Here is a 230686-nt window from a genome sequence, read left to right on the forward strand (position 1 = left end):
CCGTCAGATGGATATCCGTCCGCTGAAGCCTGCCTGATCCACTAAACAAGGAGTTCACCGTGTCTCTGGGCGTCAAATCCAAACGGGTTCTTACCCGACTGCTGCAGGCCGTACCCACGGTCTTCGGCATCCTGGTCGTGTGCTTTATCCTGACCCGGGCCCTGCCCGGAGATCCGGCCGCCTATTTCGCTGGAGATATGGCCGATGAGGCGTCAATTGAGCAGGTGCGGGAAAATCTCGGTCTGGATCAGCCCCTGCCGATCCAGTTCGTCACCTACGTTGGTGATCTGCTGCAAGGCGACCTCGGAGTCGCCATCTCGACCGGCCAGACGGTAACCCAGGAACTGGCCAAGCGGCTTCCGGCGTCGCTGGAGTTGACCCTGGGCGCGCTGCTCCTTGCCCTTACCATCGCCGTTCCCCTGGGCGTTCTGGCCGCAACCCGGCCGAACTCCTGGGTGGATCACCTGTGTCGCTTCCTGGTAACTGCGGGCGTCTCCCTGCCGACCTTCTTTACCGGTCTGGCGCTGCTGTACGTCTTTTACTATTTGCTGGGCTGGGCACCGCCACCTATGGGCCGGCTCGACATGATGTTTTTGCCGCCGGAATCAATCACCGGTTTCTACACTATCGATTCGCTGATTGCCGGTGACTGGGCCCTGTTTAAGGCATCCCTGGCGCAGATGGCGCTGCCCCTGATTACCCTGGCGTTGTTCACCCTGGCCCCCATCGCCCGCATGACCCGGGCAGCCATGCTGCAAACCCTGGCCAGCGATTATGTCCGTACCGCGCGCGCCGCCGGTCTGAGTCGTCGCCGGGTGCTGATCACCTACGCGTTCCGAAATGCCTTGCTGCCGGTTATCACCACTCTGGGCATGGTGTTCTCCTTCGTACTTGGCGCCAATGTGCTGGTTGAGAAAGTGTTCGCCTGGCCGGGTATTGGTTCGTTCGCAGTTGAGGCACTGGTGGTTTCAGATTACGCCGCCGTTCAGGGTTTCGTGCTTTCCATGGCGCTGTTGTTCGTGGCGCTCAATCTGCTTATCGACGTGACCTACACACTGATCGACCCCCGCGTTGGCGAGGACAGCTAATATGAGCAATCTGGCAATCACTCCGTCCACCGCCCCGCGCGCTCAAACCCGCGAGGGTTACTGGCATCACCTGCGCTACATCATGGCTGAGAATCCGCTAACCGGGATCTCGTTTGGCTTGTTTTTTGGCCTCATTGCGGTTGCGATCTTCGGCCCTTACCTGGTGCCGTTCGACCCGGTTGCTACCGGCGTAGGCCCCGCGCTTCAGCCCCCCGGCGTCAGCCACTGGTTTGGCACCGATCATCTGGGGCGGGACGTGTTTTCACGGGTGGTCGTGGCAACCCGGCTGGATCTCCTGATATCTGTGTCCGCGGTGACATTATCCTTCGTTTTCGGCTCAATCATCGGTTGCTTCGCCGGTTACTTCGGCGGCTGGACCGACCGGATCTCCGGCCGGCTGATGGACACCATCATGGCCTTTCCTTTGTTCGTTTTGGCCATGGGGATTGTGGCTGCCGCCGGTAATTCCATCGAAAACATTGTCTACGCAACCGCCATCATCAACCTGCCCTTCTACGCCCGCATGGCTCGGGCCGAAGTCAGCATTCGCCGAAATGCGGGCTTTGTTCAGGCCGCGCGGTTGTCGGGCAACTCCGAACTGCGAGTGCTGTTTGGGCATATTTTCCCGAATACCCTGCCGCCGATGATGGTGCAGATTTCCCTCAACATGGGCTGGGCCATCCTGAATGCCGCGGGGCTGTCGTTCATTGGTCTGGGCGTACAACCACCCATGCCGGAGTGGGGCATTCTGGTCGCTGAGGGCGCCAACTTCATTATTTCCGGTGAATGGTGGCTTGTGGTGTTCCCAGGCATGGCACTGATGTTGGCGGTGTTCACCTTCAACCTCATCGGTGATGGCCTCCGAGACCTGGTCGATCCGCAGCGTCGCACTTAAGGCAAACCTTCAGGACATTGTTGAGGAACCACCATGACTCCCCCTTTACTTGATATCCAGCGCCTGAGCGTCGATTTTGCCACCCGTCGAGGCACCGTTCGGGCCATCGATTCCATCTCCCTGTCCGTCGCCAAGGGTGAGACCCTCGGAATCGTGGGCGAATCCGGATCGGGCAAATCGGTAACGTCTTATGCGGTGATGAACATTCTGGATCGTGCTGGCAAAATCGCCGGCGGGAAAATCTCCTACGGCGGTATGTCGATGCATAAGATCTCGGAACGGGACATGCGGGACATACGTGGCCGGGAAATCTCGATGATTTTCCAGAACCCGCGGGCAGCGTTGAACCCGATTCGGAAAGTCGGCCAGCAAATCGCCGATGTACTGGTTCAACACAACCAGGCAACCCGGGCCACTGGTCGCGCCAAAGCCATCGAGATGCTCCTTGCCGTAAAAATCAAGGATGCCGAAAAACGCTATGAAGCCTACCCGTTCGAGCTATCCGGCGGCATGTGCCAACGGGTTGTCATTGCCATGGCCCTGGCCTGCAAACCTCAATTGCTGATTGCCGACGAGCCCACCACAGGGCTGGATGTCACCACCCAGAAAGCGGTCATGGATCTGATTACCGAGCTGACTGCCAAGTTCAACATGTCCACGATTCTGATCACTCATGACCTGGGGTTGGCGGCCGCCTATTGCGACCGGCTGCTGGTGATGGAAAAGGGACACGTGGTTGAACAGAACACGTCGGAAGCCCTGTTCAATAGCCCGCAAAAGGCCTACACAAAGCAACTTCTGAACGCCACTCCCCATCGCGACTCCTACGTGCGGGATCTGCTCACCCCGGAACAGCAGGCCCAGGCCCTGGCTCTGCCGGCGTCGACCGAACCCGGAGCTGCCCTGTTGTCGGTGAAGTCGTTAAAAAAAGAGTTCGGCAAGCCCGGCAGCGGTCATCATCACGTCGCTGTGCGAGACCTGTCCTTTGACATCCGCAAAGGTGAAAGCCTCGGATTAGTGGGCGAAAGTGGCTGCGGCAAGTCCACGACATCGTCCATGATCATGCGCCTGCTGGACACTACAGAGGGCTCCATCGAGTTTCTTGGCCAGGACATTGCCGCCATACCAGCCAAGCAGTTCGCCCGCCACGCCCTGCGCGGCAAATTGCAGATGGTATTCCAGGACCCCACCGACAGCCTGAACCCGCGCTGGAGCGCCGAGCGTTCCATTGTCGATCCACTGCTCCGCCTTTCCCCAGACATGCCCGCCGCTGATCGACAGGCCCGGGTTCTGGAGCTGGCTTCCCTCGTGGGGCTGCCGGTTGAATTGCTGAACCGTTTTCCACACCAGCTCTCAGGCGGACAAAAAGCCCGGGTGGGTATTGCCCGGGCCGTCGCCATGGAACCGGAACTGTTGATCCTGGACGAGCCCACGGCAGCGCTCGACGTCTCAGTACAGGCTGTTGTCCTGAATCTGCTGGAAGATCTCAAACACAGGTTGGGCATGAGCTACCTGTTTATCAGCCATGATCTCAACGTAGTCCGGCTACTGTGCGATCGAATTATTGTCATGCAACACGGCGAGATCGTTGAGCAGGGGCATGCCCACGAGATCATGGACACGCCAAAAACCGACTACACCCGCAGCCTGCTAGCCGCCATTCCACATCCACCGGCGGCGGATGCTTCGATAACAGGAAATACTGAACTCCAGGACGGAGCATTATGAAAGACAACGAAGCCGTGAGTCTGCGCAAAGGCACGGTGGTCGATTCCATAGTTCAAACCCTGGCCGACGACATTGTCAGCGGCCAGCTAATGCCCGGCACCAAGTTGGATGCCCAGGCCATGGCCGAGCGCTTTGGCGTTTCAAGGACACCCATCCGCGAAACGTTCGGACATCTGGCAGCCATGGGCCTGGTCACTCACCGCCCCAACCGGGGCGTGGTGGTTGCAACCCTGTCGCCAGAGTCACTGACCGACCTGTACGAGGCCATGGCCGAGCTTGAGGCATCATTGGCCAGGCTCGCCGCGCTGCGGATGAACAGCCGCCAGCGTGAAGCTTTGGAGCACCTGCATAACGAGTCCATACACCTGGTGCGGGACGGCACGTCGGACCAGTACAATCGGTTTAATCACACCTTCCACACCCTGATCTTTGAAGCCGCGCGCAGCCCTCAACTACAGCAGTTGGCCGAAACCACCCGCACCCGCCTGGCCCCGTTCCGGCGAGCCCAGTTCCGGCTCAACAACCGATTGAGCAAATCCTGGGAGGAACACGACGCCATCGTGCGCGCAATTCTCGCGGGTGACGCAGACGGGGTTGCCAGGCTGATGCGCGCCCATGTCCAGACTGTCAGCGCCATGTCGGCCGAGTTCATTGCTGAACATCAGCATCGTCCGACGGCGGCAAACGTTGATGAACCGGTATACCGGAAAGCGGATCGATGAAGGCGAGCTCCCCTAATGGCGTCATTTGTACGCCACACGCTCCCGCAACCGATACCGGTCTCGACATTCTCCAGGACGGAGGCACCGCTATTGATGCTGTGCTGGCCGCCAGCGCGTCCCTGGCCGTAAGCTATCCCCACATGACCGGCATCGGCGGTGATGCCTTGCTCATGATCAACGACGGCCACGGCATCAAGGTGATCATGGGGCTGGGCCAGGCCGGCCAGGTCCTGCCTGACGGTGGAAAAATCAGCGAACGGGGACCGGCCTCAGCAGCGACCACCGCCGGCGCTTTGCGCGCGTGGCAGCGGGCGAAATCGATCAGTAGGGACCAGTGGGGCTCCAGGCTGGAATGGCCCACACTGCTGGCTCCCGCCATTGAGCAGGCACGCAAAGGCACGCCAGTGTCCCAGTCCCAGGCCTTCTGGCAGCGACAGCGAGAGGCTCTGATCGCGCAGCTACCGGATCTCCAACGGCTGTGCTGTGACCTCAACGGCAAGTTACGTCCCGAGGGGAGCACGCTGCATCAACAGGAACTTGGCAATACCCTGGAGCAGCTCGCGCGGGCAGGTATCGACGACTTCTATCAGGGTGAGATTGCGCAGGAGCTTGCTAGAGGCTTCCACGAGATGGGCAGCGGCCTCACGGCTCAAGACCTTGCCCATACCCAGGCCAGCATTGGTGAGCCGCTGCGGGTACGATACCGGAACGGCTTCCTCTACAATTTTCCACCGCCAACCCAGGGTATCTATACGCTCAGGGCGCTCGCAGCATTGAACCAGATGCCACTCTCCAAGCTTGAGAACGGTGGTGCCAATTACTTCCACTGCCTGATCGAAGCCATCAAACACCAACTGGCCATTCGCAACCGGGAACTCGCTGACCCCGCCTACTTTCCTCTTCCGTTGCAGGATCACTTGTCCGACGCCGCAGCCCGGAAAACCTTTGCGAAAATTAAGATGGGGCGGGCAGCCCCCTGGCAAGAGCAGGGGCAGCCCGCAGACACTATCTGGATGGCTGCCTCGGATCGGCAAGGGCGCACCGCCTGCCTGATGCAAAGCCTGTTTCACGATTTTGGTTCTGGCTGCATGGTCGGTAATACCGGCGTGCTCTGGTCAAACCGCGCGGCCAGCTTTCGCGCTGAGGCCCGGCATCCCAACGGCTGGGCGCCGGGCAAAATTCCGGCTCACACGCTGAACCCGTCGTGCTATCTCGCAGACGATGGCACCCAATGGTACTTCGGCAGCCAGGGCGGCGACGGCCAGCCTCAGACGCAGATGGTTCTCGCCACTCAACTTATCGACTACCATCGCTCGATTGATAGCGCGCTCGTGGCACCCCGATTCCTGCTGGGACGAAGTTTCTTTGGCAGCAGCGAGAATCTCAAGCTCGAACAATCGGTGCCCGAAAACGTGAGCGCGGAGCTCTCAGCACGGGGCCATCAGGTCGAACCGATTCCGCAGTTGAGCCCGTTAACGGGCCAGGCCGGGGCACTTATGGTGTCAGCTGACGGCTTTAAAGAGGCAATGCACGACTCGCGGGGCCAAGGCACTGCCAGAGGGCTGAGTTAGCCGGCCGGAATAATAGAAACCAGAAAAATATCTTCAGGACTTGCTTATGGACATTATTATCGCCTGTTCGGTACTCGGCATCATTGCGGGCATTCTTGCGGGCATGCTTGGCATTGGCGGCGGGGTCGTTATCGTGCCGGCCCTGATCATCATCCTCGGCGTTCAGGATTTCCCCGCAGAGTCCATTGTCATAACAGCGGTCGCAACCTCGCTCTGCACCATCATCTTTACTTCCATTTCGGCCGCCCGATCACAAATCAAACGACAAGCCGTGGACTGGGATATCTTCAAGCGCTGGTCTGTCACGGTCGTGCTTGGCAGCTTTCTCTCAGGTTTCATTGCCGCCCGCCTTCCGACCCTGGTTTTGGAAGTTGGCATTGCCTGCTTCCTGCTGGTGGTTTCACTCATCATGCTGAGCCGCTGGGTTCCGGATCCCGCCAGAACCATGCCGGGTAAAGCCGGTACTGCCGGCCTGGGGCTGTTCAGCGGCACGCTATCTGGCCTTGCCGGAATCGGCGGCGGCAATGTGATGGTGCCCTTGATGGTGTTCTTTAATGTGCCCATGCAACGTGCTGTGGCCACCTCCAGCACCCTGGGTTTCCCACTGGCGCTGGTCGGCACCATCGGTTATGCCATCTCAGGTTGGGGCGCCAATATCACCGACTGGTCATTCGGCTATGTCTACCTGCCTGCAGCAGCCTGCATTGCCGTATTCACCGTCCTCACCGCACCATTAGGAGTAGCGCTCAGTCACCGCATTCCAGCTGCCACGCTTAAACGCGGCTTCGGCGCATTTTTGCTGATTATTGCCGGACGGATGCTGTTTAACGCGTTCTAGGCTGAACAAGGAAGGATGTAAGAAAAAGAGGGTGGAAGGAATGAGGTCCGCCAACGCACGATGCGTGACGGACCTCAAAGGTTATTCAGGTTGGATCAGATCAGCTCAATAGCAACCGCCGTTCCCTCACCACCACCGATGCACAGCGATGCAACACCGCGCTTCAGGCCGCGTTGCTTCAGGGCGTTGATCAGGGTGATCAGGATTCTTGAGCCTGAAGAACCTATCGGATGGCCGAGCGCACAGGCGCCGCCGTGTACGTTCACCTTCTCCGGGGCCAGACCCAGCTCGTTAATGGCAGCCAGGGTAACCACGGCGAAGGCTTCGTTGATCTCAAACAGATCAACGTCGTCTTTGCTCCAGCCGGCCTTCGCCAGAACCTTTTCAATGGCACCAATGGGCGCCAGAGTGAACTCTGACGGCAGGCGGGCGTGCGTGGCGTGGGCAATGATTCGAGCCTGCGCAGTCAGGCCGCGGGCGTCGGCTTCAGCGGCTGAAGCCAGCACCAGGGCCGAGGCGCCATCGCTGATGGAGCTGGAGTTAGCGGCGGTGACCGAACCGTCTTTGGCAAAGGCCGGTTTCAGGTTCGGGATTTTTTCCGGCTTGGCGTTGCCCGGCTGCTCGTCGGTATCGACCACGGTATCACCGCCCCGGCCCGGCACACTGACCGGCACAATCTCATCCCTGAACCAGCCATTTTCGATGGCGGCCAGGGATTTCTGCAGGGAACCGATGGCAAATTCGTCCATGGCCTGGCGACTGATGTCGTACTTGTCCGCGGTGCGCTGGGCGAAAACACCCATCAGACCACCTTCGTAGGCGTCTTCCAGACCGTCCAGGAACATGCTGTCCATAACCTGGCCGTGACCCATGCGCATGCCAGAGCGTGCCTTGGGCAACAGGTACGGAGCCTGACTCATGTTCTCCATGCCGCCAGCAATCATGATGTTATTGGTGCCGGCCTTGATCTGGTCGTGGGCCATGATGACCGACTGCATGCCGGAGCCACACATCTTGTTGATGGTGGTGCAGCCGGAACTGTCCGGAATGCCCGCGGCGCGGGAGGCCTGACGTGCAGGCGCCTGGCCGAGGCCGGCCGGCAGCACGCAACCCATGATCACTTCCTGGACATCCGCCGGCTGGAGTCCGGCCCGCTCGATGGCTGCCTTGATGGATTCGGCACCCAGTTGCGGGGACCGTACCGAGCTCAGTGAGCCCATCATGCCGCCCATGGGGGTTCGGGCGGAGCCTGCAATTACAACGCTGTTGTCACTCATAACCTTTCCTCACTAATTCCTGTCGGCCTTTCAGCCTCTGCCCAACTTTCAACCTCTGCCCAAGACGGAGCGAGCAATGATTTCTTTCATGACTTCCGAAGTACCACCATAGATCCGCTGAACCCGCGCATCCATGAACGCCCGGGAAATCGGGTATTCGGTGGTGTAGCCATAGCCACCAAACAGCTGCAGACAGCCATCGGCTACCCGGCACTGCATCTCGGTGGCGCTGTACTTGGCCATGGAGGCGGTCGGCGCATCCAGCTCACCGCGCTCGTACTCGGCGATGCACTGATTCACGAACGCCTGGTTAACGCGGTAATCGGTCTCCATGCGCGCGATTTCAAAACGGGTGTTCTGCAGTTGGGCCAGTTTCTGACCGAACAGTTCCCGCTCCTGGGCGTAGGCAATGGTCAAATCCAACGCACCACGGGCCGCCGCGACGCCCAAGGCACCGATGACCAGACGCTCCCGCGGCAGCTCGTTCATCAGGTACATGAAGCCCTGCCCCTCTCCGCCCAGCAGCGCGGACGAAGGAATTCGCATGTCGGAGAAGAACAGCTCGGAGGTATCCCCGGCGTGCTGGCCGATCTTGTCCAGGTTACGGCCCTTGCTGTATCCCGGCAGAGAGGTATCCACCAGGAACAGGCTGATTCCGCGTGCACCGGCTGTCGGATTGGTCTTGGCCGCCACAATCACCATGTCGGCATGCTGGCCATTGGTGATAAAGGTCTTGGAACCGTTGAGGATGTAGTCATCACCGTCTTTCACGGCACTGGTACGAATAGCCTGCAGGTCACTGCCCGCGCCCGGCTCGGTCATGGCGATGGCACCCACCGCCTCACCGGAAACCATCTTCGGCAACCAGTACTGACGCTGCTCCTCGCTGCCCATGTGACTCAGGTACGGAGCGACAATGTCCGAGTGCACCATCACGTTGGTCGACAGGGCACCGAAGCCCATGCGGGCGAGTTCTTCACCCACCACCACCGAGTACTGGAAAGGCGCACCACAACCACCCCACTCTTCCGGCACGTCCACGCAAAGCATGCCGGCGTTGCCGAGGGTGTTCCAAAGCTCACGTGGCACCAGGCCAGACTTTTCCCAGGCTTCGTAGTGCGGCTTCACCTCGGTTTCGAGGGCCTTGATAACCGAATCCCGGAACAGGGCCAGTTCTTCTTGATCAACAGGGCTGGTCATTACTTTCTCCCGCCAATTAAGGCTATTACTTCGGCGCCATGCGCAGGGCACAGTCGAGACGAATTACTTCGCCATTCAAAATCGGGTTGCGAACCATCTGGTCCACCATCATGCCGAACTCTTCCGGCTTGCCCAGTCGTTTCGGGAACGGCAGGGTCGCCGCCAGGCTCTCCTGCACCTCTTCGGGCATACCGGCCAGCATCGGCGTCATGAACAGGCCTGGAGCAATGGTATTCACCCGGATGCCCTCACGGGCCAGTTCGCGCGCTGACTGCAGGGTCAGGGACACCACGCCGCCCTTCGATGCACTGTAAGCCGCCTGGCCAATCTGGCCTTCATACGCGGCCACGGAGGCCGTGTTGATGATCACACCGCGCTCACCGTCGGCGTTGGGCTCACGGGTTGCCATATCGGCAGCCGCCAGCCTCAGTATGTTAAAGGTACCAATCAGATTGACCTGGATAACCTTGCTGAACTTCTCCAGCGGCATCACGCCTTCGCGGCCCAGAATCTTGGAGGCCGGAGCAATACCGGCACAGCTCACCGCTACGCCACAGGGGCCGTGAGCCTCCCGGGCTGCGGTGATGGCCGCTTCCGCGCTGTCTGGCGACGTGACGTCACAATGCAGGAAGAGACCACCAATATCTGCTGCCACCTTCTCGCCCTGCTCCTGGTTAACATCCAGAATGGCGACCTTGCAACCAGCCGCAGCCAATGCCCGGGCAGCGCCCTCACCCAGGCCTGAGGCCCCACCTGTTACAATCGCCGCAACGTTTTTGAATTCCATTGTTTGCTCCTTTCTCGCGAATCCTGATGGATCTTTTTGTTTAAATGTCGACCGCAAATACTTTACGTTTACGTAAACTTTATCTAACCTAGCTCTAAAAAGGAAATAGCTATGGTCAAAAAAGAAACATACAGCATCAGTGAGCTCGCCAAAGAGTTCGATGTGACCACCCGAAGCATCCGGTTCTATGAGGATCAGGAGCTGCTAAAGCCTACGCGCCGGGGGCAGACACGCATCTTCAGTTCCAAGGATCGTGTACGGCTGAAACTTATTCTCAGGGGCAAGCGCATGGGCTTCTCCCTGTCGGAAACCAAAGAACTGTTCGACCTGTGGGACGAAACCCTCAGCGGCAACGAAAAACAGTTACTGCTGATGCTGGACACCTTGAGCCGTAAGCGTGCCCAGCTTGAACAGCAGAAGAACGACATTGCGATGGCCGAAATGGAAATGGACACCGCCGAAGCACGGTGCCGTGAAGCATTGGCAGATCTGGAACAGAAAAAGAAAGATCAGAAGATGCCGGCCAACGATGAAGAATCAACGACTGCCGAACAGAAATAGGCGTCAAGACACCTTTAGACAGGTGCCCTGCTCCCCAGCTGTCCGGCCTGAACAATTTGCCAGTAGAGATCATAGAAAAGGTAACTAACATGAAATCACAATACTCAGAGCTCAACTTCGGCCTTGGTGAAACCCTGGACATGCTGCGCGAGCAGATCAACGGCTTCGCGGCCTCCGAAATTGCTCCTCGCGCGGAAGAGATCGACCGCAAGAATGAGTTCCCCATGGACCTCTGGCGCAAAATGGGCGATATGGGCCTGCTGGGTATTACCGTTTCCGAGGAATACGGCGGTTCTGACATGGGCTACCTGGCGCACGTTATCGCCATGGAAGAAATCAGCCGGGCTTCGGCCTCTGTTGGCCTGTCTTACGGTGCCCACTCCAACCTGTGTGTGAACCAGATTCACCGCAACGGTACCGAAGAGCAGAAGAAAAAATACCTGCCCAAGCTGGTCAGCGGCGAGCACGTAGGTGCACTGGCTATGTCCGAGCCCAACGCCGGCTCCGACGTTATCTCCATGAAACTCTCAGCCCGGGACGAAGGCGACCACTTCGTGCTGAACGGCAACAAGATGTGGATCACCAACGGCCCTGACGCCAGCACCTTCGTGATCTACGCCAAGACCGATACCTCAGCGGGCTCACGCGGCGTTACCGCGTTTATCGTTGAACATGACTATCCGGGCTTCAGCCGCCACCAGAAACTCGACAAGCTCGGCATGCGCGGCTCCAACACCTGTGAACTGGTGTTCCAGGACTGCAAAGTACCCCGGGAAAACATCCTGGGCGGTGAAGGCAATGGTGCCAAGGTTCTGATGAGCGGCCTCGACTACGAGCGCCTGGTACTGTCCGGCGGCCCGCTGGGCATCATGCAGGCAGCCCTCGACGTCACCGTGCCCTACATCCGCGAGCGCAAACAGTTCGGCCAGGCTATCGGTGAGTTCGAGCTGGTTCAGGGCAAGGTGGCCGACATGTACACCTGGATGAACACCGCCAAGTCCTACGTCTACATGGTTGCCATGTCCGCCGACCGAGGCGAAACCACCCGTAAAGACGCCGCCGGCGCCATCCTCTACTCCGCAGAAATGGCCACCAAACTGGCCCTGGACGCCATCCAGCTGCTGGGCGGTAACGGTTACATCAACGAATACCCGACAGGCCGCCTGCTGCGTGACGCCAAGCTGTATGAAATCGGCGCGGGCACCTCAGAAATCCGCCGGATGCTGATCGGTCGAGAGCTGTTCCTGAACAAGTAATCGTTCAGGAAACCACTGCCCACGTTTGACAGGGTTTGTGGGTGGGGCTTTCCGGGAATGTCGTAGGCCAGGGATGGCCGAAGACAAGCGCACATGGATGTGCTCGTAGCGGTTCCCGGAAAGCCCCACCCGCAAACCCGACTGCCCACGGATGAAGAAGCTATGACCACACTCCAAAGCAAAATAAATCCAAGGTCTGAAGAGTTCCTGGCAAACCAGGAAGCCATGGCGCAAGCCGTCGCCGACCTGCGAGACAAAGTCACCACCATCCAGCAAGGCGGTGGCCCCTCCTACCAGGAACGGCACATCGCCCGCGGCAAACTGCTGCCCCGGGAGCGCATCAACCGCCTGCTGGACGACGGCTCCCCATTCCTCGAAATCGGCCAGTTTGCCGCCTATAACGTCTACGGTGAGGAAGTTCCGGCGGCCGGCCTCATCGCTGGTGTGGGCCGGGTCTCCGGCACCGAGTGCATGATCATTGCCAACGATGCCACAGTAAAAGGTGGCAGCTACTACCCGCTGACCGTGAAAAAGCACCTGCGGGCCCAGGAAATTGCCCTGGAAAACCGCCTGCCCTGCATCTACCTGGTGGACTCCGGCGGCGCCAACCTGCCCCGCCAGGATGAAGTCTTCCCGGACCGCGACCACTTCGGCCGCATCTTCTACAACCAGGCCCGCATGTCTGCCGACGACATCCCGCAGATTGCCGTGGTCATGGGCCTGTGCACCGCCGGTGGCGCCTACGTGCCGGCCATGGCTGACGAATCCATCATCGTCCGCAACCAGGGCACCATCTTCCTGGCCGGTCCGCCCCTGGTAAAAGCCGCCACCGGTGAAGTGGTCACCGCTGAAGATCTCGGCGGCGCCGATGTGCACTGCAAAATTTCCGGTGTGGCGGACCACTACGCCGAGAACGACGCCCACGCCCTGGAAATTGCCCGGCGCAGCATCTCCAACCTGAACCGCCGCAAGCCGGCCGAGGTGGAGATCCGCAAGCCCAAGGCGCCACTGTACGACGCCGAGGAAATCTACGGCATCGTGGGCACCGACCTGCGCAAGCAGTTCGACGTGCGCGACGTCATTGCACGTATTGTCGACGGCTCCGAATTCGACGAATTCAAACGCTATTACGGTCAGACCCTGGTCACCGGCTTTGCCCACATCCACGGTTACCCGGTGGGCATCATTGCCAACAACGGCATCCTGTTCAGTGAAGCCGCCCAGAAAGGCGCCCACTTCATCGAGCTGTGCTGCCAGCGCAACATCCCGCTGCTGTTCCTGCAGAACATTACCGGCTTCATGGTCGGCCAGAAATACGAGGCCGAAGGCATCGCCAAGCACGGCGCCAAGATGGTTATGGCCGTGGCCTGCGCGAACGTACCCAAGATTACCGTACTGATCGGCGGCAGCTTTGGCGCCGGCAACTACGGCATGTGTGGCCGCGCCTACAGCCCGGACTTCCTGTGGATGTGGCCGAACGCCCGCATCTCGGTCATGGGTGGCGAACAGGCCGCCGGCGTACTGGCCCAGGTTAAACGCGAAGGCATGGAGCGCAAAGGCCAGGACTGGAGCACTGAAGAAGAGGCCGAGTTCAAGCAACCGGTCATCGACAAGTACGAGGAGCAGGGGCACCCCTACTACGCCAGCGCCCGCCTGTGGGACGACGGCGTGATCGACCCGGCCCAGACCCGGGAAGTGGTTGCCCTTAGCCTGTCCGCCACGCTTAACCGACCCGCGAAGCCGACACGCTTTGGCGTGTTCCGCATGTAATCGGGAGATCAGTCATGACAGAACAAGAAAATGCGGTTCTGATCAAACGCCGCGCACAGGGTGTCACCGATGTGGTGCTAAACCGCCCGGACAAACGCAACGCCTTTGACGACGTCATCATCCAGCAGCTGATCAACGCCCTGGACGAGGTCAACCAGGACCCGGACACCAAGGCTGTGGTGCTGCGCTCCGAAGGCAAGCACTTCTCCGCCGGAGCGGATCTTGGCTGGATGCGTCGCATGGCCGACAACACCCGCCAGGAAAACCTGGACGACTCCCGGGAACTGGCGCGGCTGATGAACGTGCTCAACCACCTGTCCAAGCCGGTTATCGGCCTGGTACAGGGTGCAGCCTTCGGCGGTGCCGTGGGCCTTGCGGCTTGCTGCGACATCGTGATCGCCACCGAGAAAGCCAGCTTCTGCCTGAGCGAAGTGAAGCTGGGGCTGATACCTGCCGTCATCAGCCCGTATGTCGTACGTGCCATTGGCGAACGCCAGGCTCGCCGCTATTTCATTTCAGCCGAAGTGTTCACCGCCCGAAAGGCGAAAGATTACGGCCTGGTGCACATCGTGTGTGACGACGTGGACGCCATGGAAAGCCAATGCGACGCGATGGTTCAGCAACTGGCCCAGAACGGCCCGGAAGCCATGACGGCGGCCAAGGATCTGGTGTTCGCAGTCAGCAACAAACCGATCGACGACGATGTGATTGACGATACCGCCCATCGCATTGCCGATATCCGCGTGGGAGAAGAGGGACAGGAAGGGCTGAGTGCCTTCCTGAACAAGCGTCGCGCCAACTGGATTCCGGAGAACAATTGATATGTTCAGCAAGATTCTGATCGCCAACCGGGGCGAAATCGCCTGCCGGATCATACAGACGGCCCACGACATGGGAATCCGCTGCGTCGCGGTCTATTCCGACGCCGACGCCAACGCCCGCCACGTGGCCATGGCCGACGAAGCCTTCCACATTGGCCCGGCCCCCAGCTCAGAGAGCTACCTGCGGTCCGAGAAGATCATCGAGATCGCCAAGGAAAGTGGCGCTCAGGCTATCCACCCGGGCTACGGCTTCCTGTCGGAAAACACCGGGTTTGCCGAAGCCTGTGAAGCCAACGACCTGGTGTTCATCGGCCCGCCCTCGTCCGCCATCGCGGCCATGGGTTCCAAGTCGGCCGCCAAGGCGATCATGGAAAAAGCCGGCGTACCGCTGGTACCGGGTTATCACGGCGACGACCAGGACCCGGAAACCCTGCGCACCGAAGCAGAAAAGTGCGGCTTCCCGCTGTTGCTGAAAGCCGTCGCCGGTGGCGGTGGTAAAGGCATGCGGGTAGTAGAACGCATGGAAGAATTTGACGATGCCCTGGCCGCCGCCAAGCGCGAAGCCAAGAACGCCTTCGGCAACCCGGACATGCTGATCGAGCGCTACCTGACCCAGCCACGGCACGTGGAGATTCAGGTGTTCTGCGATCAGGACGGCAAAGGCGTGTACCTGGCCGAACGTGACTGTTCGGTGCAGCGCCGCCACCAGAAAGTTCTGGAAGAAGCCCCGGCCCCGGGCCTCAGCGAAGATACCCGCAAGGCCATGGGTGAGGCCGCCGTGCGCGCCGCCCAGGCCATCAATTACGTGGGTGCCGGTACCGTCGAGTTCCTGTACGACGTGGACGGTTCGTTCTTCTTCATGGAAATGAACACCCGCCTGCAGGTGGAGCACCCGGTTACCGAAATGGTCACCGGCCAGGATCTGGTGGAATGGCAGTTGAAAATCGCCTGGGGCGAGCCACTGCCACTTGAGCAATCCGAGGTGAAAACTCGCGGCCACGCACTGGAAGCACGAATTTACGCCGAAGACCCGGACCACGACTTCCTGCCCGCCACCGGTCACCTGCGCTACCTGAGCACCCCGGATGAGAACGCCCACGTGCGCGTTGATACCGGCGTGACCGAAGGCGACGACATCAGCATCCATTACGACCCCATGATCGCGAAACTGATCGTGTGGGACGAGACCCGGGACCAGGCCATTAACCGCATGGTCCAGGCGCTTGAGAACTACCGCATTGCCGGCGTAAAAACCAACATCCGGTTCCTGCACGCACTGGCCGACGCCCAGCCGTTCCGGGAGCAGGACCTGACTACCGGCTTCATCGATACCCACCGCGAACTGCTGTTCCCGAAATCGAAGCTCGATACCCACAAGGCCCTGGTACTGGCCGCCGGCTTTGTCCTGGAAGCGCGCAAGTCCAGTGAGCCGGCCTCCACCGATCCCTGGTCGCCGTTTGGCCGTCGCAACAGCTGGCGCCTGAACTCCGAATACGCCCAGCCGCTACAATTGCAGGTAGGCGAAGAGATCCACGATCTCAAGATTCTGGAACGGGACGACCGCTACCAGGTGTACGTTGGCGACAGCGTTTACAACCTGACCGCGCGCCTGGACGACGACTTCCTCCAGGCCGTAGTGAACGGCCATCGGATCAGCATCCACGGCAACCTGCACAACGACCAGTTGGTGCTGTTTTACGAGGGTGATACCTTCCAGTGCAACGTTTACCGGGAAACCTACGGCTTTGAAGACATGGCCGGCGAAGGCAGCCTGGAAGCGCCGATGAACGGCGCCATCGTAGCGGTACAGGCCAAGGTGGGCGATACAGTGACCGCCGGCCAGACCCTGGTGATCATGGAAGCCATGAAAATGGAACACGCCATCAAGGCCCCGGCCGATGGCGTGGTGAGCGAGATCTTCTTCGCCGAAGGCGACCAGGTCTCCGAGGGCGCCGAACTGATCGCCATTGATGTGGCGGAAGAAGGAGCAGAGTAATGGCCTTTCCCAAGCAAGTCCGGATGGTGGAGATGAGCCCCCGGGACGGGCTGCAGAACGAGCCTGGCCCAGTCATCGCTACCCGCATCAAAACTGGCCTGATTAACCGGCTGGCCGAGTGTGGCCTGACCCACATCGAATCTGCCAGCTTCGTGTCGCCCAAATGGGTGCCTCAGATGGGCGACGCCGCCAAGGTGATGGCCGGCATTACCCGCAAGCCCGGCGTGCGTTACTCCGTGCTCACCCCCAACCTGCGCGGTTTCGAAAACGCGCTGGCCGCGGGTGTCGACGAAGTGGCCGTGTTCGGTGCCGCCTCTGAGTCGTTCAGCCAGAAGAACATCAACTGCTCCATCGCCGAAAGCCTGGAACGCTTCCTGCCGGTGATGGAAGCGGCGAAACAGCACAACATCCCGGTGCGCGGTTATGTCTCCACCGTGCTGGGCTGCCCGTACGAAGGCGACATCGCCCCGGAGCAGGTCGCCAAGGTGGCCAAGGCGCTCGCGGACATGGGCTGCTACGAGATCTCCCTGGGCGACACCATCGGTGTCGGCACACCCCAGAAAGCCAAGCGCATGCTCGAAGCCGTGACCGCTCACGTGCCGGTCGAGAAACTGGCCGCTCACTTCCACGACACCTATGGCCAGGCCCTGGCCAACCTTTACGCGGTGCTGGAAGAAGGCGTTGCCGTTATCGATGCCTCTGTCGCCGGCCTTGGAGGCTGCCCCTACGCCAAAGGTGCCTCTGGCAACGTCGCCACCGAGGACGTGCTCTATCTGCTGCAAGGACTCGGCATCGAAACCGGTGTGGACCTGAACAAACTGGTCACCACCGGTAACTGGATCAGTGGCCAGCTGCACCGCCACAACGGCTCCAAGGTGGGCCAGGCTCTCGGCGGTCAGCGCTAACACGACAAAGGACGTGACATGAACCCGAACAAAAACGTAGTAGCCCTGGATCTCCCGATTCCTGACGTTGCGGACTTACCCGAGGACACCCAGAAGTATTTCGAAATCTGCCAGGAAAAGCTGGGCATGATTCCGAACGTGCTGACGGCCTACAGCCAGAACCTCAAGCAGCTCGAAGGCTTCACCCGCCTGTACAACGAGCTGATGCTGGGCGAAGGCGAGCTCAGCAAGCTGGAACGGGAAATGATCGCGGTGGTGGTTTCCTCTGAGAACAAGTGCTTCTACTGCCTCGTGGCCCATGGCGCCGCCGTACGCGTGCTCAGCGGCGATCCGATGCTGGGCGAGCACCTGGTGATGAACTACCGCAGCGCCCGCCTGGATAAGCGCCAGCGCGCCATGCTGGATTTCGCCTCGCACCTGACCCGCTCACCGGCAACGGTCACTGAAGAGCACACTCAGGCCCTGCGGGACGCTGGCTTCAGCGACCGCGCCATCTGGGACATCAGCAACCTGATCGGCTTCTACAACATGTCCAATCGCGTGGCTATTGCCAGCGATATGCAACCAAACACTGAATATCACAGCCAGAGTCGCTAGCAGGATCACCGCCCTGCTCGCCCTCGACTACAAAAACAACGGAGGCAGAGATAATGAGCAAGACTCTTCCAAGTTACTATCCAAGTTACTATCCAAGTTATTCGAGCGGCACTTCTGAAACGCCGCTGCTGGGCATGACCATTGGCGAGATGCTGGACCGCACCGCCGAGAAGTACCCTGACACCGAAGCTCTGGTGTGCCTGCACCAGGACATCCGCTGGACCTACAAAGAGTTCGTCGGAAAAGTAAACGAAGCCGCCCGCGCCTTTATGGCCATCGGCGTGAAGCGTGGCGACCGGGTCGGCATCTGGTCACCCAACCGTTACGAGTGGACCGTTACCCAGTTTGCCACCGCCAAAGTCGGCGCCATCCTGGTGAACATCAACCCGGCCTACGGCATGCACGAGCTGGAATACGCCATGAACCTGGCGGGCATCAGCGTGCTGGTCACCGCCGACCGCTTCAAGGCCTCCGATTACCGGAAAACCCTGTACGACCTGGCCCCCGAACTGAAAACCTGCCAGCCCGGCGAGACCAAAGCCCGTCGCCTGCAGGACCTGCGGGCCGTGATCAATCTGGATACCGACAAGCACGACGGCATGTGGACCTGGAACGAGTTCGTGCAGCTGTCCAGCAAGGTCAGCCAGGACGAGCTGGACAAGGCTCAAGGCCAGCTCCAGTTCGACGACCCGATCAACATCCAGTTCACCTCCGGCACCACAGGCAACCCCAAGGGCGCTACCCTCACCCACCACAACATCCTGAACAACGGGTACTTTGTGGCCGAGAGCCAGCGTTTCACCGAGAAAGACCGGCTGGTGATTCCAGTGCCCCTGTACCACTGCTTTGGCATGGTGATGGGCAACCTGGGCTGCATTACCCACGGCGCCACCATGATCTACGCCGATGAAGGCTTCGAGCCCAAGTCCGTGCTACAGGCCGTGCATCAGGAAAAGGCCACCGCCCTCTACGGCGTGCCCACCATGTTCATTGCCGAGCTGGCCGATCCGGAGTTTGAGACATATGACCTCTCAACCCTGCGCACCGGCATCATGGCCGGCTCCATCTGCCCGGCCGAGGTGATGAAGAAGGTCAACGGCAAGATGAACATGAAAGAAGTTCAGATTGCCTACGGCATGACCGAGACCAGCCCCGTCTCCACCCAGACCAGCTCCCTCGACCCGTTCGAGAAACAGGTCACCACCGTGGGCCGCACCCAGCCCCACCTGGAAACCAAGATTGTGGACCCGGGCTCCGGCAACGTAGTGCCGCGCGGCGAAATCGGCGAGTTGTGCACCCGGGGCTACAGCGTGATGCTGAAGTACTGGAACAACGACGAGAAAACCCAGGAAGCCATCGATAACGCCGGCTGGATGCACACCGGCGACCTGGCCACCATGGACGAGGACGGCTACATCCAGATCGTGGGCCGGATCAAGGACATGGTTATCCGGGGCGGTGAGAACATCTACCCGAAAGAGATCGAAGAGTTCCTGTACACCCATCCCTCCATCGAGGAAGTTCAGGTGACCGGCATTCCCGATGAGAAGTACGGCGAGGAACTGATCGCCTGGGTGAAACTGCGCCCGGAAGCCGACCCCGTGGATTCGGACGGCCTGATCGAGTTCTGCAAGGGCCAGATCGCCCACTTCAAGATCCCGAAGAACTACAAGTTCGTGGACGAATTCCCAATGACCGTCACCGGGAAGATCCAGAAGTTCAAGATGAGGGAGATTTCTATTGAGGAGATGGGGTTGAAGAAGTAAGCCCTACCCCTTTCCCGTGAAAACCATCAAACCCCGGCAGCTTGTCGGGGTTTGTTGTTTGTGTACTCAGCGTCTACCCTCCTAGAGAGATTAGGATCATTGGGCGCGCTTCGTTGTTGCGTAGTGATATTACCGGGGTGCCGACTAGCGTTTTTGCAGGCCGATGATTTTTTCTATGTTTTCTTGTGATCAGCTCAAAGTAGGACTGTGATAGTGAAACGGTCAGATTTTTGTTGTGAATTTGGCCTCTATCTAATTGCTGTTAAAACTCCATACTCATTAGTGCAAAAGACAGGAGATTATATGAGTACTGTAAAAATCGGCTCGGATGAACGCCCATTAGGAGAAGCAGATGCACAGTGGATAAATCAACAAATTAATCGCAGACGTGATGACGGCGAAGATGTCTGTGTTATTGTACGGATTAATGAACCTGGAGTAGATGTAACCCTCGCTACTCCAAGTTGTGGAGGTGGAGGTGGTGGTGGTCGTAAAGCAAATGACCAAGAATCCGCCGTCCTTAGTTTGTGGACGGACAGAGGAATGAATCAAACCGACTTCAATGGCGGAAGTTTGGTTGCTTTCTTGTCCCAGTTGGATCGTCTCCTATAAGCTTTAAACAATCGGTCATTGGACGCCGAAAGGGTACCGCTTTTGGTTCCTTGAGCTGGCGCTTCCGCGCCGGTTACCTGGGCGTTGAGGCTGTAGCCCCCCCCCCCGAAATTCCCTTTCGGTTTGGTAGGATCAGGCAAACGGACAAGGAGTCGTCGGCATGCCCCGCTTCAAGCATTACAACTACGACCAGAGCGCCATGGTCGTGATCAACTACCAGGAACAGTTTCAACCCGGCACCTTTGAACACGAAGTGCACTACCTGATCGAACACAAGCTGGACCTGTCAGTTTTCCATCCCAAATACCGCAACGAAGACACGGGCCGGTTGGCGTACGATCCGGCCATCCTTCTGAAGATCATCCTGTTTGCCTATTCAAAGGGCGTCACCTCCAGCCGTGAGATGCAGTGGTGCTGCGAGACCAACATTATTTTCAAGGCACTGTCCGGCGATATCGTTCCCCACTTCACCACCCTGGCGAAGTTCGTCAGCAGGCATGCCGAGGAAATCGAAGAGCTATTCGAGCAGGTACTGTTGGTCTGTCAGGAACAAGGCCTGCTGGGTAACGAACTCTTTGCCATCGACGGCTGCAAGATGCCCTCGAATGCCGCCAAGGAATGGTCCGGCACGTTCAAGGAACTGGAAGAGAAACGGAAGAAGTTGCGACGACTGATCCGCCACCACTTGAAGGAGCACCACGAGCGGGACGAGGCGGAAACCGAAGCCGAACTGGACCGGGACATTCGCCGGGCAAAGACGGCCCTCTCCCTGGACGAATCCCTGAAGAAAGTGGACCGCTTCCTAAAGACGAACCGCCCAAGGATGGGCCGGGGGAAGCGGAACAAGGAAGTGAAGAGCAACATCACCGATAACGAAAGCGCCAAGATGACCACCAGCAAGGGCACGATCCAGGGCTATAACGGCGTGGCCACCGTGGACAAGAAACACCAGATCATTATTGATGCTCAGGCCTTTGGCGAAGGCCAGGAACACCACACCTTGCAACCGGTGCTGGAAACGGTCGAAGCCCGATTCAGGAAACTGGGTATTGCTGAAAGCATCTATCAGCAAGGCACCGTCATCACTGCTGATACCGGCTTCGCCAACGAAGCCAACATGAAATACCTGCACGAACGGCAGATCAACGGCTACGTGCCGGACAACCGATTCCGCAGCCGGGACCCGAAGTTCCAGAATCAGAAAGACAAGTACGGAAAACGCCGTCAGAACCAGCCAGGCACAGACTGGAAAAACATCATCCCGGCCAGCGAATTCCAGTTCGATCCAGTGAACCTGACCTGCATCTGCCCAGCGGGCGAAAGCCTGAAATACCATGCAACCCGCACGGACCAAAACGGCCAAAGCCGGGCCTACTTCCAGGGACGTCTGATGCAGTGCCGGAACTGTCCAAAGAAACATCAGTGCATGCAGAACCCGGAGGCTGCCAACCACCGGAAGGGTAAAGGCCGACAGGTTTCGTTCACCCTCGAGAACAAGCGCCTGCCTAATTACACCGACTGGATGAAGCACCGCGTCGACAGCCAAAAGGGCAAAGAGATTTATAGTCACCGGATGTCGGTGGTGGAGCCGGTGTTCGGCAACATTGGCACCAACAAACGGCTGAACCGGTTCAGCCTGCGGGGCCGGAAAAAGGTCCAGGGCCAGTGGCAGCTATACTGCCTGGTGCACAACATTGAGAAGCTGGCGAATTATGGGCGGTTAGCCGCGTGATACAGGAATCAGAAGACTGGAAATGTGGCTCTTGGGTGCCAGCAATACCGGCACTGGAAGCGGCAAGGAGTCGAAATGACGTGCTGAACACTGAAAATAGGAATCATCGGTCAGTTGATGGCCGCGACAAATGATTTTAAGAACCAGGCGCTGGGAACGGCTCAAAATCGGATTTTCTACAGCCTCGTTGTGAAATTTAGGTGGAATCTATGGAAGATCTTCCAGAAAAAGAATGGAAAGACTATGGGCACGATTCAGTTAAGGCTGGACTTAGCGTTGTGCCACTTTTGGGAGGGGCTTTAGCGACGGCATTCGAAACAGTGTTTTCTTCTCCGATAGATAAAAGGAAAAAGGTTTGGCTGAAAGAGCTGGCTTCCACAGTAGATGAGTTGTGCGAAAAAATTGAAGGACTTTCTCCAGAAAAGCTTTCTCAGAATGACTTGTTTGTTTCTGCTTACTTACAGGCATCTAACATTGCTATTCGAACACACCAAGAAAGTAAGCTTCAAGCTTTGAGGGCTGCAGTAAAGAATACTGTTTTATTTGAAAAATATGACGAATCCAAAAAACTAATATTCATCCGAATCATTGATGAAATGACTCCACTTCACTTTAAAGTTCTTGATTTTCTGTCAGGGCCGGAAAAATACATTAAAGCTCTAGATGAAAAACAAGGCCCCAATGTTTCTACACACTGGGGTAGCTTAGGTCAGGTGTGGGATAAAACGTTCAATGACGTGAAGTCATCAGACCCTTTGGTAGACCTTGTGATTTCTGATTTACATCGATTCGGCTTCATATATATAGATCAATTTCACAAGGCTAGTACTCACTCGGTTACCACTAGCACAGGTCGGGAGTTTATCGAATTTGTAAGTGATAACTCATAATCAGTAGCGCAAGCGGACCGATTTTCCGACGCGGTTGCGCCTCCAAACCGGCCGCTTCGAATGGCGTTAATATTCCTTAAAACCCCTTTACAATGTGATTGCTAAAATAAATACCTCACAGGCAATGCGTTATCAATACGGGGTCAGGGTCAAGAGGCCGGATTTTTCCAACTCTCGCTGGACCTAAGACGGGGGTAGGGTCAACGCGGGTTGATGGCCAAACGGCACGCCTGAGCCAGACCACAGAAGAACTGACGGAGAGAATTTTGTCAGAATACGTTCGTGCAAACCACGTTGTGAGGTTAACTTGCTTCCCGAATACCCGCGCTCAGTTGGGGTTGAATTAATGAACGGGGACGATGCAAAGATAGGTCTGGACGACGGTGAGTTCCTGTTTCGCTTCAGGAGTGCAAAGGCGCTCTTGGATGACGACCATGAAAATGGGGGTTTTCAGGAGCTTGAAAAGCAGACGATCTATTTTGCCCGGCCGGAGGCACTCAATGATCCCATGGAGGGGCTCAGCGATGCATTCTGGGATGGCGATCATGTGTTGTGGGAGAATCTTTTCCGGCACTATGCTCTCTCACTGATCTGGTATGCCCACCAATGGCTGCTCTTGAAGCCAGAAGAGATCAGTCAGGCCAAAGTGAGTGCATGGGTCACCGAGATGGATCTTCCCACTGACTCCTTTCGGGCGCTCTACCAAGAGTTTTCCTCGGATTTCTGCGCCGAAATCGGAAGTACGGAGCTAGCCGGCATACTCGGTCGTCGGACGATACCGCTTCGACGCGAGCGCCTCACCAATCTTTTGTCCCATATTCATCAAACGGCACTGTCTCACTTATTTCGAGTATTCAAGAAACATGGTCTCACCAAATTCGAGCTGCCTATCGCAGAATCTTGCGAGAGCCGGGTGAAGACTATTGTGTGCTGCTGGGAGGACATCGCATTCAAGCCTTCAACGGTCGATATGCCGGTCGAGGATCAGTTTGAGCTTGTGTCCAGCATCGGCAATAGGGTTAGCCATCAGTTGGAACTGGGAATGCTTACTCAGATCGATAACGTAGCCTGGGCTCGAAAGTCGATAGCACTCATGGCCTGCTTTCCCGAGATGTACGTCGATGCTTTCCTTCGAGATCTACACTTCACTCCATGGCGGGTTGCGTGCTTTAGTTGCAGATGCATAAACGCCTCAATGTGGGGAACTTACGGATCCGAACACCGCGGGGCGGCGCTGGTTTTTCGAACTGAGCAGCGAGGAGGCAAACGTTTTTTCCGCGTTCAAGGAATGGTTGGAACTGGAGCTCCAGGAATTGAGCTTGAGGTACGCTCGGTTAACTATCGCAAGCGCCCACCAGCGCTCGACAGCTTCCTCGAAATTGGGATGCTGCCTATGAGAAAGCTAGAGAACACTTGGATGAAGTCAGCATATGGGACGCCCAGCGTACGTCTCCAAGAAATGATGAAAGACCTCGATGCTTGGCGCGCAAGTCACTGGAGGAATGCCTCTGAACGCGCCACGTGGAAGCACCCTGATTGGGAGCACGAGGATGAACAACGTTTGATCGCCTCTACCGCGTTTTCCGATGACCCGGCACCAGAACCATTGACTTATAAATTCTCGCAACTCGAAGGAATCGTTTTTGGAATGCGCATGAGTAGTGAGGACAAACTAAAAATCGTGAGTGTGATAGAAAGAAAGTGCCGCGCCGAGGGGCGTGCGGAGTTTCGATTTTTCCAAGCTTACTACTCACCATCGAAAGGCGATATGGATATAACCGAACTTGGATTACTCAAATTCAAGGGTGCGGATTGAAAAGGATGCGCGGCACTAAGAGGTAGAAACCAACGCCGCCTCAAAGCCATTACCGGCAAGCCGCTGTGCCTGGTCATCAGTCATCCCCAGTTCTGCTCTCAGTGCCTCAAAGTTCTCGGTCATATAGCCCCCGAAGTAAGCCGGGTCATCCGAATTAACCGTGACTTTCAGGCCGTCTTCCAGTAAATCCAGAATCGGGTGCTGTTTCAGGCTGTCATACACCTTCAGACGAATATTGGACAGCGGGCAGACGGTGAGCGGAATCTGATCCCGGCGCAGGCGTTCTATCAGCGCGGGATCTTCCGTTGCCCGTACCCCATGATCCACTCGCACCACACCGAGGTCGTCCAGCGCCTCCCAGATATACTCGGGCGGCCCCTCTTCGCCGGCATGGGCCACCGGAAACAACCCCATACCGCGAGCTCGTGCGAAGACCTGTATGAACTTGGAAGGCGGATGCCCCTTTTCACTGCTGTCGAGCCCTACCCCAATAAAATGATCACGAAATGGCAGCGCCGCATCCAGGGTGTGCTGCGCGTCGTCTTCGCTGAGATGCCGTAAAAAGCATAGAATCAGTCCGTAGCTCAGCCCCCACTCGGCTTTTGCTTCTCTCAGGGCACGGGTGATGCCGCCAATTACCGTAGCCATTTCGACGCCCCGGTCGGTATGGGTCTGGGGATCAAAGAATGGCTCGACATGGGTCACATTCTGGGCCCGGCAGCGGTCCAGATAGGCTCGGGTCAGGTCGTAGAAATCTTCTTCCTGCAGGAGCACCTGGGCACCCCGGTAATACAGATTGAGGAAGTCCTGCAGGTTGTTGAAATCGTACGCGGCGCGGAGGCTTTCAACGCTGTCATAGGGCAGCGCAATTCCGTTGCGCTTTGCCAACCTGAACATCAGGTCTGGCTCCAGACTGCCTTCAAGGTGAATATGCAGCTCTGACTTTTCGAGCGCGTTCAGGTCGAGGGCCATGTCATCTTCACTCCTGTAAGGGGCTTCGCTTAGTTAATTACGCTACCACAATACTCATAGCTCTCTGCACCGCTAACACCCCGTATTTAAATCCAACAAAATTCATTGACACCCGATTAGCGGCTGTGATGTTATCACCGCTAACAATGTTACATCCGTTAACTTGACCTGCGGACCACTCATGACCCGAACCGCTTCCTATCACCACGGTGATCTCCGCCAAGAGGCCAGCCTGCTGGCACTAGAGACGCTCCGTGAGCAAGGCGACACCGCCATCAGCTTGCGCGCGCTCGCCAAACAGCTTGGTGTCAGCGCACCCGCCCTGTACCGACATTTCTCGGATCGGGAAAGCCTGCTGGCCGAGCTTGCCGTCACCGGCTTTGATGAGCTCCGGACCCGCCTGTTGGCGGTGGATCAGCAGGTGCCGCGCCGGGCGCTGATCGATATTGGCCTGGTCTATGTGGCGTTCGCCCAGGACGAGCCCAACCTTTACCGACTGATGTTCGGTGGCCGGGTGTTGCCGAAGGAGGCCCACCCTCACCTGGATAACGCCGGCCATGGTGCATTCCACGTTTTACAAGACACCATCGACCGGGCCCAACAGGCCGGTTACCTGAAACCCATGCCCCTGGCCCTGATGACCGCAGCGGCCTGGTCGCTGGTACACGGCCTGGCGCAATTGACCATCGATGGCCACCTGCCGGCGGCCAACGCGGAACCCATGCTGGCCGAGGGCGTTCTCAGCCTGCTGCTGGATGGTTCCCGCTCTGACCTGACATAACAACACGAGGAAAACCTCACATGAGCAGCCCCAAACCCAGCACCATCCGCGTCGGCAATCGCTATCGCGCCAAGCGCCTGAATGGCCCCTACGATGCCATTGTCATCGGCTCCGGCATTGGCGGTCTCACCACCGCCGCCTGCATGAGCAAGCTGGGCAAGAAAGTGGTGGTGTTCGAGCAGCACTATACTGCCGGCGGTTTCACCCACAGCTACGACCGCAACGGCTACGAATGGGACGTGGGGGTGCACTATATTGGCGACATGGGCGCCGACCACACCCTGAGCAAGCGCCTGTTCGACCACATTACCGACGGTGAACTGAAATGGGCGCCGCTGGATGACCGTTACGACCGCATTTTCCTGGGTGACCGGCATGTGGACCTGGTTGCCGGCCCAAAAGCGTTCAAAGACGAACTGAAGCAGGCCTTCCCCGGCGAAGAAAACGCCATCGATACCTACCTGAAATATCTGCGTCAGGTTGCCAAAGCCATGCCCGGCCTGGTGGTTGGCAAGGTACTGCCCGACCTGGCCGCCGGCCCACTGCGCAAGATCGTTGGCCGCGCCGCGCCCGACTTCCTGAACAAACCAACCCGCGAAGTTCTGGAGAGCCTGACCAGCAACCAGGAACTGATTGCGGTGCTGGCCGGCCAGTGGGGTGATAACGGCCTGCCACCGGCGGAATCCAGCTTCATCATCCACGCGCTGATTGCCCGGCATTACCTGTACGGCGGCTACTACCCCATCGGCGGCGCCTCCGAGATGGCCAAGACCATCATTCCGGTTGTGCAGCAAAGTGGCGGCGAAGTATTCACCTACGCCGATGTAAAGCAGATCCTGATCGAGAAAGGCAAAGCCGTGGGCGTGCGCATGGCCGATGGTGAGGAGGTGCGGGCGCCCCTGGTGATCAGCAACGCCGGTGTGTTCAACACCTTTGGCACCCTGCTGCCGGACACAGCGCCAGAGAAAGACTTCTACCAGCAGAAGCTGCAAACCGTAGAGCGCTCCATGGCCAGCAACTGCCTGTACATCGGCCTGCAGGACACCGCCGAAAACCTGGGGCTGCCAAAGACCAACTACTGGATCTACCCGGGTCCGAACTATGAAAAGAACCTTGAGGAGTTCATAGCGGCGCCGGACAAAACCGACATCCCGCTGACCTACATTTCGTTCCCGTCCGCCAAGGACCCGAGCTTTGCTGATCGTTACCCGGGCCGCGCCACCATAGAGATTGTCGCCCCCGGCCCCCACGAGTGGTACGCGGAGTGGGCTGACAAAACCTGGGGCAAACGGGGTGAAGAGTACGAGGCGGAGAAAGAAGCCTACGCTCAGCGCTTGCTGGCCAAGCTGTACGAGAAATTTCCGCACCTGGAAGGTAAGGTGGATTATTACGAGCTGTCCACGCCGCTATCCACCGATTACTTCTGCCGCTACAGCAAAGGTGAGATCTATGGCCTGAACCACACCCCGGATCGCTTCGAGCAGGACTGGCTCAAACCCAAGACCCGAATCCCGGGCCTGTACCTCACCGGCCAGGACGTGATGACCTGCGGCGTGGTGGGCGCCATGATCGGCGGCCTGCTGACGACCATTGCCGTCAGCGGCCTGAAAAGCCTACCCCTGGCCAAGAAGATGTTCGTGGGTTAGCGGGTACTTTCAGTGTCGGCCCACACGGTTTAGATACATTACAGCAGACCGGTTCCAATGGGGCCGGGACTGCCTTTTCCCATAGGCACATCCCCTTAATCCAATTCCAATCCTCGTACGAATTCTTTCCGTACAATTCCGTGTTTGAAAGAAGCAATCAACCTTAAAGACGGGGTGTACTATGCGATTGAAGCTCAAACAGACACTGGCTGCACTGGCAATTACCGCCTTCTCCAGCGGCGCGTTCGCGGCAGAGCACATTGTCGAGATGAAGAACGCAGGCGCTGATGGCGCAATGGTGTTCGAGCCAGGCTTCGTGAAAGCCGAGCCGGGTGACACCGTAAAATTTGTATTGGTCGGTCAGGCCCACAACTCCGCGACCGTAGCAACGCCGGAAGGCGCCAGCGGCTGGCAGGGTGGTATCAATGAAGAAATCACCGTGACCCTGGATGAGGAAGGTGTGTACGTGTACAAGTGCACTCCGCACGCGGCCCTGAACATGGCTGGTGTCATTCAGGTGGGCGAAGCCACCAATTACGACAGCGCCAAGGCTGCCGTGGCTGAGCTGACAGCCGGCGCGGCCACCAACAAAGATCGTCTTGAGAAGTACTTCGCGAACGTCGAACAGTAATGGCAATGCTCACGAAGGAAGGCCGCACCTCCGGGTGCGGCTTTTTTTGGGATAAGCTATGCTGATGGCATTACCCGAACGGCGATAACACCCTAACCCTTAGACCCTAGACCGCATCAACACCCGAGCCTTATCTGGATGTCCTTCAAAGCCACCTTACCTGCCTTTTGCACCGAACGGGACGACAGCCTGCCTTGGCCCCGCCCGCTGCCAGACCTCCCGCTGGTCGCCGTGGACTTCGATTCAGGCGGACTTCAGGATCAGGACTTTGAACATTGCGGCGTTGAGATGCCCTCCAACCTTCACCGTGCGGTCGCCAAGCGCAAAGCCGAATACCTGGCCGGGCGCTTGTGTGCGCGTGAAGCATTACGGAAGGTCATCGGGGTGGATGCTGTGCCGGGCACAGGCGAGGATCGTGCGCCTCAATGGCCGGCGGGTAGTGTGGGATCAATCACTCACAGTCGTGGCAAGGCGGCGGCGATTGTGGGGGCGGCCCCCCACTACGCCAGCGTGGGGCTGGACATGGAACAGTTGATGCCCGATGAGCGGGCCCTGAAGCTGACCGGTCAGGTGCTGACCAAGGCCGAACAGGACCGCTTCGGGGCAGCCCTGGCTGATACGCCAGGGGAATTCCTTACGCTTGCGTTTTCTTTGAAAGAAACACTGTTCAAGGCGCTTTATCCGCTTACTCTCAAGCGTTTCTACTTCGAACATGCGGAGTTGCTTGGGTGGCAGGCCGATGGTACCGCGCGCCTGCGTCTGCTCACCGACCTGTCAGAACAATGGTGCTGTGACCGGGAACTGGACGCCCAGTTCGTAAACCGGAACGGCCAGATCCTCAGCCTTATCGCAATCTCGAACGAGACTAGCCCAGGTTCTTTTTAAAGAACTTCTGGAGCTCACCCACAATACCGCTGCGGAACGCCAGCACCACCAGAATGAAGATGCCGCCGAGGATCGGATCCACCCAGTCGCGCAGCGCGCCCTGCGACAGGTGATACTCCACGTTCACCACAAAGGTGGCACCCACTACCGGGCCAAGCAAGGTGCCCATACCGCCGACCAGGGTCATCAGAATGACCTCGCCCGACATGTGCCAATGGGCATCATTCAGTGAGGCCAGTTGGAACACCACCGACTTCATCGAGCCAGCCAGCCCCGCCAGAGCAGCGGAAATCACGAACGCCAGTACCTTGTAGCGGTTCACGTTGTAGCCCAGTGAAACGGCCCGGGGCTCGTTCTGCTTGATGGACTTGAGTACCTGTCCGTAGGGGCTGGAGACAATACGCTGAACCAGCAGGTAGCACCCCAGGAACACCGCCAGCACGAAGTAGTACATGTTGAAGTTGTTATTGAGATCGATCACCCCCAGCAGGTGGCCCCGGGGTATGCCGTGCATGCCGTCCTCACCGCCAGTGAATTCCGACTGCACGAAGAAGAAAAACACCAACTGTGCCAGCGCCAGGGTCACCATGGCGAAGTAGATGCCCTGCCGGCGAATCGACAGCAGCGCAAAGGCCAGGCCCAGCAAGGTTGCGACGGCGGTACCCGCCAGGATGCCCATTTCCGTGGTTAAACCCGAGAAGTTCGTGAGCAGGTAACCGGTGGTGTAGCCACCCGTTGCCAGGAACGCGGCATGACCGAATGACAACAGGCCGGTAAAACCGAACAGCAGGTTAAAGGCCACCGCGAACAGTGCAAAACACAGGATCTTCATCAGGAAGACCGGGTACAGCACGAACGGTGCTGCCACCAGAAGCAGGACCAGCACCACATTAAGTACCATTTTCTTGCGGGCATCGGCCTTCTGCTGTTCCAGGATGGCTTGATGAATCGCCGTCGAATCGAATGACTGGCTCATGATTACGCCTCCTTACCAAACAGACCCGCAGGCCGGAACATCAGAACCACCACCATGACCAGGAAGATCACTGCGGACGAGGCAGGCGGATAGAAAGTTTTGGTGAGGCCTTCAACGACACCCATCAGGATGCCGGTGATAATCGCGCCACCAATGGACCCCATGCCGCCAATCACCACCACGGCGAATACGGTGATGAGAATGTGAGAGCCCATTACGGGGGTCACCGAGTAAATAGGTGCTGCCAGAACACCCGCGAACGCCGCCAGCGCTACGCCAAAGCCGTAAGTCAGGCTGACGAGCAGCGGCACGTTGATACCGAAGCCCTGCATCAGTTGGGCATCTTCAGTACCGGCGCGCAGGTAGGCACCAAGCTTGGTTTTCTCGATCATGAACCAGGTACCAAAGCACACCACCAGGGCAATGCCGATAACCCAGGCCCGATAGTAAGGCAGGAACATAAACCCGAGGTTGATCCCGCCCTTGAACAGATCCGGCATGGAGTAACGCAGGCCGGACACGCCATAAATATTGGTCAGCACACCCTGCATCAACAGGGCAATACCGAAGGTCAGCAACAGGCTGTAGATATGGTCCTGGCCGGCAATACGCCGAAGCAGGAAGTACTCGATCAATACCCCGACCACGCCTACCAGCAGCGGCGCCATGAACAGGGCGACCCAGTAGTTGACACCCATCACGTCGAACATAATGACGGTGACCATTGCACCGAGCATGTACATTGCCCCGTGGGCAAAGTTGATGATCTTGAGCAGACCGAATATGACGGCAAGCCCGAGACTCAACAGTGCGTAAAACGCACCGTTAATGACCCCGATCAGAAGCTGACCAGACAGCACAGCAAGGGGGACACCGAAAATCATGGACATGTTGCTAACTCCAGAAGCTGCGCAGACGGAGGCACCAGGGCCACCGCTGCGGATTCCGGGGACGCTCCGGCTCAATTCGCCGGAGGGTCCCCTGGGTTACGCTCTTACTTATTAACCAGAGGGCACTTGCTCTCAGAGAGCGGACGGTAAGCTTCTTCAGCCGGAATGGTGCGCAGGATCTTGTACAGGTCCCACTCGTTCTTGGACTCGGCCGGAGTTTTTACTTCCGCCAGGTACATGTCGTGTACCATGCGGCCGTCTTCACGGATCACACCGTTCTTGGTGAACATGTCGTTGATCGGCGTATCCATCATCTGCTTGCGAACCGTTTGGGCATCGTCAGAGCCAGTGGCTTCGACGGCCTTCAGGTACTGCATGGTGCTGGAGTACACACCGGCGTGAATCATGGTCGGACGTGCACCGGTTTCTTCCATGAAGCGATCAGACCAGGCACGGGTCTCGTCGTTCATGTCCCAGTACCAACCGGTGGTCAGTTGGATACCCTGGGCGGCTTCAACACCCAGTGCTTTCACGTCGTTCAGGAACAGCAGCAACGCGGCGAGAGTCTGGCCGGACTGGGTCAGGCCGAATTCACTGGCGGTGTTGATGGCGTTGGTGGTGTCGGCGCCAGCGTTAGCCAGGGCAACAACGTCTGCACCGGAGGCCTGGGCCTGCAGAATGAACGATGAGAAATCAGGTGTCGGGAACGGGTGACGCAGGGTTCCGATGATCTCACCACCGTTGGCTTCGACCACGCGAGTAACGTCGCCTTCCAGGGCATGGCCGAAGGCGTAATCGGCCGTCAGTACATACCAGGTTTTACCGCCCTCTTTCACCACGGCACTGGCGGTACCGTTAGCCAGCGGGTAGGTGTCGTACACATAGTGAATGTGGTTCGGGGTGCAGTGTTCGTTGGTGATGCTGGAGGCCGCAGAACCGGAAACGATACCCAGGCGGTCGTTCTCTTCCAGAATGTCACTGACCGCGATGGACACGGATGAAGCTACCAGACCGGCAACTAGGTCCACGTCTTCGTTCTCGACCCAGCGACGCACGGTGCTGGAGGCGACGTCGGCACTGTTGCGGTCGTCGGCGCTCACCACCTCAATCTTGGCGCCATTCACTTCGCCACCGAAATCGGCGATGGCCATTTCCATGGCTTTGAGGCCGTTCGGGCCAGCCAGGTCACGGTAAGTACCAGACATATCTGCCAGGTAGGCGATCTTCACGGTATCGTTGGAAATTGCAGCCTGGGCACCAGTGGCCATCATGGCTGAGGCAACGGCTGAGGTCAGAAGCTTTTTCATCATTGTCATTGTTGTTTCTCCGCTACTGTATTGCGTTGGTTCGGGTTTATTGTTGCTTTTCTTGCGGTCGTTCTTTCCTATTCCGAGGTCAGACCCCCAGATAGCTGTCCAGCACCGACTGTTTGGCACTCAGTTCATTGGCACTGATTTCTTCCACAATCTGCCCGTGCTCAACGACGTAATGCCGGTCAGCCAGAGGCGCTGCGAAGTGGAAATTCTGCTCCACGAGTACAATCGTCAGGCCCTTCTCCTTGAGCTTGGTAAGGACATGGCCGAGTTTCTCGACGATTACCGGAGCCAGGCCCTCGGTAATCTCATCCAGCAACAGCATGTTGGCGCCGGTGCGCAGGATGCGGGCCAGGGCCAGCATCTGCTGTTCACCACCGGACAGCTTGGTGCCCTGGCTGAAGCGACGCTCGTGCAGGTTGGGGAACATGGTGTAGATCTCTTCCAGGCTCATACCACCACTGCGCACCACGGGCGGCAGGGTGAGGTTTTCCTGGACACTGAGGGCCGAAAAAATGCCCCGATGTTCGGGGCAGTATCCGACACCCAATCGGGCAATATGGTGCGGGGCGCAAGACATCGTCTCCTCCCCGTTGATCATAATGGAACCGGTGCGGCGGCCCACCATGTTCATGATCGATTTGAGGGTGGTACTGCGGCCCGCGCCGTTACGGCCGAGCAGCGTTACCAGCTCACCCCGGTTCACCACCAGGTCAATGCCGTGGAGGATGTGGGATTCGCCGTAAAAAGCGTGCAGCCCGGAGACCCGCAACTGTTCGTATTCTTTCTGCTGGGCCTGGCTCATTCTGCCGCCTCCACTTCACTGGCTTCAGACGATGAGCCACGCTCACCACTGGAATCTGTGCCCATATACACTTCCCGAACCCGTGGGTCGGCCGATACTGTGTCGTAGTCGCCCTCGGTGAGCACCGCTCCCTGGGCCAGCACGGTAATCCGGTCACACAGTTTGCTGACCACACTCAGGTTGTGTTCCACCATCAGCACGGTCCGGCCCTTGGCCGCCTTGCGTACCAGCTCCACTACCCGGTCAACGTCTTCGGCGCCCATGCCCTGGGTCGGCTCATCCAGCAACAGCAGCTCTGGCTCCATCGCCAGTGTGGTGGCCAGCTCCAGCGCCCGCTTGCGGCCGTAGGCCAGCTCAACAGTGGTGGTGTTGGCGTATTCCTCCAAACCAACCTGCTCCAGCAGGTCCATGCAGCGCTCGTTCAGGCGGTTCAGGCTGGCTCCGGATTTCCAGAAGCTGTAGGAAGTGCCTTCAAAGCTCTGCAGTGCCACCCGAATGTTCTCCAGGGCGGTCATGTGCGGGAAAACCGCCGAGATCTGGAATGAACGCACCACGCCTTTGCGGGCAATAGCCGCAGATTTCAGGGACGTGATGTCGTTACCGTTGAACAGGATCTGGCCACGGGTGGGGATTAGAAACTTGGTGAGCAGATTGAATACGGTGGTCTTGCCGGCGCCATTCGGACCGATAAGGGCATGGATGTGGCCTTTCTGAATCTTCAGATTCACGTCGTCGACTGCAACAAAGCCTTTGAACTCTTTGACAAGGTTGCGGGTCTCCAGAACGTACTGTTCACTCATGAGCCAGTCTACCTTTGTTATTGTTGTACATTTGAACTAGTTTACAGAGTAAATTGACGTCTACGTAAACGTCAATGTCTATTTTCGCTTTTTACCGGTTCCATACCTAGCAAAAAGTCGCAGACCAACTCCAGAAGCTGGTCCGGTTTTTCCAGGTGCGGCGAGTGACCAGTGTCTGGCAAAAAGAGTGGCTGGGCAGACGCGCCAATGCCTGCGACGATATCGGCGACCTGTTCAGGTACCCCGTATTCATCGATCTCCCCTTGAATGATCATAGACGGACATTGGATGCCTGCCAGCCAATCACTGAAATCCAGCGACTCGTCAAACGCCTCATCCAGCCACACCGTATGCCAGGCCCGGAACAAATCGTCCGTTCTTGCACCGTGGTAACGCTGGAGTTTCTCGCGCAGATCGGTGGTCTGATAGCGATCCATCATCTCGGTGATGCCATCAACCGTTAGCTTGTCCGCGTAGGTGTGTGCCGCCATGGTAATCAGCGCATGGGCACGCTCGCCCAGTGCGCCGGCCGCAATCAGGGCGATGGAGCCACCGTCGCTGTGGCCGATCAGCACTACCTTGTCCAGGCCCAATTCATCCAGCAGGCGCGGCAATATCACCGCCCCTTCCCGCTCCTGATAATCGTAGGGCCGCGGCAATTCCTCATCGGAGGAGCTGCCGTAACCCAGGCGGTTATAGACCAGGGCGTCGTAGCCAGTGGCCTTGGCCAGGTGCTCGGGAAACCGGCGCCAGAGGGAAATACTACCCAGGGATTCGTGTAAAAAGACGAGCGTGGGCCCCTGCGATTGTTCGTGGCGGATGCGACGAACCTCTACAGTGGTACCCTCACCCACCGATACCATCGAGTCTCGGATCTGCATGGCCTTACCGTTCAGGCGGGATGGAATATGTCATGGTGGAATGAGCGACCGGCTCTTCCGCACCTTCGGAATAGACGAACACCTCGCCCACCCCCATGGTCCGGCCAACTTTCAGCATGGTCGCCCGGGCCCATATCGGTTTATGAGCAACGGGTTTGCGCAGAAAATTGATGTTGAGGTTGGTGGTGACCGCCAGCGGCACCAGGCCAATCTTGCTCAACAGGGCCGCGTAGAGGGTGACATCCGCCAACCCCATCATCGCCGGGCCGGAGACGGTGCCCCCGGGCCTCAGGTGCTCCTCATCCACGTCCAGCTTCATTTCCGCCCAGCCATCGCCGAGCTTCTGCAAGGTGCCAAAGGCGGCACCCTGCGGAAACTGTTCATCGAGAAAAACCTGTAGTTCCTCAAAGGTAATAATCATGCGCCCGGCTCGTCCTTAGCGCGATTGCGCAGCACGAAACGCTGGATCTTACCGCTGGGGGTCTTCGGCAGCTCGTCTACAAACTCGATCTCACGCGGGAAGGCATGGGTGGACAACCGGCGGCGCACCAGATCCTGAAGCTCGTCTTTCAGGGCCTGATCGTCGGCCGGTGCCTGATCGCTCTTCACGACCACGTAGGCCTTGATGATGGAGCCACGTTTCTCATCGGGCTTGCCCACCACACCGGATTCAGCCACGGCGGCGTGCTCCAGCAGGGTGCTTTCCACATCGGCGGGGCCCACCCGGTAACCGGCGGTGGTGATGATGTCGTCATCCCGGCCACTGAAGGAGAAGCAGCCGCCGCCATTGTTAATCACCATGTCGCCGGTGAGGTAGTAGCCCTTCACAAACGGGTCTTTCTCGCCCCAGGTGTAGCCGTCAAAGTGGAACAGTGGAGACGCCGCCACGTCCACAGCCAGCTGGCCGACTTCGCCCTCGCCCACTTCCTCGTTCTTCTCATTCAGGGCAACCACCCGGTGCCCCGGTGATGCAAAGCCCATGGAACCTTCCTTAACCGGGTGCTCCAGGCCATGGAAGTTGCAGCAGGTCATACCGGTTTCGGTCTGGCCATAGTGATCTTTCACCGGGCAGAAATGACGGCTCTTGATCCAGTTCACCACTTCAGGGTTCAGCGGCTCGCCGGCACTGCTGGCCACTCGCAGACCGAGATTCTCGCCTTCTGGCAGTACGTGGTCATTGGCCTTGAGCAAACGGTACGCCGTGGGTGCCGCTGCCAGGTTGGTGATCTTGTACTTGCGGATCATGTCGTAGGTGGATTCTGGAGTGAAACCACCCGGGTTGAAATGGGTCGCGTGGCCCATCAACAGCGGACCCACCACGGCGTAGTAAAGGCCGTAGGCCCAGCCGGGGTCCGCTACGTTCCAGAACACGTCGTCGTCGCGCAGATCAATGGCGTACTTCATGTACACATAGAACGCCAGCAGGGCCTTGGCAGGCACCGCCACGCCCTTGGACTTGCCCACAGTACCGGAGGTGAACATCTGCAGGAACGGGTCATCACCGGTGACCATCACCGGCTCGAAATCGCTGGACTGAGCCGCCAGGGTTTCTTCGAAATCAGGAATATCGGCGTCAATAGCCTGAGCGTTCACCCCCACCACCGGCGGGCACCCCTTCACATCCAACAGCTTCGGGAAGTTGTCAGGGTTGGTCACCACCAGCTTGGTGCTGGCGCGCTCGAAGCGGTATTCAATGGCACCGGAGCCAAAGGCGGTAAACAGGGGCTGGTACACCGCACCTGCGCGCAGGGCGCCGGCAATCACAATCAGCAGTTCAGGGGTACGCGGCAGCAGTGCGGCTACCCGGTCACCCTTGCCAATGCCCTGGGCCGTCAGATAGTTAGCGAAACGGGCAGAGGCTTCTTTCAGCTCGGCAAAGGTCAAAACGCCGTCGCCACCGTCCTCTTTCTCATAGTAAAGCGCGACTTTCTGGGGATCTTTCGCCCACTTATCGACAATCTCGTGGCAAACGTTCAGACCGCTGTTCAGGCGGCCGTCCAGAACCTCCGCTTCCAGTGCGGCAGGATCAAAATTGTTGTAGACGGCAGTGTATTCCGGGAGGCTCATTTCCAACTCCTGTTGTTGTTGTCGTTGAATCCAAGAGTTTCAGGTTTATCACAGGGTTCACTTTACGTAAAGGTAAACTTTAGACCAAAACGACCCAAAATCCAGTCATTTTATGAGCGTGTATTGGTGGGCAAATTCAGCGCCGAAGCTCAGGACTCCGGATCAATCGGATGGGAATGACGGCCAGAAAGAATGTGATGAAGGCTGGAGCAATCCACCATCGGGTCATCGCAGTTAACGACGATATCCGAATGGGCGATGACATAAGCCTTGCCGGTAATGTGGTTTTTCACGACATCCAGGTCGCCTTCTCGATCCACGCCACCGAACTGGCCAATAAAACCGGTCTCCCGCAGCGACACCGTTTCCAGCCGATCTCCGGGCTGGATACTACCCTCGTAGTTCATTAGAGCCAGCCGGGCCGAGGTGCCCGTACCGGTGGTACTGCGGCAAATCACGCCCGGATGCACGTAAGTGGCGGACCGGGACCGGTAATAGCCTTCAGCCACATGCTCCACCGGCCCCATGAAGTGCAGGAACGGCAAGGGCCCGACATCCCCCAGGGTGTAGTGGGAGAAGCCCCGCTCGGCCTGGATGGCCTCAACAATGGCATGGGCGGTTGCTGCCAAAGCCCGCTCCTCATCGAGGGTGAGATGGAAGCCCAGTTGCTGGGCATCCACCAGCGCATAGAAACCGCCGCTGTAGGCCACGCTGTAGGTCACCGTGCCCAGGGAAGGCACCTCAATGGTGGCCCGATAGGTATCAATGTAGCTGGGCAGGCCCTCACAGGTGATCGCTTCAACCACGCCATCCCGCACCAGGGCCTCAATCTGAACCAGGCCCGCCGGCGATTCCAACACGAAATGCTGGCGTCCTTCCTGCTTTTGCACAATGCCGGCTTCCAACACCGCCGTGGCAGTACAGATGGTGTTGGAGCCGGAGTAGATCGGGTAACCCATCACCTCCATGATGATGTAGCCGGCCGCCGCCCGGGGGTCGGTCGGCGGCACCAGCAGATCCACCGACATCTCCGGTATACCGTGGGGTTCTTCCAACAACAACCGGCGCAGGCCATCGGCGTCATCCCGCAGGTATTCCATCTGCGCCCGAACGGTATCGCCCGGCAATGGGTCAATACCGCCGGTTACAATCCGGCTTACATCGCCACCGGCGTGGGTATCCATTAACTGAATGGTCAATTCCGGTTTCATCACAGTGTCTCCAGGGACCAGGGTTGGCCGTGTTCGTCCCACTGGGCATCGGGTACGATCACGATCTTGCCGAGGTAGTTGCTGCCCCGGTTCACAAAGTAGTTTTCCGCGTGACGCAGATTCGAGAGCCGGAAAGCGCCGTGCAGCACCGGCTTAAGCTGCCCCCCACGAATCCAGGCCATCAACTGGTCTGCCTCCTCGCGGGTACCGTGGGACACCCCGAAAATCTGCACCTGGTACAGGTAAATCCGGGTCCAGAGAATTTCGCTGATATTGCCACCACTGGCACCGGCAATGCTCAGGCGCGGGTAGGTGGCGCGGGCGTTCATGTCGAAGATCATGGCATCGATGAACACGTCGGTCATCTCACCGCCCACCAGATCCATCACCGCATCGAAGGGCTTGCCACCGGTGGCGGCTTTCACACGCTCCACGAAGTTGCCCATGTCAGACCTGTCCAGCACCGCCTCTGCCCCCATCTCCAACAGCGCCTCGGCCTTATCCTGCTTACTCAGGGCGTAGGGAATGGCACCAATGATGCGGCACAGCTGAATCAGTGCGGTGCCCACGCCACCGCTGGCGCCGGTGACCAGCACGTGCTCGCCGGCCCGAATGCTGGCAGAGGTGACCATGTGGTAGGCGGTCTGGTAGGAACACATGCCCATAGACGCCAGCTCAGCATCGGACAATTCGGGGTTGGGAATGTGGTGAAACTGATCGGAAGGCAGCGCCACGTATTCGGCAAAACCGCCGTCGGCGCCGTGGCCGTAATAATCCGGCGTGAGATTGATGTCGCGGCGGTCATCGGCGTAGATGTTGAAATCCAGCAGGCCGCGCTCGCCGATGCGGCTTTCATCTACGCCCTCACCCACGGCCACCACCCGGCCGGCAATGTCCGCACCCTGAATGCGGGGGAACAACAAGGTGGGCTTACCACCCATCTGGAACGAGGTCATTTCCCCTTTCTTGGTGGGGTACAACCCTTCCCGCGCCTTGCGGTCGGTGTTGTTCTTGGCCGTGGCCGTCACCTGAACCAGCACCTCACCGGGTGCCGGTTGTGGCGTGGCCACCTCCTGATACTCAAGCTTATCAACACCGCCGTGACCGGTGAGCACCATAGCCTTCATGGTTGTGGGAATCATGGCCGGGGGATCCTCCCTGCTGACTGAATATAGTATTCAGATCAGCATAGGTTAGATCCCCCCGGGTGTCAGTGGGGGTTGCGGGTATCCGTAATGCACCTAGCGTGCGATGACCCTGTACACCGGCCGCAATTTGGGGATCTGCTTCAGCACCACCTGTATCACCGTCATCAGTGGCACCGCCAGCAACACGCCTACCGGCCCCCACAACCAGCCCCAGAAGAAGATCGAAACAAAGATCACCACCGGGTTGATGGCCATCCGGAAACCGTGCACCCAGGGCTCGATAAAAAAGCCCACCAGCGTGGTCAGCCCCAGGTATCCCAACGGCGCAAAGGCCATAAGCCAAACCGCATCCAGGCTGATGGCCGACACCACCGCCAGCAGCAAAATGGTCAAAATCACGCCAAGGTAAGGGATGAACCGTGCGAGGCCGGCAATCAGTCCCCACACCGCCGGGTCTGGCAAGCCAATGGCCCAGCACATCAACCCGGTTGCCACACCCACGGCAGTGTTACTCAAAGCCAGAACGCCCAGGTATTGGGCGATCTGGTGCTGGGAATCATGGGTGATGCGCAGCACCGTTTTACGCTGCACCCTCGGCAGTTGACGGACAAAATTCTTGATAATCCGGTCGCCGCCCACCAGTAGAAAATAGGTCAACGCCAGCGCTAATAACAGGCCGGCAACGCCGTCCCGGGCTTTGCTCATCAACTGGCTACGCCAAGAGTCGGTTTTCAGCACCACGGTGGTCGGCTTTGCCTTGCTGCTGTCCGACAGCTCCGCCATGGACTTCTCGACCTTCTCAGCCGATTCCGTCACCTTGCTGATCTGGCGCCGAATTTCACTCTGCCCCACCAGCAAGCGGGAGATGCCCTGAGGCGCTTCTTCCGCCCAGGTCAGTACCGGTGATGCCACCGCGTAGGTCACCCCTGCGATGCCGCCCAGCACCATCAGCACCAGTAACAACGCGCTCACCATGCGCGGCACCCGAAAGGCCACATACAGCTTCTTAACTATCGGCGACAGCAGAAGGCTGGTCAGAATCGCCAGAATGATGGGCAGAACAATCTGGTGCGCCACATACAGGGTGTACAGAATACCCAGCGTAAACAGACCATAGATGGGCGTGGATAACTCCGATGATATTAGCGGGCGAGACCTGGCATCCGCGTTGTTATGGTCCAAGTGGTCCGTGTGGTCAGAGTTGCCAGCAGAATTGGCGTGAGAGTTGTTGGCGTTGTTTTCGTCCACGATGAGCGAGTCGTCCTTGTGTTTAAACGGTCGAAAGGCTCTTACTTTACGCTTCCTGACAACCGTTCGCATCAGTGGGACTTTACTGTGGGGTCATGTCGGCACCGTTTGAGGGGCCTCCGGTGACTGGGCAGCGGCTGCCGTACCCCGGCCCGGCCCACCGCCGGAGTTCATTCGCACCAGCGGCCCGGAAAGCGTCACGCCACTCGGGTCCACCTTCACAAAACTGCCGCCGGCCTGAAGAGTCACCTCTGCACCGGCTTCAATCACAATCTTCATACCAGCCTTGTGATGAATCTCGCGGCCCGCCTCGATGAGCTGGGCGAGGCCCTGGTGGCTGTGGTGGCAGCCACCCACGATGTGGCTGAAATCGCCACCGATGCGCTCCCTGCACTCACCCTCTACGGTAGTGTGACTGTTGCCACCCACGCGCTCGAACCGGTTGTTGTTCACGGTCAGGTGGCTGTCATTCCTGATCACTTCGGTGCGGTTGTGCTCGGTGAGCAGATCCAGGCCTTTCTGGGCGTGGATGTAGATCTGTTCCTTGTCCGCTTCGTCCTCGAATCGTAATTCGTTGCTGCCCTCGCCCTTGTGGGTCTGGGTTTTCAGGGTGGTGCGGGTTTTGTGCTCTGGCAGGGAATAAGGTGGTTTGTTGGTGGCGTGGTAGGTGCGACCAGTAATAATGGGCTGATCCGGATCGCCATCCAGAAAGGACACAATCACTTCATGGCCGATGCGGGGCAAGGCCATAAAACCATACTGCCCGCCGGCCCAGCCCTGGCTGACCCGGAGCCAGGCACTGCTGTGTTCGTCATTCTGGCTGTAACGATCCCACGGAAAGCGCACTTTCACCCGGCCGTGTTCGTCGCAGTGGATCTCTTCACCCTCGGGCCCGGTGACGATGGCGATCTGTGGGCCGTCCATGATGGGGCGATGGGCACACGAGGGCCGCCAGGTGAGATTCCCGGGGATGGCACTGAAGCGGTTGTGGTAGGTAGTCGGTTCCGACCCACCCTCCTCTTGTAATGCCTGAGGTTGCTGGCCCTGGTGAGTAACAGCAGTGAGCAGCCAGTCTCGGTTCAGGTTCGGTTGGTCATGATCGGTGAGTTCAACCTTGGCACCCGGCGCAAAGTCCGGGCGATTGCTTTCGCCCTGAGCGGTACTGGCGTCATTCCTTAGTGCGTCCAGTTTAGCCTGGGTGAAGGGACGGCCACTGGCATCGGCCTTGAATCGGCCCGGGTAGTCGAAGTGCTGGTAGTCGTCGCGGTGGTTAAAAGCGCTGGTGCCCTGCTCGTGCATCAGGGCGTAGGCAGGGTTCTTGAAGGTGTAGTCTTTGAGCGCCACCGAAGCGGCCCTAACCCGCTCCTGGTAGCGGAACTTGAACACCGACATCTGCCGGTTACTGCCACCCGCAGAGGCTTTATATCCGACCGGCGCCAGAACCGGTGCGTCGCCGTGATGATCGGCGAGAATCAGCCCGGCCGATACACTGCCGTCCACCGCACCATGTTGATAGCGGTAATGCCAGCCTTCCTCAGCCGCCAATCGCTCCAGAAACGCCAGATCGCTCTCCCGATGCTGAACGCAGTATTCCCGCTCCGCCGACTCGCGCTTGAGTTCAAACACTGAATCCACAATGCCCCGCTCTTCCAGCAAGGTACGCACAATGGCATCAGGTTGCTGTCTCTGGAAAATCCGGCTGTTGTGCATCAATCCCAACCGCCACAACGGTGGCTGGATGACCAGTTCATAGCGGGTGCGGCGATGGCCGGAGTCGCCCCGGACGAATTCGCTGACCACACCGTTGAACCGGCGCTGCGGTTCGTCATCTTGCCAGACCATTAGCTCGACAGGTTGCTCCAACACATCCGCAGCGCCAATAGCGGGATCGGCACTGGCCAGCTGTAAGCGGCCATGAAACAACTCGGAAAGGGCTTCGGTCAGCGCAAAGCCGACTACAGAAAATACGTCGGGTGGGAACTCACCAACACGGGCGGTGAACTGCAATCCATTTGCCTGGGGCATGCCTTCAATCCTTTGAAGCATTAACGATGTGCTCACCGGGTTACGCGCAACACCAAATCCTTGGCTACCCTAGCCGATGAAACTGAGCTGAAAATTACCAGCACGGCATCGCTTAATCAACGCGCGAACACTGAATCTGAGCACTCGGTGGCAGTGCAGGCCGGAGTTATACGAACGAGTTCGCAAAAGTCCGGGGAAAAGACGGGAAACCTCGCTAACCATTTGATAGGGTTGAAACTAAATTGCGAGGAATTGGAGCTATACGCCCCTTTGGCTGTCGAACCCTGATAAAAGCTGGGCGTACAAATCCGCACGATGGTTGCTTTTTTGTGCTCTATCTAATTGATTTAAAATCCGATATTTCTTCGCACAGAGCATCCGAAAATGGATTTATACGAACGTGTGTTATACGAACGCGTTCGTTGAATACGCTGTTAAAAATGCAAGGAGGCAGTATTTGTGAAGGATTGGTTCAATGAGTTTTTGGTGATCTTGGCCTACTCGAAGCGAACTCAATGGGCCATTATCCTCGGAGTGGTTGGGTTTATTGTAATCCAAGTGTGGGGTGGCTATCAGCTCTCCAATTTCGAGTTGTCTGGCCCCATGAGCTCTATTACCGATGTGATCAAACAGAAATTTTTACGGCACTTCGATAAAGCTGCTTTGGGTTGCTTGCTGTCTTTCTGGGGGACAGCAATTACTCTTTATAAGAAAGATAGAAAACGGTTCTACCGATCGTTTTAATTTTTAACAAGTCGCAGCAGTTCGCGGCCGATAGCCGCCGGACGCCACTGTCGGGTCGCCGCTGTGCTCGGCGTTAATTGCCAAGGAGAGGTATGGCTATCAGCTTCAAGGTGAATCACCCCATTACCACTGACCAGTTCATCGGTTTGTTGGAGAGTTCTACCCTCGGTGAGCGTCGGCCAACCCATGACCGAGAATGTATGGAGGGGGTGGTTTCCAACTCCAATCTGGTCGTAAGCGCATGGGATGGTGATTTGTTGGTCGGTATCGCGCGCAGTGTCACGGATTTTCACTATGCCTGCTACCTGTCAGATTTGGCAGTTCATCAGAGTTATCAGCGGTCAGGAATAGGCAAACGACTGCAGTCGCTGACCCAGGAACAACTGGGGCCGCTCTGCAAATTGATACTGATCGCAGCACCGGCAGCTAATTCGTATTATGGTCAGCTTGGTTACACGCATAATGATCGCTGTTGGGTTCTGGATGCGGGGGTGAGCATTGGCAATTAACAAGTGACTATAAGTCTGTTCCGGCCCAGAGGCCTTTGAAATGGCCTCCGTTTGAGGCGGGGGTGTGTCATGCGTATCGGGGGAAGTCCATTCCGAACTAACCCCCGATTATACGGTCAATATCAGACAGACTCTCTCATGGGAGTAAAGAGCATGGATATTGAACTCTTTATCTCTGACTGCATCGCTGCCAACAAGGAGACTGATGCTCAAGAGGCCGTCAACGAGGTGCTTACCCGAGCGGTCTCTGACCCCGCAGCTGTTCTGGCCGCATTAGGCGAGCCAGACAAAGCTGGCATGAATGTACTTCTGCACTCACCAACGCTGACGATCTTCGCTGCTACGTGGACGCCGCGTATGAATCTCATGCCCCATAATCATCTGATGTGGGCCAACATCGGTATTTACACCGGCCGCGAGGACAATATTTTCTGGAAAAGGACGCCAGATGGCATCAAGGCATTTGGTGCAAATGCCCTGTGTGCATCGGACACCACAATGCTGAGAGAAGACGTCGTACATTCCGTATCCAATCCATTGCAGCGTTTTACCGGTGGCATCCATGTTTATGGCGGCGACTTTTTTAATACCCAGCGGAGTCAATGGAACCCCGAGACGCTCGAAGAAGAACCCTCTGACGGCGCCACAATTCGTGAGATCTTTGAACGAGAAAACGAACGACTGAACTTCTCAAATGGCGTCTGAATAGCTGTCGGCTCATCCCGGTGGCGCCTGTCAGGCCTAGGGCGCTAATCAGGCCAGGCTGCGTCAAAAGCATGTTTTAGTCGCCAGATGGGAGGCTTGACTTGTCATGCTGGAGAACGTGTTTACCCAGATAGGGATTATTCTGGGGCTGGCGGTTATTGGTGGCGGGCTGGCACAAATGCTACGCCAGCCACTTATTGTTGCGTTTATTGCCGTCGGAATAGTTCTCGGCCCGTCGGCTACAGGCATGGTTGCCCACAGCAGTGAGGTAGAGCTGTTTGCGAGGCTCGGAATTGCGCTGCTGTTGTTCATCGTTGGACTCAAGCTTGACCTTCATATAATCCGCACGGTTGGCCCGGTTGCGCTGGCTTCCGGCCTGGGCCAAGTGGTGTTCACCTCGGTTATCGGCTATCTGATTGCGATCATGCTTGGCATGAGCCCGGTAACCGCTCTCTATGTAGCTGTTGCGCTTACATTTTCCAGCACAATCATCATCGTGAAACTGCTCACCGATAAGCGGGAGGTGGATTCCCTTCACGGGCGGATTGCCGTTGGCTTTCTGATTGTTCAAGACATTGTGGTGGTTCTGGTCATGATCGGCCTGACGGCCTTTGGACAGGCCGATGCCGGCGTTCATCTTGGCTGGGAGGCAGCAAAAGTCCTCATCAAAGGCGCTTTGATGCTGACGGTCGTTGCCCTACTCATGCGCTACGTGCTGCCCGGATTGCTTCACCGGTTGGCTCACTCCCAGGAACTGCTGATGTTATTCGCGATTGCCTGGGCGGTGCTTGGCGCGGTTACGGGGGAGGTCCTGGATTTCAGTAAAGAAGTGGGCGCATTCCTGGCTGGCGTATCGATCGCCTCGACACCCTACCGAGAGCAAGTGGCAGCAAGGCTGGCGAGCTTGCGCGACTTTCTGCTGTTGTTTTTCTTCATTGAACTGGGCTCTACACTCGACCTCAGCACACTGGGCGCGCAGGTCGGTGCAGCCATTGCCCTGTCTGCCTTCGTGCTCATCGGAAACCCTTTAATCGTTTTGGTCATCATGGGCCTGATGGGGTACCGCAGACGCACCGGCTTTCTAGCGGGGTTGACGGTTGCGCAGATCAGCGAATTCTCCCTGATTCTCGCGGCTCTTGGGCTGAGTCTGGGACATATTACCCAGGAGACTCTTGGCCTGATCACTCTCGTAGGCTTGATTACGATCAGCGCCTCCACTTACATGATCCTGTATTCCCATCAACTGTATGAGCGTCTTGCGCCGTATCTGGCAGTGTTTGAGCGCCGGGTAACGCATCGGGAACTCGACGCCCTGACGGATATCCAAGATGAAATCGATGTTGTTTTGGTGGGGCTGGGTCGTTACGGCGCCGCATTGGCGGCCAACCTCAGAGACAGCGGATGTCGTTTACAGGCTGTCGATTTCGACCCTGCGGTCGTGCGAACGCACGATCAAGAAGGATATCCCGTTAAGTATGGCGATGCGGAAGATCCTGAGTTTATTGCCAGTTTGCCGCTAAAGCATACGCGGTGGGTTGTCAGTACGGTTCGCGACCAGGCGATCAACAAAATGTTGCTGCATGGCCTGAGGCAATCCAATTACAACGGTGCAATTGCCATCGCAACCTCCAGTCAACGGCACGCCCGGGAGCTTAGTGAAGAAGGTGTCGATCTGGTTCTAATACCCTATGCCGATGCGGCAAAGGAAGCTTCAGAATGGCTGATGGCGAAGCTTGGCAGTTGGGCGACACAAGATGAAGGAAGGACTCCATGAAACGTTTCAAGAATGTTCTATGCGTGTGTCCGTCATCAGGTTCGCAAGTCCGAGCGGTAGAGCAGGCTTTGTCGCTAGCCCGCAGCAATCAGGCAATTCTGACCATCGTGGATGTCATTCCACAGGGAATTCTCAGTGCTGGAGGACTGCCCGGGGCGCCGTCCGTGGACGAGCTAAAATCACGGATTATGGCCAGCCGGCACCGGGAATTACGAAAAGCGGTTGAACAGGCCGGTGGCGATGACGATATCCAAATAGAGGTTTTTTTTGGCACTCTTTTTCTTGAGGTTATTCGTGCCGTGCTACGAAACCGTCACGACCTCGTTATCAAAGCTGCTGAAAACCCTGGTTGGACACAACGGTTGTTTGGCAGTGATGACATGCACCTTTTGAGGAAGTGTCCATGCCCCGTGTGGATGGTGCGGCCTGGAGAGAGACCCGAGTATGCCACCATCCTGGCAGCCGTGGATCTTGATCTGCCTGAACCCGATAGACCTGTGGACACGCACTCTGAAAATCAGTCACTAAACGCGCAAATCATCGATCTTGGTGTCGCCATGTCCTTGTCCGGATTTGCTCAGCTGCACATTGTTCACGCCTGGGATGCCCCAGAGATTGAATTTGCATCGATGTGGGCCAATCAACCGGAAACCGCCGAAGTGCGACTGCTGGATGCCGAGCGTTCACGGCATAAAGCGGCCATGACTCGGCTTACCGATCAGTTACGTGAGCGAATCGGGCCCGACTCCTACGACTTTATTTCACCGAGCATCCATCTACCCAAAGGCGATGCGCGAACGGTGGTTCCCGAACAAGCCAAAATGATTAAGGCCGATCTCGTCATCATGGGGACCGTTGGTCGTACGGGAATTCAGGGTCTGATTATCGGCAACACAGCCGAGGCAATTCTGGACCAACTGTCCTGTTCTGTGATTGCGGTGAAACCTCAAGGCTTTACTTCCCCTGTTGGGTGACGTTAAGTAGCGGAGACAGGGGGCGACTCCGCCCCCCGTAATGGGCTGCAGCAGTCCAATCCCGCCTTCACCTGTTCAGGGGCGCCAAAATGCCGTTAGCCGTCGCAGCATTGCCCGAACCGCATGCTGGCGGGCCCGGAGTCGGTCCTTTCTTACCCGCTCCAGATCAATGCCGCCTCGGCCATCCCGGTATCTGCAGGGAATGGACTCACCCAAGGGGTCATGGGCGCCTTTTCCCTCTTCCAACCTGCCAAAGCGACGGTTCAGTTCAGTGCCGCCGCAGTGATGTTGTGCCTGTTCGAAATACATCATGACTCTGACCTCCAGTCCGCCGCTCCCATCACAGGAGACGTGGTTTTCTCATCGGTTCAGGTACATGCTAATGTTGTTCTATGCTGCAAACTATTCCATAAAGGTGAATAAGAACTTTGCAAAAACGAACAACAAAACCAACCAAAACATCTTCCAATGCGAGTCCGAATTTGCGGGGGCATCTTGCCTGGAATGACTTTGAAATCGTGCTCGCCATTGCGTCGGAAGGGTCTCTATCCGGAGCGTCTCGCGCCCTGGGCGTGAGCCATGCCACCGTGTTTCGCAGGTTGGGCGATATCGAGCAGAGGCTGGGCGTTACTCTGTTTGAGCGAAGCCGCACAGGTTACCGGCCTACCCTGGCGGGGGAGGAGCTCGCGGAAACGGCCAAGATCATGGATGAAGCCGCCCTCGCGGCCGAGCGGAAGGTCGCAGGGCGGGACTTGGCGCCGAGTGGGGAGATCTGGGCCACCACAACGGATTCGCTGATGATGGGGCTGCTGGCGCCGCTGCTTACGCAGTTCCAGCACAAGTATCCGGCCATCGTGCTGGATGTCGCTATTTCCAACCATCTGTTCAACCTGACGCGCCGGGAAGCAGACGTTGCCGTGCGCCCCTCCAATCGGCCGCCCGAAAACCTGATTGGCCGACCACTGACCAAAATTGGCCAGGCGGTATACGGCCATCGGAGTTTTGGCCTGACACCAGATGCGTCCATCGAATCTCTCGCCAACCAACCGTGGATAGGCAGCGGGCCTCGGCTGCAGGATTCGGAAGTGGACCAATGGATGGACGCCAACGAGCTGAAGTCCGCCTGCGTTTACCGCGTGGATACTCTTGTGGGCATACTCAGCGCCATTCGCGCCGGTATGGGGCTGGCTGTGCTGCCCTGTTATCTCGCCGACAACGAGCCAGACATCGTTCAGCTCACCGACCCCATTCCGGAACTGGAATATGGCCTCTGGTTCTTGATGCACCCCGACCTGCGAGGCGTGGTGAGATTTCATGCCCTGATGGATTTTTTGACGGAGGCGATTCGCGAACAGGAAGAGCGGTTGGCGGGATTGCGACTAGGCTAGTCTTTTGGCGACTTAGCCTAACCTGAGATGAACTGGTTTCCAGAGGATCGCAAGCTAAGGAGAGACATGAAATTTGGAATTCTAGTCTTTGATGGCGTCGAGGAACTCGATTTCGTTGGGCCATGGGACCTTCTTAAGATCTGGTCGAAGGTCGCTGATGGCCCGGACGAGTGCTTGATTATTGCCGAATCGAGTTCTCCGATAACCTGTGCCCGAGGCCTATCTATTAACCCGCACCTGTCATTCGATGACAGCCCAACGTTTGATTATCTTTTGGTGCCAGGAGGCCAGGGAACGCGCAAGGAAGTCGAAAACTCCGCGCTTCTGGAATTTGTCGAAAGGCAAGGTACTACCTGCCAGGCTGTACTATCTGTATGTACTGGCTCTTTCATCCTTCACGCTGCGGGCTTGCTATCTGGCAAACAGGCAACGACACACTGGGCATCACTGGATCGTCTGAGAGCTTTGGGGGATGTGCAGGTCGTAGAGGAGCGTTTTGTCGAAGATGGCCAGATCTGGACGTCTGCGGGCGTTTCGGCAGGTATGGATCTGATGCTTGGTTTCATTGCGCGTACGTCAGGAGAAGAGGCCGCGGCCGAAGTGCAGCTCAGTGCTGAGTACTTTCCCTCCTCCACTCATTATGGTGAATTCAAGGATCACCCAGGTGCTCCGGGTTACCTCAAACACAGCTAAGCCGGTGGGTTTAATATGGAAGTATCGATTCAACAGGCAACCGAGGACCACCTGAATGGAATCCACAAACTGGTTCTCGACTGGGGATATTCCGCCAGCGAGTCAGCAACACTGGAATGGCTCGAGGCGCTGCTGGACTCCCCCAATCATCAGGTTTTTGTAGCCATTGCCGATGGCTCTGTTGCTGGTTGGGCTGTCGCAGAGAAGCGCATGAAGTTGGGCTCTGGCGTTTTTTCCGAGATTACGGCGCTGGTCGTAAGTTCGAGCTATCGGCGCGAAGGCATGGGCAAGCTGCTGGTGAATGCTGTCGAAGAATGGTCTACGAACTTAGGTCTGTCGCGGCTTGTTGTTCGCTCAAATGTGACCCGCCTGGAGTCCCATGAGTTTTACCCCGCCATCGGTTTTGAGCGCACAAAAACCACACATGTTTATGCGAAAGCTCTCAAACCCTCGCGCAAATGATTTAAGCTGAGCACCTGATTAGCACCGCCTATTTTTGATACCACCGGTAAGGACTCAGCCATCAAATCCGTAGCACTCGCCACCCTGATCATCATCCTGCTCGCGGGCATCGTCTTCCAGTACTACATCACCGCCCTGCCCGATCTGGAGCAGCCGATCACCCTCAGCTCTGCGTCTCTTGGGGCAGATGGCGAGTCCATTTCCGTCGCCTTCGTGGACAAGGACGGCCACGAGTTCCACTTTGGGGTTCGAGGTGATGGGGTAAGTGATTCAGAAAGTGATCGTGAATCCTTTCCTCTTTTCTACATCAGAAACCCCGAACTGGTGCCCTACGTTTATTGGCCTTCTACCGGTGGGCCGGACGAGAGAAAGCTCCTGCGATTGCTGGCAGGCTGGCTTCAAAGGAATGTGGAACCGGAGTTGAAGGAAAGGCTGGAACAGAACGATGTTGAAGGCCTCAGTGGCCCGGAAAAGAACGTGGCAGCGGTGTATAAAATCTATGAGATTTTAATGAGCCGGCACCGGCTTTAACCGGGGCTTCAGCAGACAGATTTTCTGCTTCCGTACCGTATCTGCTACAACTATTAATGACCGGCATTGAAAACAGAAGGAGGTTCAACGTGAGCGTGCAACTGAACCACACCATCGTCTGGTGCCGCGACAAGGAGAAATCGGCAGCCTTTCTCACTGACGTTCTGGACCTTCCCGGACCGACTCACTACGGGCCATTCCTTGTGGTCGAGCTTAGCAATGGCGTCTCCCTGGATTTCTACGAAACCACGGACAAGATTTCTCCGCAGCACTATGCCTTTCTCGTTGGTGAAGAAGACTTTGACGAAAGCTTCGACCGAATCTGCAGCCGAGGCATTCCCTATTGGGCGGACCCCGGTAAAAAGTCCCCGGGCGAGATCAACCGGCACGATGGCGGGCGCGGTGTGTATTTCGATGATCCTGATGGGCATTTCCTGGAGATGATTACCCGACCGTACGGGAGTGGTGGCTGATGCCCAAAGCCCCTGGCTGTTGGGTTGTCATGGCTGAAATCGCTCGCGCAGTCTGCGTCCGTCTGAAGTGGGCCAGCATTCACCTTGGTTTGCTGGCCACTCCGGCCGTGGCGGTGGCTGAGCCTTCGCTCACCCTCGGGGCAGACTACAGCTACAGCGACTACACGGTTCAGGGCACCGAGCGCGACGTAGTGCTCACGCCCCAGGGGCCGGGCCTTTCGGTCACCGTGGCTGGCGATGGCCCCTGGAGTGCCAGCCTGTCTCACAGCCAGCAGGACGATCGCGAGCGGGTCAGCAGCCGCTTTGATCTGGATTACGAGGTAGACAGTGTGGGCGTTCAGCTCAGTGGGTCCTGGCTGGCCGGCGACGTCAGCCGCTGGGTGAGCCTGTTCTGGCAGCGTGATCAGGAAGAGCTGAAAATCATCGACCGGGCAGACGCAACGAGCAATCGCCTCAATTACCGTGAGCGCATCGAAACCGACGGCATTGGTGTGGAAGTGGGCCAGGCCTGGGAATGGCCTCAGTGGTCACCATCGCTTGCCTTGAGCGTGAACGCGTTACGTTCAGAGGTCGATCGCCAGTTTCAGTCCTTGCAACAGGAAAACAACCTGTTAATCGCGTTCGAGGAGGATCAGGATCTGGACGGCGTGGATGCCTCTCTCTCGGCCGGGATCGACTATTTTCACAGCGTTGACTTATCCACCCTGCTAATCCCCTCGGCCATTCTGACTTACCAGCGCAGCCTCAGCGGCGAGATTACCAGCGGCTCCCGCAGCGCGCTGGTTCACCGCCGCGGAATTCGTACCAGCTCGTCGAGTACAGGGCCCCAATCGCTGGATGCTGAGGACCAGGTTACCCTGGACCTGTCCGTCAATCTGCTGATGGGAGATTGGCAAGGCCTGCTGGGGTACAGCCGGCCATTACTGGAGAAGCCCTATGACGAGCGCTGGATTGGCGGTGTGAGTTACCGTTTTTAAGTCTTCACTTTGACTGCCGCATCATCCGGCGCCGCAGGCGCTGTTTCTGCTCGGGCGTCATCTGCTGATAGCGCTGGCGCAATTGCTGGCGATGCTCCGGTGACATAGACTGAAATCGTTGCAGCCGTTGTTGCAGCGCCTTGCGCTGCTCAGGCGGCAGGCTACGGAAGCGCATGAGTTTTTCCCGCAGCGCTGTGCGTTGTTGCGGTGACAGTTTTTGCCAGCGCTGGAAGCGTCCCCGGGCCTGCTCACGCTGCTTCGGCGAGAGCTCCAACCACCGCTCGGCACCTTTCATCAGCCGTGCTTTGCGCTCGCTGGGCAGCTCATCCCATTGACGCTGTTGCGAAGCCAGCAGGTGCTGTACGTCTGGCGGCAAACTATCCCAGCTCTGGGCTGCGGCACCACATGACACCAACACCAGTGCGGCCAGCCCGTAACGGAGCCATTGAGTCAATTTATTCATTGTCTGAACCCCCTTCTGCACCCTCTTGGCCACCCTCGACCGCACTCTCACCGTGATTAGAGAGCGATATCGTTTCCACGCTCATGGGGTCCACCCATTCACCATCAATTCGCTCCATCTCACCCAGGAACGCCAGGAAATCTGCGCTCGGGGGTGGTTCGTCCGCTTTTGCGGTTGCCAGCCCGATACTAACCAGGCCGATCAGCAGACCGCTTCGCATCTTCAGGTGCCTCATCGGGTTGCTCGCTCAGCCAATATACAAACTCCAGATCCCGAACCACGGACCATTCTTCTTCTCCCAGTTCCGCCATGGCATAGAGCATTTCCTCATCCGCCAAGTCCGTTGCCGAGTCTTCGGGCCACAGCAGGCCGATGGTGACGGCCAGTGCAACGCTCGCTGCAGCGCCATACCACGCGGCTTTCGACTGCCATGCCGGCGAGGATTTAGCGCCAACTGCAGCCTCCCGGGCCTGTCGCAGGCGAGCCTGGATGTCGCCGGGGAGCTGTTCGTTGCTCGCATCCAGTACCCGGCGGACTCCTTCGGCGTCCTGCCAGTCCTGATCGTTTCTTTCTTGATCGATTCTTTCTTTATCGTTTCTGTCGTGACCGTTGGATTCATTCATGGCCGTGGTGCTCTATCACGCGTGTCAGTTTCTGCAGCGCCCGGTGGGCGTGGGTTTTTACACTGCCGGGGTTTACCCCCATGATGTCCGCCGTTTCCTGCACCGATAAGCCCTCCCAGCATCGCAGCAGAAAACACTGCTGTTGTTTCAGTGGCAAGGCCTCGATCGCCTCCATGACCGCCTGCCCGCTCCGCTCGAAGGCCAGAGCGGCGTAGGGGTTACCTGCGCCGCCGTCACTGGCGTTCTCCGTTACGTCCTGCTGGTCCTCATCGTCGCCATCTCCCTTGCGCCAGAAGAACCAGCGATTGCGGACACTCTCTCGTCGATGCCAGTCGAGTATCCGTCGTTCCAGGATCCGATAAAACAGCGGCTTCCACTCCTCCTCGCTACGGTCACCGTAATTGATAGCGAGTTTCATCATGGCATCCTGCACGATATCCAGCGCATCGGCATCGTTACGGGTGGCGAGACGCGCCATGCGATAGGCGCGCCTCTCCACCGATGCCAGGAACTGCTCAATACGCTGGTCGCTCATTCGTTTCGCTTTGTCGGTTTTCTTGTTGTTTACCGGAATCCTACCCGGGCCAGGAGCTTACAGTCGAACCATTATCCCGGTGGCGACCATCCGCTCGCTACTGTCACTGTAGCTACCGCTCGCGCTCAGGTGGCGAACAGTGTGCCCGGCGTTGAGTTTAGCCGACACAGCGGTCACGAAGTCGATGTAATTCCGGTACAGCCGAATGCCCTCGCCTCGGGTCAACAGGGCGAAGCGGCCCTCGTTGGTATCGCCGGTAATTGAGGTCAGCTCGAACTGGGCCGTGACTACCGCCGGCAAACCACGCAGGTGCAGATAGGAGCGAGCGTTCGCGGTATCCAACACCAGGTCATTGCCCTGCACCGTAACTCCGCCAGCTACTCCCTCTTCCCAGTGGGCGACGAACTTGGCAATGGCCGACTCCAGCGACGGATTGATCACTGAAACCGCATCAAAATCCTCGGGCGCGCTGCCAAAGGCAGTTGGGTAACCGCGCACCTGAATCCACTCGTCTGTGGTGATGCCGCTGGTATCGAGAGTGGCGGTGTCGATCTCGTAGTTGGCAGGATCGGCGTCTTCAACGTCACTCATACCGGTGCCCGCGAAATCGTATCTTGCCACCGGGCGACGATTGATCCAGGCCAGGTCCAACGCCAGGGGCATAGGCGCGTTCACCTGCCCAACTATGCGGTTCAGCTTCATTCGCACCAGGCCGTCGGTGGCATCGAACTGGTCGTCCTCAAACTGGTCACTTTTGAACTGACCCAAGGCGAGGATGCGCTGGCCCACTGAGAGGTTATCGATGGTGGCATCGCCCAGCCGATAGCCGGTAACCGGGGTTTCGCTGTCCACCATCAGGGTGATTTCAGTCAGGAAGGCTGCGGCCTGATCGTCCGGCTCCACCACGGCGCCACCGATGGTCAGGGTGTTGCCGTTACGAGCGCGGACAACGCCTTTAAGCACGTCCTTGCCGGACCAGGCAACGCTGGAGCCAGCAATTACATGGCTGGCGAGCTGGCCATCCAGCCGGGCATCGTATTCGCCAAAGGCAACTACCGGGGTGTCCGTTGCCAATGCGGCCATCGCGCTTAGGCCGGTGTCACCACTGTATTCGGTGCCATCGATCTCGTACAGGGTGTCGTTATCCACCTGGAAGGTGAAATCGCCAAAGCCACCCCGGCGCAGCCGCAGGGGCCGAACGTTCAGGCTGATACTAGAGCCGGCTTCGTCCACCCGCTTCAGCAAGCCCCGCACCCGATGTTCCCGATCCTCATCAACGATGGCGCGGGCCATGATGAAGGGCTCCACTTCCACCAAAGCTGGCTCGAAGGAAACAATGTGGTTGGATGCCGCCAGATCCAGATCCAGCGTCAGGCGGGCTAACCGGCCCGGGCGAATGTTGATGGTGTCACCGTCACCCAGATCCAAATCCACATCCAGCGTGGTGACCGGCTGGCCGTCGCCATCCACCACGTCCGCCATGTAGCTGGTCCCGGTATCGTCCTGAATCACAATCTCGGCATCGGTGTAGTCCATGCTCAGCGTAACGCTCTCATACCGGCCCGCCGGAATGCTCATCACCGCGAACACCTCGTTCAGGTCCTGATACTGCACAAAGTCCACCTCGGTGGCCAGCGGCAGCACGTTCACGGTGGTGCCGTCGCGCCGTTCCAGCTGAACCTGCTGGAGCGTGACCTGATAGGTGAGGAAATCTTCTTCGGCGTCGGTCAGCATCAACTGCAGCTCACCGGTTTCAGAAGAACTGCTGTCGCTGCCACCGCCGCAGGCGGTTAATAGAACACTGCCGAGAAAGAGAAACGCCCAAAGGCTCCATTGTTTCATGAGACTACTCCTGATGGTTTTAACCCTGACGGTTGATAAAGGGCGTTCCCGGGACACGCCGCGAGCAAATTCTGCCGTGCGCTCGACAGACCCGAATCACAAATCCGATGCTCTGGGGTTAAAACGCATGAGGGGGTGAATGGTTGACAGGCAGCAACGATATTTTTTTACACCCGCTAGAACTCGGGGTTTCTCGACGGGCAAAAGCTTCAACGTGGCTAGCCTCAACGATTGCTTCTATGCTCATGGAACAGGCCGAGAGTGCCCTACTCCAGCAGGGCTCTATGAAAAGAAGCGAGTTAATCAACGGAGCGTTCTTCGACGGCATGACAAGGAGAGCTTATGGGTGTCACCAACCGAGAGTCGGGCACCAATGTTCACGAGGTTTCCGACGGTATCTTTCGAATCAACACCCCGGTTTCAATCCCGGGCAGCGGCTTCTCGTTCAACCAGTACCTGATCCTGGATGATGAACCTCTGCTGTTCCACACCGGGCCACGCAAGATGTTTTCGCTCGTGCGGGAAGCGGTCGCCAGCATCCTGCCGGTTGAACGGCTTCGGTATATCGGCTTTTCACACGTCGAGTCCGATGAGTGCGGGTCTCTTAACGAGTGGCTTGCGGTTGCTCCCCATGCGGTGCCCCTTTGCGGGCGCGTCGCAGCGATGGTGTCGATCGAAGACCTTGCTGATCGAAGCCCCCGAGCGATGGCCGATGGTGAGCTGATTACGCTGGGGACCCATGCTGTCCGCTGGTTCGATGCCCCTCACTTACCGCACGCCTGGGAGTGCGGTTTTCTGACCGAAGAGACAACTCGCACCTTGCTCTGCGGCGATCTGTTTACCCAGGGTGGCAGTAAGCTCCCTGCGCTCACCGAATCCGACATTCTGGGCCCCAGCGAAGCCTTCCGACATAAGATGGATTACTTCTCCCACACCCGAAACGCTGACGCGATGCTTGAGCGTTTGGCCGCTACCCAGCCGACCACGCTCGCGTGCATGCATGGGAGCGCGTGGCGCGGGGATGGCGGGAAATTGCTGCGAAGCTTGGCTGATTCACTGTCTGCCTGATCGAGGTGCCTTCGACGGTCAGCAAACTGGCTGAACCGTTCGACATGGCGCTGCCATCGTTTATGAAGCACATCGGTGTGCTAGAAGCCTCCGGCCTGATTGTTTCGCAGAAGATCGGACGCATTCGGACATGCAAGCTCGACAGGGAAAACCGGTATGAAAACCTCGATAACTTACTGACGACTTTGAGTGGGGAAAATAATGAAACCTAATCTCCAATTCGATTTCATTGTAGACAGGACCAAAAACACACTCACAATCAAACGAGAGTTTGCCGCTAACCGGCAGCTGGTGTGGGACTGCCACACTAAAAGAGAACTTCTCGACCAGTGGTTTTCGCCGAAAACCTTTACTACTAAAACGAAAACAATGGATTTCCAAGAAGGCGGGTATTGGCATTACGTGATGATCAGTCCCGAGGGCCAGGAGTTCGGATCTCGTCTCGATTATCAAACGATCAGACCAATCGACGGTTATACTGCGATTGATGGCTTTTGTGATGAGACTGGCGCATTGAATATGGAGCTGCCAAGGTCGAAATGGGACGTCACATTTACGGACATTGCGGAGCATACGCTTGTACAGACCATTGTGACCCACGAATCGCGCAAGGATCTGGAAACCATCATAGAAATGGGCATGGAAGAGGGAATGGCCTCCACACTGGAGCGCCTGGATGAACTGCTCATGACTCTTACGCGGGGCGAAAATTGATGGGGAGAAACTAACCCATCACGCTTTTAACGATACTAGATAGGATGTAGACGGTCACTATGGTACTTGAGTCCTGGCTTGCGTTCGCTGTTGCATCGGCAGTATTGCTGGTTATCCCAGGCCCCACGATCCTGGCGGTAATCAGCTATTCCATCGCCCACGGGCGTCAAGCCAATATCCCACTCGTTGCTGCTGTCGCACTCGGCGATTCCACTGCCCTGTTCGCATCGATTGTGGGGCTGGGCACCCTGCTAGCGATGTCGGCCTTCTGGTTCACGGCTGTGAAAGTGGCAGGCGGCTGTTACCTTCTCTACCTCGGGATTAAGCTGTTTCGCTCCGGCTTGGTGCCGACCGAATCCTTTGCCCCCGATTATTCCTCGTCCCGCTTGAAGCTGTTCGTCAACACCTACCTGGTTACCGCCCTCAACCCCAAGGGCATGGTGTTTTTCATGGCGTTCCTGCCGCAGTTCATCACACCAGGCGCAAACAGCACGGCACAACTGTGGCTGCTCGCAGTCACCTTTGTGGTTCTGGCGACCATCAACGCGACGCTGTACACCGTTTTCGCATCGTCCGCCCGGCGCCTGCTTGCCTCTCCCAAAGCACAACTTCGGTTTAACTTCACGGGTGGCGCGCTGCTTACAACGGCGGGTATTTGGGCGCTATTGGCGAAGCGGCCTGCTTTGTAGAAAGTGATGATCCGTGTCTAACCCTCCCAGCCCAAGGCATTAAGCAGAGTAAATAGCTATGTACGCGAACGTAGCCCGCTACGGCATCATCCTGAACACCGAGAACTACGCAGAATGCGTTGCCTTCTACCGCGATCTGTTCGGTCTGCCGCTGTTATTCGAGAAGAACGAAGACGACTTCAAGCTCACCTGCCTGGAGTATGGCGACGGCTACCTGATGGTCGAGCAAGGCGGCAAGGCCAAGCGAGGGATCAAGTCACCGGAGGAAGGCAGCTTCAAGTTGCGCTTCAATGTCGAAGACCTGGAAGCTGCGCTGGCAGAAATCAGAGCCTGGGGCATAGAGGCCTCAATCCACGAAAGCTCCTGGGGCCGAACCATCAACATCAGTGACCCGGATGGCAACAGGGTTGGAATTCGGGATGAGTCCGGGTTTGTACGCCAGGTTTCCCGAGGGTATTAGGGCCAAGGCGTCGGCCAGCAGCTTATTAGGTTCGGCATTGAGCAAATGGGTAAATTCGGTGTGGACCTTGTCTTCACCTATGGCGATCCGAACTATTATTCAAAGGTGGGCTTCAAGCCTGTCTCCCAGGAGATAGCGACAGCACCTTTTGAATTAACGTATCCGGAGGGTTGGCTGGGTCTGTCCCTGACAGGCATTGAAATTAAGCCCCTGCCAGGCGTCACTCGCTGCGTTGAAGCATTCAATGATCCGGCGCTTTGGTGAGCCAACCATGGACTCCGTAGAAGGAATTGTCGCTAACTTTCCCGGTCGTCACCTACCCCGCTAACCGGCTTCCCGGAGGCCCTTATGAAAATGGCCATCTTCAACACCAAGTCCTACGAACGGGACTTCTTCGAGCGCCATAACCAATCGGGCCAACATGAGCTGGAATTCCTCGAACCGCACCTGGACAGCCAGACGGCTCTTCTGGCCGCTGGCTACCCGGCCGTCTGCGCGTTTGTGAACGATGATCTCTCAGCGCCGGTGCTGAGGCAATTGGCGGACAACGGCACCCGGTTGATTGCGCTCCGCAGCGCCGGGTTCAACCATGTGGACCTGCCCGAAGCACAACGACTCGGTCTGACCGTAGTCCGGGTACCCGCGTACTCGCCCCATGCGGTGGCAGAACACACGGTGGCGCTGATTCTCTCTCTCAACCGCAAGATCCATCGCGCCTACAACCGGGTTCGGGAAGGCAACTTCACCTTGCACGGCCTGATGGGGTTTGATCTGCATGGCCTGACCGCCGGCATCGTCGGAACCGGCAGAATCGGACTGGTTCTGGCGCAGATACTGGTCGGCTTTGGCATGAGAGTCATTGCTCATGATCCGATGGAGGGCGATAGCTGCAAAGCGTTAGGGGTTCAGTACACGGACCTGGATGATCTGTTCGAGCAGGCGGACGTGATATCGCTGCACTGCCCGCTCACGCCGGACACCCATCACCTGATCAACGACGCCTCCATTGCGAAAATGAAACCGGGCGTGATGTTGATCAACACCAGCCGCGGCGCCATTGTGGACAGCCGGGCAGTGCTGGATGGGCTCAAATCCGGAAAAATCGGTCATTTGGGGCTGGATGTGTACGAGGAGGAAGCAGACCTGTTCTTCGAGGACCTGTCTGACCAGGTTATTCAGGATGATGTCTTCATGCGCCTGCTGACCTTTCCCAATGTGCTGATCACTGCCCATCAGGCGTTCTTCACCGAGGACGCGCTCAATAACATCGTCGCCATTACCCTGGATAACGTGCGCACCTTTGAAATTTCGGGCCGGTGCGACAATGAAATCAGTCCAGACCTACTGGCCTGACGGCATTGGTTGCCGTCAGGCCAGTAGGTCTGTCATCGCCGAAAAACCCCGAAACGTGTAGAGCTTCCGGCAATCGTTACTCCGGCTTGTACAGGCGCTGGATGCTGGAGAAGTCCAGCGTGCCGTTGCCCTGCCCTGCGTGGATCGAGAACAGGTTACGAGCCAGTGAGCCCATGGGGATGGAAGCCTGGTTTTTCACCGCGTTGTCGAACGCCAACCCCAGATCCTTCGTCATCAGGTTGACCAGGAAGCCGCCCTCGTAATTACGCGAGGCGGGCGCGTTTTCCATCACACCCGGCCACGGGTTGTAGACGTTCAGCGCCCAGTTGCCACCAGAGCTCTGCTTCATGATTTCCGACAGGACAGCCGGATCCAGGCCGTTCTTCACGCCAAGCGCCAGCGCTTCGCTGGTGCCGGCCATCAGGATCGCCAGCAGCATGTTGTTGCAGATCTTGGCGACCTGGCCGGAGCCGTGGGGGCCGGCGTGGAAGATGTTCTTGCCCATGGCCTCGAGAATCGGCTTGGCCTTGGCGAAGGTATCGTCGGCGCCACCGCAGATGAAGGTCAGGATGCCGGCTTTTGCGCCGCCAACACCGCCAGAGACCGGCGCATCCAGGAACGGAATGTTGCGGGCCTTGGCTTCTTCAGCCACACCACGCGCTGTTTCCGGGGCAATGGTGGAAGAATCGATCACCAGGGTGCCTTCGGGAAGCTTCGCCAACAGACCATCATCACCCAGGTAAACTGCTTCCACGTGCTGGCCGGCGGGCAGCATGGTAATGACGCATTCGGCACCTTGCGCAGCTTCGTGCGCGGTGTCCGCGGTTTTTGCGCCTTCGGAAACCAGCGCCTGCACCGCCTCTTTCGATAGATCAAAAACGGTGACGTTGTGCCCGGCTTTCACCAGGTTGCTGGCCATGGGGCCACCCATGTTGCCGAGGCCAATAAAGGTAATCGTTGCCATATCCCTTCTCCTTATTGTTCTAGTCGGTTGAGTGGGCCACCGCTGTCGGTGGCCTTTTGGCTATGCGTTGAAAAAGTCGTCCATCCAGGCGCTGTCCATCTCGGCCAGCGACGCGTAGCGCCACCGCGGCTGCTGATCCTTATCAATCAGCAGTGCCCGGATGCCTTCGGCGAATTCGCCTTTGCTCAGGCACTTCTTCGACAACACCAATTCTTTATCGAGAACTTCCTTCAGGCTGTTGTGCTTGCAGCCGTGCAGATGGCCCCAAACCAGAGCCAGAGACGTGGGCGACGCCGACGCCAGCGACTTGGTCGCCTTGGCCAACCAGCTGTCACCACCAGACAGCTCGTTGAGCTGGCTGACCACCGCTTCCAGGGAATCGGCATCGGTGACGCGATTGATCTCGTCGTAATGGCTGCGGATCGGCGATTCCGGCATTGCATCAGAACTTTGCTGCTCAAACTGACGCAGAACGCTGCCAACCACGGCATGTGCGTTCTCGCCCTGCCAAGCTTGTTTGCGGAGCTCACTGACGACATCGGCTTTCAGTTCATGCTTGATAAAGCGGTCCGCCAGTCCGGTAAAGACTGCGTCGGCACCGTTCATGCGCGCGCCGGTCAGGCCCAGGAACATCCCGGTACGGCCAGGCGTGCGGTTCAGGAACCAGCCAGCGGCAACATCCGGGTAAAGGCCAATGGTGATCTCCGGCATGGCCAGCTTGGACTTTTCAGTAACTACACGATGCGAGGCGCCTTCCATGATACCCATGCCGCCACCCATGACGATGCCATGACCCCAGCACACGATGGGTTTGGGGAAGGTGTGCAGCAGGTAATTCAGCTCATACTCTTCGGTGAAGAAAGCTTCGCCTTCGCTGGCGCCCTGGGGCTCAGTCATGCTGCGATACAGGGCCACGATGTCGCCACCGGCGCAGAATGCCTTGTCACCTTCCGCTTCCAGCCAGACCGCGCCAATGCGCGGATCTTCGGCCCAGCGCTTGAGCTGGGATGTAAGCAGGCGAATCATTTCCAGCGACAGGGAATTGAGCGCTTTCGGCGTATTCAGGCGGGCCACGGCGATCAGTGCGTCGTCACCGGTGGTCCACTCTTCAAAGACAATGGGTTGGTCAGTCATAGCGTTTCCTTCAGCCGCCGCCCGGCAGCGGCTCTCCAGCAATTTGTTAGCGGTTTTTCCAGTCCGGTGTGCGCTTTTCCAGGAAGGCGTTCACGCCTTCTTTCTGGTCTTCCGTGGAGAACAGCTCCACGAACAGTTCGCGCTCCATACGCCAGCCGTCGTCGTGGCTGCGGCCGTCGCGGGCGCTCATCACCAGAGTTTTGCAGCGGGCCGTTGAGGACGGGCTTTGCTTACAGGCCATTTCCGCCAGCTCCAAAGCCTTATCCAGGCTGGTACCCGAGGGAACCACTTCTTCCACCAAGCCAATCTGCAGGGCCTTGTCGGCCTTGACTCGCTCGCCGCACAGAATCATGCGCTTGGCCCAGCCTTCACCCACCAGCCAGGGCAGGTTCTGGGTGCCACCGGCACACGGCAGCAGGCCAACACCAGCTTCCGGCAGGGCCATCTGGGCGTGTTCTTCGGCAATGCGAATATCGCAGGCCATGGCACATTCCAGGCCGCCGCCCATGGCGTAGCCGTTTACCGCCGCGATAGAAACGCCACGGAACTTGCTGAGCTCGGCAAAGGCCTCACCGAAGAGCTGCGCCATCTGGTTAGCCCGGGCCTTGTCGCCGTCGGCGAAGGTTTTCAGGTCGGCACCGGCCGAGAAGAACTTTTCACCCTGGCCGGTGACCACGAGTGCGAAGATGTTCCGGTCGGCGTTCAGTTCACGGATGGTTTCCTTGAGTGCCGGCAGGGACTCCGCCGTCCAGGTATTGGCCGGCGGATTATTGATCGTCAGTACCGCAATGTGTCCGCGTTTTTCGAGCTGAATCAGATCGCTCATTGTCTGTCTCCCCTTTCCTTGCGGTGTTCTTGGTTCTCTTTGTATCGCCTCATTGGATCGCTTCGGCCACGCCGTCTTCGAGCAGGCGACGGGCGACAATCAGGCGCATGATTTCGTTGGTGCCCTCGAGAATCTGGTGCACCCGCAGATCCCGCAGATAACGCTCAATGGGGTACTCGCGGATGTAGCCATAGCCGCCGTGCAGCTGCAGGGCTTCGTTGACTATCTCGAAACAGGCATCGGTGGCGAATCGCTTGGCCATGGCACAGTGCAGCGTGGCTTCGGTGTCGCCGCTATCAAGCTTGAACGCACCCAACCGCACCATCTGCCTGGCCGCTACCAGGTTGGTCGCCATGTCGGCGAGCTTGAACTGCAGGGCCTGGAAGGCCGCCAGCGGTTTACCGAACTGTTCACGCTCGTGCATGTAGTTGCGGGCCCGCAGCAGTGCCGCCTGGGCGCCACCGAGGGAACAGGTGGCGATGTTCAGGCGGCCACCGTCGAGGCCTTTCATCGCAATGGCAAAGCCGTCGCCTTCCTCGCCCACACGATAAGAGGCCGGAACGCGTACATTCTCCAGGCTAATCATGCGAGTTGGCTGACTGCGCCAGCCCATTTTTTCTTCGTTCTTGCCGTAGGTGATGCCGTCGGTGTCGGCCGGGATCACAAAGGTGGAAATGCCTTTGGAGCCGCTGTCCGGCGCTCCGGTACGGGCCATCAGCACCAGGATGTCGGTACTGCCGGCCCCGGAAATAAACACCTTGCTGCCGGTGATCAGGTAGTCATCGCCATCACGGACCGCTTTGGTGCGCAGGCTGGCCGCATCGGACCCGGCTCCGGGTTCGGTCAGGCAGTAGGACGCCAGCCACTCGCCACGGGCGAGTTTGGGCACCACTTCCTGTTTCAGGTCGTCAGAAGCAAAACTAGCCACCATCCAGGTCGCCATGTTGTGAATCGTGATGAAGGCCGCGGTGGAGGGGCAGGCTGCGGCCAGTTCCTCGACAATCACCGAGGTATCAAGCCGGGACAGGCCCATACCGCCCAGGGCTTCCGGCGTGTACAGGCCCATAAAGCCCATTTCGCCGGCTTCCTTCATCACGTCCACGGGGAAGATATGCTCGTCGTCCCACTTGGCCGCGTGCGGCGCCATGGATTTCTCCGCGAACGCACGTGCTGCTTCCCGGAACGCCAGCTGGTCTTCGGTCAGGTTAAAGTCCATCGAATCACTCCAGATCTAAGTAGGCTGGTAATGGCGGGGAAAAAAGGGGGCCGGAAACAGGTTCCGGCCCAAGTTACCCCACCTTCAACACACTCAACGCAACTGGATAGAGAAGTTCGCTTCGGTGCTGGCCTCGCTGGAGAACCAGCGTGAAGTGACGGTTTTCGTCTCGGTGTAGAAACGCACAGCCTGCTTGCCGTAGGCGTGCTGGTCACCGTAGAAGGAGCCCTTCCAACCGGTGAAGGAGAAGAACGGCAGGGGTACCGGGATGGGGATGTTCACACCCACCTGACCCACATCAATCTCGTGCTGGAAGCGACGGGCACAACCACCGGAAGAGGTGAAGATGGAGGTGCCGTTGCCATACGGGCTGTTATTGATCAGCTCGATGGCCTCACCCAGGCTGTCGGTTTCCATGCAGGACAGAACCGGGCCGAAGATTTCTTCGTTGTAGATGTCCATTTTGGTGGTCACGCCTGAGAACAGGGTCGGTCCCACCCAGTTGCCGTCTGGCAGACCATCAACGGTGCAACCGCGGCCGTCCAGCAGCAGGTTGGCGCCCTGGGCCTCGCCAGTGGCAATCAGGGACTCAACGCGGTCCTTGGCTTTGGCACTGATGATCGGGCCGTAGCTGGCGCCGGAATCGTTCCAGGCACCCGGCCGAACCTTGGCCATGGCTTCTTTCAGTTCTGGAATCCACTGCTGGGCTTCGCCCACGAATACGGCAACGGAGATCGCCATGCAGCGCTGACCGGCAGCGCCAACGGAGGCCCCTACCAAGGCATTGATAACCTGCTGCTTGTCGGCATCCGGCATGATGACCATGTGGTTCTTGGCACCGGCGAAGCTCTGTACACGCTTCATGTTGCGGGTACCGGTTTCATAGATGTATCGGCCAACCGGTACGGAGCCAACGAAGGACACGGCACGGATGGCCGGATCGGTCAGCAACACATCTACCTGCTCTTTGCCACCGTGAACAACCTGCAGAACACCCTTGGGTGCACCGGCCTGTTCAAACAGCTCAGCCAGACGCATCGGGGTCAGCGGGTCCTGCTCGGACGGCTTCAGAATGAAGGTGTTTCCGCAAACAATTGCCATCGGGAACATCCACAGGGGAATCATGGCCGGGAAGTTGAACGGGGTAATACCGGCACATACGCCCAGTGGCTGGATCCAGGAGTGGGTGTCCACTTCCCGGGCTACGTTCTCAACGGTCTCACCCATCATCAGTGAGGCCACATTGCCGGCATGTTCAACCACTTCGATACCGCGCCAGACATCGCCTTTGGCGTCTTCGAAGGTTTTACCGGTCTCTTGCGACAGAATTTCGGCAATCTCGTCGTGGTGCTCTTTTAACAGAGCCTGGTAGCGCAGCATTACACGGGCGCGCTCGGATACCGGGGTTTCTTTCCAGGTCTTGAAGACTTCACCCGCGTACTTGATAGCCTGCTCCATTTCCGCGTGGGTAGTGCACGGAGCCTTGGCGATCACTTCGTTGGTGGCGGGATCGGTAACGTCGATCCAATCCTGGGTCTGGCTTTGAATAAATTCACCAGCGAGGTACAGAGGTACGTTTTTCATGTTGAAGGCCCTGTTTGTTGTTATGAGGAAAGCAAGCCAAAACCCGCGGGTTCTGACCACGATGATAAGAAGACTAGCACGGTGCTCACGCAAGAGTGATTGACTAAATTTCGCTCCTGATGGACTATCTTTCGATCTCGCATTCGACTTATGGCGACTACGATGCCCCAAACCTCACAGTGGCCGGTACCCCAGGACAGCGTCCGTTACGTGGTACCGGACCCCATCATTAAACTATTGGCCAGTCATCCCCTGACTCAGGACCTGTACCCCCTGGCATTTGGCCACTACCGCCGCGCGGTTGGGCACCACATGCACCGGGAACACCACAGCGACTATCTTTTGATCTACTGCACCGAAGGCAAGGCGTTCCTGAACGTGCTGGGCGAGCCTTACACCGTAGGCCCCGGGGACTTGCTGCTACTGCCAGCCGGCGCCCACCATCGCTACACCTCGGACCCGGACAACCCATGGACAATCCATTGGGTGCATTACACCGGGCCTCTGGCTGAGGAATTTCGTCATTACATGGGCTTTGGCAACACTCGCATCCGCCATCTGGGCCGACAGCCCCGGTTGCTCGTGGATTTCAACGGACTGTTGTCGGTGCGCCAGACCGGTTTCCGGGCCCGGGGCCTGATCCACGCCGCCAACCGCCTGCGGCAGCTGATGGCGGCGGTGCCCCTGAGCGCCGATGAAACCAGCCGTGAACAACAGGCGGAGCTGGATACCATCCACAATTACATGCGCGAGCACCTGGATGAGCGGGTCTCGCTGGATCAACTGGCCGATCTGGCCGGCCTGTCACCGGCGCACTTTGCCACCCGCTATCGGGAGCAGACCGGCAGCTCACCAATCCAGCATTTCCTACACCTGAAAGTGGAACGGGCGTGCCAAATGCTGGATACCAGCAATCTGAGCTTCGCGGACATCAGCAGGCGCCTGGGCTACGACGATGCCTACTATTTTTCCCGGTTATTCAAGAAGGTGATGGGACAATCGCCCCGTGATTACCGGCACACGGCGAGGCACTGAGCTCTTTGCACTGAGCACTGCGATTCGGGCCAGAGTCACATCTGGCCATTACGGCGACTTTTGTTCGAAAAATTAAACGGATACCCTTGAGAAAAAAACGTCTAACCTGACAGCACCTACAATAAGAGTGAACCCATGGCCTCCTATACCATTGAAATCAACGAAACCTTTAACGTGCCCCGCAACCGGGTGTTCGCCCTGTTTGCCGACCACAAGCGTTTTGGTCAATTGCTCGGCGCTCCGGTCAAGCGCATCAAGGACAGCGACCAGGCTGACCCCAACGGCATAGGGTCGGTCCGAAAAATCGGTATTGGGCCGATTGGTCTGAAGGAAACGGTACTGAGCTTTGAACCAGATTCACTGATCGAGTACACCATCACCAGCACGAGCCCGATCAAAAACCATCTCGGCCGGATCCGATTCGAAGACACGGCTGAGGGTCAGACGCGCATCAATTACACCATCATTTTCGAGGACGTTGTGCCATTCACCGGTCGGGTGGTAAGCGCCACACTTGAGCAGGGTATTCGCCGGGGCCTTAAACGCGTTCCGCAGCTCGCATAACAAAAAAAAATCGAAAATTCAGACGATTAGTGCAAGAAAAACCGTTTTTTGACCTGCAGCAAACGCCTCGCCTGGCCGATCTTGTAATCTCCGCTCCCTCCGCAGTCCCGGCCCAAGTGGCCGGCGACTCCACACCAAACGGGAGACCGCTATGGCAATCGAGCCGATTGTTCTGTTTGATAACGGACACCACAAATGTCTGATGTTTGATTCACTGGTGACTGGCGAAGGTGTCCAGTCCAATCAGTTTCTTGTGGTCGATGGCAAACACGAAGCCCTGATTGATCCAGGCGGTGATCTTACCTATACGCCGCTCTCAGTGGCTGCCTCGCGATACATGAACCTTCGTGACATGGACTATGTGTTTGCCTCCCATCAGGATCCAGACATCATCGGCGCCATTGATCGCTGGATCGTTCACACGAAAGCCAAAATCGTGACCTCAAAATTGTGGGCTCGATTTTTACCGCACCTCGTATCCAGCTACGTGACCACAAAGTTAAGTGGCAGCGTCTATGATCGCATCGTAGGCGTGCCCGACGCCGGCGCCAATGTGAAGTTTGGGGATTCCTACCTCCAATGCCTTCCTGCACACTTCATGCACTCGGTTGGAAATCTGCAGTTCTACGACCCGGTCTCAAAAATTCTGTTTTCAGGTGACCTGGGAGCGTCAATGGGTGGTGAGGATGAACATCTGCCCGTGCAGGATTTCGATCGGCACATTCCTAGCATGATCGGCTTTCACCGCCGCTACATCGCTTCACAAAAAGTCTGCCGCCTTTGGGCAAACATGATCAGGGATCTTGAGGTGGATATGATCGTGCCCCAACACGGCAAGCGCTTTGAGGGGGAAACCATGGTGAATCGCTTTTTGGATTGGGTCGGCGACATGGAATGTGGGATCGATTTGATGACGCAAGAGAACTACCGCCGCCCCGTAGACTACGTCTGATCGGACAGAAACAGCCCCGGACGGCTGTTCCAGGAAGGTTGACACCGGTCAGTAACCGCCGCCACCCCCGCCTCGAGGATCGGAGCCTTTCTTGTACTTCCGGTCCCGGTCCATCATGTCTTTTTTTTCTTCCTCGCCTGCGGCGGTCGGGGGCATGTTTTCCAGATCCTCAATGGTTGTCCGACCGCCCGGTTCCAGCCTCATTTCACGCCCCATTCCGGTGCGACTCTGGCGCCGCATCATGGTGTCATCCGAGTGCATGCCTGGCTGGCCGTCCATCATCATTTGCTGGCGTTCCTTCTGCCGCTCCCACTGGTCGGCGGTTGCCGAGGTGTAAGGCAGCAACACTGCCAGGGCCAAGGATCCAATAAGCAGTTTTGTCATCGAGTTACCCTCCCTTTTATGGCCGACCATCCCCGGCCACGGGAACTACTCTGAGGGGACCACCGTTAACTTCCCTCGTCCCCACTACAGAGACACTCTGAATGCGCCTTTGTTGCAGCAAGGAGATTAAACCTGCGTTTCCTTACAACAATTTCATCCAAGGCTTAAACCACGGTTTCGAACTCCCTGCCAAATAAGCCTGTTCCCTTCAGGATTTGTTCAGTAAAATTCCGCCCTTTCATAAGAAACAAGAGGCAGCGCAGATGGGCAGAGCCTACCAGAACCGCAAAGAATCCATGGCCAAGACGGCCGCGGCAAAAACCAAGGTCTACAGCAAGTACGGTCGTGAGATTTACATGGCCGCTAAATCCGGTGGCACAGACCCGGACGGCAACCTGTCCCTGCGTGGACTGATTGACCGTGCCAAGAAAGACCAGGTTCCGTCTCACGTCATCGAGAAGGCCATCGATAAAGCCAAGGGCGGCGCCGGCGAAGATTATTCCGCGGCTCGGTATGAGGGCTATGGACCCGGCAACTGCATGGTGATCGTAGACTGCCTGACCGACAACCCGAACCGCACCTTTGGTGATGTTCGCCTCGCCTTTACCAAGACCAAGTGCAAGATCGGCACCCCCGGCACCGTGTCACACATGTTTGATCACTGTGCCATTTTCGCCTTCAAGGGCGAGGATGAAGAGACGGTACTAGAAGCCCTGATGGACGCCGACGTCGACGTAACTGACATTGAAAACGAAGATGGCCTGATCACGGTATTCACCCCGAACACCGAGTATGCCAAGGCCCGTCAGGCGCTGACCGATGCGTTCGAAGGCATCGACTTCGACGCCGACGAAATCCAGTTCCTGCCAAAGACCACCACACCGGTTGAAGGCGACGACGTTCCGCTGTTCGAGAAGTTCTATGACATGCTGAACGACCTGGACGACGTGCAGAACATCTTCCACAACGCCGAACTGCCGGAACAGGCGGAATAAGCCACAGGCCCAACAGGAAGCCAACATGAGCGAACCACGCCCACAGAGCCAGCCGGCCCGGGTTGTCATCCTCAAGACCGGAACCACCTACCCCAGCATTCGGGAGGTTCATGGTGATTTCGAGGATTGGTTCGTTCGTGGCCTGTCGTCGGACCTGGCGCTCACGGTTATCAATGTGGAGCAGGGCGAGCTGCCAGGCTCGCCCGAGCAATGGGATGGCATTGTGGTCACCGGCTCTCCGGCCATGGTCAGCGATCACGCTGACTGGAGCGAGAACACGGCACGCTGGCTAGCCGAGGCGGTTAAACAGCAGATTCCGGTCTTCGGAGTGTGTTACGGGCATCAGCTCCTCGCCCACGCTCTGGGTGGCGAGGTTGGCTACCATCCTGAAGGTCGGGAGACTGGCACCCGCTCCATTGAGCTGACTGCCGAAGCCGCTGCAGACCCGCTGTTCGCGACTCTTCCGGGCTCCTTCAAGGCCCAGCTGACCCATAAGCAGTCGGTACTTGGACTGCCCGCAGGTGCCGTTCTGCTAGGCCGAAGCAACTTCGAACCACATCAGGCGTTTCGGGTTGGCGAATGTGCCTGGGGCGTGCAATTCCATCCGGAATTCACCGACACAGTCATGAAAGGCTATCTGAATGTCCAGGCGCCGGAGCTGATTGCCGAGAATCTGGATCCGAACGCCCTGTTGGCGGCCGCCGAGCCTGCGCCAGTCGCTTCAAGCCTGTTACAGCGCTTCTCGAACCTGGTCATGAACCGCCAACGCTGAGTCCTTCTTAATGTGCCCCGGTGGGGCTTTCAGTCCAGAATGTAAGCGGTTTTCTCCAGGGAATTCTCTTCTTCGTCGACAAAACGGAATTCGTTCCAACCTACCCGAACCATGTCGTTGCTGTTCAGTCGCTGGCGGCTCTCCAGGCGGATGTCGTTCACGAAGGTGCCGTTGGTGCTGTCACTGTCGGTGATGTAGTAATCGATGGTGTCATCCAGGTAGGCGTTCGGCACCGCCTCAATTACCGCATGCTGACCACTCACCGAGATCTCATCAATCTGGATATCATTTTCGGCGCGCCGCCCGATTCGGGTTTCGGGTTGATCCAGCTCGAACGTGTTTACCACCACGTTATCCACCAGCTGTGAAAAGGTTGCCATCTCAGGTTCCTCTGCTTAGTTCAGGGTCAACAACACAACGGACACGTTGTCCGATGCCAGATTGTCCAGGGCTGTCTCAATCAGTGCTTCAACCGCAGACTCGCCACTGTCAGCCTGCTGTATGATGTCTTCCCACTCCGGCTGTGACACCGAATTGGTTAATCCGTCGGAGCACAACATGAGGCTGTCGCCGGGCTCAAGGGTCTGCCGGGCGTAGCTGATTTCCAGCGGCTCCATGGCACCCACGGCCCGGGTCAGTACGTTCTTGAACGGCACATTGGGGACATCGGCCTCGGAAATGCTGCCATCGTCGAGCATGTTCTGGACCACGGTGTCATCCCGGGTCAGGCAGGTGCCCTTCCCTTTTCGAATCAGGTAGCACCGGGAATCACCAACATGAGCGATGTGGGCAGTAGTGCCATCCAGCCAGGCCGCCACCAGGGTGGTACCCATCTTGTCGAGCTGGCTGTCTTCGGCCCGGCGATCTTGAATTCGCTGGTTGGCGAGAGCGAATGCTGCCATCAGGTTGTCGTGGGCACTCATTTCCTGCTGATCCAGATCCCCCGAAAACAGTCGCGGTGTGAGTGACTCCATGACCGCGTCAGCCGCCAGCCGGCTGGCAATTTCGCCGCCCTGATAGCCACCCATGCCATCGGCAACCAACATCAGGGCCGCGCAGGCATCCTCGCGAACCTGCCACACAGCCACATCCTGATTGCTTTCCCGGATAGCTCCGGTGTGACTTCGCCCTGCAACCGTTATGCTCATGACGACACCTCCCTGGCTTCTCTGACCGCCAGACGGCGTACCGCCTCGGCCATAGTGGCGGCGGACGCAAAACGCTTATCCGGTTCGCGCTGAATCGCCTTGTTGATCAACCGCACCACGCCATTGGGAAGCTCGGCATTGAATTCGCGCACACTGCGCGGGCGCTTGTTCAGAATCTGGTAGGTCAGGTTGGCCAGAGTATCGCCCTGGTAGGGCGTCGCCCCGCTCACCAGCTTGTAGAGCGTGACCCCAAGACTGTAGATGTCCGAAGCACCGGTTACCTTCTGCCCTTTGAGCTGCTCCGGCGACATGTACAACGGACTGCCCATGACACTGCCGGTCTTGGTGCGGGAATCGTCGGAGATCTTGGCGATCCCGAAATCGGTGATCTTGATGGCCCCATCGTTCGGGTTATAGATGATATTGCCCGGCTTGATATCCCGGTGGACCACCTTCTTGCTGTGGGCGTAGGCCAGCGCATCCGCCGCCCGGGCGATAATCTCAAGCACCGTTGGTAACGGCAGCAGCCGACCCGGCTTGCCAAAGTCGCTGAGCGGGCGGCCCTGGGCATAGTCCATGGCGATGTAGGCGAGGTCGGCTTCTTCGCCAACGTCGTACACGGTCACGATGGAAGGATGATCAAGCCGGCCGGCGGCCTCAGCCTCCCGAAAGAAACGCTCTTTGAGTTCCGGCAGATGGCCATCATCAAAAGCCTGGTAGCTCAGGGTCTTTATGGCTACGGTGCGGGCGATTTTCGGGTCCTTGCCCAGGAACACGACGCCCATGGCGCCCCGCCCCAGCTCCCGCTCGATTTCATAGCGGCCCAGGGTGGGGCGGCTCAGGGACTGTTCCGGCATCAACAGCGTGCGGGTGCTGTCGAATCCGCTGGGCTGGACCAAGGCAGACTCGGTCGACAATTTCTCCAATGCCGACAGGCGCTCACTGGCATCCCGGAAGTTCTTCCGTTGCTCCAGGATATGGCCGTAACTCGCGATGGCTTTTTCATACTGACGCTTGCGCTCCTGCTGGATCGCAATGTCGTATCGTAGCTCCAGAGCGGCATCACAGGTGGGGCAGCCCTGCAACGCGTTAACCGCTTCATCCGTATTGCCCTGTTGCAGCAACAGCCGAGCCAACTGCAGCCGCGCCTCTTGCACGTTCGACTCCAGCGACCGGATTTCCCGATTGGGCTGCAGCCAAAACAGCATTACCACGAAACCCGCGACCAACAGAGTGATCACCTCGCCCAGCGGCAGCCACTCGTTCCGATAAAAGGTCAGCGCGGCCTGAAGCACTACCAATGAACCTCCCAGAAGCAATGTTACTGGCAAAGCGACCGCCACGCCCATTCTCGGAACGGCAAACGCGAGGTAAAACGAGGAGCCGACCAGGGCGATGCCCATGGCCAGATCGGTCCACAGGGGCTCGGACAGGGCTCGTGCCGCCAGAATGTTCGACATCCCACCAAGCGGTATGGGGACTGGTCCATTGCCGGCGTCGGGGGCCCCCATCAGGCCGAGAAAAACCCGGTCGGCCCAGCTGAGAAATTCCAGTTGTTCTCCCGCCAGCGCAAACACCACCGCCGCAAGAACCACCAACAACCTCAGGCTAAACAGATGCGAGCACAGGAAGATTAGAGTGTTCACGAGTCACTTTTCTGTAAATGGTTGATCTGGCTAGTTTAGAAACAGTCAAGGCCAGGCGATAGCGTCAAAGAAGTGTTTTTTGTAAGGGTTTGTTCGCTTGAGAGAAGGCTCAAAACTTTCGAAATGGTTCAGCACATTTACTTTTTTGCGGGGAGCGGATCCGGATGATGACCAAACCGTATGTTGAACAATTACCTATGTCTGGTCTATGGTCAGATCACACCAATCAGAAACAGGAGCCAAAGATGTCCGGTATTAGAAAACACCTTAGGTACGTTTCGTTTTTCATGGCCTTGATGCTGAGCCTGGGCTCTGTATGGTCCTCCACAGCCACTGCCGCCATGGTCGGCACTGGAGAAATGATTACCGGACAGGAAGTCCAGCTCGATCGTCAGCAGCTGATGGATATGCTGGAGCAACAGGAAGTGCAGGATAAGCTGGCCGATATGGGCGTCAGCGAAGATCAGGTTCGGGACCGCATTCAGAATCTCACACCACAGGAACTGGCGGAGTTTGAGCAGCAGCTGGCGGAAGCGCCTGCAGGCCAGGGTGTCGTTGGCGTCATTGTGCTGTTCCTGCTGGTGTTCATTGTTACGGACATGCTCTGCGCAACCAACATCTTCCCGTTCGTGAACTGTATCAGGTAAGTGTTCTTTCTCTTCCCACCCAAGCCGGCCAGTCGCCTGGTCAGTCTATTACTGATCCTGCTGCTGGCCGGCTGCAGCACAAGCCCCAAGTGGCCTGCCGCTGACGACAGTACGGCGTCGCTGCAGACGCGCACGGTGCTGAACGACGTCCCCTTCTATCCCCAGGAGCTTTACCAGTGCGGCCCGGCTGCCCTGGCAATGATGCTCAACAGTCAGGGCCTGAATACCAATCCGGACATACTGCGAGATCTGGTGTATATACCCGGCCGGGAAGGCTCTCTGCAGGTGGAAATGGTGGCCGGGGCACGGTCCCACAACATGTTGGTCTATACCCTGGATGGCGAGCTTGAGAGCCTGCTGCGTGAGGTGGAGGCCGGCAACCCGGTGCTGGTCATGCAGAACCTTTTCTACAACTGGTGGCCACAATGGCACTTTGCGGTTGTGATGGGTTTCGATCCGGAAAAGCAGACCATCATCCTGCACACGGGCACCCGCGAGCGTCACGAGACCAGCGTGGAAGTGTTCGCCAACACCTGGGCCAGGTCCGATAACTGGGCGGCGGTGATCCTGCCGCCGGACCAGATCCCGGCGACGGCGACGGCACTGCAGTACCTGAGTGCCGCCAACGACCTGGAAACCACCGGGCGCACCAATGCCGCCATGACCGCCTATCGCACAGCCGAACGCCGCTGGCAGGATCAGCCCGCCGCCATTCTGGGCCAGGGCAACATCGCCTACACTCGCCAGCATGTGCAGCAAGCGCGCAAGCATTTTGACCGTCTGGTCACAAAATTCCCGAACGAAGCGGTGGGCTGGAACAACCTTGCCCACACTCTGGGTGAGCTGGGCTGCAACGACGAAGCTGCCATCGCGCAACAGTGCGCTGCCGCGCTGGCACCGGATCGGTTCGAATCACAAGTGGAATCGCAATCAGACCGAGTACATCCAGACCACTGTTCCGTGCCGGCCTGCCCCGCCCTGCCCCAATCCAGGGATTGAAGCGTTAGCGAGGCTTCCGGAACAAGGCCACGTCCTTTCTCGGCACCACCAACTCCCACCCGAGCTGATCGCCGATAACCGCCAGCGTGCGCTCCCGGTAAAACACCACATGGGTGGGATCACGCCGGTAGTGCCAGTTGGCAAAGCGGGCGTCGTCGGTCTGGAAACAGGTCATGACGCCTAGCCAGCCACCGGGTTTGAGCAGGCCATCCATTTGGCGGAAGACCTGGGCCGGCTGATGAAGATGCTCAACCACCTCGGTGCAGGTCAGGAAATCGTACTGGCGCTTCAGCGCCTGGTCGGAGTCGTGGAAAAAGGGATCGTAAAGACTCATCGCCATGCCCGCCTCGGTGAGCATACCGGCAAGTGCCGGCCCTGGCCCGCAGCCAAAGTCCAGGCCCGCCATTCCCGGCTGGAGACGCTCCAGCAGCGGTTCGGTCAGCTTGCTCAGGAATTTTTGATAGCCGGGATCCTCAGCCTCGTTTTCATGGAAATCGTAGATCGCCCGTTCCTCAGAAGCTGACAGGCGGCAGCCGTGCGCCAACAAAGTGGCCTCACAGACCTGACAACGCAGGTATTGCTGGGCCTTGACCACCTGGAAATCTTCCAACTGGCCCTGCTCGCACACCGGGCACTCAGTCATGGTGTTGCAACACACTCATCTGCCAGGCCGGCCGCCGCTTTCATTGCCTGATCCAGCTCGGCGTCCGACAGCGGCTCTGCGCTGATGGCTTCCAGTCGGGACAACTCACGGGCGTCGCTTTCTGATATAGACAGTGAGCCATCGACCATATTCAGGGTCCGCCAGCCCTCAAGGCAGTGAACCACAGCCTTGAAACGCTCAAATCGGCTGTCCATCGCCAGCGCCATGAGCGATTGCTCGTCGAACTGGATCTCGGGGTGAACTCGCCAGCCCAGGCTGACATAGCCCTGCCCTTCGTTTCTAACCAGTTGCCACGGCTGCTCCTGGATGTCCGGCGCGGGGGCTACCGTCTTCTGGTGATGGTGATCGTGGGCATGGGGTGAGCTGACCGCGGGCAGGCTGGTTTCGCCATCCAGCCACTCGGACCTAAGCCGGCCATGATGGGTTTTGAAAATCGCCTTCTTAGCCGGCGCCAGGGCAGCGGCCCAGCGATCAAAGCCTTCGATTTGCTCCGGCGAAGCCACATCCGTTTTGTTAGCCACCAGAATATCCGCGGCCGCCACCTGATCCCGAAACTGAACGTTCTCCAACACCCGGGTGTCTTCCAGTTTGCGCGGATCCACCAGGGTAATTACGGGGCCCAATGCCAGCACGTCGGCGTAGTGCTCGCCGGTCAGGGTTTCCAGGATTTTTGCCGGGTGCCCAAGGCCGGTGGGCTCGATGATCAGGCGGTCTGGCTTGGCCTTGTGGATCAGCATATTCAAACCCATCTGCATGGGCAGACCGGCGACACAGCACATGCAGCCACCAGGCACCTCCCGAATGAAGGCGCCCTCAGTCTGGAGCATGGCGCCATCAATGCCGACTTCGCCAAACTCATTGACGAGCACGGCCCAGACTTCGCCCTCAGGCTTGGTTTTCAGCAGATCCAGTATGGCGGTGGTCTTGCCAACGCCGAGGAAACCGAGGATCAAGTTGGTTGGAATGGGTTGTTTCATGGAAGGGGTTCTAACCTCATTGGTTCTTTTGGTGCACCAGCCGGTCCAGCCGCAGCCGCTCGCGATCATCGAAGAGTCGGCGGCTGCCCCAGGATACTGCCATCAGGGTGCCGAATCCGGTGCCGACGGTAATCGTGAGCATCACCAGGATCTGGTATTTCACCGCAACGGCGGGTGGGCTGCCAGCCAGAATCTGGCCCGTCATCATGCCTGGCAGGCTGACAATGCCGGCGGCGGCCATGGCGTTGATAGAGGGCATCATACCGCTGCGCATGGCGTGTCGGCGAATATCTTCCAGAGCCTGGCTCCAGGGCTCCCCGAGCATCAGCCGGTTTTCGATGATCGAGCGCTGGCTCCATACCGACTCGTTCAGCCGATCCAGGCTCAGAGCAACGCCGGTCATGGTGTTGCCCAGCATCATGCCCAGCAGCGGGATAGCATACTGTGGCGCGTACCAGGGCTCTGGCCCGATCACCACCACCAGGGTCAGCACCGTCACGGTGAACGAGGACACAAACATGGCGCCGGTACCAATACAGAACGCCCAGACACCGCGCAGGCGTCGCTGCTGCCGCGCCATCACTTCACGGCCGGCCACCAGCAGCATGATTAGCGCCAGCAAGGCAATCCAATAGAACTCCGAAGAGGCAAACAGGGCTTCCAGCACCAGCCCGATAAGCGCCAGCTGGATAACCGTTCGGCTGGCAGCAACCAGCAGGCTGCGGCCAATACCCAGCCGGGTCGCCAGGCTTACCCCGGCCAATGCCAGAATCAGCAGCGCCGTCAGCGCCAGTTTCCACCAGGCGAGATCAATGACTTCCATGAACGGGCTCCAGTGTGCTGCCCTGGATGCGGTAGTGCCGGCTGGCAACCCGCTCGATCTGGCCGATATCGTGGGCGATCCAGATCACGATCAGATCCCGGGCGCGGATTTCCTCCAGCAGCCAGTTCTCCACCTGGTGGGTCATATCCTGGTCCAGATTCGCCGTTGGCTCATCCAGCAGCAGAACCCGAGGATGACGCGCCAGGGCGCGCGCAATGGCCAGCCGTTGACGCTCGCCTGACGACAACCGGCTGACGGTCCAGTTCATGGTTTCCGGGGGCAAACCCAAGGCACTGGGCAGCGTGCGCTGTTCTGGTTCGAAGTGGGCGCCGACGTCTTCATACCACCACTGGCTATCGGCGGGCACCATCATCACCTGCCGACGCCAGCGATGGCCCGGCACCGATCCCTGCTGTATCTCATCCAGCGCCACATTGCCCTGGTGCGGGTCGAGATCCGCGATGGCCCGAAGCAAACGACTCTTGCCAGAGCCGGACGGTCCGGACACACAGACAATATCGCCACCCTGGAGGGACAGGTTCACCCCTTCCAGCGTACCAACTGACAGTTTATCGAGCGTGAGTGTGGTCACTGCTATCTCGTTAGAGCCCGCTGGATGGCCGATCGGCGATGAGGTTAGCCGTTTTGTAGAGTTTCAGAGCGTTGGAAAAGTTGACAACAAAGTTCTCAGGCATGTCACGTCGAAATGTAAGGTAGACCGGTCCACCGCTGACTGGCGTAGCCGACATAGCAATCTTGCCAGTCAGCCCCAAGCGCTCGGCTTCGGCCATCACCACATAGCGGTTCGACAACATCGCGTCAATTCGCCCCAGCATGAGCATCCTCAACCCGGAGTCGATGCCGGGAATGGCAATACGCTCGAATCCGGTGGCGTTTTGAATCTCCCCAGAGTAAACGTAACCCGGCGAAACGCCAATCTGTAATCCAGCCAGGGACTCGAGCCCCGAGAACACCACAATGTGGCTTTTCCGGGACACTACCACCGTTTCACTAAGCAGGAGATGTTCATGCGGAAACCGGTATTGGCGCTTCCGTTCATCGTTGATACCAATCCCAATAATGCCGTCACGCTTGCCTTCGAGCACCATGCGCTGGGCCCGCTTCCAAGGCACAAATTCGACGGTGGCCTCATGCCCCATGTTGGTGAGTACTTCCCGCGTAACCTCCCATAAGATACCGGCAGGGCCCTCGCCGGTATCGTCTATCAAGGATGGCCATTCCTCAGTGACCAGACGCAGCCGTTCGGCGGACGCACCCGAGGCCACTGTCATTAGTACCAGCAGCGTGAGTGCGCTCAGAGTCCGGAAGCCGACAGGGGAAAAGTGAAAAATGTGTTTAGAAATCATATATTACGCTCACCTGCCGGTTTGCCTTGATCTATGTCCGAATCATGGCAGAGCGAGGGAAAAAGCGCCAGCACGGAGGCTGTAAGGCCGGTATACCCCTGTTATCATGGGCGAACCCAGTCACCCAACGGACCCCCGATGACCAACACTTCCTCCACCCGTCTGAACAAATACATCAGCGAAAGCGGACTCTGTTCGCGGCGGGAGGCCGACCGTTACATTGAACAGGGCAACGTGTTCATCAATGGCAAGCGGGCCACTGTGGGCGATCAGGTATCACCAACCGATACGGTGAAGGTGAACGGGCAGGTGATTGAACCCCGGGCCGAAGAAGATCTGGTGTTCATTGCAGTGAACAAACCCGTGGGCGTGGTCAGCACCACCGACGACGCCGAACGACACAACATCCAGCGTTTTGTCGGCCACAGCGCGCGCATATTCCCCATCGGGCGGCTGGACAAGGATTCCCAGGGCCTGATTTTCATGACCAGCAACGGCGACCTGGTGAACAAGATCCTGCGTGCCGGCAATAATCATGAAAAGGAATACCTGGTCACCGTCGACCGTCCGATCAACCGGGAGTTCGTGCAGGGCATGGCCAATGGCGTGCCGATCCTTGGAACGGTCACCAAGAAGTGCAAGGTGCAGCAGGAATCCCGCTTCGTGTTCCGGATCACCCTGGTTCAGGGGCTGAATCGACAGATCCGCAGGATGTGTGAGCATTTCGGCTACGAGGTAACGAAACTGGAGCGGGTCCGCATCATGAACGTCAGCCTGGGCGGTCTGCCCGTAGGCCAGTGGCGCGACCTCACCGACAAGGAACTGGCGGTGCTGTTCGACGCCATCAAGAATTCTTCTTCCGAAGCACCGGCTGGCGCCCGGAGGCAAACCCGCATCCAGCCTGGCAACCAACCCGGCAAGAACAAGCCCGCCGGTTCTGCACCAGGCAAACGCCCGGGTGGCAAACCCCGCAAACCTGGCGCCGGCCCCAAGCCCTCCAGCAAGCCTTCAGGCAGACCATCTGGCAAACCGCCTGGAAAGCCTACGGGCAAACCCGCTGGCCGTCCGGGCTCCTCCGTCCCCGGACGGGGCAAGCCGAAAAAGCAGCGCCAGCGCAGCACCAAACGGTAGCCGCACCGGCCTGACTACTCTCCGCGCCAGTTCACGCTGTAAAGATCGTGCCGGCGATCCTGCAGATTCTTCACCGTGCCGCTGTTGCGCGCGGTGATCAGCACTTCCGGCCTCAGATCGGCGAACGCCACCGTTTCCACGTTGGGCTCGGTATCCGCAGCAATGCCGTCCCGGGCGAACGGGAAATCACAGGGGGTGAGAATGCAGCTCTGGCCATACTGGATTTCCATGTTCGGCACATTGGGCAGGTTGCCGACGTTGCCGGACAGCACCACGTAGACCTGGTTTTCCACCGCCCTAGCCTGGCAGCAATACCTCACCCGCAGATAACTCTGACGCTCATCGGTGCAGAACGGTACAAAGACAATCTGCACGCCCTGGTCCACCAGGTGACGGGTCAGCTCCGGGAATTCCGCATCGTAACAAATGAGCACACCAATGGGGCCGCAGTCGGTTTCAATGGCGCTAACCCGATTGCCACCCCGCACATTCCACCAGTAGGCCTCGTTTGGAGTCGGGTGGATCTTGGGCTGAGTAAACACCTGGCCATCGCGCAGGCACACGAATGCTGTGTTGTGCACGGTGCCGTCTTCTTCCCGCACCGGCGTGGAGCCGGCAATAATGTTGATGTTGTACCTGAGCGCCAGATCCCGCATCAGGTCGCGAAACCGGCCGGCATAGTGAGTGACCGCCGCAAACGCGTCGGCAGCGCTGCCATCCCGCCGTTCGATCGAGAGCAACTGAAGGGTGAACAGCTCCGGGAACACCACAAAGTCGCCTTTGTAGGTGGACACCACATCGACGAAATAACGAACGATGTCGCTGAATTCATCGAACGACGCCACCGGGCGCTGCTGATATTGCACCGTCCCTACCCGCACCGTGTCCGGCATACGCTTGCCATAGCGCTTGGTTTTTTCTTTCAGGCCTGCCTGGGGCACTTTCGGGTTACGCCAGACCAAGTGAACCCCGTAGCCCAGGGAATCATGATCGGAATCCAGGTAGTGGGGGATGACCCCGTGGACTTCGAATCCATTATGAAGCTGAAACGACAGCACCGGATCGGACTGCTCCTTGGACTTGATGGCCTCGATGTAGGCCTGCACCGAATCGTACTTTTTCAGCCGCTTACGCAGGGTTGGCAGTCGCCCGGCAAACACCACGCCCTGCAGGCCGAGCGTCTGGCACAGCTGCTTGCGCTCGTTGTATAGGCGCTCACCTATCCGATAACCGCGACATTCCGGGTCGACACACACTTCCATTCCGTAGAGCCAGTCGCCCTCCGGATCGTGGCGAGAGGCGTAGCCATTGCCGGTGATAGAGGTCCAGTCGTGGGGTGCCAAGGCAATATCACCGGCGATCCGGAAGGTCGCGCAGTAGCCCACTACCGTGTCTCCGAGCATGGCCACAAACTGGCCATCGGGGAAGGTATTGATCTGGCCGGTGAGAGGGCCCTTGGAGTAGCCGTACATGCCAGTGCCTTCGTAGACACGGCGACTCAGGGCGATAATTCCGGAAAGGTCAGACAGGGATGCATTACGCACGAACAGACGCTGATCGGGATCCGAAAACGGAGGACACATAAACACCTCAAAGAAGGCGCAGAAGTACCTTCATCTTTGGTGAGCCAAGCCAGTTTCGTCAAGGAGATTCGGTGAGGGGGAAACGCTCTACCACAGTGTAATCGGAGCCCCTGACGCCCTGGGTGCTTTGCAGCAGGACAAAGTCACGGACCGTCACGGCGCCAAATTCGTCCTCGCCGTGTTCGGCCAGCAGGGACTGCACTGAGCCTCGCTGCTTTTTAAAACGCGCCAGAGTGATGTGGGGTCTGAACGGGCGCTTCTCGAACGAGAACCCGAGAGAATTCAGGCGCTCTTTCAGGGTTGCGTGCAGAGCGATCAACGGCGCCTCAGGAGTAACGCCCGCCCAGAGGTTTCGGGGTGTCTCCGGCTGGCCAAAACAACCCAGCCCGCGGACGTGCAGATCAAACGGCGGCAGCGACAAATCCCGCAAGGCCAGGCCGATGCCCGGTACGGTCTCTTTTTGCACATTACCGAGAAACAGCAGGGTCAGGTGCAGTTGCCCATCGCTCTGCCATCGGGCTCCGTCCACCGGCGCCTTGATGCACAGGAGCGCCTGCCTGACCGGCTCTGGCATCTCCAGGGCAAAGAACAGACGCTGCATTCGCGCTAACCCTCGTAGATCATTTTGCGCACCATGCCGCCGTCGGCCACGAAGTTCTGTCCCGTAATGAAAGCGGCTTTGGGCGAGATCAGGTAGTCCACGAGCGCGGCGATATCATTGGGCACACCCACGCGCCCGGCCGGGTGCTGACGGTGGTCATCCTGAGTCAGCGGCGGTACGCCCTCGGAGCTGCCCTGATGGGCGCGGGTATCGATCCAGCCCGGGCTAATGCAGTTCACTCGAATCTCCGGCCCAAGGCTGACCGCCAGCGAGTGGGTCAACGCGACAATGCCCCCTTTGGTGGCGGCGTAGGCTTCGGTGTCTGGTTCGGATTGCAGGGCGCGGGTCGAGGCCATGTTGACGATGGCACCGCGGCTTTTTCTCAAATAAGGAACGGCGTGTTTGGTGACGAGAAAGGGGCCGGTCAGATTTACATTGAGGCGACGCTGCCAGTCTTCCAGGCTCAGGTCTTCGATGGGCCCGGTCTCCGGATCGGCAACACCGGCGTTGTTGATGACAGCATCCAGCTGACCACCCCACTCCAGCGTTACCTGCAGCAAGCGCTCAACATCGGCTTCCCGGGCAACATCGGCCGGGACAAACTTCAGCTGGCCGGAACCGGCTTGCGCAAGTTGCTCGCCAATCTGGGCGTCGGTGTCGCAGAACACCACACGCCAGCCTTGCTGCGCCAGGTACTGGACAATGCCGCGGCCGATACCCTTGGCGCCACCGGTCACCAGCGCGACTAGGTCAGATTGATTCATTGTGGTCTCCTGAAACGACAGCTGCCGGGGTTTCCCGGCAGCCGCAAGCTCTCATTCAGTTTAGTCGACGCGCTTGAGGGTAACGTCGATATTGCCACGGGTAGCGTTGGAGTATGGACATACCTTGTGAGCTTCACCAATCAGCTGCTTGGCCTGGGCGTCATCCATGCCGGGCAGGCTGATGCGCAGCTCAACTTCAATACCAAAGCCGCCGGGAATCTGGCCAATGCCCACAACGCCTTCAATAGAGGCATCTTCCGGCATTGCCAGCTTGTCGCGACCGGCAACAAACTTCATGGCGCCGATAAAGCAGGCGGAATAACCCGCGGCGAACAGCTGCTCCGGGTTGGTGCCCTTGCCACCAGCTCCGCCCAGTTCCTTCGGTGTGGTCAGCTCCACATCCAGCACGCCGTCTGAGGAGACGGCGCGGCCATCACGACCACCAGTGGCTTCTGCCGAGGCGCGATAGACTACTTGTTCAATGGACATAACACTCTCCTTGCTCTTCGTTGATGATGGCAACCCAAGATCAAACTCTCAGGCCTTGCCGGAATTCAGATGAGGATACAGACATTACCCTAAGCCGTTGAGCTGGCTTTTTGGAGTCGGCCGCACCAGGATTTCGTTCACATCCACATGGGCCGGCTGCGAGACCGCGTACATGACCGCGTTGGCCACATCTTCGGGCTTCAGGGCATGTTCCGGTTGCTCGTCGAAAAACGGTGTATCGACCATGCCGGGTTCAATCAGGGTAACGCGGATGCCGGAGCCACGAAGTTCCTCGCGTACGCCATAGCCAATCGCTGATACCGCCCACTTGGTGGCGCTGTACATGGAGCCGGGGATAGTCACCCGGCCGGCGGCCGAACCGGTCAGCAGCAGCTGGCCCTTGCTCTCCCTCAGCGCGGGCAGGCAGTGCTGGACGGTAAGGCCCACGCCGTAGATGTTGGTCAGGATCATGTCTTTCCAGACCTCGGGATCGGCCTTGCTGAAGCCTCCGGGCTCTCCACCGCGACCGGCATTGGCGAACACCGCATCAATCTGGCCGAACTTGGCCAGCGCCGCATCCACCATAGCCTTCTGATCGCCGCTGTCCTGGACATCACACTGAACCGTCAACACCTGATCGCCGCCGCCGAGCTCCTTGCCCAACTCCTCCGCTAGTGCGTTGAGTTTGGCTTCGGACCGCGCCGCCAGCACCAGCCGGTAACCCTGCTTTGCGGCTGCCCGTGCCGTGGCGGCGCCAATGCCCGAGGATGCACCTGTGATGAGCATAACTGGCTGATTGGCCATAAACCTTTTCTCCCATGTGATGAACGTGTTGAAGAGACTACGGCCGCAGGAGCGCGACCGATCAGTGATGCGTCAAAGACAGGGCGAAATCAGTAGGCGTTGATCAGAACAACCGCGACCACAGCGAGCGCCAGCAAAAACCAGCGGGCGTAAAAATCCGGTTTGTCGTCACCTTCATCGGACGCAACGGCGGCATGTCCGCCCGACTCGTACTCCCGCACCAGTTCCCGGGCACGATACAGATCATCGTCGTCAACATGGACATTACTGAAGCCAGCGGCGCCGATTTCGCCCATGGCTCCCTGCAGGTAATGCCCGCCCACGTGGGCCTCAATACCGTTGGCATTGAGGTATCCGGCAACAATATGGGCTTCGGTGATATCCCTGGCCCGGTAAGCTATTTGCATCGCCCTACTCCTTCTGTGATCTTTGAGGGCAGCACCCACCCTGAACAGCGGGTATTATTTGAAGGATAGTTCGACCCCGCGTACGGGGCCAATCTGAGACGGACCGCCCATGCTCTGGTTTTTCCTGGCCATCATTGTTCTCTTTATCATTACGACCCTGGTGCTGTTCAGGGTTGAAGACCTGTCGCACCTCGACCAGCACGATCACCCGATTCGGGAGGGCTCCCCAAGCGAGGCCCACCACGAGGTCCTTGGCAGGATCCGGGAACTCGGCCAAAGTTCCCGGGGACTTAGAGGCAAGGCCCGCCTGGCCGCCTTGCGCAAACACATGGATGGGTTGAGTGAGGGCCTGGACCTGCAGGCCGAATTCCGGGCCAATGAGGAGCCCAGAGGCGAATGGGTGTTGGCATCCGGCGCCGATCCTCGCCGTCGCATCCTTTACATCCATGGCGGCGCCTGGGCCGCGGGAAGCCCCAAGAGCCATCGGGGCATTACCGACCGTTTGTCTCACCTGGCCAACGCAGCCGTGTTCGCAGTGGATTACCGGCTGATGCCAGAAAACCGTTATATGGATGGCGTGCGCGATTGCCGCAAAGCCTACACCTGGCTGCTGAAGCATGGGCCGGACGGCCCCGGAGACGCCTCATTCATGGTGGTGGCTGGGGATTCCGCGGGTGGCAGTCACACCCTCGGCTTGCTGGCCTGGATTCGCGATAACGGGCTACCCCAGGCCGATGCGGCCGTGGCGCTGTCACCGTCCACCGACCTGACCCTTACCGCGCCCAGCAATCGTGACAACATTCGCACCGACCCTCTGCTGGGGCCGGCCTTTGGCGGCCTGTCACGAATTCCCCTGCCGGTCATCTGGTGGGCTACCCTGGCGGCTTTTCGGGTTTCTCCCGCCAGTGCGGTGGCCTCCCCGGTACGGGGAGATCTTCGCAATCTGCCGCCCATTCTGATTCACGCCAGCGACAGCGAGATGTTACTGGACAATGCCCGGCGCTATACCGCCAAGGCCCAGGCCGAAGGCTCTCCGGTGGAACTGCATACCTGGCCCGGCATGGTCCATGTCTGGCACATCTTTGTGTCTTTGCTGCCAGAAGCGGACGAAGCCTTCGAGGACATCGAGGAGTTTTTGCAGAAAGTAGAAGCCGGTCGCACCCCTGCTCAGCCCCCTCAGACGGCTCAGACCTGAACTTTACCGCGCAAAGACTTGGTTTTGCCTTTCTGGGTTTTGCGATCGACCCGTTTGCGCTGGGCTGAGCGGGATGGCTTGGTAGGACGACGTGCCTTTACCGGTTTCACCGCCTCGAGGATCAGGTCTTTCAGCCTTTTCAGGGCGTCTTCCTTGTTCAGCTCGAGAGTTCGGAAGGACTGTGCTTTGATAATGAGAATGCCGTCCTTGCTGATGCGCTGGTCATTCAGCGACATCAGCCGTTCCTTGTAGAACGGCGGCAGGCTGGAGTGCAGAATATCAAACCTCAGGTGAACGGCAGACGCGACTTTATTCACGTTCTGGCCGCCGGCTCCCTGGGCACGGATCTGGGTGATATCGATCTCCCAGTCAGCAATTTCAACAGCATTAGACAGTTTTAGCATGGGCCAAGGATAACAAATCCCGGGCCTTAAGACCTCGAAAACAGAACGCGCCCAATGTCTACTGGGTCACTGTAGTATCCCGCTAATACCCGCTGCTCCAGAGGCGCTGCTATGGTTTTCCAAGCCGCGCCCGAGGCTTTGCCGGCTGCTCTGACTAACAAACACAAGGAGAGACACATGAGCGGGAAAAAGATTCTGATGATTACCGGTGACTTCACCGAAGACTACGAAACCATGGTGCCATTCCAGGCGCTGCAGGCTGTCGGCCACACGGTTCATGCGGTATGCCCGGACAAGAAAGCCGGTGACACCGTGGCGACCGCCATCCACGATTTCGAAGGCGACCAGACCTACACCGAAAAGCCAGGCCACCGCTTTGCCCTGAACGCCGATTTCGACGGCGTAGACCCGGCGGACTATGACGCGCTGGTTGTTCCGGGCGGCCGGGCACCGGAATACCTGCGATTGAACAAAGAGGTGCAGAGCCTGGTTCGACACTTCTTTGAAACCGAAAAGCCAGTCGCCGCCATCTGCCACGGCGCCCAACTGCTGGCCGCCGCCAATGTACTGGAAGGTCGCAAGTGCTCAGCCTACCCCGCCTGCCAGCCAGAGGTGGAACTGGCCGGTGGCAGCTTTGCCAGCATTGAGGTTGATCAAGCGGTGACCGATGGTAATCTGGTGACAGCTCCGGCATGGCCGGCCCATCCGGCCTGGCTGGCCCAGTTCTTCATACTGCTGGACAAGTAAACCGGCTGAAGGCCGGGCATCAGCCCGGCCTTACCCAGACAGGAGGTCCACCATGTGCAAACTGTTCGTCAACGCCGATCCCGAGCTGTGGGTCAGCAAAACCCACTCGTTGCGCATTGATGGGATGGTGACCAGCGTGCGAATGGAGAATACCTTCTGGAATGTGCTCGGAGAACTGGCAGAGCGGGATGGCATGAACCTGCCCCAAATGATTACCCGCCTGTACCACGAATCCATCGATGCCGGGCACGATCTGGGCAACTTCACCTCATTCCTGCGGGTGTGCGCCATGCGCTATCTGGCACTGCAGTTGAGCGGTGACATCCCCCGGGATACCCGAGTGCCCATCGCCACGCTTGATGCCGACCGCATCCTCGAGAAATCCGCCGGAGCGCATCTGACTGGCAAGTCTCCGAGCAATTCAACTCATTAACACGGAACCGTAACCTGACATCCGGCGCATTCAGTAATAAGGTTGGGCCAGATTCAGTTGCCCGGAGTCGGTGAATGCCCCTCAAGCTCAGACAAACCCTCATTCTGCTGGTACTGGCGTTCGTGCTGGGAGGCTGTGCCAGCAACCAGAACCTGCGCACGGAGCACGAAAGCCAGCCCGTTCCGGTTGATGCAGGGCCCACTTCCGAAAAGACTGACAAGCTATGGCAGGTCTATGAGCGCTATGTGGGGGTCCCCTACGAGTACGGCGGCACCTCAGCCGACGGTTTCGACTGTTCCGGCTTTATCACCACGGCTTTTCGGGAAGGACTGGACCAGCATTTACCGCGGACAACGTCGCAAATGCTCCGGCATGGCAAGGTGGTTGCGCCCAGCGAGATTCAACCGGGCGACCTGGTGTTCTTTCGGATTAGTGGCAAGGAGCAGCACGCGGGCATTTATATGGGTGGCAATCACTTCATGCACGCCTCGACGTCTATTGGCGTGACGCTGTCAGAACTAGACGGCTATTACTGGAAAGACCGCTTCACCCAGGCCCGTCGGTTCGACTGAGGCCAACGCGCACTGGGTTCCGGCATTGTTTTTCGTTTCACTACCGTTTCTTGCGGACGTACAGCACCTTATGAACCCTGGCGACCAGCTCTCCGCTTTCATCCAGGATGTCGATGTCCCATTCGGGGAGGTGTTTGTCGCCGCCTTCAGTCATGCGTCGGATTTCTTCCACCCGCTCGTCGGTCAGATCGAAGTGGGCCCGGACCGTGCCCTTTCCGGGCCGGATGAAATCGATAGTCGCTGACTTGTCCCACACGATGTAGTCCTTGCCGAGACGGCGCATGAGCAACAGCATATACAAGGGATCAGCCATACTGTAGAGCGAACCGCCAAAGTGCGTGCCTACGTAGTTGGTGTTGTACCAGTGCTGTCGTAGCTCGACGGTTGCCGCGCTGAAATCCTCTGCAACGTCAGTGACCTTGATGCCAGCACCCAGATAGGGCGCGAAGGTTGAGAGCATTCGGCGCAAGGCACCTGCGCTGGCGAACCACTGGCGAATTTTTCTGTTCATAAGTGAAACCCCACTAAGAAAACAGCTATAAGTAGCAGCCTATCCTCTACAAGGTCACGGCTTTATGCAACAGGAATTCATACGGTCGTTTGATTTTGTGCTGCACCTGGCCCTCTATGACTCAAAGCCCACCAAAAGCCAGTTGCAGCGCTATGCCCGCCATCATCAGGCCAATGAAGCCATCAATAATCCGCCAGGCCATCGGTCGCGACAGCACCGGTGCCAGCGCAGAGCCACCCCAGGCGATCAGACCAAACCACATCACCGAAGCACTGCTGGCGCCGGCGACAAAGGTGGTGGCATTTTCCTGCTGGGCACCAATGGCGGGAATCAGCAACAGGGTGTCGAGGTACACCTGCGGATTAAGCAGCGTGACGGCCAGAGTGGTAAACAGCACCCCTTTCAGACTGCGTCGCTTGATCTCTCCGGCCTCCAGGGCAACCCGGCCCCGGCTTGCCCGGTAGAAAGCCTGAACCGCCAGCCAGCCCAGAAACGCAACACCCAGCCAGCGCAGAATCTGCAGGGCGTCCGGCATCGCCATCAGGGCGGCGCTGACCCCAAACATGCCGAGAGTAAACAGGCTGATGTCAGCCAGCATGCACAAGCCGGCCGACCACCAGTGGTGCTCACGGCGAATCGCCTGACCCAGGATGTAGGCATTTTGGGCACCAATCGCCACGATGATGCCACCACAAACCACCAAACCTGTCAGATAACTTTCCAGCACAGTACGACTCCAGACCCGGATAACTTTTCAATTGGTGGCGCAAGAATAGCCATTCCTGGCTATACTTGAAATTCATACTGATAATGCTGCATAAGTTTTTCTAATGATCGATTACAAACTGCTGGAAGCGCTGGCCACGGTGACGGAATGTGGCGGCTTTGAAAAAGCCGGAGCGGCCCTGGGCCTGAGTCAGTCTGCCATATCCCAGCGCATCCGAACCCTGGAGATCCGCCTGGGCCAGCCCGTGCTGGTGCGCAGCCCTACTCTGAAGGCCACGCCGGCCGGCCAGAGGCTGCTGAACCACGTCCAGCAGGTGCAGTTGCTGGAAAGGGATCTTGCCCGCTCAATCCCGGCCATCTCCGAGCCTTCCGCCCGGCTTCGGATCGCACTCAATGCCGACACCCTGGCCACCTGGTGGGCCAGTGCCATCGGCCGGTTCTGCAGTGAGGAAAGCCTGCTGCTGGATATGGTCATTGAGGACCAGGACATCGGACTGCGCCGCATGCGTGAGGGCGATGTAGCTGCCTGCCTGTGCAGCAGCCCGCAGCCGGTTGCCGGCGCTCGCAGCGTACCGCTGGGGAGCATGACTTATCTGCCGCTGGCAACGCCGAAGTACGTTCGCCGGCACTTCGGCGACGGTCTCAACCAACAAAGTCTGGAAACGGCACCGGCCATTGTCTTCGGCCCCAACGATCAGCTGCAGCACCGGTTCCTCGCCGAGTGTGGTTTTCACGGCAGCGTTCCGCACCACCTGTGTCCGTCCTCGGAGGGGTTTGTAAAGCTGGCACTGGCGGGCATGGGCTACGGCATGATTCCTGAAATGCAGGCACGGGAGGAACTGAATGCCGGGCAATTGGTTAGTATTGCCCCCGGTAAGTCCTTGCAAGTACAGCTATACTGGCATTTCTGGCGCCATGGCGGCGGTATCATGGATCGCCTGACGCAATCACTGACATCCGCCAACACGTTTACCCAATAAAGGAGTTGTGGGAATGGCTACACTGATCGCCGGCCTGATTCTGTTTCTCGGCATTCATTCGCTGTCCATCGTTAACGAACCGCTACGCAATCGTTTGCAGTCTTCCCTGGGTGAAGGGCCGTTCAAGGGCCTTTACTCGGTGATCGCACTGATCGGCCTGGTGCTGATCGTTGTCGGCTACGGCGCCGCGCGGCTGGATCCCACCGTACTGTACACGCCGCCCGGTTGGCTGCGGCATCTGGCCATGCTGCTCCTGATCCCGGTATTCCCGCTGCTGTTTGCTGCGTACCTTCCTGGCCGCATCAAGACCACGCTCAAGCATCCGATGCTGGTGGCGGTGAAACTCTGGGCTTTGGCGCACCTGCTGGCCAATGGCATGCTGCACGATGTGCTCTTGTTCGGCACTTTCCTGGCCTGGGCGGTGGTTGATCGCATCTCCCTGAAGCGTCGGCCTCAGCGCGCAACGCCTACCCTGCCCGCGGGTAAAGCCAACGACATCATCGCGGTTGGCGCCGGTCTGGTGGTGTATGTGGTTACTGTGGTCTGGGCGCACCAGTGGTTAATCGGTGTCTCACCCGCGTAATAACGTTTGAAGCAACACAAGGACCCCAAACGTGGACCTGACAACACCCGCATTACTGTTTCCAGCCATTTCGCTCTTGCTGCTGGCCTACACCAACCGTTTTCTGGTGCTCGCCCAGCTGATTCGGCAACTGAAACAGATGGATACGGAGGAGGACCACTTGCTCATCGCCCGACAGATCAGCATGTTGCGTCAACGCATCACCCTGACCAAGCGGATGCAGGCCTTTGGGGTGCTCAGCTTTTTCCTGTGCACAGTGTCCATGTTCCTGCTGTTTTTGGGCGCTGAACTGCCGGGCGTTATCGCCTTTGGCATCAGCCTGGTGCTGCTGTCCATGTCGCTGCTGTATTCGCTCTACGAGATACAGATATCCACCAACGCTATTAACGTTGAGCTGGCCAATTTTGAAGCGCGCAAAGGCGCTTCAGCCAAAACAAGCGGTCAATGATGGGGACGGGGTTTAACGCCAAACCAGTGCGGAAAGCGAAGCAGGCAGAACAGGGCAATGACGTCGTAGATGGCGTGCCAAATCATGACCAGGGCCAGACTGTCCGACAGCACGTAAGCAACGCCCAGCAACAGCCCAAGCCCGGTCGCAACCAGGAAGTAGGTAAACGAGACATAGTGCACCAGGCCAAACAGCACCGAGGCCACGGCGATAGCCACGACGGCTCCCAAGCTCTGTGTCAGCCAGCCCTGCACCGCCCCCCGAAACAGCAGTTCTTCTCCTACCCCCGCGACAATCGATAGCGCAACCAGCATCGGCCAGCCAAAGCTGGCCGCAAAGTCATGCAGGTTGCGCATTTGCCGCTCGAGGTTGTCCGGGAAAAACCCGGGCACGCGGGTCAGCAGAACCAATAATCCGTAGGTGCCGAGCGCCCCCAGACAACCCCAGCCCAGGCTCTGCGCCCAGGACAGGCCGCTGTTCTGCACCGGGATGTCGAACAGGACAATGGCAATCAAGCCCAGCACGCCGATACCGCTTTGGAATAACAGAGCGGTCCGGGCGGACATCCTGGTTCCGGAACTTTTAGCCATTCACGACTCGAACAGGCCCTTCACCGGCAGCAGGTCGTCGTACTCCGCTGTCTGTTTCTGGGCCTTGGCCTGGAAGGTTTTCATCATATCGCCGGGGCGGAACATTCCTGCCTGCCACGTTGCCATGTACCGGAGACTGTCCTCCACGGAATGGTCCCGGCTGTAGTTGAGCATTTCCTTGCACCCGGTCACCGCCAGCGGCGAATTGGCCGCAATCTGGCCGGCAATCGCCATCACAGCATTCAACATGGCGTCCTGGCTCTCGTAGGTACCATTCACAAAACCGAGGCCCTGCGCTTCCTGGGCAGAGAACTTGCGACCGGTATAGGCCAGCTCACGAACCACGCCCTCGGGCATCAGCTTCGGCAGGCGCTGCAAGGTACCGACATCGGCTGTCATCCCCAGCTCGGTTTCTTTGATGGTGAAATACGCATCCTCGGTGCAGTAACGGCTGTCGGCGGCACAAACCAGATCCAGCGCGCCACCGATGCAGCCGCCGTGGATGGCCGCCAGCACAGGCAATCTGATCTTTTCCAGCGACGTCAGGGTGTCCTGCAGCTGCAGCACGACTCTGCGCAGATTCTCCGCCATGCGGCCCGGATCACCGCTCATGGGGACCGCTTTCGGGTCGCTGAATACGCCCAGGTCCATACCGGCGGAGAAGTGTTTGCCAGTGCTGGAAATCACGATGACCCGCGCGTCGGAATTCGCCTCGATGTCCTGCATGCACTTCGGCAGTTCCAGCCAGAATGCCTTGTTCATGGAATTCAGCGCCTCAGGGCGACTGAACTGAACGTGGGCAATGTGATCTTTTATTTCAACGTTGAAACTTTCGTACGTGGCAAGGTCAGACAAAAGAGAACTCCTTCGTTGCTATTATTTTGGACGCCTGGGCGCACCCACCAGACTCGCGGCTTATCATAATTACCCAGCTAACCATGAGCCGACAACCCGGCACCCGAAATTTCTGAAACGTTCAGCGGGATTGCCTCTGATCAGGCACTTGCCGTTTAAACCCGGCAGGACCATGCTGAGACTACAGTGAACGAGGCAGAGCTTATGACACAGCGTTTTCAGGCCCGAACCGGGGAAGTCGGCGGCATACCGGTTGCCCGGAATCTTCCCACTCGCGGGCGCCGTCAGATAGGCGCCTGGTGTTTCCTGGACCACATCGGCCCAGTCACATTTGATGAGACTGAGGAAGGATTACGGGTTGCCCCCCATCCCCACATCGGCTTGCAGACTTTTACCTGGATGATTGAGGGCGAGCTGCTCCATCGCGACAGCCTGGGCACCAGCCAGCCCATCCGCCCGGGAGAGGTTAATCTGATGACCGCCGGTAACGGCATCAGCCACACGGAAGAATCCGTGTTCGGCGAGCGCTCGCTGCACGCGGCGCAACTGTGGATTGCGCTTCCGGAAGCAGACCGCAACACCACGCCACGTTTTGATCATTACCCCGCACTGCCCCGCTGGCAAAACCAGGGGGCGACGTGGACTCTGCTCACCGGCCAGTACGAAGCCAGAACCGCCGACACGCTTCAGTATTCGCCCATCGTGGCGCTGGACATCGACTGCGAACTGCCCCAGGCCCTCAGGCTGGCCCTGGAGCCAGGTTTCGAATACGGCATTCTGCCCCTGAACGGAAGCTGCGACATCGAGGGGGAGCGGTTTAAAGCCGATGAGCTGGCCTACCTCGGCTCCAACCTCAGCACCCTGACCATCGACTGCACCGCCGGCACTCGCCTGCTGTTGATCGGCGGTGAACCGCTGGGGAAAGACGTGGTCATGTGGTGGAACTACGTGGGTTATCACCAGCAGGAAATCGTGCAGGCCGAGCAGGACTGGGAAGCCCATAGCTCACGCTTCGGCGAGATTCCCGAGTGGCAGGGCGAACGCTTGGAGGGACCACGCTCACCGTGGCGGCGGTGACAACTCCCCAGGTTGTTCAGGATCCAGCATACGGGCACGGATCCTGGGCAGGTATTCCGGGTAGTTCTCCTGCATGAAGGTTATCAGCCCTTCGCGCACGGCACAGCGTAAGTCCCAAGTCTGACTTGAGTCCGGCGCGCTCATCAGGAATCGGACCTGAATGGTGGTGTCGTCGGAATCGGTCACCTGAACTGTCTCAGTCTTGCCATCCCACTGGGGGGCCTGCCGTAACAGGCGGGCAAACTCTTCCCGCAGCGGAAATAACGGCATGGTGTAATCGACTCGAAGGAACACGGTGCCGAGCAGATCGGCGGTATTTCTGGACCAGTTCTGGAAGGGATTTTCGATAAACCACTGCAAGGGCACAATCAGCCGTCGCAGATCCCAGACCCTCAGCACGACATAAGTCGCAGTCACTTCCTCGACCCAGCACCACTCTCCCTGAACGTTCAGCACATCATCAATCCGGAACGGCTGGGTCAGCGCTATTTGCATCCCCGCCAGCAGGTTGCCCAGCACCGGCCGAGCGGCAAAGCCCAGAATGATGCCACCGACGCCGGCAGACGCCAGCAAGCTGCCCCCTACATGCCGAACCGAATCAAAGGTCATCAGGGCAGCGCCCAGGCCGAGAATCACAATCAGAATATTCAGGCCCCGAACCAGGAACCGAGTTTGGGTCTCCACCTTGCGGGCGCGCTTCCACTCTCCCTCAAGTACCGGGTTCAGGGTGACGATGACCTCGCCAATGGCCGAGGTACAGCGCACCGCTGCCCAAGTGACAGCCATGATCAAGAGCAACGTTGCCAGGTGCTGGAGTTCAGGCAAGAAGATCAGCTCTGAGGGCGCTGCCTCAAGAACACCGTTCAGCACCAGTAGGCAAACCACAAAGCCCAGAGCCCTGCTTGAGGCATCGAGAAAGAGAATGGAGACCGCCTTGCGACGGGTGAGCCGATGAACCACACCAAGCGCCAGGCGAAAACCTGCGTAGGTGAGCACTACGGAAACCACAGCCGACAGCGCCGGATAAAACCAGGCACTCACCCCTGCTCCGACGGAATCCCACATTACTCAGCCCCTTGTTTTGGCTTGTTGTCTCTCAAGATAGCAGGCATTTTCAGTCAGACCTTCCTGGCGGAAGCACTACCCACTCAGGCTCCTCAAACTCACCCAGCGGCGTGATTTCCACGATCGGTGCGACACTTCGAATAATCTCGGCTACGCTGGAATTATGTTTCGACTCCATGGCATCTCTGGACTCCTTGTTTTCCCAGCAGGCGATGGCGATCAAAGTATCGGGATCGCCGATCTTGCGATGCAGTTCAGTGCCCCGGGCACCGGGCGCCTGCTGGATGATTTCGCTGGCTCGTACCCATGCCTCGGCGTACTCCTCCGCCGCGTGCCCTTCTTTCATGCGGACCTCAAAAATAAACTTCATAGCGTCCTCCAGAATTTTCATCAACGACGTTTATGTTTTGCATTGTGCGACTATGCCATTAATCTGAAAACACGTGCACACACATGCACAGTCTGATGTAACGCTGCTCAGGAAGGCGGTAATGACCTCAGCCCGAAGGAACAAAAGCACAAAACTCCTGCAGGATGCCCTTTTAGTTTGCCCGGCACTTAATCCTTGTGGTTGCGTTGTCTCCCGCATAGACGTTCAAGATGACCGGGCCCTGCTCTCGATCAGTCAGCTGACCTCTCCCGCAGTGACAAGCCGCTTTGCTTCGGGCGAGCCTGGCAAGGTGGACCTGCACATCCTGGGAGGCGACAGCGACCCGGATTCCCGGCTGCATTTAAGAGGCACACTTCACACCAGAGAAGGTGACAATTTTGTTCTGACGGCAAAACCCTCTGCCAGCGTGCTTGCCAAGTTAAACGCGTCTCAAGAGGTACTCGGCCGGCGACATGTGCTTGCGGACAAGGCGTCTATGGATAGCCTGAAGCGTCTCTACCAGCAACACGCCATACACCTGCTGGAGGGACTGTTGCCCGATTTCCTGGATACCGCCGGACGGATGATCGAGCAGGAACTTGAGAATGCCGCGGAGATGCGGGAGATCACCCGGCTGAAGGACATGCGGTTTATTTTTGCCAGCCGCCAGGCCCAGATCTGCCAGGATTTCGAGGCCAGATTCACCGCCAACAGCGCTAAAATAACCGACAACCGGACTGAGCAGAAACAGGGTGCGGAACTTCACGTTCTTCAGCAGCAGGTATTCGAGGACTGGCTCGACCTCCAGACCGTTGCCGCACGACTGGCCGGCGAGTACTCCGATATTCTGTTTGAGTTGCACCAGTTACTGAATCAGATCTTCCGAAAGGACGTAACCGAGTCCAACAATCCCCTTTCTCCAGCCGCCCTGTGCACCTGCCTGCAATATGCAACCGATCGCCTCGGCATTGCCAACGAACACCGCCACACCATCTATAGCGCGTTCGAATCGTCACTGCGGGAGGTGTGGGCGCCGACCATGAGAGTGTTTATGGATGCCTGCGCGCGCACTGGGTTGAACACCCTGGGCTTTGCCCAACTGCCGCCAAACTGGTCAGCACGTGGAGCAACCGGCGTGAAGACCGAACTGGCAACGGACACTGCCGAAGACGAAACCGAGATCGATTCCGACGAACACCTCGCTCCCTCGCAGCCAGATCATCACGAAGGCCACACCCCGGACCAATCGTTGTTCCGTCTGATGGGACTTGCACACGGAGGCGATACCGATCTGGTTGGCTGGCAGCAATCGAGCCCTCAGTTCTGCGCCGATCTGAAACCCAGACGGTCTGATCTGCTTGAGAAACTGCAGACCTCACAACCGGAACTCAGCCAGGCCCTGCGGGAGCTGGCAGAGGCTGATCCGGATTTTGGCAGTTCGGTTGATGAACCGACGCTGGCAAAGGCCAGCCTTGTGGACCAGCTGTTCGCGCCGCTGCAAACCCAGCAGAGAATTTCGGGCGGATTGCGGGACAAGCTGGAGCAGTTGAAGCTGCCAGTCTTTGAGGCTTTGCTCGATACGCCCGAGTTCCTCAACGACGAGGACCATCCCGCGCGCGAAATCGTGAACGATCTCATGCGTCTGTGTCTGGCCGAGCGCGCCTCGACCAAGAATCTGGAGTCCACGGTTTCCGGCATCATTGACGACCTTATAAACGCCGAGAACCTGGACTCCGAAACGCTACAGCTTCTTAACGGCCAGCTCAAAACACTGGTTGAGCGTCAGGACCAGTCCTTCGTCAGGAATTCCGAACGTCTTGCCAAAACGTTGGAGGGCAAAGAGCGGCTCAATAAGACCCGTAAACTTGTAAAGCAAGAACTCAATACCATTGTCGGAGGCCAGGAGATTCCCACGGTACTCCTGACACTTCTTGCAGCTGGATGGGAACAGCTGATGGTACTCGCACTCCTGCGAGAGGGCCCGGACAGCCATTACTACGGTGAGTTACTGGAAGTAGTTAAGCTCCTTAAGAACTGGCTTGCACCAGACGTACCGGATGCCGGGAATGACGAGCTGGCATTTGAGCGGGAGCTGGAGAGCGACAACGTACTACGGTTCATTGATCGCGAACTTCGCACCGTTGGCGACATTGCCCGGTTCCGCTCCCTGATGACGGAACTCACGGGACAACTCCAGCAACAGCAAAGCGTCACCACGGTTTATCTTGAATTTTATGGCGATCGGCCCCAACTCGAGCCGGAGCCATCCCAGGCAGAGACTGACCGCTGGGTCACCCGCGCTCGTGAACTGACCGTCGGCGACTGGGTGGAGATCACGCTGGACACCGGCGAAACCCGCAAGCTGCGACTGGTCTGGGGCGGTGAAAATGTGCTTCGCTTTGTTTTCCTCTCACCGACGGGCATGAGTGAAGTCAGCTTCGATTTCCGGGAATTTGTCCAGAAACTGCGTACCGGAACGGCTTCGCTGGTTGAGGCCGGCGACATACCCTTTGTGGACCAAAGCCTGTTCAACATGGTCCAGGACGTTTATCGCCGGCTCAATTTCGAGGCAACGCACGACGCCCTGACCAAATGCATGCACCGCCATGACTTTGAAAAAATGGTGTCGGCGGTGCTGGCCCGGGGCGGGAGTGCAGGCGACAACGGGGCACTTTTGGTTCTCGACATCGACGAGTTCAGCGTCATTAACTCTACCTACGGTGCCAAGGCCGGTGACAAGTTGCTTGAGGCCACGGGTGCGCTGATCCAGAAACACTGTGCCTCACATTATCCAGAACCCCACGCCGGCCGCATCAGCGGTAACGAATTCGCCATCCTGGTAGACGGAGCGGCCACTGAGGAGAGCCTGGATTTTGCCGAGCACCTGCGCCAGGAGTTCGAGGATCAGGAGTTTACCCATGACGACGCGGCCTATCGGGCAACCCTGAGCGTCAGCGTGTGCCCCATTTTTGATGCTGCGGTTTCGGCCGGCGACTTGCTGAACTCTGCCAGTCTGTCATTAAAATCCGTAAAACGGCTCGGCGGCAACCGGGTGGAACTGGTAAAGGATTCCAGTCCGCTGGCCAAACCAGAGACGCCGCAATGGGTATCCGAAATCGACCGCAGCATTCGCGACGGCAGCCTGTTCATTCGTGCCCAGCCCATTGTGCCGCTGATCGATACGGACGCCGGCGGCAAGTCCTATGAGCTTCTTCTCGGGCTGACAGATGCAGCCGGCAACCAGATCTCGCCGCAAGCTTATATCGAGGCGGCAGAGCAATTTCGGCGCAGCACCCGGGTGGATCTGTGGGTGGTTCAGGAAGTGCTCAACTGGATGAACGGCAACCCGGACATCCTGGAGGGGATTGATACGCTCAACGTTAACCTGTCCGGTGCGTCGCTCAGTGACGACCGGTTCATGCTGGATCTGGAAACGCTGCTGCGAGCCAACCAAGGCCTGACACCGAAGATCTGCTTTGAGGTAACAGAGACTTCCGCGGTAGCCAACCTGCACTATGCCGCCGACTTCATGCGCGAACTGAAACGTCTGAACTGCCGATTCGCACTGGATGATTTTGGCACCGGCCTGTCGTCCTATGCTTACCTACAGAAGCTGCCGGTCGATTACGTGAAGATCGACGGGATCTTTGTGAAGGACATGGCCACCAACCTCACCAACTACGCCATGGTGCGTTCGATCAACGAGCTTTGCCATTTTCTCGACCTGAAAACCATCGCTGAATACGTGGAAAACATGGAAATTATGGAAACTCTGCGGGAGATACAGGTGGATTTCGCCCAGGGTTTTGGCATCGCCAAACCCTATCGGCTAGACAGCCTGACCGCGGAGATTCGAACATCCACGGGTTTGTGCTTATGAAAAAGTCCTTTGCATTTGGAAACTTGTGAGGTACTGTAGTCGCCGTTGGAAAGATTTAGCAAAGCATTTCATCAATAAGACGCATTGTAGCTGTAATAAGTCGTACGTCCTGTTTTTGATCACGCCAGTTTTTTGTTTCCCGCACAATGCCGATCGGATATCACAACGATAGTTTGACGGCGCATTTAAAAGATCAAATTCAGGAAAGTTAAATATGTCTACAGTTACCGGCAACGTTAAGTTCTTCAACGAAGCGAAAGGTTTTGGTTTCATCACTCGTGAAGGCGGCCCGGACGTATTCGTTCACTACAGCGCTATTCAAGGCGGTGGTTTCAAGACTCTGGCCGAAGGCCAAGAAGTTGAGTTCACCGTGACTCAGGGCCAGAAAGGTCCTCAGGCGGAGAACGTTGTTGCTCTGTAATCCTTAACGGATTAAGCAATAACCGCGAAAAAAGGCAGCTTCGGCTGCCTTTTTTTATATCCTTTTTTTGCAGATCCCCAAGCCCGTGCCATGCTTAGAGTAAGTTCGTAACATGAACGATTGCACGACAGGCAATACAGGGAGGGGTCATGTACAGTAAGATTCTGGTGCCCGTTGATCTGGCACATACCGAGAAACTGTCGAAAGCGTTGAACACGGCCGTCGATATTGCCAAGCACTACAACGCCGCAGTCTGCTACGTCACCGTAACCAACACTACCCCCGGTGCCGCCGCGCACAACCCCAGGGAACTCGCCGAAAAGCTTCAGGTTTTTGCCGAAGAACAGGGTAAGGCTCACGGTCTGCGTACCAGCAGTGAAGTACTGGCGACACCAGACACTGCAGTGGAGCTCGACCAAAGACTCCTTGATGCCATCAAGGATACCGGCGCCGATCTGATCGTGATGGCCTCACACGCCCCTGGAGTGGGAGACCGCCTGCACATCCTTCATTCCAACGCTGGCAACATTGTGAAGCACAGCGATATTTCAGTGTTTGTGGTGCGCTGACTCAAGTAAGCTATGCTTCAAACCAGTTAATCCCCTGCCTTCACTTGATCCTGCCCCGGGTTCAAGCGTCCGGCTGGCCTGCATACTGTTAATCAGAAAGGCGCTATGAAAGTACCGAAGAGATTACAGCCCCTTGTCGACGACGGCATGGTGGACGAAGTGATGTACCAGTTGATGAGCGGCAAGGAAGCACAGGTGTACGTGGTGCGCTGTGGCGACCAGTTGCGTTGTGCCAAGGTATTCAAGGAAGCCCGGAAACGCAGTTTCAAGCAGGCAGTGGAATACCAGGAAGGCCGCAAGGTACGCAACAGCCGCCGCGCCCGGGCCATGAGCAAGAAAACCCGTTATGGCCAGAAAGAGCAGGAAGACGCCTGGCTGAACGCCGAAGTGGATGCCCTCTATCGCCTCGCGTCGGCCGGCGTGCGGGTACCACAGCCTCTGGGGTTCGTAGATGGCGTCCTACTGATGGAAATGATTACCGATGAAGATGGTCAAGCTGCGCCCCGGCTGGACGATGTCACCCTGACGCCTGAAGTCGCCCGGGAGTACCACGAGCAAGTCATCTCAGAGATTGTCCGCATGCTCGACGCTGGCCTGATCCACGGCGACCTATCTGAGTTCAATGTGCTGGTTGACGCCCAGGGCCCGGTCATCATTGACCTGCCCCAGGCCGTCAATGCCGCGGGCAACAACAATGCCGAGCGCATGCTGGAACGGGATGTCGACAACATGCGCCGCCATTTTGGCCGCTATGCCCCGGACCTGCTCCTGACCGACTACGCCAAGGAAATCTGGGCCCTTTATGAAAGCGGCGACCTGCGCCCGGACAGCAAGCTGACCGGCTGCTTCGAACACGACACCCACAGTGCCGATGTCGGCGAGTTGATGGCCGTGATTGATGCGGCAAAGCTGGAAGAGCAGGAGCGCTTGGAACGCCTGCAAATGGAAGAGGAAGACACCTGACCGGCCTTACCAGGCCAGCCAGATAACGTGCTTCGCCCCTTTGCCGGGGCGATGCGCGCGCACGGTAATCGGTTCAACCGACAACCCTGCCCGCTTAAGACGCTCCGTAAACGCCGGATCCTGCCCCGCCGACCAATAGGCCAGAACGCCATCCGGCCGCAATGCCGCCTGTGCTGCGGCAATACCTGCGGTGGTGTAGAGCCAGTCGTTTTCCTTGCGCGTCAGACCTTCGGGGCCGTTATCGATATCCAGCAGAATGGCGTCGTAGCTGGCCGGCGACTCCTTGATCAACTGCACCACATCGCCAATATGAACCCTGGCCCTGGGATCATTCAGGGGATAACCAGCGGCCCCGCCAAGAGGCCCCAGATTCCAGTCTTTCACCTCGGGCACCAGCTCGGCCACGGTCACCTCGGCGTTCTCACCCAAGGATTGCAGCGCCGCCGCCAGGGTATAACCCATGCCCAACCCACCGATCAGCACCCGTGGTGCCGGGTGATCAGCAATGCGTTCACAGGGCAACGTTGCCAGTGCATCCTCGGAGCCGTGCAGGCGGCTGTTCATCAATTCGCCGGTGCTGCCAGCAATCTTGATGGAAAATTCATCGTTACGCTGCAGCAGGCGCAGCTGGGTTCCCTTACCGGGAATAGTCGCTGTGCCTAGCAGCTCAAAACGGGCCATAAAAACCTCGGTGGCGGATAGGTGGGGAATAAATGCCGCGACACTTTACCACGGCAGTGCTTCACCGTTGCTGTGCCAGAACGATCCTGTGTTCTCCAGGCTCAGGCCTTCGATGCGTGCCGCCAGCCCCTTGGCCGATTCCTCAGGCGAGATCAGCCCGCCAAAGTTCACCATCCGAGTCTGCACATAGCCGGGGTGCAGTTGGGCAACGGCAATGCCCCTGGGCTTCAAGTCTACGGCCAGTGATTTACCAAAGGCATTAAGAGCCGCCTTCGAGGCCCGGTAGCCATAGCGCCCGCCGGAATCGTTATCGGCGATCGAGCCCATGCGACTGGTGATGTTGGCAATCTTGCCCCCGGACGGAATCTGCGACACCAGGGCCTCGGTCACTCGCAGCGGCGCGTAGGCGTTGATCTCCATCTGGATGCGAATCGAGTCGAAATCAATGCTGCCGAGCTTTTCATCCTGCAGCAGGCCAGCGTTGTTGATCAGCAGATCGATGCGCTCGCCTGCCAGGGCATCCGTGAGTTTGTCGATCCCGGCATCCTTGGTCACATCAATGCCCTCGATTACTCGGGCAGCTACGTCGGTCAGCTCAGCCGACGCTTCGCGGCACACACCGATCACGTCACAACCTTCACCGGCAAAATGTCGGGCCAGCTCAAGGCCAATGCCGCGATTGGCGCCGGTGATCACAACGGTTCGTTTCTCAGACATAGCAACCTCCAGAAGTTGGTATAGGGTAAGATGGCGAAACGCCCACTCGGACTGGAATCATACGGAATGTCAGCCCTGTTTGTATTTGCGCTGTTTGCAGTAACGCTCATTTCACTGTCCGTGTTTTACCTGTTTTTCTACCGCAACTGGCGCCGGCAGCGGGAGCTGGACCAGCCCTTCCCCACGCCCTGGCGCGCCCTGTTGCACGAAAACGTTCCGCTCTACCAGCGACTGGCGCCAGAGCAGCAAAAGAGACTAGAACAGCATGTGCAGCTGTTCCTGGCTGAAAAAGAGTACTATGGCTGCGACGGATTTGAGGTGGACGACAGGGTTCGCGTCACCATTGCCGGACATGCCTGCCTGCTGATCCTTGCCCGCCCATTCAGTGACTACGATGAGGTGCGCAGCATTCTGGTCTACCCGGACGTGTACCGGGTGCAGGCTTCGGAAAGCGACGGATTGGTGGTGAGAGAAGACGAACAGATCCGGGCCGGCGAAGCATCCTCCCGGGGCCAGGTGGTACTGGCTTGGTCAGAATGCGAGGACGATGCCCGGCACCCGAACGAGCCCCACAACGTTGTTCTGCATGAGTTTGCGCATCAGCTCGACTACCTCGACGGCACCGCCGACGGAGCCCCGCCACTCAGTGGGCAGCAAGCCGAGCAGTGGCTCCACACCATGACCGAAGCCTATGAGCACCTGCGGCGCTCCCTCCGGCATCACCACCAGAGCTGGCTCGACCCCTACGGCGCAACCCAGCCCGCTGAATTCTTTGCGGTGCTCACTGAGGCCTTCTACCAGCAACCCGCACACCTCAAGGACACTCAGCCGGCAGTGTATGCCGTGCTCTGCGATTTCTACCGGATCGACCCGATGATCGCGTTTTGCTCGAAATCCGATTAACGGGGCCGGATGACGAACCAGCTCAGTAAGACCAGAGCCCCGAACACACTGTAACTCAGGATGAACACCCACTCGGGTGCGCTGAAATACAGAATGGCGTGGAGCCAGTGCTGAATAAACGAGCCTTCGTAGCTGACATCACCAGCCCGACTGCGCAGCGCCATCTCCCAGGTGGTTAACGGGCAGATAACGCCCAGCCAGGACTGGACAACGACAATACCAATGGCAATCACGTGGGTTGCCCGGAACCAGAGATTGCGCACCCAGGACCAGCTCAGAAAGTGGCCCAGATAGATCACCAGCAGCCCAAGCACCACGTAGGCGACAAAGGCCACATGCAGGACCAGCAACGAGTCCGCGAGAACGACGTACACGGCACCTGGAACCATACCGGTTCACCCTTCCCAGTTCCCAGCGGGCCGCCATTGGAAACAATGGGGCTGCACCGAAAACCTCTTCTACCTTAGTTAGCCCATCACTCCATCTGATGACCGGAGTGGTCCATTTCCTCTTTCATCGAACCGCCGTCCAGAGGCTCTACGGTCAGTTCCACCTCCAGCGCTTCGGCTCCGTCGAATTCCAGGGTCAGCGGAATACTCTCACCCTCCTGCAGCGGCTGAACCAGTTTTTCCAGCATCAGGTGGTAACCGTGGGGCTTCAGCTCTACGGCTTCTCCGGCGGGGATGGTCAGGCCCTCTTTGAGCGGCTGCATGCTCATCATGCCATCGTGCATCATGGATTCGTGGATCGAAACGCTTGCCGCCCGCGGGGTTTGCGCACCGATCAGGGTGATGTCGGAATCGCCGGCGTTCTTGATGACCAGGTAGCCCACCCCCATTGGCGTGCCCGGCGGCGTCGGCCGACTCCACGGATGATCGATGTGCACAGCCTCTGTCACGAATTCATGGGCCGTGGCCCAAGTCGGTATCAGGGCGATCAGCGCAGCGGCAAACAGGGCTTTTACTTTCATTACTCGGCGATTCCTTATCCAAAAGTTGATTTGGGATAAAGCTTAATGAAGGCACGGACGGGCACAAGTAGTTTCATGCAGCCGAGTGTAGAAAAGTTCAGTGCGAATTCAGCTCACGTACGCGGCGAGCTGCTCCCGAACCCGTTCGATAGGCACTGGACGGCTGAAGTAGAAGCCCTGGAAACGCCGGCAACCCATGGCAATCAGCGCATCGGCCTGGGATTTATGCTCCACGCCCTCGGCCACCAGCTCCATGCCATGGTTGCCTGCAATGGCGACAATACTCTCCACCATGTTCCGGGACTGCTTATCGGCGTTGATATGGTCAATAAAGGATTTGTCTATTTTCAGCTCATCGATGGGCAAAGTACGCAACAGACTCAGGGACGAATAGCCGGTGCCGAAATCATCCATGGAAAAGCGAATGCCGACACTTCGCAACTGGTTCAGCACCGGCAGGATCTTGGTATGCCCGGACATGAAAAGGGTTTCGGTGATTTCCAGGGTCAGCTCGCTGGGCGCCACCTGATGGTAGTCCAGCTTGTCGAGGACCGATTCGGCAAAACCGGGCTGCATGATCTGCAGCACCGAAATGTTAACGGATAGCTCCAGCGGTGCCTCTTCCGAGCGGGGGAGCAAACTAAAATCAGCCAGACTGTGGTCGAGCACATAGTCGCCTAATTGAACCATGAGCCCGGACGCTTCAGCCACCGAAACAAATTCATTGGGTGGCACGTAGCCCAGCTCGTTGTCGTGCCACCGGGCCAGCGCTTCCATGCCGATCACTTGTCCGTGGGCATCCACCTGGGTCTGATAGGCCATGGTAATCAGATTCGGTTCCAACGCCCCCCGCAGTCTCTGCTCAATGTGCACCCGGCGCAAATAGCCGGTTTCGATGTCGTTACGGAACAGGCACACCTCGTTGCGATTTCGTTTTGCCTTATGCAGGGCAAGGTGGGCGCTGCGCACGATGCTACTGAAGGAGTGTCCGTTCTCGGGGAAAATGGCGGCGCCAATGCTGGCCCCCAGTTGAAGTTCGAGCGCGCCGGTCTGGATGCAGTGACTGGTATCCCCCAGCAGTCGCCAACAGTAACTAGACACCTGCTCCGGCTCACACAGGTGGGTGACAATAGCAAACTCATCACCACCCAGGCTGGCCACCACCGCCTCTTCCCCGGCGTTTTTTCGCAGGCAACGCGACCACTCCGCCAGCACCCGATCGCCAAAGTCCTGTCCAAACCGGTCATTGATGCCGCGGAAATTATCAATGTCTACCAACGCCATACTGAACGGCTGGTGACTGTTAATGCGGGTGTGAATCTGGTCGATCAGTCCGGCCCGATTGAGCAGACCGGTCAGGTCGTCATGCCGGGACTGGTGGAACAATTCCTCCAGGCGCCTTTTCTCGACCTTGTCAATGCGGTTGAACAGTAAGTAAAGCAGTGCAGAGACTACAAAGAACAGGCCCAGGTATGTCGCCAGCTCCTTGAAGAAATCCCGAAGAATGCCGGCCATATCGGACTCGGAAATGATCCACAACTCGAAGCGAGAATCGTAGACCGCAGCCCCCATGTAGTTACCACTGTCACGTTCGGAGTAAAAGACCACGGCATCACCATCGGCCTTGATAGCTTCCATGCTTCGACCGGCCTGCTCTTCCAGCCGCGCCGTTTCCTCGCGAATCTGCTCCTCTGTACGCCGAATGTCGGCATAATCCTGCGGGCCAACGCCTTCGCGGTCCAGGTACTGAATATAACCATCGCGCTCGCGGAACAGCCTCAAACTGTCGGCTGCCCGACTGTGGTGATCCTTGCGAAAGATACCCCGGTCACTCTCAATTTCAAGACCGGCGGTCATCACCAGCAATACCTCACCAGAGTCGTCCCTTAAAGCTTTTCGAACCGGAATAATCCATTTTTCGAGGGGCTCAAAAAAGTAAGTCCGCCCCAGGATGAGTTTGTCTTCCGTCAGTGCGAGGTCAAAACTGGGAGCCGTTATTTCCGAGCCGCGAAGGTTGGGTAGCTGCTCTACGCTGACATTGGAGCTCAGCGCGAGGAATTGTCCGTCGGGTTGCACCAGCCCGATACCCGCAATGGAGGGGTTAGAGGCCAGAATGCTGTCGAGCAGCGGCAGGGCATCGGGTATTTCAGGGAACTCACCGCGTCGTAGTAGCTCACGACCAACAACGTCCAACACCAGCTCCTGGGTACTGAGAATGCTGAAAACAGATTGTGCGAAGAACTCAGCGCGGGATTGATGATGGCGTTCATATCGATCAACGGTGCCACTCCAGGAAGACGACACCAGGGCCGCAAGCAATACGAGGCCACCGGCATACACGAGCCAGAATAGCGTCCATATATTTCGCTTGCGTGTCGCCAACATACCCCCCGGGCGTGTCCATGAAAATACATCGACACATTGCCAGTGAGTCCATTATAGGCCGAGTCCACCTCCGTCGAATTTACGATTTTTTAATCGCTCTCCCTTTTTAGTGCAGACCTATTTTCGGGCCAGCTCTTCCAGCAAAACGCTGAGGAACCGCGATGCCTCACCGCCGGTTGCGGCACGATGATCGAACGTCAGTGAAAGAGGAAGAATTCGACGCACTGCCGGTTTGCCATTGATCGATACCACCTTCTCCCGAATCCGGCCTGCCCCCAAGATCGCGACCTGGGGCGGGGTCACAACCGGATTGGCATACTGGCCAGTCATAGTGCCAAAGTTCGACAGGGTAACGGTGGCACCCTGCATCTCAGCAGGCGGTATTTTCCGGGTGGCCACAGCCTCACGGAGATTTTCCAGCCCCTGGCGCAGATCCTTCTGACTGCGATGGTTCACATCCCGAAGCACGGGCACGAACAGACCTTCTGGCGTGTCCACCGCAATTCCCACATGCACCTCCTCCAGCAGGCGCCGGCTCAGATTGTCGCCATCGAACCAGCAGTTTAACTCTGGCGCCGCCTCGCAGGCCGAAGCGATAGCCTGCACCAGGCGCATGGTGATGTCCGTTCCTTTTTTCCAGTCACCAATGTCGGCATCCTCGAATATCGACACTGGAACTACCTGGGCGTGGAACAGCGACATATTCTTGGCCATGGTCCGTCGCGGGCCCCGCAGCGCCTCCGCCTCGCCCAGTTGCTTCTGGTGGCTGGCCTGCCGGTGCACGTCGTCACTGGTGATCAGCCCTCCGGGGCCACTGCCCTTGATCCGCTCCAGGCTGACACCCAAACGCTCCGACAGCGCCCGCACTCCCGGCGTCGCCCGGTTGGCCCGGGCCCGTTTGCTGGAGGCGGGCGCACCGATGACGAAATGATCCTGCCCCGCTTCATCGCCTTTATCGGTGCTGGAGGTTTTCAGTTCCCCCACCACCGTACCGCTGTCGTCCCCCGTGCCTTCGAACGCCAGCAGTGGCTCGCCGGTGTGAATGATGTCGCCCGGTCCGCCGTAGAGTTTGGCGACGATACCGGCATCCGGCGACGGAACCTCGACAATGGCCTTGGCGGTCTCGACCGACACCAGTGCTTGATCCAACTCAACCCGGTCGCCCACCTTTACGTGCCATTCCACAATCTCGGCTTCAGGGAGCCCTTCACCCAGGTCCGGAAGTTTGAAGTACTTCATAGCGCGATCACCTGTTCCACAGCTTCGATGATGTCACTCACCTGTGGCAAATAGGCCTGTTCGTTGCGGTAATAGGGCATGATGGTGTCGTAGCCGGTTACCCGCACAACCGGCGCCTGCAGATCCAGGAACGCACTCTCAGCGATGGAGGCGGCAATTTCCGCCCCCACGCCGCCGTTCCTGCAGGCTTCGTGCACGATCACCGCACGGCCTGTTTTGGCCACCGAACACAACAGGGTTTCACGATCCAGGGGCGAGACAGTAGCGACATCGATCACTTCAGAAGACACGCCCTGCTCAATCAGCCTAGTCGCTGCCTGCAGGGTTTCCTGAACACAGGCACCCCAGGTAATCAGGGTGACGTCGTCACCTTCCCGGAGTGTGAAGCAGGTATCCAGCGGCAACGCCTCGCCATTGTTCGGCACGCTTTGAGTAACGGCCCGGTAAATGCGTTTCGGCTCCAGGAACACCACCGGATCAGGGTTGCGGATTGCAGCCAGCAACAACCCATAGGCCCGCTGCGGTGAGCTGGGAATCACCACACGCAGGCCGGGGATGTGGGCAAACAGCGCCTCGGTACTCTCCGAGTGATGTTCCGGTGCATGAATGCCGCCGCCAAACGGCGCCCGATACACGATCGGGCAATGTAGCCTGCCCCGGGTACGGTTTCGCATGCGGGCGGCATGGCTGACAATCTGCTCCATGCCGGCATAGATGAAGCCCATGAACTGGAACTCGGCCACAGGTTTCAGCCCCTGGGTCGCCATACCCACGGCGGTGCCGGCAATCAGGTTCTCTGCCAACGGCGTGTCCATCACCCGTTTGAAGCCAAAGCGCTCCTTCAGGCCCACGGTAGCCCGGAAAACCCCGCCATTGGTGGCAACATCTTCCCCCAAGACCACCACGTTCTCGTCCTGCCCCATTTCCCAGGCCAGAGCCATATTCACGGCCTCAACCAGGGTCACCTCACGAATCTCCGGCACGCTCATTGGCCACCTCCCGAGGCTCCGCCTCGAAATTTGGCGGCAATCCGCTCCCTTTGCCCCACCAGGGCGGCGGGAAGTGATTCGAACAGGAAATCCAGCATCGCCGTCGGCGGTTCCGGATCGGTTGCCAGGTAGACCTCCACCGCCTTTTCAACCGTCTGCTTGCACTCGGCCTGAAGGGCTTTTTCCTTGTTCGGACTCCAGAAGCCGGTGTTGTGCAGATAGTTCTGCAGCCGTTTCACGCCATCTTTTTCCCAGGCTTTCTTCAGTTCCTCCGCACTGCGGTAACGGGTAGCATCATCGGCGGTCGTGTGGTCTCCCAACCGGTAGGTGACCGCCTCAATTACCGCCCCACCCTTACCGGCACGAGCACGGTCCAGGGCTGTATCGAGGGCTTCGACGGCGGCAAAGTAGTCGTTGCCATCCACAATGTGGCCGGGTAAACCGGCGCTGATGGCTTTCTGGGCAATGGTCTCGGCTCCAGTCTGGATGGCCCGGGGTGTGGAGATGGCCCACTGGTTGTTAATGACCACAAACACCACGGGCAGGTGCCAGGCACCGGCGAGATTGATGCTTTCCAGGAAGTCACCTTTGGAGGTACCGCCATCCCCGACACAGCAGACCACGGCCCGATCCTCACCACGAATACGGAAGGCCGACGCCACCCCCACGGCATGACAGCATTGCGTGGCGATGGGCACTGCAATGGGAAGATCCTCCGGGCAGTTTTTCCAGGCACTGCCACGCTCGTCGCCACCCCAGTAAAGCAGCAGTTCAAGCAAAGTGGCGCCACGGAGAATGTGAACGGCCTGATCACGATAGTAGGGTACAAACACATCGGTTTTGGCCAGGCTCTGACCAATAGCCGTGCCAATCACTTCGTGGCCAAGCACCGAGGGATAGGTGCCGCATTTCCCGGTGCGTTGAAGAGCAATGGTTTTGGCGTCGAAGGTGCGTGTCAGCACCATATTGCGGTAGGCGGCCAGGGTACGTTCGGTATCCTCGGCCTGCGGTGGCAGATCACCCAGGGCGTTGCCGTGGTCGTCCAGATACCGGGTGCTGTCCACATGAAAATCGTGGTGTTGCTTCATCCCATCCTCCTTACCTCTGCTTCCCTGAAGAAAGCAGATGCCGAGCTCTCGCCCGCTTAAGGCAGGTTCGGTGTCGGCCTGGGTTCCGGTCGCCTCATAGTCGAGGCAAATCTCACGCCGCTGGGATAATTGCGCGGTGCCAAACAAGGCATATTGATTAAAAATTAGTCGATCCAGGAGAAATGATCAACGCCGCTCACGCAGGGGGCACAAGGCAGCCTAGTCATCCCATCGCTCAATTTGCTGACCCTGCCGAAGAAGCCAGCAACTGATACTCAGAGCCGTGTCAATGGCGTCCCGCACCGATTCACCAGCCTCAGCAGCAGCGACTTCAGCTTCCGACCACTCGTGAGCGCATTCGGGACAGACAAGCCGTGCGCCGACTTCATAAGTTTATTCAGAATTGCACTGAAGGCACGGCGATACCCGAGCCAGAATTTCCGGAGACTCCGACAGCGGCAAGGCAATGATCACTCCCTCATTCGAGGCCGGATAAACCCCGGTCAGTGCGGTGGTGTTGACCTGGTGGGACACCAGAATGATCGGCGCACCCTCGCCCATATCGTTCACGCCCTCGATGGTGTCCCTGGTTTGTCTTGGGCCTTCGCTGCGATTCTGGAAAAACGAATTCAGCGGCGGCCAACCAGTCACGTCTCCAACGTTCATCTCCGTCGCCGTGTCCATGCAGCGACACCACTGGCTGGAATACACCCGGGCCTCATCAATGCCATGTTCGGCGAGAAAGGGTTTCCAGAAACGTGCTTGCGCCCGCCCCTCGTCGTTCAGGTTGCGCTGCGTGCTACAGTCACCCAGTTCGAAGCGAGCCGGGTCGCCCATGCCTGGCGCAAGGGCGTGGCGCATCATCAGAATAGCCTCGCCACTTCGGAGGGCTTCCCAGGCTTCGGCACTGTCTTCCGCTGCAACCAACGGTAGCGACAATCCGAAAGAAAACAGTGCGAAGAATATTGCTCGAAAAGTCATCTCACTCACTCGATATTCAAGCGCGGGCCTACCTATATGGTCAGATCGAGGCATTGAGACAGTCCTTCCAAAAATGTCGTAGGCCAGGGAAGGCCGAAGACAAGCGCACATGGATGTGCCCGTAGCGGTTTTTGGAAGGACTGTCTCAATGCCTCAGCCACCTGTCACGTACTCCACTAAAGGCAATACGCTGCTAACGACTACCAAGCCCACACCAACTCCCGTTAAACTTCCCAAAAGACACCGAACCAACGAAGGACCAAGCCATGCCAATCTGGGTCGACGCCGACGCCTGCCCCGTCCCCATTCGGGAAATCCTCTGCCGAGCCGCTACCCGTTGGCAGATCCAAACCACCTTCATTGCCAACCACGCCATCAGCCTGCCGCCCAGCCCCTACATCCAGCGCCGCCAGGTTGCCCACGGCTTCGACGTGGCCGACAAGGAAATCATGGACCAGATGACTCAGGGCGACCTGGTAATTACCCAGGATATCCCGCTGGCCGCGGAAGCCATCGAAAAAGGCGCCGACGTGTTCAACCCACGGGGCCAGGCCTTCACCAAAGAGAATATTCGCCAGCGCCTGGCCATGCGCAACTTTATGGAAGAAATGCGCAACGCCGGCCAGGTCACCGGCGGCCCGGCGCCCTTCAGCCAAACCGACCGCAAGGAATTCGCCGACAAACTGGACCGCTGGCTGCAACGCAATCGGCAGGCTTAACTATGCCCTGTTTGTACGCCTGAACACTTGTTGATAATGATTCTCTTTAAATTTTAAAAGTTACCCGCTACCCTTTGCGCTTTCCCATCGCCCACGGAGTGAAAACATGTCCGGCCGTTCCAGCGCCTCCAGCCCTTCCACCAGCAGTTTTGCCGCCCTTGCCCGCCTGCTGAGATACGCCCGGGGCTATAGGCGACAGATCATTACGGCCAGCATCTGCTCCATCATCAACAAGCTGTTCGACATTGCCCCGGAAATCTTGATTGGTGTCGCCATCGACGTGGTAGTCAATCAGGAAGAGAGCTTTGTTGCCGGCCTGGGCTTTGAGACAGCCCGAGAGCAGATTACCATCCTGGCGGTGCTGACCTTCTTCATCTGGGCTGGGGAATCCCTGTTCGAATACCTGTACCAGATCCTGTGGCGCAACCTGGCCCAGCGCCTGCAGTCCGACTTGCGGCAAGATGCCTACGAGCATGCGCAACGCCTGGACATGAGCTTCTTCGAGGCCCGCAGCTCCGGGCAGCTAGTCGCCACCATGAACGACGACGTCAACCAGCTGGAACGCTTCCTGGACGGCGGCGCCAACGCCATGATCCAGGTCCTGGTCACCGTAGTAGCAGTCGGTGCCGTGTTCTTCGTGCTATCGCCGTTGATTGCGATGCTGGCGTTCACCCCCATCCCGCTGATCATCTGGGGCGCCTTCTACTTCCAGCGCAAGGCCGGCCCTCTGTACGCCGACGTGCGGGAAAAAGTCGGTGATCTCTCCAGCCGATTGGCCAACAACCTGGGCGGCATCGCGACCATCAAGAGTTTTACGTCGGAACAACGTGAAGCAGAACGCCTCAAGGCCAGCAGCGAAGCCTACGTGGAGGCCAACCGCCGGGCCATTCGCATCAGCTCGGCGTTCATCCCGGTGATCCGCATGGCCATCCTGGCCGGATTCCTGGCCACCTTTACCGTGGGCGGCATGATGGCCCTGGAAGGCTCGCTGAATGTTGGCGCCTACGGCGTGCTGGTGTTCCTGACCCAGCGCCTGCTCTGGCCACTGACCGGCCTGGCCGAAGTCATAGACCTGTTTGAACGTGCCATGGCCAGTACCCGTCGCATCCTGGACCTGCTGGCCGAACCAGTGCACGTGCACGACCAGGCTGGCCAGCCCCTGGCCGAACCGGTCAAAGGCCACGTCCGCTTTGAGCAAGTAAGCTTTCACTATCCTTCCAGCGGCGCGGGTATAAGGGACATCGACCTGACCGTGCCTGCTGGCAACACCCTCGCCCTGGTCGGCGCTACCGGGTCTGGCAAATCCACCCTGATCAAACTGCTGCTGCGGTTTTACGACCCCAGCCGCGGTCGCATCCTGATCGACGACCAGCCGATCCAGAGCGTCAGCCTGAAATCCCTGCGCAGCGCCATTGGCCTGGTGAGCCAGGACGTCTATCTGTTCGAGGGCAGTATTCGGGACAACCTCACCTATGGAAAACCCGACGCCACCGAGGCCGACATCATCGACGCCGCAAAAACGGCCGAAGCCTGGTCCTTTATTGAAGCCCTGCCCGATGGCCTGGACACGGCGGTTGGTGAGCGTGGTATACGACTGTCTGGCGGCCAGCGCCAACGCCTGTCTCTGGCCCGCGCGCTCCTGAAAGACCCACCGATCCTGGTGCTGGATGAAGCTACCAGTGCGGTCGACAATGAGACCGAAGCGGCCATTCAGCGCTCCCTGAAACGCATCGGCCACAACCGGACGGTAATCATGATCGCCCACCGCCTGTCGACCATTGTCGACGCCGACACCATTGCCGTAGTTGAGTCAGGCAAGGTGGTGGAAGCGGGCAACCATGACGAATTGCTAGAACAGCAAGGCGCCTACTACGCGCAGTGGCAGGTGCAGACCGGGCAGGCGATGCCGACAGTGCTGGCCTAAGAAAGCCCTAGCCCGAAACTACGACCGAGCCTGGCCGGAACCAGTCAGGCGCACTCAATAACATTATTGATAGTGATTCGCGTTTAGATTATGCTGCGGAGCTTCTGATTGCCGGGAGTCCGCATGTCTGCGTTTTTCGAAGTATCCAGCCTCGGTGTTCGCATCGGCGACACCACCATCGTGAAAGACATCAACTTGGACTTCCGGGAGGGCGAAGTCACCGCCCTGCTCGGCCATAACGGCTCTGGCAAATCCACCCTGCTCAAAGTATTGGCCCGGCAACTAGCGCCGGCCAAGGGTGACGTTCGCCTGCTGGGTAACAGCAAGCACCGCACCGATGCCCGTCAATTTGCCCGCACCGTGGGTTACCTGCCCCAGCACCCACCCGGCACCGACGGCCTGACCGTCCGCGAACTAGTGGCGTTGGGCCGCTACCCCTGGCGCGGCCCCCTTGGCCGCTACACATCCGACGACTACGAGCTGATTGACCAGGCGATTGCCGACACCGGCCTGACCCCATTCCGTCATCGCTCGGTGGACACCCTGTCCGGCGGCGAACGCCAACGAGCCTGGATTGCCATGCTGCTGGCCCAGCAAACCCGTTGCCTGCTGCTGGATGAGCCTATCTCAGCCCTGGACGTCAAGCATCAGGTTGAAACCCTGCGCCTGGTCCATCGCCTGGCAGAGGAACGGGATCTGACCGTGGTGGTGGTTCTGCACGATGTGGATCTGGCCGCCCGGTTCTGTGATCGCCTGGTAGCCCTGCGTGGCGGCCAACTGATCGCCGATGGAACCCCGCAGGAAATCATGAACAGTGGCACCCTGGAGACCATCTACGGCGTGCCCATGGGCGTCATGGAACGTGCCCCGGGTCAGTGGGTGTCCTATGTGCACTAGCTCGCCTTTCACAAACCCCGTTTTCACCAACCCCCTTCTCACAAAACCCCTGGCGCGGATCACGGCCGGCCTGTGTCTGCTGCTGTTGTCCGCGACGGCAGCGGCGCAAACCTGGCAGCACGAACAGGGCCGCGTGAGCCTGGATGAGCCACCGCAACGCATTGTGGCCCTGAATTGGGCCGCCACCGAAGCGCTGCTTCTGTTGGGCGTAACCCCGGTGGGGGTGGCGGACAAATCGGGCTATGCGACCTGGGTCCGTGAACCGGTATTGCCGGACCACGTGCCCAACATCGGCACCCGTGTCGCCCCCAGCCTTGAAGCCATTGCCGAACTCGAGCCAGACCTGATCATCACCAGTTCGGAAATGGCACCGGCGGCGGATCTCCTGCAACAGATCGCGCCTACTTACGTCAGCAGCGTCTACAAAAAAGGCTCCCAGCCCTTTGCCAAAGCCCGGCAGATGCTCATTACCCTGGGTGAAATGCTCGACCGGGAAGATCGGGCCCGGGAGATACTGGCCGATATCGACACCACCCTGGCCGACCAGCGCCGTCGGCTGGAAGCGCACGGCGCCCACAAACGGCCGGTTGCCCTGGTCAGTTTCCTGGACGACCGTCACGTTCGCATCTTTGCGCCCAATGGCCTGTACCAGACCACCCTGGACGGTCTTGGACTGGACAATGTCTGGCCCCACGACGGCAACTACTGGGGCTTTTCCACGGTAGGCCTGGAAGCCATTGCGCCCTACCCGGACGGCAGGATTGTGGTGATCGAGCCTACCCAACCAGGCCTGTCAGATAACCTCGCCCAGAGCCCGTTCTGGACCTACCTTCCCGCCGTGCAGCGCAGCCAGGTCTACCAGATTGAGCCGGTGTGGCCCTTCGGCGCCGTGTTTCCGGTCAAGCGATTGGCCATTCAGCTTACCGACGCGCTGATCCAGGGAGGTAGCGATAATGTACGTTGAGTCCCAGGTTGCCACCACCGCGCCACGGCTGCCGGGCAAGCTGCCGCTGACTGCCATCCTGCTCTGGCTGGGTGCACTGGCGGCCAGCGCTGCGCCCTGGCTGCCGGAGCTGGACCTGCTATCAGTCGTGTCGGCGTTCTGGTCCTACGACGGCAGTGATTACAGCTCGGTGCTGGCTCACTTCAGCTGGGCTCCCCGCGTCTCCATTGCCCTACTCATTGGTTGCGGCCTTGGCCTGGCTGGCGCCGTAACCCAGCAGGTTCTGGGCAACCCCCTGGCCTCGCCAACCACCCTGGGCGTGGAAGCCGGCGGTCAGTTCGGCGTAACCCTGGCCACCCTGTTCGCGCCGGCCTTGCTGGCCTTCAGCCAGGACCTGGTTGCGGTTGCCGGTGGCCTGCTGGCGATCGGCATGGTTGTCGCCCTGACCTGGCGCCTGGGTTTCTCGCCGGTGACTGTCATTCTTGCCGGCCTGGTGATTACCTTTTTCATGGGCGCTTTGAACATGGCGTTCCTGCTGATCAAGGGCGAATGGCTGGGCAATCTGTTTATCTGGGGCGCCGGCTCCCTGGTCCAGAACAGCTGGCAGCCATTCATGGATCTTTGGCCGCGGGTTCTGATTCTGGGTGCGGCCCTGGTGTTGCTAATGCGCCCCCTGCAACTGCTGCAACTCGGGCAGGCTTCCGCCAGCTCCCTCGGCGCCCGGGTTGGCCTGCTTCGAATGCTGGCGCTGTTCCTGGTGGTGTTGATGAGCGCCACCGTGGTCAGCCGGGTGGGCGTTGTCGCCTTTGTCGGTTTGGCGGCACCGGTACTGGCACGTCTGCTCGGTGCCCGAACCCTGCAGGAGCGTCTGTTCTGGAGCACCCTGCTCGGAGGCGGGCTACTGCTGTTAGCAGACACCCTGGCGCACTGGGCATCTTCCTGGGGTGATGGTTCTCTGGTGCCCACCGGCACCACAATGGCCCTGATCGGCGGCCCCATTATTCTGCTGGCACTGCAGGGCTTCAAGAACACTCATCATATGCCGGGCCAGGAATCCAACCCCGGTGCCTTCCTGCCAAAACGGCGGTCGGTTCTGGTCACTGGCGCGGTTTTACTGTGCCTGCTGCTTGTCACCTTCTTTGTCTCCATGGGCTGGTCACCGGGCCTGCAGGACTGGAGCTGGACACCTATTACCGACTGGGGCGAGGCCTGGGTCTGGCGCGGCCCGCGACTGCTGGCCGCCATTCTTGCGGGCGTTTGCCTTGGCTTGGCCGGCAGCCTGATCCAGCGCATGACCGGCAACGTGATGGCCAGCCCGGAGTTGCTTGGCATCAGCGGCGGCGCCGCCCTGGTCATGGTGCTGATTGTGCTCACCGGTACCGAGATCGGCCGCGCCGGCCAGCTTGGCGCAGCTACCCTGGGAGCAGCCGCTGCTCTCGGCCTACTGATCCTGCTGGCCCGGCGCCATCGCTTTGCCGGCAACCAGCTGTTGCTGGGCGGCCTGGCGCTGTATGTCTTCATGGATTCGGGACTTCGTCTGGTGATGGCCTCCGGCGGTACCGTTGCCGCCAAGCTGCTGAACTGGATGTACGGGGCCACCTGGCTGATTTCAGAAACCGAGGCCCTGAGTCTTCTCGGCCTGACCCTGGTGATTTGCCTGGGCCTGTTCGTTGCCATCCGGCCACTGACGCTGCTGGCGCTGGGCGACACCTCGGCCTCGTCGCTGGGGCTGCCGGTTACCCGGGCACGCCTAGGGCTGCTGGTTCTTGCGGCCATTCTGACCGCCGCGGCCACGGTGGTCATCGGCCCCCTCAGTTTTGTCGGGCTGATTGCACCTCACCTGGCACGGGTGTTGGGGCAGCAGACCGTAGGCCGGCAGATGATTATCTCTGCCCTGGCCGGTGGTCTGTTGTTGGCGCTGGCCGATTACTTGTCTCGAATCGTGATCTTCCCGTCGCAACTGCCGGCAGGCCTACTCGCAGCCCTGGTTGGAGGTATCTACTTCCTGTGGGGGCTGAGCCGTCATGGCCGTGCCTGAGTGCGATTACACAGACTGGCGTGAGCGCTATCGCCAGTTGCTGTCCGACTCAGACCTCAACGCCGATACGGTGCTGAGCCAGGCTCTGGCCCTGACGGGTTCTTCAAGGCAGGCTCAATCGCTTTCAGCCTCCGGACCAACGGTGCCTTTGTCCCTGGCGCAGTGTCTGACTCAGCCAGAGCGCCTGCGACACCAGCTCAGACTGGATCATCCGGAAACTTCAGACGCCCGCCTGATGCGGGCGCATGTGTCTGTCGTGCAACAGGATCTGGCGCTGTCGGTGATTGCACCGCTGACGCTGAGGCTGTTTCGGGACGGCGAGGCGCCGCTGCCGAATGAGGACGAGGTGTTTCTGGGGCAATCGACTAGGACCATGGCCAATTCGCGCTGGTTTCACACGCCGACCGGGCCATCGCTTGGTGTCGAGGACTTCGTGGAGCACCTGGCAGGTCAGGTCAACGCTTGGTATCCGGTGTTCCGGAAGGCACTCGGCGTCAGTCCCGGCGCATTCTGGAGCAGTATTGGCCTTGGTCTGGGCGCGCCGTTTTCGGCGGTGTGGAATCAAGCTGAAGCGCAGTCGGTGTGCGCGTTGGCTCAGGCGTGGCTGGACAACTTTGAATGCGACAGCAGCCGGTTTGTGGGCTGGATTCCGGCGACGCTCAATGGACAAACCCGCGCCATACCCCAGCGCAAGGGCTGCTGCCTGAAGTATCTGTTGCCGGAGGGTGGTTACTGCGGTACCTGTGGCGTGCATCGCAAAGCGCGTCTGGCAGAGCTCAACCGGCTGGACCTGGACCCAAGCCCACGCCCCAGGCCGAGCCAATCGCCAGGCCAATGGCTGCCAGGGCAATAACCAGCCCGGCGCCCGCGGCGATTTTAAGTCCCTCGATCATTTCCTGTTCCGGTGTCATTGCTTCTTCTCCCTGCCTCCATTGCGTGGAAGAGACAACCGGAATAGGCCACGCCCACTCCGGTTCCTGGTCCAATCTCAGCTTCAGAAAACTCGGGATACGGTCAAACTGGCGTTTGCCGGGTCTCCGTAGAAACCCTGGGCCGACGTACCGAATTTCTTTAGGCTCTCGATGTACTTTTCATCAGTCACGTTGTTCACATTCAGCGTGGCATTCCAGTTGCGGGCAAAGTCGTAGCTGGCCATCAGGTCAACCACCGCATAACTCTCCTGCTCGGTTACGATGACAGCTCCGGCGTTTGGCCCGCTGGTCGCAACACCCTGCTCCTGACTGATCTCTGACTGCCAGCGGATTTCACTGCCAAGCTTCAAGCCTTCAACACCGGGCACTTTCCAGGTTCCGCGCAGCTGCGCCAGGTGCTCCGGCACGAAAGATTTTTCCGGGTTGCCGTCGGCATCCTCAATGTCGACATAGGTGTAGCCGGCAAACAGCTGAATACGGTCAGTCACATCACCGACAAATTCCAGCTCGATCCCCTGGCTCTTAAGGCCATCCTGGCCTCTGTAGTAAGGATCCTGAGTTCCCGAGTAGGTACCTGCCGCTTCCGCTACGTTCTGCTGCTCTGTCTGGAACAACGCCACGGTGGTGTTCACACGGTCGTCAGCGAACTCGCTTTTCAGACCCACCTCGTAGTTAACGCCGTCAATAGGTTCAAGACGGTCCCGGTTGATGTCCTCCTCCGTCTGCGGTGTAAAGATTTCCGTGTAGCTTGCGTACACCGAGTGATCATCACTGAGGTCATAGATCAGGCCGGCGTAGGGTGTTTCCACCGCATCGTAACTGGTGGTCTTGGTGCGGCCGTAGCTCTCACCTTCGCTATCGAGCCAGGTAAGGCGCAGTCCGGTAATGGCGGTCAGCCGTTCGGTCAGCGACCAGCGCGCGGCGGCGTAGGTGGCCACTTCCTTGTCGGTCCAGTCAGAGCCGCCAACGCCGTTATCAAAGGAAGGTCTCGGGTAGTTGCCCTGCCATTCTTCGAGCGGTGGCAGCGGGTCACCAATACCCTGACCATAGCGGGATTCATCGACGGTTTCCGAGCGCGACCAGGTGGCGCCTACAACCAGTTCGTGGGTGCGATTGGCCAGCTCAAACGGTCCGGTGGCGTAGGCATCGACCACCCACTGCTCCACATCAAGATCGTACTGGCTGGGGTAGGCTCTCAGCCCCTCGCCCGTGTCGGGATCTGGTGTACCGTATTGATAAAACAGCTCGGATTCACTCTCACTTTCCAGTCTGAGCACCGAGCCTTGGGCCCGCCAGCCGTTGCCTAGCTGCTGCTGGAGTTCCACAAAGCTGTTGTGCTGGGTGTTGTCCCAATAAGACCAGTCTGAAGAGGTGCTGGTAGAACGGGCGTAATCGGTGGCGGTGCCGTCGGTATAGAACAGCGGCAAGGCGCCCCACATGGGGCTGTCGGTATCGGAGGTCTGTAGAGAATGTCCCAGCGTCAGCAGGGTGGTGTCGGTGAGGTCTGCCTCAATCACCCCGTAGAACATCTTTTTTTCGTTGCTGTAACGATCGAGGTACGAGTCCTTGTCTTCATAGCCCGCCACGACCCGGCCCCGAACCGCGCCGGATTCCGACACCGCACCAGACACATCGCCAACGATGCGCTTCTTGTCCCAGGAGCCGCCGGTGACGGCGATGGAGCCCTGCGTGTCTGCGGTTGGACGCTTGCGAATAAAGTTAACGGTGGCCGAGGGGTTGCCCGACCCGGTCATAAGGCCATTGGCGCCGCGCACCACTTCGACCCGGTCAAAAAAGGCGGTGTCCAACTCGCCCTGTACGTTGTCGTAAACCGCCGGCAGGCCCACTCCGTCATACTGGAAGTTATTGATGTCGAAACCGCGGGCGGTGTAATAGGTGCGGTCAGTTTCCACCGATTCCACGGTCACACCGGTGGTACCTTCAAGAACATCGTTGATGTCGTTCTGAGCAAAGTCGTCCATCTGTTCACGGGTAACCACCGTGACCGACTGTGGGGTTTCCCGGTGGGTCAGCCCCATCTTCATGGTGGTGGTTGTAGTTTCAGCCACGTAACTGCGGGTCTGCTCAGAACTTGCCGCTTCTCGCTTCGCGGACACTTCAAGCGGCTCGAGAGCCACCGGCTGCTGGCCCTGGGCTACCGCCAGACCCGGCATCGAAGCTGCCATGACCGCGGTGAACAGCGCCTTGCGGCGGAAGCTGGTTTCGGACATTCGGGACATCGTTTTCTCCGTTTTTAGGTCACTCATTTTTAATGCGCACATCTTAATGCGAATCATTCTGATTTCAAATAATTAATTTAAAACAACCACAACGAATGGCCGTCAAAACGGGGCGGTAAACAGCAGCAAGGTATGACAAGTGCTATCCTGAGAGCTCCGCCGTACCGCGTTTTGATGCCCCAACCACGACGTCCAAGGGAGGTTCCGATGCCCTCAATAAAACCTCTGGCAATGGCCTGCTGCACCTACCTTTCGGCCCTGCCCTGTGCTTTTGGCCAGACCTTTTCATCGGATGACGTAACCTTCCGGCTGGACACCGTTGCCGCCGGGCTGGAACACCCCTGGAGCCTGGCGTTCCTTCCTGACGGCTCATTACTGGTGACCGAGCGGGCGGGAAGACTTCGGATAATCCGCGACGGCAAGCTGGTTCCGGAGCCGGTTGCCGGCGTGCCTGATCTGGTGGTGTCTGGCCAGGGCGGCCTTTTGGATGTACTGCTTCACCCCGAGTTTGTCGAAAACCGAACCCTGTTCCTGAGTTACTCGCACCGGAATCGCGATGGCATGACGACCCGCGTGGCCAGGGCAACTCTGGCTAATGATCGGCTGACTGACGTCGAAGTGATTTTCGAGGCGGGACCACGCTCTGGGAAGAACCGCCACTTCGCCGGGCGCATGGCTTTCGATGGGGCGGGCAATCTTTACATTGCGGTCGGGGATCGGGGGGAAATGGATCGTGCCCAGGATACGTCGGACGACGCCGGCGGCGTGCACCGGATCACCATTGATGGCGAACCCGCACCGGACAACCCCGAGTTGGACAACGCTCGCATCAACGACACATTTTTCACCTGGGGTAACCGCAATATTCAGGGCATGACGGTACACCCGGTAACGGGAGCGGTCTGGACCCACGAGCATGGTCCGCGGGGCGGCGACGAAATTAACATTTTGAGTGCCGGCACAAACTATGGCTGGCCGGAGATCACTTACGGCATCGACTATTCAGGACTGCCCATCACCCTGAATACAGAAAAAGAGGGTATGGCCCAGCCCCTGCACTACTGGGATCCATCGATTGCGCCGTCAGGTATGGCGTTCTACACCGGCTCGCAGATACCGGAGTGGCGCGGCGACTTGTTTGTTGGCGCACTGAAGATGCGGAAGCTGGTACGGCTGCGAATCAAGGATGGCACAGTGGTTGAAGAGGAGGACTTGCTGGAAGACCTGGGTGCGCGCATCCGGGATGTCCGAGCGGGACCGGAAGGCGCGCTTTGGCTACTCTCCGATGCGCCCGAAGGCAAGGTTTACCGCCTGGTTCCCGCTCAGTGAGGGTCGTTGGTGCGCTCGGTTTTCTCGAACTGGGGCAGATCATCGGTTATGTCGAACCAGTCTGACTTGGAACCGACGTAAATGTGCCGTGACGGGCCTTTTTCCAGCGGTTCGTTGATGACACCGATCCGCAGGCGCAGGATACCCGGGATGGCATCCAGACGGCTGTAAAGATGGCTGCCACAGCGATTGCAGAAGGCCCGGTATTTGCCAGGACGGGATTCGAATTCGGTTACCCGCTCTTCACCAGCCAGGTACTGGAAGTGGATTTTCCGAACCGGTGAGCTGGCCGAAAAAGCGCTGCCGTGGGCCCGTCGACATTGACTGCAGTGACACAAAGAAATCGGTCCGAGCGGGCCATCGTATTCAAAGGTAATGTCGCCGCACAGGCATTGGCCGGTAAACATGGGAATCTCTCTCGGTTCAGCGGGTCGAATCAAATCAGCGCCGATGATACCCGGCGGCCACTTGAAGAACCAGCGTGCCGGCACCATCTTAACATCACACAGAACGAATAGGAGGAACGTATGTCATTCAGCACACTTCCGAACATCGGCATGGGAACTTTCCGGCTGAAAGGCAATGATGCACGGGATGCCGTCAAAAGTGCCCTGTCACTGGGTTATCGACACATCGATACCGCCCAGATGTACGAGAACGAGGCGGAAGTTGGCGATGGCATTACGTCCAGTGGTATTCCCCGTCGTGAAATCTTTCTGACCACCAAAATCTGGCATGACCAGCTCCGCGCCAGCGACCTGATCAACAGCCTGCACGGCAGCCTGGCTCGCCTGAAGACTGACCACGTCGATCTGACCCTGATCCACTGGCCCTCCCCGGATGACGAAGTACCCATGGCAGAATATCTCAACGCCCTGCGGGACGCCCAGAGGGAAGGCCTGACCAAGCACATCGGCATTTCAAACTTCACCTGTGCCCAGATGGATGAGGCCGTTGAGATTCTGGGAGAAGGCGCCCTGCTCACCAACCAGGTGGAAGTGCACCCGTTTCTGGCCAATCGCAAAGTCGTGGAGCACGCCCAGAAGCTGGGTATTACCGTGACGGGTTACATGCCGCTGGCCGTTGGCAAGGTAATGGAAGATGAAACGCTCCAGCGCATCGGCCAGGCACACAACGCAACAGCTGCGCAGGTTGCCATTGCCTGGGTCGCGTCCAGAGGCATCGTGCCGATTCCTTCATCCACTCGTCCCGCGCACCAGAAAGCCAACCTTGATGCGTTGAACATTACGCTGAGCGAGGAAGAGATTCGCGCTATCGACGAACTGGACCGCGGTGACCGGATTGCGGATCCTGGCTTCGCGCCAAACTGGGACTGAGCCAACAGCCAAGGGCGAAAAGAATGAGCGTGGCCGCCGGTAGCAGCAGGAACCAAACCAGCTGCAATGCCCAATAGGTGGCCGCGCTGAACAGCACCCAAACTAGGGGTATCGGCAGCAACGGCCAGAGCCATACCCTGGGCATCATCGCTAATACCAGCGAACTGGCGGCAAGGGTGACGTCCGGCGTTAACCCAAACACCGCCATGGCCCCCAGCTCTCCGGACTGCAGCACCGTCACCCAGGGCAGCGCCACAACGCCGGTCAGCCAAAGCCCTGTAAACACCCCGGCTCGGCCCTTCGGAATCGCCTCCGAGTGACAGCAGATGGCCAGAACTGCGATCAATAGTCCTTGAGCCACGAACGCCCAGCCAAACCAGACCGCCGGCCAGTTTATTTCGCCAAAATAGCGAACCAGGAACCCGGCCCCACTGCCAATCCAGGCTGCGGCAACCAACCACACTGCCAAGCGACGCCATGCGTGCGTTGGCCGGCACATCATCCAGGGCACAGCCAGTGTCAGCGGCACGACAAGCAGTTGCCAGGGCCAGAAATCCTGATTGAGCCGGATGAACAGCCGAAGAAATACCTGCGGCCCGAACATCAGAAAATCCTGCAAGGAATAACTTAGCCAGGCGACATCCGTCACAGCGACCTCACAAACGCCGCCATCCGCTGCCGCTGCGATTCACTGGGTAGTTCGCCGTACATCGCTGCCATGTTCTCCTGCATGTGGGCAACCTGCGACGTCGCCGGAATGGCGCAGGTGACTGCCGGATGGGCGATTACAAACTTGAGGAAGAACTCCGCCCAACTGCCAATCCCGGCCACCGCTGCCCAGGGTGGCAAGGGCTCAGATTGTACCCGGCGAAACAGTGCGCCACCCTGGAATGGGCGATTAACGATCACAGCAATACCGCGCTCACGTGCCAGTGGCATCAGAACCGATTCAGCCTCTCGATCAAGGACGTTGTAGGTTAGCTGCACAAAATCCAGCGGTTCGGTTTCCATAATGCGAGCAAATTCATCGTGACGCCGGCCATGGGAGGTGGTGATTCCAAGGTAACGAATTTCGCCATCGGCCTTCATCTCCTTGAGGGTCTCAAGGTGCCCCCGCCAACCCAACAGGTTGTGGACCTGTAGCAGATCAAAACGGGCGACTCCCCACCTATTGTGTGACGATTCAGCTTGCGTGCGCGTAGCCGATTCATCAGCGGTCCAGATTTTTGTGGCAGCAAAAACCTGATCGTGCGCCTGCAACGCATTCAGCGCCTTGCCCAACACATCCGCCGATGATCCGTACATGGGCGAACAGTCGACCACACTGCCGCCGCGATCAAAGAAGGTCTTGAGCACCTCCGTCCGACTCTCAATGAGATAGGGATCGTTGCCAACGTTGAAGGTAATCCAGGTGCCCATGCCAATGGCGGGCACGGATTCACCGGATGAGGGGACCGTGCGCAGGATTGGAACAGCGGCGGTACCACCCGCCAGTTCCGCAAACAAGCCCGGAGAGGCCAGGGCGAACCCGCTAATACCCGCGCCAATAACAAGCTGCCTACGTGTAAGTCGCACTGCCACACCTGCCCCTTGTGCGCCCTTGCGCACTATGCACTGGCGTCAGGCCCCGTAATGGGCCTCCAGGTACTTCAGAATTCGTGCCGATTCGAACATAGATTCATCCGTATTCGGATCTTCCAGGTATGGCACCTGCACCCGTCTATGTTGCTGGAAAAAGGCATCCCGCTTGCCGCCTGGAATCGGCGTATAGGGCCCCGGTTTCAGGCGCTGCGTTGCCGGCCCGAGCTCTGTCCAGTGCTCTTTGCCCAGGTTATGCAGCGTGTACGGGATTTCGAGTTCACACAAACGTTCCCGAACCAGGCGCGAAAACGGGCTGCCCTCAAAGCTCCACAGGTGCAGAGGCTGCACCGGCTGGCTACTGACCCTGGCTCTCAAGCCTCGAAGGGCACTGACGGCCGACGCAACCGAGCCCACGGCCGGCTGCCAGGGCTTGCCCCGATAAAACTTCGGGACCGAACGTCCGGCGTATTCCCGGAACAGGTAGGCCACGATATCGCTGGATTCATACATCACGGTGTCGGTGTTTTTATCCACCAACAGCGGAAATTGCTGCTTACCCCCGATCTCGGCGGCCTCGGCCCGAAAACGCTGGCCGCCTTTCGGGCAAGGACGGATGTCCACGTCCAGGTGCAGCGCCGTGAACGCCTCGCGGACACGCCGACAAAACGGGCAGGCTTCCATGTCGTAGAGAATGATGGGCAGCTCGGGCTGTACGCACTTCTCGACAACCATACAGCCCCGCCAGGCCGACAGAGACGAGGTTGTCACTGATCCGAGCACGTTGACGTTATGAGCGAGTAAATTGGGCATAGCAAAAAACCTTCAGTTGGTGTTTCTCTTAATTATCATGCCATCGGCCGGTTTTCCATTGGCTCACCGGCGCTTACCGCCGCCGGCAACGTAATGATTCAAAAAGCCACTTACAGGAAGTCACAAAAAATCAATACAAACAATGACCCTACTGCCATTTTTTAACGTCATGTATAAGTTTTCTGCATAGTACGCACAACAAAGATGGGCTATTGTTGAAGAATAAGAATCCATCGGTCTTCATCAGGGTAATCCGGGTATGCAGCGCGCTCACAAGGCAAGAGACAAGGGCTCGTTCCTCAAACGTTCGGTCATCGCCGCAGTTTCCGCGCTGGCGTTGGCCGGCAGCCCTGCCCTGTTGGCCCTCGACAAGGACGAAGGCGGTTTTTCGTCGGCCCGGGTCTGGAGCAATCAGGTTCGCGACTACGCCGCCAAGTCCCTGGACGCCGAAAATGCTTTGAGTGTCGCCGCCATTCCCCTGAACGGACCGGGCATTGAGCAGTACATCAATGCTGACGAGCTGATGAGCCCCGGCTCCATCATGAAACTGGTTACCACCTACGCCGCCCTCGAAATTCTCGGCCCCAGTCACCACTGGGACACCGATTTCCTGACCGACGGTGACATGGTCGGCGATACCCTGAACGGCAACCTGTACGTGCGCTTTGGCGGTGATCCGAAGCTCACCATTGAACGGCTGTGGAGCACACTGGGGGAACTGCGCAGCATGGGCATTACCACCATCGAAGGCGATCTGATTCTGGATGGCGACTATTTCAGAATCGACGGTGGTTTCCCTCAATTCGAGGACAATGGCGACAACCCTCACGCGCCGTTTCTGGTGGAACCGTCACCCTTCCTGACCAACCTGAACCTGTTGCATTTTCAGGTGCGCGCCGACGAACGTGGCACCCAGGCCTGGAGTGTGCCAGCTCTGACCGATGTGGTGATTGATAACCGCGTCACTGCTACTGCGGAAGGCGCCTGCCCGAGCCGCCGAAGCTTTGAGTGGGAACCCATCTTCCACGATGACAACAAGGTGACCGTTCGCGTGACTGGTGCCCTGCCCCAGGGCTGCCGAACCACTCGTTACCTGTCGCTGATGCCCCATGACCAATACAGCGCCGGCCTGATCCGATCAATGCTTGCGGAAACCGGCGTTACAGTCAACGGCGCCGACGGTACCGGCCAGACCCCGGAAGACGCACGTCTGGTCATGAAGACCACCTCTCCCGACTTGGTCGCCATGGTGCGCGACATCAACAAATGGAGCAGCAACGTCATGGCGCGCCAGATGCTGCTGAATATCGGAGCCGAAAACCGGCTGGACGATGAGGATGATGATCGGGTCGCTGGCATTCGGGTAATTTACGAATGGCTGGAGAAGAAAGGCATCAACACCGCAGGCATGGTGATTGATAACGGCGCGGGCCTCACTCGCCATGGCCGCATTACCGCGCGCCAGGGTGCACAACTGCTGCAACACGCCTGGAACAGTCCGTTTTCCGCCGACCTGATGGCTTCCATGCCCATCATCGCGATGGATGGCACCATGGCCCGCCGGTTGCGCAACACCGGCATGGACGGCAGTGGCCGGATCAAAACCGGTTACCTGGAAGATGTCCGCTCCATCGCCGGTTTCACCCGGGACGAACACAACACCACCTGGGCCGTGGTCGGCATGGTCAACAACGATCCTGCCTGGAATGGCCAGGCGGTTCTGGACCGGGTTCTCTACTCGCTACACTATCGCCCACCGACCGGCACCGCATTCTCTCGGGCCGAGTCCGGTACCGGTAAGCCGGAAACCTCAATTCAATAAAAAAGCCCCGGTCAAACCGGGGCTTTTAGTTTGTGGCGGGGTCGTCCCGCTTTTCAGGGCTAGGGTATTACGAAATCATCCAGCAGCGTAACTGTGGCAACACTGGCCATGCTTTCCTCCAGCCGGGCCAACGCCGTATATACGCCACCGGCTGACAACGTCAAGCTCGGAGACTTATACAGTTCCGTTGAGCCATCGTCCGAGGTGATGAAGATTACATAGTCATCGGCTGCAACGCTCACATACCCCGAAGAGGTTCCATACTGAAAATCATCCAGCGCAGGTGACGCATTCCCGATCAAGGTTGAGCCGGCACCACCAGCCGCAGTCGGGATGAGGAGCACATCGACGCTCTGGGCTTCCACTGCTCCGTGCAGCACGCGCAGGCGGGCCTCTGTCACAATTCGACGGTTGTCATCAGTGAACGCAAACAGGTCGAGACCGTCTGCGAGTATTCCAGCGGCAACGAGGGTCCGCAGATCGCCGTTAGCCAGATCCAGCGTTTCATCGATGACCGCCGTGCTGGTGTCCCCAGCCGCAGTCACCGCGACACGATTTGAACCCGTAGCCAGCTCCACGTAACTGCCGGTCACAGCACCAGCCGGAACCGTTTCGCCAAAAGCAACATCCCCGGACGCCGGCGATAAGTCAGGATCCTCGTTGACGTAGATGTCCACATTGGGAGTTGGAGCGGCTGAATTATGAGCCGCCCGGATTCCTGCGCCAGTACCGACATCCAGAATCTCAGACGTATCCGCACCATTCACAACCAGCAGACTGACTGGTGAATCTCCAAACACGGTGTTATCTACCGCGCCAATCAGCAAATCCGCACCGGCCGGCAGAGGCACGGTGCCACTGTCGTAAACCACGGTATCAGAGCCTGTCGGCGTTACCCGGATTTGATAGTCCCCGGCGGGCACTTCCAGCGGCCCGACGCTTTCCTGGAATGAGAAGGTAAAGGTGGCATCCGCCGGCAGTGGATCACCCGCCGCTGTCACAAACACATCCACCGGGCCGGCCGCAGCAGCCTCGGCATCAGGCGAGAGGTGGGCAATACGAAGCCGCACTGACGTCGCCGAATCACGATTGCCATTATCGGCCAGGACGAGAGCAGCGATGCTGCTGTCGCCAACTTTACCCACGGCAATCACATCGTAGTGGGTATCGAACCGAAAAGAGGCGTCCGTTTCGATGACGGTGGTCGTGTCTCCGCCCGGCAGGATGCCATCAATGGCAATGCTGGAAGAGCCGGCCCGGGGTGTCAGCTCCGCCGCCTGTTTGTAGTCAGCGCCCGACACTACCGGATTGGTATTCAGGGCACCACCACTGAACCGGACATTGACTGCCGGCGCGTCGGAGGATGCGTGCACCACCCGAACGCTGGTGTTTTTTGAGTCGCTGTCACTGTCGAAACAGCCGGACAACAAAATGCTGCCGACCGTCGCCAATGAGATAGTGAATTTGGTGTTCATTGTCGTTGGTCCTCGATCTCTGAGATAAGACCCTGTAAACGGTGGTTCACATCTGCAGTAGTTGAAAACCTGAACTATGCATCAAGGCGATTTACGGACACCAAAACGAAACGGTTTAACAGTTTTTGACAATTGATCAGATAGGCATTGGTGAGATGTCAGGGCTCAAAGCGCCGGAGGGTGAACTCGGTTAATTTCGCCGCCAGCGGCGCGATGAAAGTAACCAGGGGAAAAGCCACCGCCCATGCAACCAGCCAGGCTGCGGTCCAACGGGCGGGGTATCCGGAATCGATGCCGGTATTGAGCCAGGTGATAACGCCGGACATCAGAAACGACATGATGCCGGACATATAAATACCGAAAACCAATTGTCGGACCCGCGCAGGCTTGAGCTTACTCATACTATCTCCCGTTGGGGCCCCAAACCGATCTGGAGCCGCATCTGAATTGGACTGAATACCGTACACTGACAGGATAGGAACTGAGCATGCTAGTAAGCCTGCGGTCTTTTTGCGAGCGCTCTTTTTAGCAACTGTTTTGAGCGAGTAATCGTGCCGAGCACTCGCTCCCCCTGGCCACACTGGACGAACCATGAACAGGCAGACCGTCACAGCGAACAAATCCCTTCTCTGGAGCACACTGCTGCTCGCCGCACTACTCGTGTTGTCCGGTTGCAGCTCAACGCGCATGGCCTACCGCTACGCGGACTGGGGTGTTGTCTGGTGGGTAGAGGATTACGTAACCCTGACTGATGCCCAGAAAACACAGCTGTATGAGGACCTGGACGAGCTTCGGGGCTGGCACTGCGCCACGGAACTGCCTAAATATCAGGTGTGGCTGAACACACTGGAAACCGATGTCCGCCAGCAAAACATCACGCCCGAGGCCCTCTCCCAACATCAGGACGAACTACTGGGCTTTTTCCCGCCACTGCTATCCCGGGCGACCCCGATTGCAACTCGACTGCTTACCAGCCTGACCGATGCCCAGGTGCGCGAGCTGACCGAGAATATGGCAGAACGCCAGCGCGAACTGGAGCAGGAGTATCTGGGGGAAGATCCCGCCGCTACGGCGGTAGCCCGGGCCGAGCGCACCTCGGAAAGATTGGAACGCTGGCTGGGCGATTTGAATGACAACCAGCAAGCCATCGTTACCCGCTGGTCTGCGCAACGCGATCGCCAGACCGAAATCTGGCTGCAGGGTCGACGCAACTGGCAGTTGACCTTCCTTGAGGCGCTGGAACGGCGCCAGGAACCGGGATTTGAACAGGAGGTTGCACGACTGCTTAATGAGTCAACATCGATACGGGGAGAGGAATACGAGGCGATGATGGCGCGCAGTCGAGTCGCCCTGAACACCCTGATCCACGGTGTGGTGGCCGCGGGCGACACGGCTCAGCTGGCGCACCTGAAAAACCGGGCCGCTGAACTTAACCGTGATTTCGAGGCCCTGACCTGCTCGCCCGGCCCCGAAATCGCTGAGAGCTGACTATTTAGATAGTCAGGTAACCACCGTCAGCATTGATGCAGGCACCCGTGGTGTAGCTTGACGCACCAGACACCAGGTACAGCACGGTGCCGGCCATCTCGTCAGGATCGGCCACCCGCTTCATAGGGATGTGAGCCATGGCCTGTTTCTTAATCGCCTCGTTGGTGGTCAGGGCACTGGCGAACTTGGTGTCGGTCAGCCCCGGCAACAACGCGTTCACACGAATGTTCTGCTGGCCCAGCTCCATGGCGAATGACTTGGTCATGGAGATAACCGCCGCCTTGGTGACCGAATAAATGCCCTGGTAATGACCGGGATTCACCCCATTCACCGACGCCACGTTCACGATCGCGCCGCCGCCGGCTTTCTTCATCATCTGCGCGCCCCGGGCACACATGAAGAAATAACCCCGGATGTTCACATCCACGGTCTTGTTGAACGCGCCCAAATCGGTATCTTCGATGGGCCCGAAGTAAGGGTTGGCGGCCGCGTTGTTCACCAGAATGTCGAGCTTGCCATGAGTGTTCTCAATGTGGCCCCAGATAGCCTCGATCTGATCCATCTCACCAATATGGCAGGCATAGGCTTCGGCGCTGCCCCCGGTCTCGCGAATGCTGGCCGCGACCGCTTCACAGCCGTCAATCTTGCGACTGCTGACAATCACGTGGGCGCCATAGTTGGCCAGGGTGCGCGCAATGCTTTCACCAATGCCCCGGCTGGCACCGGTAATCAGGGCTACCTTACCGGTCAGATCAAACAGGTCTTTGCTGCTCATTCGATTACCTCAATTTTTTATCGGAACGTCACCAGGGCGGGGTCTTCCGCCTCCAGGTGACTGTAGTTATTGAAAACGGACAGGCTGCGACGGGGGCCGGAATAAAGCACCCGGGTGACGCTGGTGTTGGCAATAACCTCGTTCAGCCCCAGTGCCCGGGCATCATCCAGCCCCAGCAAATCCTGGCAGATCACCGAGATCGGACCACCTGAAGTCGCTACTAAAACGTCACTACCGTCGGCATATTCGACCATCTCCTCGAACGCCTGCAGCACCCGGGCCTTGAACACCGGCCAGGTTTCCGAATAATCGCTGTCATGCTGACCCGAGGCCCAACGCCGAACCGCCTGAACAAAGGCTTCCTGGAAGGCTTTGGCAGGTTTGGGAAACGCCCTCAGATCACGGGTCATAACCTCGCGATCCTGCCACTCGGGCCGATAGCGGGTAACCACCTCGTTATGGTCAAACTCGTTAAAGCCCGGGGTTACCTGCATATCAGGTAGCTGACTGCCAAAGCCGGTAGTAATGGCCTCAACCGTCTCCCGGTGACGCTTCAGATTGCCGCCGAAGACAGCGCTTGGAGTTAACCGATTGGCCAGCCAGCGCCCCAGCACCCTTCCCTGCTCCCAACCTGTGGGCGAAAGCTGATCGTAGTTGGCCTTGCCAAAACTGGCCTGACCATGGCGTACCAAATAGACTGTTGCCATTACAGGAAGCTCTCTTTAATCAGACGCTGACAACGCTTCTCCAGGTAATTGGCCGCATGGCCAAATGCCGCAAAGCGCTTGTCCTTGGTCTGGCCGTGGTAAAAGCGGTAGTAAATCTGCTGGACAATAACCGCCAGCCGGAACAGCCCGTAGATCTCATAAAAATCGAAGTTATCGACCCGAAAACCGGACTTCTCCATGTAGTACTCCACCACTTCCTTGCGGGTCAGCATGCCCGGGCGATGGGTAGGCTGGCGACGCAGCATCTGGAACGGACCTTCGTCGTCGGCTTCAATCCAGTACGCCAGGCTGTTGCCCAGGTCCATCAGCGGATCGCCGATGGTCGCCATTTCCCAATCGAGAACGCCCACCACTTCAAACGGGTTGTCTGGGTTCAGCACCACGTTGTCGAACCGAAAATCGTTGTGAATCACTACCTGGGCAATGTCGTCCGGCATCTTGTCGTTGAGCCATGCCATGACTTCTTCAAAATCGCCGACATCCTCGGTGCGTGCCTTGCGGAACCGGTCACTCCAACCGCCAATCTGACGCTGCACGTAGCCGGCGCCCTTACCCAGCTTGTCCAGGCCCGTTGCCTGGGCATCAACCCGGTGCAGGTCCACCAGCTTGTCGATCACGTTCAGACACAGCTTGCGGGTGTCCGCTTCGCTCAGGTCGAAACCGTCCGGGAAATCCTGGCGCAGGATGATGCCCTTCAGGCGTTCCATCACGTAGAAATCACAACCCAGGACATCGTGGTCGTCGCAAATGGCAATGATATTGGGCACGTAAGGATAAACCGGCTTCAATGCCTGCATTACCTTGGCTTCGCGCAGCATGTCGTGTGCGGACTTGGCGATTTTGCCAAACGGCGGTCGGCGCAGCACGAACGAGCGCTCACCATAATCCACTTGGTAGGTCAGGTTGGAGGCGCCGCCCGGGTACTGCCGGATTTCAGGTTCACCGCTCAGATCGGGAATCGCCTGCTTCATGAAGCGATCAACCACCGCCACATCCAGCTCTTCGCCCTCGCGGACATCCTTCGCCTGATCAATCTGGGTCATTCAGGACTCTCCTCTTGTCTTGCTTGGCGTTTCAGGCTTTGGCCTTGCCGCCCATCTTGTTCATCCAGCGCTTGCTTTCCTGATGCATCAACCAGTCAAATGCCTTGGGTGCGTGCCGTTTGACCATCCACATCCGGCGCTCTTTGGCGTGGGGCAGCACCCAGAAACTCTTGTCTTTCACTGACCGCATGATGTCTTCAGCGACATTGTCCGCGGTAATGTTCGAACGCTTCATCAGCTTGTTCACATTCTGCTGAACACCCGGCAGGTCAGAACGCATGCTGCTGGCCAGATTGGTCTGGAAAAACGCCGGGCAGACACAGCTCACGTGGATACCGTCATCCCGCAGCTCCTGGCTCAGGGTTTCGGACAGAGCAATAACACCCGCCTTGGAAACATTGTAGCTATCCATCAGCGGTGCCAGCATCAGACCAGCCATAGACGCGATGTTCACAAACGCACCTGAGCCCTGCTTCTTGAACTGCGGCGTAAAGGCCTTGCAGCCACGAACCACGCCCAGCACGTTAATATCCAGAATCCATTCCCAGTCCGCCATGGTGGTGTCTTCAATCGACCCGGCGGAAGCCACTCCGGCGTTGTTAACCACCACATCAACACCGCCCCATTTAGCGGTCAGATCGTCACAGATCTTCTCCAGATCCGTCAGGCGCCGAACGTCACATTCAACGTAGTAGCCTTCACCCCCGGCGTTGTTGATCTCCTGCTCGACACTGGCGCCCTGCTCCGGATTAATATCACCGATGCAAACTTTGGCACCCTCTTTGGCATAGCGCAGTGCAATTGCACGACCAAGGCCGCTGGCACCACCTGTGATGAAGATTCTCTGAGTCATAGTCATTTCCGTCACGTGTTATAAAAAACTAAAGCCAACTCCGAACATCGACGGAGCTGGCGGGCGGGTATTTCTGAAACTGTGCGGAGCCATGGATGGCGGAGCTCAAGCGTCACATGGACGTGCTTGAGCGGGTTTCAGAAATACCCGCCCGCCAGCTCCCGCCCCAGATTCAGGAACCCCGATTCTTATATTTAGCCAACTCAAGACGAGCCACCATAGCCCGATGCACCTCATCCGGCCCATCCGCCAACCGCAGAACCCGAGCGTAAGCAAACAACTGAGTCAGCGGGAAATCATCATCGCTGACACCGGCGCCACCGTGGATCTGAATAGCCTGATCAACAATAGTCTGCAGCATCGCCGGAATCACCGCCTTGATCATGGAAACCTCCTGCAGTGCACCGCCAATACCCTTGGTATCCAGCGCCCAGGCGCATTTCAGAGTCAGCAGACGCGCCTGCTCAATGGACATACGGGCATTCGCTATGATGTCCGGGTTACCGCCCAGCTTGGCAATCGGCCGGCCAAACGCCTCACGGCTGGTAGCGCGTTTGATCAACAGCTCCAGCGTACGCTCGGCGGCACCGATGGCACGCATGCAGTGGTGCACCCGGCCTGGCCCCAAACGGCCCTGGGCAATCTCAAAACCACGACCTGGGCCGGCAATAAAGGCACTCTTGGGCAGGCGCACGTTATCGAACACCACCTCACCATGGCCATAAGGTTCATCATACTCGCCAAAAACCGGAAGCATACGTTCAATGCGAACCCCCGGTGTATCCAGCGGCACCAGCACCATGGAGTGACGACGGTGCTTCTGGGCATCCGGGTCAGTCATGCCCATAAAGATGGCGACCTTGCAGTCCGGGTGACCAATACCAGTGCTCCACCACTTACGGCCGTTGAGCACTACCTCATCACCCTCCACCACAGCGGTGGCTTCCATGTTGGTGGCATCAGAGGACGCCACAGCCGGCTCCGTCATACAGAACGCTGACCGAATCTCGCCGCTCATCAGGCGCGGCAGCCACTCCGCTTTCTGTTCCTCGGACCCGTAATGGATCAGCACTTCCATGTTGCCGGTATCCGGCGCGTTGCAGTTGAAGATCTCCGGGGCAATAAAGCTGCGGCCGGTTTCCTCAGCAATCAGGGCGTAGTCGGAGTTGAGCAGGCCACAGCCATGCTTCTCGTCCGGGAAGAACATGTTCCACAGACCCTGGGCCTTGGCCTTCTCCTTCAACTCCTTGATGATCGGGAGAACCACCCAGCGGTTGTCCTGGGACGCCAGCTCCTTGTGGTACTGCGCCTCAATGGGAAAAATCTCGTCGGCCATAAACGCCTTCACGCGCTTGAGATAATCCTGGCCTCTCTCGGAAATATTGAAATCCATCGCCCTATCCTCGCTGAAATCCTGACGGCTGGTGCATTGAATTGATCACGATGAAGCCAGTCTAGGATCGCTCAAACTATTACGCGACTGAATTATTCTTATCCTTTATCATTACTCAAACTTATTCAGAGACACGGATTTCGACATGGCCTTGAATCGCCTCGACCTGAACCTCCTACACGTCTTCGACACCATCTACCGCGAAGGCAGCCTCACCCGCGCGGCCCGGGCCCTGCACCTGACCCAGCCGGCGGTCAGCCACTCCCTGTCACGGCTCCGAGACCATTTCGATGACCCTCTGTTCACCCGACAGGGCAACCAGATGGTGCCCACACCCCTGGCCCGTCGGTTCCTGGAGTCCATGCGGCCCGGCCTTAACCAGATACAGGGCGCGGTAAACCAGTTTCACGCCTTTGATCCCGCCAGCCAGCGCAAAACCTACTCGCTGGGGCTGCGGGATATTCTTGAATCCACCTTTCTACCGCAGTTGATGAAACGCCTGGTGCCCTACCCCGAGCTGGAGATTGTCAGTCAACGGATTCCCCGGCGGGACATGGAAACCCAGCTGGCAGCCGGGAAACTGGATTTTGCAGTGGATGTGCTGCTGCCGGTCAGCAACCAGACATCGCACCAGCTGCTGCGGCGGGACCGGTTAGTGCTGGTTGCCCGGAGCGACCATCCTTTAACCGGGGGCAAGTTGACGATGGAGGAGTATCTGAAGGCGAAGCACGTTCTGGTGTCGTCGAGAACGGAAGGACCAGGCATTGAGGATTTTGAGCTTTCGCGCCTGGGGGTGCAGCGGGATATTCGCTTACGTTGCCAGCATTATTTCGCGGCTTGCCGGGTGGCTGAGGAAACCGACCTGCTTCTGACCATGCCCGAAACCTACGCCCGGATTATTGCCGAGCGGGCCAGCTTGACCCTGATGGATCCGCCGACGGAATTGCCGTCGATTGATGTGCATCTGTACTGGCACAAGGCCTATGAAAAGGAGCCGGCTCTAATCTGGTTCCGGGAGCAGCTTCACTTGATATCGTGACGTCAGTCGCTACACCCGTGTCGCCATTGTTCGCTTTAACGACGCTTTCTTTAAAATCCGGGACTCTCGCCTAGTTTAACGTGTTTGAAAACGTGGGCGTCTGCCGATTACAACTCACAATAAGAGGGCTCCGCTGTGGAAATCCTTGATTTCATCATGACCAACCTGGACCTGCTGGGAAGGCTTACCCTGGAGCACATCGGGTTGGTGGCCGTTGCTGTCGGACTGGCAACGCTGATGGGTGTTCCTATTGGTATCGCCATAACCCAGAACGAACAAGTAGCAACAGTTGTGCTTTATGTCGCCTCAATTCTGATTACTATTCCTTCAATTGCTCTGTTCGGGATCATGATTCCGATCTTGTCCACCATCGGCCATGGTATCGGTTACCTGCCTGCCGTTATTGCAGTACTGCTTTATTCTCAGCTCCCGATCATCCGTAATACCTATACAGCCATTCACAACGTGAATCCGGGCCTTCGGGAGGCAGCACGGGGTATCGGCATGACCAACGTCCAGCGACTGCGCAAGGTGGAAATACCGCTGTCTGTACCAGTGATCATGGCGGGTGTACGAACCGCCGTGGTCATGAACATCGGCGTGATGGCCATAGCGGCCTACATTGGTGCCGGTGGACTGGGAGTCCTGATCAGTCGGGGGATTTCCCAGAGTGACCCCCGCCAGTTGGTGGTCGGTGCGATTGCAGTCAGCCTGTTGGCAATTATCGCAGATCGATCCCTGCTGTCACTGCAGCGCAAACTGACCCCAAGGGGCCTCTGACTTTTCGAGAAAACAACAACCGGGACGCGGACTATGATTACACTCGACAACCTGACCAAAATCTTTGACACCGAGCGCGGTGTGGTGACTGCCGCCGACCATATCAACATGGAGGTTCCGCAGGGTGAAATCTGCGTTCTACTCGGTCCCTCTGGTTGTGGCAAAACAACCACTTTGAAAATGGTAAACCGGATTATCACACCGACCTCTGGACGCATCATGATTGACGGCCAGGACACCACTGATCAGGATACCGTTTCTCTGCGCAGGAACATCGGCTACGTTATCCAGCAGATTGGTCTGTTCCCGAACATGACCATCGAGGAAAACATTTCGATCGTGCCGAAGTTAATCGGTTGGGATAAAAGCCGCTACCTGAAGCGCGCTTCGGAACTGCTGGAAATGGTCGCTCTAGACCCCGCTATTTTCCTGAAACGGTATCCGAATGAGCTATCCGGCGGCCAACAACAGAGAGTCGGCGTGATTCGCGCACTGGCAGCAGATCCCCCAGTCATGCTAATGGACGAACCCTTCGGCGCGATAGACCCTATAAACCGGGAAGTCATCCAGGATGAGTTCCTGAAACTGCACAGGGAATTGAAGAAGACCATCATGTTCGTGAGTCACGACATTGATGAGGCCGTAAAAATGGCAGATCGCATCGCCATATTCAAAGACGGCAAGCTGATTCAGTACGACACTCCTGATGACTTGCTCTCCCATCCAATCAACGATTTTGTAAAAGGCTTCGTCGGACGCGATCGAGCACTAAAGCGCCTACAACTGGTAACCGTTGCCGAAGTGCTGGAGAGCGAGTCCAGTGTTGTAACCGCAGACGACTCACTGGCAACTGCGCTTCAGAGAATGGACGCAGCCGGATACGAACGTGCCATTATTCTGGTAGACGGTAATAAAAGGCCGGTGGGTTACGTATCACGCAGCGTGGCCACTACGACCAATGGAAACTGCGGCAAGCACAGTTTCAATTTGCGCACCGTCGTCCGCCCCGAGGACGATCTACGAACGGTCGCCTCAAAAATGTTCACTCATGATGCCACATGGCTGCCCTGTGTCTCCGAGCACGGAAAACTGATGGGCACAGTGACCCAACGGGGGATCACCCATCACCTGGGTGCCACTTACAAGACATCCCGGGTGGAAGGACACGACCTGCAACACATGCGGGTGGCGACATGAAAAAAATCAAACAGTCCCGTTTCTTTCAGTTACCGGTTCTGATTGGTGCTCTTCTATTGGGAGTATTCCTCCAGCGTTCCGGCCTGATCGACGGCATGTTGTTCTATTGGGAAGACATTGTCTATCTCACAAAACAGCACATCCAACTAACGGTTATCTCCGGTACTCTGGCGATTGTCGTGGGTATACCACTGGGGATCCTCCTGAGCCGCCCACGCTTCATAAAAATATCCGAGTGGGCGATGCAAGGTCTCAACATAGGCACCACGATCCCGACGCTAGCGATACTGGCGTTGTCTATGAGCCTGCTGGGAATCGGATTTTTGCCATCGGTTTTCGGGCTGTTTATCGCGTCCCTGCTACCGATTGTCCGCAACACCTATACAGGTCTCCTTGGCGTTCCAGCACACTTAAAGGAATCTGCTTCGGGCATTGGAATGTCGCCCGGCCAGATGCTGCTGAGCGTTGAAGTTCCTAACGCTGCCTATGTGATTTTTGCCGGAATCCGGACGGCCCTGGCAATTAACGTGGGCACCGTGCCGCTGGCCTTCCTGATTGGGGGCGGCGGTCTGGGCGAGCTGATATTCACGGGCATCGACCTCTTTGACACCGAAATGATGCTGGCAGGCGCACTGATGACCGCGTTGCTTGCCATCACTGTGGACATCCTGGTGGCTGCCTGCACCTACCTGATGGTCCCCCGCGGGGTGAATCCATCCCGCGCCTAACGATGTAACGAACCGGCCACTCCGGGTGGAGCGGCCAAAAAACAAGAAATCACGTGGAGTACTGAAACATGATAACCCTCAAGAAACTCGCCTCCGTAGCGACCCTCGCCGTCGCCATGACATTCAGTGGTGTGGCAGCCGCAGAAACCATCGTGGTCGGTGGCAAGAACTTCACCGAACAGCAACTGCTAACTTCCATGACTGCCCAATACCTTCGCGGCAAAGGCTATGACGTCGACAATCGCGCAGGCATGGGAAGCGCCGTAGTCCGTTCCGCCCAGGAGAATGGCCAGGTGGACGTCTACTGGGAATACACCGGCACAGGATTGATCGTCTATAACAAAGTTAAAGAAAAGCTCGGACGTCAGGAAGGTTATGAAAAGGTACGCGAACTGGACATGGAGAAAGGCCTGGTCTGGCTTAACCCATCTGACGCCAACAATACATACGCACTGGCAATGCAGGCGTCAGAAGCGAAGGCCATGGGTATCGAAACATTGAGCGATATGGCTGCGGCCGTGAACGGCGGCAAGGAGCTCGTCCTTGCCAGCAATGCCGAGTGGTATGCCCGCGAAGATGGCTTCCGCCCATTCGCCAAAGCCTACGGTTTCAAGTTGCCACGTAACCAGATCAAGCGCATGGACTCTGGCCTGACCTACACCGCACTGAAAGAAGGTGAAGTGGATCTGGCGCTCGTGTTTGCCACTGACGGCCGCATCCCCGCCTTTGATTTCGTCCTCCTGAAGGATGACCGGAACTTCTTCCCGGACTACGCCATCACTCCGGTTATTCGTCAGGACACACTGGACAATAACCCAGGTCTGGATGAACAGCTCAACGTCCTCTCCGGCCTTCTGGACAATGAAGTAATGTCTCGCCTGAATGCCCAGATCGACGTCGAGAAAGAGGACATCGAGAAAGTGGCCCGTCGCTTCCTGGAGCAAAACGACCTGATCTGATCCACAATGGTACAGAGCCCTGTGGTCCCTTCCGGGCACACAGGGCTTTTCCTGTTAAAATACCTGCCGGAATGCCGTCATGATCACCAACCTCAATGTAGCCGTCGCCCAGATCAACTGTGAGTTGCTGAATGTTGCATCAAATCTCGAACGGCATCGCGAATACGCCGAGAAGGCCCGGCTGAATGGCGCGGAACTGTTACTGTTTCCCGAATTATCCCTGACAGGCTATCAGGTGGGCCGTGACGCCCCAACCGTTGCCATGCGCCGCGATGATCCGGCCCTGCTCAGCCTCGCCAGGCAAGCGCGAGATATTACTCTTGTGGTCGGCTTTGTGGAGCGAGCAAGAGCAGGCGAACTCTACAACGCCATGGCTTACCTGAGGGACGGCGAGGTTATCCACGTCCATCGCAAAATCAACCTGCCAACCTATGGCGGCCTTGAAGAAGGCAAGTGGTTTCATTCCGGCGGCCAGATCGGCAACGTGGAAATTCGCCGGCACTGGGAGTCGGGCTGCCTGATCTGTGCAGACCTCTGGAACCCCGCTCTCACCCATTGTGCCTTCCTGAAACAACCAGAGCTGATGCTCGCACCGATTAATTCAGCGTCGGGTGTCGTCAGCGAAAACTTCTCAAATGAGGACAACTGGAAAACCAATGTCAGTTTTTACTCGATGATCTACGGGACGCCCGTAGTTATGGCCAATCGCCATGGTCACGAGAAAGACCTCTGGTTCTGGGGTGGCAGCTGCATTCTCGGCCCAAAAGGCGAAATTCTGGCAGCCGCAGACAACCGCGAATGCATCATTCAAGCGGAACTGAACCAGGAGGACATCGATCGCGCACGCTTCGAAATGCCCACGGTACGAGACTCCAACACCCGACTGATCCGACGCTTGCTGGAAGATCATTAATGCACTCAGGCCAGAAAAAAGGGCGGCCGTAGCCGCCCGGAAATCCCGCTTGTTAGCGTCAGTCGTCAAAGCCGTATAAACGGGAAGGATTGGACACCAGGATTCGATGACGGGTGTCCGGATCCGGCACCCATACAGCAAGGTCGTCCAGAAGGTCAGTGTCATCCGGCATTTGCCCCTGGAAATGGGGATGAGGCCAGTCGGAACCCCACACACAGCGATCGGCATTGGCGGCCACCAGCGCACTGGCCACAGCGGTTACGTCCGGATAAGGGAATGCTTGCTCCACCGTTATCCGATAGCTGCCAGAGAGCTTTACCCAAGCCCGATTTTCGGTAAGCAGTTTAAGCAGCTTCCGAAACCCGGGATTGTCAGTTCCCAGGGCAGTAGGCATATGCCCCATGTGGTCAAAAACCACTGGCACGGGCAAATCGGCGACCCGGTCCATAATGTCGTCACAGTCCGCGACATTGATCAGGAACTGGAGGTGCCAGCCCAGACCGGCAATGCGGCCCGCCAGCTTCAGCACATCGTTCCACTGCAGACCACCTCGGAACAGAAGGTTCATGCGTATACCACGAAACCCTGCTTCGTGGAGTTCTTGGAGCTCATCACTTCCGATTTCCGGATCGACGACACACACACCGCGATAATCATGTCCATTCGCGTTCAGTTGATGAAGCGCGTTCAGGTGCAAGCTGTTATCGGTGCCGTAGACACTGGGCTGCACCAGAACGCCTCGCTCGAAACCCAGCGTTCGGTGAAGCTCCAGATACTGCTCCAGGGTAGCCTCGGGCGGCGTATAGGTACGGTTAGGCGTAAATGGATAGAGCTCATGACCAGAGAAAACGTGGGCATGGGTATCACAGCTCTTCGCCGGAAGGGCCACTGCAGGACTCCGCATCGGGGTGCGAGCAGCTTCACAAGAGGGGATATCGGGAGGCATATTCAGTCACTCAAAGCGGAAGCGGCGGCCACTGGCCGCCGCAAGAGAGCTATCAAAACGTGGAAGTCATCCAATCGGCGAGCTTCCCCGCGAAGGCCTGGAACTTTGGATCATCGTCCAGCATCCACTCGGTGTGTCCACCACCCTCAAGTAGGAACAGTTCCTTCGGGCCAGGATAACGGGCATACAGTGAACGGGCTTCGGTCACCGGGTGCAGATCGTTATCTGCGCCGTGGGCGATCAACAAAGGAATCTGCGCAAACCGATCGTCCAGGTGCGCTTCCGGGCAGAAGCTGATCAGTGAGTCCGCGAAATCAAACGTGGAGGTTACGCCATAGCCCGGCGCCTTGACGAGCTCAGTGAAGACATATTCACGGCTAACCGGGTCGAGCGGGTAGATTTCGAACGGGTCGATACCTTTTGGTTCGCCGCCATTGGCCAGACGGACACGTTCGGCTGCCATGAAGGCACGGAACTGCTTCCAACCAAGTTCGCCGCGCAGTGCTTTCTGCACGCGCACCGCATCAAAGAAGCCGTTCATGGCGATCAGTCCGTCTACCTGATCTTCGCAGATACGGAACGCATCCAGCACCAGGCCGCCACCCATACCCCATCCAGCAAGGACGACTTTGCGTTTTTCTTCCCGAGCGCGCTCGGCAACCACCGCCACCGCATTGGCGATATCACGAACCTGCTCTTCGATAAGAACTCGCTCGCGCTTGCCTTCGGATTCGCCAAAGCCACGGTAGTCGAACCCGAAAACTGTGAAGCCCCTGTTGGTCAGGAAGCGAGCATAACGCTCGGGATGAATATTTTTCTGTCCGGTGAAGCCAGAGCAGACGATGACGATGGGCAAATCCTGATCGTCTTTCTCGGGATTGGTGAAGAAAGCGCCGTCGAGGGTCAACTGGTCACTCTGAAATTTCACTTTTTGTTCAATCATGTCGGGTTCCTGCCAATGGGCGTTGTTGTTTACGACTACGGCTCCCATCATCAGAAAATCCCGATCGACAAAAATTTAAAAAAACGCCATCATGGGTTAAAAAAACGACATTCAGTTCAGGCGACTCAATGAAAAGCCTTCAAACTCAGAAAATTGGTTTTCTCAGCACGCCGCAATTTTCCATGCTCTCGTTCGTTGCGGCTCTGGAACCACTGCGGGCGGCAAACCGCCTCAGCGGGAAAGCGCTGTATGAGTGGCATATTTTTTCCCAGGACAACCAGCCCGTGGCCGCCAGCAACGGGCTACCAATCACTCCAGATCGTCGTTTCGATGAAACCGCCGACATTGACCTTATGATCGTGGTAGCTGGCATCGGAACCACCCTGATCCGAGACAAAAAGCTGTTCGAATGGCTACGCCAGCTCTCTCGGCGGGGGGTGGCTTTGGGTGCCACATCCACAGCCTCACTTCTGCTGGCCCGGGCACGGTTGCTCTCTCACCACCGATGCACCATCCATTGGGAAAACAAAGAGAGTTTCCAGGAAGAATTTCCCGAACTCAACGTTACCGGAGAGCTGTACGAAATTGACGGCAACATCATGACCTGTTCTGGTGGTCTAGCCAGCCTTGACATGATATGCCACAAGATTGCACTGGAGCACGGGGCAGATCTGGCAATGGGGTGCGCCGAACAGTTCATTCATCCCCAGATTCGTCCCGCCAACGAAAAACAGCGGATGGAGCTTCAGTTCCGACACAACACCAATCACCCCCGATTGATCAAGGTTATCCAGCTCATGCAGAATCATACCGAAGACGTGCTGAGCTGCACCGAAATTGGCGATAAGGTTGGCCTTTCGACCCGCCAGATGGAACGATTATTTCAGAGCCACATGCACACCACACCCAATGCCTTCTACATGCAATTGCGCCTGGAGCGGGCCAGGCATCTGCTTCTTCAATCCACCATGAGCATTACCCAGATAGCAACGGCCTGTGGCTTCAACTCTACATCCTACTTTACCCGATGCTTTGCCAAGGGCTTCGGGTTAACACCGAGGGAACAGCGACAGAGGCGGGAGCCAGGCTGAATTCAAGTCGTCGGTTTCTTACAAGTCGATGTCGCTTTATTAACTGTCAGAACGGACGTGAATGCCAATCATGGAGGCACAATAAAACTGAGCGCCTACCATGTCCGACTTATCTTTACCGACACAGATTCTTGAACTTGATGCCAACGCATTGCCATCCGACATCTACCAATTGGCCCAGACCTGTCTCCTGGACCTGCTAGGCGTTGCCGCAGCGGCAACCAGCACCCCCCTAGCCCGAATCGGCCGGCAGTTTGTTCTGGATCAGTACCCCGGTAAACAACCACTTTTGTTCTCGGAAGGCACCGCCTCCAGTGCCGGGGCAGCTTTATATGGTGGCTGGCTGATCGACGCTCTTGATGCCCATGACGGCCATGTGCTGACCAAGGGCCACGCCGGTGTCGCCATACTGCCAGCCATGCTGTCACTCCCGGAAAGCCTCGAACTAACTGGGCGCCAGTTCCTTGGCGAACTGGCTATCGGTTACGAGATCGCGATCAGGGCCGGTATCGGCCTCCACAGTTCCGCCTGCGATTACCACACCTCGGGAGCCTGGAACTGCCTGGGCGTCACGGCCGTGGCCGCCCGTGCGATCGGGCTTTCGCCTCAACAACTGGCCGAGGCACTGGGCACGGCTGAATTTTATGGACCACGCAGCCCGATGATGCGCTGCATTGATCACCCAACCATGCTCAAGGACGGTTCGGGCTGGGGTGCCATGACGGGCATCTCGGCCGCCCTGCTCGCCAGGGCCGGTTTCACCGGATCACCGTCACTGCTTCTCGAGCAGTCTGATCTATGGCGTGACCTGGGCACCCACTGGCATTTCCGGGACACTTATTTCAAACGCTACCCGGTCTGTTACTGGGCCCAGCCAGCGGTAGAAGCCGTGCTGTCGCTCCGGCCACGGATCCCCGATATCCAGAACATTGAAGAAGTCCGTATCACCAGTTTCCATCAGGCGGTTCGTCTCCATACCACTCGACCGCAAAGCACCGAGGAGGCTCAGTACAGTCTGCCCTGGGCTGTTGCGTGTGCACTTCACAGAGGCACGGTGGACCAGACGTCGGTTACCGATGACCTGGAGAACAATGAGGTTATCCAACTGGCAGGTAAGATCCGTCTGTGTGAATCAGAAGAACTCTCAAATTACTTCCCGGCAAAACGCTATGCCACAGCCACCATCCGTCTGACCGACGGTCAGGAACTGATCAGTGAACGCTTCCAGGCGCGGGGAACACCAGGCAATCCAATCGACAAGACTGAGTTGATCACCAAATTCTACGAATTAGTTCCGCCTGACCTGGCCTCATCTGCCCGCCATCTTGAACACATCATCAACACCTTACCGGATCGTCCAGTGACCGACCTTCTGACGTCGTTAAACCAAGCCATTTTGCATAGTGACCGACAGGAAAACAGAAGCAGCCATGCTACCGCGACTTGAACACATCACACCGACGCAAGCCCGATACCTCGATTTCCTGGGCGCTCTGAAGCAGTTGGGATTTCAGGGTGATATGACTCCGGATTATGCGACCCGAACGGTACTGGCAACTGACAACTCCATTTACCAGGTCTTGCCCCAGGCCGCGGTGTTCCCGGTGGACAAGGCTGACGTCAGACAGCTGGCGGCCCTGGCCTCCAAAACCGAATGGCGGGATATCGTCTTTAGCCCTCGGGGCGGCGGCACTGGTACGAACGGACAGTCTCTGACAGACGGGATTGTGGTGGATCTGTCCCGGCATATGAACCGGATTCTTGAGATCAACCCGATAGAGGGCTGGGCCCGGGTGGAAGCCGGTGTGGTCAAGGATCAGCTCAATGCTGCAGTACGGACACACGGTCTGTTTTTCGCACCGGAACTATCCACCAGTAACCGGGCTACCATTGGAGGAATGATCAATACTGACGCTAGCGGTCAAGGATCAGTGATGTACGGCAAGACCCGAGATCACGTCCTCGAACTCGAAACCGTGCTGATGGACGGAAATTTGATTCAGACCAAAGCATTCAACGCGGAAGAGGAAGCAATTGCGGCCGGAACCCCCTCGCTTGTCGGAGAGGTCTATCGCACCCTCGCCGATATCTGGGATCGGAGACACCCAGATATCGAAAAACACTTCCCAAAACTCAATCGCTGTCTGACTGGCTACGACCTGGCACACCTTCGCGATGAGTGTGGTCGCATCAATACGAACAACATTCTTTGTGGTTCCGAAGGCACGTTGGGGTTCATTGTCGAGGCTAAAATCAACCTGGTTCCCATTCCCAAGTTTCAGGCGCTGGTTGTGGTGCAATACGACAGTTTCGATGCATCTCTCCGGGATGCCAGGGCGCTGATGGAAGCTAGACCTTCCTCTATCGAAACCATCGATAGCCGGATTCTGGAGTTGGCGAAGACTGATATTGTCTGGCAGGACGTGTCGGCGTTCTTCCCAACCTCTCAGGGTGCTGTGACCCAAGGGGTGAATCTCGTTGAATACACCGGCACTGATGAACAACAAGTGCGACAAGCGGTGAAAGCTCTGACCGACCAGCTTGATGCCCCAGATCGCAACCCTACATGCCAGTATGCCGTTGCATTCGGCGAACAGTCAGTTAACCAGATCTGGAAAATGCGTAAACGCGCGGTCGGTCTGTTGGCCAAGGCACCCGGAGAAGCCCGCCCCATTGCCTTTGTTGAGGACACCGCCGTGCCTCCGGAACATCTCGCGGATTTCATCCGTGACTTTCGCGACATCCTTGATCGGGAGGGCCTGAGTTACGGTATGTTCGGCCACGTTGATGCCGGCGTACTGCATGTTCGTCCTGCCCTGGATCTGAAAGAGCCCGAAACCATTAACACGGTTCGCAAGATCACAGAGAAAGTGGTGATTCTGGTGCAGAAATACCATGGGCTGCTCTGGGGAGAGCATGGCAAGGGCTTCCGCTCTGAGTTTGTACCCGGCTTTTTTGGGGATTTATATCCCGAATTACAAGCGATCAAAAGGGCGTTCGACCCCTATAACCAGCTAAATCCGGGAAAGATTGCAACTCCCGATACCCGAATTCCTCTGGTAAGACTCGATGAACCCGGGCAACGAGGCCCATTGGACCGGACCATACCGGCTGAAAGCCGGCGCAATCAGCCCGACGCCATGAACTGCAATGGCAATGGCGCCTGTTACAACTTCGATCCAAACGATTCGATGTGCCCTTCCTGGAAAGTCACTCGTGACCGGCGACACTCCCCCAAGGGGCGTGCATCGTTGATCCGGGAATGGCTGAGATTGCTTGGCGAACAAGGTCTCGATACCGAGACGCTGGCTACCCGCTCGGATAAGCATTCCACCCTGCGAACACTGCCAGTGCGGATGCTCAACACTCGCGCCCGCAGCCGAGGTCAGTACGACTTTTCCAACGAAGTTCGACAAGCCATGGACGGATGCCTGTCCTGTAAATCCTGCTCTGGCCAGTGCCCGGTCCAAGTGGACATACCGGAGGCCCGCGCCAGATTCATGCACCTTTACCACAGCCGCTACCTACGACCGCTCAAGGATCATCTGATCGGGAGGCTCGAACAGATGCTACCGTGGATTTCCAATCCACTGATACGGCCTGTCTACAATGGCCTTATGAGCTGGCCTCCGACCAGATCGCTGATCCGGAAGATTGGCATGGTCGACAGTCCCAAACTTTCAATGCGAACACCGATGGCCGCCGCCGCTGAGCTGGGTATAAGGTTAGCCAACAAAAAGGAACTGGCGGAGCTGGATGACCGTGAACGTGCGGAGTCGGTGATCATTGTTCAGGATGCGTTCACCAGCTTCTTCGAAACCGACACTTTCGCCGCTATCCTTGAATGTCTACAGTACCTTGGCATCCGGATCTGGCTACTACCATTCCACCCGAATGGCAAACCGCTTCATGTTCATGGCTTTCTCAAACAGTTCCGTAAAACCGCGATCAGGCACACTGACTTGCTCAGATCCTTCGCAAAGTTCGACATTCCGCTCATCGGCGTCGACCCCTCGATGACCCTGGCTTTTCGATCCGAATACCGGAAACACGTTGGCACTGATGTTCCTGCCGTGATGCTGCTTCAGGAGTTCCTCGCCCAAAAACTTAACCACGATGTGCCAGCGGTCAGGCCGGCTCCTGGTGAGCACATAACCCTGTTGGGCCACTGTTCGGAAAAAACCAACGCCACCGGCAGCATGGACCAATGGCGGGCCGTATTTGAAGCTTTAGGAATAGAGGTCAATATTGAAACAACCGGTTGCTGTGGCATGGCTGGAACTTATGGCCATGAAGCCCGAAACCTCGGCAACTCGAAAGCCATCTACGATTTGTCCTGGGGCCCGAAAGTCTGCGCACTGAAGGAGCACAGCACGCTATTGGCTACCGGATATTCATGCCGGACCCAAGTCACTCGCTTTGCCCAGACGCCCGTGAGACACCCCCTAGAGTATCTACGGGACAGGTTCGCGTCAGAGGCGAGGTCCGAAACTATCAGTAGGCGCCGACCAACATCAGAAACGCAAAAAACCCAATAGCGGTTATGCCCAGCGAAGCAACGACGATCGCGAACCCCCACCAGATGGCGGCGCCGCCTGAAATGTTGACGTCGTGCCCGCGCAGCGTCCTATAGAACGCCCAGGGCCCCAGCACAAAGGCCCCTACCACGGCAAAAACCAGCCCGACGCTGATACCTGCAAAGGTCCATGTGGCGAGCGCCATGGCACGATCTGGAACCTGATCGGTCACACCATGGCGCTCAAGAAATTTCTTGCAGAAAAACCACAGCAGAGCAAACAGTGCCACCACAAAGAGGAGGCCACCGATAAACGTAATAATGCGATACAGCAAAGAAGCACCCTGTCCTGTTTATGCCGGGTCTGATACCGATGAGAACCATCCGATAAGACCACGGTCTGGTTCACGCAGCCTGCCCAAACGTGCGAAGGTTAGGTTGTTTTAGCAAAAACGTGCCGGCAAAGCCACCGGCGCTTGCAGAGCCCGGACAATCCAGCGTCCGATCTTTCCCAGCCATCCGGTGGCATCCCGCTCTTGGACGTCTAAACTGGGAGACTGGTGAACATACGAGTCGATTAAAAAAGGAGTCGCCTGAATGGCTGAAACAACCCGCATCGCAGTCACCCCCGGTGACGGCATTGGACCGGAAGTAGTGGGTGAAGCCGTCCGTTGCCTTGAAACCCTGCGCGCAAAACACGGCCTGGCGGTGGAGTGGACCCGATTCCCCTGGCCATCCCATGCCTGGCACGAGGAACACGGCGAATCCATGCCCAAAGATGCCCTCAAGCAACTCCAGGCTTACGATGCGATTCTGCTGGGGGCGCTGGGCGATCCGGGCCCCATGGACGATGCCGAACGTTACCTGCTCTCGGACAGCGTCTCACTCGCGCCCCTGCTGGAAATGCGCAAGGGTTTTGACCAATGGGTATGCGAACGCCCTGCCCGACTGCTGCCCGGCGCGCGGCAGTACCTGGCCGACGAACGGGCCAAAGACATCGACATGCTGGTGATTCGTGAGAATTCAGAAGGTGAGTATGTCAGCCAGGGTGGACGCCTGCGCAAAGGGACCGAGGATGAAGTCGCGACCCAGATGGAAGTGTTCACCCGCAAGGCCACCAACCGAATTATCCGCTACGGCTTCGAGCAGGCCAGGAACCGGGCCTCTGAGCGGGTAAAAGAGGGTCGGACACGTAGCTTCCGCACACTCGATGGCCGAACCTGTGAGAGCCAGGTGTGCCTGGTCACCAAGCGCAACGCTCTCAGGCACTGGGGCGATATGTACACTGAGGCGTTCGAGGCAATCAGCGAGGAATATCCAGATGTGGCGATTCACCATGAACTGGTGGACGCCGCCTGCATGAAGTTCGTGCAGAGCCCCTGGGCGTTTGATGTGGTGGTTGCCAGCAACCTTCAGGGCGACATACTGACCGACCTCGCCGCGGTATTGTCCGGGGGCATGGGGGTGGCGCCATCGTGTAACCTGAATCCGACCGACCCGAACATGCCCTCCATGTTCGAACCAACCCACGGCAGTGCGCCGGACATCGCCGGCCAGGGACTTGCCGACCCAACCGCCATGCTGTTCACTACGGCGCGCATGCTGGAATGGCTGGGCCGGAAGGACCCGACCCTGGCCGCAGCTGGCAAGGAACTGTTCGACGCGGTGGCCGCTGATCTGGCCGAAAACGCGGGCAGTCAGCGCGGTACCCATGAGATCGGTGTGGCCATTTGCCATCGGCTGACCGGCTGAACCCAACAATGGCGGCGCTGCTGTACAGCGCCGCCATTGTCGTCTCCTCGATAGCTTCCGTCTGTTCGATAACTCTCTTCTACTGATCCGCCATCACGAATTCAAGCCGCCCCGGGGCCACGCGCACATCCACGGGCATGGCGCCAAACATCCGCTGGGCAAAGTTGGTTTCATCCAGACGGTATACCGGCATGGTTTCCAGCATCTGGGCTACCGCCCTCATGACGTTATCCGTTACCGGTTTCAGATCGCCCCGGAAAAACGGGGACTCAACACTGCTGTCCAGCAACCGCAGTCGCCGAATGAAAATGGCCTTCTCGGTGCTGTCATAAACCGGTGCACCCTCCACCTTCAGTGCGATATCAACTGGCAGACGGGCCAACATGGCATTGACCGCTACCTGCCCTTTTACGTCAATCACCGCCACATCCCGGCCATCAGGGCCCAGGGTAATGTCGGCATCACTCAGGCTCAGGCTCAGCGGCGAACCACTCTTGAGTTGCTGGCGATCGAAATCGCTCACCACATCCTGAAGGTGTCGTTCCAGTTCGCCTTCGGATATTGAATACGGTGACAGGCTGGCACAGCCACCGGTCAGGGTAAGCGTCAGAAGAATCAGGGCCCAAAGGCCGGACTTGGAAAAAGTGCGCATTAGATCGCCTCCATGAGTTACCCACCTATCCTGAGGCACGGCGCCAAGTGGGGGCAAGACGACAAGATTAAGGATCGGTCAGAATTGCCCGGCGCAGCTATTCGTTCTCGGCGCGGACATCAACGTGCGGGGTGAGATCGTCATCGAAGGTGACATGGATGACGATGGGACGACAGCAGACCTGGCAGTCTTCCACATACTCCTGCTCCTGCACTGACGGGTCGACGCTGACATCCAGCGTCTCCCAGCAGTAGGGGCATTGTATGAGGACAGACTCCAGGGCTGACATCACAACTCCTCAGAACTGTTGCTTGGCCATCCACGGGATGACGCGATCGAAAGCTTCCTCCAGCTTCTCACAGGTTGTCGAGAAACTGATCCGCACTGCGTTGGTGGACGCCTCACCAAAGGCATCCCCGGGCACCATACAAACACCGGTTTCCTTCAGCATGCGCAGCGCCAGGTCAGAGCCATCCACATGGGGCGGCAGGCCCGGGAACGCGAAGAAGGCGCCACCAGGCTTGTACCCGGTCATGTAGGGGGTCTGATCGATCAGCTCCACCACCTTGTCACGGCGCTCCTTGTAGATACTGACCATGTCCTGCACGCACTGCTGATCGCCCGTGAGCGCCGCCACACCGGCATACTGGGACGGTGTATTGGCCACCGAAGTGGTGAACATGTGGTACCGGCGCAGGGATTTGATCGCCGCCTGACTCGCAATCACCCAACCAACCCGCAACCCCGCCATGCTGTAGGTTTTTGAAAAGCTGCTGATGCACATGATGTTGTCCAGATCCATGGAGCAGTTCAGGACGCTGGCGAAGTCGTCATCATCGAAGATCAGGTGGTCATAGACTTCGTCGGCGTAGACCTGGATACCCCGGTACGCGCACTCCTCCAGGATGGTCTCCACCGTACTGCGCGGATACACCGCCCCGGTCGGGTTATTGGGGTTGTTCAGGATCAGCGCGAAAGTGCGCGGGCCCATGGCACGGATGACTTCGTCAGGATCAAGCTGGTGATCGTTTTCGGCGTGGGTTGGTACAAACTTGACCTCGCCACCGTTCATCCGGATCAGGGGCGCGTAGAGCAGGAACGAAGGATCAGTCACGATGAACTGACGGCCTGGTGCCGACGTTGCCGAGATAGCCAGGTACATGGCCTCGGTGGCACCACTGGTGATCAGGATGTTGTCGCGGGTCAGCTTCCGGTTGTAGCGCTTGCCGTAGTAATCCCTGAGCGCAACCAACAGCTCCGGCAACCCGGCATCCATAGTGTAACCGGTTTGCCCGGCATTCAGCGCCTCGACGTAGGCGTCAATAATATGCTTGGGCGTCGGCAAATCCGGCTGACCGATCGACAGATGAATAACATCTTTCATCGAGGCCGCCATATTTACCATGCGGCGGATGCCCGGCACAGGAATCGCCTGCATGGCAGGGTTCCAGCTGGCCTTGTTCTTCCGGTACTTCACTTTACGTGGTCTGGACTGGCCAGTCTCGTAGTTGGCAGAGTCTGCCATAAAACACCTCCTGCGAGCGGGGCAAAAATAAGCTACCCCTGCAGGTTAGCCAGTAAGAACAGGCCACACAAGACATAAACGCAGAAAGATACCAACGGTAAAATTGCCCTACTCGCACTGACAAGAAGACGCCTTTCACAGTCACAAGTTGACCGCACTGCACTCGGGTACCAGACTGTCGTGAGACCCAGCTTCGGGATCGCCAATCAGCTCACAAGGCGGAGGTTAAATGACACAGCCAAGCACACCCGTGGTAACCGTTCTCACTGCACCCGGCGAGCCGGAGCCACCGGGCATGGACGCTCTCAGGTCACGTGCGGAAGTGCGATTCGCCTGCGATGAGCAGACGCTGAGAGACACCTTGCCGGGCACCGACGTCATGATGGTCACCGACTTCCGCACCGAGGCCCTGGAAGCGGCCTGGGAGTCGGCCGACAAACTGCAGTGGATTCACGCCACCAGCGCCGGGGTTGATGCGCTGATGTTTCCAGCGCTGATTCACAGCGACGTGGTGGTCACCAACGCCCGAGGCATTTTCGACCGGACCATTGCCGAGTACGTGCTTTGCACCATCCTGATGTTCGCCAAGGACTTTCCGGGCTCGATCCGCCTGCAGATGAAGCATCAGTGGAAGCACCGGGATACCGAACGTGCTGAAGGCAAACAGGTACTGGTGGTGGGCGCCGGCTCCATCGGCCGTCAAATCGGTCGCCTGGTGAGTGCCGCCGGACTGAACGCCCACGGCATTGCCCGGACACCTCGCCACGACGACCCGGATTTTGTCGCCGTGCACGGCAACGACGACCTGTTCGAACAGTTGGGGCACGCCGACTTCGTGGTGATAGCGGCACCGCTCACCCCACAAACCGAGGGCCTGTTCGACGAGAAAGCCTTCAAGGCCATGAAGCCGTCGGCCCGGCTGATAAACATTGGCCGCGGCCCCATCGTGAAAACTGACGATCTGATTGCCGCGTTGCGGGATGGCGAGATTGCCGGGGCCGGCCTGGACGTGTTTGAGGAAGAGCCGCTACCGGAGAATCACCCCCTGTGGGACATGGAGAATGTCACCATGACGGCTCACATGGCCGGTGACTTCATCGGTTGGAAACGGGCGCTCACCGATCAGTTCCTGGAAAACTTCGACCACTGGCACGCGAGCGGTGAGCTTTTCAATCTGGTTGATAAAGAGCTGGGGTACGCCGGCAGCAAATAGCCTGATGGTAGATGCCGTCAGCCCCGGTTGCTGGCGGCGTACTGTTGCTGCAACGGCAGCAGATCCACCACTCGCTCCGGCCGGTTCGGATCAACCAGCTCGGTGGACGACTTGTAGACCCGGGGCGTGGTGTACAGCAACTTCAGTGCCGTGCCGTGAGGCATCGCCACATAGCGGTCACCATGGTGCTGCTCGAGCCACGCCCGAACCCGGGGCGCCTTGTTGGAGGACATCTTCGGAAAGAAATGATGCTCCACATGGTGGCTGAACCGGAAGTGCAGCCGGTCGAGGATCGGGTGGCTGCGCAGACTCATGGAGTTATCCAACGGGTTATTGGTGGCGGTCTGCGGCCTAAGGAAGTGGTTGGTCAGGATATATCCCTGCCCCAGTGCGTTCGCGACCATGAATGGAATCAGCACCGTAAACACCGCCAGCGGACCCGACACCACTGCCAACACTGCCCAGGCCGCCACACAGACCACCGATTGGCGAATCGCGCGGGCCCGATCAAAGCCTTTGAACTGCTTTCGCTTGCGAGCCTGGAACCAGAGCACCAGCTGGGCGTGAAAGGTGAATGAATACGTCAGGAACAAATAGCTGTACCAGGTGCCAGACCCCGGAGCGAGCTTGGTGAATTTCTTTTGCTTGGGATCGGCGCGGTAGCGGCGCAGCGTGCCAAAGCTGTCCGGATCGGTATCGCCGGCGTTGGTGTTGCCGTGGTGAATCACGTTATGCCACTTGCGCCAGAACTCCGGCGGCACCACAAATGGCCCGAACCCGAGCCAGCCGAGGAAATTCTGCCAGCGCCGGTTCATCCCCAAAGCACCGTGTAACACCTCATGGGCCAGCAAGGCCTGGCAACCGATGGTATGACCAACCACCACCCCCAGCACCAGATTGGCGTACCAGGGCAAACCCGCCAGCAAAATCGTCGCGATCCCACCCCAGATGATCAACTGCAGCGGCACAAACCAGATCACCCGCCAGGTTTGCGCCTTGAACGTGTCGGCCGGCAGGTCCTTCTTCATGCGGTCTCTGAGCTCACGCTCGTCGGGCTTCCCATAGATGGCTTGGCCCGAGGCATCGGGCTTCACGGCTGCGTTCATTCGTCACCTTTACTCTTTCGAAAAATCAGATCGACGCACTCGCCATTTTATTTGAGAGTACACTTGTGCGCTGAATCTACCGGAAGAAAATACTGATGACAATGCCTATTCTATAAAATCCATTTAAAATAGATTGTAATGCGTACACCTGTACCATTAAAGCAAAGAACGCTCAGAACCACCGGGCACAAGTTCAGGCCATAAAAAAACGGGAGCCCAAGGGCTCCCGTTTCACATTCACGCTGAACAGCGTCGTTATCAACTACCAGACAGTGACTGATCCGATGGATCAATTTCCATCTGCTGGATTGCGATGACCGCCTGAGTCCGGTTACGAACCCCCAGCTTGCGAAATACCGCGGTGATGTGGGCCTTGATGGTGGCCTCGGACACATCCAGATCGTAGGCGATCTGCTTGTTCAGAAGCCCTTCGGCCAACATGCCCAACACCCGGAACTGCTGCGGTGTCAGCGACGCCAGCTTCTCGGAAAAATCCGTGGCGTCCGAATGCATGCGCTCAATCTTGTCCGCCACTCCGGCTGGCAGCCAGACGTCACCTTCCAGAACGTCCTGGATGGCCTCGGTGATGGTGGGCAGGGGCGCTGATTTGGGGATGAACCCGGACGCACCGTAGTCGATCGAGCGACGCATGACCTGCATCTCTTCCGATCCTGACACAACCACCACTGGCAACCCCGGGTACTGTCCGCGCATGAACACCAGCCCGGAGAAGCCATGGGCGCCCGGCATGTTCAGATCCAGCAAGACCAGATCCGCATCCGGGTGCGACTCTACCGCCGCCTGCAGGGCCTTGATGCTATCGACTTCAACCGTCTCGGCATCGGGCACCGCCTGACTGACCGCCTGCTTCAATGCTGCGCGAAACAACGGGTGATCATCAGCGACGATAATTGTTTGTGCCATTCAACGGGTTCCTTAACAGGGTTACGGTCTTAAATGCGACCTTATTTGAATTCACGACTGCTGATCAGCTCATCAACCACACCCGGGTCTGCCAAGGTGGAAGTGTCTCCAAGCTGGTCGTGCTCGTTAGCAGCAATTTTACGCAAAATCCGCCGCATAATCTTGCCCGAACGAGTTTTTGGCAGTCCAGGTGCCCATTGAATCACATCTGGCGAGGCAATCGGACCGATTTCCTTGCGCACCCACTGGACCAGCTCTTTCTTCAGCTCATCGGATGACTCTTCGCCCTGCACCAGGGTGACATAAACATAGATGCCCTGCCCCTTGATGTCGTGTGGAAAGCCAACCACAGCAGCTTCAGCGACCTTGTCATGGGCGACCAGCGCGCTTTCGACTTCCGCCGTACCCAACCGGTGACCGGACACGTTCAGGACGTCGTCAACACGGCCGGTAATCCAGTAATAACCGTCTTCATCCCGGCGCGCGCCATCACCGGTGAAATACCGGCCCTTATAAGTGCTGAAGTACGTCTGCTTGAAACGCTCATGATCACCGTAAATGGTGCGCATCTGCCCCGGCCAGCTATCCAGAATCACGAGATTGCCCTCGGCCTTACCCTCCAGGATGTTGCCATCGTTATCGACCAGGGCCGGTTTGACACCAAAGAACGGCACGGTCGCCGAACCAGGTTTGAGATCGGTGGCGCCCGGCAGCGGCGAAATCAGGATGCCGCCGGTTTCGGTCTGCCACCAGGTATCCACGATCGGACATTTGCTGTTACCAATGACCCGGTGATACCACTCCCAGGCTTCCGGGTTAATTGGCTCACCGACCGAACCCAGCAGTTTCAGGCTGTCGCGCTTGGTACCGTCCATGCAGGACGCACCCTCAGCCATCAGCGCCCGAATGGCGGTGGGCGCCGTGTACAGGATGTTAACCTGATGCTTGTCGACCACCTGTCCCATACGGGAACTATCCGGGTAGTTGGGCACCCCCTCAAACAGCACGGTGATTGCACCGTTACACAATGGGCCGTACAAAATGTAGCTGTGACCAGTCACCCAACCAAAGTCTGCGGTGCACCAGTATACGTCGCCGTCGTGATAGTCGAATATATACTCGTGCGTCATCGACGCGTACACCATGTAACCACCGGTTGTGTGCAACACGCCTTTGGGCGCACCGGTGGACCCCGAGGTGTACAGCATGAACAGCGGGTCTTCCGCATTCATCGGCTCGGGCGGGCAATCGGCCGAAGCAGATTGCATGAGATCTTCGTACTTCACATCGCGGCTATCGTCCCAGGGCACGTCGGAATTACCAGTGCGGGCAACCACCACCACTTTCTCGACTGCATCGGCACCGTCGATCTTCAGGGCCGCGTTTACATTTTTCTTCAGCGGAATCTTGCGGCCTCCACGCAAACCTTCGTCGGCCGTGACCACGAAACGGGATTTGCCGTTAACAATCCGGGCGCCCAGCGCCTCGGGCGAGAAGCCACCAAAAACCACGGAATGAATCGCCCCGATACGGGCGCAGGCCAACATCGCCACTGCGGTTTCGACAATCATCGGCATGTAAATAGTGACAACATCGCCCTTCTTTACACCCAGCCCCTTGAGCACGTTGGCAAACTTGCTGGTCTCCTCGTGCAGCTCCCGGTAGGTCACATGGCGGGAATCGGCCGGGTCGTCACCTTCGAAGATGATGGCGGTCTGGTCACCTTTTTTCTCAAGATGACGATCAAGACAGTTGGCTGAAGCATTCAGCTCGCCGTCTTCAAACCATTTGATGGACAGGTTGTCGAAATCGTAGGTTGTGTTCTTAACCTTGGTGTAGGGCTTGATCCACTCCAGGCGCTTGCCGTGCTCTGACCAGAACGCATCGGGATTCTCAACCGACTCGCGATACATTGCATTGTACTGTTCCCGATTTACCAGAGCCCGTTGGGCTACCTCCGGCGCTACTGGAAAGACGTGTTTCTCAGTCATGGTGCTCCCCCTTTTCAGAGTCTTTTGTCATTGTCGATTTGGAAAAAAGAGCGGTGAGGCCAGCTCAGGCCTGAAGTCAGACGAATGTCTGTAGTACAACATGGGTGCGACTGAACAATTAATTAGACTAACGTCCTAATGTGTCTGAACTTTTGACGCAAGCACCTGGTTAACTGCCGCGGGCCACCACAGGCACACAGCGGAAAGGTCCGCTGGACAAGAAACACCCTTAAGCATAGTCAGAACGAGGCTGTTCGCAACTTCGGCGGGAGCCGGCAAACAACGAGGATCGGCGTGGCAAAATGTGCGAGCCGACCCTGGAAGGCCGGCTCACGACTGGGGTGATGCTACGCCGCTTTTTTGCGGGTTTTAGCGGAACGGAGACTGTACAGTTTGCGCTCTTTCAGCGCGTAGCGGTTCAGGCCAGCCAGGTGGATCTTGCGCAGGTAGACACTCCAATCTATCTGGCGGGCATCAATCGGGAACAACACGCGATCCAGACCACCCATCCGGGACGACAGGGCCAACAGGCTGTCGTTCTGGAAGATGTAATCCGGCGCCGTGTAGAAGCCGAAAATAGTGGCCAGCGAGCGCGTGGTATCGAGATTTCTCAGTACCTTTAGCTCACGATTGTGGCCCAGCACTTTGAGAATCCGGCTGGTGAAACTCAGCGGGATGCGCACACCACCAACCACGGCATCGAACAGCTTCCGGTTTACGGCAATAAACGGCTTGGTCGGCCGACGATAGAACAGCTGATCATAATCCGCGTAACTGGCCTTGGCCTCGACCATCAGGTGATCAATGAATTCACCGAGTGAAATCGGGTTACTGCTACCGCTGCAGCACTGGTAAATGCGTTGTTCAGCCGGCTCTGACAGCGCCTCGGCCAGTGACAAGATAATGCTATTGGCCACCAAATCCACGGGAATGACATCGATAACGCCGGAGCGCTTGCCGGGGAACAGAGTCACTTTCTCCCGCGCGTAGGCAAGAATAATGGCATCGGCCACTTTTACCCCTTCAATCCAGCCCGGAGCTGGCTCCTCCAGGGCGCTTTCGATAATGGAGGGGCGGACAATGGTCAGGGAGCGACCAGCCAGCGCCTTCATCAATATCTGCTCGCCCAGCCACTTGGTGAAGGTATAGGTGTCGCTCCAGCCGTAGCGGTTGGCCTCCCGGATGCCAAGATCTACCAACTTTTTCTCCAAGGCCTTGCCGGCGTAGCGCGAACGCACGTCGGCGATCTTGTCGTCCAGCAGACGCACCAGTTCGTCAACCTCGTAGTGGCCATCGACACTGCGCGGCAGCGCCTCACCCGCCGGCTTGATCACCGCTTCGGACACCTGTCCGGAGTTCATGCCATTAACGTAGCAGGTCGAGACTTGCAGAACCGCCAGCCGGCGGTTCTGACGAGCCAGCTCGGCGATGTTATCGAGACAGCGAGTGTTGATCGCCAGAGCCTTATCGAGTTCTTCCCGGAAATTTACGCTGGCCGCGGAGTTGATTACGGCGTCGATGCCATTCGCCAAGGCCTGAAACTGGTAAACCGGCAGCCCAAACATCGGCTCCGTCACTTCCCCGGTCACGCAGTGAACACGCTCTTCCACAAACGCCTCAAAAGCCTCGTTGTCGTCAGAGCGCAGGCGCTCAAACACCGAAGAGGTCGCAATTTCATCGAGGAATCGCGCCCTCGCCTCCGGGTGTCGCTTGTTACCCCGAACCAAAAGGTGAATACCGCCAATATCCGGAACCGTCCGAATCAGTTTTTCAAGTACCACTTTGCCCAGGAATCCCGTTGTGCCAGTAATCAGGACATGCTTGCCACGGAGCTGTTCAAGAACTTTGGACGACGACTCTCCGGTATTCAATTGCGATGTTGCCATTGGAAGAACTCCTTCTCTATTAAATATTTCTACAACCGCTCTAACAGCCTGTCGGCGGGAAATTTATTGATGGAATGCCTAGGAAAATTCACTGCATATTGCGGGCCACGATCATCTACAGTGATTGATTTTTACACAACCAGGATTACAGTGCGGTGACACACTGCAAAAATACTCTACAAAAAGAGTAAAAGAAATGACTGAAAAAGGGGCAGATATTGAGCCTGATTTCAGGAGCGGTTGTGACCCTTCCCTGCCAGGGAACGCAGCAGCTCATTCAAGGAAATTTCCGCCGGCTGTTCCCGTAGAGCCCGCACCAGACGCTCCTGCTCGCCGAAGCTGACCCGGTCGTAAACCGGGTCCGTCTGATCGGTTTTTGCCGGTACTAGTGTCGATTTTCTAGGTGCAGTCGGCACGATCTGGTCGGCCAGGTGTCGAAGGTGGGTGGCCAGGTGCTGCCGATGCTCTTCGCTCAGCTTCTCCCATTCGAGGGAGCCGAGACCGGTTTGAATAATTTCGATGGTGTCACCGTCAGGCGCGCTCCCCAGCAGTGCAAAAAGTCGGGTAAATGCTTCATAACGCAGCATAGCGTTATCGGGCGTTTGAACCAGTACGGATTCCAGCTCACTCACCGCCCGCAGACAACGGTCCTTCAGGCTTGCCGGTGCATCCGACCTCGCCGACGCCTGTCGAGCTTCCGATTGCTGACGCGAAACCCGATGCCAGTAGGCGGCTATACCGGCCTTCCTAGGAGTTAGCTGGGCCAGGCGAACGTTGAGCATGTCAGCCAAAGTATAAAACTGACGACAGGATGGATCGGCCACCGGCAACAAAGCCACCGGCTTCTGATTGAGCACCGATTGCCGGAGAGTTTCGTCGCGCCAGATACCACCCATATAGTGGAGCGACAAACCCAGGTGACGCTGGGCCGCGCTATCTAAACGCTGGAATACCGAACGGGCCTGACTTGCGCCCTGCGCCATGTTTACCAACACACTGGGTACCCGCTTGTACCCCCGACGCAGGATAACCTTAATCAGTGAAAACGCATCCGTCAGTGAAGCCGGGTCCGGGGTAACGACAATACAGGCAAGCTCCGCCGACGCAATCATGTGCAGACTGGGTGCCTGCAGACCGGCGGCGGTATCGATGATGACGTAATCGTATTGGCTTTCAAGATGAGACAACGCCCGCAGAACCCGCAAACTGTCAGTCGGCCCCATGTCCATGCACTCCTGCACACCCGAGGCCCCCGGCACAATGTGCAGGCCGTAATCCGTTTCCAGCAGAGTATCCTGAAGCCGACACTCACCGGCAATCACGTTCGCCAGGGTTTGCTTGGGGTACATGCCCACCATGATGCTGACATTGGCCAGATCCGTGTCGCCATCCAGCAGGAGCACGCGTTTTTCCTGACGTGCCAGGGTCAGCGCCAGGTTAAGCGCAACCGACGTTTTACCCACACCACCCTTACCGCCGGTAATCGCGATTGTTCGAGGTTGGTTCGGCATCTGCTTTGCTGGCTCTTTCACGGGCATGATCGGAAATCTACTTGCCTACATGTTAGCATTCACACAGTGAAACCTGTAAAAAGTCTACACATATCACGCGACAGATAATATGCTGTTTAAAAAAGCACCAATAAGTATTTAATAACGACGGATAATTGTCTAAGCTCCAAAGTCAAAACAAGAACGAGAAATCCCTAAGAAACGAACTAAATAACTCAAACCTAATTATGAATGGAGCGGACAGGCTACATGGATTTAGCTCCTGATCTTCAGTTACCGAGTATTCCGGAGGTTACCCTTCGGGCGCTCGAAGCCTGCCAGAGAGACGAAAGCTACCGCACCATCAGCGAAATCGTATCCGTCGACACCGCACTGGTTTCGCGGGTATTGGCTCTGGTCAATTCTGCCCTGTACCGACCCGAGACCCCAATCAAGTCCGTTGAGCAGGCCCTACTCAGACTCGGCATCCGCCGCTTCCATACCCTGTTATTGACCGCCGCCCTTCGCCAGCTCCTGTTCGAACTGGGTGGCGACGAGTGGCAACAACTCCGGGACTTCTGGCGACACTCACTGACCACAGCACTGACGGCTCGGGCCCTGGCCACACTGACCCGGTATCAGGAGCCCGACGAAGCCTTCATGCTGGGCATGCTCCATAATATCGGCGAACTGATCGCAGTCAAAACGCTGACTCCGGAAGCACAGGAATACTACATTAGCCACCAACCCGAGGTAGCCGCTCAACTGGTCACAACCTGGGGCCTGGGCGCCATGGCCGCCGACGCCATGCGCTACCAGCAGGCACTGCCAAACGAACTTCGGGATGCCAGCCACCTGGTCAAACTGATCAGCCTTTCCACCCGTCTTGCCCTGTCGGATGCCGCCGGCATTGCTGCGGCGACAACGGTTTTTGGTCTGAACGAGGAGCTCACCCGAGAAATCAATCGCCGAATCACTCATGAAGTATCCAGCATGGCAGCCTCGCTGAGCATCCCCCTGGATGACGACTATAATGGCGAAAGCGCGACCCGGAAATTAAAACAGACCATCCTGCAACAGGCCATTGCCAACCAGGCACTGGGACTGGCCGACCTGCAAGGGCCCGTGCACCAGGTGTTGTCCGAAACCGTGAACAGCCTGACCCTCATTACCGGTCTTCCAGCCCTCTGCTTCGGCCACACCGACGATAGCCTGGTGCTACTGTCGGGCACGGCCGGCGACACCCCGCAGTTCGCCCTGTCGGCGCAATCGGGCGGCAGCGTTCTTACCGAAGCCTTCACATCGGGCCAGCCGGTCAGCTTGGGCACTCGCACGCCCACCGTGCTGGATCGGCAACTTCTGTCGTTGCTGCGCTCTCCCTCACTGCTGGCTGTGCCGGTGGTTGCAGGCAATGAACGCCCCGGGGTATTTGCGCTGGGTACCGACAATGAAAACCTGCAGACCACCACCGAACTGGCACTGCTGTTCACCCACCAGCTATCAACGATCCTGGTTGAGCGGGCCGCAGAACCCCAGCCCTCCCAGACGGACGAGATTCAACAGGAATTGGCGCGACAGCATCTGCGCTCGCAGATTCACGAAGTCAGCAACCCGCTGACCATTATCCGACAGTATATCTACCAGCTTCGAAACCGGCTGGACGACACGGAGGTTCAGCAGGATCTGGACGTTATCGGTGACGAGCTGGATCGCGCCGGCGACCTGTTGCTGAACATGAGTCACAACGACAATGCCCCGGACGAGACAGGCACCACCGAGCTCAATACCGAACTCAAGGATTTGGCACGCATCCTGGAGGACAGCCTGTTTTCCGACGGGAGCCGTTCTCTGGACGTGTTACTGTGTGATCATCCGACAACGCTAGCCATAGACGCCGCACCGCTTCGCCAGATTATCATCAATCTGGTTCGTAATGCGGCCGAAAGCCTGCCCGAGCAGGGGGGCGAGGTGCTATTACGGACCGCAGCTCCGGTCTGGCAGAATAATCGTGCCTGGGTGGAGCTGGAGATTACCGACACCGGCAAAGGAATCCCGGACCAGATTCGAGCTTCGTTGTTTTCACCGGTAGCAACAACGAAAGGCAGCGGCCACAGTGGATTGGGCCTGAGTATTGTAAAACAGCTAATTGATGACATGGAGGGCATCATAGCTTGTCGCACGGGGCACGAAGGTACCACCTTCAGGATGTTGCTACCGGCGGCCAGCGATAGAAAAAACCAGACCGACTGACGTAGAAATAACGGACACAGACCGATGGCACCTGAAGTCACTGCACAGCATTTCAGTAACGGGTTTACGGCCCGCATTCTGGTGGTGGATGACGAACCTCGCCTGCTTGATACCCTGGCAAAGCTGCTGCGCTCTCGCGGCTACGATGTCACCGAGGCCCACGGGGGCAAACGGGCCTGTGCTCTTATTGATGCTCAGTCTTTTGATCTGGCGCTGCTTGATTTGCGAATGCCTGAGGTGGACGGGTTTGATGTCATGGCCCACCTGACCAACGTGCAGCCGGACTGCGGTGCCATTGTGATCAGTGGTGAAAGCTCATTCAGCGCAGTCAGTCGCGCACTTCGACGTGGCGCCCTGGACTACATTCGGAAACCCTTCGATCCCGATGAACTATTGGCGACGGTCGCCAGTGTCAACAGCAAGCAAAGCCTGCTCAAAGCCCATGAGCACGTACAGCTGCGACTTGAAAAATCCGAGGCCCTGCACCGCTACATCGTCAACAGTTCACCCGATATTGTGTTCATGCTCGACCACGACGGCCGTTTCTGCTTTGTGAACAGCAAAGTCGAAAGCCTGCTTGGCTATCAGCCCGGGGAACTGTGTGACCGGCACTTCCGGCATATTCTGGATGACCGGGATATCGCCCGGGGCATGTACGCCTTGAACGGTCCCAATATCTCGGCCGACAACCCCAGAACCCTCGAGGTTCGACTGAAAACCCGAGGCAGCCGGCGCGCGACCCGACATTTCGAAATCACCGCTTTCCCGATTGATCCGCAAACCTGGCCGCACTCGGATGCCACCCGCGGCGGAGGCAGCGGTAAATCCGCGCGTTACTACGGCACTGCCCGCGATGTCACCGAGCGAAAGGAGGCCGAGGCATTTATCAACTTCCAGGCCTACCACGACCTGCTGACCCGCCTTCCCAATCGAGCCCTGTTCAAGGACCGGCTAGAGCTGGCAATTACCCAGGCCCGGCGCAGCGGACAGAAGCTGGCGGTCATGTTCCTTGATCTTGATCGCTTCAAGGTCGTAAACGATACCCTCGGCCACGCCATGGGTGACCGGCTACTCCAGGCCGTGACTCATCGGCTCGAAGGCTGTTTGCGCAAGGGCGATACTCTGTCCCGTTTTGGCGGCGACGAATTTACCCTGCTGCTGCCCTCAATCCACAACCATGAGGATGCCAGGCAAATTGCCAAGAAGCTGATCAAAGCCCTGGGGGCGCCGTTTCAGCTTGGCGAACACGAGGTGTTCGTGGGCGTGAGTATCGGCATCGCGATCTACCCGAACGCCGGCGAAAGCATGGATCAACTGATCCAGAACTCTGATATCGCCATGTATCACGTCAAAGCCAAGAGCAAAGACGGCTACCGCTTCTTCTCCGAGTCCATGAGCATCGATTCCGCCAACCGCCTCAACCTGGAGCGCGACCTGCGCCTGGCCTTGGAGCGGGATGAACTGCGGGTGTTCTATCAGCCCCAGGTCTGCTCGACCACCAACCGAATTGTTGGCCTGGAGGCGCTGGTCCGCTGGCAGCACCCCGAGCGGGGCCTGCTCTACCCCCGGGATTTCCTGCCCCTGGCCGAGGAAACGCGACTAATTGGCCAACTCAGCGAGCACGTGCTTGATCAGGCCTGCCAGGACGTGGGCCTGTGGATTCGTTCCGGCTACCCGGATCTGCGCCTGGCTGTAAACCTCTCGCCGGTGCAGGTTGAGCACCCGAAGTTTGTCGAGACCTTGATGGAACGAGTACAGGCACATGACTTCCCGGCCGGTAATCTCGAAATTGAGATCACCGAAAATGTGATTATGAACGACCTTGAGCAAATCAGTCAGAAATTACGTGAGCTGGCAGCCCTTGGTGTGCGGATCGCCATTGATGACTTCGGCACCGGCTATTCCTCCCTGAACTACCTGCACCGACTCCCTATTCACACCCTCAAAGTGGATCAATCTTTTGTTAAAGCCATCCGCAGCGGCGACGACGGCGCCTGCATTGTCAACGCCATTGTGGCCATGGCCCACGGCCTGAAACTGGAGATCGTGGCGGAAGGTGTTGAAACCGACGAACAACTGTCATACCTGCGCAGCCTTGGCTGTCACCAGGTTCAGGGCTTCTTTTACGGACCTGCCCGGCCAGCCGTGCATATCTCCCGAACCCTGGGCGAACCCACCACCAAAGCCGTAACTCCTCAGACCACATCCTGATTGTCCTACACTCCTAACCTAAACCATGAAGCTGTTTGCAGAGTGTTGCATTGCGTTATCTTTTGTATCCAGAAATGCGCAGTGCTGCACATAAATCCGCCAACCTGTTCCCTAAGCTCCTTATGACAGGCGTTGATCACCGAATTCCCGACAGGCTGTCAGGCCAATAACGACAACAACGGTGACAACATTTTGAGGAACAAGAACAGGCGGCAGTCATCATGCGCGACAAGTACAAATACATTGGTCCGGTCTACGATTTCTTAAGCAACCTATACAGCGGCAAGAACATCCACCGTTGCAAAACCGCAATGCTGGATGTCGAAACCGTTAGTCCGGGCGATCGCATCCTGTTTGCCGGCGTCGGTCATGGCCGCGATGCTATCCGGGCCGCTGAACTCGGCGCCGACGTCACCGTCGTTGACCTGTCAGAAACCATGCTGCGCAAGTTTGCCGAAGCCCAACAGAAGGAAGCTCCCCAACTCAGCATTCGCCGCATTCACAGCGACATCATGAAGGTGGAGGAGTATGAGCAGTATGATCTGGTCGTCGCCAACTTCTTCCTGAACGTGTTCGACGAAACCATGATGGTGCGTGTACTTGAGCACCTGATCCGGCTCGGCAAAGCCGATGCCGGCGTGGTGGTCGGCGATTTCTGCTACCCCACCGGCAATCTGGTGGCCCGCCTGTTCAAGAAACTCTATTGGTACATGGCGGTGTTCACTTTCTGGCTGTTTGCCAACAATGCCTTCCACAAAATCTACAACTACCCCGAGCACATGCAGCGCCTTGGCCTCCAGGTCACCGAGAAGAAGCACTTCAAGCTTCTGAACATGAACTGCTACTGGTCCATTCTCGGGCGTAAACAGGCCTGATTGATCCGGCCTTACACCACTTCAACTCGCGGGGAGCAATGACATGTCGGATCAGATCCTGGCACTGGACGGGCTGCGTGAACTGGCAGACAGCGCGTTCACGTTTACCGAACGGGTGGGTTACCTAAAAAAGCACGGCGTTCATTCCCAATCCTTCTCCACGCTGCAACCGGGCATGCAATACTTCGACGTACCCGGCGTCGGCTACATCGCTTACATGCGGAAGTGGGGTGGCACTTTTGTGTTGTCTGACCCGGTTTGTGCCCCGGAGCACTTTGCCGTCATTCTTGAGCATTTTCACAAGCGCTTCCCGAACGCCAGCTACATCCAGGTGTCCAAGCCGGTGGTTGATGTCCTGCACCTTCGATTCGGACTGTATGGCACCCAGTTTGGGAGCGAATCCCGCATTGATCTTGCAACCTGGTCACTGACCGGCAAGAAGAAACAGATCCTGCGCACCGCCCTGAACCAGGCCGAGAAGAACAACATCACGGTGAAAGAGCGTTTCAGCGACGACCATACCCGGGAGATCTCGGAAGCCTGGATTCGCACCCGCAAGTGCAAGAGCAATGAAATCCGGTTTTTGATCCGGCCCATGGAGATGGCGTATCGGGAGAACGAGCGTCACTTCTATGCCTACCAGGACGGCAAGGCGGTGGGATTCATCTACTTTGATCCGATTTACCAGAACAACGAAATCATCAGTTACGTGCCCAATATCTCCCGCGCCAACGCCGATTTCCGCCAGGGCATTTTCTACACCCTGATGGCACACGCCATGGACGTGTTCAAAGCCGAGGGCGTTCCTTTTCTGGATCTGGGGCTTATTCCCTTGTCGCTCGATGCCACCACCGAGCACCAGGAAAGCCGACTGCTGAAACAGCTTTTGCACCTGGTCTATGACAAAGGCACGTTCCTGTACAACTTCAAGGGGCTGGAATTCACCAAGTCACGCTTCCGGGGCGAGAGTTTCAAAACTTACTGCTGTCACCGGCGCGCCATTCCGGCCCTGGAATTCCTGGCGATGTTCAAACTGACGCGCTTGATCTAACCCGTTCGTTGCACTCGGGCCAGTTATCGAGCACCGCCTGAGGACTCAGGTTCAGGCCGGTCATGAAGTTGGCCAGGCCGGTCGGAGCGGGCCCGGAAAACAGCGCCGCACGTACCGGCGAGCCATTGAAAGCCCCCGCATCGGCCGCACTGCCGTGCTTGCCATGTTCCGCCAACAGGTGGCTGACACGGCGGGCAATGGCCTCACCCGAATCAACCCAGAACCGAACCTCAGGCAAAGCCTCCCTGAGGGCTCTCAGCAGCAGGGGATAGTGAGTACACCCCAGCACCACGGTATCCACTCCAGCCTCGCGGAAGCCGGCCACCGCCGCCGCCAGGTCGGCTCGCGACACCTCGACACCGCTGACCGACTCCTCCACCCAGCGAACCAGGTCGGGATGGCCAATACGCTCCACCTGACAGTGGCTGGCGAATTCCGACACCAGCTGATCCAGATACGGCCGTCGAACGGTTGCCGGCGTCGCCAGCACTCCGATCCGGCGGTTCTCGGTTTTGGCGGCCGCCGGCTTAATGGCGGGCACTACACCGACCACCGGCGTTGCCGTCATGGCCCGCAGGTGGGGCAGAACAACGGTACTGGCAGTGTTGCAGGCCACCACAATGACATCCGCGGGAAACTGCTCAATCGCCTTGCCGATCAGCCGGCAGCAACGCTCGACGACCACGGATTCAGGCTGGTCGCCGTAGGGAAATCCGGCGTTGTCCGCCAGATAAAGCAGTTCCGTGCCCGGAAGATGCTGGCGCACACAGGCGGCGACACTGAGGCCACCAACCCCGGAATCAAAAACCAGGACGCGGGCTTTGGAAACCATCGTCAAAGAGCTATGCCTCCCCGGGTAATCTCGCTTTCCATGGCGCGGATCAGGCGCCCGGCAATGGTCGTTTGCGGCGGCACCGGCGGGGTATCACCGGGCAGGAACCAGTCGGCGTGCGCCAGCTCATCTTCCTGCAGGATCAGTTCGCCGCCGGCATAGTCGGCGAAGAATCCCACCATCAGCTGGTGCGGAAACGGCCAGGGCTGAGAGGACTGATAGCGGACATTAGCGACATCCAGGCCGGTTTCTTCCTTGACCTCACGGGCGACCGCGCCTTCCAGACTTTCGCCTGGCTCGACGAAGCCCGCAATCAGACTGTAAAAATGGTGCCGGGCGCGTGCGTTCTTGGCCAGTAGCAACCTGTCATCCCGTCTGATCACTACAATCACGCAGGGCGCCAGTCTCGGGTACCAGGGAATTCCGCAGGGCTCACACCATTTTGCGCGCTCACGGGGATGAAAGCCGGTTTCCAGGCCACACCGGCCGCAATAGCGATGGTCACGCCACCACTGCCAGACTTGAAACCCGGTGCTCAACAGTTCCGCCGGTGCCTGCTCCATCATTAGCAGGGCGTCCCGAAGCCCCACTGGCTCCAGCCCTGCCCCCTCCGTGCCGTCGAGCTCAGTTACATATACGGACACGTCATCCAGGGTGCCTACCGAAACCGCTTTGCTGACCCGGTCTCCGAGCCTGGCATCATCCGCAGCCAGCAACCAGCCCTGCTCAGGCTTGAGAATGTCCAATCCTGAAATGGCCAGAATCCAGTCTCCGGGGCGCGGCGCATCCGTAGTCCAAGCCGGGGACCAGTCTGAATTTGAACTCGCCATTGTCTGTTTTCACCTGCCTGATGAATGGACCAAGTTGAAATGTACCACACTGGGCAACAAGGCAAGTAAGATCAACGGCTTTCCGCACCGTACTCAACCAAGTAAACTTGGCAACTGTCTGATTCACCGGAGCAACACTTTATGCGACTTTACCAGGGCATTCGCAGCCTGATCCTGACCATTCTCCGCAAGATACTTTTTCTGTGGGTCAGGACTGACGTTAGCGGCAACACCCTGGAAGCTCTGGGTATCGATCCTGACAAACCGGTTTGCTACGTGCTCCAATACAGCTCTCTGTCTAGCCGGCTGGTGCTGGAACAGGAAGTCATCCGCGCCGGCCTGCCCGGTGCCACCGAGGCCCTGCCAGTCAAGAATGGCCCTTCCCATTCGTTCTTCTTCCTGTACCGGCGGACCGGTGGGCTATTTCGCCGGCGGCAGACACCGGTACCCACCAATGAATTCGAAGCCCTGATCCATTATGGCCTGGAACACGCCGATCAGGATGTCCAGATCGTGCCGGTATCCATGTTCTGGGGCCGCTCACCGGACAAGGAAAAATCCCTGGTGAAGCTGCTGCTGTCCGACACCTGGTCGGTGGCGGGTCGGCTCCAGAAACTGCTGATTATCATGGTTCACGGCCGGAACACTTACGTGCAGTTCAACCAGCCACTGTCCCTGAAACTGGTGGTCGACGAATACCGCCACTCCGAAGAACGGGCCAAACGCAAACTCGCGCGCATCCTGCGCACCCACTTCCGGCGGGTACGTCAGGCCGTGCTCGGGCCCGACCTGTCGCACCGGCGCACACTGGTGGGCGGACTGGTGCGAACCCAGGCAGTCAAGGAAGCCATTCGGGAAACCGCGGCGCGAGACGAGATCCCGCCGGAAAAGGTGCGCGCCAAGGCCTGGAAGTACGCCGATGAAATCGCCGCCAGCATGTCGATAGTCACCATCCGCTTTCTGGAAGTGGTGTTGGCCTGGCTCTGGAACCGGATTTATAACGGCATCGCCATCAACAACATCAAGGTGGTGAAGGAAGTCGCCCAGGAGAACGCGGTAGTCTATGTGCCCTGCCACCGCTCCCACATCGATTACCTGCTGCTCTCCTACGTTCTCTACAAGAACGGCCTGATGCCGCCGCATATTGCCGCCGGTATCAATCTGAACATGCCCATCGTCGGGCCCATCCTTCGTCGCGGTGGCGCCTTCTTCATGCGCCGCAGTTTCAAGGACAACCCGCTCTACGCCACCGTGTTCAACGAATACATGCACGTGATGTTCTCCCGCGGCTACTCCGTGGAGTACTTCGTGGAAGGCGGCCGTAGCCGCACCGGCCGCATGTTGCAGCCGCGCCCCGGCATGCTTTCGATGACGGTCCGGAGTTTCCTGCGCGACCACCGCAAACCAATTGTGTTTATTCCGGTCTACATCGGCTACGAAAAAGTGATGGAGGGACGGTCCTACCTGGGGGAACTCCGGGGAAAGAAAAAGCAGAAAGAGAACGTGTTTGCGCTGGCCAAGACCGTACGCAAACTCAGCAACTCCTTTGGCCGTGTCGCGGTGAATTTTGGTGAAGCCATCCCCCTGGCCGATGTACTGGATCAGGTTCACGGCAGCTGGCGTGACGAAGCCTACGACGCCGAATACCGTCCGCCCTGGCTGAACCAGGCAGTCGATGAGCTGGCACTGCGAGTCGCCTCCAACATCAACGCCTCGGTGGCCGTGAACCCGATCGGGATCACCGCCACCGTGCTGCTGGGCACTGAACGTCTGGCCATGGATGAGCACCAGTTGATCCGCCTGATGGATCAGTACGCTGGGCTGCTCAAAGCCTACCCGTATGCGAAAACGGTGACTCTTCCGGAAGGCAGTGGCAAGGACTGGGTGGCCTACTGTGAAAACATGGGCTTGGTGGCACGGCAACCGCAGAAATTGGGCGACATCATCGCCCTGGAAGGCAGCAATGCCACCCTCATGACTTACTACCGCAACAACATCCAGCACCTGTTCGCGTTGCCCTCGCTGATTGCCAGCCTGTTTGAAAACAAGGACACCCTGCGTCGGGAGCGCGTGGTGTTCCTGGCGAGCGTGGCCTACCCCTACCTGCAGTCGGAGCTGTTCCTGAAGTACCAGGCAGACGAGGCGGACCAGGTGATCAACGACTGGATCAATGTACTAATCGAGCAGGGGCTGCTGAAAGAACTGGACGACGACCGAGTTGGCCGCCCTGAGGAAGGCACGGAAGAGATGCTTCGGCTGCGAGTCCTGTCACGGTTCATTATCCAGACCCTTGAGCGCTACCACATTGCCCTCGGCATCCTGCGCAAGTACGGCTCGGGCAAACTCAGCGCGGCCGAGCTCGAAGAACAGAGCACCTTGCTGGCCGAACGCATGTCGATTCTGTTTGGCCTGAATGCGCCGGAATTCTTCGACAAGAGCCTGTTCCGCAATTTCATTGCCAACCTGCAGGCGAACGGGGTGATTACCACCGAGGACAATGGATTGATCTGCTATGGCGAAGGACTGGACGAAGTGGCAGAAGATGCCCGCCTGGTGTTGAGCGTCGAGAAGCGCCAGGCCATACAGCAAGTCACGATGCTGGGCGCCTGAGGCGCCCCCTGTGTAGATAGAGCCTGAGGCGCCCCTGTGTGGATAGAGCCTGAGGCCACCCTATCGGGCAGGCAGCGCCTTGATGGAGTACACGTCGTAGCGACTGCTTTTGCCCTCCACCCGGGTTGTCGGCTCGGGTCCGGCAATGGCCGGGGCCTTGCGCGGGCGCTTGACCACAACCCGATAACGTGCGCATTCCAGAGCCGCCGTCAGCAACGCCTCGGAGTCGTCGTCATCACCAACCACCCGCTGGAACAGCTGCATTTCCTTCTTCACCAGGGCCGATTTGTCCCGGTGCGGGAACATAGGATCCAGGTAAACCACATCCGCACACTCAGGGCCAGCCGCCGCCAACCAGGCAATGCTACTGCCTTCGCGCAGCTGCATACGCTCAACGATGGGCGCGCAATCGACATTCAGCGACGCCCGCGCCAGTCCATCCGCCAGTAAGGCATGAATCACCGGATTGCGTTCGAACAGGGTCACCGTGCAGCCCAGACCGGCCAGCACGAACGCATCCTGTCCCAGGCCAGCGGTAGCATCTAGCACGTGCAGATGGGCGCGGGTTTTATGCAGCCCCACCGCCTTGGCCACCAGTTGGCCGGCACCGCCACCGTGTTCACGGCGATAGCCCATCTTGCCGGTGACGAACTCGGCGCGCACCGGCCCGGGCGCGCCTTTGCCAGTCAATTGCAGGCCCAGGCCCTGATCATCCAGAAACAGCAACAAGGTGTAATCGCGCACGTCCTTTGGCCGCACCACGCCTAGATTCGGGATCGCCAACGCCTCGCTCAGGGCAACCGCCTGCTCAGCATTGCCCAATGGGCTGCGTCCAACGGCAAGATTCTCGGAGGGCTCTGAAGGGGCGGATTGGTACGGGAGGGAGTCAGTCATCAGACCAGGATATCAATGCCGGCCAGGGGAATCTCGTCACCAGAGTCCTGCCCTGCGGCTGCGACCACCGCGAAGGTGGACAGTGCCTGGGCGGTTGGCAACGGCATGTCGTCGGCCCGGAAACGTTCCAGCCGGGCGTCTTCGGCGGCTCGGCGAGCCTCTATGCGGCGCTCCAGGCTCTCGCCCGGCGTGCGTTCAATCAGGGCACCGGTACGAGCATCGGCCAGGTCCCGACGGGCGTTTTCCGGCGTTTTTTCCGGCGACGCAGCCGGTGCACGGGCCACATCACTACGCTCCCGGATCGGGCTGTTATTGCCTGACTGGGGGGTAGAGCTGGTGCCTGAATTAATACTGCCGATCATGACCCGATACCGCTGGCCCAATAACTAAAAGGATAAGACAAAGTATGGAAGAATCGGCCTGGGAAGAAAAGCGTTTGCTCAGTTGTTGACCGCCGCGCCGACCGGGCGCGTGCCATCACTCTCGTCCGGGCAGTTTTTTCCAGGCAACCTCGTTACGGATGTACGCAGGCTGGGCCTGCTCCGCCGGCACCGCCTGACCGTTCCGGAACCCGATTTCGGCCAGTTTTGCGACCCAGACTGCACGCGGAATCAGCGCATCATCAACCGCCATAACCCGATCTGCTACCTCTGACGGCATGTCTTGCTGGAAAGCCCAGCCTCGGCCAGCACCGGACCATGCTGCCGCGTCGCCCTCAATCGACACCAGGGAGGGCGCGCAGACTCGCTCCTCACCCTGCAGCACCGGCAGTCCGTCGCGGCAGACAAAACAGCCCCAGTACAGCTCACCCATGCGGGCGTCGAAAGCCACGGCAACACCACCCTGCTCGCTGACGTCCATGGCTTCCATGGCGCCAAGGGCAACGGTTGCCAGAGACGACACCGGGACGACCGGTACATTGAGCCCCCACGCCAGACCCTGGGCCACGCCGGTGGCGATTCGAATGCCCGTAAACGAACCCGGACCACAGGCAAAGGCCACGGTGTCGAGCTCGCCCGGCGCCACATTTGCCTCTGCCAACAGCTCTCTCACCATGGGCATCAACAGCTTGGTGTGGCCACGGGGGGCTATTTCAAAACGTTCGGATACCTTGCCATCAACAAGAAGGGCTGCCGAGCAGCCCTCCGATGATGTATCCAGTGCCAACAGTTTCACGGACGAGACGAAGCCTCAGGTCAGGATAACGAGGGTTTATTGAAGCTTGGACAGAATCTGGTCACGGATGCTGTCGAGGCTGCCAACACCCTCCACGCGCACGTACTTGGGGGCAGCGGCCGGGCTTTCGGCGGCCCAGTCCTGATAATAACCAACCAGCGGTGCGGTCTGATCGTGGTAGATCTTCAGACGCTTGCGTACGGTTTCTTCTTTGTCGTCTTCACGCTGGACCAGCGGCTCGCCGGTTTCGTCGTCCTTGCCCTCGGTCTTGGGCGGATCGAATTTAACATGATAGATCCGGCCGCTGTCTTCGTGAACACGGCGACCAGACAGACGGCTGACGATTTCCTCGTCATCGACGGAAATCTCAACCACGTAATCAATGACAATGCCCTGGTCTTTCAGTGCTTCGGCCTGGGGGATGGTGCGCGGGAAGCCGTCGAGCAGGAAGCCGTTCTTGCAGTCAGGCTGCTGAATACGCTCCTCGATCAATGCAATGATGATGTCATCGGACACCAGACCGCCGGTCGCCATAACTTCCTTAACCTGCAATCCAAGCTCGGATTCGGCCTTGACCGCCGCACGCAGCATGTCGCCGGTGGAGATCTGGGGGATGTCGAAGCGTTCGGTAATAAACTGTGCCTGCGTCCCCTTGCCGGCACCTGGTGCCCCTAACATGATGATTCGCATAACGTTGTGCTCCCGTATAAGTCATTATCGTTGGAAAAGTTGCGGCAAAAACACTCGCCTTTGCGACAACCTCTCGGCACCGAACGGTGGTTAGCCGGGCCCGGAGCCAGCGCATTATACGAAGTCCGCCTCTATAGAGAAAGTCGACCTCCGTATCATGCACGGAAAAGGGGCATGCGGTATCTGGCCCCGAGCCTCACTCAGGATGACAGGGAGTTGGCCAATGCGTCCAGATCTGGAGCCACACGATCGATCTCGCGCTCCAGATCGGCCAGGGCTTCAGGCGCCAGACCCAAGGCCTCCATTCGAGTGGATGTATCGTCTGGGTTAAATTCATCGCCAATGCCCCGCGGCTTCAGCAGCGCATTCGACAGCTGCACAATCAGTACGTAGGTTTCGTGATCACCGTGATAGCCCGGGTGCTGATGCATGGCCGCCGCCTTGACCACGGCATCCGGCAGTTGCCAGAGCTTGTGCAGAATGCCACCGATAGCGCCATGGCCAACAGCAAGAATCTGTTCGTCACGAGCATGGCCAAACACTTGCTGCTCCAGGGAATGCATGCTGGCCTCGGGATTATCGGCGTGCAGGATATTAAGTTCTTCAAACTCGGCCGGGAACAGGTGACCAATCAACAGCAGACCAAAGTTGTGCAGTAGGCCACACAGATACGCCAGGGCCTTATCGGCGCCACAGTGCAGCGCAAGACTCTGGCACACAAAAGCGCTGTAGAGGGAATGGCGCCAAAAGTTGTCCATCCCAAGCGCGCCCTTGCGGGGGACATCAAAGGCCCGCACCGAAGCAATCCCCATGGCAATGTGGGCAACGCGGTCGAAGCCCAGAACCCGGGTTACCGCCTCCTGCACCGAGTGAATCTGGCCGGGATAATTAAACAGCGCAGACCGGGCATAGCGCATGATCTGGGCGGTCAGGCTGGGGTCCAACTCAATCAGGTCGGCAAGCTGCCGGGCCGTGGCTTCGCTGTCTGCCGTCAGTCGCAGGATCCGTAATGCCAACGCCGGCATCGGCGGCAACCGATACAGCCGCTGGAGCTTATCCGCCACCTCATCCAGGCTGAGCGCGGCACGATCGCCGTTGCCCTGCCCCCGGATCACCAGATGACCGTGCCGGGCGCCAGCCAAAGCCAACCGGAAATCGCGCCCATCCATCTCAATTACACCATGATCGGTGCCACCGGTCAGCAAGACCCGCCCGGTGTGCGTGACGTCGTCATCGACCAGTACCGGCAAGTCATAGGCGGTTCCAATGGGCGGTACAAATCCCGGATCGCAGTCACCGAACAGCCGCATGGTCTGGCGCCCCGTCAGGACCTGCATCCGGCGGCCGGTCAGTTGGAACACTGCTTCCAGATCCAGGGCGCTGTCTAAGCCATGCACCACCATCAAGGCGCCGCCAATATCAATCAGGACGGTTGCCTGGACAAAGTCCGACCGGGGCTGGCCGGAGGCAATCACTGCGGCCCCAAGATCGGCGGCCTGCGGCACCGGCAGGTCCGTGTACAGAATGCCCTTGCGGGCCAGAAATCGTTGCAGTCGCGCAGCGAGAGCCACAGCTTACTCCTGTTACCTTGATCAGTGGCTATCTGGCCACCGTTTTTATTGTGTCCGGTTTAACCGGTGTTGCGCATGCCCGCTGCAATGCCTGCCATGGTCACCTTCAACGCCCGCTCAACCAAATCCTGAACATCACCCTTGCCTCCACTTTCACGATTACGGCGCAGCAGTTCGGCCTGGAGATAGTGCAGCGGATCGGTGTAGGGATTGCGCACGCGCATGGAGTGCGCGAACACCGGCTCGCCCTCAAGCAAGGCCGACTGCTCCTTGAGCTCCAGCAGCCGCTGGATGCACCGTTGCAGCCGCTCCCTGAGATCGGTTCCGAGCGCTTGTAACTTGTCATCGTCCAACAGAGTCTGCTCGTAGTAACTGGCTATACGCAGGTCGGATTTGGCCAGCACCATCTCCAGCATGTCGACGTAGGTCCGGAAGAACGGCCACCCTTTCATCATTTCACGGAGCTGCGGCAACCGGTTGTCCCGGGCCGCTGCTTCCAACGCCACATCGCTACCCAGCCAGCTTGGCAGCATCAGCCGCATCTGCGTCCAGGCAAAAATCCAGGGAATCGCGCGCAGACTCTCGACACCGCCGCTGGCCTTGCGGCGTGCCGGCCGGCTACCAAGAGCCAGCTTACCCAAGGCCTGCTCAGGAGTAACCTGCCGGAAGTATGGGACAAAATCCGGGTTTTCCCGCACCACGTCCCGGTAGGACTTCAGCGAGCGATCGGTCAGCCAGTCCATGGTGGCACGCCATTCCGGTTCGGGCTCGGGCGGCGGCGCCAGGGTGGCCTCGATCACCGCCGTGGTATAGAGCGTCAGGCTCTGCACCGCCAAATCCGGCAGGCCAAACTTGAATCGGATCATCTCGCCCTGCTCGGTAATCCGGAAACTACCGTTAACCGAGCCCGGTGGCTGCGACAGGATCGCCCGGTTGGCTGGCCCGCCACCGCGACCCACGGTGCCACCCCGGCCGTGGAACAGGGTCAGGTGCACGTCATACTGGTTGGCAATTCGGGTCAATTGTTCCTGGGCCTGATACTGCGCCCACGCTGCCATCAGCTGACCGGCATCCTTCGACGAATCCGAATAGCCGATCATCACTTCCTGACGACCCTGGCAGTAGTCCCGGTACCAGTCGACCTCATACAGTGCCGCCATGCTGTCCGGCGCGCCCTTGAGGTCATCCAGGGTTTCAAACAGTGGCACCACCCTCATCGGGAATTTCATGCCGGATTCCCGCAGCAGCAGAATCACGCTGAGCACATCCGACGGCTTTGAAGCCATGGAGATGACATAGGAACCCAATGCCTGCGGCGTCTGCTGGGCCACCACCTCGCAAGTGGCCAGAACTTCCCGCACCGACTCCGAGGGTTCCCAGTTGCGCGGCACCAGGGGCCGCCGCCCGCGAAGCTCCTTGACCAGAAACTCCTGGCGCTCCGATTCCGACCACGACAGGTAATCCCCAAGCCCCAAGTAGTCCACCATTTCTGCCACCGCCTCAGCATGACGCGAAGCTTCCTGGCGAATATCCAGACGAATCAGCGGCAGCCCGAAGGTGTGGGCGCGACGGATGGTGTCCAGGAGCGGACCGTTGGCGATACTCTCCAGCCCGCATTCAACCAACGACCGATAGCAAAGCTCCAGGGGCGCGGTGAAATCCTCATTCTCGAACAGGATGCCCGTGGCATCGGCCGCGGTACCGTTTACCCCAGCCTCCGCCCAATCCCGGGTCTTCACCAATCGCTCGCGCAGTTCCGCCAGCACCTGGCGATAGGGTTCACGGGCATCACCCACCCGTTCCCGAAGTTCGTCACTTGCCTGCCACATGGACAACTCTGCCCGCAGCGCCTGAATGTCACGCAGATACAGGTCTGCTGCCATCCAGCGGCCAAGCAGGAACACCTTGCGAGTGACCTGGTGAGTTACATTGGGATTGCCGTCCCGGTCGCCCCCCATCCAGGAGGCAATGCGAATCGGCGATGCCTCCAGGGGTAACCCGCGCCCGGTTGCTTCGGTGAGGGACGCATCGAGACTGCTCAAGAATTGGGGCAATGCCTGCCACAAGCTGTTTTCGATGACCGCAAAGCCCCACTTGGCTTCGTCCACCGCGGTCGGCCGTTCGTGCCGTATCTCATCGGTATGCCAGGCTTCGGTGATCAACCGGGTCAGCCGAGCAATCACTTCCTCACGCTCCGCTGGCATCAGATCATCGTGATCGAGCCGGGCCAGGCACTCTGACATCTCGTCGTACTTCATGATCAGGGTGCGTCGCGCCACTTCGGTCGGGTGGGCAGTAAGTACAAATTCGATACGCAGGTTGGAAACCCGCTCATGCAGCTCATCTGCCGAAACGCCACCGGCTTTCAGGCGGTCAAACACCTGACCCAGGGATTCCACCATCAGGTCAGACTGGTGCCCCTTTTTGCGGCGAATGCCGTGGTATTGCTCAGCCAGATTGGCAAGGTTGAGAAACTGATTGAAGGCCCTAGTCACCGGCAGCAGCTCATCGTCGCTCAGTTTTCCCAGCAGATTGACCAGGCGCTGCCCGGAACCACTTTCCTGACGCCGATCGGCCTTGGCCGCAGCACGGATTTCTTCGATCAGTTCGTAACAGTCCTGGCCGGGGTGGCGCCGGATACTCTGACCCAACAGCTCGCCTAGCATACGTACATTTTCTCGAAGATCGGGGTGAAGCTCAGTCACATTGACGTCCTTTTAATTGACGGAGGCAAAGTAAACTTACGATACTAAGGAATAGTCGAAAAAGTCTATTGGCGATTGGAGCCTATAGCCGTAAGGAGTACTGATGAAAGTTACCGATTTGCCCAAGCACTGGGAGAACCAGAAAGCGCCCGTGGACCGGACCCACGACTACAATCTGAGACTGCCCCTGGAGGATGCGGCAAGGATTGCGGCACTGGCGGAACTGTATCCGGACCGGACCGAAACCGACATTCTTAATGACATGGTCGGTGCCGCGCTGGACGACCTGGTTCGGAAAACGCCCCTGAAGGATCGGCTTGAGAACAAAGACAAGTAAGGAATACGAGGGGTGCTGAAACGGAGTGGCAGACGCCACTCCGTGCAAAGAAGATCGACCGGGCCCGATCGAATACAGGTCGTTAGGCGACCGATTCCAACTGACGGGCCTTGAGGCGCTGAATGTGCTTCTGGCTCAGACTCACAAACTTCGGGGTTAGCCCCTGATCCTCATAGATCTCAAAACCGTCCTCGTCATAGGCCACCACCTTGGTGCCCTCAACGTACGGGAAGCTGGTTTCCATCTCATCGAGCGCGGCCGAAATCAGATCTCGCATCAGATCCTGCGGCGACTTCATGGGATAGAGCGCGGACAGTTTCTCCAGACGCTTATGATGCTGGTCAGACAACGCCATAAAGTAGGCATCGCGAGTCAGACGACCGCGAGCATGCTTGTCCCAGTAGTTGACCAGATCCTTAATTTTCATGGTGCCTTCACTCCTGCATCTTATTGATGGCGCACGGCGCACAACATCAGTGCAACCACACCTCGAAGTGTAGACGAAGCCAGCGCCCCGGGAACCTGCTAATTGGTAACGGATTGTACTTACCGAAGCCCATCAACAGTGCCCGGAACCGCCCTTCTCTACCCCCTTCACCGTCTGGTAGACGGCTTCCAGCGCATCCAGGCTTTCCTCGTCCATATCACGACCCTCGCGGGTGAGAACCTGTTCAATGGCCCGGAACCGGCTATCGAACTTATGGTTGGTACGTTTCAGCGCCTGCTCAGGATTCACTTTCATGAAGCGTGCCAGATTGACACAGACAAACAGCAGATCGCCCAGCTCGTCTTCCACCGCATCGTGGTCACCGACCCCGGTCTGGGCGGCATGCCAGGCTTCTTTCAGCTCGTCGAGCTCCTCGTGCAGTTTATCGAACACCGGTTCAATCTCTGGCCAGTCAAAGCCGTGCCTGGAGGCACGCTTCTGCAGTTTTTCCGCCCGGGCCATGGCCGGCAGGGTGCGGGCGATGCCATCGAGGCGACTCACCGGCTCATCGGAAGGCGGCACCATCGCCCGCTCCTCGGCCTTGATCCGCTCCCAGCTCTCCTTGATCCAGGCTTCGTCGGGCCGGTTATCCGGATCGATTTTGCTGTCCAGGGTGCCCGCAGGAAAGACATGGGGATGGCGACGAACCAGTTTACGCACCAGATTGTCAACGATGGTGTCGAAGTCAAAATGGCCATCTTCCTTGCCCATCTGGGCATAGAAGATCACCTGAAACAGCAGATCGCCCAGTTCGTCCTTGAGATGGGGATAGTCCTCCCGCTCAATGGCATCGGCCACTTCGTAGGCCTCCTCAAGGGTGTGCGGCACGATGGTCTTATAGCTCTGCCGGGTATCCCACGGGCAGCCGATCTCCGGGTCCCGCAGCCGCGCCATCAGGGTTTTCAGGTCGTCTATGGTGTAACTCATCCGCGCTTGCGCCTTACGTCAATGATGTTGGGCAGATTACGAATCTGCGCCAGCAACCGAGCCAACTGCTCAAGACTGGATATCTCCAGCGTCACCGTCATGGTGGCGGTGTTCTCATCTTTGTTGGTCAGGGTGTTCAGTGCCAGCACATCGCTCTTGGAGGTAGACAGCACCTGGGTGATGTCCCGCAGCAGGCCGGAGCGATCGTAAGCCTGGATTTCCACATCCACCGGGTAGACGGCTGCAGGTTGGCCACCCCAATTCACTTCAATGATCCGGTTGGGCTCAAACTCGCGCAGGTTCAGGAACGTCAGGCAATCCTGCCGGTGCACGGTGACCCCACGCCCCACCGTGATATAGCCGCCGATAGGATCACCGGGCAGCGGTTTGCAGCACTTGGCAACCTGGGTCTTGAGCTTGCCAACACCCTGGATCTGGATATCCGAGGCAGTATCGTACGGGGCCTGACGCTGGCTGCTGAGTTTCAGATGCAGCTGCTCGGATTTTGGCTCAAGCATTTGCTGCGCCACATTGGCCACGTGGGTGGGCCGCAGATCGCCGGCACCGATGGCGGCAAACATGTCCTCTGAGCCGTGATAGTTCACTTTTTCAGCGAGTTCGTTCAGGTTCACGTCATAGAGCGACAGCCGCTTGAACTCATCTTCCAGGATGGCACGGCCATCGACGATGTTGCGGCCACGATCCTGCTCCTTGAACCAGTGCGTCACCTTGGCCCGGGCGCGGGAGGTCTGCACATAGCCCAGGCTCGGGTTCAGCCAGTCTCGGCTCGGGGCCGCGTTGTTCGAGGTCAGGATGAAAATCTGGTCGCCGGTTTTCAACGGATAGGTCAGCGGCACGATTCGGTTGTTAACCCGGGCGCCGCGACACGCGTGGCCGATTTCCGTGTGCACGCGGTAGGCAAAGTCTACCGGTGTTGCGCCCTGAGGTAGATCAACCACATGACCTTCCGGGGTAAAGACATAGACCCGGTCCGAGGCCACGTCGGACTTCAGGTGGTCGGCCAGCCCGGACAGATCGCCCAGATCCTCCTGCCATTCCAGCACCTGCCGGAGCCAGTTGATCTTGGCGTCGTAACCGGTCGATTTATTACTTTTGTCCGTGCCTTTGTACAGCCAGTGGGCACAGACACCCAGCTCCGCCTCCTCGTGCATCTTGTGAGTACGGATCTGTACTTCCATCACCTTGCCTTCCGGCCCGATCACGGCGGTATGCAGTGACTGGTAGCCATTTTCCTTGGGGTTGGCGATGTAGTCGTCGAATTCGTTCGGAATGTGCCGCCAGATACCGTGCACAATGCCTAGGGCACCGTAGCAATCCCGGACTTCCGGTACCAGGATGCGAACCGCACGGACGTCGTAGACCTGAGAGAAGTCGATGCCCTTGCGCCGCATCTTCCGCCAGATACTGTAGATGTGCTTGGCGCGACCGGACAGGTCGGCCTTGATACCCGAAGCTTCCAGTTCCGCTTGCAGGGTTTTGATAACACGCTTGATGTAGCCGTCCCGGTCGAGGCGCTTTTCGTCTAACAGCTTGGCGATCTTCTTGTAGGCCGTCTCGTGCAGGTAGCGAAACGACAGGTCTTCCAGCTCCCACTTGATGTGACCGATGCCGAGTCGGTGGGCCAGCGGGGCGTAGATATCAAACACCTCACGCGCGACCCGCATGCGCTTTTCTTCCGAGACGTTCTTGACCGCCCGGATGGCACAGGTCCGCTCCGCCAGTTTAATCAGCGCAACCCGGACATCGTCAATCATGGTGACCAACATTTTCCGGACGTTGTCCAGCTGCCCCTCACTTTGGCCCAGAACATTACCCTTGAGCGGATGATGGATCGAGGAGATCGCCGCCATCTGCTGAACGCCGTTGATCAGACCGGCAATCTCGTCGCCGAATTCCTTGCGGATGTCTTCCAGGGCTACCCGTTCCTCCCGAACGGCCCGATACAGTACTGCCGCCACCAGGCTGGCCTGATCCAGGTGCAGCTCCGCCAGCACCTGGGCCATTTCGATACCAATACGAAAGCTGCTGGAGCCCGGCGCCCAGAGGCGGTCCTCCCGGAACGCCTCCAGATCGATTTCCGCAGCTTTCTCGCAGGCACGGCGAAACTGGTCGACATCATCCAATTGGGTCTGGGCAGCGATGTGCTGGACACAACGCTCAATGTCCACCTCACCATCGCCAGTAACGGCATAATCTTCGCGAACTTTTACCATATCGGTCTTACTATTCCCGGTCGTTCCTGCCGCCACCCGGGTGGCGACGCCAATCCTTTAGCCGGAATCCCGCTCAAACAGGGCGATGGATTCGACATGAGTGGTATGAGGAAACATGTCCATCACGCCAGCACGCACCAGCCGATAACCATTGCGCACCATGACACCCGCATCCCGTGCCAGTGTCGCAGGGTTACAAGAAACATAGACGATTTTATTGGCCCCGAACGCGGTCAGGTACTTGCAGATTTCCTCCGCGCCCGAGCGTGGCGGGTCAATCAGGATCTTGTCAAAGCCCTCTTTGGCCCAGCTCTGGCCGGTAAAATCACCGTGCAGATCGGCACCGTGGAAGGTCACATTGTCGAGCCCGTTCAGTTCCGCGTTTTCGCGGCCACGGACCACCATGGCATCGTCACCTTCCACGCCGACCACCTGGCCACCCTTGCTCGCCAGCGGCAGAGTGAAGTTGCCCAGGCCACAGAACAGGTCGAGTACCCGCTCGCTCGGCTGTACGTCGAGCCAGTCAACGGCCCGGTGCACCATGGTACGGTTGATGCCCGCATTGACCTGGGTGAAATCCATCGGGTGGAACTTCATGGTCAGCTCGAACTCATCCAGACGGTAGCTAAGTCGTTCATCATTGCGCCCGGCCGACTCCGGCCAGATCCGGTGGACCGTGTCCGGCCCCTTGGGCTGCAGATAAATATGCAAATCATGGGCCTGACCGAACCCGATCAGGCTAGCCCGATCACCGTCGCTCAGATCATCCATGTTGCGGAACACCATCACGGCCTCGTCATCGCCGCAGGCCACCTCGACCTGGGGAATGCGATTGTAGGCATCGAGGCCGTGGAGCAGTTCGCGCAGGGGCAAAATGCGCTCACCGATGCGCGGATCCAGCACTGCACACCGGTCGATGTCGGTCAGGAAGCTGTTGCGTTTTTCGCGAAAGCCAACCAGTACCGATTCCCGCGCCGGCACATAGCGCACGCCCAGGCGGGCCTTGCGGCGATAACCCAGGCTGCTTTCCGAACGCATCGGCGCCACCCACTCTTCCGGCTCAATGCCCCCAAAATGGGCGAAGTGTTCGCGCAGGGTATCTTCCTTGAACCGGATCTGGGCATCAGCGCTCATGTGCTGAAGGCTGCAGCCGCCGCACAGGTCGGCAAATTCGCACGGCGGTGTCTGGCGCTCCGGTACGCTTTCCAGCACCTCCAGGCTCCGCAGCTCGTCGAATTTGCTGCGGGTGCTGATCATCTTCGCCATGACGGTTTCGCCCGGCAGGGCACCATCTACGAATTGGGTCTTGCCGTCCTGACGGGCAATGCCCCGGCCGTCATGACTCAGTTTTTCAATGTCACAGCGCACCGGCTCTTTAGGTAGAGCCTTACGGCGTCGTCTACTCATACTGACTACTCTTGATGATAGGTCCTTTTGGAACTGGTCAGGCGCCGGGAAAGACGCCGGTGGAGAGGTATCGGTCGCCACGGTCACAAATGATGGCCACGATGACGGCGTTTTCAACCTGCTCAGACAGTCTCAGGGCGGCTGCAATGGATCCGCCGGAGGATACGCCACAGAAGATACCTTCCTGCGATGCCAGGGCGCGCATGGTGTTTTCCGCCTCTTCCTGGCCGATATCGAGCACCTGGTCCACCCGGGCGGCGTCATAGATCTTCGGCAGGTACGCCTCCGGCCAGCGCCGGATACCGGGGATGGAGGCCCCTTCCTTCGGCTGCAACCCGATAATCCGGATGTCGGGATTACGCTCTTTCAGGTAACGGGAAACGCCCATGATGGTGCCCGTGGTCCCCATAGAGCTGACAAAGTGGGTAACCCGACCTTCGGTCTGCGCCCAGATTTCAGGCCCGGTGGTGCGATAGTGAGCCAGCGGGTTGTCCAGGTTGCTGAACTGATCCAGCACCTTACCCTTGCCCTCGGATTCCATTTGCAACGCAAGGTCGCGGGCCGTTTCCATGCCTTCTTCCCGGCTAACGGTAACGATCTCGGCGCCATAGGCCCGCATCGATGCCCGCCGCTCTTCGCTCATGTTGGCGGGCATGATCAGCACCATGCGATACCCCTTGATCGCCGCCGCCATGGCCAGGGCAATGCCGGTATTTCCGCTGGTGGCCTCGATCAACGTGTCCCCGGGTCGGATCTCGCCGCGCCGCTCGGCCTCCTGGATCATGCTGATGGCCGGACGGTCCTTGACCGAACCTGCAGGGTTGTTACCTTCGAGTTTTGCCAGGATGACGTTGGAGGTCTCGCCCGGAAGTCGCTGCAGGCGAACCAATGGGGTGTGCCCGACATAATCTTCAATTGTGGGGAAATTCATATCATTACCCTGTGGTACACTTTTGCGATCGCATGATACGCGTTATGGCCCCTGTCTCCCAATACAGCTTCTCGCTATATCCATGACCGGTAGCTATAACCGAATCGACTTTACTGGGGCGCTGGGACTGATACCTCAGTCATTCGCCTACGGATCATCTATTCTGACAAGGACGTGACCCCGGAATTACACGTCGGGGCCCAGGCAATAAATCAGGAACCGGGTATGCGGCGCTGGGGCATTCGCAAAAAAGTATTGGTGGTGACTCTCATCCCCACCCTGCTCACCACATTCATGCTGGGCATGTTCTTCACCTATAGCTGGGTGAACAACATTGAAAGTCTGCTGCGTGATCGGGGCGAATCCCTGTCCCGGCAATTGGCGGCAGCCTCCGAATACGGACTGTTTACCGCTAATCGCAGCCTGCTCAGCAACCTTTCTAATGCTCTGCTGGAAGAGCAGGACGTCCGCTCCATTACCTTCTTCGACAGCGACGGCGCCCGACTGTTGCACACCGGGCCCGGCCGCTCCGAAGCCTTCACCAGCGAAAACCTGGTGCCCAACAGCGCGACCCGGATTCTCCGGGAAAACAGCACCCGTTTTGTGACCCCCGTGTCGCTACAGGAGCTGATGATCGGGACCACGCTCGACCCGGACGCACGGAATCCGAGGGCGCAACCACGTCCGGCACTAGGCTGGGTTGCGGTTGAAATGTCCCACGTTCGCACCGAGAAGGAAACCTACAAGGCACTGCTGATCTCGCTGTTGCTGGTCCTCGCCGGCGTGGTACTCAGCCTGGCCATTGCCTTGCGGCTAAGCCGTGCCTTCACCGATCCGGTGTTTGAACTAAACGAGGCAGTCGCCAAACTCAAGGAAGGCAAACTCGACACCCGGGTGTTCACCCAGGCTGGCCCGGAATTCGAACAGCTTGAATCGGGCCTCAATGCCATGGCCGAAGAGCTGAGCAAGGCCCAGGCGGAAATGCAGCAGAACATCGACCAAGCCACCGAGGATCTCAGGGAAACTCTGGACACCATCGAGATCCAGAACATCGAACTGGATTTCGCCCGTAAGGAGGCACTGGAAGCCAGTCGCATCAAGTCGGAATTCCTGGCCAACATGTCCCACGAAATCCGCACACCACTGAACGGCATCATCGGCTTCACCGAGCTGCTGTTGAAGAGCCCCCTGCCCCGTCAGCAAAGGGACCACCTCAGCACCATCCGCAAATCCTCCGAAATCCTGCTCACCATCATCAACGACATCCTGGACTTTTCGAAGATCGAAGCCGGCAAGCTGATCCTGGACCGGGTCCCGTTCCAGCTGCGTGATATTGTCGAAGAGGTCATGGCGATGCTGGCACCGGCGGCGCACGCCAAGAATCTGGATCTGGTGCCGCTGGTTTACACGGACGTACCGGACAACATCTTGGGCGACCCTTTGCGGGTCAAACAGGTGATCACAAACCTGGTCAACAATGCCATCAAGTTCACCCAGACCGGCGAAGTGGTGCTGCGCGCCAGCCTTGAGGAAGACCCAGACGACAGCAATCGGGTGACCATACGCCTAAGCATTTCTGACTCCGGTGTCGGCCTGTCCCGGGCCCAGCAACAATCGCTATTCAATGCCTTCAGTCAAGCGGACGCATCCACTGCCCGCCAATACGGTGGCACTGGCCTGGGCCTGGCCATCTCCAAACGGCTGGTGGAGGAGATGGGAGGCAAGATTGGACTGAACAGTGAGCTCGGCAAAGGCTCCACATTCTGGTTCACGCTCACATCGGAACTGTCCACCAGTGCCGAATCCGTGACGCCCCGTGACGGTCTCCGGGGTGAGCGGGTCATCTACCTGGAGCAACAAACCACCACTGGACTGGCGGTGGATCACCTGCTGCGGGACTGGGGCATAACAGTCGACCGGGTCGCCTCACCTGGCGCACTGCAGGAAAAGATCGAGGAAGCCCAGAAAAACCAGGCCGGCTATGCCCTGGCAATTATCGGCATCACCCGGCACCTACTCAATTCCAGCCAGTACTGCGCTCTGCTCCGGACCCTGGAAATCGAACGGGATTGTCGCACCCTGCTGCTCACGCCTACCCTGGAAACTCACGACACACCCTTGTCCGGGCTAGCCAGCAGCCACTTGACCAAGCCGATTTGCCGGGGGACGTTCTATGACGAACTGCTGCTGCTGGTGCACGGAATCCGCTCCAGTGGCAGCCTGGCGTTGGATTACGATCAAAGTACTGCCGGCCTGGCCGCCACCAACATACCCCGGGTGCTGGCGGTGGATGACAACGACGCCAACCTGAAGCTGGTGATGACACTGCTGAAGGACTGCCATACCGACGCCGAAGGAGCCTCCAGCGGCTTTGAGGCGCTAAGTAAGGCGCGCAAAAAACCGTTCGACCTGGTGTTCATGGATCTGCAAATGCCGGGCATGGACGGGGTGGAAACAACTGCGCGCCTGCGGGATCTGGACCAGGCCCCGCACCGCACGGCGATCATCGCGCTGACCGCTCACGCGCTCGCAGACGAACAGGACCGACTATTACAGCAGGGCTTTGACGGCTATATGCCCAAGCCCATCAGCAACAGCCAGCTCACCAGCATTATCCGTGAATACACCGGGTATGAGAGCGTCTCTGTTGGCGAAAGCGAACCGATCCGGATTCCGGAGGTACGGGACACCCGGCGAACTATGCGGCCGTCAACGCGCAAGATGGAGCAGGACTGCGTCAGTATCCGTGAGAGCATTCAGTTGGCCGCAGGCAAGACCGACCTGGCGGAAGAATTGTTCAGCATGCTGCTGGAGCAAGTGCGAAATGATCAGGACCAAGTGGTCGAGTTCTGGCACCAGGGCGATCTGGACGGGCTGCTGGAATGTGTTCACAAGCTGCACGGCGCCACTCGCTACTGTGGTGTGCCGGAACTTCGGGCTGCCGCGAACCGGCTAGAGACAGGGCTGAAATGCGCCGCTCCGGATATCGAACACCACAAGGAACAATTGGTGGCGGCAATGGAGCGACTTCAGAACTGGAGCGAACAGACCGATTGGCAACGGCTGTTCCGGACCCAGCCTCAGCCGACCGAAACCAGCTGAGGTACTCAGGGCTTAGGCCCGGCCGCGGGCCTGATCAAGAATCGCTTTCATGTCCCGTACCGCATCCTTGAGCCCAGTGAACACGGCACGGGCAATGATCGCATGACCGATATTGAGCTCGTTAATACCGGGAATGGCAGCGACCCGCTCGGTATTATGGTAATGCAGGCCGTGACCCGCATTGACGACTAGGCCTTTCTTCCGGGCATAGGCCACCGCGGAGGCGATGGTCTGGAACGCAGCCTCGGCCTCCTCGGGAGTCTTGGCCTCGGCGTATTCACCGGTGTGAAGCTCGATGACCGGTGCCCCACAGCGCACTGCAGCGTCAATCTGGGCAGTCGCCGGATCGATAAACAGCGACACTTCCGAGCCCAACTGGGCCAGACGATCACAGGCCTTGGCAACTCTCGCCTCCTGACCCTCAACGTCCAGACCGCCTTCGGTGGTCAGCTCTTCGCGCTTCTCCGGCACCAGGCACACGCACTCCGGCCGGACCTGCTCGGCAAAAGCCAGCATGGCGTCAGTCACGGCCATCTCAAGGTTCATCTTGGTCTGTAGCGTTTCCCGCAGCAGCAGGACATCTCGGTCCTGGATATGACGACGGTCCTCGCGTGGATGAATGGTAATACCATCCGCCCCCGCCTCTTCCGCCATCAGGGCAGCCTGAACCGGATCCGGATAACGGGTCCCCCGGGCCTGGCGCAGGGTTGCAACGTGGTCAATATTAACGCCGAGTAACACTCTAGGATTCATGCCGTTCTCTCCGAAGGTGACTGAATAAACTGCGACTGTGGAGCGGACGCCCCTGCAACAGGTAATCGGTTAAAGCTCGCATGACACGCTTGGCCACGCGCCGGCAGGGCTCGGCTTTCAAGTCGCCCATCGCGAGTGCCTGCAAGACCTCACCGGGAAGCTTCTGAACCCGGGTACCCGGGCCCGGCTGCGCCACAATTCCCTGCTCTGGATCATAACAATACTGCTGACCCGGCTCGACGGATTGCCCGGTATCGGTGGCCAAATCCCAGGAAAAATCAAAGCCGAGCTCCGCGGCAAAGGCGCGCTCAAAGCGCCGCAGCACCGGTTCGATATCGGTGGTGTCGGCCAGCTCGGCAATGGCATTGATGTAGGCCGCGAACAGGGTGGGATGCGGGTCGGCCGCCGGTAGGATGCGCTGCAGGAGTTCGTTCAGGTAGAGACCGCTGTACAACGACGCCGTACGGTGCAGCGAGGGTCCGATGCGGGTATCGACATGGGTCAGGGTTTTCAGGTCGCCGCGCCCCGCCCAGTCCAGCATCAGAGGCTGGAAGGGCTGCAGTTGGGCCTTCAGCGGACTCTTGGCACTGTTGGCGCCCCGGGCAATGACGGTCAAGCGCCCGCGATTCAGGGTGAACACATCCACCATGAGACTGGTCTCCCGCCAGGGCCGGCGGTGAATCACGTAGGCGGGCTCTTGGTGCTCCGGCCCCGTCATAGGTGCCTCAGAGGTCGTTCATACCAAGGCTTTTCAGGGCCCGATCACTGTCAGCCCAGCCTCGCTTCACCTTGACCCAGAGCCGTAGCATGATCTTGCTATCAAACAACCGCTCCATATCAGCCCGGGCTTCCTGACCAATTCGGCGCATGCGCTCACCCTTGTCGCCGATCATGATTTTCTTCTGCCCCTCACGCTCCACCAGAATCAGTGCGGAAATATGCAGGGTCTTGCCTTCGCGCTTGAATTCTTCAATCTCAACGGCCACGGAGTATGGCAGTTCGGCGCCCAATTGCCGGGTGATTTTCTCCCGAACGATCTCCGATGCCAGGAAGCGCTCACTGCGATCAGTAATCTGGTCATCCGGGTAAAAATGGATGCTTTCCGGCAGAAAACGGCCGACGGCCTCCTCCAGCGGTTCCAGGTTGTTTTCCTTGAGCGCAGACAGAGGAATAATTTCGGCGAAGTCCCGTTTTTTCGATAGCATGTCCAGGTGCGGCAACAGGGTTTCCCGCTTCTCGATCTTGTCGACTTTGTTGACCGCCAGGATCACCGGACACTTGAGCTTGGCCAGTTTCTCCAGGACCAGCTCATCCGCGGTGGTCCAGGACAGCTGATCGACCACGAACACCACGACATCAACGTCGATCAGCGCCGAAGTGGCCGCCTTGTTCATGTACCGGTTCAGAGCCCGGGGCTCTTCCTCGTGCATGCCCGGGGTATCCACATAGATTGCCTGAACCGGCCCCATGGACTTGATACCCAGAACTTGGTGCCGCGTGGTTTGCGGCTTCCGGGAGGTGATGCTCAGTTTCTGGCCAAGGATATGGTTCAGCAACGTGGATTTACCCACATTGGGACGACCAACAATGGCCACGAATCCGCAGCGACTGTCTGGATTTTCCGGCCGGGTAATATCATTCATTACTGATTCTCCACGCCCAGTTCTTTCAGGGCGTTTCGGGCTGCCTGCTGCTCGGCTACACGGCGGCTGTTGCCGGTGCCGGTCGTCTTTCGATCCAGTGACGGCAGCGCGCAGGTTACATGGAAGGTCTGGTTGTGGGCTTCGCCATCAACCGAAATAACGTCATACTGCGGCAACGGAAACTGGCGAGACTGGAGGTATTCCTGCAGACGGGTCTTGGGATCCTTCTGGGTATCCTGCAGATCCAGGTTCTTGAGCCGTTGCTCGAACCACTGCAAAACCTTCTCACGGCAGGTGTGGAAATCACTGTCGAGATAGATGGCACCAATGATCGACTCCACCGCATCGGCCAGGATTGACTCCCGCCGGAACCCGCCACTCTTGAGCTCCCCGGATCCCAGACGCAGATAGCTGCCCAACTCGAACTCGCGACCGATCTCGGCCAGGGTCACACCTTTAACCATGCGCGCCCGCAAACGGCTCAATTGCCCTTCCCGGGCCTTTTCGAAGTGCAGGAACAGATACTCTGCGATCACCATGTTAACGATGGAATCGCCCAGAAACTCCAGGCGCTCGTTATTCTGGTTGCCAAAACTGCGATGGGTAAGCGCCAGCAACAGCCGCTCTGGCGACTCAAACTGATAGCCTATGCGGCGTTGTAACTGATCCAGATCCGGTTGCGAAGTCACTGGCCCTTCATCTCGTATTCATGCTTGAAGTGAACGATAGTATCGACGTTACTGAACAGATTGTTGCGGACCTCGTAATCCACCATGATCAGAACCGTGTCCCCGTCTTTCTCAACGGCGATGTTCTTGGCGTCAAATCCGCGAACGTTGTTAACGCTCAGGCGCTTGTTGATCAGAGTGCGTACCTGAGCCGGCCCCATGGTGGACAGGCCATCGGTGCCGTCGAGGCTTTCCAGCGCCTCCTGGATGGTGATGTCATCCAGATAGATCGGGCCAAGCTTGATGGCCAGGGTTAACAGGCCACCGAAGAACAGCACCATCACCATCATTGTTAAAGCCGAAGCACCAGTTTGCCGGGTCATGGCGGAGAGACTATTTTTCTTCATTATGACTGCACTCCAGATTTGTCGGAATTACTCAATACCGCCCACACGGTCAAAGGATGGCAAACTGGTAAGCGATTTCCAGTGCATCCAGATGCCAAATGCCTTGCCCACCACCAGCTCATCGGGAACCATGCCCCAGTAGCGGCTGTCGTTGCTGTTGTCGCGATTGTCGCCCATGACGAAATAGTGATCCTCTGGCACCACCCATTCGCCCTCACCACTGGCGCCGGGCCGACCCATGGTCAGGAAAATATCGTGCTCGACATCACCGAGACTTTCGCGGCGCAACTCCACTGGCGGAAGACGAGCGACAAACTTACTCTCAACCTGTTCACCGTTAATGAACAACTGCTTGTTGCGATAGCGAATAGTGTCGCCCGGCATGCCGACGACTCGCTTGATGTAGTTGGTCGCGCCATCCTTGGGGTAACGGAACACCATGACGTCACCGCGCTGAGGATCCCCAACCTCCAGCACCTCGGTACCGGCTACCGGCAGCCGAAGCCCATAGGCGTATTTGTTGACCAGGATAAAGTCACCCACCTCGAGCGTCGGCAACATTGAGCCTGACGGAATCTGGAACGGCTCAATCAGAAAGGAACGCAGCACCAACACGATTGCCAGAACCGGGAAGAACGACCGGCTAAGGTCGACCAGGTAAGGCTCTTTCGGCTCATCAACCTCGTCGACATTGCCGACCTGAGCATCAGGGGACGCTGGCTGGCCATTGGCCCGAGCCGCTTCCAGCCTGCGCTCACGCAAAAACAGTTTGTCCGCCAGCCAGATCAGACCTGTTGCGAAGGTCAGAACCACCAGAACCAGGGGAAAATCGATATCCATCCAGGCGCCTTCTATTTATCCACTTGCAATACGGCCAGAAACGCTTCCTGAGGCACCTCGACATTACCCAGCTGCTTCATTCGTTTCTTACCCTCTTTCTGCTTCTGAAGCAGCTTCTTCTTACGGCTTACGTCGCCGCCGTAACACTTGGCCGTCACGTTCTTCCGCAAGGCCTTCACGGTCACCCGCGCCACCACCTGGGTGCCAATGGCAGCCTGGATGGCGATATCGAACATTTGTCTGGGAATCAGTTCCTTCATCTTGTCGATCAACTGACGCCCCTTGTAGTGCGCCTGTTCCTTGTGAACGATCAGCGCCAGTGCGTCGACCCGCTCACTGTTGATCAACACGTCCAGACGAACAAGGTTGGCCGGCTGGAAGCGGACGAAATGGTAGTCCAGGGATGCAAAGCCGCGACTCGCTGATTTGATGCGATCGAAGAAATCCATCACCACTTCCGCCATGGGCAGCTCATAGGTCAGTTGCACCTGGGTCGACATGAAGTGCATGTTCTTCTGCACACCACGCTTCTCTTCGCACAGGGCGATCACATTACCCAGGTGTTCCTGGGGCACCAGAATGCTGGCCTCTACGATCGGTTCACGCATTTCCTCAATGGAGCCAATATCCGGAAGCCTGGACGGGTTGTCCACCGAGAACGTCTCATTCTGCTTGGTGACCACCTCGTAGATTACCGTGGGAGCCGTGGTGATCAGGTCGATGTCGTATTCCCGCTCAAGCCGCTCCTGAATGATCTCCATGTGCAGCATGCCGAGGAAACCACAGCGAAACCCGAAACCAAGTGCATCGGAATTCTCCGGCTCGAAGAACAGCGAGGCATCGTTCAGGGTCAGTTTTTCCAAGGCATCCCGGAAATCGTCGTAATCGTCGGAGCTGACCGGGAACAGACCGGCGTAGACCTGCGGTTTGACCTTCTTGAACCCGGGCAGCATCGGAGTCTGCTCGGAAAACTTCTGGTGCACGATGGTGTCACCCACCGGAGCGCCGTTGATGTCCTTGATCCCTGCCACCACGAAGCCAACATCGCCAGCCTCGAGCACATCGGTGTCTTTCGGCTTGGGATTGAAGATGCCCACCTTATCCGCGTTCCAGGATTTGCCGGTGGACTTGATAACGATCTTGTCCCCCTTGCGCATGGTGCCCTCGGTGACCCGTACCAGCGACACCACGCCCAGATAGTTGTCGAACCAGGAATCGATGATCAGCGCCTGCAATGGCGCGCCCCGGTCGCCCTTGGGCGGCGGGACGCGCTTGATCAGGTCTTCCAGCACGTCCTCGACGCCGATACCGCTCTTGGCGCTGCAGCGAACCGCGTCCGACGCCTCGATACCAATGATGTCCTCAATTTCAGCCGCCACCCGCTCGGGCTCGGCCTGGGGCAAGTCCATCTTGTTCAGAACCGGAACCACTTCCAAGCCTTGCTCGATGGCGGTATAGCAGTTGGCCACCGATTGCGCCTCAACACCCTGGCCGGCGTCGACCACCAGCAAGGCACCCTCACAGGCGTACAGGGAGCGGGAGACCTCGTAGGAGAAATCGACGTGCCCGGGGGTATCGATGAAGTTCAGTTTGTATTCGTGACCGTCCTTCGCCGTGTAGTTGAGCGTGACGCTCTGGGCCTTAATGGTAATCCCGCGCTCCCGCTCCAGGTCCATGGAATCCAGGACCTGCTCGGCCATTTCGCGGTCAGTCAGGCCACCGCAGATCTGGATAAAACGATCCGCTAGGGTGGATTTACCATGGTCAATGTGGGCAATGATGGAGAAGTTACGGATTCGGCTCAGTTCAGTCACAGACAATAAATACTCGTATAGACGAAGGATTGAGCCCGGAAGGGCCGGTGCCGGGATCCGGGAACGCCGTGATTTTACCGGTTACCGGCCGCCATTGCCATGATCAGGACATCAGCGGCTTCTCGTACTGGCTAATCAGGAAGCCGATCAGGGCATCTTCATCCAACGACTCCCCCCGAGCCCGAGAATCAGCCCGGTCTCTGCGGCCTCCCACTTGCCTCTTGACGCGGGAAGTCATATCAACGCAGAAATTCACGGAAAGCATCATCAAGACTGCCCTCGTAACCCTGCAAGACGTCGCCAACGTCCGCAGCCAGGATATCGAGCAGCACAAAACTGTTAACCCCGGCATCTTCCTCCTGGGCTGCCCGCAAACGCTCACTCATACCCCTGTTCAATATCCGGAGATCTTCATAACTCGCCCGAAGACCGTCCATATTCCAATCCGCCGACCAACCATGCTGATCCCGGAGATATTGACCCACAAGGTACATTCCGAGAGCCCGGACGAGTGTTTCGTCGGCGGTACTCAGTGGCAAATGGTGGCGCGCCATCGGCCGCAGGATAGCGGTTACCGGGCAGCCGGAAAACGGGCCAATCAGCCCCATCAGCGATCCCATGGCCCTCTGTAAGGTAGTTTCGGCCCGAATTTCACGCGCCGGGGTAACCACCGTCAATTGAATCACTTCATGGGATGGACGGTGACTGGTGGCCCGTGCCGGCTCAATCAATGCCAGGGCATACGGACAGTATGTGACGCCCGTGTCGGCAAGCGGGCAATGACTGCATTGATGGTACTCAAGCCGAGCCCACTCAACCGCCTTTGGCGAGTAATTCATGTCAACAGCTTCGCTGTCCAGGCTGAGCCGATACTCCCAACGAGCCCCATCCCTAAAAGAAAAATAGTAATCGACACTGGCAGCAGACATCGCCGGAACCTCAGTCATGGATGAAAAGACCATCAAATCAGCATAGACAGAATCCCAATACGGCTTTGCAATAGCAAGTCGAAGGCTTGCTAAGGTTCGGTCGCACAATCACAACGTAACCATTTATTACAGATACGAAAATTAACATTGACAGCTGACTAGAGCCTCTATAATTGACGCAGGTCAAATTTCTAAACAAACAGATACAAAGATGCTTTAAAGAAGCCCCCAATCGAGCCGTTGACCAAAGCATTACTGTCGAGCAAGGAAAGCACCATGCCCCAGAGCAACGAAGCAAAGTCTGATCAGGAACTGCTGAATGACCGACTTGAGCAGGCCAACAGGCAACTTCTGCAATCGGAAAAGCTGGCGGCTATCGGACAGTTGGCGGCAGGGGTTGCCCACGAAATCAACAATCCCGTGGGTTACGTTTATTCGAACCTGCAAAGCCTGGAAAATTATCTGACCGATCTGTTCCGGCTGACCGACGCTGTGGACTCGGCGGAATCCCTGGACAACCTCAAGGCCATCAAGCAAAACATCGATTATGACTTTGTCCGGAGTGACCTTAAGGATTTGCTGGCTGAATCTCGGGAAGGCATCGAGCGGGTAAAAACCATCATCTCCGCCATGAAGGATTTTTCTCACATTGAAGAAGATGAATTCAAACCTGCGGACCTTCAGCGAGGCATTGAAACAACGCTCAACGTTGTCAATAACGAACTCAAGTACAAAGCTGATATTGTGAAGGAGTTTGGGGACCTACCCGAAATTGAGTGCATCATCTCCCAAGTCAACCAGGTAGTCATGAACCTGCTGGTGAATGCAGCGCATGCGATTGATGACTTCGGGACAATCAGCATTCGCACTCGACAGGAAACCGACTCCGTGGTGATTGAGGTGGAAGATACCGGCAGCGGGATTTCCCGGGAAAATATCAACCGTATCTTTGAGCCATTTTACACCACCAAGCCCATCGGCAAAGGTACCGGACTGGGCCTGTCGCTCTCGTTCAATATTATCGAAAAACACGGCGGCCAGATTGAGGTGGAAAGCACACCAGGAATAGGTACCTGCTTCCGGATCACGCTTCCGGTCAGACAGCCTCCACCAAACGGCACTGAATAACCATGAGCGATAAATTTCCCTCGTCAGAGCCGGTGGCTGAATCTCCATTACCCAGTGCAAAGCTGCTACTGGTCGACGATGAGGACAATATTCTGCGCAGTTTGCAGCGAGTGCTGCGCAAAGAACCTTACGAGTTGACCACTGCCACCTCCGGAGATCAGGCTATAGGGTTGATGGAGGAACAAGGCTTCGATCTCGTGATTTCCGATGCCCGCATGCCTGGCATGGATGGCCCAACCCTGCTGGCGACCATCAAGAAAAAGGACCCCTCGTGCATCCGTATCCTGCTGACCGGTTATGCCGATATCGATTCAACGGTCAAAGCGATTAACGACGGGCAGATCTATCGCTACATCAGCAAACCCTGGAACGACGATGAACTGCGCCTGATCATCCGACAGGCACTGGCCTTTAAACAGTCAGAACGCCGGCGACTTGCCCTTGAGAAACTGACCCGCAAGCAGAACCAGGAACTACAAGAGCTGAACTCCACGCTGGAACAAAAGGTCCGCGCACGCACTGAAGAACTCCGAGAAACCGCTGACATGCTGGACCTGGCCTATCAGGAACTCCGTAAGAACTATGTGACGACGACCGAGGTGTTCTCGTCCCTGATCGACAAGCGCCTGCCTGCCAACCGCCAGCCGAACGCCAAGGTTATAACGCTGGTCAGGGCCTTCGCCGCCTACCACAAACTGGACGAGGAAATGACCCAGAACCTGGCCATGGCGGCCGCCCTCTACAATCTGGGCAAACTCAGTTGGCCAGACGAGCTAATCACTGCCCCTTCGGATTTGCTTAGCAGGGACCAGAAGCTGGAATACTTAAAGTACCCGGTCGTTGGCGAGCAGTTGCTCATGGCCCTTGAGCCCCTTAGGGACGCCGCAAAGATCATCCGACACCATCAGGAAAAATGGAACGGCTACGGTATCCCTGATCGGCTGGAAGGCAAAGACATTCCTCTTGGAGCCCGTATTCTAAGACTGGCGGTTGATTTCATTGAACTCCAGTTTGGCCTGATTCTTGAGCGGCGTGTACCAAGGGATAACGCCATCAAGTTGATCAAGCGCTACCGGGACCGGTTGTACGACCCGGACATCGCCGACCAATTTTTGGAAATGGTAATCGAAATCGCTCCGGATGTTGACCATGAAAACCCCGATATTTTGGTACTCGACACCCTCCGCTTAAAACCGGGCATGGTAATGGCCCGCAACCTGTATGCAACGTCTGGCATGCTACTGCTGAATGAGGGCAAGGTGCTCTCCTCACTCCTGATCGACAAGCTAGCCGCATTCGAAAAAGGCGAACCGGATGGGCATCGCTACACCTTGTATGTACATCGCCCTGAAGAAGAAACGGAGACACCGACATGATCAAGATCCAATTGGTGGATGACGAAGCCAATATCCTGAGCGCGCTTCGGCGACTGCTGAAGCCCCAAGGATGGGAGGTGCATACCTACAATAACGTGGAAGCTGCGCTTGGTGGTCTGCTTGAGCATAACTACGCCGTCATTGTCTCGGATTACCAGATGCCTACTGCCGACGGCGTAACTTATCTGCAGTTTGCCAAGCAGCGCCAGCCGGACGCCATGCGTCTGGTTCTGAGTGCCCACGGTGACCGCAACTCCATGATAAAGGCCATTAACCAGGCCGAGGTTTACCGATTCCTGTCCAAGCCTTGGGACGACTACGAAGTGGTCACCGCGATCAAATCTGCGATCGACGTGTATCAGTTGAAGGTGGAGAACCAGCGGCTACGGAACCAGGTAGATACCCAGAAAGCAATGCTACGGGCCCGGGAACAGGAGTTACTGAGACTCGAGTCCGAAAATCCTGGCATCACCCGGGTCCAGAGGGATGCCGACGGATCGGTCCTCATCAGCGACAACGACTGAATAAGCGAACGCCAATGCCTGATTATCAAGCACACGACAACAAGCTGACGCTGAAAGTGGTGTTTTATGGCCCCGCTCTCAGCGGCAAAACGACCAATCTCATGCAGCTCCACTCGCTGCTAAATCCGGAGCGCAAAGGCGAGTTGATGGTGCTTGAAACCCGGGATGACCGCACTTTGTTCTTCGACATGCTGCCCATTGGGCTGCGGGGTACATCCGGGTTGGACCTGCGGCTGAAGCTATACACCGTTCCCGGGCAGGTTCAGCATGACAGTACCCGCAAAGCGGTACTATCGAGGGCCGATGGCATTGTTTTTGTCGCCGACTCTCAGCCGTCGCAACAAGACAACAACGCCATGGCATTCGGAAACCTTGAGGAGAACCTTGAAAAAGTCGGGCTCGATATCGATACATTGCCCATGGTGGTGCAGTTCAACAAGCGTGACCTCCCTGGCGTTGTGGAGGAACTCGAGCTTCAACAGCGTTGGACCTCTACCCCCTGGGCACCGCTGATGATGGCTTCCGCTCTTCAGGGCAATGGCGTGATCGAGAGTTTCAGAGCATTGCTTGACCGTCTGTACATCGCAATCAGCGACGAGTTCGCCCTGGAACATCGCCATGGCATCTTCCGGCACACTTTTATTGATGGCTTGAGCGCCTGCCATGAGGCTGATCGTGCGAAACTTTGAGGACGACCCGACCCTCCAGGATCTGCTCAGTGTCGACCAACTGGAACGGCTGAACCGGACACTCAGCAGCCTATGCCAGGCACCGGTGACCATCGCCGAACAGAAAACCACTGGTGCGATCCCTGTTGAGTTCAACCTGGAAACCGTGGCTTGGCTATCCGGCGGCCATTCTCCCGAGGAACGAAGCGCAGCCTCGGAACTGGTGTCCTTCTTGATGATGTTTGTGGCCAAGTATCGGCTCGCGGCCAACCTGCACCATGACACCACGGAAGCGAGTTATGCGGAACTCCAGCGCCAGAATGATGCTCTGAAAACCTCCGAGGCCCGCTACCGGGCCTTGTCCGACCAGCTCCAACAGAAAGTGGACGAGCAGGTCAGCGTGATTCAGCAAACCCAACAGGAGCTCTACGAAAGTGCCCGACTCAGGTCCGTCGGCCAACTGGCAGCCGGCGTAGCCCACGAAATCAACAATCCGATCGGGTTTATCAGCAGCAACCTTCGGGTTGCCAGGGATTACATTGACGACCTGAAAGATAGCCTGCCGGCTACTCCAGATCATGAGGAGCTGTTTCGAGACTTCCACGACCTGCTTTCGGAGTCTATGGATGGCACCCGGCGGATTGCCAGTATCGTTGCGGACCTGAAAACGTTTTCCAGTATCGACCAGGCCGACTACACCATGTGTAACCTGAATGACCTGTTACGCAGCTCTTCTCATCTGGTGCAAACGGAACATGGGCACCAACTAGACATCATTGAACGCCTGAACGAACTGCCACCCGTGGCAGGACACCCGTCGCGGTTGTCCCAGACATTCTTCAATCTACTCAACAACGCCGCCCAGGCACTGAGCGACAAAGATTTCGGGGATAGAAAAGGACGCATCCTGATGCAAACACAAATGGGCACAGATAGCATTCAGGTCATCGTTCAGGACAACGGCTGTGGAATACCCGACGACTGCCGAGCCCGGGTTTTCGATGCCTTCTATACCACCCGGCCGGTCGGATCTGGCACAGGACTCGGCCTGACCGTAGCCCGAGATACTGCCCATGCCCATGGTGGCGACTTGACCATCAACAGCCGTCAGGGAGCAGGTACCCGCGTCACACTCACCCTGCCGATAAAGGCCCGCTGAGGATCCACCATGTCGACACGCTACGCATCACTCTTTCACGGGCAGGAGACGGAAACCGTACCCGATACCTCACCAACAACAAAGAAAGCCCCCTACAAGCTGTTGTTGGTCGATGACGAGCCCAACATTCTGGCCTCCCTGCGCCGGGTCTTTCAGCGCGAGAGCTATGAACTGCTGTTTGCCCGAAGTGGCGAGGAAGCCCTGAAGGTGCTGGAAAAACAGTCGGTGGAACTGATTATGACCGACTTTATGATGCCCGGCATGAACGGCAGCGACCTTCTACGGGAGGTTCGGGAACGCTGGCCCGAGACAATTCGCATCATGCTGACCGGACATGCCAATACTGACGCAGTGATGGGATCGATCAAGGATGGCGCGGTGTACCGGTTCATTCTCAAACCCTGGAACGATGATGATATCCGGCTAACCATCGCGCTGGCACTGGAGCAATACGAGCTCATTCAGCGCACCCGCGCTCTGGAGCAGCAAACTCAAAAACAAAGCCGGGATCTGGATACGATCAGCAAGCTGACGGCCACAAATCGTAGCCAGCTTGCCATCCTGCTGCACAAAAAGGGCTGGCTGAATCCACAACAGATTCAGCAGTTGCACCGGGAAATGCAGAGCCAGAAGACACCCGTGGTTCGGCAGCTCCTCAAGCATGAATGGGTGAATTTCCGCAAAGTATTCGAAATGCTGCGGGATGAGATGCTGTTCGAGGAAATTGATTTACGGGAGTTTCAGCCAGACCCTAGCCTCCTGTCACTGGTGCCCCAGAAGATTTGCACCCGCCAGTTGGTCCTGCCCTTGCGCACCAACGGGCAGCGTCTGCGCCTGGCCATGGTGGACCCGATGGACATCAGCCTGATCGATGAACTTGGATTCATGACCGGCTACACGATCCATCCGCTCTTGTGTGAAACCTCACAGATGCAGGCCAAACTGGCGGAGATCTTTGGAGAAACCAGCGATCTCGATGACATTACCACCCGCGTCGGTACCGATGACCCCTATGAGGGCATCGAGATCGTGCTTGATGACGAATCAGATCAGGAATCTCTGGAGCAGTTGCTGGGCAGTTCGGAAGAGCCACCGGCTATCCGCCTGGTGAATGCCATCATCCTGGAAGCCCTGCGGTTGGGTGCCAGCGACATCCATGTGCATCCCAGAACCAAATCCCTGGTCGTTCGCTACCGGATTGATGGTGTGTTGCAGGACAAGATCCATATCCCCACCAACCTGTTAATGTCGGTGGTTTCACGCATCAAGGTTATGGCAGAGCTGGATATCACCGAACGGCGCAAACCTCAGGACGGCCGGATTACCGTCAAGACACCGATGAAGATCGTGGACCTGCGAATTTCCACACTGCCGACCATCAATGGCGAGAAAGTAGTGATGCGGGTACTGGAGCGGCAGTCATCAGCCCAGTCCCTGGCAGATATGGGGCTCTCCGAACACAATCTTAAACGCCTTATGCATGTAGTGGCGAAGCCACAGGGCATCATCCTGGCGACAGGTCCAACGGGTAGCGGCAAGACCACCACCCTGTATGCCCTGCTGCAACACAACGCCTCACCGGAACGAAACTACGTCACTATTGAAGATCCGGTTGAATTCCATGTGGATATGGCGGGGCAAGTGCCGGTAAAGGAACGCATCGGGCTCAATTTTGCCAGCGTACTGCGAGCTATCCTTCGCCAGGATCCGGATGTGATTCTGCTGGGCGAGATCCGAGATGAAGAAACCGCCGATGTGGCTTTTCACGCCGCCATGACCGGACACCTGGTGTACTCCACCCTGCACACCAGCTCCGCTGCCACCACCGTCGCCCGGCTATTGGACCTTGACCTCAAACCTTTCGTGCTGGCGTCGGCCCTGGAAGCGATCATAGCCCAGCGACTGGTTCGCCGGATTTGCAAATATTGTAGAGAAGAGATTCCGGCCCCGACCGATGCCCTCAATCAGCTAGGTCCCCAGTTCATGAATCCGAATCTCACCTTCTATCACGGCAAGGGCTGTGAGAAATGCCACAAGGGTTACAAAGGTCGTGTGGCCATTCATGAAGTTCTTACTATGAATGCCGACTTACGCATTGCCATCACCGAGGGCGCCAGTGCGATGCAGATCGAAGCCATTGCCCGGGAACAGGGTATGAAGGTACTGCTGGACGATGCCCTGGAGAAACTGAAAGACGGGCTGACCACCGCCGACGAAATTCTTCGCCTGCTTGGTCCTCAGGTGCTGAATGGTTAACAGCCGTAACCTCGAACTGTTCTGGCTCTGTCTGATACTTGCGTTAGCGATTTCGCTGGTGTGTGTGGGTGGCGTCATTCTAATAGATGCTGCCATGGAGACCTCGGGAATCAGCGGGTTAGCTTACCTTCGACCGAGCGGCGGCCTACTCGCGATCAGTCTCGGCAGCGCCTTGTTGGCAATATTATTCCGACTACCAAGGACAGCGACCTGGCTGGCGCTGCTGGCAATAATCCTGCCACTGCTGCCGACCGCGGCGAGCCTCACACTCGACGAAACCGGCCTCAAAGCGACCGCAATCCCACTCGCCGTGCTGCCGACGGTTGTCTGCATCGGCGTCAGCATGCTGGCTGCCATCCACCTCGCCCGGGGCTGGCTGGTCGGGCTTTGTGCGGCACCGGTGGTATTCGTTATAGGCTTGCTGTCGCTGCTCTCCCAGTGGTGGCCGGGGCTCAAGGCCTTCAGCCTTGCACATGCCGCAGAAATGAACGTGATGGTCAGTCCCCTGGTGATACTGACCAGCCTGATCCTCCCGTTTCTGTTTCTGGCCTATCGTCGGGAAAGACCCGCCTTATCTGCCAGCCTCATCGTGGTGGGAACCCTGGGCATTCTGTTAACTACAGTCACCTGGCACATTTTGCGTGCCAACCATAACGCCGACCTGCAGCAACGCGCGAAGACACTGGCATCGCAACTCTCGGCCGCCGGCAACTCGGCACTCGAAAACAAGCTCGCGCTCATCGTGCGGCTGGCCGAGCGCTGGGAGTTATTAAACGCTGTCCCGGACAAAGTCTTCTGGCAACAGGAGGTCGACAGTTACCTTCGGGATTTCCCGGATCTGCGTCTGATTGCCATTCTGGACCCCAGGCATAGGCCGGTCAGACTTGAAGCGAGAACGGTAGATTACCGCATCTGGCTGCACAGCTTCATGAGCCAGCCCCAGACACCAGGCTGGTTAAACCATACCGTGTCGACCAATGCCCCCCACCTCAGCCAACCTCTGCTCGACCATGACCAACGGCCTCACGCCGCCATCGCCGTTCCGGTTTCAGTAGAGTTCGGCATGTCCTGGCTGGTGATTGCGGTCCTTGACGTGCACACGATATACGAGCAATTGACCCAGCATGCCACGGGCGATCTCGAAGTCAGGATCGAAACCAATGGAATGCAACTGTTTGATTCCGCTCCGGGCATTTATGCCAGTGATGAAATAACACTGGACACACAAACCATGGAGTCTCACCACAACAGTCCGTGGCGGGTCAGCGTATATGCGCCCAGGAATTCTCTGCCACCAGGCGAGCTCTACCTGCCGCCTCTGGTGCTGTTTACCGGTTTGGGTTTGAGCTTTCTGGTGATGCTCACCCAGTTGTTCTGGCGCGAGTCAGAGCGGCGTTCCAGGACGCTGGAAAGCTTGAACGAAACCCTGAGCTTCCATCTGGACGAGGAGCGTGGACTGCGTAACATCAACGAAAAGATCATGATGTTTTCGCGAGACCTTCTGTGTTCAATCAGTTCTGAAGGTCATATCCTCAGTATCAGCCCAGCCTCCGAAGCAGTGCTAGGTTACCGCCCCGAGGAGTTACAAAGCAGCCACAGCGAGCTATTGATCTTGCCAGAAGACCGCGAACTCACTGCTGAAACGGTCCGAAAATTGGCGGTCGGTGACGGAAAACCGGCCAGCTTCCGAACCCGTCTGCGTCACAAGGACGGACATACTGTGACGGTATCCTGGACTGCGGAATGGTCCATTGACGATAAGGCACTGTTCTGTGTCGGCCGTGACATCACCGAGGAGCTGGTTGCAGAAACCTTGACGCGGGAGCGCAACCAGTTTTTCTCGCTGTCTCCGGACATGTTCTGCATCGTCGACCTGGACAGCCTGTTTTTTGAGGTGAATCAGACCTTCATTGAGACACTCGGGTATGAACGGGAGCAACTCCTGGGGCGTTCTTACATGGATCTCATCCATCAGGAGGATCGTCTAGCCGTCCTCGATTCCGTACGTTTACTGACCGAAGGCATTGATGTCGATGACCTGAACATTCGTGCTCTGGATCGTGAAGGCAAGGAACACTGGCTTCAGATTAACGCTACCCTGAGCGATGACAACCTCATTTACGTCGCCGCCCGCGACACCACTGACGCCCGGGTAATCCAGGAAAAGCTCCGGAGCAACGAAGCACTTCTGAAAATGGCAGAGAAGGCTGCCCGGATTGGAGCCTGGATACTCAATGTGGACGCCGGGAACCTCATCTGGTCCGATGTTATTTTCGATATCCACGAACTTCCCCGTGATCACCCTCCCTCCCAAAAAGAAGCCCTGACCTTCTACACCCCAGCCTCTCGAAAAATCATCCTCCGGGCCGTCCAAAATTGCATTCGGTACGGTATTCCGTTTGATGAGGAAGTCCAGATCACGACCACAACCGGCTGCCTGCGCTGGGTCCGAGTTATCGGCCATGCGGTGAAGGGCAATAACGACACCATTAAACATCTGCAGGGCGCCTTTCAAGACGTTACGCCGTCAAAAATGGCGTCAGAGCAGATACGGCAATTTGCGGAACGTCAAGCCACTATCTTTGAGAGCATCACGGACGCTTTCTTCACCGTGGACCGGAACTGGCGATTCATCAACATCAACCGACGTTCGGAAGAGTTGCTGGAAAAATCACGCGAAGAGTTACTTGGGCGCAGCTTGTGGGAAATGTTTCCGGAAGCCCTCGGCACGGAGTTCGAACACTATTACCGGCACGCCATGGAGACCAGTGAATCGTGCTCATTCGAGGCGTATTACGAACCACTTGATCACTGGCTGGAAGTCAGTGCCTATCCATCGGAAGAAGGGCTCTCTGTATATTACCGGAGCATCCGTGAGCGTAAGGAAGCCCAGTGGAAGCTGGAGGCCACCATGGCCGAGCTGGAGCGCAGCAACCATGAGCTTCAGGATTTTGCCTTTGTCGCTTCCCACGACCTGCAGGAGCCACTAAGAAAAATCCAGGCCTTCTCCGACCGCCTTATCAGCAAATCCGACCGGCTGGAAGATCAGGAAAAGGACTATCTACGCCGAATGCAGTCTGCCGCCGGGCGCATGCAGGCGCTGATTCAAGACCTGTTGGCCTACTCCCGGGTAACCACCAAGGCGCGGCCACTGGTTCGCTGTGACCTAAATCAGGTCCTGGACGAAGTGTTACAGGACATGGAAACCTCGCTCGTGCGGGAACAGGCCACCATAAAGACCAGTCCCTTGCCAGAGGTCGAAGGTGATCCGATGCAGTTACGCCAGGTACTGCAAAACTTGATAAGCAACGCCATAAAATTTCGCAAACCGGAGCAGAATCCAGTCGTTTTAGTCTACCCTGAGGATATAACTGCCGGTGGTTGGACACTGGTGGTCAACGATGACGGCATTGGCTTTGATCCGCGCCATGCCGGCAAATTGTTCCAACCCTTCCAGAGGTTACACCACAGACGGGATTATGCCGGCACAGGGATTGGTCTGGCCATTGTCAAGAAAATCCTCGACCGACACGGCGCCGGCATCTCTGCGGAGAGTGAACCTAATGCCGGCACCCGGTTCAGAATCCGGTTCAACCGGTAACAGACAGGAGGTCTTCAGCACTATGCCAGCCCCCCAATTCACCCCGTTAGTAATGGTCGCCGACGATGACCCCGACGACCAGCTCATGATCCGGGATGCCTTCGAAGAGTGCTGGGCCGAGTGCAAGCTCTGCTTTGTTCACGATGGCGTTGAGCTTTTGACCCACCTCAAAAATACCGGCAGTGGAGCCGGACAACGCCGCCCCGACTTGATTCTGCTCGACCTTAACATGCCTCGGAAGGACGGCCGGCAAACTCTGGCAGACATCAAGTCGAGCCCGGATTTCAAGTCTATCCCCACCGTGATGCTGACGACGTCGCAAAATGAGGATGATATCGCAAGCTGTTACGATCTCGGCGCCAACTCTTACATTGTAAAACCCACACGCTATGCAGATTTACTGGACGTTGCCAAATCTCTGAAGCATTACTGGGTGAATACCGTTGAACTCCCTTAAACAAGCACGAACGACATGACAAAGACTGACCCTGAACTGCGCATCCTCCTCATTGAGGACGATGAAGACGACTACCTGATTACCCGTGACCTGCTTGAGGAGGCTTCACCGGTCAGAACCCTGTTGGAATGGCAAACCACGGCGGAGCGGGGTATCAGCGCGCTATGTAACGGGCACTACGATGCGGCGCTGATCGACTTGCGCCTGGGCCCGGATTCCGGTCTGGACGTGATTCGACAGGCTCAGGCTTATGGTATCAGTACCCCCTACATTCTCTTGACCGGACAGGGTGATAAAGAGCTCGATATAAAAGCCGTGGAGCTCGGCGCCTCAGATTACCTGGTCAAGGACCAACTTGACGGTCATACACTGATCCGCAGCATCCGGTACGCCATTGACCGGGCCATGGCCACAGAACACCTCGTCAACAGCGAAGCCTACTACCGCCAACTGTTCGAGAATAACCCGGCACCTATGGTGCTCGCAGATCCGGAATCCGGGCACCTCCGGGCCATGAACCAGTCGGCGCGAACCCTGTACCAACACAGTGAAGAAAACGTCAGCGAACTGACGCTGACCGACCTGAAGTCCGAGGCCCCGGAGCCGATCAACAGTGAGGGTGTGCTTCTGTCTCAGGGTGCGGTTCTGGAAAGACACGAGACCCGCGACGGCACCTCTCTGCTAATCGAAGTGGTGAGCCGGGAGATTACGGTTAACCGTAGCCCGTCGCAGCTCCTGATACTAAGCAACGTGACGGAGAAAATAAAAAGCAACCGGCAACTACGGCTGCTAAAACGCAGCATCGAGTCCAGCTACAATGGCATTTCCATCGCTGATGCGCGCGAACCAGACATGCCAGTGATTTATGTAAACCCGGCTTTCGAACGCATCACCGGGTACTCCCCGGAAGAATGCATCGGCCGCAATTGTCGGTTCCTGCAGGGCGACTCCTTTGACCCAACCAATGAGCAGGCACTGGCGGACATTCGTCAGGGACTCCGTGATGGCACAGATATCTCCGTGGTACTGCGCAACTTCCGGAAGGATGGCTCCCCGTTCTGGAATGACCTGTACCTGGCACCGGTCCGCGACGATCAGGGCGAAACCACCCACTTTATTGGTATTCAGAACGATATCTCCGAGCGAAAATCCGTAGAAAACCAGCTGGCTTTCAATGTCAGCCACGATGTCCTAACTGGGCTCCCAAACCGCACGCTGCTTGAGGACCGCCTCACCCAAGGCTGCCAGTTCGCCAAGCGGTATGGCCGCACACTGGGACTGCTGTTTGTGGACCTCGACGGTTTCAAGCTGATTAACGACTCCATGGGGCACCGGCTGGGTGACCAGCTACTAATCGACGTAGGCCAGCGCCTAAAATCCATCATTCGCTCAGGCGATACGGTGGCCCGCATCAGTGGCGATGAGTTTATCGTCGTTCTGCCTGATCTGGCCCAAGCCAACGACGTGGTCATGATCGTCGAGAAAATCATTCACAACTTATCCAATCCCTACCACATCAGTGACCAAGTCCTCCGCCTGACCGCCAGCATCGGCATTACCATAACTGATGGCAAAACTGATGATCCGATGGCGCTGCTGCAGCAGGCAGACTTGGCCATGTACCGCGCAAAACAGCTGGGCAAAAATACCTATCAATGGTTTTCAAAGGATCTGAATGATCAAGCGAATTTCCGAGTGAAACTGCGTAACGATCTGCAGGACGCGCTTGAGAACCAGCAACTGACAGTTTATTTCCAGCCAATAATTGATGCCCGCTCAGGAAAAACCCGGTCCGTTGAGGCTCTGGTTCGCTGGGAACACCCGCAGCAGGGGCTGATGTCCCCCGGAGACTTTATCCCCCTGGCAGAGGAAACCGGACAGATCATCGAGCTGGGGCGACAAGTCCTAAACCAGGCCTGCCAGGCGCTGGTAAAACTGCATGCCCGTGGATTTCGTGAGTGCTCAGTTGCCGTTAATGTGTCGCCCATCCAGCTTCGCAAGGATGGTTTCACCGACTCCGTTGCCGCCGCCCTGAAAGCTACCGGCCTGGCACCCCAGTTCCTGGAGCTGGAAGTCGTTGAGTCGGTGATACTTTATGACACCGATACGATTGTCAAGACCTTGCAGGAACTCCGAGCACTCGGCGTCCGCATTGCCATTGATGACTTTGGCACCGGTTTTTCCAGCTTGAGCTACATCAAGCTGTTACCGGCCAACAAGATCAAGATTGACCGCTCGTTTATTAAGGACGTAATCAAGAATCGCAGCGATGCCGCCATCACTCAGGGCGTCATTTCTATGGCACACCACCTGAATCTGGAGGTCGTTGCCGAGGGTGTGGAAACAGAGGCGCACGCGACTTTCCTCCGCAAACAGCAGTGCGATTTACTGCAAGGGTTCGCCTTTTCCAGACCGATACCCTTCGAAGCTCTGTTGAAGTTCCTGGAAGCTGGCAGCAGTGCTTACGAACTTGTATTGAAACAGAGCAATAGTGAGGAAGATCGCCCCACCCTGTTGTTACTCGATGACGAGGAAAACATTCTCCGTGCACTTACACGGATTCTACGACGGGACGGGTATCGCATTCTCTCAACCACCAGTATTCCAGAGGCGTTTAATTTACTGGCAGAGAACAACGTCCAGGTGATCATCTCGGATCAGCGGATGCCGGAAATGTCAGGTACCGACTTTTTAAGCCAGGTTAAAACCATCCACCCCAATACCGTTCGCATCGTACTGTCTGGTTATACCGACCTGAAGTCAGTCACCGATGCCATTAACGAGGGCGCCATCTACAAATTCCTCACCAAGCCGTGGGATGACAAGCAGATCCGTGAGCACATCCAGCAGGCCTTTCAGTACTATGCAGCCATTCAAGGGTAACCTCGCGGTGTGGAATCTATACCGAATTCTAGTGACACCACAAATAGGTGCGATAAGCTGTCGCCATTGTCATGATCAGGACATCAGCGGCTTCTCGTACTGGCGAATCAGGAAGCCGATCAGGGCATCTTCATCCAACGGGTAGCTGAACAGGTTGCCCTGACACTGGGCGCAACCTGAAGACTTGAGGAAGGCAAGTTGCTGCGGTGTTTCCACCCCTTCGGCCACGACCGTCAGGTGCAGCTTGCGCGCCAGGGCGATGACCGCCGAGGCAACATCAGTGGCGCTGACATTGTAGGGAATATCGCGAATGAAACGATGATCGATCTTGACCACGTCCAGCGGAAGTTGCTGCAGCGACACCAGTGAGCAGGAGCCAGTGCCGAAATCGTCCAGAATCAGGCACACGCCCAGATCGTGCAGGGATGTTAACAGCTCCCGCAGGGCTCTGGGGTCTTCATTCAACAGCTCGGCCGGCATTTCCAGTTCCAGACGTTCTGGCGACACTCCGGTCTCGGTAATTACCTGCCGTATCATGTCCAGGAACCCGGCGTCGGTGAGCTGCCGGACCGAAAGGTTAATGGCCATCTTCAGGGACTCGAAACCGGCCCGTTCCAGCGCCTGAACCTGAATACAGGCCTGGCGCATAGCCAGTTCCCCGAGCTGGAGAATCAGGCCGGTTTCCTCGGCCAGGCCAATAAACTGCTGCGCCGAAACCAGCCCCTTTTCCGGATGATGCCAGCGCAGAAACGCCTCAACGCCAATCACCCGTTCGGTGACCAGATCCAATTTCGGCTGGTAATGCAAGACAAAACGATCGCCTTCCAGCGCTGCTGCCAACTCTTCCTGCTGTAGCAGACGGCGCGCAGCCTGGATATTCATGGCCGGCGTGAAGAACTGGTAGGTATTGCGGCCCATTTCCTTAGCCCGGTACATGGCCAGGTCCGCGTATTTCATCAGGGTCCCGGAATCCTCACTGTCCTGTGGAATCATGGTAATACCGATACTGACGGTAATCCCAACCTCATGCTCACTCAGCCGGACACGCTGGCAAAGCCGGTGCAGTATCGTCTCCGCCACCTTGCTGGCCGCCTCCGATTCGCCAACCCGAGACAGCAGCACAACGAATTCATCGCCGCCCAGACGGGCTACTGAATCTTCCTCGCGGACACAGCCGTGCAACCATTCGGCAACCTGTCGCAACAGCTCATCGCCAGCATCATGCCCTAGGGTGTCGTTGATCCGCTTGAAGCCGTCCAGGTCCAGGAACATCAGCGCGGCGGGCTCACCACTGCGCCGGCAACGACGCACGGCATGATCAAGCCGATCCCGGAACAGCTGGCGATTCGGCAGCCCCGTCAATGGATCATAAAACGCCAGTCGGTGCAGCTCTGTCTGGGCCGCCTTCAGCTGCGTCAGATCGCGCAAACTGAGCACCACGCCATTCACGCCGGGCACCGAGAGCATGGCGGTAAAGGTACAATCCATGTCGCGCCAACGCCCTTCTGAATCACGGATCCGGGCCCGAATGACTGATTGCTGCTGCCCGGGAGCACCGATGGCATCCTCGAAGCCTTGCTGTAATTTCGGCCAGTCGTCGACATGCACCAGGGATTCGAATTTAAGCGACGCAATCTCGCCCGGATCGAAGCCCAGAATTTCGTCGCTGGAGGGGCTGGCGTAGGAAGCCCTGCCTGTCCGGTCCAGCACGAGGGTCACGCTCGCGGCACCCTCGGTGATCGCCCGATAGCGCCCGGCACTGATCTGCGCCATCAGGCGCGACCGGATCAACGCCAACACAAACAGGAACAGCAGGACGCTGATGACAATACCGCTGCCCAACACGATGGGTGGGCGCGGGTCCGAGGCCAAAAAATCAAAGGCGGGGGTGGACCGGGTCTGAAGCAGCCATTTCCGGCCACCAGCGTTCAGAGCCTGACTCATCTGGAAACTGAAGTCGTTATCCAGGGAACCCAGATTCGAGCCGTACATCAGATTGTCCCGGCTAACTACTCCGTCGTCGTAGATACGGACATCGAGAAAGGGCGAAATGAGCCCGACAATGCCATCAATCAGATTGTTCATCCGGAACGCGCTGAAAACGAATCCGGCCAGCATCATCCGCCGCTCATTACGAAGCTCCGGCACCGCTCCGCCCTGGTACACCGGATAGTACATCAGGAAACTGGCCTGATCTTCGGCAACTTCCTCCTGAATCAGCACCACCTTGGCCGTAACCGTCGGTTTTGCTTCGTCCCGCGCCAGCTCCATGGCCCTGCGATGGACTGGATCGCTGAAGGCATCATAACCCAAAGCGCGGTGGTTACGGTCGGTGCCAGGCTCCAGATACACCATCGGGTAGTAGTATGGACCGGTGCCCAGCGGACTGACCAGGTAATTGTAGACACCTTCCTTTCGCACCGAGGATATGTGGTCAGCCATTTGCCGGACGCCGATTCGCTTGACGTACCCGATCCCCTGGATACCGGGGTAATAGCGATCGATGTCGACCTTGTCGACATAAACGCGCCAGTCGTCACGGGAAACATCGCCGGCCACAGAGAACAGGCCAGCGCTCCCCGCCAGCACCTGTTCGTAGTTCAGCAGACGTTCTTCAATGGCAGTTTTAAGCTGGAGGGACTGGGTGCGGAAACGGGCCTGGGTGCGCTCGTCGACCAAGTGGATCGACACCTGCCAAAGCAGAACGGTGACGCCGAGCACGACAAAGAAAACCAGCCAGGCAATCCATGCGTGACGAAATTGCAGCAGCTGTCGTAGAGGAAGATCCTTTCTGTTCATCATCTGATCTGGTCCGTTCCATGGCCATGATTTTGTTGGGGTTACGCCAGTATAACAAAAGCCCCCGGGTGTGTCGTTTTTGACAACACCCGGGGGCTTTGAGTTCACCACTCAGTGAACGAAGGCGATGGTGACGGGCCAAAGGCCCGGAGGTTCAGGGCTTCATCACAAGGTATACCGCCCGTCCCTGACGGATCACCCGCACCGACACCGCCCGATCTTTCGGGAGCGCCTCGACAACCTCGCGAAACTCTTTGATCGATGTGACCTTTTCCCGATTGATCTCGGTAATCACATCGCGCGGACGAATGCCGGCCTCGAAGGCGGGCCCGCGGGCGATATCGGACACCACCACGCCACCGTCAATGCCGAGGGAGTCGACGAGTTCAGCCGGGAGGGGCTCGACGATCATCCCCAGTGGGGCCGACGATGAATCCCCCCGGCTATCCGCCGGCGCGGCCTTCTGCTCGCCACCCTGCTCCGGCAACTTGCCGATTTCGACATCCAGCTTAATCTCTTCGCCGCCGCGCAGCACCGTAAGCTGGGCGGTTTCTCCAATGGGTGTTCTGCCGACCATCGGTGGCAGATCAGACGACAACTGCACGTCCTCGCCGTCATAAGCCAGCACGATATCGCCCGACTGCAGGCCAGCCTGCTGTGCCGGAGAGCCCTCCATCACTTCGGCCACCAGCGCGCCCCGGGGTCGCTTGAGACCAAAGGATTCGGCCAGGTCACGATTGACCTCCTGGATCAACACCCCAAGCCAGCCCCGCGCCACGGTGCCATTATCGCGAATCTGCCGAAACACATTCATGGCGTCATCGATGGGAATGGCAAACGAAACCCCCATGAAACCACCGGACCGGGTATAGATCTGGGAGTTGATACCGATCACGTCGCCATCGAGGTTGAACAGCGGACCACCGGAATTACCGGGGTTGATGGCAACATCAGTCTGAATGAACGGAACGTAGTTCTCGGTCGGCAGCGACCGACCAAGGGCGCTGACAATACCGGCCGTTACGGTATAGTCGAATCCGAAAGGCGAACCAATCGCGAACACCCACTCGCCCACCTTGAGGTCGCGGGAACGGCCAATCCGCACCACCGGCAGGTCATCACCGTCTTCGATCTTCAGTACTGCCATATCCGAGCGCGGATCGGTCCCTACCAGCTTGGCCGGCAGCTCGCGACGATCGTTCAGGCGCACGATGATTTCATCAGCCCCTTCCACCACGTGGTTGTTGGTGAGGACGTAGCCATCCCGGGACACAATGAAACCCGAACCCATGGAGCGGCGAGGCTGGGACTTACCCGGCCCACCACCAAAGGGTGACTGGGGACCACGGAAGAAATCCTGGAAGAACTCGGGCAGCTGTTCGAACTGCTCCTGATCAAACGGGGTGCCATCGAAGCCCTTGAAACGCTGCGAGCCGCTCTTGGGAGCGCTAGTGGTGGCGATATTGACCACTGCACTGGAGTTTTCCTCCACCAGTTCGGTGAAATCGGGCAAGCTGGCAGCAGCGACACCCTGACTCCAGAAAACCGAAACCATGACGGACAGCATCAGCAGAGCACAGAATCCTCTCCACACCCGGTTGGCAGGTGCAGGATAAGCGGCCTCTGTCAGTATTGTCGGCATGTTGTTCTCCCTTAGATTTATGTCATCACACTAATTTTTTAGGGTCGACGAAGCGTTTTTCAACTTAAAAAACGGTAGGGTTTTAGTACAGATCAGGCCCACTGCTCGGTGGCAATGCGGTTTACCCGAAGCAGATGCGGCTGGTAACGGTCACCCCGACCAGTCTGAAGTCGTCGGCCAATCCAGAAACCTGCGGCCAGTCCAGTCACCGCCCCCGCAATAGCCCCAGCATCCATGCCACCTGACAACCGGTGGCCGGCGATACTCGCCAGCACCATGAGCAACAGCGGCAAAGCATAGACCATCAGCGAAGCGGACAGCAGGGCCTGCTCATCAATACCGAGGGTCACCTCGTCACCAACCTGGGCGCTCACCGTGTTGTGGACCAGCACTTGATTGGCGCGTCCGCCGGAGGCAGATGCCAGCACCCGCTGACCGCAGCCACTGCGGGCCGAGCAATTTTCACAGGCGCTTTGGCGAATGGTTTGAACCCAGGCCTGCTCACCTTTGAGTGCGATTACGGTTCCGGTTTCAGTAATCATGAATCGTCCGAATGGAGTGCCAGTGCATCGTCAACACGCACCGATTCCGCCACCTTACGTGCGGTCGTGGGCGGAACCTCGCCCACCACGGTCACCAGGAACCTGGCATTGCCGGCATCAAGCTCGCGCATGTATACGGTAGTGGCGCCGATACGGGATGCACCGACGGGCATCCTGACCGCACCCTCCAGTTCAACGAACACAGAAAATGCCGCCACGCCGTCGGAAAACGCTACAGCCCGCCCTGGACCGGAGCGCGGCGCTGCGGCCGGCACAAACCCGGGCGGTCGCCACCCCAGGTCCCAGCCATTCATGACGGAGCTCTGAACCGGCTGCGGGGCTGGCACATCATCGAGGTTGTGGGTCACTTCGCGACCCTTGGTCTGGATCTCGAACTCACTTTCGGCAAGATCATCCGTTATTTCCAGACTGGTGAACTGGAAATTCTCCAGGACCTTGCCACCGGGCTCGCCCACATGACTCTTGACCAACAGACCACTGGTTTTCTCGAGCCAGAGGCGATGGTTGTATCGGTGGGGATCTTTGGCGGTTAACGCGATGATCACTGAGTCATAGCCGGCGACACGATCTTCGCCGACCAACTCGGCCTTGTACCAGCGGCTAACCGGCACCAGTTCGTTGGCGTAGGCCTCGGCAAATGGACCGGATGGAATTACCTGATCCAGCCGAACCTCTCCTTGCTGGGGCAACACGCACACCACGTTCATGCCCTTGCGGACAATCTCACCATCGCCACCATCCTGCAGAACCAGGCGTTCGTGGACCATGCCGTCTACGAACCGATGCGCAATACGCATGGAATGCACCCGGTCACCTCGGGCGTACACGAACACGCCCCGGTAGGAAGTCATATTCAGCGCCGGTCCGAGGCGCTCCAGCCACTGGCTAGCCTGGCCTGGTTCTCTCGCCGCCAGCGGACTGGCAACCAGCAGCACCAATGCCGCGGCAGCCATAAGATGACGCCAGCCTCGATACAGAAGACCGACCCTCCACTTAGACGAACTGAACCTGAAAACTAACATCAGTAACCGCTACCCGTCGCACTCACGAGGCGGGCGTAACCCACCGATCCGCGACCGGCGCCAACACTGTTATGCTGGGCATGCTCCAGTAGGTACCGACTCATGTGTTCCCACTGTTCCTGATCGAGCCCCTGCAACGCCACTTCGTCCACCGGTTGCTCGGCGGCTGAATTGTTCGGTTCGGCGCTTGCCACCGTTGTGTCGGCCTTGGTGTCAGCCGATTCCCAACCGGCACCGGCACCAAAGCCCACCAGCAGCGCCATGGTTACCATGGCAACGGCTGGCCATTGCCAGCGAGCTGCCGACCTGGGCTCTGCCGGATCCGACTCGCTGATGCGCCGTGGCCGGCCATCCAGGACCTCCCGAACTGCCCCACTGACATCAACGCCCTCAGCCAACGAGTGGTTCTTGTGCATCAACCCCCGCACCTGCTGCCAACGCTGCCACTGGTCGCAAACTTCGTCCTGCCGGCTGTGTGAAAGCAGTCGACGAACCGACAACTCGTCGGCTTCATCGTCCATCATGGCGGAAAGTGTTTCTCTGAGACGATCATCCATCGGATGCACCCTCAACTACGTCACTGAATGATTGAGCAAAGGTCCGAGATACCGATCAACGGAATCACGGGCCCGAAAAATACGCGAACGAACGGTTCCGATCGGGCAGTCGAGAATCCGGGCGATGTCCTCGTAACTCAGCCCGTCATACTCCCGCAGCAAAAACGCCGAACGCAGCTCCTCCGGTAACTGGGATATCGCCTCGGTTAACGCTGTCTGGAGTTCTTCCCGCTGCAACAGACGTTCTGGCGAAGCAACGTCCCTAAGCCGACTGCCATCATCGAAATTCTCGGCCTCGGCCACGTCTGCACTACCCTGCGGCCTTCGCCCGCGCGACTCGAGGTAATTCTTGGCGGTATTGACCGCTATCCGATAAAGCCACGTGTAAAAGGCACTGTCACCACGGAACCGATCCATGGCCCGGAAGGCTTTGACAAAGGCTTCCTGGGTCAGATCCATCACTTCCTGACTGTCGTAAACGTAACGACTGATGATCGAAGCCACCCGCGACTGATACTTAACCACCAGCAGATCAAACGCCGAACGGTCGCCATTCCTCACCTTGCGGACAAGCTGAAGATCGGTCTGACTGTCGCTACGTTCGCCCTGTCGCGGGTCTTGGTCAGGTGTCATGGACGGTTTGCCGGGCTTCCCTGTTTTCACGGCCAATGATCCGGCCTTTACGAGGTTTCGTTGGTTCATTATTGCTGTCCGGCGTCCATTGAGAAAGTCGGGCGCACCACCCAACAGGCGGCTGACCCTTTCAGGCCAAATAGACAGCACGTGCAAAGTTTAGTTCAATAGGCATCCACATTATGGCCCGCGATTACGACCCAATGCCACAGTCCTACGAATTCGATGTCCTTGTTATCGGCAGTGGTGCTGCCGGCCTGACCGTTGCACTGAATCTGCCGGAACACCTGCGGGTCTGCGTATTAAGCAAGGCCGACATTTCCAGTGGTGCGACACTTTGGGCCCAGGGCGGGATTGCCGCGGTGCTCGATGACGACGATTCCACCGAGGATCACATCCAGGACACCCTGGCCGCCGGAGCCGGACTGTGTCACGAGGATGCCGTCCGGTTTACTGTTGAGCACGGTCGGGAAAGCATCGACTGGTTGATCAATTCCGGGGTCGCTTTCACCAAAGATGAAAACGCCCACTACCACCTGACCCGAGAAGGTGGCCACAGTCATCGCCGTATCATCCATGCGGCCGATGCGACCGGCCACGCAGTCTCCACCACACTGACAGAACAGGCGCTGGCGCGACCGAATATCGAGCTGATGTCCCGCCGGGTGGCAGTCGACCTGATCACCAACCGTAAGCTGTCGTTGCCTGGCAACCGCTGTGTGGGCGCCTATATCCTGAACCTGGAAGACAACCACGTTGAATTGTTCCGGGCCCGGTTTACCGTGATCGCAACCGGCGGTGCCTCCAAGGCCTATCGCTATACCACCAACCCGGATGGCGCGTCCGGGGACGGCATTGCCATGGCGTGGCGAGCCGGCTGTCGGGTTGCCAACATGGAATTTAACCAGTTCCACCCGACCTGCCTGTACCACCCCCATGCCAAGTCATTTCTCATTACCGAGGCAGTCAGGGGTGAAGGCGGCCTTCTGAAACTGCCCGACGGCAGCCGCTTCATGGACCGTTTCGACGAGCGCGCGGAACTAGCTCCCCGGGACATCGTGGCCCGCGCCATCGACCACGAGATGAAGCGCCTGGGTGCTGATCATTTGTATCTGGATATCAGCCACAAGCCGGCTGATTTCATCAAGCACCACTTCCCGACCATCTATGAGAAATGCCTTGGCTTTGGCATCGACATTACCCGTGAACCCCTGCCGGTGGTGCCGGCCGCACATTACACCTGTGGCGGCATTATCACCGACGAGCGCGCCCGCTCCGACATCAACGGACTGTACGTGGTAGGCGAGGCGGGCTTTACCGGTTTGCACGGAGCCAACCGGATGGCCAGTAATTCCCTGCTGGAATGCCTGGTCTATGGTCGCTCGGCGGCGGCAGACATCGCCCGCCGGGAAGCGGACATTCCGCCAGCTCCCGACGCGCCGGACTGGGATGAAAGCCAGGTTCGTGACTCCGATGAGGACGTCGTGATCTCGCACAACTGGGATGAGCTGCGCCACTTCATGTGGGATTACGTCGGAATCGTGCGCACCACCAAACGGCTGCAGCGTGCCAAACACCGCGTCGATCTACTGTCCAGGGAAATTGGCGAGTTCTACAGCAACTACCGGGTATCCAATGACCTGTTGGAATTGCGGAATCTGGTGACAGTATCCGACCTGATCATATGCTCGGCACTGCAACGCAAGGAGAGCCGGGGGCTTCACTACACCCTTGATTTCCCCGGGCTGATCAGTGAAGCGAAGGACACCGTGCTGGTTCCAACTACCTACCGTACGCTATCCCCCTGATCGGGGTGAGTTTTAGTCAACAACCCATTCAACCCAACGGAATCCGCTATGCCCGAACACACTGCTTCCTCCGACCACACCGATTTTAACCGCATGTGGTGGCACAGCCGCCGCGGCATGCTGGAACTGGACAATCTCCTCATTCCGTTCATCGAGGAGGTCTACCGCGACCTTCCGAGCGAAGACAAGGCTCGTTACAAGAAGCTGCTAAGCTGCGAAGACAACGACATATTTGAGTGGTTCATGCAACGGAGCCGGCCCGAAGATCCTGATCTGCAGCGCATGGTCGACATGATCGTGAATCGTGTCCAGCCGGATTGAGCTACCACTCCAGCCATCGCTAGCTGTTGGCCTGCTGGCCGCGACGCCGTGGCTGGCAATGGCCTGCTTCGTTCTGGTGGCAGGTGTCGCGGGTAAGGGCCTGCTGTTGCTGGGCCTTGCCCCCACTCTGGCCGGCGCATTCTTCCAATTCCGTGGCACCGGGTTGATGGGCGGCAAACGTGCCATTACCGCGCTGAAGGTTTCGGACGGACAGCTCTACGTGCAACTGGGCCATACCCGCACCGTTGCCATGGAAGTGGCCGGCGCCAGTCAGCTCGGCGCCGACCTGACAGTCTTGAAACTGCGGCCTGTCGGCACCAGATTATTCGCATATTCCGCGATTCTTCTGACCGGCAACCGCCTTGTTCGTGGTAACGTGCCGGAAGACGAATTTCGTCGCCTGAGGGTATGGCTCAGACTGGGTCGGTCTCAGCCAAGCCCCGTGTAAAGCCCCGAGTTGGAGCACTTCATGACTGACGCGAAATCTCCGGTCACTGCAGACAGCGGCTCTGCCCCATTGACCGCCGACTTTCCTTTGCCTGAGACCGGCTGGTCGAGCCTGAGCAACCGGCTACTGGTGCGTATCAGCGGACCAGGCACCGACAAATTCCTGCAAGGTCAATTCAGCCAGCACCTGGATGAAGTCGTGACCGGATACTCGCCCCGCGCTGCCGCTGCCACCCCCAAGGGCCGGGCCTATTGCCTGACGCGTATGGTTCGTGACGGCGACGACGTGCTAATTGACCTGCAGCACGAACTGGCAGACGGCATTCTGACCCAACTGCGCAAGTATCTGATGCTGTTCCGGGGCACCTCTGCTGAGGCCGTCAGCGAGGGGCGTGTGGTAGGCCTGTTTGGTACTGCAGACGCAAGCTCCCTGGCTGGCGACGGGCTCTGCGAGCTGAACCAGCCCGGCGATACGATGGCCGTTGACTGTGGTTTTCTGATTCGCGTCGAATCAACCGCCGATGGCCTCGACCGGTTTGAACTCTGGCAAACAGGGCCTAGTCAGGTCGCACTCAATGACGCCAATCAACGCCCGGAAGCCGACTGGCAGGCGTCGGATATCGCCGCCGGAATTGCCAGCCTGACCGACCAGACCCGAGAAGCCTTCGTTCCCCAGATGCTGAACTGGCAACACGTCGGTGGCGTGCATTTCAAAAAAGGCTGCTACACCGGCCAGGAAGTTATCGCGCGGATGCATTTTCTCGGCCAGCTTAAGAAAAGCCTGTACCGCTGCCGGCTTGCCAAAACGGAAGCGCCGCAGCCCGGAGCACCTGTCCAAGCCGACGGTCGGTCAGTGGGCACAGTGGTCAATGCCATAGCGCTGGCCAACGGCAGCTGCGAATTACTCGCGGTAATCCGACACGATGCCGCGGATAAGCAACTGTCGGTGGACGGTTACGCCGACGTCAGGCTGGATCTGCTGCCACTGCCCTACGCCGTACCTGAGCGAGAAAAAAATCATCAGACAGATACATAAGTTGACAGGAAAATCTCGGCTGATTTGCTATAAAGTAACTTACTTATTTGATTTTCCTAGGGTCAGGTTATCTCTGACCGCCGGACCCCATTCCTGACAAGCGGATTGCAATTGACCATGTCGAATATTGTCGAAACCATCAAGACCGAACTGACTGATGCCATTGAAAACGACAAGCTGCTGCTCCCCACGCTGCCGGAAGTCGCCCTGCAGGTCCGGGAGATCGCAGATAACGAAGATTCCGGCATTGCCGATCTGGTAAAGGTCATCAGCAACGACACCGCCTTGTCTGCCCGTATCATCCGGGTCTGCAACAGCCCGCTGTTTCGTGGTAGCCGCGCCATCGAGAATCTGAACATGGCGGTCAGCCGATTGGGCATGGCCTACACCAGCAACCTGGCAATGGGCCTGGCCATGGAACAGATGTTCCAGGCCACCTCAGATATGATCGACAAACGCCTGCGCGCAACCTGGCAAACCAGCACCGAAGTGGCCGGCGTCTGTCACGTGCTGGCCCAGCATTACACCCGGCTCAAGCCCGATCAGGCGACGCTGGCGGGACTGGTGCACCTGATTGGCGTACTGCCGATTCTGCGCTACGTGGAAGACCAGGACATCCAGATCAGCAGCATCATGCTCGACAACGTCATTGATGAACTGCACCCACGCCTGGGCGCAACCATTCTGAAGAAGTGGGATTTCCCGCCCGAACTGCAGAATGTGCCGCTAGAATATGCCAACTTCCAGCGCCAGGCCCCAGCCGCCGACTACGCCGACCTGGTCATGGTGGCCAACCTGCAGCTGGTCGCTGGCAGCGAGCATGCCTGGACTGAAATGGATTGGAGTGGCATTCCCGCATTCGAACGCCTGGGCCTTGATCCCAACATCGACATGAGCGAGGAAGAAGACCTGAACGCCCAGATGGAAGCCGCGATGGCGCTTCTACAGTAACTGCTGGGGATGATGGTCAAACTTGATGACCGGGGTTGATAACTAGGGCTGATAGTTAGCGATCAGCTCGGCTTTGGAGGGCAGCGTCCAATCGATGGATGGCTGCCCTTTTCGTTGCAGCCATTCGTTCGCGCGGGAAAAGTGGCGGCAGCCGAAAAAGCCGCGATAGGCACTCAATGGCGAAGGATGCGGTCCTTCCAGCACCAGGTGTCGATCACGATCAATGTGCCGGCCTTTCTTGCGGGCGTAACCGCCCCAGAGCAAAAACACCACCCCTTCACGCTCACGATTGACGGTCTCGATCACCCTGTCGGTAAAGGTCTCCCAGCCTTTGCCCTGATGGGCGCCAGCCTGGCCCTGCGCCACGGTCAGCACACTGTTCAGCAACAGTACGCCGCGATCGGCCCACGGCTGCAAACAGCCGTGATCGGGTGTCTCGATACCGAGATCGCTTCGAATTTCCTTGAAGATGTTAACCAGTGACGGTGGCGTCGCCACCTCAGGTTGAACAGAAAAGCAAAGGCCGTGAGCCTGCCCGGGGCCGTGATAGGGATCTTGCCCGAGTATCACCACGGAGACATTGGCAAGAGGGGTGCTGTTGAGGGCATTAAAGCAGTGATCGCGAGCGGGGAACAAGGCCGTTCCGGCCTGCTCCTCGGCCGCCAGAAACTCCGCCAGCGCCCGCATGTAGGGCTGACGGAATTCATCACCAAGATGGTCGGACCAGCCCCGGTCAGGCCTGAGCTGATGCGCCAGAACCTCAACCGGGTGCACGGCTCAGCCCTCGTCGCTGCGGCTTTCCGCCTTGTGCTCAGGACGCATGGCCGGGAACAGGATGACGTCACGGATGGACTGACTGTTGGTCAGCAGCATCGCCAGGCGGTCGATACCAATGCCCTCACCCGCCGTCGGTGGCAGACCATACTCCAGAGCCATGACATAGTCTTCGTCGTAGAACATGGCCTCGTCGTCACCGGCATCCTTTTCGGCCACCTGTTCCTGGAAACGCTCTGCCTGGTCTTCGGCATCGTTCAACTCAGAGAAGCCGTTAGCGATTTCACGACCGCCAACGAAGAACTCGAACCGTTCGGTGACAAACGGGTTGCTGTCCTTGCAGCGGGCCAGCGGCGACACTTCTTTCGGGTACTCGGTGATAAAGGTCGGCTGAGTCAGACGGTGTTCGGCAGTGGCTTCAAAGATCTCAATCTGAACCTTGCCCAGGCCCCAACCTTCTTTCAGGTGGATACCAAGGTCCCTGGCGACCTGTCTGGCAGAGTTCTCGTCGGCCAGTTGCCCGGCCTTCACGTCCGGGTTGTAGCGCAGAATGGCTTCCACCACCGACAGGCGCTCGAACGATTTGCCGAAATCGTACTCCACCGACTCTTCAGTGCCATCGGACAAGGTCCGGGTATTGACCACCGTGGTTGTACCCAGGACTTCCTGGGCGATGGTGCGGATCATGTCCTCGGTGAGATCCATCAGGTCGTTGTAATCGGCGTAGGCCTGGTAGAACTCAACCATGGTGAATTCCGGGTTGTGACGGGTCGAAAGCCCCTCGTTCCGGAAGTTGCGGTTGATCTCGAAGACCCGCTCAAAGCCACCCACAACCAGACGCTTGAGAAACAGCTCCGGCGCTATACGCAAGTACATGTCGATACCCAGGGCGTTGTGATGGGTCACGAACGGACGGGCGGTGGCGCCACCAGGGATCACCTGCAGCATCGGGGTTTCCACTTCCATGAAATTCCGGTCAGTGAAGTACTGACGCATGACACTGATGATTTTCGAGCGGGCATGGAACACCCGCCGGCTGTCTTCATTGACCATCAGGTCCACGTACCGGTGACGATAACGGGCCTCGGTATCGGTCAGACCCTTATGCTTCTCCGGCAGCGGACGCAGGGATTTGGTCAGCAGCACGTATTCGTCCATGGTGACGTAGAGGTCGCCACGGCCAGATTTCGACAGGGTGCCACGAACACCGATAATGTCGCCCAGATCCCAGTGCTTGGTGTCCTTCTGCACGTCTTTCGACGCGTAGATCTGGATACGGCCAGACGCGTCCTGAACCACCTTGAACGCCTTACGATCCAGCATCATGCGGCCGGCGATGGCCACCTTGATACCCATGGACTCCAGCTCTTCCTTGGTTTTCTCACCGTAGGTCGCCTGCAGCTCGGCGGCGGTGGCATCACGACGGAAATCGTTGGGGAAGGGATTGCCCTGTTCGCGCAGCTCCGACAGCTTGGCGCGACGCTCGGTAATCAGCTTGTTGTCCTCAGGCTGTGCATTCTGGGTGTGATCAGTCATGTTGGCTCACTAAAATCGGGAATGTCCGGGTTCTTTGGGCGCTGCGAAAAATTACAGCGCCATTTTCAGGCTGGCTTCGATAAATTTATCGATATCGCCGTCCAGCACCGACTGGGTATTGCTGGTCTCGACCTTGGTCCGCAGATCCTTGATACGGCTGTCGTCCAGTACGTAAGAGCGGATCTGGCTGCCCCAGCCGATGTCGGCCTTGGCGTCCTCGGCCTTCTGTTTCTCCGCGTTGCGCTCCTGCATCTCGCGCTCAAACAGCTTCGCCTTCAGCTGTTTCATGGCCTGGTCTTTGTTCTGATGCTGGCTTCGGCCAGCCTGGCAGGCCACCACGATACCGGTCGGATTGTGAGTCAGACGAACCGCAGATTCGGTCCGGTTAACGTGCTGACCACCGGCACCGGATGCCCGGTAGACATCCACACGCAGATCCGACGGGTTGATCTCAATCTCAAAGCTGTCGTCCACTTCCGGCGACACAAACACTGACGAGAACGAGGTGTGACGACGGTTACCGGAATCGAACGGAGACTTGCGAACCAGACGGTGCACACCGGTCTCGGTACGCAGCCAGCCATAGGCGTAATCGCCCTGGATGTGGATGGTGGCACTCTTGATGCCGGCCACGTCACCTTCTTGCAGTTCGACAATCTCAGCCTTGAAGCCGCGACGCTCAGCCCAGCGCAGATACATGCGCAGCAGCATGTTGCCCCAATCCTGGGCTTCGGTACCACCGGAGCCGGCCTGGATGTCCAGGTAGGCGTTATTGGAATCCATTTCCCCGGAGAACATCCGGCGGAATTCCAGTTTTTCCAGCTCCTTGTCGAGCGATTCCAGATCGGCTTCGATCTCGGCAACCGTATCGGCATCCTCTTCCTCGGCGGCCAGATCAAGCAGACTCTCGGCGTCGCCCAGGCCACTGGTGAGGTTGTCGATGGTTTTCACGATCAGCTCAAGGTCGGAGCGCTCTTTACCTAGCGCCTGGGCCCGCTCTGGGTCGTCCCAGACGGTGGGCAGTTCCAGTTCGCGCTCTACTTCGACCAGTCGTTCACTGCGCTGATCGTAGTCAAAGATACCCCCTGAGCGCTTCAGTGCGCTCACGAAGGTCTTTAATCTTCGTCACAATGGGATTAATTTCCATGAAACCCTTACTCGCTCTATAAAATGATGAGTAAAAACAGAGGCGGGATTCTACCGGATTTCCGCTAGTAAATCAGCCTGCGGGTTTCCGCATAAAGGGCTGAACTGGGGTTCGGACTTGGGGTAAGCAGCGGGGGCTGGCTCCGGCGTGGGCCGGGGTGTCTTTTCTGCCGGGAAAAAGATGTCTGAGCGGAGCGAGTTGTTTTTCCCAGAAGAAAAGACACCCCGGCTCGCGGCCAGCCACCTAAAGAATCAAATCACCCAAGCGGCTCGAGATAGTCCACCAGCAACTGGAGATTGGTGCGCCCGCGAAAGGTGTTGGCATCCGGCTTGTACACCACCCGCGCCCCGGTGCGGGTGTAGTCCGGCACTTCGGGTCCGGTATTGAAGGCAATGCCATCAATGATACCGCCACCCTCAAACGGCTGCAGCACCAGCTTAAGGTGATTCTCACCAACCACGCGCTGACTGACCACCCGGAATTCGCCATCGAAAATCGGCTCCGGGAAATGCTGGCCCCAGGGCCCGGCGCGTTTCAACAGGGTTGCCGTTTCCAGGCGCAGCTCATCGAGTGCCAGCGGGCCATCGGTGGTGATCGCGGCTTCCAGGTCCGCGGCTACCAGAGTGTTGCGAACGACCCTGTCGAAGGCTTCGGAAAAGGCGTCGAGGTCGCTTTGGGCCAGGGTCATGCCAGCAGCCATGGCATGGCCGCCGTATTTCTTCAGCATACCTGGATGGCGGGCATCCACGGCAGCGAGCACATCACGGATGTGCAAGCCGGGGATGGAACGGGCCGAGCCCTTGATGTCTTCGCCATTATCGTCGCTGGCAAAGGCAATGGTCGGCCGGTTGGTTTGTTCCCGAATACGGGCCGCGAGAATACCAATCACGCCCTGATGCCACTCCGGATCATACAAGGCCAGCCCCCAGGGCAGGCCTTCCAAATCCAGTGACATGGACGCCAGCAAATCCTGGGCCTGAGCCTTCATGTCCTTTTCGATGGTGCGGCGTTCCCGGTTGAAGGTATCCAACTCCCGCGCCAGCCGGCGGGCCTCATCGTGACTGTCGGCGAGCAGGCAGGCAATGCCGATACTCATGTCATCCAGACGACCGGCGGCGTTCAGCCGGGGGCCAACCACAAAACCAAGATCGGTGGAGCTGATGGCACTGTGATCCCTACCAGCCACCTCCAGCAACGCCAGAATGCCCGGCCGGGCCTCGCCCTGACGGATGCGGCGCAGGCCCTGCTCGACAAAAATCCGGTTGTTGTGGTCCAGGGGCACCACATCGGCGACGGTACCGAGTGCAACCAGATCGAGCAGGGCCCCGAGATTGGGTTCCGGTTGCGGCAACAACGACTGTTCACGCAGGTGCTTACGCAGCGCAGTGAGGACATAGAACATGACCCCAACGCCGGCCGCATTCTTGCTCAGGAACGGACAGCCGGGCTGGTTCGGGTTCACGATCGCATCGGCTTCCGGCAGGGTGTCACCGGCCAGGTGGTGATCGGTGACGATCACCTTCATGCCCATATCTCGGGCAGCCTTCACCCCTTCGATGGCGGAAATACCGTTGTCCACGGTCACCAGCAGGTCCGGCAGCTCGCCCTCATCCCGGAGCCGTTCGATGATGCCCGGGGTCAGACCATAGCCATCGGCAAACCGACTGGGCACCCGGAAATCGACACTTTGCAGCCCCAGCATTGATAGCCCCAGCATGGCGACAGCCGTACTGGTGGCACCATCGGCGTCGAAATCTCCCAACACAAGAACACGTTGCTGCTGGCCAATGGCCTCAGCCAACAACTCGACGGCACGGTCGATGCCGCGCAATTCCATGGGTGACGCCAGGGATTTCAGGGTATAGCTCAGCTGTTCATCGGAGGTGATCCCCCGGGCGGCGTAGAGACGACGAAGCAAGGGCGGCAGGTTTTGCCCCCAGGCCGGCGCGGTGTCCGGCTGGGGGCGACGCAGGATCTTTTTCGGTGTCATACCAAGTCAGGCGTTCTTCCAGTGCTTGGTAATAAACTCCTGCACACCGGCGATGTTGTTGTCGAGGACGGTGTAACGTTCCTCGCGCTCAAACAGATCCGCCATGTGCGCGGGAAGCTGCGGCCTCACCGACACTCCGGATTCGGCAATGGCGTCCGGGAATTTCGCCGGATGGGCCGTACCCAGGGTGATCATCGGAACCGAGCTGTCGCGCCGACAGTTGCGAGCGGCCCGCACACCAATAGCGGTGTGAGGATCGAGCAGGTACTCGTTCTGCTCCTGAATTTCGCGAATGGTATCGCAGGTCCCCTTGTCGTCCACAGCATCGCTGTCAAACAGCTTGCGGGCGTGCTTCCAGCGGTAGTCTTCAATACTGACCGGACCTTTCGCAGCGTTCTCCAGCAGCGTTTTCACTGCCTGGCCATCGCGACCATGAAGATCGAACAGCAGGCGCTCAAAGTTACTGGACACCATGATGTCCATGCTCGGCGACAGGGTGTGCTCCAACTGATGCTGCTCGTACTGGTTGCCACTCATGAAGCGGTGCAGGATATCGTTGCGGTTGGTGGCGATCACCAGTTGGGAGATCGGCAGCCCCATCTTCTTGGCCAGATAACCGGCAAAAATGTCGCCAAAGTTCCCGGTGGGCACGGAAAACGCCATGCTACGATCCGGTCCGCCCAGGGCCAGAGACGCCTGGAAGTAGTAAACAATCTGGGCCATGATCCGGGCCCAGTTAATGGAGTTCACCGCGGCCAGTTGGGTCTTGCCACCCAGGAAGCCCTGGTTGCCAAAGCTTTCCTTCACCATGCGCTGACAATCATCAAAGTTGCCGCGCACCGCGATATTGTGGATGTTGTCACCCTTGACCGTGGTCATCTGGCGACGCTGGACTTCTGATACCCGCTCGTGGGGGTGCAGAATGAAAATATCCACATGCTCGCAGCGACGACAACCTTCAATCGCCGCAGAACCGGTATCGCCCGAGGTCGCCCCCATAATGACCACGTGCTGCTTGCGCTTTTCCAGCACGTAATCGAGCAACCGACCCAGCAGCTGCAGGGCAAAATCCTTGAATGCCAGGGTCGGGCCCCGGAACAGTTCCATCACCCACTCATTGGAGTCCAGCTGGACCAGCGGAGCTACAGCCTGGTGGCTGAACACCGAGTAGGTTTCATCAAGCATCTTGCGGAAATCGTCAGCCGGAATGGCGTCGTCCACAAACGGATGCATCACGTTGAACGCAAGCTCGCTGTACGACAGCCCGCGCCAGCTCCGGATTTCTTCCAGGCTGAAATGGGGCAAGGATTCCGGAACGTACAGCCCGCCATCGGTGGCGAGACCGGTGAGTAGAACGTCTTCAAAACCCAGTGCGGGGGCTTCACCCCGCGTACTGATATATCTCACGTGCGAGCTACCTGTCAGTTAAAGTTTTCGGCGCGGATGCGGACCACATGACCGTCGGTATCGGTCAGGGCTTCCAGCTCTTCAATGGCGCGATTGATCTGCCGCTCCTGAACAGTATGAGTCAGGATGATGACCGGAATACGGCCATCCTGAAGCTCGGACTCCTTCTGCATGATGGACTCGATGTTGATGCCATGCTCACTGAGGATCGAGGCAATCTTGGCCAACACGCCGGGGCGGTCCAGGGCAGTAATGCGCAGATAGTACGCAGACTGGATGTCTTCCATGGACAGCACCTCCAGCTCTTCCAGAGCCTCGGGCTCGAAGCCAAGGTAAGGCACCCGCTGCTGACTACCGCTGGCAACCCCACGCGCCACGTCAACGATGTCGGCGATAACTGCGGAAGCGGTTGCTTCGTCGCCGGCACCCGGGCCGTAGTACATGGTCTGGCCGACGGCATCACCGTCAACGAGTACGGCGTTCAGCACACCATCAACCTGGGCGATCAGGTGACTCTGGGGTACCAGGGTCGGATGCACACGCAGCTCGATACCATCGTCGCGGCGACGGGCAATACCCAGGTGCTTGATGCGGTAGCCAAGGAGTTCAGCGTGGGAAATATCATAGGGCGTGATCTGAGAGATGCCCTCGGTGAAACCCTTTTCAAATTGCAGCGGCACACCAAACCCAGCCGAAGCCAGAATGGTCAGCTTGTGGGCGGCATCGATGCCTTCCACGTCAAAAGTCGGATCGGCTTCGGCGTAACCCAGGTCCTGGGCTTCTTTCAGCACCTCCGCGAACTCGCGGCCGGCGCGCATCTCGGTGAGGATGTAGTTGCCAGTGCCGTTGATGATACCGGCGATCCAGTCGATGCGGTTGCCCGCCATACCCTCACGAATGGCCTTCATCACCGGAATGCCACCGGCGACACCCGCCTCGTAGGCTACGACTACGCCCGCTTTCTGGGCTGCCGCGAAAATCTCGTTGCCGTGCACAGCGATCAGGGCCTTGTTGGCGGTGACCACGTGCTTGCCGTTGCTGATAGCAGCCATCACCAGCTCTTTGGCGGTGTCATAACCACCGATAAGCTCGACCACGATGTCCACGCCGGGATCGTTCACGACGTCAAAAATATCGGTCGAAAAAGGCACATCGCCAAGATCCATATCATTCCGGGGGCGACGACTGGCAATCCGGGTAATTCGGATGTTGCACCCTGCTCTGCCGGCAATGAGCCTGGCATTCCGGGTCAAGACATTGAATGTACCGCCGCCAACGGTACCCAGTCCGCAGATTCCGACACTGACGTCTTTCAAACTCTCACCTCTGATCCCGAACGGGTGCTAATGAATTGCAAATTTGGAGGGGTAGTATACCGATTCAGGTGCCTGTGAATAAGCCCTGAACCGGAACCGGATCAAATCCGTGAAAGGTCCCGCGTTGAAGCGGGGCCCTGGCAGGTGTCAGAGCAGACCCAGGCCTTGAGCAAGATTGTCAGCGGGCACATAACCCCGAACCATATTGCCGTCTTCCAACACAATGGCCGGAGTCCCGGTAACACCGACACGACCACCGAGCTGATACTGCTCCAGCACCGGATTCTCGCAACTTGCCGAGGCTACCGAACGTCCGCCCTTGGCGGCATCCATGGCAGCTTGCTGATCCTCAGCACACCAGACTGATTCGTATTTTGTAAAAGAGGGAGTGCCCGGACCGGAACGCGGGAAGGCGTAGTAGTTAACCGTAATACCGTAGGCATTAAGCTGAGGTACCTCTTCATGTAGCTTACGGCAGTAAGGGCAATCGATGTCGGTGAAAACATTGATCACGGCCTTTTGCTCACCCTCGGCCGGGAACCGGATTACACCGTCATCACCAAAATCGGCCATCGTCTGTTCGCGCTGACTTGCCCTGGCCTCTTCCGTCACATTGGCAATGCCATCATTGGTAATTTTCAGCAGATCCCCAGTCAGCAGGTACTGGCCATCGGCGGTGGTGTAGATGGTATCGCCATTGTTGCTCTGGACCTCGTACAGACCGGGCGCCTCGGACTCCCGCACGGACAACACCTTCAGCCCGGGCACGGCAGTGGTCAGACGGTTGGCAATTCCATCCTCGACCTCACCCGCCGTGCTCGGCGCGACCGCCACAACACCGGCTAACAGGGCCGCACCCATAACGACATTCTTGACATGATTTCTGGCAGACATACCTACATCCAGTTAGATGACATTGGGCCCCGGACGCACCAGACAGGCCATAAAAACACGATACTGCGACACCGCGCGAACGCAAAAGTTCAACGCCGACACCTTAACCAAAAAACACAGGTTCAGCCACGGGGATGATGGGCCTGATGCAACGACTGCAGGCGCTGTCGCGCGACATGGGTATAGATTTGGGTAGTAGACAGATCAGAATGCCCTAATAGCATCTGCACCACGCGCAGGTCTGCCCCGTGATTCAGCAGGTGTGTGGCGAACGCATGCCGCAGGGTATGGGGAGACAGATGCTTGCGAATCCCGACCCTGCTTGCGTAGTGCTTGATGCGATACCAGAAAGTTTGACGGGTCATGGCCATCGGCCGGTTACCCGGGAAGAGGGCATCGCAGGAACGCCCTTTTAGCAGCTCCCCTCGTGACTCTTTCATGTAGCGCAGCAGCCAATCCACCGCTTCCTCGCCCAGCGGCACCAGACGCTCTTTGCCGCCTTTACCGGATATCCGAACCACTCCCTGACGCAGGTTTACCTGATCCACCCGCAGCTGGGTCAGCTCGGACACCCGCAAGCCACAGCCATACAATATTTCCAGCATGGCCCGATCCCGCAACTCAATCGGCACCTCCGGGTCCGGCTCGGCCAGCAGCGCCTCCACTTCCTCTTCAGTCAACGAATCCGGTAACCGGCGCGGCAGCTTGGGGCTGTCGATGCGGAGGGTCGGATCTTC

The 230686-nt window shown here is 58.0% G+C and carries 219 protein-coding genes (2 of these 219 only partly in view); 102 read left to right on the forward strand and 117 right to left on the reverse strand.

Going from position 1 to position 230686, the window contains the following annotated elements; translation table 11 throughout:
• The 7 genes in view from FCS96_RS11985 to FCS96_RS12015 are tightly spaced (at most 46 nt apart) and all read left to right on the forward strand, a layout consistent with a single transcriptional unit that may run on beyond the window.
• On the forward strand, positions 1–37 hold the end of the coding sequence (locus tag FCS96_RS11985; protein WP_138440610.1) for an ABC transporter substrate-binding protein. The gene continues 1583 nt to the left of window position 1, outside the view; the window shows 37 of its 1620 coding nt (coding positions 1584–1620); the start codon falls outside the window, past its left edge; it ends in the stop codon at positions 35–37.
• Between the two features lie 22 nt (positions 38–59).
• Positions 60–1088: an ABC transporter permease gene (locus tag FCS96_RS11990; protein ID WP_138440611.1), complete on the forward strand. Its 1029-nt coding sequence runs from the start codon at positions 60–62 to the stop codon at positions 1086–1088.
• 1 nt (position 1089) lies between these two features.
• A complete protein-coding gene (locus tag FCS96_RS11995) occupies positions 1090–1983 on the forward strand; it encodes an ABC transporter permease (protein WP_138440612.1) in 894 nt (297 codons plus the stop codon).
• Between the two features lie 33 nt (positions 1984–2016).
• Positions 2017–3711 carry a dipeptide ABC transporter ATP-binding protein gene (locus tag FCS96_RS12000; RefSeq protein WP_138440613.1) on the forward strand — a complete coding sequence of 565 codons (1695 nt, stop codon included), beginning with the start codon at positions 2017–2019 and terminating at the stop codon, positions 3709–3711.
• Positions 3708–4433 (forward strand): GntR family transcriptional regulator, encoded by a 726-nt coding sequence (locus tag FCS96_RS12005; RefSeq protein WP_138440614.1) that lies wholly within the window; start codon positions 3708–3710, stop codon positions 4431–4433. Before FCS96_RS12000 ends, FCS96_RS12005 begins: the two co-directional genes overlap by 4 nt.
• Positions 4430–6004, forward strand: coding sequence for a gamma-glutamyltransferase family protein (locus FCS96_RS12010; RefSeq protein ID WP_138440615.1), 1575 nt, complete (start codon positions 4430–4432; stop codon positions 6002–6004). Before FCS96_RS12005 ends, FCS96_RS12010 begins: the two co-directional genes overlap by 4 nt.
• Before the next feature lie 46 nt (positions 6005–6050).
• Entirely contained in the window at positions 6051–6842 is a 792-nt protein-coding gene (locus FCS96_RS12015) for a sulfite exporter TauE/SafE family protein (protein WP_138440616.1), read from the forward strand.
• Positions 6843–6937: 95 nt separating this feature from the next.
• On the opposite strand, the gene FCS96_RS12020 is transcribed toward FCS96_RS12015, so the two are convergent.
• From FCS96_RS12020 to FCS96_RS12030, 3 genes are read right to left on the reverse strand one after another with little or no spacing between them, the layout of a single operon-like run.
• Positions 6938–8119, reverse strand: a complete 1182-nt coding sequence (locus FCS96_RS12020) for a thiolase family protein (RefSeq protein ID WP_138440617.1) — start codon at positions 8117–8119, stop codon at positions 6938–6940.
• Positions 8120–8167: 48 nt separating this feature from the next.
• Positions 8168–9319 carry an acyl-CoA dehydrogenase family protein gene (locus tag FCS96_RS12025; protein ID WP_138440618.1) on the reverse strand — a complete coding sequence of 384 codons (1152 nt, stop codon included), beginning with the start codon at positions 9317–9319 and terminating at the stop codon, positions 8168–8170.
• Positions 9320–9344: 25 nt separating this feature from the next.
• Positions 9345–10106, reverse strand: a complete 762-nt coding sequence (locus FCS96_RS12030; protein ID WP_138440619.1) for an SDR family NAD(P)-dependent oxidoreductase — start codon at positions 10104–10106, stop codon at positions 9345–9347.
• A 111-nt stretch (positions 10107–10217) separates the two neighbouring features.
• Here FCS96_RS12030 and FCS96_RS12035 point away from each other — a divergent pair, with 111 nt between their 5' ends.
• The 12 genes from FCS96_RS12035 to FCS96_RS12090 all read left to right on the forward strand — a co-directional run bounded on the left by FCS96_RS12035 (position 10218) and on the right by FCS96_RS12090 (position 24828).
• Positions 10218–10667 carry a MerR family transcriptional regulator gene (locus FCS96_RS12035; RefSeq protein WP_138440620.1) on the forward strand — a complete coding sequence of 150 codons (450 nt, stop codon included), beginning with the start codon at positions 10218–10220 and terminating at the stop codon, positions 10665–10667.
• An 89-nt stretch (positions 10668–10756) separates the two neighbouring features.
• Positions 10757–11923 carry an isovaleryl-CoA dehydrogenase gene (locus tag FCS96_RS12040; RefSeq protein ID WP_138440621.1) on the forward strand — a complete coding sequence of 389 codons (1167 nt, stop codon included), beginning with the start codon at positions 10757–10759 and terminating at the stop codon, positions 11921–11923.
• Positions 11924–12085: 162 nt separating this feature from the next.
• Positions 12086–13693 carry a carboxyl transferase domain-containing protein gene (locus tag FCS96_RS12045; protein WP_138440622.1) on the forward strand — a complete coding sequence of 536 codons (1608 nt, stop codon included), beginning with the start codon at positions 12086–12088 and terminating at the stop codon, positions 13691–13693.
• Positions 13694–13707: 14 nt separating this feature from the next.
• On the forward strand, positions 13708–14514 hold the full coding sequence (locus tag FCS96_RS12050) for an enoyl-CoA hydratase-related protein (protein ID WP_138440623.1): 807 nt from the start codon (positions 13708–13710) through the stop codon (positions 14512–14514).
• Position 14515: 1 nt separating this feature from the next.
• The gene (locus FCS96_RS12055; RefSeq protein ID WP_138440624.1) at positions 14516–16510 is read left to right on the forward strand and encodes an acetyl/propionyl/methylcrotonyl-CoA carboxylase subunit alpha; all 1995 of its coding nucleotides are present in this window, start codon (positions 14516–14518) and stop codon (positions 16508–16510) included.
• On the forward strand, positions 16510–17415 hold the full coding sequence (locus tag FCS96_RS12060; RefSeq protein WP_138440625.1) for a hydroxymethylglutaryl-CoA lyase: 906 nt from the start codon (positions 16510–16512) through the stop codon (positions 17413–17415). The genes FCS96_RS12055 and FCS96_RS12060 overlap by 1 nt, the downstream gene beginning before the upstream one ends.
• An 18-nt stretch (positions 17416–17433) precedes the next feature.
• On the forward strand, positions 17434–18012 hold the full coding sequence (locus FCS96_RS12065; RefSeq protein ID WP_138440626.1) for a peroxidase-related enzyme: 579 nt from the start codon (positions 17434–17436) through the stop codon (positions 18010–18012).
• A 53-nt stretch (positions 18013–18065) separates the two neighbouring features.
• Positions 18066–19778: an AMP-binding protein gene (locus FCS96_RS12070; RefSeq protein WP_138440627.1), complete on the forward strand. Its 1713-nt coding sequence runs from the start codon at positions 18066–18068 to the stop codon at positions 19776–19778.
• A 213-nt stretch (positions 19779–19991) separates the two neighbouring features.
• Entirely contained in the window at positions 19992–20390 is a 399-nt protein-coding gene (locus FCS96_RS12075; protein ID WP_138440628.1) for a hypothetical protein, read from the forward strand.
• A gap of 160 nt (positions 20391–20550) precedes the next feature.
• The gene (locus tag FCS96_RS12080; protein WP_138440629.1) at positions 20551–22122 is read left to right on the forward strand and encodes an IS1182 family transposase; all 1572 of its coding nucleotides are present in this window, start codon (positions 20551–20553) and stop codon (positions 22120–22122) included.
• A 209-nt stretch (positions 22123–22331) separates the two neighbouring features.
• Positions 22332–23012 (forward strand): hypothetical protein, encoded by a 681-nt coding sequence (locus FCS96_RS12085; RefSeq protein ID WP_138440630.1) that lies wholly within the window; start codon positions 22332–22334, stop codon positions 23010–23012.
• Between the two features lie 346 nt (positions 23013–23358).
• Positions 23359–24828 (forward strand): DUF2971 domain-containing protein, encoded by a 1470-nt coding sequence (locus FCS96_RS12090; RefSeq protein WP_138440631.1) that lies wholly within the window; start codon positions 23359–23361, stop codon positions 24826–24828.
• A 15-nt stretch (positions 24829–24843) separates the two neighbouring features.
• Here the strand turns inward: FCS96_RS12090 and FCS96_RS12095 are convergent, their stop codons facing one another.
• Positions 24844–25800 carry an adenosine deaminase gene (locus FCS96_RS12095; RefSeq protein ID WP_138440632.1) on the reverse strand — a complete coding sequence of 319 codons (957 nt, stop codon included), beginning with the start codon at positions 25798–25800 and terminating at the stop codon, positions 24844–24846.
• 181 nt (positions 25801–25981) lie between these two features.
• Here FCS96_RS12095 and FCS96_RS12100 point away from each other — a divergent pair, with 181 nt between their 5' ends.
• The 4 genes from FCS96_RS12100 to FCS96_RS12115 all read left to right on the forward strand — a co-directional run bounded on the left by FCS96_RS12100 (position 25982) and on the right by FCS96_RS12115 (position 29743).
• A complete protein-coding gene (locus FCS96_RS12100; protein ID WP_138440633.1) occupies positions 25982–26581 on the forward strand; it encodes a TetR/AcrR family transcriptional regulator in 600 nt (199 codons plus the stop codon).
• A gap of 20 nt (positions 26582–26601) precedes the next feature.
• Positions 26602–28227 (forward strand): phytoene desaturase family protein, encoded by a 1626-nt coding sequence (locus FCS96_RS12105; protein ID WP_138440634.1) that lies wholly within the window; start codon positions 26602–26604, stop codon positions 28225–28227.
• 181 nt (positions 28228–28408) lie between these two features.
• Positions 28409–28858 carry a pseudoazurin gene (locus FCS96_RS12110; protein WP_138440635.1) on the forward strand — a complete coding sequence of 150 codons (450 nt, stop codon included), beginning with the start codon at positions 28409–28411 and terminating at the stop codon, positions 28856–28858.
• Positions 28859–28996: 138 nt separating this feature from the next.
• Complete coding sequence (locus FCS96_RS12115) at positions 28997–29743, forward strand: 4'-phosphopantetheinyl transferase family protein (RefSeq protein WP_138440636.1); 747 nt, start codon at positions 28997–28999, stop codon at positions 29741–29743.
• Here the strand turns inward: FCS96_RS12115 and FCS96_RS12120 are convergent.
• The 12 genes from FCS96_RS12120 to FCS96_RS12175 all read right to left on the reverse strand — a co-directional run bounded on the left by FCS96_RS12120 (position 29724) and on the right by FCS96_RS12175 (position 43107).
• Entirely contained in the window at positions 29724–30719 is a 996-nt protein-coding gene (locus FCS96_RS12120) for a branched-chain amino acid ABC transporter permease (RefSeq protein WP_138440637.1), read from the reverse strand. The genes FCS96_RS12115 and FCS96_RS12120 overlap by 20 nt on opposite strands.
• A 2-nt stretch (positions 30720–30721) precedes the next feature.
• Positions 30722–31609, reverse strand: a complete 888-nt coding sequence (locus FCS96_RS12125; protein ID WP_138440638.1) for a branched-chain amino acid ABC transporter permease — start codon at positions 31607–31609, stop codon at positions 30722–30724.
• 104 nt (positions 31610–31713) lie between these two features.
• Positions 31714–32925 (reverse strand): ABC transporter substrate-binding protein, encoded by a 1212-nt coding sequence (locus FCS96_RS12130; protein ID WP_138440639.1) that lies wholly within the window; start codon positions 32923–32925, stop codon positions 31714–31716.
• 79 nt (positions 32926–33004) lie between these two features.
• On the reverse strand, positions 33005–33727 hold the full coding sequence (locus FCS96_RS12135) for an ABC transporter ATP-binding protein (RefSeq protein ID WP_138440640.1): 723 nt from the start codon (positions 33725–33727) through the stop codon (positions 33005–33007).
• On the reverse strand, positions 33724–34527 hold the full coding sequence (locus tag FCS96_RS12140; protein ID WP_138440641.1) for an ABC transporter ATP-binding protein: 804 nt from the start codon (positions 34525–34527) through the stop codon (positions 33724–33726). Before FCS96_RS12140 ends, FCS96_RS12135 begins: the two co-directional genes overlap by 4 nt.
• Before the next feature lie 71 nt (positions 34528–34598).
• Complete coding sequence (locus FCS96_RS12145; protein ID WP_138440642.1) at positions 34599–35408, reverse strand: alpha/beta fold hydrolase; 810 nt, start codon at positions 35406–35408, stop codon at positions 34599–34601.
• Positions 35409–35412: 4 nt separating this feature from the next.
• Positions 35413–35829: a PaaI family thioesterase gene (locus FCS96_RS12150; RefSeq protein WP_138440643.1), complete on the reverse strand. Its 417-nt coding sequence runs from the start codon at positions 35827–35829 to the stop codon at positions 35413–35415.
• Positions 35826–37475 carry an AMP-binding protein gene (locus FCS96_RS12155; RefSeq protein WP_138440644.1) on the reverse strand — a complete coding sequence of 550 codons (1650 nt, stop codon included), beginning with the start codon at positions 37473–37475 and terminating at the stop codon, positions 35826–35828. Before FCS96_RS12155 ends, FCS96_RS12150 begins: the two co-directional genes overlap by 4 nt.
• Before the next feature lie 149 nt (positions 37476–37624).
• Positions 37625–38686: a proline racemase family protein gene (locus FCS96_RS12160; protein ID WP_138440645.1), complete on the reverse strand. Its 1062-nt coding sequence runs from the start codon at positions 38684–38686 to the stop codon at positions 37625–37627.
• On the reverse strand, positions 38686–39828 hold the full coding sequence (locus tag FCS96_RS12165; RefSeq protein WP_138440646.1) for a zinc-binding dehydrogenase: 1143 nt from the start codon (positions 39826–39828) through the stop codon (positions 38686–38688). Before FCS96_RS12165 ends, FCS96_RS12160 begins: the two co-directional genes overlap by 1 nt.
• A 99-nt stretch (positions 39829–39927) precedes the next feature.
• On the reverse strand, positions 39928–41016 hold the full coding sequence (locus tag FCS96_RS12170; protein ID WP_138440971.1) for an AI-2E family transporter: 1089 nt from the start codon (positions 41014–41016) through the stop codon (positions 39928–39930).
• A 159-nt stretch (positions 41017–41175) separates the two neighbouring features.
• A complete protein-coding gene (locus FCS96_RS12175) occupies positions 41176–43107 on the reverse strand; it encodes a type VI secretion system Vgr family protein (protein ID WP_138440647.1) in 1932 nt (643 codons plus the stop codon).
• A gap of 459 nt (positions 43108–43566) precedes the next feature.
• Here FCS96_RS12175 and FCS96_RS12180 point away from each other — a divergent pair, with 459 nt between their 5' ends.
• The 5 genes from FCS96_RS12180 (at position 43567) to FCS96_RS12200 (ending at position 47813) form a co-directional block, all read left to right on the forward strand.
• On the forward strand, positions 43567–43851 hold the full coding sequence (locus FCS96_RS12180; RefSeq protein WP_138440648.1) for a hypothetical protein: 285 nt from the start codon (positions 43567–43569) through the stop codon (positions 43849–43851).
• Between the two features lie 92 nt (positions 43852–43943).
• Positions 43944–44360, forward strand: a complete 417-nt coding sequence (locus FCS96_RS12185; protein ID WP_138440649.1) for a GNAT family N-acetyltransferase — start codon at positions 43944–43946, stop codon at positions 44358–44360.
• 153 nt (positions 44361–44513) lie between these two features.
• Positions 44514–45065, forward strand: a complete 552-nt coding sequence (locus tag FCS96_RS12190; protein WP_138440650.1) for a hypothetical protein — start codon at positions 44514–44516, stop codon at positions 45063–45065.
• A gap of 106 nt (positions 45066–45171) precedes the next feature.
• Positions 45172–46839, forward strand: coding sequence for a cation:proton antiporter (locus FCS96_RS12195; protein ID WP_138440651.1), 1668 nt, complete (start codon positions 45172–45174; stop codon positions 46837–46839).
• Positions 46836–47813: a universal stress protein gene (locus tag FCS96_RS12200; protein ID WP_138440652.1), complete on the forward strand. Its 978-nt coding sequence runs from the start codon at positions 46836–46838 to the stop codon at positions 47811–47813. The genes FCS96_RS12195 and FCS96_RS12200 overlap by 4 nt, the downstream gene beginning before the upstream one ends.
• A gap of 75 nt (positions 47814–47888) precedes the next feature.
• Here FCS96_RS12200 and FCS96_RS12205 read toward each other — a convergent pair whose 3' ends face one another.
• The gene (locus FCS96_RS12205; RefSeq protein ID WP_138440653.1) at positions 47889–48125 is read right to left on the reverse strand and encodes a hypothetical protein; all 237 of its coding nucleotides are present in this window, start codon (positions 48123–48125) and stop codon (positions 47889–47891) included.
• Between the two features lie 170 nt (positions 48126–48295).
• On the opposite strand from FCS96_RS12205, the gene FCS96_RS12210 reads away from it, so the two are divergent.
• From FCS96_RS12210 to FCS96_RS12220, 3 genes are all read left to right on the forward strand, one after another.
• Positions 48296–49201: a LysR family transcriptional regulator gene (locus tag FCS96_RS12210; RefSeq protein WP_138440654.1), complete on the forward strand. Its 906-nt coding sequence runs from the start codon at positions 48296–48298 to the stop codon at positions 49199–49201.
• A 66-nt stretch (positions 49202–49267) separates the two neighbouring features.
• Entirely contained in the window at positions 49268–49894 is a 627-nt protein-coding gene (locus tag FCS96_RS12215; RefSeq protein WP_138440655.1) for a DJ-1/PfpI family protein, read from the forward strand.
• A gap of 15 nt (positions 49895–49909) precedes the next feature.
• Positions 49910–50356: a GNAT family N-acetyltransferase gene (locus FCS96_RS12220; protein ID WP_138440656.1), complete on the forward strand. Its 447-nt coding sequence runs from the start codon at positions 49910–49912 to the stop codon at positions 50354–50356.
• A gap of 54 nt (positions 50357–50410) precedes the next feature.
• Here the strand turns inward: FCS96_RS12220 and FCS96_RS20075 are convergent, their stop codons facing one another.
• Positions 50411–50587, reverse strand: coding sequence for a hypothetical protein (locus tag FCS96_RS20075; RefSeq protein WP_171040774.1), 177 nt, complete (start codon positions 50585–50587; stop codon positions 50411–50413).
• Between the two features lie 389 nt (positions 50588–50976).
• On the opposite strand from FCS96_RS20075, the gene FCS96_RS12225 reads away from it, so the two are divergent.
• Both FCS96_RS12225 and FCS96_RS12230 read left to right on the forward strand, forming a co-directional pair.
• Positions 50977–51360 carry a VOC family protein gene (locus FCS96_RS12225; RefSeq protein WP_138440657.1) on the forward strand — a complete coding sequence of 128 codons (384 nt, stop codon included), beginning with the start codon at positions 50977–50979 and terminating at the stop codon, positions 51358–51360.
• Positions 51360–52337, forward strand: coding sequence for a hypothetical protein (locus tag FCS96_RS12230; RefSeq protein WP_138440658.1), 978 nt, complete (start codon positions 51360–51362; stop codon positions 52335–52337). The genes FCS96_RS12225 and FCS96_RS12230 overlap by 1 nt, the downstream gene beginning before the upstream one ends.
• A 4-nt stretch (positions 52338–52341) precedes the next feature.
• Here the strand turns inward: FCS96_RS12230 and FCS96_RS12235 are convergent, their stop codons facing one another.
• Genes FCS96_RS12235 through FCS96_RS12255 form a run of 5 tightly spaced genes read right to left on the reverse strand, consistent with a single transcriptional unit; the run spans position 52342 to position 55800 of the window.
• Complete coding sequence (locus FCS96_RS12235) at positions 52342–52800, reverse strand: DUF3106 domain-containing protein (RefSeq protein ID WP_138440659.1); 459 nt, start codon at positions 52798–52800, stop codon at positions 52342–52344.
• Positions 52793–53020, reverse strand: coding sequence for a hypothetical protein (locus FCS96_RS12240; protein WP_138440660.1), 228 nt, complete (start codon positions 53018–53020; stop codon positions 52793–52795). Before FCS96_RS12240 ends, FCS96_RS12235 begins: the two co-directional genes overlap by 8 nt.
• A complete protein-coding gene (locus FCS96_RS12245) occupies positions 52989–53423 on the reverse strand; it encodes a DUF3619 family protein (protein ID WP_138440661.1) in 435 nt (144 codons plus the stop codon). The genes FCS96_RS12240 and FCS96_RS12245 overlap by 32 nt, the downstream gene beginning before the upstream one ends.
• Complete coding sequence (locus FCS96_RS12250; protein WP_138440662.1) at positions 53416–53958, reverse strand: RNA polymerase sigma factor; 543 nt, start codon at positions 53956–53958, stop codon at positions 53416–53418. The genes FCS96_RS12245 and FCS96_RS12250 overlap by 8 nt, the downstream gene beginning before the upstream one ends.
• 57 nt (positions 53959–54015) lie before the next feature.
• Entirely contained in the window at positions 54016–55800 is a 1785-nt protein-coding gene (locus tag FCS96_RS12255) for a DUF4382 domain-containing protein (RefSeq protein ID WP_138440663.1), read from the reverse strand.
• A gap of 342 nt (positions 55801–56142) precedes the next feature.
• On the opposite strand from FCS96_RS12255, the gene FCS96_RS12260 reads away from it, so the two are divergent.
• From FCS96_RS12260 to FCS96_RS12290, 6 genes are all read left to right on the forward strand, one after another.
• Positions 56143–56868 (forward strand): oxygen-binding di-iron domain-containing protein, encoded by a 726-nt coding sequence (locus FCS96_RS12260; RefSeq protein ID WP_138440664.1) that lies wholly within the window; start codon positions 56143–56145, stop codon positions 56866–56868.
• A 201-nt stretch (positions 56869–57069) separates the two neighbouring features.
• Entirely contained in the window at positions 57070–57582 is a 513-nt protein-coding gene (locus FCS96_RS12270) for an SRPBCC domain-containing protein (RefSeq protein WP_138440665.1), read from the forward strand.
• A gap of 59 nt (positions 57583–57641) precedes the next feature.
• Complete coding sequence (locus tag FCS96_RS12275) at positions 57642–58271, forward strand: LysE family translocator (protein ID WP_138440666.1); 630 nt, start codon at positions 57642–57644, stop codon at positions 58269–58271.
• Between the two features lie 58 nt (positions 58272–58329).
• Positions 58330–58731 (forward strand): VOC family protein, encoded by a 402-nt coding sequence (locus FCS96_RS12280; RefSeq protein ID WP_138440667.1) that lies wholly within the window; start codon positions 58330–58332, stop codon positions 58729–58731.
• A 45-nt stretch (positions 58732–58776) separates the two neighbouring features.
• A complete protein-coding gene (locus FCS96_RS12285; protein ID WP_138440668.1) occupies positions 58777–58995 on the forward strand; it encodes a hypothetical protein in 219 nt (72 codons plus the stop codon).
• 84 nt (positions 58996–59079) lie between these two features.
• Positions 59080–60084, forward strand: coding sequence for a 2-hydroxyacid dehydrogenase (locus tag FCS96_RS12290; protein WP_138440669.1), 1005 nt, complete (start codon positions 59080–59082; stop codon positions 60082–60084).
• A 76-nt stretch (positions 60085–60160) separates the two neighbouring features.
• On the opposite strand, the gene mmsB is transcribed toward FCS96_RS12290, so the two are convergent.
• The 5 genes from mmsB to FCS96_RS12315 all read right to left on the reverse strand — a co-directional run bounded on the left by mmsB (position 60161) and on the right by FCS96_RS12315 (position 65808).
• The gene (mmsB, locus tag FCS96_RS12295; RefSeq protein WP_138440670.1) at positions 60161–61048 is read right to left on the reverse strand and encodes a 3-hydroxyisobutyrate dehydrogenase; all 888 of its coding nucleotides are present in this window, start codon (positions 61046–61048) and stop codon (positions 60161–60163) included.
• A 60-nt stretch (positions 61049–61108) separates the two neighbouring features.
• Positions 61109–62182 (reverse strand): enoyl-CoA hydratase/isomerase family protein, encoded by a 1074-nt coding sequence (locus FCS96_RS12300; RefSeq protein WP_138440671.1) that lies wholly within the window; start codon positions 62180–62182, stop codon positions 61109–61111.
• Between the two features lie 46 nt (positions 62183–62228).
• Positions 62229–63008 (reverse strand): enoyl-CoA hydratase, encoded by a 780-nt coding sequence (locus FCS96_RS12305; protein WP_138440672.1) that lies wholly within the window; start codon positions 63006–63008, stop codon positions 62229–62231.
• A gap of 49 nt (positions 63009–63057) precedes the next feature.
• Entirely contained in the window at positions 63058–64224 is a 1167-nt protein-coding gene (locus tag FCS96_RS12310) for an acyl-CoA dehydrogenase family protein (RefSeq protein WP_138440673.1), read from the reverse strand.
• Positions 64225–64317: 93 nt separating this feature from the next.
• The gene (locus FCS96_RS12315; protein ID WP_138440674.1) at positions 64318–65808 is read right to left on the reverse strand and encodes a CoA-acylating methylmalonate-semialdehyde dehydrogenase; all 1491 of its coding nucleotides are present in this window, start codon (positions 65806–65808) and stop codon (positions 64318–64320) included.
• Between the two features lie 162 nt (positions 65809–65970).
• On the opposite strand from FCS96_RS12315, the gene FCS96_RS12320 reads away from it, so the two are divergent.
• The 3 genes from FCS96_RS12320 (at position 65971) to FCS96_RS12330 (ending at position 68359) form a co-directional block, all read left to right on the forward strand.
• Positions 65971–66843, forward strand: coding sequence for an AraC family transcriptional regulator (locus FCS96_RS12320; protein WP_138440675.1), 873 nt, complete (start codon positions 65971–65973; stop codon positions 66841–66843).
• A 135-nt stretch (positions 66844–66978) separates the two neighbouring features.
• A complete protein-coding gene (locus FCS96_RS12325; protein ID WP_138440676.1) occupies positions 66979–67407 on the forward strand; it encodes an SRPBCC family protein in 429 nt (142 codons plus the stop codon).
• Positions 67408–67558: 151 nt separating this feature from the next.
• Positions 67559–68359: an oxygen-binding di-iron domain-containing protein gene (locus FCS96_RS12330; RefSeq protein WP_138440677.1), complete on the forward strand. Its 801-nt coding sequence runs from the start codon at positions 67559–67561 to the stop codon at positions 68357–68359.
• A gap of 48 nt (positions 68360–68407) precedes the next feature.
• Here FCS96_RS12330 and FCS96_RS12335 read toward each other — a convergent pair whose 3' ends face one another.
• Positions 68408–68743, reverse strand: a complete 336-nt coding sequence (locus tag FCS96_RS12335; protein ID WP_138440678.1) for a hypothetical protein — start codon at positions 68741–68743, stop codon at positions 68408–68410.
• Positions 68744–69006: 263 nt separating this feature from the next.
• Between FCS96_RS12335 and FCS96_RS12340 the strand changes: the two genes are divergently transcribed.
• Together FCS96_RS12340 and FCS96_RS12345 are read left to right on the forward strand one after the other, a co-directional pair.
• Positions 69007–69738, forward strand: a complete 732-nt coding sequence (locus FCS96_RS12340) for a YebC/PmpR family DNA-binding transcriptional regulator (protein ID WP_138440679.1) — start codon at positions 69007–69009, stop codon at positions 69736–69738.
• A 25-nt stretch (positions 69739–69763) separates the two neighbouring features.
• On the forward strand, positions 69764–70510 hold the full coding sequence (locus FCS96_RS12345; RefSeq protein WP_138440680.1) for a glutamine amidotransferase: 747 nt from the start codon (positions 69764–69766) through the stop codon (positions 70508–70510).
• Between the two features lie 29 nt (positions 70511–70539).
• Here the strand turns inward: FCS96_RS12345 and FCS96_RS12350 are convergent, their stop codons facing one another.
• Genes FCS96_RS12350 through FCS96_RS12360 form a run of 3 tightly spaced genes read right to left on the reverse strand, consistent with a single transcriptional unit; the run spans position 70540 to position 73304 of the window.
• Positions 70540–70890, reverse strand: a complete 351-nt coding sequence (locus tag FCS96_RS12350) for an FHA domain-containing protein (protein ID WP_138440681.1) — start codon at positions 70888–70890, stop codon at positions 70540–70542.
• Positions 70891–70905: 15 nt separating this feature from the next.
• Complete coding sequence (locus FCS96_RS12355; protein ID WP_138440682.1) at positions 70906–71658, reverse strand: PP2C family protein-serine/threonine phosphatase; 753 nt, start codon at positions 71656–71658, stop codon at positions 70906–70908.
• On the reverse strand, positions 71655–73304 hold the full coding sequence (locus tag FCS96_RS12360; protein ID WP_228264097.1) for a serine/threonine-protein kinase: 1650 nt from the start codon (positions 73302–73304) through the stop codon (positions 71655–71657). Before FCS96_RS12360 ends, FCS96_RS12355 begins: the two co-directional genes overlap by 4 nt.
• A 287-nt stretch (positions 73305–73591) precedes the next feature.
• Here FCS96_RS12360 and FCS96_RS12365 point away from each other — a divergent pair, with 287 nt between their 5' ends.
• Positions 73592–73951 (forward strand): PA2779 family protein, encoded by a 360-nt coding sequence (locus FCS96_RS12365; RefSeq protein WP_228264111.1) that lies wholly within the window; start codon positions 73592–73594, stop codon positions 73949–73951.
• Positions 73952–74950 (forward strand): PA2778 family cysteine peptidase, encoded by a 999-nt coding sequence (locus FCS96_RS12370; protein ID WP_138440684.1) that lies wholly within the window; start codon positions 73952–73954, stop codon positions 74948–74950. It abuts the gene before it with no gap.
• A 4-nt stretch (positions 74951–74954) separates the two neighbouring features.
• On the opposite strand, the gene FCS96_RS12375 is transcribed toward FCS96_RS12370, so the two are convergent.
• The 5 genes from FCS96_RS12375 to FCS96_RS12395 are packed head-to-tail and all read right to left on the reverse strand — an operon-like array spanning position 74955 to position 78781.
• Positions 74955–75593 (reverse strand): class I SAM-dependent methyltransferase, encoded by a 639-nt coding sequence (locus FCS96_RS12375; RefSeq protein ID WP_138440685.1) that lies wholly within the window; start codon positions 75591–75593, stop codon positions 74955–74957.
• Complete coding sequence (locus tag FCS96_RS12380) at positions 75590–76591, reverse strand: CobW family GTP-binding protein (RefSeq protein WP_138440686.1); 1002 nt, start codon at positions 76589–76591, stop codon at positions 75590–75592. The genes FCS96_RS12375 and FCS96_RS12380 overlap by 4 nt, the downstream gene beginning before the upstream one ends.
• A 16-nt stretch (positions 76592–76607) precedes the next feature.
• The gene (locus FCS96_RS12385; protein ID WP_138440687.1) at positions 76608–77414 is read right to left on the reverse strand and encodes an ABC transporter permease; all 807 of its coding nucleotides are present in this window, start codon (positions 77412–77414) and stop codon (positions 76608–76610) included.
• The gene (locus FCS96_RS12390; protein WP_138440688.1) at positions 77401–78006 is read right to left on the reverse strand and encodes an ABC transporter ATP-binding protein; all 606 of its coding nucleotides are present in this window, start codon (positions 78004–78006) and stop codon (positions 77401–77403) included. The genes FCS96_RS12385 and FCS96_RS12390 overlap by 14 nt, the downstream gene beginning before the upstream one ends.
• A 10-nt stretch (positions 78007–78016) precedes the next feature.
• A complete protein-coding gene (locus FCS96_RS12395; protein WP_138440689.1) occupies positions 78017–78781 on the reverse strand; it encodes a substrate-binding periplasmic protein in 765 nt (254 codons plus the stop codon).
• 138 nt (positions 78782–78919) lie between these two features.
• On the opposite strand from FCS96_RS12395, the gene rluF reads away from it, so the two are divergent.
• Complete coding sequence (gene rluF, locus FCS96_RS12400) at positions 78920–79912, forward strand: 23S rRNA pseudouridine(2604) synthase RluF (protein WP_138440690.1); 993 nt, start codon at positions 78920–78922, stop codon at positions 79910–79912.
• A gap of 14 nt (positions 79913–79926) precedes the next feature.
• On the opposite strand, the gene FCS96_RS12405 is transcribed toward rluF, so the two are convergent.
• From FCS96_RS12405 to FCS96_RS12430, 6 genes are all read right to left on the reverse strand, one after another.
• Complete coding sequence (locus tag FCS96_RS12405; RefSeq protein ID WP_138440691.1) at positions 79927–81495, reverse strand: bifunctional GNAT family N-acetyltransferase/carbon-nitrogen hydrolase family protein; 1569 nt, start codon at positions 81493–81495, stop codon at positions 79927–79929.
• Between the two features lie 58 nt (positions 81496–81553).
• Positions 81554–82096, reverse strand: a complete 543-nt coding sequence (gene thpR / locus FCS96_RS12410) for an RNA 2',3'-cyclic phosphodiesterase (RefSeq protein WP_138440692.1) — start codon at positions 82094–82096, stop codon at positions 81554–81556.
• 5 nt (positions 82097–82101) lie between these two features.
• Positions 82102–82860, reverse strand: a complete 759-nt coding sequence (locus FCS96_RS12415; protein ID WP_138440693.1) for an SDR family oxidoreductase — start codon at positions 82858–82860, stop codon at positions 82102–82104.
• Between the two features lie 60 nt (positions 82861–82920).
• Positions 82921–83349 carry an organic hydroperoxide resistance protein gene (locus tag FCS96_RS12420; RefSeq protein WP_138440694.1) on the reverse strand — a complete coding sequence of 143 codons (429 nt, stop codon included), beginning with the start codon at positions 83347–83349 and terminating at the stop codon, positions 82921–82923.
• Positions 83350–83433: 84 nt separating this feature from the next.
• Positions 83434–84153 carry an SDR family oxidoreductase gene (locus tag FCS96_RS12425; protein ID WP_138440695.1) on the reverse strand — a complete coding sequence of 240 codons (720 nt, stop codon included), beginning with the start codon at positions 84151–84153 and terminating at the stop codon, positions 83434–83436.
• Positions 84154–84242: 89 nt separating this feature from the next.
• A complete protein-coding gene (locus FCS96_RS12430) occupies positions 84243–84560 on the reverse strand; it encodes a putative signal transducing protein (RefSeq protein ID WP_138440696.1) in 318 nt (105 codons plus the stop codon).
• A gap of 109 nt (positions 84561–84669) precedes the next feature.
• On the opposite strand from FCS96_RS12430, the gene FCS96_RS12435 reads away from it, so the two are divergent.
• Positions 84670–85755, forward strand: a complete 1086-nt coding sequence (locus FCS96_RS12435) for an alpha/beta hydrolase (protein ID WP_138440697.1) — start codon at positions 84670–84672, stop codon at positions 85753–85755.
• Here the strand turns inward: FCS96_RS12435 and arfB are convergent.
• The gene (arfB, locus tag FCS96_RS12440) at positions 85746–86159 is read right to left on the reverse strand and encodes an alternative ribosome rescue aminoacyl-tRNA hydrolase ArfB (protein ID WP_138440698.1); all 414 of its coding nucleotides are present in this window, start codon (positions 86157–86159) and stop codon (positions 85746–85748) included. The genes FCS96_RS12435 and arfB overlap by 10 nt on opposite strands.
• A 177-nt stretch (positions 86160–86336) precedes the next feature.
• Here arfB and FCS96_RS12445 point away from each other — a divergent pair, with 177 nt between their 5' ends.
• The 3 genes from FCS96_RS12445 (at position 86337) to FCS96_RS12455 (ending at position 87911) form a co-directional block, all read left to right on the forward strand.
• Positions 86337–86906, forward strand: coding sequence for a DJ-1/PfpI family protein (locus FCS96_RS12445; protein ID WP_138440699.1), 570 nt, complete (start codon positions 86337–86339; stop codon positions 86904–86906).
• Positions 86907–86958: 52 nt separating this feature from the next.
• Positions 86959–87339 carry a ribbon-helix-helix domain-containing protein gene (locus tag FCS96_RS12450; RefSeq protein ID WP_138440700.1) on the forward strand — a complete coding sequence of 127 codons (381 nt, stop codon included), beginning with the start codon at positions 86959–86961 and terminating at the stop codon, positions 87337–87339.
• A 74-nt stretch (positions 87340–87413) separates the two neighbouring features.
• Positions 87414–87911: a C40 family peptidase gene (locus tag FCS96_RS12455; RefSeq protein WP_138440701.1), complete on the forward strand. Its 498-nt coding sequence runs from the start codon at positions 87414–87416 to the stop codon at positions 87909–87911.
• Between the two features lie 40 nt (positions 87912–87951).
• On the opposite strand, the gene FCS96_RS12460 is transcribed toward FCS96_RS12455, so the two are convergent.
• Positions 87952–88422, reverse strand: a complete 471-nt coding sequence (locus FCS96_RS12460; RefSeq protein WP_138440702.1) for a DUF4442 domain-containing protein — start codon at positions 88420–88422, stop codon at positions 87952–87954.
• 121 nt (positions 88423–88543) lie between these two features.
• Complete coding sequence (locus FCS96_RS12465) at positions 88544–89149, reverse strand: LysE/ArgO family amino acid transporter (RefSeq protein ID WP_138440703.1); 606 nt, start codon at positions 89147–89149, stop codon at positions 88544–88546.
• 103 nt (positions 89150–89252) lie between these two features.
• On the opposite strand from FCS96_RS12465, the gene FCS96_RS12470 reads away from it, so the two are divergent.
• Genes FCS96_RS12470 through FCS96_RS12480 form a run of 3 tightly spaced genes read left to right on the forward strand, consistent with a single transcriptional unit; the run spans position 89253 to position 91159 of the window.
• Positions 89253–90128: a LysR family transcriptional regulator ArgP gene (locus FCS96_RS12470; RefSeq protein ID WP_138440704.1), complete on the forward strand. Its 876-nt coding sequence runs from the start codon at positions 89253–89255 to the stop codon at positions 90126–90128.
• 13 nt (positions 90129–90141) lie between these two features.
• Entirely contained in the window at positions 90142–90711 is a 570-nt protein-coding gene (locus FCS96_RS12475; protein WP_138440705.1) for an NnrU family protein, read from the forward strand.
• Positions 90712–90742: 31 nt separating this feature from the next.
• On the forward strand, positions 90743–91159 hold the full coding sequence (locus tag FCS96_RS12480) for a DUF2721 domain-containing protein (protein WP_138440706.1): 417 nt from the start codon (positions 90743–90745) through the stop codon (positions 91157–91159).
• Here FCS96_RS12480 and FCS96_RS12485 read toward each other — a convergent pair.
• Together FCS96_RS12485 and FCS96_RS12490 are read right to left on the reverse strand one after the other, a co-directional pair.
• Positions 91153–91725 (reverse strand): CPBP family intramembrane glutamic endopeptidase, encoded by a 573-nt coding sequence (locus FCS96_RS12485; RefSeq protein WP_138440707.1) that lies wholly within the window; start codon positions 91723–91725, stop codon positions 91153–91155. The genes FCS96_RS12480 and FCS96_RS12485 overlap by 7 nt on opposite strands.
• Positions 91726–91749: 24 nt before the next feature.
• Positions 91750–92604 (reverse strand): crotonase/enoyl-CoA hydratase family protein, encoded by an 855-nt coding sequence (locus tag FCS96_RS12490; protein ID WP_138440708.1) that lies wholly within the window; start codon positions 92602–92604, stop codon positions 91750–91752.
• A gap of 204 nt (positions 92605–92808) precedes the next feature.
• On the opposite strand from FCS96_RS12490, the gene FCS96_RS12495 reads away from it, so the two are divergent.
• Positions 92809–93681: a pirin family protein gene (locus FCS96_RS12495; RefSeq protein ID WP_138440709.1), complete on the forward strand. Its 873-nt coding sequence runs from the start codon at positions 92809–92811 to the stop codon at positions 93679–93681.
• Here FCS96_RS12495 and FCS96_RS12500 read toward each other — a convergent pair.
• Together FCS96_RS12500 and FCS96_RS12505 are read right to left on the reverse strand one after the other, a co-directional pair.
• On the reverse strand, positions 93664–94746 hold the full coding sequence (locus FCS96_RS12500) for a mechanosensitive ion channel family protein (protein ID WP_138440710.1): 1083 nt from the start codon (positions 94744–94746) through the stop codon (positions 93664–93666). The genes FCS96_RS12495 and FCS96_RS12500 overlap by 18 nt on opposite strands.
• Before the next feature lie 49 nt (positions 94747–94795).
• Positions 94796–95116, reverse strand: a complete 321-nt coding sequence (locus FCS96_RS12505; RefSeq protein ID WP_138440711.1) for an antibiotic biosynthesis monooxygenase family protein — start codon at positions 95114–95116, stop codon at positions 94796–94798.
• Between the two features lie 121 nt (positions 95117–95237).
• Between FCS96_RS12505 and FCS96_RS12510 the strand changes: the two genes are divergently transcribed.
• The 4 genes from FCS96_RS12510 to FCS96_RS12525 all read left to right on the forward strand — a co-directional run bounded on the left by FCS96_RS12510 (position 95238) and on the right by FCS96_RS12525 (position 100949).
• Entirely contained in the window at positions 95238–98996 is a 3759-nt protein-coding gene (locus tag FCS96_RS12510) for a DUF1631 family protein (protein WP_138440712.1), read from the forward strand.
• Between the two features lie 214 nt (positions 98997–99210).
• Positions 99211–99417, forward strand: coding sequence for a cold-shock protein (locus FCS96_RS12515; protein WP_036130097.1), 207 nt, complete (start codon positions 99211–99213; stop codon positions 99415–99417).
• A gap of 149 nt (positions 99418–99566) precedes the next feature.
• Positions 99567–99986, forward strand: coding sequence for a universal stress protein (locus tag FCS96_RS12520; protein WP_138440713.1), 420 nt, complete (start codon positions 99567–99569; stop codon positions 99984–99986).
• Positions 99987–100091: 105 nt separating this feature from the next.
• Positions 100092–100949, forward strand: coding sequence for a PA4780 family RIO1-like protein kinase (locus tag FCS96_RS12525; RefSeq protein ID WP_138440714.1), 858 nt, complete (start codon positions 100092–100094; stop codon positions 100947–100949).
• A 6-nt stretch (positions 100950–100955) separates the two neighbouring features.
• Here FCS96_RS12525 and FCS96_RS12530 read toward each other — a convergent pair whose 3' ends face one another.
• Both FCS96_RS12530 and FCS96_RS12535 read right to left on the reverse strand, forming a co-directional pair.
• On the reverse strand, positions 100956–101630 hold the full coding sequence (locus FCS96_RS12530; protein ID WP_138440715.1) for a spermidine synthase: 675 nt from the start codon (positions 101628–101630) through the stop codon (positions 100956–100958).
• 45 nt (positions 101631–101675) lie between these two features.
• A complete protein-coding gene (locus FCS96_RS12535; protein ID WP_138440716.1) occupies positions 101676–102347 on the reverse strand; it encodes an SDR family oxidoreductase in 672 nt (223 codons plus the stop codon).
• A 66-nt stretch (positions 102348–102413) separates the two neighbouring features.
• Here FCS96_RS12535 and FCS96_RS12540 point away from each other — a divergent pair, with 66 nt between their 5' ends.
• A complete protein-coding gene (locus FCS96_RS12540; protein WP_138440717.1) occupies positions 102414–103250 on the forward strand; it encodes a M90 family metallopeptidase in 837 nt (278 codons plus the stop codon).
• Here the strand turns inward: FCS96_RS12540 and FCS96_RS12545 are convergent.
• The 7 genes from FCS96_RS12545 to FCS96_RS12575 form a co-directional block, all read right to left on the reverse strand.
• The gene (locus FCS96_RS12545; protein ID WP_138440718.1) at positions 103247–103639 is read right to left on the reverse strand and encodes a DUF2784 domain-containing protein; all 393 of its coding nucleotides are present in this window, start codon (positions 103637–103639) and stop codon (positions 103247–103249) included. The two genes, FCS96_RS12540 and FCS96_RS12545, sit on opposite strands and share 4 nt — an antisense overlap.
• Before the next feature lie 86 nt (positions 103640–103725).
• On the reverse strand, positions 103726–104220 hold the full coding sequence (locus FCS96_RS12550; RefSeq protein ID WP_138440719.1) for a copper chaperone PCu(A)C: 495 nt from the start codon (positions 104218–104220) through the stop codon (positions 103726–103728).
• A 108-nt stretch (positions 104221–104328) separates the two neighbouring features.
• Positions 104329–106605: a putative bifunctional diguanylate cyclase/phosphodiesterase gene (locus tag FCS96_RS12555; protein ID WP_228264098.1), complete on the reverse strand. Its 2277-nt coding sequence runs from the start codon at positions 106603–106605 to the stop codon at positions 104329–104331.
• Between the two features lie 117 nt (positions 106606–106722).
• Positions 106723–107844 (reverse strand): dihydrolipoamide acetyltransferase family protein, encoded by a 1122-nt coding sequence (locus FCS96_RS12560; RefSeq protein ID WP_138440720.1) that lies wholly within the window; start codon positions 107842–107844, stop codon positions 106723–106725.
• On the reverse strand, positions 107841–108833 hold the full coding sequence (locus FCS96_RS12565; protein ID WP_273428106.1) for an alpha-ketoacid dehydrogenase subunit beta: 993 nt from the start codon (positions 108831–108833) through the stop codon (positions 107841–107843). The genes FCS96_RS12560 and FCS96_RS12565 overlap by 4 nt, the downstream gene beginning before the upstream one ends.
• The gene (pdhA, locus tag FCS96_RS12570) at positions 108830–109921 is read right to left on the reverse strand and encodes a pyruvate dehydrogenase (acetyl-transferring) E1 component subunit alpha (protein ID WP_138440721.1); all 1092 of its coding nucleotides are present in this window, start codon (positions 109919–109921) and stop codon (positions 108830–108832) included. The genes FCS96_RS12565 and pdhA overlap by 4 nt, the downstream gene beginning before the upstream one ends.
• Positions 109922–110314: 393 nt before the next feature.
• The gene (locus FCS96_RS12575) at positions 110315–110902 is read right to left on the reverse strand and encodes a histidine phosphatase family protein (protein ID WP_171040778.1); all 588 of its coding nucleotides are present in this window, start codon (positions 110900–110902) and stop codon (positions 110315–110317) included.
• Positions 110903–111168: 266 nt separating this feature from the next.
• Here FCS96_RS12575 and FCS96_RS12580 point away from each other — a divergent pair, with 266 nt between their 5' ends.
• The 6 genes from FCS96_RS12580 (at position 111169) to FCS96_RS12605 (ending at position 118276) form a co-directional block, all read left to right on the forward strand.
• Entirely contained in the window at positions 111169–111621 is a 453-nt protein-coding gene (locus FCS96_RS12580; RefSeq protein WP_138440722.1) for a YaiI/YqxD family protein, read from the forward strand.
• Positions 111622–111727: 106 nt separating this feature from the next.
• The gene (locus FCS96_RS12585) at positions 111728–113545 is read left to right on the forward strand and encodes an ABC transporter ATP-binding protein (RefSeq protein WP_138440723.1); all 1818 of its coding nucleotides are present in this window, start codon (positions 111728–111730) and stop codon (positions 113543–113545) included.
• A gap of 123 nt (positions 113546–113668) precedes the next feature.
• A complete protein-coding gene (locus FCS96_RS12590; protein ID WP_138440724.1) occupies positions 113669–114442 on the forward strand; it encodes an ABC transporter ATP-binding protein in 774 nt (257 codons plus the stop codon).
• Positions 114432–115406, forward strand: a complete 975-nt coding sequence (locus tag FCS96_RS12595) for an ABC transporter substrate-binding protein (protein ID WP_138440725.1) — start codon at positions 114432–114434, stop codon at positions 115404–115406. The genes FCS96_RS12590 and FCS96_RS12595 overlap by 11 nt, the downstream gene beginning before the upstream one ends.
• Positions 115396–117423, forward strand: a complete 2028-nt coding sequence (fhuB, locus tag FCS96_RS12600; protein ID WP_138440726.1) for a Fe(3+)-hydroxamate ABC transporter permease FhuB — start codon at positions 115396–115398, stop codon at positions 117421–117423. The genes FCS96_RS12595 and fhuB overlap by 11 nt, the downstream gene beginning before the upstream one ends.
• Positions 117410–118276: a (2Fe-2S)-binding protein gene (locus FCS96_RS12605; RefSeq protein WP_138440727.1), complete on the forward strand. Its 867-nt coding sequence runs from the start codon at positions 117410–117412 to the stop codon at positions 118274–118276. Before fhuB ends, FCS96_RS12605 begins: the two co-directional genes overlap by 14 nt.
• Positions 118277–118417: 141 nt before the next feature.
• Here FCS96_RS12605 and FCS96_RS12610 read toward each other — a convergent pair whose 3' ends face one another.
• Complete coding sequence (locus tag FCS96_RS12610; protein WP_138440728.1) at positions 118418–120595, reverse strand: TonB-dependent siderophore receptor; 2178 nt, start codon at positions 120593–120595, stop codon at positions 118418–118420.
• 231 nt (positions 120596–120826) lie between these two features.
• On the opposite strand from FCS96_RS12610, the gene FCS96_RS12615 reads away from it, so the two are divergent.
• A complete protein-coding gene (locus tag FCS96_RS12615; RefSeq protein WP_228264112.1) occupies positions 120827–121924 on the forward strand; it encodes a PQQ-dependent sugar dehydrogenase in 1098 nt (365 codons plus the stop codon).
• Here the strand turns inward: FCS96_RS12615 and FCS96_RS12620 are convergent.
• Positions 121918–122331 carry a GFA family protein gene (locus FCS96_RS12620; RefSeq protein WP_138440730.1) on the reverse strand — a complete coding sequence of 138 codons (414 nt, stop codon included), beginning with the start codon at positions 122329–122331 and terminating at the stop codon, positions 121918–121920. The two genes, FCS96_RS12615 and FCS96_RS12620, sit on opposite strands and share 7 nt — an antisense overlap.
• A 120-nt stretch (positions 122332–122451) precedes the next feature.
• Here FCS96_RS12620 and dkgB point away from each other — a divergent pair, with 120 nt between their 5' ends.
• The gene (gene dkgB, locus FCS96_RS12625) at positions 122452–123261 is read left to right on the forward strand and encodes a 2,5-didehydrogluconate reductase DkgB (RefSeq protein WP_138440731.1); all 810 of its coding nucleotides are present in this window, start codon (positions 122452–122454) and stop codon (positions 123259–123261) included.
• Here the strand turns inward: dkgB and FCS96_RS12630 are convergent.
• The 3 genes from FCS96_RS12630 to FCS96_RS12640 are packed head-to-tail and all read right to left on the reverse strand — an operon-like array spanning position 123197 to position 125652.
• Positions 123197–123865 (reverse strand): hypothetical protein, encoded by a 669-nt coding sequence (locus tag FCS96_RS12630; protein ID WP_138440732.1) that lies wholly within the window; start codon positions 123863–123865, stop codon positions 123197–123199. The two genes, dkgB and FCS96_RS12630, sit on opposite strands and share 65 nt — an antisense overlap.
• 41 nt (positions 123866–123906) lie before the next feature.
• Positions 123907–124836 (reverse strand): aldo/keto reductase, encoded by a 930-nt coding sequence (locus FCS96_RS12635; RefSeq protein WP_228264099.1) that lies wholly within the window; start codon positions 124834–124836, stop codon positions 123907–123909.
• Positions 124837–124881: 45 nt separating this feature from the next.
• Positions 124882–125652 carry a glutathione S-transferase N-terminal domain-containing protein gene (locus FCS96_RS12640; protein ID WP_138440734.1) on the reverse strand — a complete coding sequence of 257 codons (771 nt, stop codon included), beginning with the start codon at positions 125650–125652 and terminating at the stop codon, positions 124882–124884.
• A 259-nt stretch (positions 125653–125911) separates the two neighbouring features.
• Between FCS96_RS12640 and dacB the strand changes: the two genes are divergently transcribed.
• Complete coding sequence (gene dacB, locus FCS96_RS12645) at positions 125912–127474, forward strand: D-alanyl-D-alanine carboxypeptidase/D-alanyl-D-alanine endopeptidase (protein ID WP_138440735.1); 1563 nt, start codon at positions 125912–125914, stop codon at positions 127472–127474.
• A gap of 59 nt (positions 127475–127533) precedes the next feature.
• On the opposite strand, the gene FCS96_RS12650 is transcribed toward dacB, so the two are convergent.
• Positions 127534–128949 carry a DUF4397 domain-containing protein gene (locus FCS96_RS12650; protein WP_138440736.1) on the reverse strand — a complete coding sequence of 472 codons (1416 nt, stop codon included), beginning with the start codon at positions 128947–128949 and terminating at the stop codon, positions 127534–127536.
• Between the two features lie 158 nt (positions 128950–129107).
• Positions 129108–129350 carry a DUF2798 domain-containing protein gene (locus FCS96_RS12655; protein WP_138440737.1) on the reverse strand — a complete coding sequence of 81 codons (243 nt, stop codon included), beginning with the start codon at positions 129348–129350 and terminating at the stop codon, positions 129108–129110.
• Between the two features lie 190 nt (positions 129351–129540).
• Between FCS96_RS12655 and FCS96_RS12660 the strand changes: the two genes are divergently transcribed.
• The gene (locus FCS96_RS12660; protein ID WP_138440738.1) at positions 129541–130437 is read left to right on the forward strand and encodes a DUF6279 family lipoprotein; all 897 of its coding nucleotides are present in this window, start codon (positions 129541–129543) and stop codon (positions 130435–130437) included.
• A gap of 4 nt (positions 130438–130441) precedes the next feature.
• On the opposite strand, the gene FCS96_RS12665 is transcribed toward FCS96_RS12660, so the two are convergent.
• From FCS96_RS12665 to FCS96_RS12685, 5 genes are all read right to left on the reverse strand, one after another.
• Positions 130442–131212, reverse strand: coding sequence for an SDR family oxidoreductase (locus FCS96_RS12665; RefSeq protein WP_138440739.1), 771 nt, complete (start codon positions 131210–131212; stop codon positions 130442–130444).
• 17 nt (positions 131213–131229) lie between these two features.
• Complete coding sequence (locus tag FCS96_RS12670; protein WP_138440740.1) at positions 131230–131919, reverse strand: histidine phosphatase family protein; 690 nt, start codon at positions 131917–131919, stop codon at positions 131230–131232.
• On the reverse strand, positions 131919–132983 hold the full coding sequence (locus FCS96_RS12675) for a phosphotransferase family protein (protein WP_138440741.1): 1065 nt from the start codon (positions 132981–132983) through the stop codon (positions 131919–131921). Before FCS96_RS12675 ends, FCS96_RS12670 begins: the two co-directional genes overlap by 1 nt.
• 31 nt (positions 132984–133014) lie before the next feature.
• Entirely contained in the window at positions 133015–133836 is an 822-nt protein-coding gene (locus tag FCS96_RS12680) for an SDR family oxidoreductase (protein WP_138440742.1), read from the reverse strand.
• Positions 133837–134008: 172 nt separating this feature from the next.
• A complete protein-coding gene (locus tag FCS96_RS12685; RefSeq protein WP_138440743.1) occupies positions 134009–135229 on the reverse strand; it encodes an acyl-CoA dehydrogenase family protein in 1221 nt (406 codons plus the stop codon).
• A 145-nt stretch (positions 135230–135374) separates the two neighbouring features.
• Here FCS96_RS12685 and FCS96_RS12690 point away from each other — a divergent pair, with 145 nt between their 5' ends.
• From FCS96_RS12690 to FCS96_RS12715, 6 genes are all read left to right on the forward strand, one after another.
• Complete coding sequence (locus FCS96_RS12690; protein ID WP_138440744.1) at positions 135375–136268, forward strand: LysR family transcriptional regulator; 894 nt, start codon at positions 135375–135377, stop codon at positions 136266–136268.
• Between the two features lie 156 nt (positions 136269–136424).
• Entirely contained in the window at positions 136425–137048 is a 624-nt protein-coding gene (locus tag FCS96_RS12695; protein ID WP_282104020.1) for an ABC transporter permease, read from the forward strand.
• Positions 137049–137081: 33 nt separating this feature from the next.
• The gene (locus FCS96_RS12700; RefSeq protein ID WP_138440746.1) at positions 137082–138245 is read left to right on the forward strand and encodes an ABC transporter ATP-binding protein; all 1164 of its coding nucleotides are present in this window, start codon (positions 137082–137084) and stop codon (positions 138243–138245) included.
• A complete protein-coding gene (locus tag FCS96_RS12705; protein ID WP_138440747.1) occupies positions 138242–138973 on the forward strand; it encodes an ABC transporter permease in 732 nt (243 codons plus the stop codon). Before FCS96_RS12700 ends, FCS96_RS12705 begins: the two co-directional genes overlap by 4 nt.
• Before the next feature lie 68 nt (positions 138974–139041).
• Entirely contained in the window at positions 139042–139932 is an 891-nt protein-coding gene (locus FCS96_RS12710; RefSeq protein ID WP_138440748.1) for a glycine betaine ABC transporter substrate-binding protein, read from the forward strand.
• Positions 139933–140011: 79 nt separating this feature from the next.
• Positions 140012–140845: a nitrilase-related carbon-nitrogen hydrolase gene (locus FCS96_RS12715; RefSeq protein WP_138440749.1), complete on the forward strand. Its 834-nt coding sequence runs from the start codon at positions 140012–140014 to the stop codon at positions 140843–140845.
• A gap of 58 nt (positions 140846–140903) precedes the next feature.
• Here FCS96_RS12715 and FCS96_RS12720 read toward each other — a convergent pair whose 3' ends face one another.
• Together FCS96_RS12720 and FCS96_RS12725 are read right to left on the reverse strand one after the other, a co-directional pair.
• Positions 140904–141734, reverse strand: coding sequence for an amidohydrolase family protein (locus FCS96_RS12720; RefSeq protein WP_228264100.1), 831 nt, complete (start codon positions 141732–141734; stop codon positions 140904–140906).
• A 109-nt stretch (positions 141735–141843) separates the two neighbouring features.
• Positions 141844–142734, reverse strand: coding sequence for an alpha/beta hydrolase (locus tag FCS96_RS12725; protein WP_138440751.1), 891 nt, complete (start codon positions 142732–142734; stop codon positions 141844–141846).
• A gap of 128 nt (positions 142735–142862) precedes the next feature.
• Here FCS96_RS12725 and FCS96_RS12730 point away from each other — a divergent pair, with 128 nt between their 5' ends.
• From FCS96_RS12730 to ydiJ, 3 genes are all read left to right on the forward strand, one after another.
• Positions 142863–143825 carry a GlxA family transcriptional regulator gene (locus FCS96_RS12730; RefSeq protein ID WP_138440752.1) on the forward strand — a complete coding sequence of 321 codons (963 nt, stop codon included), beginning with the start codon at positions 142863–142865 and terminating at the stop codon, positions 143823–143825.
• 100 nt (positions 143826–143925) lie between these two features.
• Positions 143926–145272: an MmgE/PrpD family protein gene (locus FCS96_RS12735; RefSeq protein ID WP_138440753.1), complete on the forward strand. Its 1347-nt coding sequence runs from the start codon at positions 143926–143928 to the stop codon at positions 145270–145272.
• Positions 145256–148363 (forward strand): D-2-hydroxyglutarate dehydrogenase YdiJ, encoded by a 3108-nt coding sequence (gene ydiJ / locus FCS96_RS12740; protein WP_138440754.1) that lies wholly within the window; start codon positions 145256–145258, stop codon positions 148361–148363. The genes FCS96_RS12735 and ydiJ overlap by 17 nt, the downstream gene beginning before the upstream one ends.
• On the opposite strand, the gene FCS96_RS12745 is transcribed toward ydiJ, so the two are convergent.
• On the reverse strand, positions 148320–148676 hold the full coding sequence (locus tag FCS96_RS12745; protein WP_171040780.1) for a hypothetical protein: 357 nt from the start codon (positions 148674–148676) through the stop codon (positions 148320–148322). The two genes, ydiJ and FCS96_RS12745, sit on opposite strands and share 44 nt — an antisense overlap.
• Before the next feature lie 262 nt (positions 148677–148938).
• Between FCS96_RS12745 and FCS96_RS12750 the strand changes: the two genes are divergently transcribed.
• Entirely contained in the window at positions 148939–150093 is a 1155-nt protein-coding gene (locus tag FCS96_RS12750; protein ID WP_138440755.1) for an isocitrate/isopropylmalate dehydrogenase family protein, read from the forward strand.
• 79 nt (positions 150094–150172) lie between these two features.
• On the opposite strand, the gene FCS96_RS12755 is transcribed toward FCS96_RS12750, so the two are convergent.
• The 3 genes from FCS96_RS12755 to FCS96_RS12765 form a co-directional block, all read right to left on the reverse strand.
• Entirely contained in the window at positions 150173–150745 is a 573-nt protein-coding gene (locus tag FCS96_RS12755) for a DUF1439 domain-containing protein (protein ID WP_138440756.1), read from the reverse strand.
• Between the two features lie 97 nt (positions 150746–150842).
• Positions 150843–151034 (reverse strand): CPXCG motif-containing cysteine-rich protein, encoded by a 192-nt coding sequence (locus FCS96_RS12760; RefSeq protein WP_138440757.1) that lies wholly within the window; start codon positions 151032–151034, stop codon positions 150843–150845.
• Between the two features lie 9 nt (positions 151035–151043).
• Complete coding sequence (locus FCS96_RS12765) at positions 151044–152270, reverse strand: pyridoxal phosphate-dependent aminotransferase (protein WP_138440758.1); 1227 nt, start codon at positions 152268–152270, stop codon at positions 151044–151046.
• A 229-nt stretch (positions 152271–152499) separates the two neighbouring features.
• Between FCS96_RS12765 and FCS96_RS12770 the strand changes: the two genes are divergently transcribed.
• Positions 152500–153483, forward strand: a complete 984-nt coding sequence (locus FCS96_RS12770; protein ID WP_138440759.1) for a D-2-hydroxyacid dehydrogenase — start codon at positions 152500–152502, stop codon at positions 153481–153483.
• A 17-nt stretch (positions 153484–153500) separates the two neighbouring features.
• Here the strand turns inward: FCS96_RS12770 and FCS96_RS12775 are convergent, their stop codons facing one another.
• From FCS96_RS12775 to FCS96_RS12795, 5 genes are all read right to left on the reverse strand, one after another.
• Complete coding sequence (locus FCS96_RS12775; RefSeq protein ID WP_138440760.1) at positions 153501–154589, reverse strand: fatty acid desaturase family protein; 1089 nt, start codon at positions 154587–154589, stop codon at positions 153501–153503.
• A gap of 258 nt (positions 154590–154847) precedes the next feature.
• Positions 154848–155513: a LuxR C-terminal-related transcriptional regulator gene (locus FCS96_RS12780; protein WP_138440761.1), complete on the reverse strand. Its 666-nt coding sequence runs from the start codon at positions 155511–155513 to the stop codon at positions 154848–154850.
• 41 nt (positions 155514–155554) lie between these two features.
• Entirely contained in the window at positions 155555–157504 is a 1950-nt protein-coding gene (gene acs / locus FCS96_RS12785) for an acetate--CoA ligase (protein ID WP_138440762.1), read from the reverse strand.
• Between the two features lie 347 nt (positions 157505–157851).
• Positions 157852–159390, reverse strand: a complete 1539-nt coding sequence (locus tag FCS96_RS12790; RefSeq protein WP_138440763.1) for a fatty acyl-CoA reductase — start codon at positions 159388–159390, stop codon at positions 157852–157854.
• Between the two features lie 230 nt (positions 159391–159620).
• A complete protein-coding gene (locus FCS96_RS12795; protein WP_228264101.1) occupies positions 159621–160901 on the reverse strand; it encodes an AAA family ATPase in 1281 nt (426 codons plus the stop codon).
• Positions 160902–161150: 249 nt separating this feature from the next.
• On the opposite strand from FCS96_RS12795, the gene FCS96_RS12800 reads away from it, so the two are divergent.
• From FCS96_RS12800 to FCS96_RS12815, 4 genes are all read left to right on the forward strand, one after another.
• Entirely contained in the window at positions 161151–163130 is a 1980-nt protein-coding gene (locus FCS96_RS12800; protein WP_138440765.1) for an HDOD domain-containing protein, read from the forward strand.
• Between the two features lie 24 nt (positions 163131–163154).
• The gene (locus FCS96_RS12805; RefSeq protein WP_138440766.1) at positions 163155–165341 is read left to right on the forward strand and encodes a putative bifunctional diguanylate cyclase/phosphodiesterase; all 2187 of its coding nucleotides are present in this window, start codon (positions 163155–163157) and stop codon (positions 165339–165341) included.
• Positions 165342–165562: 221 nt separating this feature from the next.
• On the forward strand, positions 165563–166216 hold the full coding sequence (locus tag FCS96_RS12810; RefSeq protein WP_138440767.1) for a class I SAM-dependent methyltransferase: 654 nt from the start codon (positions 165563–165565) through the stop codon (positions 166214–166216).
• 43 nt (positions 166217–166259) lie between these two features.
• The gene (locus FCS96_RS12815; RefSeq protein ID WP_138440768.1) at positions 166260–167267 is read left to right on the forward strand and encodes a DUF2156 domain-containing protein; all 1008 of its coding nucleotides are present in this window, start codon (positions 166260–166262) and stop codon (positions 167265–167267) included.
• On the opposite strand, the gene murI is transcribed toward FCS96_RS12815, so the two are convergent.
• Positions 167245–168099 carry a glutamate racemase gene (murI, locus tag FCS96_RS12820; RefSeq protein WP_138440977.1) on the reverse strand — a complete coding sequence of 285 codons (855 nt, stop codon included), beginning with the start codon at positions 168097–168099 and terminating at the stop codon, positions 167245–167247. The genes FCS96_RS12815 and murI overlap by 23 nt on opposite strands.
• A 2-nt stretch (positions 168100–168101) precedes the next feature.
• Positions 168102–168929 (reverse strand): NAD(+) diphosphatase, encoded by an 828-nt coding sequence (nudC, locus tag FCS96_RS12825; RefSeq protein WP_138440769.1) that lies wholly within the window; start codon positions 168927–168929, stop codon positions 168102–168104.
• A 141-nt stretch (positions 168930–169070) separates the two neighbouring features.
• On the opposite strand from nudC, the gene plsB reads away from it, so the two are divergent.
• Complete coding sequence (gene plsB / locus FCS96_RS12830; RefSeq protein ID WP_138440770.1) at positions 169071–171539, forward strand: glycerol-3-phosphate 1-O-acyltransferase PlsB; 2469 nt, start codon at positions 169071–169073, stop codon at positions 171537–171539.
• 60 nt (positions 171540–171599) lie between these two features.
• Here plsB and FCS96_RS12835 read toward each other — a convergent pair whose 3' ends face one another.
• From FCS96_RS12835 to ppc, 6 genes are all read right to left on the reverse strand, one after another.
• Positions 171600–172433: a class I SAM-dependent methyltransferase gene (locus tag FCS96_RS12835; RefSeq protein WP_138440771.1), complete on the reverse strand. Its 834-nt coding sequence runs from the start codon at positions 172431–172433 to the stop codon at positions 171600–171602.
• A complete protein-coding gene (locus FCS96_RS12840) occupies positions 172433–172795 on the reverse strand; it encodes a UDP pyrophosphate phosphatase (RefSeq protein WP_138440772.1) in 363 nt (120 codons plus the stop codon). Before FCS96_RS12840 ends, FCS96_RS12835 begins: the two co-directional genes overlap by 1 nt.
• A 115-nt stretch (positions 172796–172910) precedes the next feature.
• Positions 172911–173609 carry a tRNA (adenosine(37)-N6)-threonylcarbamoyltransferase complex dimerization subunit type 1 TsaB gene (tsaB, locus tag FCS96_RS12845; protein ID WP_138440773.1) on the reverse strand — a complete coding sequence of 233 codons (699 nt, stop codon included), beginning with the start codon at positions 173607–173609 and terminating at the stop codon, positions 172911–172913.
• 36 nt (positions 173610–173645) lie between these two features.
• Positions 173646–174299: an adenylate kinase gene (adk, locus tag FCS96_RS12850; RefSeq protein ID WP_138440774.1), complete on the reverse strand. Its 654-nt coding sequence runs from the start codon at positions 174297–174299 to the stop codon at positions 173646–173648.
• A 200-nt stretch (positions 174300–174499) separates the two neighbouring features.
• Positions 174500–175870 carry an HDOD domain-containing protein gene (locus FCS96_RS12855; RefSeq protein ID WP_138440775.1) on the reverse strand — a complete coding sequence of 457 codons (1371 nt, stop codon included), beginning with the start codon at positions 175868–175870 and terminating at the stop codon, positions 174500–174502.
• A 59-nt stretch (positions 175871–175929) separates the two neighbouring features.
• Entirely contained in the window at positions 175930–178575 is a 2646-nt protein-coding gene (ppc, locus tag FCS96_RS12860; protein WP_138440776.1) for a phosphoenolpyruvate carboxylase, read from the reverse strand.
• A 103-nt stretch (positions 178576–178678) separates the two neighbouring features.
• Here ppc and FCS96_RS12865 point away from each other — a divergent pair, with 103 nt between their 5' ends.
• Positions 178679–178912, forward strand: a complete 234-nt coding sequence (locus tag FCS96_RS12865) for a hypothetical protein (protein WP_138440777.1) — start codon at positions 178679–178681, stop codon at positions 178910–178912.
• Between the two features lie 82 nt (positions 178913–178994).
• Here FCS96_RS12865 and FCS96_RS12870 read toward each other — a convergent pair whose 3' ends face one another.
• From FCS96_RS12870 to cysM, 5 genes are all read right to left on the reverse strand, one after another.
• The gene (locus FCS96_RS12870) at positions 178995–179339 is read right to left on the reverse strand and encodes a pilin assembly protein (RefSeq protein WP_138440778.1); all 345 of its coding nucleotides are present in this window, start codon (positions 179337–179339) and stop codon (positions 178995–178997) included.
• Between the two features lie 132 nt (positions 179340–179471).
• The gene (gene mazG, locus FCS96_RS12875; RefSeq protein WP_138440779.1) at positions 179472–180326 is read right to left on the reverse strand and encodes a nucleoside triphosphate pyrophosphohydrolase; all 855 of its coding nucleotides are present in this window, start codon (positions 180324–180326) and stop codon (positions 179472–179474) included.
• Entirely contained in the window at positions 180323–182560 is a 2238-nt protein-coding gene (relA, locus tag FCS96_RS12880; RefSeq protein WP_138440780.1) for a GTP diphosphokinase, read from the reverse strand. Before relA ends, mazG begins: the two co-directional genes overlap by 4 nt.
• A gap of 57 nt (positions 182561–182617) precedes the next feature.
• Positions 182618–183967, reverse strand: coding sequence for a 23S rRNA (uracil(1939)-C(5))-methyltransferase RlmD (gene rlmD, locus FCS96_RS12885; protein WP_138440781.1), 1350 nt, complete (start codon positions 183965–183967; stop codon positions 182618–182620).
• 37 nt (positions 183968–184004) lie between these two features.
• Positions 184005–184898, reverse strand: coding sequence for a cysteine synthase CysM (gene cysM, locus FCS96_RS12890; RefSeq protein ID WP_138440782.1), 894 nt, complete (start codon positions 184896–184898; stop codon positions 184005–184007).
• 225 nt (positions 184899–185123) lie between these two features.
• On the opposite strand from cysM, the gene FCS96_RS12895 reads away from it, so the two are divergent.
• Positions 185124–188000 (forward strand): ATP-binding protein, encoded by a 2877-nt coding sequence (locus tag FCS96_RS12895; protein WP_138440978.1) that lies wholly within the window; start codon positions 185124–185126, stop codon positions 187998–188000.
• Positions 188001–188012: 12 nt separating this feature from the next.
• Here the strand turns inward: FCS96_RS12895 and pdxJ are convergent, their stop codons facing one another.
• The 8 genes from pdxJ to FCS96_RS12935 all read right to left on the reverse strand — a co-directional run bounded on the left by pdxJ (position 188013) and on the right by FCS96_RS12935 (position 195072).
• Positions 188013–188753 carry a pyridoxine 5'-phosphate synthase gene (pdxJ, locus tag FCS96_RS12900; protein WP_138440783.1) on the reverse strand — a complete coding sequence of 247 codons (741 nt, stop codon included), beginning with the start codon at positions 188751–188753 and terminating at the stop codon, positions 188013–188015.
• Positions 188743–189471, reverse strand: a complete 729-nt coding sequence (gene recO / locus FCS96_RS12905) for a DNA repair protein RecO (RefSeq protein ID WP_138440784.1) — start codon at positions 189469–189471, stop codon at positions 188743–188745. The genes pdxJ and recO overlap by 11 nt, the downstream gene beginning before the upstream one ends.
• Positions 189472–189478: 7 nt before the next feature.
• Entirely contained in the window at positions 189479–190396 is a 918-nt protein-coding gene (gene era / locus FCS96_RS12910; RefSeq protein ID WP_138440785.1) for a GTPase Era, read from the reverse strand.
• Positions 190396–191085: a ribonuclease III gene (rnc, locus tag FCS96_RS12915; protein ID WP_138440786.1), complete on the reverse strand. Its 690-nt coding sequence runs from the start codon at positions 191083–191085 to the stop codon at positions 190396–190398. The genes era and rnc overlap by 1 nt, the downstream gene beginning before the upstream one ends.
• A complete protein-coding gene (locus FCS96_RS12920) occupies positions 191082–191471 on the reverse strand; it encodes a DUF4845 domain-containing protein (protein WP_138440787.1) in 390 nt (129 codons plus the stop codon). Before FCS96_RS12920 ends, rnc begins: the two co-directional genes overlap by 4 nt.
• 27 nt (positions 191472–191498) lie before the next feature.
• On the reverse strand, positions 191499–192311 hold the full coding sequence (gene lepB, locus FCS96_RS12925) for a signal peptidase I (RefSeq protein ID WP_138440788.1): 813 nt from the start codon (positions 192309–192311) through the stop codon (positions 191499–191501).
• 11 nt (positions 192312–192322) lie between these two features.
• Positions 192323–194125 carry a translation elongation factor 4 gene (lepA, locus tag FCS96_RS12930; RefSeq protein WP_138440789.1) on the reverse strand — a complete coding sequence of 601 codons (1803 nt, stop codon included), beginning with the start codon at positions 194123–194125 and terminating at the stop codon, positions 192323–192325.
• A 239-nt stretch (positions 194126–194364) separates the two neighbouring features.
• Positions 194365–195072 (reverse strand): DUF6901 family protein, encoded by a 708-nt coding sequence (locus FCS96_RS12935; protein WP_138440790.1) that lies wholly within the window; start codon positions 195070–195072, stop codon positions 194365–194367.
• Between the two features lie 258 nt (positions 195073–195330).
• Between FCS96_RS12935 and FCS96_RS12940 the strand changes: the two genes are divergently transcribed.
• The 9 genes from FCS96_RS12940 to FCS96_RS12980 are packed head-to-tail and all read left to right on the forward strand — an operon-like array spanning position 195331 to position 209106.
• Positions 195331–196182 (forward strand): ATP-binding protein, encoded by an 852-nt coding sequence (locus FCS96_RS12940; RefSeq protein ID WP_138440791.1) that lies wholly within the window; start codon positions 195331–195333, stop codon positions 196180–196182.
• 2 nt (positions 196183–196184) lie between these two features.
• Positions 196185–197558, forward strand: coding sequence for an HD domain-containing phosphohydrolase (locus FCS96_RS12945; RefSeq protein WP_138440792.1), 1374 nt, complete (start codon positions 196185–196187; stop codon positions 197556–197558).
• Positions 197555–198082 (forward strand): response regulator, encoded by a 528-nt coding sequence (locus tag FCS96_RS12950; protein WP_138440793.1) that lies wholly within the window; start codon positions 197555–197557, stop codon positions 198080–198082. Before FCS96_RS12945 ends, FCS96_RS12950 begins: the two co-directional genes overlap by 4 nt.
• 14 nt (positions 198083–198096) lie before the next feature.
• Positions 198097–198771, forward strand: a complete 675-nt coding sequence (locus tag FCS96_RS12955) for a GTP-binding protein (protein WP_138440794.1) — start codon at positions 198097–198099, stop codon at positions 198769–198771.
• Positions 198758–199909: a sensor histidine kinase gene (locus FCS96_RS12960; protein ID WP_138440795.1), complete on the forward strand. Its 1152-nt coding sequence runs from the start codon at positions 198758–198760 to the stop codon at positions 199907–199909. Before FCS96_RS12955 ends, FCS96_RS12960 begins: the two co-directional genes overlap by 14 nt.
• A gap of 9 nt (positions 199910–199918) precedes the next feature.
• The gene (locus tag FCS96_RS12965; RefSeq protein WP_138440796.1) at positions 199919–202165 is read left to right on the forward strand and encodes an ATPase, T2SS/T4P/T4SS family; all 2247 of its coding nucleotides are present in this window, start codon (positions 199919–199921) and stop codon (positions 202163–202165) included.
• On the forward strand, positions 202158–205766 hold the full coding sequence (locus FCS96_RS12970; RefSeq protein ID WP_138440797.1) for a PAS domain-containing sensor histidine kinase: 3609 nt from the start codon (positions 202158–202160) through the stop codon (positions 205764–205766). Before FCS96_RS12965 ends, FCS96_RS12970 begins: the two co-directional genes overlap by 8 nt.
• 22 nt (positions 205767–205788) lie before the next feature.
• Entirely contained in the window at positions 205789–206223 is a 435-nt protein-coding gene (locus FCS96_RS12975; RefSeq protein ID WP_138440798.1) for a response regulator, read from the forward strand.
• A gap of 15 nt (positions 206224–206238) precedes the next feature.
• Positions 206239–209106 (forward strand): EAL domain-containing protein, encoded by a 2868-nt coding sequence (locus tag FCS96_RS12980; protein ID WP_138440799.1) that lies wholly within the window; start codon positions 206239–206241, stop codon positions 209104–209106.
• Between the two features lie 75 nt (positions 209107–209181).
• Here the strand turns inward: FCS96_RS12980 and FCS96_RS12985 are convergent, their stop codons facing one another.
• The 6 genes from FCS96_RS12985 to rpoE form a co-directional block, all read right to left on the reverse strand.
• Positions 209182–211908, reverse strand: coding sequence for a bifunctional diguanylate cyclase/phosphodiesterase (locus FCS96_RS12985; protein WP_138440800.1), 2727 nt, complete (start codon positions 211906–211908; stop codon positions 209182–209184).
• A gap of 151 nt (positions 211909–212059) precedes the next feature.
• Positions 212060–213547 (reverse strand): DegQ family serine endoprotease, encoded by a 1488-nt coding sequence (locus FCS96_RS12990; protein ID WP_138440801.1) that lies wholly within the window; start codon positions 213545–213547, stop codon positions 212060–212062.
• Between the two features lie 92 nt (positions 213548–213639).
• Entirely contained in the window at positions 213640–214089 is a 450-nt protein-coding gene (locus FCS96_RS12995) for a SoxR reducing system RseC family protein (RefSeq protein WP_138440802.1), read from the reverse strand.
• Positions 214086–215063, reverse strand: coding sequence for a MucB/RseB C-terminal domain-containing protein (locus tag FCS96_RS13000; protein WP_138440803.1), 978 nt, complete (start codon positions 215061–215063; stop codon positions 214086–214088). The genes FCS96_RS12995 and FCS96_RS13000 overlap by 4 nt, the downstream gene beginning before the upstream one ends.
• A 68-nt stretch (positions 215064–215131) precedes the next feature.
• Complete coding sequence (locus FCS96_RS13005) at positions 215132–215689, reverse strand: sigma-E factor negative regulatory protein (RefSeq protein WP_138440804.1); 558 nt, start codon at positions 215687–215689, stop codon at positions 215132–215134.
• A gap of 15 nt (positions 215690–215704) precedes the next feature.
• The gene (rpoE, locus tag FCS96_RS13010) at positions 215705–216391 is read right to left on the reverse strand and encodes an RNA polymerase sigma factor RpoE (protein WP_138440805.1); all 687 of its coding nucleotides are present in this window, start codon (positions 216389–216391) and stop codon (positions 215705–215707) included.
• Positions 216392–216525: 134 nt separating this feature from the next.
• Here rpoE and nadB point away from each other — a divergent pair, with 134 nt between their 5' ends.
• The 5 genes from nadB (at position 216526) to FCS96_RS13035 (ending at position 220885) form a co-directional block, all read left to right on the forward strand.
• Positions 216526–218130, forward strand: coding sequence for an L-aspartate oxidase (nadB, locus tag FCS96_RS13015; RefSeq protein ID WP_212747089.1), 1605 nt, complete (start codon positions 216526–216528; stop codon positions 218128–218130).
• 48 nt (positions 218131–218178) lie between these two features.
• A complete protein-coding gene (locus tag FCS96_RS13020; protein ID WP_138440807.1) occupies positions 218179–218451 on the forward strand; it encodes an FAD assembly factor SdhE in 273 nt (90 codons plus the stop codon).
• Entirely contained in the window at positions 218435–218899 is a 465-nt protein-coding gene (locus FCS96_RS13025; protein ID WP_138440808.1) for a hypothetical protein, read from the forward strand. The genes FCS96_RS13020 and FCS96_RS13025 overlap by 17 nt, the downstream gene beginning before the upstream one ends.
• 21 nt (positions 218900–218920) lie before the next feature.
• Positions 218921–219934, forward strand: coding sequence for a CAF17-like 4Fe-4S cluster assembly/insertion protein YgfZ (gene ygfZ, locus FCS96_RS13030; protein WP_138440809.1), 1014 nt, complete (start codon positions 218921–218923; stop codon positions 219932–219934).
• Between the two features lie 117 nt (positions 219935–220051).
• Positions 220052–220885: an HDOD domain-containing protein gene (locus FCS96_RS13035; protein ID WP_138440810.1), complete on the forward strand. Its 834-nt coding sequence runs from the start codon at positions 220052–220054 to the stop codon at positions 220883–220885.
• Between the two features lie 42 nt (positions 220886–220927).
• Here the strand turns inward: FCS96_RS13035 and ung are convergent, their stop codons facing one another.
• From ung to xerD, 8 genes are all read right to left on the reverse strand, one after another.
• Positions 220928–221659: a uracil-DNA glycosylase gene (gene ung / locus FCS96_RS13040; protein ID WP_138440811.1), complete on the reverse strand. Its 732-nt coding sequence runs from the start codon at positions 221657–221659 to the stop codon at positions 220928–220930.
• A 3-nt stretch (positions 221660–221662) separates the two neighbouring features.
• Entirely contained in the window at positions 221663–223195 is a 1533-nt protein-coding gene (gene lysS, locus FCS96_RS13045) for a lysine--tRNA ligase (protein ID WP_138440812.1), read from the reverse strand.
• 51 nt (positions 223196–223246) lie between these two features.
• Positions 223247–224342 (reverse strand): peptide chain release factor 2 gene (gene prfB / locus FCS96_RS13050; protein ID WP_138440813.1). Its coding sequence is split into 2 segments (ribosomal slippage): positions 223247–224269 and positions 224271–224342, totalling 1095 coding nucleotides; the frame shifts between segments, so codons are not numbered across the junction.
• 256 nt (positions 224343–224598) lie between these two features.
• Positions 224599–226332: a single-stranded-DNA-specific exonuclease RecJ gene (gene recJ, locus FCS96_RS13055; protein ID WP_138440814.1), complete on the reverse strand. Its 1734-nt coding sequence runs from the start codon at positions 226330–226332 to the stop codon at positions 224599–224601.
• A 6-nt stretch (positions 226333–226338) separates the two neighbouring features.
• A complete protein-coding gene (thrC, locus tag FCS96_RS13060; protein ID WP_138440815.1) occupies positions 226339–227739 on the reverse strand; it encodes a threonine synthase in 1401 nt (466 codons plus the stop codon).
• Between the two features lie 14 nt (positions 227740–227753).
• Positions 227754–229055 (reverse strand): homoserine dehydrogenase, encoded by a 1302-nt coding sequence (locus FCS96_RS13065; RefSeq protein WP_138440816.1) that lies wholly within the window; start codon positions 229053–229055, stop codon positions 227754–227756.
• Between the two features lie 147 nt (positions 229056–229202).
• The gene (locus FCS96_RS13070; RefSeq protein WP_407658109.1) at positions 229203–229916 is read right to left on the reverse strand and encodes a DsbC family protein; all 714 of its coding nucleotides are present in this window, start codon (positions 229914–229916) and stop codon (positions 229203–229205) included.
• Between the two features lie 155 nt (positions 229917–230071).
• On the reverse strand, positions 230072–230686 hold the 3' portion of the coding sequence (gene xerD / locus FCS96_RS13075) for a site-specific tyrosine recombinase XerD (RefSeq protein ID WP_138440818.1). It continues 288 nt past the right edge of the window; only the last 615 of its 903 coding nucleotides appear in the window; its start codon lies off the right edge, out of view; it ends in the stop codon at positions 230072–230074.

The organism is Marinobacter alexandrii, from assembly GCF_005871205.1.
In the GTDB taxonomy this organism is placed as follows: Bacteria; Pseudomonadota; Gammaproteobacteria; order Pseudomonadales; family Oleiphilaceae; genus Marinobacter; species Marinobacter alexandrii.

Coding starts and splice junctions, on each gene's coding strand:
- FCS96_RS11995 (WP_138440612.1), top strand. CDS start 1,090: ATGAGCAATCTGGCAATCACTCCGTCCACCGCCCCGCGCGCTCAAACC.
- FCS96_RS12000 (WP_138440613.1), top strand. CDS start 2,017: ATGACTCCCCCTTTACTTGATATCCAGCGCCTGAGCGTCGATTTTGCC.
- FCS96_RS12005 (WP_138440614.1), top strand. CDS start 3,708: ATGAAAGACAACGAAGCCGTGAGTCTGCGCAAAGGCACGGTGGTCGAT.
- FCS96_RS12010 (WP_138440615.1), top strand. CDS start 4,430: ATGAAGGCGAGCTCCCCTAATGGCGTCATTTGTACGCCACACGCTCCC.
- FCS96_RS12015 (WP_138440616.1), top strand. CDS start 6,051: ATGGACATTATTATCGCCTGTTCGGTACTCGGCATCATTGCGGGCATT.
- FCS96_RS12020 (WP_138440617.1), bottom strand. CDS start 8,119: ATGAGTGACAACAGCGTTGTAATTGCAGGCTCCGCCCGAACCCCCATG.
- FCS96_RS12025 (WP_138440618.1), bottom strand. CDS start 9,319: ATGACCAGCCCTGTTGATCAAGAAGAACTGGCCCTGTTCCGGGATTCG.
- FCS96_RS12030 (WP_138440619.1), bottom strand. CDS start 10,106: ATGGAATTCAAAAACGTTGCGGCGATTGTAACAGGTGGGGCCTCAGGC.
- FCS96_RS12035 (WP_138440620.1), top strand. CDS start 10,218: ATGGTCAAAAAAGAAACATACAGCATCAGTGAGCTCGCCAAAGAGTTC.
- FCS96_RS12040 (WP_138440621.1), top strand. CDS start 10,757: ATGAAATCACAATACTCAGAGCTCAACTTCGGCCTTGGTGAAACCCTG.
- FCS96_RS12045 (WP_138440622.1), top strand. CDS start 12,086: ATGACCACACTCCAAAGCAAAATAAATCCAAGGTCTGAAGAGTTCCTG.
- FCS96_RS12050 (WP_138440623.1), top strand. CDS start 13,708: ATGACAGAACAAGAAAATGCGGTTCTGATCAAACGCCGCGCACAGGGT.
- FCS96_RS12055 (WP_138440624.1), top strand. CDS start 14,516: ATGTTCAGCAAGATTCTGATCGCCAACCGGGGCGAAATCGCCTGCCGG.
- FCS96_RS12060 (WP_138440625.1), top strand. CDS start 16,510: ATGGCCTTTCCCAAGCAAGTCCGGATGGTGGAGATGAGCCCCCGGGAC.
- FCS96_RS12065 (WP_138440626.1), top strand. CDS start 17,434: ATGAACCCGAACAAAAACGTAGTAGCCCTGGATCTCCCGATTCCTGAC.
- FCS96_RS12070 (WP_138440627.1), top strand. CDS start 18,066: ATGAGCAAGACTCTTCCAAGTTACTATCCAAGTTACTATCCAAGTTAT.
- FCS96_RS12080 (WP_138440629.1), top strand. CDS start 20,551: ATGCCCCGCTTCAAGCATTACAACTACGACCAGAGCGCCATGGTCGTG.
- FCS96_RS12085 (WP_138440630.1), top strand. CDS start 22,332: ATGGAAGATCTTCCAGAAAAAGAATGGAAAGACTATGGGCACGATTCA.
- FCS96_RS12090 (WP_138440631.1), top strand. CDS start 23,359: ATGAACGGGGACGATGCAAAGATAGGTCTGGACGACGGTGAGTTCCTG.
- FCS96_RS12095 (WP_138440632.1), bottom strand. CDS start 25,800: ATGGCCCTCGACCTGAACGCGCTCGAAAAGTCAGAGCTGCATATTCAC.
- FCS96_RS12100 (WP_138440633.1), top strand. CDS start 25,982: ATGACCCGAACCGCTTCCTATCACCACGGTGATCTCCGCCAAGAGGCC.
- FCS96_RS12105 (WP_138440634.1), top strand. CDS start 26,602: ATGAGCAGCCCCAAACCCAGCACCATCCGCGTCGGCAATCGCTATCGC.
- FCS96_RS12110 (WP_138440635.1), top strand. CDS start 28,409: ATGCGATTGAAGCTCAAACAGACACTGGCTGCACTGGCAATTACCGCC.
- FCS96_RS12115 (WP_138440636.1), top strand. CDS start 28,997: ATGTCCTTCAAAGCCACCTTACCTGCCTTTTGCACCGAACGGGACGAC.
- FCS96_RS12120 (WP_138440637.1), bottom strand. CDS start 30,719: ATGAGCCAGTCATTCGATTCGACGGCGATTCATCAAGCCATCCTGGAA.
- FCS96_RS12125 (WP_138440638.1), bottom strand. CDS start 31,609: ATGTCCATGATTTTCGGTGTCCCCCTTGCTGTGCTGTCTGGTCAGCTT.
- FCS96_RS12130 (WP_138440639.1), bottom strand. CDS start 32,925: ATGACAATGATGAAAAAGCTTCTGACCTCAGCCGTTGCCTCAGCCATG.
- FCS96_RS12135 (WP_138440640.1), bottom strand. CDS start 33,727: ATGAGCCAGGCCCAGCAGAAAGAATACGAACAGTTGCGGGTCTCCGGG.
- FCS96_RS12140 (WP_138440641.1), bottom strand. CDS start 34,527: ATGAGTGAACAGTACGTTCTGGAGACCCGCAACCTTGTCAAAGAGTTC.
- FCS96_RS12145 (WP_138440642.1), bottom strand. CDS start 35,408: ATGCAGATCCGAGACTCGATGGTATCGGTGGGTGAGGGTACCACTGTA.
- FCS96_RS12150 (WP_138440643.1), bottom strand. CDS start 35,829: ATGATTATTACCTTTGAGGAACTACAGGTTTTTCTCGATGAACAGTTT.
- FCS96_RS12155 (WP_138440644.1), bottom strand. CDS start 37,475: ATGAGCCTCCCGGAATACACTGCCGTCTACAACAATTTTGATCCTGCC.
- FCS96_RS12160 (WP_138440645.1), bottom strand. CDS start 38,686: ATGAAACCGGAATTGACCATTCAGTTAATGGATACCCACGCCGGTGGC.
- FCS96_RS12165 (WP_138440646.1), bottom strand. CDS start 39,828: ATGATTCCCACAACCATGAAGGCTATGGTGCTCACCGGTCACGGCGGT.
- FCS96_RS12175 (WP_138440647.1), bottom strand. CDS start 43,107: ATGCCCCAGGCAAATGGATTGCAGTTCACCGCCCGTGTTGGTGAGTTC.
- FCS96_RS12185 (WP_138440649.1), top strand. CDS start 43,944: ATGGCTATCAGCTTCAAGGTGAATCACCCCATTACCACTGACCAGTTC.
- FCS96_RS12190 (WP_138440650.1), top strand. CDS start 44,514: ATGGATATTGAACTCTTTATCTCTGACTGCATCGCTGCCAACAAGGAG.
- FCS96_RS12195 (WP_138440651.1), top strand. CDS start 45,172: ATGCTGGAGAACGTGTTTACCCAGATAGGGATTATTCTGGGGCTGGCG.
- FCS96_RS12200 (WP_138440652.1), top strand. CDS start 46,836: ATGAAACGTTTCAAGAATGTTCTATGCGTGTGTCCGTCATCAGGTTCG.
- FCS96_RS12205 (WP_138440653.1), bottom strand. CDS start 48,125: ATGATGTATTTCGAACAGGCACAACATCACTGCGGCGGCACTGAACTG.
- FCS96_RS12215 (WP_138440655.1), top strand. CDS start 49,268: ATGAAATTTGGAATTCTAGTCTTTGATGGCGTCGAGGAACTCGATTTC.
- FCS96_RS12220 (WP_138440656.1), top strand. CDS start 49,910: ATGGAAGTATCGATTCAACAGGCAACCGAGGACCACCTGAATGGAATC.
- FCS96_RS12230 (WP_138440658.1), top strand. CDS start 51,360: ATGCCCAAAGCCCCTGGCTGTTGGGTTGTCATGGCTGAAATCGCTCGC.
- FCS96_RS12235 (WP_138440659.1), bottom strand. CDS start 52,800: ATGAATAAATTGACTCAATGGCTCCGTTACGGGCTGGCCGCACTGGTG.
- FCS96_RS12240 (WP_138440660.1), bottom strand. CDS start 53,020: ATGCGAAGCGGTCTGCTGATCGGCCTGGTTAGTATCGGGCTGGCAACC.
- FCS96_RS12245 (WP_138440661.1), bottom strand. CDS start 53,423: ATGAATGAATCCAACGGTCACGACAGAAACGATAAAGAAAGAATCGAT.
- FCS96_RS12250 (WP_138440662.1), bottom strand. CDS start 53,958: ATGAGCGACCAGCGTATTGAGCAGTTCCTGGCATCGGTGGAGAGGCGC.
- FCS96_RS12255 (WP_138440663.1), bottom strand. CDS start 55,800: ATGAAACAATGGAGCCTTTGGGCGTTTCTCTTTCTCGGCAGTGTTCTA.
- FCS96_RS12260 (WP_138440664.1), top strand. CDS start 56,143: ATGGGTGTCACCAACCGAGAGTCGGGCACCAATGTTCACGAGGTTTCC.
- FCS96_RS12270 (WP_138440665.1), top strand. CDS start 57,070: ATGAAACCTAATCTCCAATTCGATTTCATTGTAGACAGGACCAAAAAC.
- FCS96_RS12275 (WP_138440666.1), top strand. CDS start 57,642: ATGGTACTTGAGTCCTGGCTTGCGTTCGCTGTTGCATCGGCAGTATTG.
- FCS96_RS12280 (WP_138440667.1), top strand. CDS start 58,330: ATGTACGCGAACGTAGCCCGCTACGGCATCATCCTGAACACCGAGAAC.
- FCS96_RS12285 (WP_138440668.1), top strand. CDS start 58,777: ATGGGTAAATTCGGTGTGGACCTTGTCTTCACCTATGGCGATCCGAAC.
- FCS96_RS12290 (WP_138440669.1), top strand. CDS start 59,080: ATGAAAATGGCCATCTTCAACACCAAGTCCTACGAACGGGACTTCTTC.
- mmsB (WP_138440670.1), bottom strand. CDS start 61,048: ATGGCAACGATTACCTTTATTGGCCTCGGCAACATGGGTGGCCCCATG.
- FCS96_RS12300 (WP_138440671.1), bottom strand. CDS start 62,182: ATGACTGACCAACCCATTGTCTTTGAAGAGTGGACCACCGGTGACGAC.
- FCS96_RS12305 (WP_138440672.1), bottom strand. CDS start 63,008: ATGAGCGATCTGATTCAGCTCGAAAAACGCGGACACATTGCGGTACTG.
- FCS96_RS12310 (WP_138440673.1), bottom strand. CDS start 64,224: ATGGACTTTAACCTGACCGAAGACCAGCTGGCGTTCCGGGAAGCAGCA.
- FCS96_RS12315 (WP_138440674.1), bottom strand. CDS start 65,808: ATGAAAAACGTACCTCTGTACCTCGCTGGTGAATTTATTCAAAGCCAG.
- FCS96_RS12320 (WP_138440675.1), top strand. CDS start 65,971: ATGCCCCAAACCTCACAGTGGCCGGTACCCCAGGACAGCGTCCGTTAC.
- FCS96_RS12325 (WP_138440676.1), top strand. CDS start 66,979: ATGGCCTCCTATACCATTGAAATCAACGAAACCTTTAACGTGCCCCGC.
- FCS96_RS12330 (WP_138440677.1), top strand. CDS start 67,559: ATGGCAATCGAGCCGATTGTTCTGTTTGATAACGGACACCACAAATGT.
- FCS96_RS12335 (WP_138440678.1), bottom strand. CDS start 68,743: ATGACAAAACTGCTTATTGGATCCTTGGCCCTGGCAGTGTTGCTGCCT.
- FCS96_RS12340 (WP_138440679.1), top strand. CDS start 69,007: ATGGGCAGAGCCTACCAGAACCGCAAAGAATCCATGGCCAAGACGGCC.
- FCS96_RS12345 (WP_138440680.1), top strand. CDS start 69,764: ATGAGCGAACCACGCCCACAGAGCCAGCCGGCCCGGGTTGTCATCCTC.
- FCS96_RS12350 (WP_138440681.1), bottom strand. CDS start 70,890: ATGGCAACCTTTTCACAGCTGGTGGATAACGTGGTGGTAAACACGTTC.
- FCS96_RS12355 (WP_138440682.1), bottom strand. CDS start 71,658: ATGAGCATAACGGTTGCAGGGCGAAGTCACACCGGAGCTATCCGGGAA.
- FCS96_RS12365 (WP_228264111.1), top strand. CDS start 73,592: ATGGCCTTGATGCTGAGCCTGGGCTCTGTATGGTCCTCCACAGCCACT.
- FCS96_RS12375 (WP_138440685.1), bottom strand. CDS start 75,593: ATGACTGAGTGCCCGGTGTGCGAGCAGGGCCAGTTGGAAGATTTCCAG.
- FCS96_RS12380 (WP_138440686.1), bottom strand. CDS start 76,591: ATGAAACAACCCATTCCAACCAACTTGATCCTCGGTTTCCTCGGCGTT.
- FCS96_RS12385 (WP_138440687.1), bottom strand. CDS start 77,414: ATGGAAGTCATTGATCTCGCCTGGTGGAAACTGGCGCTGACGGCGCTG.
- FCS96_RS12395 (WP_138440689.1), bottom strand. CDS start 78,781: ATGATTTCTAAACACATTTTTCACTTTTCCCCTGTCGGCTTCCGGACT.
- rluF (WP_138440690.1), top strand. CDS start 78,920: ATGACCAACACTTCCTCCACCCGTCTGAACAAATACATCAGCGAAAGC.
- FCS96_RS12405 (WP_138440691.1), bottom strand. CDS start 81,495: ATGTGTCCTCCGTTTTCGGATCCCGATCAGCGTCTGTTCGTGCGTAAT.
- thpR (WP_138440692.1), bottom strand. CDS start 82,096: ATGCAGCGTCTGTTCTTTGCCCTGGAGATGCCAGAGCCGGTCAGGCAG.
- FCS96_RS12415 (WP_138440693.1), bottom strand. CDS start 82,860: ATGAATCAATCTGACCTAGTCGCGCTGGTGACCGGTGGCGCCAAGGGT.
- FCS96_RS12420 (WP_138440694.1), bottom strand. CDS start 83,349: ATGTCCATTGAACAAGTAGTCTATCGCGCCTCGGCAGAAGCCACTGGT.
- FCS96_RS12425 (WP_138440695.1), bottom strand. CDS start 84,153: ATGGCCAATCAGCCAGTTATGCTCATCACAGGTGCATCCTCGGGCATT.
- FCS96_RS12430 (WP_138440696.1), bottom strand. CDS start 84,560: ATGCAAATAGCTTACCGGGCCAGGGATATCACCGAAGCCCATATTGTT.
- FCS96_RS12435 (WP_138440697.1), top strand. CDS start 84,670: ATGCTCTGGTTTTTCCTGGCCATCATTGTTCTCTTTATCATTACGACC.
- arfB (WP_138440698.1), bottom strand. CDS start 86,159: ATGCTAAAACTGTCTAATGCTGTTGAAATTGCTGACTGGGAGATCGAT.
- FCS96_RS12445 (WP_138440699.1), top strand. CDS start 86,337: ATGAGCGGGAAAAAGATTCTGATGATTACCGGTGACTTCACCGAAGAC.
- FCS96_RS12450 (WP_138440700.1), top strand. CDS start 86,959: ATGTGCAAACTGTTCGTCAACGCCGATCCCGAGCTGTGGGTCAGCAAA.
- FCS96_RS12455 (WP_138440701.1), top strand. CDS start 87,414: ATGCCCCTCAAGCTCAGACAAACCCTCATTCTGCTGGTACTGGCGTTC.
- FCS96_RS12460 (WP_138440702.1), bottom strand. CDS start 88,422: ATGAACAGAAAAATTCGCCAGTGGTTCGCCAGCGCAGGTGCCTTGCGC.
- FCS96_RS12470 (WP_138440704.1), top strand. CDS start 89,253: ATGATCGATTACAAACTGCTGGAAGCGCTGGCCACGGTGACGGAATGT.
- FCS96_RS12475 (WP_138440705.1), top strand. CDS start 90,142: ATGGCTACACTGATCGCCGGCCTGATTCTGTTTCTCGGCATTCATTCG.
- FCS96_RS12485 (WP_138440707.1), bottom strand. CDS start 91,725: ATGTCCGCCCGGACCGCTCTGTTATTCCAAAGCGGTATCGGCGTGCTG.
- FCS96_RS12495 (WP_138440709.1), top strand. CDS start 92,809: ATGACACAGCGTTTTCAGGCCCGAACCGGGGAAGTCGGCGGCATACCG.
- FCS96_RS12500 (WP_138440710.1), bottom strand. CDS start 94,746: ATGTGGGATTCCGTCGGAGCAGGGGTGAGTGCCTGGTTTTATCCGGCG.
- FCS96_RS12505 (WP_138440711.1), bottom strand. CDS start 95,116: ATGAAGTTTATTTTTGAGGTCCGCATGAAAGAAGGGCACGCGGCGGAG.
- FCS96_RS12510 (WP_138440712.1), top strand. CDS start 95,238: ATGACCTCAGCCCGAAGGAACAAAAGCACAAAACTCCTGCAGGATGCC.
- FCS96_RS12515 (WP_036130097.1), top strand. CDS start 99,211: ATGTCTACAGTTACCGGCAACGTTAAGTTCTTCAACGAAGCGAAAGGT.
- FCS96_RS12520 (WP_138440713.1), top strand. CDS start 99,567: ATGTACAGTAAGATTCTGGTGCCCGTTGATCTGGCACATACCGAGAAA.
- FCS96_RS12525 (WP_138440714.1), top strand. CDS start 100,092: ATGAAAGTACCGAAGAGATTACAGCCCCTTGTCGACGACGGCATGGTG.
- FCS96_RS12530 (WP_138440715.1), bottom strand. CDS start 101,630: ATGGCCCGTTTTGAGCTGCTAGGCACAGCGACTATTCCCGGTAAGGGA.
- FCS96_RS12535 (WP_138440716.1), bottom strand. CDS start 102,347: ATGTCTGAGAAACGAACCGTTGTGATCACCGGCGCCAATCGCGGCATT.
- FCS96_RS12540 (WP_138440717.1), top strand. CDS start 102,414: ATGTCAGCCCTGTTTGTATTTGCGCTGTTTGCAGTAACGCTCATTTCA.
- FCS96_RS12545 (WP_138440718.1), bottom strand. CDS start 103,639: ATGGTTCCAGGTGCCGTGTACGTCGTTCTCGCGGACTCGTTGCTGGTC.
- FCS96_RS12550 (WP_138440719.1), bottom strand. CDS start 104,220: ATGAAAGTAAAAGCCCTGTTTGCCGCTGCGCTGATCGCCCTGATACCG.
- FCS96_RS12555 (WP_228264098.1), bottom strand. CDS start 106,605: ATGTTGGCGACACGCAAGCGAAATATATGGACGCTATTCTGGCTCGTG.
- FCS96_RS12560 (WP_138440720.1), bottom strand. CDS start 107,844: ATGAAGTACTTCAAACTTCCGGACCTGGGTGAAGGGCTCCCTGAAGCC.
- FCS96_RS12565 (WP_273428106.1), bottom strand. CDS start 108,833: ATGAGCGTGCCGGAGATTCGTGAGGTGACCCTGGTTGAGGCCGTGAAT.
- pdhA (WP_138440721.1), bottom strand. CDS start 109,921: ATGAAGCAACACCACGATTTTCATGTGGACAGCACCCGGTATCTGGAC.
- FCS96_RS12575 (WP_171040778.1), bottom strand. CDS start 110,902: ATGACTTTTCGAGCAATATTCTTCGCACTGTTTTCTTTCGGATTGTCG.
- FCS96_RS12580 (WP_138440722.1), top strand. CDS start 111,169: ATGCCAATCTGGGTCGACGCCGACGCCTGCCCCGTCCCCATTCGGGAA.
- FCS96_RS12585 (WP_138440723.1), top strand. CDS start 111,728: ATGTCCGGCCGTTCCAGCGCCTCCAGCCCTTCCACCAGCAGTTTTGCC.
- FCS96_RS12590 (WP_138440724.1), top strand. CDS start 113,669: ATGTCTGCGTTTTTCGAAGTATCCAGCCTCGGTGTTCGCATCGGCGAC.
- FCS96_RS12595 (WP_138440725.1), top strand. CDS start 114,432: ATGTGCACTAGCTCGCCTTTCACAAACCCCGTTTTCACCAACCCCCTT.
- fhuB (WP_138440726.1), top strand. CDS start 115,396: ATGTACGTTGAGTCCCAGGTTGCCACCACCGCGCCACGGCTGCCGGGC.
- FCS96_RS12605 (WP_138440727.1), top strand. CDS start 117,410: ATGGCCGTGCCTGAGTGCGATTACACAGACTGGCGTGAGCGCTATCGC.
- FCS96_RS12610 (WP_138440728.1), bottom strand. CDS start 120,595: ATGTCCCGAATGTCCGAAACCAGCTTCCGCCGCAAGGCGCTGTTCACC.
- FCS96_RS12615 (WP_228264112.1), top strand. CDS start 120,827: ATGGCCTGCTGCACCTACCTTTCGGCCCTGCCCTGTGCTTTTGGCCAG.
- FCS96_RS12620 (WP_138440730.1), bottom strand. CDS start 122,331: ATGTTTACCGGCCAATGCCTGTGCGGCGACATTACCTTTGAATACGAT.
- dkgB (WP_138440731.1), top strand. CDS start 122,452: ATGTCATTCAGCACACTTCCGAACATCGGCATGGGAACTTTCCGGCTG.
- FCS96_RS12630 (WP_138440732.1), bottom strand. CDS start 123,865: ATGTTCGGGCCGCAGGTATTTCTTCGGCTGTTCATCCGGCTCAATCAG.
- FCS96_RS12640 (WP_138440734.1), bottom strand. CDS start 125,652: ATGCCCAATTTACTCGCTCATAACGTCAACGTGCTCGGATCAGTGACA.
- dacB (WP_138440735.1), top strand. CDS start 125,912: ATGCAGCGCGCTCACAAGGCAAGAGACAAGGGCTCGTTCCTCAAACGT.
- FCS96_RS12650 (WP_138440736.1), bottom strand. CDS start 128,949: ATGAACACCAAATTCACTATCTCATTGGCGACGGTCGGCAGCATTTTG.
- FCS96_RS12655 (WP_138440737.1), bottom strand. CDS start 129,350: ATGAGTAAGCTCAAGCCTGCGCGGGTCCGACAATTGGTTTTCGGTATT.
- FCS96_RS12660 (WP_138440738.1), top strand. CDS start 129,541: ATGAACAGGCAGACCGTCACAGCGAACAAATCCCTTCTCTGGAGCACA.
- FCS96_RS12665 (WP_138440739.1), bottom strand. CDS start 131,212: ATGAGCAGCAAAGACCTGTTTGATCTGACCGGTAAGGTAGCCCTGATT.
- FCS96_RS12670 (WP_138440740.1), bottom strand. CDS start 131,919: ATGGCAACAGTCTATTTGGTACGCCATGGTCAGGCCAGTTTTGGCAAG.
- FCS96_RS12675 (WP_138440741.1), bottom strand. CDS start 132,983: ATGACCCAGATTGATCAGGCGAAGGATGTCCGCGAGGGCGAAGAGCTG.
- FCS96_RS12680 (WP_138440742.1), bottom strand. CDS start 133,836: ATGACTCAGAGAATCTTCATCACAGGTGGTGCCAGCGGCCTTGGTCGT.
- FCS96_RS12685 (WP_138440743.1), bottom strand. CDS start 135,229: ATGGATTTCAATATTTCCGAGAGAGGCCAGGATTATCTCAAGCGCGTG.
- FCS96_RS12690 (WP_138440744.1), top strand. CDS start 135,375: ATGGCCTTGAATCGCCTCGACCTGAACCTCCTACACGTCTTCGACACC.
- FCS96_RS12695 (WP_282104020.1), top strand. CDS start 136,425: ATGACCAACCTGGACCTGCTGGGAAGGCTTACCCTGGAGCACATCGGG.
- FCS96_RS12700 (WP_138440746.1), top strand. CDS start 137,082: ATGATTACACTCGACAACCTGACCAAAATCTTTGACACCGAGCGCGGT.
- FCS96_RS12705 (WP_138440747.1), top strand. CDS start 138,242: ATGAAAAAAATCAAACAGTCCCGTTTCTTTCAGTTACCGGTTCTGATT.
- FCS96_RS12710 (WP_138440748.1), top strand. CDS start 139,042: ATGATAACCCTCAAGAAACTCGCCTCCGTAGCGACCCTCGCCGTCGCC.
- FCS96_RS12715 (WP_138440749.1), top strand. CDS start 140,012: ATGATCACCAACCTCAATGTAGCCGTCGCCCAGATCAACTGTGAGTTG.
- FCS96_RS12725 (WP_138440751.1), bottom strand. CDS start 142,734: ATGATTGAACAAAAAGTGAAATTTCAGAGTGACCAGTTGACCCTCGAC.
- FCS96_RS12730 (WP_138440752.1), top strand. CDS start 142,863: ATGAAAAGCCTTCAAACTCAGAAAATTGGTTTTCTCAGCACGCCGCAA.
- FCS96_RS12735 (WP_138440753.1), top strand. CDS start 143,926: ATGTCCGACTTATCTTTACCGACACAGATTCTTGAACTTGATGCCAAC.
- ydiJ (WP_138440754.1), top strand. CDS start 145,256: ATGCTACCGCGACTTGAACACATCACACCGACGCAAGCCCGATACCTC.
- FCS96_RS12750 (WP_138440755.1), top strand. CDS start 148,939: ATGGCTGAAACAACCCGCATCGCAGTCACCCCCGGTGACGGCATTGGA.
- FCS96_RS12755 (WP_138440756.1), bottom strand. CDS start 150,745: ATGCGCACTTTTTCCAAGTCCGGCCTTTGGGCCCTGATTCTTCTGACG.
- FCS96_RS12760 (WP_138440757.1), bottom strand. CDS start 151,034: ATGTCAGCCCTGGAGTCTGTCCTCATACAATGCCCCTACTGCTGGGAG.
- FCS96_RS12765 (WP_138440758.1), bottom strand. CDS start 152,270: ATGGCAGACTCTGCCAACTACGAGACTGGCCAGTCCAGACCACGTAAA.
- FCS96_RS12770 (WP_138440759.1), top strand. CDS start 152,500: ATGACACAGCCAAGCACACCCGTGGTAACCGTTCTCACTGCACCCGGC.
- FCS96_RS12775 (WP_138440760.1), bottom strand. CDS start 154,589: ATGAACGCAGCCGTGAAGCCCGATGCCTCGGGCCAAGCCATCTATGGG.
- FCS96_RS12780 (WP_138440761.1), bottom strand. CDS start 155,513: ATGGCACAAACAATTATCGTCGCTGATGATCACCCGTTGTTTCGCGCA.
- acs (WP_138440762.1), bottom strand. CDS start 157,504: ATGACTGAGAAACACGTCTTTCCAGTAGCGCCGGAGGTAGCCCAACGG.
- FCS96_RS12790 (WP_138440763.1), bottom strand. CDS start 159,390: ATGGCAACATCGCAATTGAATACCGGAGAGTCGTCGTCCAAAGTTCTT.
- FCS96_RS12795 (WP_228264101.1), bottom strand. CDS start 160,901: ATGCCGAACCAACCTCGAACAATCGCGATTACCGGCGGTAAGGGTGGT.
- FCS96_RS12800 (WP_138440765.1), top strand. CDS start 161,151: ATGGATTTAGCTCCTGATCTTCAGTTACCGAGTATTCCGGAGGTTACC.
- FCS96_RS12805 (WP_138440766.1), top strand. CDS start 163,155: ATGGCACCTGAAGTCACTGCACAGCATTTCAGTAACGGGTTTACGGCC.
- FCS96_RS12810 (WP_138440767.1), top strand. CDS start 165,563: ATGCGCGACAAGTACAAATACATTGGTCCGGTCTACGATTTCTTAAGC.
- FCS96_RS12815 (WP_138440768.1), top strand. CDS start 166,260: ATGTCGGATCAGATCCTGGCACTGGACGGGCTGCGTGAACTGGCAGAC.
- murI (WP_138440977.1), bottom strand. CDS start 168,099: ATGGTTTCCAAAGCCCGCGTCCTGGTTTTTGATTCCGGGGTTGGTGGC.
- nudC (WP_138440769.1), bottom strand. CDS start 168,929: ATGGCGAGTTCAAATTCAGACTGGTCCCCGGCTTGGACTACGGATGCG.
- plsB (WP_138440770.1), top strand. CDS start 169,071: ATGCGACTTTACCAGGGCATTCGCAGCCTGATCCTGACCATTCTCCGC.
- FCS96_RS12835 (WP_138440771.1), bottom strand. CDS start 172,433: ATGACTGACTCCCTCCCGTACCAATCCGCCCCTTCAGAGCCCTCCGAG.
- FCS96_RS12840 (WP_138440772.1), bottom strand. CDS start 172,795: ATGATCGGCAGTATTAATTCAGGCACCAGCTCTACCCCCCAGTCAGGC.
- adk (WP_138440774.1), bottom strand. CDS start 174,299: ATGCGAATCATCATGTTAGGGGCACCAGGTGCCGGCAAGGGGACGCAG.
- FCS96_RS12865 (WP_138440777.1), top strand. CDS start 178,679: ATGAAAGTTACCGATTTGCCCAAGCACTGGGAGAACCAGAAAGCGCCC.
- FCS96_RS12870 (WP_138440778.1), bottom strand. CDS start 179,339: ATGAAAATTAAGGATCTGGTCAACTACTGGGACAAGCATGCTCGCGGT.
- mazG (WP_138440779.1), bottom strand. CDS start 180,326: ATGAGTTACACCATAGACGACCTGAAAACCCTGATGGCGCGGCTGCGG.
- relA (WP_138440780.1), bottom strand. CDS start 182,560: ATGGTAAAAGTTCGCGAAGATTATGCCGTTACTGGCGATGGTGAGGTG.
- rlmD (WP_138440781.1), bottom strand. CDS start 183,967: ATGAGTAGACGACGCCGTAAGGCTCTACCTAAAGAGCCGGTGCGCTGT.
- cysM (WP_138440782.1), bottom strand. CDS start 184,898: ATGAATTTCCCCACAATTGAAGATTATGTCGGGCACACCCCATTGGTT.
- FCS96_RS12895 (WP_138440978.1), top strand. CDS start 185,124: ATGCGGCGCTGGGGCATTCGCAAAAAAGTATTGGTGGTGACTCTCATC.
- pdxJ (WP_138440783.1), bottom strand. CDS start 188,753: ATGAATCCTAGAGTGTTACTCGGCGTTAATATTGACCACGTTGCAACC.
- recO (WP_138440784.1), bottom strand. CDS start 189,471: ATGACGGGGCCGGAGCACCAAGAGCCCGCCTACGTGATTCACCGCCGG.
- era (WP_138440785.1), bottom strand. CDS start 190,396: ATGAATGATATTACCCGGCCGGAAAATCCAGACAGTCGCTGCGGATTC.
- FCS96_RS12920 (WP_138440787.1), bottom strand. CDS start 191,471: ATGAAGAAAAATAGTCTCTCCGCCATGACCCGGCAAACTGGTGCTTCG.
- lepB (WP_138440788.1), bottom strand. CDS start 192,311: ATGGATATCGATTTTCCCCTGGTTCTGGTGGTTCTGACCTTCGCAACA.
- FCS96_RS12935 (WP_138440790.1), bottom strand. CDS start 195,072: ATGACTGAGGTTCCGGCGATGTCTGCTGCCAGTGTCGATTACTATTTT.
- FCS96_RS12940 (WP_138440791.1), top strand. CDS start 195,331: ATGCCCCAGAGCAACGAAGCAAAGTCTGATCAGGAACTGCTGAATGAC.
- FCS96_RS12945 (WP_138440792.1), top strand. CDS start 196,185: ATGAGCGATAAATTTCCCTCGTCAGAGCCGGTGGCTGAATCTCCATTA.
- FCS96_RS12950 (WP_138440793.1), top strand. CDS start 197,555: ATGATCAAGATCCAATTGGTGGATGACGAAGCCAATATCCTGAGCGCG.
- FCS96_RS12955 (WP_138440794.1), top strand. CDS start 198,097: ATGCCTGATTATCAAGCACACGACAACAAGCTGACGCTGAAAGTGGTG.
- FCS96_RS12965 (WP_138440796.1), top strand. CDS start 199,919: ATGTCGACACGCTACGCATCACTCTTTCACGGGCAGGAGACGGAAACC.
- FCS96_RS12970 (WP_138440797.1), top strand. CDS start 202,158: ATGGTTAACAGCCGTAACCTCGAACTGTTCTGGCTCTGTCTGATACTT.
- FCS96_RS12975 (WP_138440798.1), top strand. CDS start 205,789: ATGCCAGCCCCCCAATTCACCCCGTTAGTAATGGTCGCCGACGATGAC.
- FCS96_RS12980 (WP_138440799.1), top strand. CDS start 206,239: ATGACAAAGACTGACCCTGAACTGCGCATCCTCCTCATTGAGGACGAT.
- FCS96_RS12985 (WP_138440800.1), bottom strand. CDS start 211,908: ATGATGAACAGAAAGGATCTTCCTCTACGACAGCTGCTGCAATTTCGT.
- FCS96_RS12990 (WP_138440801.1), bottom strand. CDS start 213,547: ATGCCGACAATACTGACAGAGGCCGCTTATCCTGCACCTGCCAACCGG.
- FCS96_RS12995 (WP_138440802.1), bottom strand. CDS start 214,089: ATGATTACTGAAACCGGAACCGTAATCGCACTCAAAGGTGAGCAGGCC.
- FCS96_RS13000 (WP_138440803.1), bottom strand. CDS start 215,063: ATGGCTGCCGCGGCATTGGTGCTGCTGGTTGCCAGTCCGCTGGCGGCG.
- FCS96_RS13005 (WP_138440804.1), bottom strand. CDS start 215,689: ATGGATGATCGTCTCAGAGAAACACTTTCCGCCATGATGGACGATGAA.
- rpoE (WP_138440805.1), bottom strand. CDS start 216,391: ATGAACCAACGAAACCTCGTAAAGGCCGGATCATTGGCCGTGAAAACA.
- nadB (WP_212747089.1), top strand. CDS start 216,526: ATGCCACAGTCCTACGAATTCGATGTCCTTGTTATCGGCAGTGGTGCT.
- FCS96_RS13020 (WP_138440807.1), top strand. CDS start 218,179: ATGCCCGAACACACTGCTTCCTCCGACCACACCGATTTTAACCGCATG.
- ygfZ (WP_138440809.1), top strand. CDS start 218,921: ATGACTGACGCGAAATCTCCGGTCACTGCAGACAGCGGCTCTGCCCCA.
- FCS96_RS13035 (WP_138440810.1), top strand. CDS start 220,052: ATGTCGAATATTGTCGAAACCATCAAGACCGAACTGACTGATGCCATT.
- lysS (WP_138440812.1), bottom strand. CDS start 223,195: ATGACTGATCACACCCAGAATGCACAGCCTGAGGACAACAAGCTGATT.
- recJ (WP_138440814.1), bottom strand. CDS start 226,332: ATGACACCGAAAAAGATCCTGCGTCGCCCCCAGCCGGACACCGCGCCG.
- FCS96_RS13070 (WP_407658109.1), bottom strand. CDS start 229,916: ATGGGTGCGGCCCTGTTAGCCGGTGTTGTGGCGGTCGCGCCGAGCACG.